Origin of the sequence: Bradyrhizobium sp. CCBAU 53421, from assembly GCF_015291625.1 — a bacterium.
Taxonomy (GTDB): Bacteria; Pseudomonadota; Alphaproteobacteria; order Rhizobiales; family Xanthobacteraceae; genus Bradyrhizobium.
Map to the genome: position 1 here is coordinate 1757332 of NZ_CP030047.1, position 224810 is coordinate 1982141.

General features: G+C 65.1%; 226 protein-coding genes, 2 tRNA genes and 2 pseudogenes (2 of these 230 only partly in view). 124 read left to right on the forward strand and 106 right to left on the reverse strand.

Annotation, left to right across the window (positions count from 1 at the left end; genetic code table 11):
• The 6 genes from XH92_RS08245 to XH92_RS08270 all read left to right on the forward strand — a co-directional run.
• Positions 1–825: the 3' portion of an IS5 family transposase gene (locus tag XH92_RS08245; RefSeq protein WP_194455643.1), read on the forward strand. 183 nt of this gene lie to the left of the window's left edge; only the last 825 of its 1008 coding nucleotides appear in the window; its start codon lies off the left edge, out of view; its stop codon occupies positions 823–825.
• 359 nt (positions 826–1184) lie between these two features.
• On the forward strand, positions 1185–2204 hold the full coding sequence (locus tag XH92_RS08250) for a GlxA family transcriptional regulator (RefSeq protein WP_194458769.1): 1020 nt from the start codon (positions 1185–1187) through the stop codon (positions 2202–2204).
• A gap of 100 nt (positions 2205–2304) precedes the next feature.
• Complete coding sequence (locus XH92_RS08255) at positions 2305–2832, forward strand: tautomerase family protein (protein ID WP_194458770.1); 528 nt, start codon at positions 2305–2307, stop codon at positions 2830–2832.
• Between the two features lie 14 nt (positions 2833–2846).
• The gene (locus tag XH92_RS08260) at positions 2847–3830 is read left to right on the forward strand and encodes a carbon-nitrogen hydrolase family protein (protein ID WP_194458771.1); all 984 of its coding nucleotides are present in this window, start codon (positions 2847–2849) and stop codon (positions 3828–3830) included.
• 357 nt (positions 3831–4187) lie between these two features.
• On the forward strand, positions 4188–5876 hold the full coding sequence (locus tag XH92_RS08265) for a VWA domain-containing protein (RefSeq protein WP_194458772.1): 1689 nt from the start codon (positions 4188–4190) through the stop codon (positions 5874–5876).
• 387 nt (positions 5877–6263) lie between these two features.
• Entirely contained in the window at positions 6264–6749 is a 486-nt protein-coding gene (locus tag XH92_RS08270) for a Crp/Fnr family transcriptional regulator (RefSeq protein ID WP_194458773.1), read from the forward strand.
• Here XH92_RS08270 and XH92_RS08275 read toward each other — a convergent pair.
• Both XH92_RS08275 and XH92_RS08280 read right to left on the reverse strand, forming a co-directional pair.
• The gene (locus XH92_RS08275; RefSeq protein ID WP_194458774.1) at positions 6688–7515 is read right to left on the reverse strand and encodes a metallophosphoesterase; all 828 of its coding nucleotides are present in this window, start codon (positions 7513–7515) and stop codon (positions 6688–6690) included. The two genes, XH92_RS08270 and XH92_RS08275, sit on opposite strands and share 62 nt — an antisense overlap.
• Before the next feature lie 407 nt (positions 7516–7922).
• Positions 7923–11972: a PAS domain-containing protein gene (locus tag XH92_RS08280; protein ID WP_194458775.1), complete on the reverse strand. Its 4050-nt coding sequence runs from the start codon at positions 11970–11972 to the stop codon at positions 7923–7925.
• Between the two features lie 357 nt (positions 11973–12329).
• On the opposite strand from XH92_RS08280, the gene XH92_RS08285 reads away from it, so the two are divergent.
• The 5 genes from XH92_RS08285 to XH92_RS08305 all read left to right on the forward strand — a co-directional run bounded on the left by XH92_RS08285 (position 12330) and on the right by XH92_RS08305 (position 14738).
• Positions 12330–12728: a phasin family protein gene (locus XH92_RS08285; protein WP_194458776.1), complete on the forward strand. Its 399-nt coding sequence runs from the start codon at positions 12330–12332 to the stop codon at positions 12726–12728.
• A gap of 254 nt (positions 12729–12982) precedes the next feature.
• Positions 12983–13420: a phasin gene (locus XH92_RS08290; protein WP_074130367.1), complete on the forward strand. Its 438-nt coding sequence runs from the start codon at positions 12983–12985 to the stop codon at positions 13418–13420.
• Between the two features lie 189 nt (positions 13421–13609).
• A tRNA-His gene (locus XH92_RS08295) sits at positions 13610–13686 on the forward strand.
• Positions 13687–13858: 172 nt separating this feature from the next.
• Complete coding sequence (locus XH92_RS08300) at positions 13859–14188, forward strand: hypothetical protein (RefSeq protein WP_246788329.1); 330 nt, start codon at positions 13859–13861, stop codon at positions 14186–14188.
• 223 nt (positions 14189–14411) lie between these two features.
• Positions 14412–14738 carry a hypothetical protein gene (locus XH92_RS08305; RefSeq protein ID WP_371817975.1) on the forward strand — a complete coding sequence of 109 codons (327 nt, stop codon included), beginning with the start codon at positions 14412–14414 and terminating at the stop codon, positions 14736–14738.
• Positions 14739–14750: 12 nt separating this feature from the next.
• Here XH92_RS08305 and XH92_RS43580 read toward each other — a convergent pair whose 3' ends face one another.
• On the reverse strand, positions 14751–14885 hold the full coding sequence (locus XH92_RS43580) for a hypothetical protein (protein WP_256437606.1): 135 nt from the start codon (positions 14883–14885) through the stop codon (positions 14751–14753).
• 34 nt (positions 14886–14919) lie between these two features.
• Here XH92_RS43580 and XH92_RS08310 point away from each other — a divergent pair, with 34 nt between their 5' ends.
• Positions 14920–15600 (forward strand): ParA family protein, encoded by a 681-nt coding sequence (locus XH92_RS08310; protein WP_021081815.1) that lies wholly within the window; start codon positions 14920–14922, stop codon positions 15598–15600.
• Positions 15601–15720: 120 nt separating this feature from the next.
• On the opposite strand, the gene XH92_RS08315 is transcribed toward XH92_RS08310, so the two are convergent.
• Positions 15721–15867 carry a hypothetical protein gene (locus XH92_RS08315; protein WP_194458778.1) on the reverse strand — a complete coding sequence of 49 codons (147 nt, stop codon included), beginning with the start codon at positions 15865–15867 and terminating at the stop codon, positions 15721–15723.
• Between the two features lie 152 nt (positions 15868–16019).
• Positions 16020–16316, reverse strand: a complete 297-nt coding sequence (locus XH92_RS08320; protein WP_194458779.1) for a DUF4282 domain-containing protein — start codon at positions 16314–16316, stop codon at positions 16020–16022.
• Between the two features lie 319 nt (positions 16317–16635).
• Here XH92_RS08320 and XH92_RS08325 point away from each other — a divergent pair, with 319 nt between their 5' ends.
• The 3 genes from XH92_RS08325 to XH92_RS08335 all read left to right on the forward strand — a co-directional run bounded on the left by XH92_RS08325 (position 16636) and on the right by XH92_RS08335 (position 17902).
• On the forward strand, positions 16636–17094 hold the full coding sequence (locus XH92_RS08325) for a MaoC family dehydratase (RefSeq protein ID WP_194458780.1): 459 nt from the start codon (positions 16636–16638) through the stop codon (positions 17092–17094).
• Between the two features lie 8 nt (positions 17095–17102).
• Positions 17103–17585 carry a MaoC family dehydratase gene (locus XH92_RS08330; RefSeq protein ID WP_194458781.1) on the forward strand — a complete coding sequence of 161 codons (483 nt, stop codon included), beginning with the start codon at positions 17103–17105 and terminating at the stop codon, positions 17583–17585.
• A gap of 173 nt (positions 17586–17758) precedes the next feature.
• Complete coding sequence (locus tag XH92_RS08335; protein WP_016841369.1) at positions 17759–17902, forward strand: hypothetical protein; 144 nt, start codon at positions 17759–17761, stop codon at positions 17900–17902.
• 106 nt (positions 17903–18008) lie between these two features.
• On the opposite strand, the gene XH92_RS08340 is transcribed toward XH92_RS08335, so the two are convergent.
• From XH92_RS08340 to XH92_RS08365, 6 genes are all read right to left on the reverse strand, one after another.
• Entirely contained in the window at positions 18009–18149 is a 141-nt protein-coding gene (locus XH92_RS08340; protein ID WP_194458782.1) for a hypothetical protein, read from the reverse strand.
• A gap of 229 nt (positions 18150–18378) precedes the next feature.
• Positions 18379–18798 carry a hypothetical protein gene (locus XH92_RS08345; RefSeq protein WP_173640868.1) on the reverse strand — a complete coding sequence of 140 codons (420 nt, stop codon included), beginning with the start codon at positions 18796–18798 and terminating at the stop codon, positions 18379–18381.
• A gap of 154 nt (positions 18799–18952) precedes the next feature.
• On the reverse strand, positions 18953–19909 hold the full coding sequence (locus tag XH92_RS08350) for a hypothetical protein (RefSeq protein ID WP_194458783.1): 957 nt from the start codon (positions 19907–19909) through the stop codon (positions 18953–18955).
• A 303-nt stretch (positions 19910–20212) separates the two neighbouring features.
• On the reverse strand, positions 20213–20647 hold the full coding sequence (locus XH92_RS08355) for a nuclear transport factor 2 family protein (RefSeq protein WP_194458784.1): 435 nt from the start codon (positions 20645–20647) through the stop codon (positions 20213–20215).
• A 303-nt stretch (positions 20648–20950) separates the two neighbouring features.
• Positions 20951–21211: a hypothetical protein gene (locus XH92_RS08360; RefSeq protein WP_194458785.1), complete on the reverse strand. Its 261-nt coding sequence runs from the start codon at positions 21209–21211 to the stop codon at positions 20951–20953.
• Between the two features lie 111 nt (positions 21212–21322).
• Positions 21323–21766 carry a nuclear transport factor 2 family protein gene (locus XH92_RS08365; protein WP_194458786.1) on the reverse strand — a complete coding sequence of 148 codons (444 nt, stop codon included), beginning with the start codon at positions 21764–21766 and terminating at the stop codon, positions 21323–21325.
• Between the two features lie 668 nt (positions 21767–22434).
• Between XH92_RS08365 and XH92_RS08370 the strand changes: the two genes are divergently transcribed.
• The 4 genes from XH92_RS08370 to XH92_RS08385 all read left to right on the forward strand — a co-directional run bounded on the left by XH92_RS08370 (position 22435) and on the right by XH92_RS08385 (position 24264).
• Positions 22435–22686, forward strand: a complete 252-nt coding sequence (locus XH92_RS08370; RefSeq protein WP_194458787.1) for a hypothetical protein — start codon at positions 22435–22437, stop codon at positions 22684–22686.
• Positions 22687–22806: 120 nt separating this feature from the next.
• A complete protein-coding gene (locus XH92_RS08375) occupies positions 22807–22998 on the forward strand; it encodes a hypothetical protein (RefSeq protein ID WP_246788331.1) in 192 nt (63 codons plus the stop codon).
• A 332-nt stretch (positions 22999–23330) separates the two neighbouring features.
• Entirely contained in the window at positions 23331–23717 is a 387-nt protein-coding gene (locus XH92_RS08380) for a hypothetical protein (protein ID WP_194458789.1), read from the forward strand.
• Between the two features lie 46 nt (positions 23718–23763).
• The gene (locus XH92_RS08385; RefSeq protein ID WP_194458790.1) at positions 23764–24264 is read left to right on the forward strand and encodes a GNAT family N-acetyltransferase; all 501 of its coding nucleotides are present in this window, start codon (positions 23764–23766) and stop codon (positions 24262–24264) included.
• Positions 24265–24344: 80 nt separating this feature from the next.
• Here the strand turns inward: XH92_RS08385 and uvrB are convergent, their stop codons facing one another.
• The 5 genes from uvrB to XH92_RS08410 all read right to left on the reverse strand — a co-directional run bounded on the left by uvrB (position 24345) and on the right by XH92_RS08410 (position 30239).
• A complete protein-coding gene (gene uvrB, locus XH92_RS08390) occupies positions 24345–27257 on the reverse strand; it encodes an excinuclease ABC subunit UvrB (RefSeq protein ID WP_194458791.1) in 2913 nt (970 codons plus the stop codon).
• A gap of 112 nt (positions 27258–27369) precedes the next feature.
• Positions 27370–27576 (reverse strand): hypothetical protein, encoded by a 207-nt coding sequence (locus XH92_RS08395; protein WP_371817976.1) that lies wholly within the window; start codon positions 27574–27576, stop codon positions 27370–27372.
• Positions 27573–27809: a hypothetical protein gene (locus XH92_RS08400; RefSeq protein WP_194458792.1), complete on the reverse strand. Its 237-nt coding sequence runs from the start codon at positions 27807–27809 to the stop codon at positions 27573–27575. The genes XH92_RS08395 and XH92_RS08400 overlap by 4 nt, the downstream gene beginning before the upstream one ends.
• 314 nt (positions 27810–28123) lie before the next feature.
• Positions 28124–29344 (reverse strand): NAD(P)-binding domain-containing protein, encoded by a 1221-nt coding sequence (locus XH92_RS08405; protein ID WP_194458793.1) that lies wholly within the window; start codon positions 29342–29344, stop codon positions 28124–28126.
• Entirely contained in the window at positions 29337–30239 is a 903-nt protein-coding gene (locus XH92_RS08410; protein WP_194458794.1) for a LysR substrate-binding domain-containing protein, read from the reverse strand. The genes XH92_RS08405 and XH92_RS08410 overlap by 8 nt, the downstream gene beginning before the upstream one ends.
• A gap of 108 nt (positions 30240–30347) precedes the next feature.
• Here XH92_RS08410 and XH92_RS08415 point away from each other — a divergent pair, with 108 nt between their 5' ends.
• On the forward strand, positions 30348–30581 hold the full coding sequence (locus XH92_RS08415) for a hypothetical protein (RefSeq protein WP_194458795.1): 234 nt from the start codon (positions 30348–30350) through the stop codon (positions 30579–30581).
• Between the two features lie 191 nt (positions 30582–30772).
• Here XH92_RS08415 and XH92_RS08420 read toward each other — a convergent pair whose 3' ends face one another.
• Both XH92_RS08420 and XH92_RS08425 read right to left on the reverse strand, forming a co-directional pair.
• Positions 30773–31396, reverse strand: coding sequence for an SCO family protein (locus tag XH92_RS08420; protein ID WP_194458796.1), 624 nt, complete (start codon positions 31394–31396; stop codon positions 30773–30775).
• Complete coding sequence (locus XH92_RS08425; RefSeq protein WP_194458797.1) at positions 31393–32508, reverse strand: MBL fold metallo-hydrolase; 1116 nt, start codon at positions 32506–32508, stop codon at positions 31393–31395. The genes XH92_RS08420 and XH92_RS08425 overlap by 4 nt, the downstream gene beginning before the upstream one ends.
• 204 nt (positions 32509–32712) lie before the next feature.
• On the opposite strand from XH92_RS08425, the gene XH92_RS08430 reads away from it, so the two are divergent.
• Positions 32713–33420 (forward strand): glutathione binding-like protein, encoded by a 708-nt coding sequence (locus XH92_RS08430; protein WP_194458798.1) that lies wholly within the window; start codon positions 32713–32715, stop codon positions 33418–33420.
• A 117-nt stretch (positions 33421–33537) separates the two neighbouring features.
• Here the strand turns inward: XH92_RS08430 and XH92_RS08435 are convergent, their stop codons facing one another.
• Positions 33538–34329, reverse strand: coding sequence for a crotonase/enoyl-CoA hydratase family protein (locus tag XH92_RS08435; RefSeq protein WP_194458799.1), 792 nt, complete (start codon positions 34327–34329; stop codon positions 33538–33540).
• An 88-nt stretch (positions 34330–34417) separates the two neighbouring features.
• On the opposite strand from XH92_RS08435, the gene XH92_RS08440 reads away from it, so the two are divergent.
• On the forward strand, positions 34418–35014 hold the full coding sequence (locus tag XH92_RS08440; RefSeq protein WP_194458800.1) for a TetR/AcrR family transcriptional regulator: 597 nt from the start codon (positions 34418–34420) through the stop codon (positions 35012–35014).
• A gap of 105 nt (positions 35015–35119) precedes the next feature.
• On the opposite strand, the gene XH92_RS08445 is transcribed toward XH92_RS08440, so the two are convergent.
• Positions 35120–35794, reverse strand: a complete 675-nt coding sequence (locus tag XH92_RS08445; RefSeq protein ID WP_194458801.1) for an HAD family phosphatase — start codon at positions 35792–35794, stop codon at positions 35120–35122.
• Between the two features lie 314 nt (positions 35795–36108).
• On the opposite strand from XH92_RS08445, the gene XH92_RS08450 reads away from it, so the two are divergent.
• The 3 genes from XH92_RS08450 (at position 36109) to XH92_RS43805 (ending at position 39335) form a co-directional block, all read left to right on the forward strand.
• The gene (locus tag XH92_RS08450) at positions 36109–37677 is read left to right on the forward strand and encodes a DUF1800 family protein (protein ID WP_194458802.1); all 1569 of its coding nucleotides are present in this window, start codon (positions 36109–36111) and stop codon (positions 37675–37677) included.
• The gene (locus XH92_RS08455) at positions 37674–38909 is read left to right on the forward strand and encodes a DUF1501 domain-containing protein (RefSeq protein WP_194458803.1); all 1236 of its coding nucleotides are present in this window, start codon (positions 37674–37676) and stop codon (positions 38907–38909) included. Before XH92_RS08450 ends, XH92_RS08455 begins: the two co-directional genes overlap by 4 nt.
• 210 nt (positions 38910–39119) lie before the next feature.
• Positions 39120–39335, forward strand: a complete 216-nt coding sequence (locus tag XH92_RS43805) for an endonuclease domain-containing protein (RefSeq protein ID WP_371817978.1) — start codon at positions 39120–39122, stop codon at positions 39333–39335.
• A 65-nt stretch (positions 39336–39400) separates the two neighbouring features.
• On the opposite strand, the gene XH92_RS08465 is transcribed toward XH92_RS43805, so the two are convergent.
• The 3 genes from XH92_RS08465 to XH92_RS08475 all read right to left on the reverse strand — a co-directional run bounded on the left by XH92_RS08465 (position 39401) and on the right by XH92_RS08475 (position 42041).
• Positions 39401–40342 carry an aldo/keto reductase gene (locus XH92_RS08465; protein WP_194458804.1) on the reverse strand — a complete coding sequence of 314 codons (942 nt, stop codon included), beginning with the start codon at positions 40340–40342 and terminating at the stop codon, positions 39401–39403.
• 276 nt (positions 40343–40618) lie between these two features.
• On the reverse strand, positions 40619–41080 hold the full coding sequence (locus tag XH92_RS08470; protein WP_194458805.1) for a GNAT family N-acetyltransferase: 462 nt from the start codon (positions 41078–41080) through the stop codon (positions 40619–40621).
• 145 nt (positions 41081–41225) lie between these two features.
• Positions 41226–42041: a PAS-domain containing protein gene (locus tag XH92_RS08475; RefSeq protein ID WP_194458806.1), complete on the reverse strand. Its 816-nt coding sequence runs from the start codon at positions 42039–42041 to the stop codon at positions 41226–41228.
• A 202-nt stretch (positions 42042–42243) separates the two neighbouring features.
• On the opposite strand from XH92_RS08475, the gene XH92_RS08480 reads away from it, so the two are divergent.
• Positions 42244–42597, forward strand: coding sequence for a DMT family protein (locus XH92_RS08480; RefSeq protein ID WP_097673131.1), 354 nt, complete (start codon positions 42244–42246; stop codon positions 42595–42597).
• Positions 42598–42607: 10 nt separating this feature from the next.
• Here the strand turns inward: XH92_RS08480 and XH92_RS08485 are convergent, their stop codons facing one another.
• The 3 genes from XH92_RS08485 to XH92_RS08495 all read right to left on the reverse strand — a co-directional run bounded on the left by XH92_RS08485 (position 42608) and on the right by XH92_RS08495 (position 43835).
• Positions 42608–42763 carry a hypothetical protein gene (locus tag XH92_RS08485; RefSeq protein WP_194458807.1) on the reverse strand — a complete coding sequence of 52 codons (156 nt, stop codon included), beginning with the start codon at positions 42761–42763 and terminating at the stop codon, positions 42608–42610.
• 62 nt (positions 42764–42825) lie between these two features.
• Positions 42826–43002 carry a hypothetical protein gene (locus XH92_RS08490; protein ID WP_172803618.1) on the reverse strand — a complete coding sequence of 59 codons (177 nt, stop codon included), beginning with the start codon at positions 43000–43002 and terminating at the stop codon, positions 42826–42828.
• A gap of 179 nt (positions 43003–43181) precedes the next feature.
• Positions 43182–43835 (reverse strand): glutathione S-transferase family protein, encoded by a 654-nt coding sequence (locus XH92_RS08495; protein WP_194461174.1) that lies wholly within the window; start codon positions 43833–43835, stop codon positions 43182–43184.
• A 645-nt stretch (positions 43836–44480) separates the two neighbouring features.
• Here XH92_RS08495 and XH92_RS08500 point away from each other — a divergent pair.
• From XH92_RS08500 to XH92_RS08510, 3 genes are all read left to right on the forward strand, one after another.
• Positions 44481–45683, forward strand: a complete 1203-nt coding sequence (locus XH92_RS08500) for a pyridoxal phosphate-dependent aminotransferase (protein ID WP_194458808.1) — start codon at positions 44481–44483, stop codon at positions 45681–45683.
• 279 nt (positions 45684–45962) lie between these two features.
• Positions 45963–46487 carry a DUF992 domain-containing protein gene (locus XH92_RS08505; RefSeq protein ID WP_194458809.1) on the forward strand — a complete coding sequence of 175 codons (525 nt, stop codon included), beginning with the start codon at positions 45963–45965 and terminating at the stop codon, positions 46485–46487.
• A gap of 310 nt (positions 46488–46797) precedes the next feature.
• Positions 46798–47229 carry a DUF992 domain-containing protein gene (locus XH92_RS08510; RefSeq protein WP_246788535.1) on the forward strand — a complete coding sequence of 144 codons (432 nt, stop codon included), beginning with the start codon at positions 46798–46800 and terminating at the stop codon, positions 47227–47229.
• Here the strand turns inward: XH92_RS08510 and XH92_RS08515 are convergent.
• Positions 47226–48158: an alpha/beta fold hydrolase gene (locus XH92_RS08515; RefSeq protein ID WP_194458811.1), complete on the reverse strand. Its 933-nt coding sequence runs from the start codon at positions 48156–48158 to the stop codon at positions 47226–47228. The genes XH92_RS08510 and XH92_RS08515 overlap by 4 nt on opposite strands.
• A 123-nt stretch (positions 48159–48281) precedes the next feature.
• On the opposite strand from XH92_RS08515, the gene XH92_RS08520 reads away from it, so the two are divergent.
• The 6 genes from XH92_RS08520 to XH92_RS08545 all read left to right on the forward strand — a co-directional run bounded on the left by XH92_RS08520 (position 48282) and on the right by XH92_RS08545 (position 54772).
• On the forward strand, positions 48282–49196 hold the full coding sequence (locus XH92_RS08520; RefSeq protein WP_194458812.1) for a LysR substrate-binding domain-containing protein: 915 nt from the start codon (positions 48282–48284) through the stop codon (positions 49194–49196).
• Between the two features lie 160 nt (positions 49197–49356).
• Positions 49357–51405, forward strand: a complete 2049-nt coding sequence (locus XH92_RS08525) for an elongation factor G (protein ID WP_194458813.1) — start codon at positions 49357–49359, stop codon at positions 51403–51405.
• Between the two features lie 161 nt (positions 51406–51566).
• Positions 51567–52208, forward strand: coding sequence for a YoaK family protein (locus XH92_RS08530; protein ID WP_194458814.1), 642 nt, complete (start codon positions 51567–51569; stop codon positions 52206–52208).
• A gap of 31 nt (positions 52209–52239) precedes the next feature.
• Positions 52240–53082 (forward strand): shikimate dehydrogenase, encoded by an 843-nt coding sequence (locus tag XH92_RS08535; RefSeq protein ID WP_194458815.1) that lies wholly within the window; start codon positions 52240–52242, stop codon positions 53080–53082.
• Positions 53083–53198: 116 nt separating this feature from the next.
• On the forward strand, positions 53199–53777 hold the full coding sequence (locus XH92_RS08540) for a hypothetical protein (protein WP_194461175.1): 579 nt from the start codon (positions 53199–53201) through the stop codon (positions 53775–53777).
• A gap of 386 nt (positions 53778–54163) precedes the next feature.
• Positions 54164–54772 carry a hypothetical protein gene (locus XH92_RS08545; protein WP_194458816.1) on the forward strand — a complete coding sequence of 203 codons (609 nt, stop codon included), beginning with the start codon at positions 54164–54166 and terminating at the stop codon, positions 54770–54772.
• A gap of 253 nt (positions 54773–55025) precedes the next feature.
• On the opposite strand, the gene XH92_RS08550 is transcribed toward XH92_RS08545, so the two are convergent.
• Positions 55026–56162, reverse strand: coding sequence for an alpha-hydroxy acid oxidase (locus tag XH92_RS08550; RefSeq protein ID WP_194458817.1), 1137 nt, complete (start codon positions 56160–56162; stop codon positions 55026–55028).
• 125 nt (positions 56163–56287) lie between these two features.
• Between XH92_RS08550 and XH92_RS08555 the strand changes: the two genes are divergently transcribed.
• The 12 genes and pseudogenes from XH92_RS08555 to XH92_RS08610 all read left to right on the forward strand — a co-directional run bounded on the left by XH92_RS08555 (position 56288) and on the right by XH92_RS08610 (position 66550).
• Complete coding sequence (locus XH92_RS08555) at positions 56288–56461, forward strand: hypothetical protein (protein WP_194458818.1); 174 nt, start codon at positions 56288–56290, stop codon at positions 56459–56461.
• Between the two features lie 217 nt (positions 56462–56678).
• Positions 56679–58025 carry a phosphoglucosamine mutase gene (glmM, locus tag XH92_RS08560; RefSeq protein ID WP_194458819.1) on the forward strand — a complete coding sequence of 449 codons (1347 nt, stop codon included), beginning with the start codon at positions 56679–56681 and terminating at the stop codon, positions 58023–58025.
• Positions 58026–58209: 184 nt separating this feature from the next.
• A pseudogene (locus XH92_RS08565) lies at positions 58210–58419 on the forward strand (MFS transporter); the annotation flags it as partial.
• Between the two features lie 300 nt (positions 58420–58719).
• Positions 58720–59571, forward strand: a complete 852-nt coding sequence (locus tag XH92_RS08570) for an outer membrane protein (RefSeq protein WP_194458820.1) — start codon at positions 58720–58722, stop codon at positions 59569–59571.
• A gap of 204 nt (positions 59572–59775) precedes the next feature.
• Complete coding sequence (locus tag XH92_RS08575) at positions 59776–60615, forward strand: outer membrane protein (protein WP_246788336.1); 840 nt, start codon at positions 59776–59778, stop codon at positions 60613–60615.
• A gap of 71 nt (positions 60616–60686) precedes the next feature.
• Entirely contained in the window at positions 60687–61277 is a 591-nt protein-coding gene (locus XH92_RS08580; protein ID WP_194458821.1) for a glutathione S-transferase family protein, read from the forward strand.
• An 18-nt stretch (positions 61278–61295) separates the two neighbouring features.
• Positions 61296–61769, forward strand: coding sequence for a GNAT family N-acetyltransferase (locus XH92_RS08585; RefSeq protein WP_194458822.1), 474 nt, complete (start codon positions 61296–61298; stop codon positions 61767–61769).
• Between the two features lie 162 nt (positions 61770–61931).
• Complete coding sequence (locus tag XH92_RS08590) at positions 61932–62144, forward strand: hypothetical protein (protein WP_194458823.1); 213 nt, start codon at positions 61932–61934, stop codon at positions 62142–62144.
• A 78-nt stretch (positions 62145–62222) separates the two neighbouring features.
• Positions 62223–63395, forward strand: a complete 1173-nt coding sequence (locus XH92_RS08595; protein ID WP_194458824.1) for a phosphoserine transaminase — start codon at positions 62223–62225, stop codon at positions 63393–63395.
• Positions 63396–63544: 149 nt separating this feature from the next.
• Positions 63545–65134: a phosphoglycerate dehydrogenase gene (gene serA / locus XH92_RS08600; protein WP_194458825.1), complete on the forward strand. Its 1590-nt coding sequence runs from the start codon at positions 63545–63547 to the stop codon at positions 65132–65134.
• A 59-nt stretch (positions 65135–65193) separates the two neighbouring features.
• Positions 65194–65385 carry a hypothetical protein gene (locus XH92_RS08605; protein ID WP_194458826.1) on the forward strand — a complete coding sequence of 64 codons (192 nt, stop codon included), beginning with the start codon at positions 65194–65196 and terminating at the stop codon, positions 65383–65385.
• A complete protein-coding gene (locus tag XH92_RS08610; protein ID WP_194458827.1) occupies positions 65378–66550 on the forward strand; it encodes an acetyl-CoA C-acyltransferase in 1173 nt (390 codons plus the stop codon). Before XH92_RS08605 ends, XH92_RS08610 begins: the two co-directional genes overlap by 8 nt.
• 72 nt (positions 66551–66622) lie before the next feature.
• On the opposite strand, the gene XH92_RS08615 is transcribed toward XH92_RS08610, so the two are convergent.
• Positions 66623–67093 (reverse strand): MarR family winged helix-turn-helix transcriptional regulator, encoded by a 471-nt coding sequence (locus XH92_RS08615; protein ID WP_246788338.1) that lies wholly within the window; start codon positions 67091–67093, stop codon positions 66623–66625.
• 71 nt (positions 67094–67164) lie between these two features.
• On the opposite strand from XH92_RS08615, the gene XH92_RS08620 reads away from it, so the two are divergent.
• Both XH92_RS08620 and XH92_RS08625 read left to right on the forward strand, forming a co-directional pair.
• Positions 67165–68592 carry an MFS transporter gene (locus XH92_RS08620; RefSeq protein ID WP_194458828.1) on the forward strand — a complete coding sequence of 476 codons (1428 nt, stop codon included), beginning with the start codon at positions 67165–67167 and terminating at the stop codon, positions 68590–68592.
• A 175-nt stretch (positions 68593–68767) separates the two neighbouring features.
• Positions 68768–70441, forward strand: a complete 1674-nt coding sequence (locus XH92_RS08625; protein ID WP_194458829.1) for a mucoidy inhibitor MuiA family protein — start codon at positions 68768–68770, stop codon at positions 70439–70441.
• A 77-nt stretch (positions 70442–70518) separates the two neighbouring features.
• Here the strand turns inward: XH92_RS08625 and XH92_RS08630 are convergent, their stop codons facing one another.
• The 6 genes from XH92_RS08630 to hemP all read right to left on the reverse strand — a co-directional run bounded on the left by XH92_RS08630 (position 70519) and on the right by hemP (position 75716).
• Positions 70519–70962 carry a hypothetical protein gene (locus tag XH92_RS08630; protein ID WP_194458830.1) on the reverse strand — a complete coding sequence of 148 codons (444 nt, stop codon included), beginning with the start codon at positions 70960–70962 and terminating at the stop codon, positions 70519–70521.
• A 230-nt stretch (positions 70963–71192) separates the two neighbouring features.
• A complete protein-coding gene (locus XH92_RS08635) occupies positions 71193–72545 on the reverse strand; it encodes an esterase-like activity of phytase family protein (protein ID WP_194458831.1) in 1353 nt (450 codons plus the stop codon).
• A 108-nt stretch (positions 72546–72653) separates the two neighbouring features.
• Positions 72654–73457: a heme ABC transporter ATP-binding protein gene (locus XH92_RS08640; RefSeq protein ID WP_194458832.1), complete on the reverse strand. Its 804-nt coding sequence runs from the start codon at positions 73455–73457 to the stop codon at positions 72654–72656.
• Positions 73454–74554, reverse strand: coding sequence for an iron ABC transporter permease (locus XH92_RS08645; protein ID WP_194458833.1), 1101 nt, complete (start codon positions 74552–74554; stop codon positions 73454–73456). The genes XH92_RS08640 and XH92_RS08645 overlap by 4 nt, the downstream gene beginning before the upstream one ends.
• The gene (locus tag XH92_RS08650) at positions 74551–75501 is read right to left on the reverse strand and encodes a hemin ABC transporter substrate-binding protein (RefSeq protein WP_194458834.1); all 951 of its coding nucleotides are present in this window, start codon (positions 75499–75501) and stop codon (positions 74551–74553) included. The genes XH92_RS08645 and XH92_RS08650 overlap by 4 nt, the downstream gene beginning before the upstream one ends.
• Positions 75502–75509: 8 nt before the next feature.
• Entirely contained in the window at positions 75510–75716 is a 207-nt protein-coding gene (hemP, locus tag XH92_RS08655; RefSeq protein WP_194458835.1) for a hemin uptake protein HemP, read from the reverse strand.
• Here hemP and XH92_RS08660 point away from each other — a divergent pair.
• From XH92_RS08660 to XH92_RS08690, 7 genes are all read left to right on the forward strand, one after another.
• Positions 75634–75855: a hypothetical protein gene (locus XH92_RS08660; RefSeq protein ID WP_194461718.1), complete on the forward strand. Its 222-nt coding sequence runs from the start codon at positions 75634–75636 to the stop codon at positions 75853–75855. The genes hemP and XH92_RS08660 overlap by 83 nt on opposite strands.
• A 112-nt stretch (positions 75856–75967) precedes the next feature.
• The gene (locus XH92_RS08665) at positions 75968–78313 is read left to right on the forward strand and encodes a TonB-dependent hemoglobin/transferrin/lactoferrin family receptor (protein WP_194458836.1); all 2346 of its coding nucleotides are present in this window, start codon (positions 75968–75970) and stop codon (positions 78311–78313) included.
• A 147-nt stretch (positions 78314–78460) separates the two neighbouring features.
• Positions 78461–78793: an antibiotic biosynthesis monooxygenase gene (locus tag XH92_RS08670; RefSeq protein WP_194458837.1), complete on the forward strand. Its 333-nt coding sequence runs from the start codon at positions 78461–78463 to the stop codon at positions 78791–78793.
• Positions 78794–78840: 47 nt separating this feature from the next.
• Positions 78841–79314 carry a heme utilization cystosolic carrier protein HutX gene (hutX, locus tag XH92_RS08675; protein ID WP_371818067.1) on the forward strand — a complete coding sequence of 158 codons (474 nt, stop codon included), beginning with the start codon at positions 78841–78843 and terminating at the stop codon, positions 79312–79314.
• A 55-nt stretch (positions 79315–79369) separates the two neighbouring features.
• The gene (exbB, locus tag XH92_RS08680; protein ID WP_371818068.1) at positions 79370–80122 is read left to right on the forward strand and encodes a tonB-system energizer ExbB; all 753 of its coding nucleotides are present in this window, start codon (positions 79370–79372) and stop codon (positions 80120–80122) included.
• A gap of 3 nt (positions 80123–80125) precedes the next feature.
• Entirely contained in the window at positions 80126–80572 is a 447-nt protein-coding gene (exbD, locus tag XH92_RS08685; RefSeq protein WP_194458839.1) for a TonB system transport protein ExbD, read from the forward strand.
• Between the two features lie 4 nt (positions 80573–80576).
• Positions 80577–81398 (forward strand): energy transducer TonB, encoded by an 822-nt coding sequence (locus XH92_RS08690; protein WP_194458840.1) that lies wholly within the window; start codon positions 80577–80579, stop codon positions 81396–81398.
• A gap of 161 nt (positions 81399–81559) precedes the next feature.
• Here the strand turns inward: XH92_RS08690 and XH92_RS08695 are convergent, their stop codons facing one another.
• From XH92_RS08695 to XH92_RS08710, 4 genes are all read right to left on the reverse strand, one after another.
• On the reverse strand, positions 81560–82402 hold the full coding sequence (locus tag XH92_RS08695; protein ID WP_371818069.1) for a carbohydrate ABC transporter permease: 843 nt from the start codon (positions 82400–82402) through the stop codon (positions 81560–81562).
• Between the two features lie 43 nt (positions 82403–82445).
• Complete coding sequence (locus XH92_RS08700; protein ID WP_194458841.1) at positions 82446–83402, reverse strand: carbohydrate ABC transporter permease; 957 nt, start codon at positions 83400–83402, stop codon at positions 82446–82448.
• Positions 83403–83533: 131 nt separating this feature from the next.
• Positions 83534–84880 (reverse strand): ABC transporter substrate-binding protein, encoded by a 1347-nt coding sequence (locus XH92_RS08705; protein ID WP_194458842.1) that lies wholly within the window; start codon positions 84878–84880, stop codon positions 83534–83536.
• 108 nt (positions 84881–84988) lie between these two features.
• The gene (locus XH92_RS08710) at positions 84989–86032 is read right to left on the reverse strand and encodes a C-terminal binding protein (protein ID WP_194458843.1); all 1044 of its coding nucleotides are present in this window, start codon (positions 86030–86032) and stop codon (positions 84989–84991) included.
• Positions 86033–86302: 270 nt separating this feature from the next.
• Here XH92_RS08710 and XH92_RS08715 point away from each other — a divergent pair, with 270 nt between their 5' ends.
• Positions 86303–87988 carry a methyl-accepting chemotaxis protein gene (locus tag XH92_RS08715; protein WP_194458844.1) on the forward strand — a complete coding sequence of 562 codons (1686 nt, stop codon included), beginning with the start codon at positions 86303–86305 and terminating at the stop codon, positions 87986–87988.
• A 368-nt stretch (positions 87989–88356) separates the two neighbouring features.
• Here XH92_RS08715 and XH92_RS08720 read toward each other — a convergent pair whose 3' ends face one another.
• Positions 88357–88740 carry a nuclear transport factor 2 family protein gene (locus XH92_RS08720; RefSeq protein ID WP_194458845.1) on the reverse strand — a complete coding sequence of 128 codons (384 nt, stop codon included), beginning with the start codon at positions 88738–88740 and terminating at the stop codon, positions 88357–88359.
• 135 nt (positions 88741–88875) lie between these two features.
• Here XH92_RS08720 and XH92_RS08725 point away from each other — a divergent pair, with 135 nt between their 5' ends.
• Positions 88876–89832, forward strand: coding sequence for a LysR family transcriptional regulator (locus tag XH92_RS08725; RefSeq protein WP_194458846.1), 957 nt, complete (start codon positions 88876–88878; stop codon positions 89830–89832).
• Positions 89833–89846: 14 nt separating this feature from the next.
• Here the strand turns inward: XH92_RS08725 and XH92_RS08730 are convergent, their stop codons facing one another.
• Positions 89847–90794, reverse strand: a complete 948-nt coding sequence (locus XH92_RS08730) for a DMT family transporter (RefSeq protein ID WP_194458847.1) — start codon at positions 90792–90794, stop codon at positions 89847–89849.
• A gap of 250 nt (positions 90795–91044) precedes the next feature.
• Entirely contained in the window at positions 91045–91890 is an 846-nt protein-coding gene (locus tag XH92_RS08735; protein ID WP_194458848.1) for a metal-dependent phosphohydrolase, read from the reverse strand.
• A 133-nt stretch (positions 91891–92023) separates the two neighbouring features.
• On the opposite strand from XH92_RS08735, the gene XH92_RS08740 reads away from it, so the two are divergent.
• Positions 92024–92425, forward strand: a complete 402-nt coding sequence (locus XH92_RS08740) for a DUF1330 domain-containing protein (protein ID WP_194458849.1) — start codon at positions 92024–92026, stop codon at positions 92423–92425.
• Positions 92426–92573: 148 nt separating this feature from the next.
• Here XH92_RS08740 and XH92_RS08745 read toward each other — a convergent pair whose 3' ends face one another.
• Positions 92574–93191, reverse strand: coding sequence for a TetR/AcrR family transcriptional regulator (locus XH92_RS08745; protein ID WP_194458850.1), 618 nt, complete (start codon positions 93189–93191; stop codon positions 92574–92576).
• A 74-nt stretch (positions 93192–93265) separates the two neighbouring features.
• On the opposite strand from XH92_RS08745, the gene XH92_RS08750 reads away from it, so the two are divergent.
• Entirely contained in the window at positions 93266–93670 is a 405-nt protein-coding gene (locus XH92_RS08750; RefSeq protein ID WP_194458851.1) for a hypothetical protein, read from the forward strand.
• 100 nt (positions 93671–93770) lie between these two features.
• On the opposite strand, the gene XH92_RS08755 is transcribed toward XH92_RS08750, so the two are convergent.
• From XH92_RS08755 to XH92_RS08775, 5 genes are all read right to left on the reverse strand, one after another.
• On the reverse strand, positions 93771–94925 hold the full coding sequence (locus XH92_RS08755) for an alpha-hydroxy acid oxidase (RefSeq protein WP_194458852.1): 1155 nt from the start codon (positions 94923–94925) through the stop codon (positions 93771–93773).
• Positions 94926–95058: 133 nt separating this feature from the next.
• Complete coding sequence (locus XH92_RS08760) at positions 95059–95868, reverse strand: MlaD family protein (RefSeq protein ID WP_194458853.1); 810 nt, start codon at positions 95866–95868, stop codon at positions 95059–95061.
• A 247-nt stretch (positions 95869–96115) separates the two neighbouring features.
• Positions 96116–97045, reverse strand: coding sequence for a DMT family transporter (locus tag XH92_RS08765; RefSeq protein ID WP_194458854.1), 930 nt, complete (start codon positions 97043–97045; stop codon positions 96116–96118).
• Positions 97046–97345: 300 nt separating this feature from the next.
• The gene (locus XH92_RS08770) at positions 97346–97729 is read right to left on the reverse strand and encodes a hypothetical protein (RefSeq protein WP_194458855.1); all 384 of its coding nucleotides are present in this window, start codon (positions 97727–97729) and stop codon (positions 97346–97348) included.
• Positions 97730–98081: 352 nt separating this feature from the next.
• Positions 98082–98855, reverse strand: coding sequence for a LuxR family transcriptional regulator (locus XH92_RS08775; protein WP_194458856.1), 774 nt, complete (start codon positions 98853–98855; stop codon positions 98082–98084).
• Between the two features lie 79 nt (positions 98856–98934).
• On the opposite strand from XH92_RS08775, the gene XH92_RS08780 reads away from it, so the two are divergent.
• The 3 genes from XH92_RS08780 to XH92_RS08790 are packed head-to-tail and all read left to right on the forward strand — an operon-like array spanning position 98935 to position 101172.
• Positions 98935–99591, forward strand: coding sequence for an acyl-homoserine-lactone synthase (locus tag XH92_RS08780; protein WP_194458857.1), 657 nt, complete (start codon positions 98935–98937; stop codon positions 99589–99591).
• The gene (locus tag XH92_RS08785; RefSeq protein ID WP_246788339.1) at positions 99551–100915 is read left to right on the forward strand and encodes a cytochrome P450; all 1365 of its coding nucleotides are present in this window, start codon (positions 99551–99553) and stop codon (positions 100913–100915) included. The genes XH92_RS08780 and XH92_RS08785 overlap by 41 nt, the downstream gene beginning before the upstream one ends.
• Before the next feature lie 38 nt (positions 100916–100953).
• Entirely contained in the window at positions 100954–101172 is a 219-nt protein-coding gene (locus tag XH92_RS08790; protein ID WP_194458858.1) for a hypothetical protein, read from the forward strand.
• A gap of 31 nt (positions 101173–101203) precedes the next feature.
• Here the strand turns inward: XH92_RS08790 and ybaK are convergent, their stop codons facing one another.
• Positions 101204–101686: a Cys-tRNA(Pro) deacylase gene (gene ybaK / locus XH92_RS08795; RefSeq protein WP_194458859.1), complete on the reverse strand. Its 483-nt coding sequence runs from the start codon at positions 101684–101686 to the stop codon at positions 101204–101206.
• Between the two features lie 349 nt (positions 101687–102035).
• Here ybaK and XH92_RS08800 point away from each other — a divergent pair, with 349 nt between their 5' ends.
• The 6 genes from XH92_RS08800 to XH92_RS08825 all read left to right on the forward strand — a co-directional run bounded on the left by XH92_RS08800 (position 102036) and on the right by XH92_RS08825 (position 108601).
• Positions 102036–103328 (forward strand): adenylosuccinate synthase, encoded by a 1293-nt coding sequence (locus tag XH92_RS08800; protein WP_194458860.1) that lies wholly within the window; start codon positions 102036–102038, stop codon positions 103326–103328.
• Positions 103329–103363: 35 nt separating this feature from the next.
• Positions 103364–104917: a hypothetical protein gene (locus XH92_RS08805; RefSeq protein WP_194458861.1), complete on the forward strand. Its 1554-nt coding sequence runs from the start codon at positions 103364–103366 to the stop codon at positions 104915–104917.
• A 194-nt stretch (positions 104918–105111) separates the two neighbouring features.
• Positions 105112–105546 carry a DUF5413 family protein gene (locus XH92_RS08810; protein WP_194458862.1) on the forward strand — a complete coding sequence of 145 codons (435 nt, stop codon included), beginning with the start codon at positions 105112–105114 and terminating at the stop codon, positions 105544–105546.
• A gap of 280 nt (positions 105547–105826) precedes the next feature.
• Positions 105827–107449 carry an inorganic phosphate transporter gene (locus tag XH92_RS08815; RefSeq protein ID WP_194458863.1) on the forward strand — a complete coding sequence of 541 codons (1623 nt, stop codon included), beginning with the start codon at positions 105827–105829 and terminating at the stop codon, positions 107447–107449.
• Positions 107450–107470: 21 nt separating this feature from the next.
• Positions 107471–107881, forward strand: a complete 411-nt coding sequence (locus tag XH92_RS08820; protein ID WP_194458864.1) for a Crp/Fnr family transcriptional regulator — start codon at positions 107471–107473, stop codon at positions 107879–107881.
• A gap of 159 nt (positions 107882–108040) precedes the next feature.
• The gene (locus XH92_RS08825; RefSeq protein ID WP_194458865.1) at positions 108041–108601 is read left to right on the forward strand and encodes a DUF4112 domain-containing protein; all 561 of its coding nucleotides are present in this window, start codon (positions 108041–108043) and stop codon (positions 108599–108601) included.
• A 123-nt stretch (positions 108602–108724) separates the two neighbouring features.
• Here XH92_RS08825 and XH92_RS08830 read toward each other — a convergent pair whose 3' ends face one another.
• From XH92_RS08830 to XH92_RS08855, 6 genes are all read right to left on the reverse strand, one after another.
• Complete coding sequence (locus XH92_RS08830) at positions 108725–109015, reverse strand: hypothetical protein (RefSeq protein ID WP_016844322.1); 291 nt, start codon at positions 109013–109015, stop codon at positions 108725–108727.
• Between the two features lie 221 nt (positions 109016–109236).
• Entirely contained in the window at positions 109237–109401 is a 165-nt protein-coding gene (locus XH92_RS08835; RefSeq protein ID WP_194458866.1) for a DUF3309 family protein, read from the reverse strand.
• Positions 109402–109538: 137 nt separating this feature from the next.
• A complete protein-coding gene (locus XH92_RS08840; protein ID WP_246788341.1) occupies positions 109539–109916 on the reverse strand; it encodes a hypothetical protein in 378 nt (125 codons plus the stop codon).
• Positions 109917–110087: 171 nt separating this feature from the next.
• On the reverse strand, positions 110088–110501 hold the full coding sequence (gene msrB / locus XH92_RS08845; protein ID WP_194458867.1) for a peptide-methionine (R)-S-oxide reductase MsrB: 414 nt from the start codon (positions 110499–110501) through the stop codon (positions 110088–110090).
• Positions 110502–110522: 21 nt separating this feature from the next.
• A complete protein-coding gene (gene msrA, locus XH92_RS08850) occupies positions 110523–111239 on the reverse strand; it encodes a peptide-methionine (S)-S-oxide reductase MsrA (RefSeq protein WP_194458868.1) in 717 nt (238 codons plus the stop codon).
• A gap of 302 nt (positions 111240–111541) precedes the next feature.
• Complete coding sequence (locus tag XH92_RS08855; RefSeq protein ID WP_194458869.1) at positions 111542–112651, reverse strand: ATP-dependent RecD-like DNA helicase; 1110 nt, start codon at positions 112649–112651, stop codon at positions 111542–111544.
• A gap of 218 nt (positions 112652–112869) precedes the next feature.
• On the opposite strand from XH92_RS08855, the gene XH92_RS08860 reads away from it, so the two are divergent.
• From XH92_RS08860 to XH92_RS08890, 7 genes are all read left to right on the forward strand, one after another.
• Positions 112870–114075, forward strand: a complete 1206-nt coding sequence (locus tag XH92_RS08860) for an LLM class flavin-dependent oxidoreductase (RefSeq protein ID WP_194458870.1) — start codon at positions 112870–112872, stop codon at positions 114073–114075.
• A gap of 215 nt (positions 114076–114290) precedes the next feature.
• Entirely contained in the window at positions 114291–115241 is a 951-nt protein-coding gene (locus tag XH92_RS08865; protein ID WP_194458871.1) for an aliphatic sulfonate ABC transporter substrate-binding protein, read from the forward strand.
• 40 nt (positions 115242–115281) lie between these two features.
• Positions 115282–116235, forward strand: a complete 954-nt coding sequence (locus tag XH92_RS08870; protein WP_194458872.1) for a sulfonate ABC transporter substrate-binding protein — start codon at positions 115282–115284, stop codon at positions 116233–116235.
• Positions 116217–117398 carry an FMNH2-dependent alkanesulfonate monooxygenase gene (gene ssuD / locus XH92_RS08875; RefSeq protein ID WP_194458873.1) on the forward strand — a complete coding sequence of 394 codons (1182 nt, stop codon included), beginning with the start codon at positions 116217–116219 and terminating at the stop codon, positions 117396–117398. The genes XH92_RS08870 and ssuD overlap by 19 nt, the downstream gene beginning before the upstream one ends.
• Complete coding sequence (locus XH92_RS08880) at positions 117395–118201, forward strand: ABC transporter permease subunit (RefSeq protein WP_194458874.1); 807 nt, start codon at positions 117395–117397, stop codon at positions 118199–118201. Before ssuD ends, XH92_RS08880 begins: the two co-directional genes overlap by 4 nt.
• Before the next feature lie 8 nt (positions 118202–118209).
• Entirely contained in the window at positions 118210–119055 is an 846-nt protein-coding gene (locus tag XH92_RS08885) for an ATP-binding cassette domain-containing protein (RefSeq protein ID WP_194461181.1), read from the forward strand.
• A 7-nt stretch (positions 119056–119062) separates the two neighbouring features.
• Entirely contained in the window at positions 119063–119653 is a 591-nt protein-coding gene (locus XH92_RS08890; RefSeq protein WP_194458875.1) for a flavin reductase family protein, read from the forward strand.
• A 26-nt stretch (positions 119654–119679) separates the two neighbouring features.
• On the opposite strand, the gene XH92_RS08895 is transcribed toward XH92_RS08890, so the two are convergent.
• Entirely contained in the window at positions 119680–120057 is a 378-nt protein-coding gene (locus tag XH92_RS08895; protein WP_194458876.1) for a hypothetical protein, read from the reverse strand.
• A gap of 271 nt (positions 120058–120328) precedes the next feature.
• Between XH92_RS08895 and XH92_RS08900 the strand changes: the two genes are divergently transcribed.
• Entirely contained in the window at positions 120329–120484 is a 156-nt protein-coding gene (locus XH92_RS08900; protein WP_172803616.1) for a hypothetical protein, read from the forward strand.
• Positions 120485–120527: 43 nt separating this feature from the next.
• Here the strand turns inward: XH92_RS08900 and XH92_RS08905 are convergent, their stop codons facing one another.
• The 6 genes from XH92_RS08905 to XH92_RS08930 form a co-directional block, all read right to left on the reverse strand.
• Positions 120528–121913: a sigma-54-dependent Fis family transcriptional regulator gene (locus tag XH92_RS08905; protein ID WP_194458877.1), complete on the reverse strand. Its 1386-nt coding sequence runs from the start codon at positions 121911–121913 to the stop codon at positions 120528–120530.
• 56 nt (positions 121914–121969) lie between these two features.
• Positions 121970–122320: a flagellar motor switch protein FliN gene (fliN, locus tag XH92_RS08910; RefSeq protein WP_050631817.1), complete on the reverse strand. Its 351-nt coding sequence runs from the start codon at positions 122318–122320 to the stop codon at positions 121970–121972.
• Between the two features lie 20 nt (positions 122321–122340).
• Positions 122341–122964 (reverse strand): FliH/SctL family protein, encoded by a 624-nt coding sequence (locus XH92_RS08915; RefSeq protein WP_194458878.1) that lies wholly within the window; start codon positions 122962–122964, stop codon positions 122341–122343.
• Positions 122964–124049: a flagellar motor switch protein FliG gene (gene fliG, locus XH92_RS08920; protein ID WP_194458879.1), complete on the reverse strand. Its 1086-nt coding sequence runs from the start codon at positions 124047–124049 to the stop codon at positions 122964–122966. Before fliG ends, XH92_RS08915 begins: the two co-directional genes overlap by 1 nt.
• Position 124050: 1 nt before the next feature.
• Positions 124051–125625: a flagellar basal-body MS-ring/collar protein FliF gene (fliF, locus tag XH92_RS08925; protein WP_371818070.1), complete on the reverse strand. Its 1575-nt coding sequence runs from the start codon at positions 125623–125625 to the stop codon at positions 124051–124053.
• A gap of 228 nt (positions 125626–125853) precedes the next feature.
• Positions 125854–126129 carry a DUF1153 domain-containing protein gene (locus tag XH92_RS08930; protein WP_002714638.1) on the reverse strand — a complete coding sequence of 92 codons (276 nt, stop codon included), beginning with the start codon at positions 126127–126129 and terminating at the stop codon, positions 125854–125856.
• A gap of 592 nt (positions 126130–126721) precedes the next feature.
• Between XH92_RS08930 and XH92_RS08935 the strand changes: the two genes are divergently transcribed.
• Entirely contained in the window at positions 126722–127501 is a 780-nt protein-coding gene (locus tag XH92_RS08935; RefSeq protein WP_194458881.1) for an alpha/beta fold hydrolase, read from the forward strand.
• Between the two features lie 196 nt (positions 127502–127697).
• Here the strand turns inward: XH92_RS08935 and XH92_RS08940 are convergent, their stop codons facing one another.
• The 3 genes from XH92_RS08940 to XH92_RS08950 all read right to left on the reverse strand — a co-directional run bounded on the left by XH92_RS08940 (position 127698) and on the right by XH92_RS08950 (position 130953).
• Positions 127698–129305 (reverse strand): hypothetical protein, encoded by a 1608-nt coding sequence (locus tag XH92_RS08940; protein ID WP_194458882.1) that lies wholly within the window; start codon positions 129303–129305, stop codon positions 127698–127700.
• Between the two features lie 126 nt (positions 129306–129431).
• Positions 129432–130682, reverse strand: a complete 1251-nt coding sequence (locus tag XH92_RS08945; RefSeq protein WP_194458883.1) for an OpgC domain-containing protein — start codon at positions 130680–130682, stop codon at positions 129432–129434.
• 91 nt (positions 130683–130773) lie between these two features.
• Entirely contained in the window at positions 130774–130953 is a 180-nt protein-coding gene (locus XH92_RS08950) for a hypothetical protein (protein ID WP_194461719.1), read from the reverse strand.
• Positions 130954–131503: 550 nt separating this feature from the next.
• Between XH92_RS08950 and XH92_RS08955 the strand changes: the two genes are divergently transcribed.
• Both XH92_RS08955 and XH92_RS08960 read left to right on the forward strand, forming a co-directional pair.
• Positions 131504–132481 (forward strand): helix-turn-helix domain-containing protein, encoded by a 978-nt coding sequence (locus XH92_RS08955; protein WP_194458884.1) that lies wholly within the window; start codon positions 131504–131506, stop codon positions 132479–132481.
• Between the two features lie 99 nt (positions 132482–132580).
• Positions 132581–132892, forward strand: coding sequence for a hypothetical protein (locus XH92_RS08960; protein ID WP_246788343.1), 312 nt, complete (start codon positions 132581–132583; stop codon positions 132890–132892).
• Positions 132893–133023: 131 nt separating this feature from the next.
• Here the strand turns inward: XH92_RS08960 and XH92_RS43585 are convergent, their stop codons facing one another.
• From XH92_RS43585 to XH92_RS08970, 3 genes are all read right to left on the reverse strand, one after another.
• A complete protein-coding gene (locus XH92_RS43585) occupies positions 133024–133149 on the reverse strand; it encodes a hypothetical protein (protein WP_256437611.1) in 126 nt (41 codons plus the stop codon).
• 489 nt (positions 133150–133638) lie between these two features.
• Complete coding sequence (locus XH92_RS08965; RefSeq protein WP_194458885.1) at positions 133639–134358, reverse strand: flagellar hook capping FlgD N-terminal domain-containing protein; 720 nt, start codon at positions 134356–134358, stop codon at positions 133639–133641.
• A 10-nt stretch (positions 134359–134368) separates the two neighbouring features.
• Positions 134369–135523, reverse strand: a complete 1155-nt coding sequence (locus tag XH92_RS08970; RefSeq protein WP_246788345.1) for a flagellar hook-length control protein FliK — start codon at positions 135521–135523, stop codon at positions 134369–134371.
• Positions 135524–135584: 61 nt separating this feature from the next.
• Here XH92_RS08970 and XH92_RS42940 point away from each other — a divergent pair, with 61 nt between their 5' ends.
• From XH92_RS42940 to XH92_RS08990, 5 genes are all read left to right on the forward strand, one after another.
• Positions 135585–135923 (forward strand): hypothetical protein, encoded by a 339-nt coding sequence (locus XH92_RS42940; protein ID WP_246788346.1) that lies wholly within the window; start codon positions 135585–135587, stop codon positions 135921–135923.
• A 400-nt stretch (positions 135924–136323) separates the two neighbouring features.
• Positions 136324–137520, forward strand: coding sequence for a tRNA 2-thiouridine(34) synthase MnmA (gene mnmA / locus XH92_RS08975; RefSeq protein ID WP_194458886.1), 1197 nt, complete (start codon positions 136324–136326; stop codon positions 137518–137520).
• 101 nt (positions 137521–137621) lie between these two features.
• Positions 137622–138260, forward strand: coding sequence for a class I SAM-dependent methyltransferase (locus XH92_RS08980; RefSeq protein WP_194458887.1), 639 nt, complete (start codon positions 137622–137624; stop codon positions 138258–138260).
• 53 nt (positions 138261–138313) lie between these two features.
• The gene (locus XH92_RS08985) at positions 138314–138679 is read left to right on the forward strand and encodes a hypothetical protein (RefSeq protein WP_194458888.1); all 366 of its coding nucleotides are present in this window, start codon (positions 138314–138316) and stop codon (positions 138677–138679) included.
• Positions 138680–138794: 115 nt separating this feature from the next.
• A tRNA-Met gene (locus tag XH92_RS08990) sits at positions 138795–138871 on the forward strand.
• Between the two features lie 73 nt (positions 138872–138944).
• On the opposite strand, the gene aspT (XH92_RS08995) is transcribed toward XH92_RS08990, so the two are convergent.
• Complete coding sequence (gene aspT / locus XH92_RS08995; protein WP_194458889.1) at positions 138945–140639, reverse strand: aspartate-alanine antiporter; 1695 nt, start codon at positions 140637–140639, stop codon at positions 138945–138947.
• 26 nt (positions 140640–140665) lie between these two features.
• Positions 140666–142357, reverse strand: a complete 1692-nt coding sequence (gene aspT / locus XH92_RS09000) for an aspartate-alanine antiporter (protein WP_194458890.1) — start codon at positions 142355–142357, stop codon at positions 140666–140668.
• A gap of 367 nt (positions 142358–142724) precedes the next feature.
• On the opposite strand from aspT (XH92_RS09000), the gene aspD reads away from it, so the two are divergent.
• From aspD to XH92_RS09015, 3 genes are all read left to right on the forward strand, one after another.
• Positions 142725–144350, forward strand: a complete 1626-nt coding sequence (gene aspD / locus XH92_RS09005; RefSeq protein WP_194458891.1) for an aspartate 4-decarboxylase — start codon at positions 142725–142727, stop codon at positions 144348–144350.
• Positions 144351–144490: 140 nt separating this feature from the next.
• On the forward strand, positions 144491–144679 hold the full coding sequence (locus tag XH92_RS09010; protein WP_194458892.1) for a hypothetical protein: 189 nt from the start codon (positions 144491–144493) through the stop codon (positions 144677–144679).
• A gap of 123 nt (positions 144680–144802) precedes the next feature.
• Positions 144803–145075 carry a hypothetical protein gene (locus XH92_RS09015; RefSeq protein ID WP_246788347.1) on the forward strand — a complete coding sequence of 91 codons (273 nt, stop codon included), beginning with the start codon at positions 144803–144805 and terminating at the stop codon, positions 145073–145075.
• A gap of 36 nt (positions 145076–145111) precedes the next feature.
• Here XH92_RS09015 and XH92_RS09020 read toward each other — a convergent pair whose 3' ends face one another.
• Entirely contained in the window at positions 145112–145495 is a 384-nt protein-coding gene (locus tag XH92_RS09020) for a hypothetical protein (RefSeq protein ID WP_194458894.1), read from the reverse strand.
• 429 nt (positions 145496–145924) lie between these two features.
• Between XH92_RS09020 and XH92_RS09025 the strand changes: the two genes are divergently transcribed.
• Both XH92_RS09025 and XH92_RS09030 read left to right on the forward strand, forming a co-directional pair.
• Entirely contained in the window at positions 145925–147004 is a 1080-nt protein-coding gene (locus XH92_RS09025; protein ID WP_194458895.1) for an AI-2E family transporter, read from the forward strand.
• Positions 147004–147441 (forward strand): potassium channel family protein, encoded by a 438-nt coding sequence (locus XH92_RS09030; RefSeq protein ID WP_194458896.1) that lies wholly within the window; start codon positions 147004–147006, stop codon positions 147439–147441. The genes XH92_RS09025 and XH92_RS09030 overlap by 1 nt, the downstream gene beginning before the upstream one ends.
• 7 nt (positions 147442–147448) lie before the next feature.
• On the opposite strand, the gene XH92_RS09035 is transcribed toward XH92_RS09030, so the two are convergent.
• The gene (locus XH92_RS09035) at positions 147449–148117 is read right to left on the reverse strand and encodes a helix-turn-helix domain-containing protein (RefSeq protein WP_194458897.1); all 669 of its coding nucleotides are present in this window, start codon (positions 148115–148117) and stop codon (positions 147449–147451) included.
• Positions 148118–148438: 321 nt separating this feature from the next.
• Between XH92_RS09035 and XH92_RS09040 the strand changes: the two genes are divergently transcribed.
• The 3 genes from XH92_RS09040 to XH92_RS09050 all read left to right on the forward strand — a co-directional run bounded on the left by XH92_RS09040 (position 148439) and on the right by XH92_RS09050 (position 151480).
• Complete coding sequence (locus XH92_RS09040) at positions 148439–150202, forward strand: ABC transporter substrate binding protein (protein ID WP_194458898.1); 1764 nt, start codon at positions 148439–148441, stop codon at positions 150200–150202.
• Positions 150203–150285: 83 nt separating this feature from the next.
• On the forward strand, positions 150286–150918 hold the full coding sequence (locus XH92_RS09045; protein ID WP_194458899.1) for a response regulator transcription factor: 633 nt from the start codon (positions 150286–150288) through the stop codon (positions 150916–150918).
• 187 nt (positions 150919–151105) lie between these two features.
• Complete coding sequence (locus XH92_RS09050) at positions 151106–151480, forward strand: response regulator (protein WP_194458900.1); 375 nt, start codon at positions 151106–151108, stop codon at positions 151478–151480.
• Positions 151481–151498: 18 nt separating this feature from the next.
• Here XH92_RS09050 and XH92_RS09055 read toward each other — a convergent pair whose 3' ends face one another.
• Entirely contained in the window at positions 151499–152077 is a 579-nt protein-coding gene (locus XH92_RS09055; protein WP_194458901.1) for an invasion associated locus B family protein, read from the reverse strand.
• 25 nt (positions 152078–152102) lie between these two features.
• Positions 152103–152990, reverse strand: coding sequence for a S9 family peptidase (locus XH92_RS09060; RefSeq protein ID WP_246788348.1), 888 nt, complete (start codon positions 152988–152990; stop codon positions 152103–152105).
• Positions 152991–153152: 162 nt separating this feature from the next.
• Here XH92_RS09060 and XH92_RS09065 point away from each other — a divergent pair, with 162 nt between their 5' ends.
• The 3 genes from XH92_RS09065 to XH92_RS09075 all read left to right on the forward strand — a co-directional run bounded on the left by XH92_RS09065 (position 153153) and on the right by XH92_RS09075 (position 158301).
• Positions 153153–154847 carry a SulP family inorganic anion transporter gene (locus XH92_RS09065; RefSeq protein WP_194458903.1) on the forward strand — a complete coding sequence of 565 codons (1695 nt, stop codon included), beginning with the start codon at positions 153153–153155 and terminating at the stop codon, positions 154845–154847.
• Between the two features lie 176 nt (positions 154848–155023).
• Positions 155024–157774, forward strand: a complete 2751-nt coding sequence (locus XH92_RS09070; protein ID WP_194458904.1) for a decarboxylase — start codon at positions 155024–155026, stop codon at positions 157772–157774.
• A 92-nt stretch (positions 157775–157866) separates the two neighbouring features.
• The gene (locus XH92_RS09075; protein ID WP_194458905.1) at positions 157867–158301 is read left to right on the forward strand and encodes a hypothetical protein; all 435 of its coding nucleotides are present in this window, start codon (positions 157867–157869) and stop codon (positions 158299–158301) included.
• Between the two features lie 39 nt (positions 158302–158340).
• Here XH92_RS09075 and ppk2 read toward each other — a convergent pair whose 3' ends face one another.
• Both ppk2 and XH92_RS09085 read right to left on the reverse strand, forming a co-directional pair.
• Positions 158341–159141 carry a polyphosphate kinase 2 gene (gene ppk2, locus XH92_RS09080; protein ID WP_194458906.1) on the reverse strand — a complete coding sequence of 267 codons (801 nt, stop codon included), beginning with the start codon at positions 159139–159141 and terminating at the stop codon, positions 158341–158343.
• 26 nt (positions 159142–159167) lie between these two features.
• A complete protein-coding gene (locus XH92_RS09085) occupies positions 159168–159620 on the reverse strand; it encodes a hypothetical protein (RefSeq protein WP_194458907.1) in 453 nt (150 codons plus the stop codon).
• A 169-nt stretch (positions 159621–159789) separates the two neighbouring features.
• Here XH92_RS09085 and XH92_RS09090 point away from each other — a divergent pair, with 169 nt between their 5' ends.
• From XH92_RS09090 to XH92_RS09125, 8 genes are all read left to right on the forward strand, one after another.
• Positions 159790–160233, forward strand: a complete 444-nt coding sequence (locus tag XH92_RS09090) for a hypothetical protein (RefSeq protein WP_246788349.1) — start codon at positions 159790–159792, stop codon at positions 160231–160233.
• Entirely contained in the window at positions 160226–161458 is a 1233-nt protein-coding gene (locus tag XH92_RS09095) for an HlyD family secretion protein (RefSeq protein WP_194458908.1), read from the forward strand. Before XH92_RS09090 ends, XH92_RS09095 begins: the two co-directional genes overlap by 8 nt.
• A gap of 22 nt (positions 161459–161480) precedes the next feature.
• A complete protein-coding gene (locus tag XH92_RS09100) occupies positions 161481–161894 on the forward strand; it encodes a hypothetical protein (RefSeq protein WP_246788350.1) in 414 nt (137 codons plus the stop codon).
• Positions 161895–161976: 82 nt separating this feature from the next.
• Positions 161977–163287: a TAXI family TRAP transporter solute-binding subunit gene (locus tag XH92_RS09105; protein WP_194458909.1), complete on the forward strand. Its 1311-nt coding sequence runs from the start codon at positions 161977–161979 to the stop codon at positions 163285–163287.
• Between the two features lie 86 nt (positions 163288–163373).
• On the forward strand, positions 163374–165059 hold the full coding sequence (locus XH92_RS09110) for a DUF3300 domain-containing protein (protein WP_194458910.1): 1686 nt from the start codon (positions 163374–163376) through the stop codon (positions 165057–165059).
• A complete protein-coding gene (locus XH92_RS09115) occupies positions 165056–165988 on the forward strand; it encodes a DUF2950 domain-containing protein (RefSeq protein WP_194458911.1) in 933 nt (310 codons plus the stop codon). Before XH92_RS09110 ends, XH92_RS09115 begins: the two co-directional genes overlap by 4 nt.
• Positions 165989–166004: 16 nt before the next feature.
• Complete coding sequence (locus tag XH92_RS09120; protein WP_246788351.1) at positions 166005–166436, forward strand: hypothetical protein; 432 nt, start codon at positions 166005–166007, stop codon at positions 166434–166436.
• A gap of 458 nt (positions 166437–166894) precedes the next feature.
• The gene (locus XH92_RS09125; RefSeq protein WP_194458912.1) at positions 166895–167077 is read left to right on the forward strand and encodes a hypothetical protein; all 183 of its coding nucleotides are present in this window, start codon (positions 166895–166897) and stop codon (positions 167075–167077) included.
• Between the two features lie 60 nt (positions 167078–167137).
• Here the strand turns inward: XH92_RS09125 and XH92_RS09130 are convergent, their stop codons facing one another.
• Together XH92_RS09130 and XH92_RS09135 are read right to left on the reverse strand one after the other, a co-directional pair.
• Positions 167138–167767: an alpha/beta hydrolase gene (locus XH92_RS09130; protein ID WP_194458913.1), complete on the reverse strand. Its 630-nt coding sequence runs from the start codon at positions 167765–167767 to the stop codon at positions 167138–167140.
• The gene (locus XH92_RS09135) at positions 167764–168702 is read right to left on the reverse strand and encodes a ring-cleaving dioxygenase (protein WP_194458914.1); all 939 of its coding nucleotides are present in this window, start codon (positions 168700–168702) and stop codon (positions 167764–167766) included. The genes XH92_RS09130 and XH92_RS09135 overlap by 4 nt, the downstream gene beginning before the upstream one ends.
• Positions 168703–168824: 122 nt before the next feature.
• Here XH92_RS09135 and XH92_RS09140 point away from each other — a divergent pair, with 122 nt between their 5' ends.
• Positions 168825–169718 carry a LysR family transcriptional regulator gene (locus XH92_RS09140; RefSeq protein WP_194458915.1) on the forward strand — a complete coding sequence of 298 codons (894 nt, stop codon included), beginning with the start codon at positions 168825–168827 and terminating at the stop codon, positions 169716–169718.
• A gap of 90 nt (positions 169719–169808) precedes the next feature.
• On the opposite strand, the gene XH92_RS09145 is transcribed toward XH92_RS09140, so the two are convergent.
• Positions 169809–172049, reverse strand: coding sequence for an NADP-dependent isocitrate dehydrogenase (locus XH92_RS09145; protein WP_194458916.1), 2241 nt, complete (start codon positions 172047–172049; stop codon positions 169809–169811).
• A 648-nt stretch (positions 172050–172697) separates the two neighbouring features.
• On the opposite strand from XH92_RS09145, the gene XH92_RS09150 reads away from it, so the two are divergent.
• The gene (locus XH92_RS09150; protein ID WP_194458917.1) at positions 172698–174437 is read left to right on the forward strand and encodes an alpha/beta hydrolase; all 1740 of its coding nucleotides are present in this window, start codon (positions 172698–172700) and stop codon (positions 174435–174437) included.
• Positions 174438–174975: 538 nt separating this feature from the next.
• Here the strand turns inward: XH92_RS09150 and XH92_RS09155 are convergent.
• The 7 genes from XH92_RS09155 to XH92_RS09185 form a co-directional block, all read right to left on the reverse strand.
• Positions 174976–175908, reverse strand: a complete 933-nt coding sequence (locus tag XH92_RS09155) for a sugar-binding protein (protein WP_194458918.1) — start codon at positions 175906–175908, stop codon at positions 174976–174978.
• A 97-nt stretch (positions 175909–176005) separates the two neighbouring features.
• Complete coding sequence (locus tag XH92_RS09160; RefSeq protein WP_194458919.1) at positions 176006–177088, reverse strand: ABC transporter permease; 1083 nt, start codon at positions 177086–177088, stop codon at positions 176006–176008.
• On the reverse strand, positions 177088–177852 hold the full coding sequence (locus XH92_RS09165; RefSeq protein WP_194458920.1) for an ATP-binding cassette domain-containing protein: 765 nt from the start codon (positions 177850–177852) through the stop codon (positions 177088–177090). The genes XH92_RS09160 and XH92_RS09165 overlap by 1 nt, the downstream gene beginning before the upstream one ends.
• Positions 177853–177892: 40 nt before the next feature.
• Entirely contained in the window at positions 177893–179242 is a 1350-nt protein-coding gene (locus XH92_RS09170; protein WP_194458921.1) for a carbohydrate porin, read from the reverse strand.
• Between the two features lie 268 nt (positions 179243–179510).
• Positions 179511–180569 (reverse strand): ABC transporter permease, encoded by a 1059-nt coding sequence (locus XH92_RS09175; RefSeq protein ID WP_194458922.1) that lies wholly within the window; start codon positions 180567–180569, stop codon positions 179511–179513.
• Positions 180566–182092 (reverse strand): sugar ABC transporter ATP-binding protein, encoded by a 1527-nt coding sequence (locus tag XH92_RS09180; protein ID WP_194458923.1) that lies wholly within the window; start codon positions 182090–182092, stop codon positions 180566–180568. The genes XH92_RS09175 and XH92_RS09180 overlap by 4 nt, the downstream gene beginning before the upstream one ends.
• Positions 182093–182156: 64 nt before the next feature.
• Positions 182157–183122: a sugar-binding protein gene (locus XH92_RS09185; protein ID WP_194458924.1), complete on the reverse strand. Its 966-nt coding sequence runs from the start codon at positions 183120–183122 to the stop codon at positions 182157–182159.
• Between the two features lie 241 nt (positions 183123–183363).
• Here XH92_RS09185 and XH92_RS09190 point away from each other — a divergent pair, with 241 nt between their 5' ends.
• From XH92_RS09190 to XH92_RS09200, 3 genes are all read left to right on the forward strand, one after another.
• The gene (locus tag XH92_RS09190) at positions 183364–184635 is read left to right on the forward strand and encodes an ROK family protein (protein ID WP_194458925.1); all 1272 of its coding nucleotides are present in this window, start codon (positions 183364–183366) and stop codon (positions 184633–184635) included.
• 79 nt (positions 184636–184714) lie between these two features.
• A complete protein-coding gene (locus XH92_RS09195) occupies positions 184715–185473 on the forward strand; it encodes an SDR family NAD(P)-dependent oxidoreductase (protein ID WP_194458926.1) in 759 nt (252 codons plus the stop codon).
• A 367-nt stretch (positions 185474–185840) separates the two neighbouring features.
• On the forward strand, positions 185841–186494 hold the full coding sequence (locus XH92_RS09200; RefSeq protein ID WP_194458927.1) for a TetR/AcrR family transcriptional regulator: 654 nt from the start codon (positions 185841–185843) through the stop codon (positions 186492–186494).
• Between the two features lie 8 nt (positions 186495–186502).
• Here the strand turns inward: XH92_RS09200 and paaZ are convergent, their stop codons facing one another.
• Together paaZ and paaG are read right to left on the reverse strand one after the other, a co-directional pair.
• Complete coding sequence (gene paaZ / locus XH92_RS09205) at positions 186503–188530, reverse strand: phenylacetic acid degradation bifunctional protein PaaZ (RefSeq protein WP_194461187.1); 2028 nt, start codon at positions 188528–188530, stop codon at positions 186503–186505.
• A 114-nt stretch (positions 188531–188644) separates the two neighbouring features.
• Entirely contained in the window at positions 188645–189436 is a 792-nt protein-coding gene (gene paaG / locus XH92_RS09210; protein ID WP_194458928.1) for a 2-(1,2-epoxy-1,2-dihydrophenyl)acetyl-CoA isomerase PaaG, read from the reverse strand.
• Positions 189437–189883: 447 nt separating this feature from the next.
• Here paaG and XH92_RS09215 point away from each other — a divergent pair, with 447 nt between their 5' ends.
• On the forward strand, positions 189884–190795 hold the full coding sequence (locus XH92_RS09215) for an AraC family transcriptional regulator (protein ID WP_194458929.1): 912 nt from the start codon (positions 189884–189886) through the stop codon (positions 190793–190795).
• Positions 190796–190831: 36 nt separating this feature from the next.
• Here the strand turns inward: XH92_RS09215 and XH92_RS09220 are convergent, their stop codons facing one another.
• A complete protein-coding gene (locus XH92_RS09220; RefSeq protein WP_194458930.1) occupies positions 190832–191134 on the reverse strand; it encodes a hypothetical protein in 303 nt (100 codons plus the stop codon).
• Between the two features lie 199 nt (positions 191135–191333).
• On the opposite strand from XH92_RS09220, the gene XH92_RS09225 reads away from it, so the two are divergent.
• From XH92_RS09225 to XH92_RS09255, 7 genes are all read left to right on the forward strand, one after another.
• Entirely contained in the window at positions 191334–192353 is a 1020-nt protein-coding gene (locus tag XH92_RS09225) for a DUF4424 domain-containing protein (RefSeq protein WP_194458931.1), read from the forward strand.
• 167 nt (positions 192354–192520) lie between these two features.
• The gene (locus tag XH92_RS09230; protein WP_194458932.1) at positions 192521–193732 is read left to right on the forward strand and encodes an acyl-CoA dehydrogenase family protein; all 1212 of its coding nucleotides are present in this window, start codon (positions 192521–192523) and stop codon (positions 193730–193732) included.
• 85 nt (positions 193733–193817) lie between these two features.
• The gene (locus XH92_RS09235) at positions 193818–194294 is read left to right on the forward strand and encodes a hypothetical protein (RefSeq protein ID WP_194458933.1); all 477 of its coding nucleotides are present in this window, start codon (positions 193818–193820) and stop codon (positions 194292–194294) included.
• Between the two features lie 235 nt (positions 194295–194529).
• Positions 194530–195651 (forward strand): branched-chain amino acid ABC transporter substrate-binding protein, encoded by a 1122-nt coding sequence (locus XH92_RS09240; RefSeq protein ID WP_194458934.1) that lies wholly within the window; start codon positions 194530–194532, stop codon positions 195649–195651.
• Between the two features lie 240 nt (positions 195652–195891).
• Positions 195892–196923, forward strand: coding sequence for a hypothetical protein (locus tag XH92_RS09245; RefSeq protein WP_194458935.1), 1032 nt, complete (start codon positions 195892–195894; stop codon positions 196921–196923).
• A 72-nt stretch (positions 196924–196995) separates the two neighbouring features.
• On the forward strand, positions 196996–197844 hold the full coding sequence (locus XH92_RS09250; RefSeq protein ID WP_194458936.1) for an alpha/beta fold hydrolase: 849 nt from the start codon (positions 196996–196998) through the stop codon (positions 197842–197844).
• Between the two features lie 56 nt (positions 197845–197900).
• Positions 197901–198740 carry a class I SAM-dependent methyltransferase gene (locus XH92_RS09255; RefSeq protein WP_194458937.1) on the forward strand — a complete coding sequence of 280 codons (840 nt, stop codon included), beginning with the start codon at positions 197901–197903 and terminating at the stop codon, positions 198738–198740.
• Positions 198741–198749: 9 nt separating this feature from the next.
• On the opposite strand, the gene XH92_RS09260 is transcribed toward XH92_RS09255, so the two are convergent.
• Positions 198750–199295 (reverse strand): TetR/AcrR family transcriptional regulator, encoded by a 546-nt coding sequence (locus tag XH92_RS09260; protein ID WP_194458938.1) that lies wholly within the window; start codon positions 199293–199295, stop codon positions 198750–198752.
• Positions 199296–199408: 113 nt separating this feature from the next.
• Between XH92_RS09260 and XH92_RS09265 the strand changes: the two genes are divergently transcribed.
• The 4 genes from XH92_RS09265 (at position 199409) to XH92_RS09280 (ending at position 204245) form a co-directional block, all read left to right on the forward strand.
• Positions 199409–199726, forward strand: coding sequence for a monooxygenase (locus tag XH92_RS09265; RefSeq protein WP_194458939.1), 318 nt, complete (start codon positions 199409–199411; stop codon positions 199724–199726).
• Between the two features lie 162 nt (positions 199727–199888).
• Positions 199889–200938 (forward strand): aldo/keto reductase, encoded by a 1050-nt coding sequence (locus tag XH92_RS09270; protein WP_194458940.1) that lies wholly within the window; start codon positions 199889–199891, stop codon positions 200936–200938.
• Positions 200935–201789 (forward strand): amidohydrolase, encoded by an 855-nt coding sequence (locus XH92_RS09275; RefSeq protein ID WP_194458941.1) that lies wholly within the window; start codon positions 200935–200937, stop codon positions 201787–201789. Before XH92_RS09270 ends, XH92_RS09275 begins: the two co-directional genes overlap by 4 nt.
• Before the next feature lie 119 nt (positions 201790–201908).
• Complete coding sequence (locus XH92_RS09280) at positions 201909–204245, forward strand: Tex family protein (RefSeq protein ID WP_194458942.1); 2337 nt, start codon at positions 201909–201911, stop codon at positions 204243–204245.
• 167 nt (positions 204246–204412) lie between these two features.
• Here the strand turns inward: XH92_RS09280 and XH92_RS09285 are convergent, their stop codons facing one another.
• Entirely contained in the window at positions 204413–205867 is a 1455-nt protein-coding gene (locus XH92_RS09285) for a catalase (protein WP_194458943.1), read from the reverse strand.
• A 435-nt stretch (positions 205868–206302) separates the two neighbouring features.
• Between XH92_RS09285 and XH92_RS09290 the strand changes: the two genes are divergently transcribed.
• The 3 genes and pseudogenes from XH92_RS09290 to XH92_RS09300 form a co-directional block, all read left to right on the forward strand.
• Complete coding sequence (locus XH92_RS09290) at positions 206303–206791, forward strand: hypothetical protein (protein ID WP_194458944.1); 489 nt, start codon at positions 206303–206305, stop codon at positions 206789–206791.
• 146 nt (positions 206792–206937) lie between these two features.
• Positions 206938–207630: a response regulator transcription factor gene (locus XH92_RS09295; RefSeq protein ID WP_021075850.1), complete on the forward strand. Its 693-nt coding sequence runs from the start codon at positions 206938–206940 to the stop codon at positions 207628–207630.
• Positions 207631–208054: 424 nt separating this feature from the next.
• Positions 208055–208990, forward strand: a pseudogene (locus tag XH92_RS09300) (sensor histidine kinase); the annotation flags it as partial.
• Between the two features lie 211 nt (positions 208991–209201).
• On the opposite strand, the gene XH92_RS09305 reads toward XH92_RS09300, so the two are convergent.
• The 15 genes in view from XH92_RS09305 to XH92_RS09375 are tightly spaced (at most 51 nt apart) and all read right to left on the reverse strand, a layout consistent with a single transcriptional unit that may run on beyond the window.
• A complete protein-coding gene (locus XH92_RS09305; RefSeq protein WP_194458946.1) occupies positions 209202–209828 on the reverse strand; it encodes an FMN-dependent NADH-azoreductase in 627 nt (208 codons plus the stop codon).
• Between the two features lie 9 nt (positions 209829–209837).
• Positions 209838–211412, reverse strand: coding sequence for an isochorismatase family protein (locus XH92_RS09310; RefSeq protein ID WP_194458947.1), 1575 nt, complete (start codon positions 211410–211412; stop codon positions 209838–209840).
• 18 nt (positions 211413–211430) lie between these two features.
• On the reverse strand, positions 211431–212279 hold the full coding sequence (locus XH92_RS09315; protein ID WP_194458948.1) for an MBL fold metallo-hydrolase: 849 nt from the start codon (positions 212277–212279) through the stop codon (positions 211431–211433).
• Between the two features lie 51 nt (positions 212280–212330).
• Positions 212331–213221, reverse strand: coding sequence for an amidohydrolase (locus XH92_RS09320; protein WP_194458949.1), 891 nt, complete (start codon positions 213219–213221; stop codon positions 212331–212333).
• A complete protein-coding gene (locus XH92_RS09325) occupies positions 213218–214336 on the reverse strand; it encodes a VWA domain-containing protein (RefSeq protein ID WP_194458950.1) in 1119 nt (372 codons plus the stop codon). The genes XH92_RS09320 and XH92_RS09325 overlap by 4 nt, the downstream gene beginning before the upstream one ends.
• Complete coding sequence (locus XH92_RS09330) at positions 214333–215214, reverse strand: MoxR family ATPase (protein ID WP_163151623.1); 882 nt, start codon at positions 215212–215214, stop codon at positions 214333–214335. The genes XH92_RS09325 and XH92_RS09330 overlap by 4 nt, the downstream gene beginning before the upstream one ends.
• 7 nt (positions 215215–215221) lie before the next feature.
• Positions 215222–216244 carry a xanthine dehydrogenase family protein molybdopterin-binding subunit gene (locus tag XH92_RS09335; RefSeq protein WP_194458951.1) on the reverse strand — a complete coding sequence of 341 codons (1023 nt, stop codon included), beginning with the start codon at positions 216242–216244 and terminating at the stop codon, positions 215222–215224.
• A 2-nt stretch (positions 216245–216246) separates the two neighbouring features.
• Positions 216247–217833 carry a xanthine dehydrogenase family protein molybdopterin-binding subunit gene (locus XH92_RS09340; RefSeq protein WP_194458952.1) on the reverse strand — a complete coding sequence of 529 codons (1587 nt, stop codon included), beginning with the start codon at positions 217831–217833 and terminating at the stop codon, positions 216247–216249.
• Between the two features lie 12 nt (positions 217834–217845).
• Positions 217846–218325: a (2Fe-2S)-binding protein gene (locus XH92_RS09345; protein ID WP_194458953.1), complete on the reverse strand. Its 480-nt coding sequence runs from the start codon at positions 218323–218325 to the stop codon at positions 217846–217848.
• Positions 218326–218328: 3 nt separating this feature from the next.
• Positions 218329–219147: a xanthine dehydrogenase family protein subunit M gene (locus XH92_RS09350; RefSeq protein WP_194458954.1), complete on the reverse strand. Its 819-nt coding sequence runs from the start codon at positions 219145–219147 to the stop codon at positions 218329–218331.
• A 15-nt stretch (positions 219148–219162) separates the two neighbouring features.
• Complete coding sequence (locus XH92_RS09355) at positions 219163–219606, reverse strand: SRPBCC family protein (RefSeq protein WP_194458955.1); 444 nt, start codon at positions 219604–219606, stop codon at positions 219163–219165.
• 3 nt (positions 219607–219609) lie between these two features.
• Positions 219610–220047: an SRPBCC family protein gene (locus tag XH92_RS09360; RefSeq protein WP_194458956.1), complete on the reverse strand. Its 438-nt coding sequence runs from the start codon at positions 220045–220047 to the stop codon at positions 219610–219612.
• Between the two features lie 9 nt (positions 220048–220056).
• Entirely contained in the window at positions 220057–222948 is a 2892-nt protein-coding gene (locus tag XH92_RS09365) for a flotillin family protein (protein ID WP_194458957.1), read from the reverse strand.
• 25 nt (positions 222949–222973) lie between these two features.
• On the reverse strand, positions 222974–223807 hold the full coding sequence (locus XH92_RS09370) for a phosphoenolpyruvate hydrolase family protein (RefSeq protein ID WP_194458958.1): 834 nt from the start codon (positions 223805–223807) through the stop codon (positions 222974–222976).
• A 3-nt stretch (positions 223808–223810) separates the two neighbouring features.
• Positions 223811–224810, reverse strand: the final stretch of a protein-coding gene (locus tag XH92_RS09375) for an ABC transporter permease (protein WP_194458959.1). It continues 1211 nt past the right edge of the window; 1000 of the gene's 2211 nt are visible here — the last part of the coding sequence; the start codon falls outside the window, past its right edge — the gene reads right to left on this strand; it ends in the stop codon at positions 223811–223813.

A 224810-nucleotide genomic window follows, 5' to 3' on the forward strand; every position in this document is an offset into this window, starting at 1 on the left:
AAGGCGCTGTTGCTGCAGCAATGGTATGGGTTGTCCGATCCGGGCCTTGAGGAGGCGCTGGTGGACCGCCTGTCGTTCCGGCGCTTCCTGGGCCTGTCGCTGAGTGAGCCGGTACCGGATCATTCCACGCTGTGGCGTTTCCGCGAACAGCTGGCCAGGAGCGGGCTGGCGGAGCGCGCTTTTGCCCTGATTACGGCGCAGATCGAGAAGTCCGGCTTCGTCTTGAAGCGCGGCACATTGATTGACGCTTCGCTGATCCGCTCGGCGGTTAATCCGCCCGAACCACCGGATCCCGATTTGCCCCCGGATGCGGACGGGCGCCCCGCCAGCAAGCTGGTCAAAAGCCCTCACGATCCTGACGCCGCCTGGACCAGGAAGGACGGCAAATATGCCTTCGGCTACAAGATGCACGTGGCGATGGACCAAGGCAGTCGCATCATCCGGCGCCTTGCCTTTACGCCAGCCAATGTCAACGACACCGTGCCCGCCGACGAGCTGATCTGCGGCGACGAGGCAACAGTCTACGCTGACAAAGCCTACGATACCATCGCGCGACGTGGGCGGCTGAAGCAGATGGATATTCGCGACGGCATTATGCGCAGACACAACCGCTGGCTTCGCTTGGGGCCTTGGGCGGTGCGTCGTAACGCGGTCATCTCGCATCGACGCGCGCCGATCGAACCGTTGTTCGCATTGCTCAAGCGCGTCTACGGCCTTGCGCGTGCCCGCTATCGGGGCCTGATACGCAATGCCGCAGCTTTCCAGCTCGCCGCGACCGCGATCAATCTCCAGCGATGGGCCAGGACGCCACCCCACATCGCCTAACCAAACGAGGCACCCAGCCATCATGGCTGGCCCGTCCAGCCGCTAACCGGCCCAAACAACAGCCGTCCGGCCCCGTCGAGCTGTTCGACTTTCGCAAAGCCCTCGCGAAAGCGGGTGATCCAGTATTCCAGAGACGTCAGTGCTTGAGCCGTGAGGCCGCGGCGTACTGGATCGCCCGGTCCATGTGCGCAATTGCGCACAGGCCGGGCGATGACAGTTGTGGTGGGGATGCAGGATCGCATTCTCGCGACATGAGTTGCCCGCCGGGGCAGTCATATGCGGCATCCGCTGCCGGGCGCTTGCCGGGCCCCACGCGCGATGGCAGGATTGCCCCATATTGCGCTAGATCGGACACGGCCATGCCACTCATCCGGATTTGGGTCTATGACGGCATCCTCGCTTCGGGCGTTGCGGGCATTGTCGACGTCTTCACCGCCGCCAATTCGGTGGCGGCGAAGCGGCCGCAGGGCCGTTACGGCAAGCCGTCGCGGCTGCGGTGGCGCGTCGAGTCACTCAGTGGCCGGCCGGTGCAGACCGTGTCCGGCCAGATCGTCGGCGTCGACGGACCGATCAGCGCGCGGTCTTCGGCGGATGCAGTGGTGGTCCCCGGACCGTTCGTCGGCGATATCGAACGCTTCTTCGCGCGGCTCGATACGGTCGAGCCGTTGCTGGCCGCGTTGCGGCGGCAACATGAGCGCGGCACCCTGCTCGCATCCTACTGCACCGGCAGCTTCATCCTCGCCGAAGCCGGCCTGCTCGACGGCCGGGTCGCGACCACCCATTGGGCGAAGGGGCGGACATTCGCGATGCGCTATCCGGCGGTGGACCTGCGCGTCGCGGAAATCCTCACCGAGCAGAACCGGATCGTCTGCTCGGGCGCGGTGACCACGTCGCTCAATCTTGCGCTGCGGCTGGTCGAAAAATTCGCAGGCGCCGACGTGGCGAACGAGACTGGCAAGCTGATGCTGATCGACGGCAATCGCGTCTCGCAGGCGTCCTATGCCAGCCGCACGCACGACACCCAGCATTCCGATGCGCTGGTGGCGCGGGCGCAGAGCCTGATGGAAAAGTCGCTTCAACGGGGCTTCAGCCTCGCCAGGCTGGCCCGCGACCTTTCGGTCAGCGAGCGCACGTTGAATCGCCGCTTCAAGCTCGCGGTCGGCGAGGCGCCGCTGCAATATCTGCAGGCGCTGCGCGTCGATGTGGCCAAGCGCCTGATCGAATCCAGGCGATTGAAGCTCGACGCGGTCAGCGCGCGGGTCGGCTACAACGATCTGTCGACGTTTCGCCGCCTGTTCAAGCGCGAGACCGGGCTGTCGCCCCGCGACTACCAGCGCCGGTTTGCCCGCGCCGCAGCGCGCTCGGCGCCAGCGAGCTGACGAGCCGTGTCCGAATTTGCCCTGAGAATGGCGATACTGCCACTGCCGGGAGGGGCGCCTCGCCGATAGACCTCGTGTTGCAACAACAGGAGGTCTCTCAATGCCGATGATCGACGTCACCATTCCCGAAGGAGCCTTGAAGCCGGAAGCGGAGGCGCGGCTGATCAAGGAGCTCGGCGATATCCTGATCGGCCACGAGGGCTTCGACCCGGCCAACGAGGTCGCGCAAAGCGTCACCGTCGTGTTCCTGCATCGGCCGGCCGCGGTCTATGTCGCGGGCGCGCCATCGCCGGCGCCGCGCTATCGCATCGTCCCGACGGTGCCCGAGGGGCAGTATACCGAAGCCTCGCGCGCGGCCTTGGTGAAGGACGTGACCGCCGCCGTGGTGCGCGCGGCCGGCGGGTCGTACGAGGACGTTGCGCCGCAGGTCTGGGTGTTTCCGACCGAGATCCCGGATGGCCAGTGGGGCAGCCGCGGTGTCATTCGTCCGCTGCCGGACATCCAGGCCTTCATCGCCGGCGAGCATGAGCGCAAGGTCGGCGAAGAGCGCCTTGCACGGCGGCGGCGCGTCAAGGCGCTCGAGCTGCTTGCAGGCGCGCTCGATGCTGCCCGCAAGGGCGTCGCGTGAAGCGGCAGCCGGCTATGACAATCGATACGCATTTCAGGCTCGCGGCGATCCAGGCCGCCGCGGTACCGTTCGATCGCGAGGCGTCGGTGGAGAAGGCCTGTCGCCTGATCCGCGAGGCCGGTGCCACGGGGGCAACGATCGCCGCGTTCGGCGAGACCTGGCTGCCGGGCTATCCGTTCTTCTGCCACGCACCGACCGGGCCGAGCACCTTTCGCGCCATGGCGGAATATCTCGACAGCGCCGTCGAGATTCCGTCGCCTGCCACCGATCGGCTCTGCGCTGCCGCAGAGGCCGCCGGGATCGATGTCGTGATCGGCGTCGCCGAACGCGATGCAGTAACGAAGGGCACGGTCTACTGCACGCTTCTGTTCATCGGCCGTGAGGGGTGGATTCTTGGCCGTCATCGCAAGCTCAAGCCAACCTTCAACGAGCGTTCGGTGTGGGCAGATGGCGACGCGGTCGGCCTGCGCGTGCATGAGCGCCCCTATGGCAGGATCAGCGGGCTCAATTGCTGGGAGCACAACACCATGTTGCCCGGCTATGCGCTGGCCGCGCAAGGAACGCAGATCCATGTCGCCGCGTGGCCGGGACGTGAGCCCGCCGTGGCGCCGCCGTCGCCCACGCCGCTGTGGCCACGGCAGCTTTTGCTGTCACGCGCGTTCGCGTCCCAGGCGGGTTGCTACGTCATCGCCGTGGGCGGCATGCGGTCGCACGAGGCGACGCCGGAGCGCTATCGCGAGCTGTCGACAATTGAGTACAGCGGTGACAGCGTGATCATCGATCCACGCGGTGAGATCATCGCAGGGCCGGCACAAGGCGAGACCATCCTGATCGCCGACGGATCGCGGGAGGTCGTTCTCGCCGCCAAGGCGCTGTGCGATATCGGCGGCCACTACTCGCGCCCGGACCTGCTGCGACTGATCGTCGACCGTGATCGGCAGGATCGGGTCATCGATTGCGGCTTCGCGGCACGCGTCATGCCGGACATGTGGGAGTAGTGCGAAGCTCAAGGGCACGGCAGCGTGCAAAGCAGCGTCATCTGTGATGACACTCACGCCGGCAGCCGCGACGCGCGCAACGCTGCAAGCAATTTATTCGCGATTGGCTTGTCGCATCAGTCCAAACGCGTGTCGCAATAGTCCAAATGTTTGGACGCAAGTGACGTCAATCAAAGGCATTTTGGCGTTTCGTCGCATGCACGCCGCACGCGTATCGCACCGGCAATCCGGCCAACAAAAAACAAAATCCGGATCGAAGGAAGGCGCGGCTGTGGCAAGGCGCGGATGATCTCACGACATCCGCGCCGTCGCAGCCGTCTTTGCCCTCCGATTGTCTCCATCATCGAGGATCGATCCGTGATTAAGGTTTTTCGCCGCTCGTTCGTTGCCGGCCTGCTGTCGCTTGGCCTGGCGTTGCTCTCACTTCATGGCGCGCAAGCGCAGGGCACCGACACCATTCTCGTGCTCGATGCGTCCGGCTCGATGTGGGGCCTGGTCGACGGACAGAGCAAGATCTCCGCTGCACGACAGGCGGTCGATGCGATCCTGTCGAAATGGAATCCCGCCGATCGTCTCGGCGTGATGGTCTATGGCCATCGCTCGAAGGGGGACTGCAAGGACATCGAGCTGATGGTGCCGGTCAGCAAGTTCGATCCGGTGCGGATCAAGGCCGCGATCGACGGCATCAATCCGAAGGGCAAGACGCCGATCTCGGATTCGCTCCGTGCTGCCGCCGAGGCGCTGCACGCGACCGAGAACAAGGCCAATGTGATCCTGGTCTCCGACGGCATCGAGACCTGCGCGCCGGATCCGTGCGCGGCCGCGGCCGAGCTGAAGAAGGCCGGCATCGGCTTCACCGCCCACGTCATCGGGCTCGACGTCGCCGATCCCGCGGCGAAGAGCCAGCTGCAATGCATCGCGCGCGCGACCGGTGGCGTCTATCTCGATGCCGGCAACGCCGCGAGCCTGACCGGCGCGTTGACCAAGGCGGTGGCGGCAACGCAGGGCACGAAGGTCGCAAGCGAGGCACCGCCGAAGCCTGTGGCCGCCGATCCCTATCTCGGCAAGAACCTTCGCGGTGTGGCGCGGCTCGCCGAAGGGCTCGATCCGATCAGCGACGAGGACGTCAACTGGGGCATCTACAAGCGCGCCGGCGACGAGAAGGGCGAGCATGTCAACACCTTCTACGGCGCGCCGTTCGCCGACAACATCGCGCCCGGCGATTACATCGTCGAAGTGAGCTACCGGCAGCTCAAGCGCGAGTTTCCGCTCAAGGTCGAGAAGGGCAAGCCCGCCATGCTCGACGTCATCCTCGATGCCGGCTACGTCACCAGCGAAGGCGCGGTTGCGGGCGGCGCCGCCAAGGTCGACGACGTGGTCTGGCAGGTCTCGGACAAGGGCGGCAGGCTGATCGCGCAGGAATACGACGCAGTGCCGCGCTTCGTGCTCGCCGCCGGCAATTACACGCTGACCCTGACCAAGGGGCAGTCGAAGACCAGCAGGCCGTTCTCGGTCGCCGCCGGCGACTCCAGCAACGTCCAGCTCACCCTCGACGTCGGCAAGCTGATCGTCACCTCCACCTATGCCGAGGGCGGCCCGAAGGTCGAGAAGGACCTCGTGGTTGCCGTGCACCAGCCTGCCAAGGCCGACGGCGACGAGGGCGAGAAGGTCGCGCAGGAATACGACGCCGAATCGAAGTTCGATCTGCCCGGCGGCAACTACGAGGTGGTGGTGACGGTCGGCGAGGCCAGGGGCACGGCGCGGGCGGAGGTGAAGTCCGGCGCGCCGACCCGGATCAACGTCAACCTCAACGCCGGCGTGGTCGGGATCAAGGCCGACGGCGCCCAGGAGATCGACATCCTGGGTGCCGAGCGCGACATCAATGACGAGCGCAAGCGCGTCTCGGTGAGCTATGAGGCAGCCACCAACGTTGCGCTCAGCGCCGGCGACTACGTCGCGGTCGCCATCTATGCCGACGGCCAGAAGGTAGAAAAGCCATTCTCGATCACCGCCGGCAAGCGCCAGACGCTGGAGATCAAGCAGTAGGGCGGCACGGACAAGCGCCGCTCGCGCGTGAGGTGAGCACACTTCTCAGGCTCCCTCCCCCCTTGCGGGGGAGGGTGGGGAGAGGGGTGAGCCCCGGGCGGGATGATTGAGAGAGCTTTGCTTTCGCAATCGCGGTCGTATCGTTCTGCAGATGGAGAGAGTTTGCCGTGCGGCTACCCCTCTCCCCAACCCTCCCCCGCAAGGGGGGAGGGAGCCCGTGCGCTGTGCGTCCCTCACACAAGCGTGGGTGAGTGGAAACTATCTCGACGCTCCACGCGCCGCTCATCCGACGCCGGCCTGCCGACAATTTGGGCACACCGCCCGGCTAATCCCGTTCACCTCGGCCGCATCTCCGCCTAGTCTGGCTGCGGACGGAGACGTAACAGCATGCGAGCGATCCTTGAGCACTGCACCGGCGGCAACAGGCGCAGCCTGCCGGCCGGCACGGAGTTCATCGCGGAGGGCGGCAAGACGGGTCATCTGTTCGTGCTGCTCGAGGGCAAGGTCGAGGTCGTGAAGGGCGACAGTCTGGTCGCCGTGATCGACGAGCCCGGTGCGGTGTTCGGCGAGATGAGTGTCCTGCTCGACAAGCCGCACAGCGCAAGGGTGCGCGCGGCGTCCGATTGCGTGCTGTACGAATTCGACGATGCGGCGTCGTTCCTGCGCCAGCAGCCGGCGGTGGCGCTGCTGATCGCGCAGCTCCTGGCGCAACGGCTGCACGTTGCCACGACCTATCTTGCCGACCTGATGCATCAATATGCCGATCACGGCACCCATCTGGCGATGGTCAGTGAGGTGCTGCAGAGCATGATCAACCTGCCGCCGATGCAGGTCGCGCCAGGCTCGGATCGGCAATCCGATCCAAGGATGTGAGCCAGTCCGGCGCCTCGCTGAGCGGCGTGGCCGGCCGGTGCAGAGGCGCGTCGAGATCGACGATCCGGGCGTCGCCGGCGGCGAGCCAGAACGCCTTCTCCTGGGTGAGATCGAGCACGATGTAGACCGGCGGCCGGCCCGGCTGCAGGCCGGTATTGAACACCCAGGTCGTCCCGATCCGGTCGAACCACGAGCCGTCCGGGATGAACGGCGATTGATGCACGTGGCCCGAGATCACCATCGCCGGATGGTGGCGCTCGATCCAGCGCAGCAGTTCGACGTCGCCGAAGAAGCGCTTGCCGCCCCAGCTGATCGGCGAATCCGCCGGCGGGGCGTGATGCACCCAGACCCAGCGGCGATGCGGGACGGCGGCGGCCTCGCGCAGCTGGTCGTCGATCCGCGCCTTGACCATCGGGCCGTCCCACCACGGGCACACCGTGAACAGTGTGTCGCCGATCGTCAGGTTGTCGCCGTCGCAGGCGACGCCGGATTCCCTGACGGCGGCGATCCATCGCGCGATCTTCTCGCCCTCCGCGTTGCGCTCGTCGAGGTCATGATTGCCCGAGCAGAAGATCACGCGCGTGAGGCCGGCGAGCCGCGCGAGGTATTTCGTGACGACGACGATCTGCGCGCGGAAATCTACCGCCGAGCCGAGGTTGAGCGCGTCGCCGGCGAAGATCACCAGATCGAACTGCGGCGCGGCCGCCAGCAGCCAGTCGAACTGCGGCAATGAATAATGCAAGTCGGCGACGACGAGACAGCGCATCTAGGGAAATCCGAATGCCCGGAAAACGGGCGGGGCCGTAAGACAATGAATTTCAAACAAGCGGAATCGCAGCAAGATTTATGCCGTGCCGCACGGGGCAAGCGCGACAGATTTTCGCAGTGCGCGGGTGTACGCGCCGCTTGAACGGCGTGAGGTGAGCACACACCTCAGGCTCCCTCTCCCCTTGCGGGAGAGGGTGGGGAGAGGGGTGGCCCCGGGAGAGATGATCGAGATGAATGTCGGTCTCACAATCCCGGCAGCGTGGGGTGGCAGATTAGGTGGAGAGAGCACGCCGTGTGGTGCCCCTCTCCCCAACCCTCCCCCGCAAGGGGGGAGGGAGCCCGGGTGCCGGTGCGTCCCTTACATCGAGCAAGCGGGGAGCAACGCGCACCTGCTTGCGCGTCCGCTCACGCCCGCGCCGCCGCGTGGGAGAACACGATCTCGATCAGGGTGCCGGTGCGGCCGCCGGTGCGGATCTGGAATTTGGCGCGGTTGGCTTCGACCAGTGCCTTGGTCAGCGACAGGCTGACGCCGCCGGAGCCGGCCTGATCGGATGGTGTCGGCGCGCGGAACGGCTCCAACGCGGCGGCGACCTCGTTGTCGTTGAGGCTCTGGCCGGTGTCGCGCACGCGCAGCATCACCTCGCCGAAATCCGACAGCGCGGTCGAGACGATCACCTGGCCGCCGGCATTGGCGAGATGGATCGAATTGCCGATCAGGTTCAGCGTGATCTGGCGCAGCGCGCGGGCGTCGGCGACGACAGGCGGCAGGGTGTGCGCGAGCGAGGTGCGGATGATGATGCGCTCGCGGTTGGCCTGCGGCTGCATCACCGCGACGCAGCTCTCCACCATCTCGTTGAGGTTCTGGCTGGTGAAGGCGAGGTCGAGCTTGCCGGTTTCGATCCGCGACAGATCGAGCAGGTCGTTGACGATGGCGATCACCCGCTCGCCGGAGGCACGGATGTCCTTCATGTATTCGACATAGCGCTCGTTGCCGAGCGCGCCGAAGCGTTCGCCGATCATCACTTCGGCAAAGCCGATGATGGCGTTGAGCGGCGTGCGCAGCTCGTGGCTGATCCGCGCCAGCATGTCGGTCTTGGCGTTCGCGGCGCGTTCGGCAAGTCGCCGCGCCTCGCGCAATTCGCCCTCGCTCTTCCTGGTCTGGGAGAGATCGCGGAACACGGCGAAGAAATTCGGGCCGTCGGCGCGGGTGCGGCCCATCGTCACCGACAGCGGGATGATGCCGCCCTGGCGGACGCGGCCGAGCGTCTCGCGGCCGTGGTCGAGCAGGCTGGCGACGCCGGCCGATTTCACGCTCGTGAGATAGTCGAAGACGCCGTGCTGGCTTTCCGGCGCGAACAGGTCGGCGAGATTATGCGTGATGAATTCGTCGCCGTCATAGCCGAACAGCGCTTCCGCACTGCGGTTGCAGGAATGGATGTTGCCTTCGGCATCGAACATGATGATGCCTTCGGCCGCGGTGTCGAGGATCGCACCTAGCTCCTCGGCGTCGGCGTGGCCGGCCTGCGGCGGCGCCAGCACCGGCTCCGCGGCAGCTACCGGCTCGGGATCGCGATCGGGATCGGAGAGCGCGGCCGCGACCGCGGCGTCCTCGTCGAGCGTGCGCGAGAAGATCAGCGCCAGCGCGGGATCGTCGTCCCAGGTGATGGTGTGCAGCCGCGCCGCCGCGGACACCGACTGCGCGCCGTCGTCCGCGTTCTGGTTGGCGGAGATCGTCACCGGCGTGCCGGTGCCTGAGGTGCTGCTCGCCTGCGAGACGCCGGGCTCGACATAGAGCGCATCGAGCCCGCCGGCGGCTTCCAGCGCGTGCAGGCTGTCATAGCCCATGCGGGCGAGGAAGGCGTGGTTGGCATAGAGCAGGCGGTCGAGCCGGTAGATCAGGATGCCGACCGGCAAGAGATCAAGCAGCGCGCGGTCGCGGCGGGACTCTCCGCGCGGTGCAGGTTCGGTCGCGGCGAGCCAGCTGGCTTTTGACGCCTCGGCCGGCGTCTCCAGTTGCGCGACCGCCTCTTGCTGCGGCGGCGTCTCCGCCTGCTGCGGCGGCTCGCTCGTGGGCGATGCTTCGGCAACCGCCTCCGTGGCGGCGCTCCCGTTCGTCGTCGCGGTGAGGCCGGCCTCGTTCTCGAGCCGCGCCGACAATTGGCGCGCGAGCTCGTTGAAGGCGTTGTTCTCGACCGGCGTCAGCGTCGGCGGCCGCGTGTCGCCGGCAAGGCGGAACGGCACCACGTTCTGCGGTGTGTCGTGACGCGCTTCCTGCGCTTCCTCGTGCGTTTCCACGGCGTGATCCGGATCGGCTTGGTGTGAAGTCTCTGCTGTTGTCGGCTCGGTCAATTCCTCTTGTGGTGCGGCGATGGCCGGATCGGGCGGCGGCTCCGCGTGCGGCGGAGAATCTTCTTGCGGCGGCGCAGCGGGCCCGGGCGGCGCAGCAGTGCGCGGCACCGGCGCGGCATCGGCCGACAGCGATTTCGGCGCGATCGCGCCGCTGAAGAACTCATAGCGGCGCAATGCGGCGAGTCGCGCAAGCCCGTCGAGGTCACGACACACACCAAAGCCGCGGTAGCCGGCGAAATTCCTGGAACGATCGAACACCGGCAGGCCGGACAATTCGACCGGCAGCCGGCCGCCGCCGTCGACCGGCCAGTGCAGCGTGATGCCGCTCCAGGTGTCGTGGCTGGCGAATGCCTTGAGCACGCGGCCCTCGGGGTCGAGGCCAAAGCTCTCGGCGATGTCGCTCCAGAGCCGGCCGAAGCCCGCCGCCGTGTGCAGGCCGATCAGGCGGGTGAATTCGTCGGAGCCGAGCGAGAAGCGCGCCTCATGGTCCATCTGCCACATGAAGCGCAGCGGATGCCGCCGCACCGGCAACGGCTCGTCGAGCCAGGATGGCGGCGGCACCGGGGCCAGCGTCGCGGGCTCCGGCTCGGCGGCAGCCGGCGCATCCGCGATCGCATAGGGCGAGGGCACGGGATCGGCCGGCGGCGCCGGTGTTTCCTGAGCCGGCGCGGGTGCGGTCTCTACGAGGGAGGGCGCAGGCTCAACTGCGGGCGCTTCGACGTGTACCTCGGGGGGCACCTCGACCAGCGCGTCCGATAGCGGCTCCTCGACCGCGGCAGTTTCGTTCGGCGTGGTGTCGAGAGGCGGTACCAGCTCTGCATGCGCCGGTTCTATCGACGTGAAAGGTGGAGCAAGGTGCGCAGGCGCTTCGACCTGCGCCTCGGGGGGCGTATCGACCAGCGCTTCCGATAGCGGCTCCTCGACGGTGGCGGTTTCGTCAGGCGTGCTGTCGAGAGGCGGTGCTGGCTCTGCATGCGCCTGTTCTGCCGATGCGAGCGGTGGAGCAGGGTGCGCGGGCGCTTCGACCTGTGCGTCGGCAGGCACTTCGATGAGCGCGTCCGATATCGGCTCCTCGATGGCGGGACTTTGGTCGGGCGCGGTGTCGAATGTCGCGGTCTCGACAGGTGCAGTCGCTGCGTGCGTCTCTTCCGGCGCGGGAGGCGGAGCAGCGTCCGCAGGCTCGGATTCAGTCACGCTCACGGTCGGCTCGATCGCGACGCGCTCCTCGAACTGCGGATCGAGCGCATCGAACAGCGTGAAGGTGGCCGGCGCTTCGCTTGTAGGCGCGGGAGCTTCTTCATGCGCTGCTGGCTGTTCGATGGCGGTCGGTGTTGGTGGTGGCTCTACGGCCGCGGCCTCTTGCGACGCGGCTGCGTGTGCCGGTGCTTGCGGTGCAGCCATCCTCGGCTGAGCCGGCTCCGGCACGATCGGCGCTGCCGGCTTGGCGGCGAGATGCGCCGCCGGCTTGATCAGCGCGATCAGCGCGCGGTCGGCGCCGCGGCCGATCCGCTGCAGCACGACGCGGCCGATCGCAACGCTCGCCGCCGCGCGCCCTTGCGCCAGCGCCTCGTCGCGCGCGGTACCGAGGCCGGCTTCGCCGAGATCGTGCAGGCCGGGCAGCGCACGCGCCGCCTCGTTGGTTGCGACCAACAGTCCGTCGCTGGTGAAGGCCGCTGCCGGACGCGGCAAGCCCTGCATCAGCCGCAGCAAGCGCTCGGCCAGCGACATGGTGCAGCCGCTGGCATTGAGCGCGGTCATCAGAATGCCGTGGCTGCCGTCGGGCAAGTCGATGCGCCTGCAGCCGCAGGTCGCGAGCATGCCGGGTGCCGCGCCAAAGCCGCGCAGCCGCTCCAGCCGCAGCGTGCCGCCTGCGTCGAGACGGTAGCCGAGCCGCGCAATCTGGCGGCGATGCGGATCGGCCGGGCCGAAGGCACGCTTCGCCAGCTCGGCGCCATTGGCGGCACCGAATACCTGCGCGCCGACCGGATTGGCCCAGAGAATCCGTGCGCCGTCGGCCGACCACAGCCATGCCGGCAGGCCGTCCGTCGCCTGGTCCGCCAGCCTGACATCGCCGAGCGCCTGGATCTGGAATTCCGCGTCACTCATCACGCAAGATTTGACCGCATGGTTTGGCTTCTTCCTTAGCTTTGCCGGGGCGAGGGCAGCCGCAGGACGACAGCCTTAACAGAAGGTTAGTATCGCAACTGGGGGGCGGCAGGTCCATGTCCGCAGCCAGCCTGTATCAGCCAAAGCCGGGATAACGTTAACTTGGCTGAACGATCCACAGCCGTTTGGCGTTGTCGGGCAGAGGCGGCTGCGACAGCATGCTGCGGAACCAGGGCGGCGCCGCGTCACACCTGCGATTGCAGTGCCGCGATATTCTGCTGTCTATTCCACCTTGTATTTTACCTTGGGCCCGCAGGGCCAACCGGCGGGCCGATCACCAAGCGAGGGAGAGCGACCATGAGCGACAACGGGCGTGACCATTTCGAGATCCCCAAGTTCGAAATCCCCAAGGACATGCGGTCGATGGCGGAAGCGAGCTTCGATCAGGCCCGCAAGGCTTTCGAGCAGTTCGTCACCAACGCGCGGGATACCGCCGGCAAGATCGAGGAGCGCAATGCCACAATGCGCGCCGGCGCGAAGGAGCTTTCCACCAAGGCGCTGTCCTACGCCGAGAAGAACGTGCAGTCGTCGCTGGACTATGCCCAATCGCTGCTCAAGGCCAAGGACCTCACCGAGGTGATGCGGCTGCACAGCGAATATGTGCAGGGCCAGATGCGCTCGCTCGCCGAGCAGGCCAGCGAAATGGGCCAGGCGGTCAGCCGTGCCGCGATGGATGCGGTCAAGCCCAAGACCTGACGTAGGTGGGGCTGGTCCCAACCCCGGTCGGGCGCGGTAATCCCATATTCCGCCACACAAAAAATGTGGCGTCGCACGCGATCTTACATTGCGTTGCACAAAATTGACATGATATGGGTGTTTATTAGGCGCGCCCGACGAAGGGCACTCCCGTGAATCAAGGCAGCGTGATCCATTTCAGCGCTCCCGGCCTGATGGGCTCCGGGACGTCCGCAATGGTCACATCTACTCACCCGTTGCGAAGGATTACACGTATGACCAACCCGTCCGATCCGTTCTCCGCCTCGATCATCCCGTTCGAAGTTCCCGAGCAGGTGCGTGCGTTCGCCGAAAAGGGCGTGCTGCAGGCCCGCGACAGCTACGCCAAGTTCAAGGACGCTGCCGAGACCCACAACTCGACCGTCGAGGCCGTGTTCACCTCGATGAACAAGGGCGCCACCGCCTATTCGGCCAAGCTGATCGAGTTCTTCAAGGCCAACACCACCTCCTCGCTCGACTTCGCGCAGGAGCTGTTCAGCGTGAAGTCGCCGACCGAAGCGGTCGAGCTGTGGACCTCGCATGCCCGCAAGCAGTTCGAGACCTACACCGCGCAGGCCAAGGAGTTGGCCGAGCTCGGCCAGAAGGTCGCCAGCGAGACCGCCGAGCCGATCAAGGCCAGCGCCTCGAAGTTCTACCAGCAGCCGGCCGCCTGATCGCAGCCCGCATGAGATAGCCGAAGGGCCCGGGCCGATGCGGTCCGGGCCTTTTTGCTGGACGGGGGCCGCGGAATGGCCCGAGATAAGAGCGGAAATCGGCGCGTTAAGCGCTTGCCAAAGACGGGCGTTGCACCTAGTTTCCGCCCGAAATCGCCGCCCCCTTCACGCGGGGCCGTGCGTCAGGATGCAGTTGTAGCTCAGTTGGTTAGAGCGCCTGTCTGTGGAACAGGAGGTCGGTGGTTCGAGCCCACCCAACTGTACCATCCACAATCTCACCCACTGCGACATCGCAAGATCGGGCCCTTGCAAACTCGTTTGCCGTCGCCTTGATCGCCGCTGGCGTGTCATCTCGCCCGCTTGCACTTCCTCGTCGCATCACCCACACTCTCCGAAACGACGCCTTAACGACGCCTAGTGACACCTTTGGGGGGACGCATGGGGACCGCCGGTTCAAGGAGCTTTTCGTTTGCGTTGATATCAGGGATCGCCTTTGCCGCGCTGCTATTGCCGGGCCGGGGTGAGGCCTACACGCCCGACCAGCAGCAGGCCTGCACGCCGGACGCATTCCGGCTTTGTGGCCCCGAGATTCCCGACGTCGATCGCATCACGGCCTGCATGATCAGGAACAAGGCGCAGCTCTCGCCGGCCTGCCGCGTGTTCTTCCGCGGAGGTCCCGAGCCGCGTGAGGCGAGCGAGCGTGTGGAGCGGCGGCCTGCCAAGCGGAAGGTCTCCAAGCCGCACAAGGCGAAGAAGTCCACGCACTGACGTCCACCCACTGATCTAGTTCCCATCGCGCGCACGCGAGAGCCGCAAGTCCGCTGCGTTGTCGTGACGCGAACCTTCGCGCGAAGACGCGCGGTGGATTGCGCGGTGGCGATTTCAAGACTGTCATGCGCGACAGACTGACGCCTTGTGACGCTGTCACGCAGCATCATCTCTGAAGCTTGTGTTGTTTGCCAAATCCGTTCCCGTTTGTGGAACGGCTGGAGTGGGACTCGTGAGTCAGTACTACAAGCAAGAGATCGATCGGCACTTCGCCTGGTTCGAAGCCAGGCTTCCGGAAAAGCCGGCGCGCTTCGTCGCGTGGCTGCGCAAGCCGTCGTCGCGCTATGTGCGAATTCCGCTCGCGATCCTCCTGATCATCGGCGGCATCTTCAGCTTCCTGCCGGTGCTCGGACTCTGGATGCTGCCGCTCGGACTCCTTTTGTTCGCGCAGGATGTTCCGTTTCTGCAGAAGCCGACGGCGCAATTGCTCGGATGGATCGAGCGCAAATGGATCGCACGCCAACGCGCCAAAACTGCCGAAAAGCGTTAGGCGTGAGTCTTATCAAACGCTTAGCGCTTCCATTTGCGGTTGCGTCATAAGTATGGTGTGACTCAAAAAGCAAACTGCACCGGTAATCTTGGCCACTTTGCGGATTGCAAGAAATTTTTTCTTTCGCGAATCAGCGTGCTGATTCATTTTCGCCTCCTGGGGTCAATCTGGAGGCCAACGTATGAACGTGATTGTTTTCGCTTCGCGTAAGGGGGGCTCGGGAAAAAGTACCCTGGCTGCTCACCTCGCCGCGCAAGTGCACAAGGCAACGAAGCCCTGTCTGCTGATCGATGCCGATCCGCAGGGCTCGCTGACGCTCTGGCACAAGCTGCGCGGCACCAACGAGCCGGCGATCAAGACGGCGGTGAACTCGGTCAGCGGGATCATTGCTCAAGCCAAGCGTGACGGCATCGAGTGGGTGTTCATCGACACGCCGCCGAATCTGTCGGCTGTGGTCGACGACTCCATCAAGAACGCCACGATGGTGATCATCCCGGCGCGGCCCGGCGTGTTCGACGTCAATGCGGTGCAGGAAACCATTCAGACCTGCCGTTCGATGCGCAAGCCCTACGCCGTCGTGATCAACGGCGCGCCCGCGCAGCGTGACGGCGCCGAAAGCCGCATCGTCGCGATCGCGCGCGAGGCGCTGGCGAAATTCCGCGCGCCGGTGTGGAGCGGCCAGATCACCAACCGCGCCGATCTTCTGATGGCGCTCGGCCAGGGTGAAGGCGCGCGCGAATATTATGCGGAAGGCCGCGCTGCCGCCGAGATCAACCGGCTGTGGGCCGCGATCGAACGCTCGATCAAGGCGATCCGTGGCACGGCGTCGGCGTCCGGCGCGATGCACAAGCAGGCGGCGTAACAACGCCGCTCTGGTTCGAACCGGAAAGAACGCGCGGCACTCGCGCGTTTTTTGTGTGCAGAAGCGACGAGGCAATCGCAGATTGCCTCGCTGACTTTGGCGATGACGCGATGGATGGCGTTACGCCACCATCAGCAGATAGAACGCGATCACCGGCACCAGGGTCAGGATCACCGACCAAATGCCGACAGCCCATAAAATATCCTCGGTCGTAAAGCCCGGCTCGGCGCCCGGCCTCACGGCAATAAAACCGTTCCTCGAATTCACGACGCCCCCGCGTTGGTCTCAAGCGCAATGCGGAGGTTGATACGCGAGCGGTTTTAAGATCCCGCTCGGGATTTCGCTGGCATTTGCGTGCGGGCGCTACTTCGGATTAACCACGGCCTGGCGGCAGGTCGCGACCGGCCGGAGGCCGAGCCTCAGTGCGTGCTTCCGTCGCGGTCGCGGATCGCGCCGAGATGCTCGTTGATCCGGAAGACGATCAGGATGAACTCGGCGGCGATGCGCGAGAACACGATGCCGACGAACACGCTGGCGATCGACGCGAGCAGCTGGATGAAGCCGACGAACGGGCTGATCGCCATCGCGGTGAGGCTCCACAGGATGCCGGAGATCCCGAACAGCACGATGACCGCGATCACCAGCCAGTAGAACGTCTTGATGATCGTGGGCGTGATGAAGCGGTCCCACTGAAACAGATCCTGGAAATCGAACATCATGGTTCTCCCGGCCAGCCGAATATGATTCGCGTCGCGTGCATCCTACTGCGTCACCCCCGGCGTGATCACTTCGTCCCGGCAGCCTGCGCAGCAGGCATCCGTCAGGACGAGGCGTTCCGCCGGGCCAACGGTTCTGGATGGCGCCAAAGCGCCGCCGTAGCCAAAGGGATCGATACCGCAGAAGCCCAAACGGTCTCGCCAAGACGAGCCCCGGACCGGGCGCCGGCAGTCCAGGGGCGAGCTATGCGAGTGGGCCGGTTGTGATTGCTGCAAATAACGGCCACAATCGGGCTTCCCTCCGGCATATCCTCATCCAATGACCACGCTGACCTTCGAAGACTTCAAGCCCGGCCGCTTCGGCACGTTCGGCCCGCGCCATGTTTCGCGCGAGGAAATCCTCGCCTTTGCCGCCGAATTCGACCCGCAGCCGATGCATCTCGACGAGGAGGCGGCGAAGAAATCCATGCTCCGCGGCCTGTCGGGCTCGGGCTGGCATCTCGGCTCGCTGATGATGCGGATGATGTTCGACGGCTTCATCGGCCGCACCGCCTCGCTGGGCGCGCCCGGGGTCAACGAGATGCGCTGGGTGGCGCCGCTGCGTCCGGGCGACGATTTGACGCTGGATGTCGATGTCGTCGAGGCACGCGTCTCGAAGAGCCGGCCCGAGACCGGCATCGTCACCTTCAAGAGCACGATCCGCAATGCGCGCGGCGAGATGCTGTGCGAGATGGAGGCTCCGATCATGATCAGCCGCCGTCACGCATTGAGCGCATAGGAGACATCATGCGCTTTTTTGAAGATATGGAAATCGGCGCCCAGCGCGCGTTCGGCGCCTTCACCTTCACCGCCGAGGACATCAAGCGCTTTGCCGCGCAGTTCGATCCGCAGCGCTTCCATCTCGACGAGGAGGAGGGCCGCAAGTCGCTGTTCGGCGGGCTCGCCGCATCGGGCTGGCATGTCGCCAGCGTCTGCATGAAGCTGCTCGTCGCCGACGGCAAGCGGCTCGCCGCGGAGGCCGCCGCGCGCGGCGAGACGGTCGCGGTCTGGGGACCCTCGCCGGGCTTCCGCGAACTGCGCTGGATCCGCCCGGTGCTGGCAGGCGACACCATCAGCTTCACCAACCAGGTCGAGACCAAGCGGACGTCCGAGAAGCGGCCGGAATGGGGCATCCTTCAAGCGCGCAATACCGGCATCAATCAGCGCAACGAGGTGGTGTTCTCGTTCCTCGCGACCGCCTTCGTGCCGCGCCGCAATCCCGGTTCCTGATGTTGCCCGCGCGCCTCTGATGTTGCACGGACGCCATGGTCGGCAGCAACTTCCGCTGCCGACGTAGTTGTGCGTTGCGTGGAACTCATTTTTTGCTAACGCATTTTGAACCTTTGTCGCTGCCTTATGGTTTGAGGGGCACGGACATCTGGGCAAGGACTACTGGGGATACCATGGCAGATCGTAGCGCGCTGAAACTCGTCGGAATCATCTTCGCGACGGTCACAGTTGTCGTGATGCTGGCGACCGGAATGGTCGTGAAGGGCTTTGCCGACGGCAATTATTCCTTCGAGACCACGGCGAGCATCGACCGCTGATCGACCGTCTGTAACCGTCGGCGCTCGAGCCAGTGCCCGGTCGCGCATTCGCGCCTTTCAATGTGACCCGTCGGCAGGCTGCGTCACACTTCTTTCAAAACCCGGTTTAGCGATTCCAGACCAGCACCATCACGACGGTCGCGGCTGCCAGGATGCCGATGAACCGGATCATGATGGTGCCGATGCCCTGTTTCGGCTGGCGCAGCGGAATCGGATCGGCGGCGTTATCCGGCCGGACGCTCTGCATGAATTCTCTCCAAATCGATGCCGGGCTAAGGCGCGGTCCGGACGCGAATTCCGGATTCGACGCGCCATCGGCATCTCAAGTTCAAACCGGCTTCTGAAAAATTGACGCCGCGGAGTCTACACCGCGCTGAATAACGAATTGTTCTGCGTTGAATCGGCCGATGCAAAACGAAACCGCCGCCCCCTGTTCGGAGGCGGCGGCCGTCAATCCTAAAAGGAGCTGATCGGGATCAGCTGTTGCGCAGGCCGTCGGCGGCGCGCTTCCACTGCGAGACGTTGTCGGCGATCATCCGCGTCGACTTCATCGCCGCCTGGCTGAGCTGGGCATAGCCGGAGATCTCGCGCTGGACGCGCTGACCCTCGGCATGCAGCAGGTCGCGCAGGCTCTCGAGCTCGCCGATCAGCTTCTCGATCTCGGCGAGCGAGGTGCCGGCGACGCGCTGGATCAGCGAGTTGACGTTGCTGACGGTGGCGTCGGTGTTGGCGTCGGTCGGCGCGGTCTCCGGGCTCGCCACCGGCCGGCGCAGATAGGCGATGTCGTTGCGCACGAAGTCGCGGATGCCGGCTTCGACTTCCGAGACCGCAGCGAGGTTGGAATCGACCTCGGAAGTCGTTTCGGCGGCTTCCTCGGTACGGTTGGTGGCGTTCATCGGCTTTCCCCTGGTTCGCAATAGCGAAGCGCGGCTTGTCCCCCGCACGACGAATTGATGAAGTTACGGACCTATCAGTGCCGCCGAATTTGACCGCATCTGGGCCAAGTTGGGGCAATGCCTGATCATTAGCGCGACAGGGCTAACAGATCGTTCACCATGAGCGCTTGTAGCCGGCGCCGATGCTCTTGTTGATCGTGCCCTGGGCGGTCTCGCCGACCGAGCCCGAGACCGTGACGCCATCGAACAGCTTCTGCTCGGCGCCGACCCGGCGTAGCCATCGGTCGTCGGAGGTCGACAGCGTCTGTCCCGCGGTTATGCTGGTGCCGGTATCGGTGACGGACAGCCGTGCTGACTGATCGGTATCGTAGCTGCGCGACGGATGGCCGTCGACACCGGGCACCGGGACCACGCCCTGCTGGATCATGTTGTAGCCGCCCTGCAGGGTCAGCGAATACTGCTCCGACAGCGGCACCGATTTGCTTAAGGAGGTGCCGACCTTGCTCTGGTCGGCGCCGGGATCGACCCGCGCCTCGACCGAGGTCTTGTCCCAGATCGAGGCCACGCCGGGCGCGGACATCGAAGCCCAAGCCGAGCCGCCGGATTGCGGCAGGCTGCCGCCATTGGCGAGCCGCTCGGACAATTGCTCCGACGTCGTCATCGTGCCTTGCTTCGCGACCGTCATGTCGGCGCCGATGCGGGTGTCGAGGAACGGCGAGACCGACTGCTTGACCGACACCGCCGACGAGCCGTTGGCGTTGTTGTTGGTCGACCAGGATGGATCGTTGCCGGCGATGCTGTGCTTGGCTGCGTTCTTGGGCGCCAGCGTGGGCAGGCTGGTGGAGTCGGTGTCGAGTTGGCTCCAGTCGAGCTTGCTCTGGTCGATGTCCTTCAGGATGTCGACGTCATTGGCGTCGGCCGCCGGTGCCGCATCGTCGGCCGCAGCCTCGGCGTCATTGGTGCGCTTTGAGGTGTCTTGCGCGGTGTCTTGCGCGGCGGGGGCGACCGGCCATGGTGAGGTCTGCGCAGTGGCCGAAAACCCTATCGCCACGCTGAAGCCGGCCGCCAGCACCGGCAGCCTTGCCCAGCCAAATCGCAATGTGGAAGTCATTCCCAGCCCGCAAATTCCAGAGCCGCATTATGCGGTTTTCGTGGTGCGAAATTGTGGCAACGCAGCGCCGCAGGCAAGTGAGAGCTGCGTGATCGCTCAAGTGATCTCGCCCAAGTGATCTCGCCCAAGTGATCGGCTAAGTGATCGTCATGTCCGGGACAAGCGCGCGCGTACGCAAGGCCCCCCGCGCGGCCGGTTCGGGGCTGGTGAAACCGGCCGCGTCCCGCCCGGAGCACCGAACACGCGAAGACGCGCTTCGCGCTCGAGCCCGGACATGACGAAGGCGTGAAATCGTTGGAGCCGTCAGACCGCGATGCGCGGCAGATGAATCGGATAGCCGACGGTCTGCTCGACCAGGTCGAAGCTGTCGACCAGTACGCGGAAGCTCGTGAGCTTGCCGGCCTTGAACTGCGCGAAATGCGCGATCCGGAGTGAGATCGGCTTGTTGGAGTCCAGTGCCGTCAGCGAGTAGCGCAGCATCGAGGCCGCGGAATCCGTGCCCAGCATGATCGACTCCCGGTCGAAGCGGTGAACCCGCAGGTTCTCGCCGATCTGCCTGATGACCTCGAGTACGGCGGCCTTGCCGCGGCGCGAGCCGAAGAAGGGAAACAGGTCGATCGGCCCGTAGATGGCCCACTCGACCTCGTCATCGAGCAGCTGCTCGATGTCTGCAAGCTGGCGTTCGTTGATCGCGCGATGCAATGCGCGCGAAAAACGCCAGAGGCTGTGCTCTGTCATTTTGGTCTCGTCCTGAAACTGGATTGTCAAAGCAAACGAATGGCAGGCGGTCAGCGTCGACGCCCTGCCAGGTTGCTGCACGTCACTATCAGCGGCTCAAATAATGCGGAATAGCCAAAACGCAAATGACTTTTTTGCAATGCACAATTGCGCCGGTTCTGACCGGAATGTGACCGCCGCCGCTGGCGCATCAGGCGGGCCAGTGAGGGGTGCACCGGCGGCAGGGTTCCCTCCCCCGCAAGGGGGAGGGAGCCTGACGAGCGCTGCTCACCTTACGTAACGAGTGACGCTCGCTTTTGCTATTCAGCGGTCGCGCTGCCGCACCGGCTGCCGCTCGATCACGATCTCGGCGTCGCGGATCGCCACCACGGCGAACAGCAGTGCCCCGCCGACGCCGCCGATCGCGGCGCCGAGCGGCATGAAGGTGAAAAACACCAGCGTTCCGCTGTCGATCCCTGAGGTTCTGGCCAGCCCGATCCAGGTGAGCCCGGCTCCGATGCCGAGCGCGGCGCCGCCAAGGGCGCCCAGTGCCAAGCCAAGCACAGCGAGCAATGCGACTTTCATGGTGATTTCAGCCCCGACCGCAACAAGCCCAGTGATAGGTCAGCGCCGGGCCTTTCAGGTTCAACGCTGGCGTTGCGAATTTGCGAGGAGGCGACGCGCCGGCACGTGCTGCTAGTCTGCCTTCTGCCCGGTCAGCGCCGCGGCGATGTCACGCTCCAGCACCTGCTGGACGAGGTCGAATGTGTCGATGATCTCGCGGATCTCGGTGATCTTGCCGTCGCGCAGGGTGTAGAACACCGCGACGTCGAACTGCACCACGCGTGCGTTGTTGCGCTTGCGGAAGAACACCCGCAGCTGGGCCGCGACCTTGTCGCCTTCGGCCACCACGGTCGGCGCCTCGTAGCGCATGTCGGAATAGCGCTCGTGGATCGTGGTCCACATCTGGCGCAGCGCGGCCTTGCCGCGGTGCTGGCCCATATGCGGGAGGATGTCGATCGGGGCGTTGGCGAGAAACGCGACGTCGTCGCTGCAACGATCGAGCGCGCCCTCGATGCCGCCGGCATAGTAGACGTCGAGGAAGTTCAAGACGCGCTGCCGGTTCAAATCCTCGCCCATGTTCGACCCCGCCGGTTCAGTCCGACGCGCCTCTGACTCGCGTTGGCTCCACATTGTGACCCGAAGCGTTGCGCGATCAAACACATGTTTTGACGCACGAGACGCCATTAGGTTCGGCAACCGGAGCGTGCATCGCGGCACAAAATGGGCGCGGGTGCGCCGGGGCGCCATTCCGACATGGCGGGGAGCTGACCTGAAATTAATGAAACCTCTCCGCGCGAGCCCGGTTGGTCCGGCATGGGCGACGCATCCGCGAGTTCCTCATGAGAAACACCATGCCGCTTGTTGTCGTCGCCCTGCAGTTTTCTCCAAATAGCCGATCAAGAGCGCGCGTCGCGCGACGGTGAGCCGGCGCTGGTGCCGGTCGATGCCTTGAGCTCCTCCGGGGCCGGCCGGCAACTTCACGCCGGCTCGCTGTCGCGGCGCATGGTATCGACTCGATCGCGACGAAGTCAGATCGAATTGATCTTGCCGCGGATTACGTGCACCTCTCCCGTTTGCGGGGGAGACCGCATCGCATCGGAAGGCGATGTGGATGAGGGCTCAATGCGGCGGCATCTGGAGCATGCTCGCGACCGGCGCGCAGCGAATCTTTTCCGCGGCGAGGCGGCGGGAACCGGCAGGGCCGCTTCGCCGTTGATGCAGCAACATTGCATTGGAGCCGCATCATGAAATCGATTCTTCTCGCGTCCGTCATTGCCATCAGTGCGATTGCCGCCACCTCGCCCGCCGACGCCAAGGGCTGCATCAAGGGTGCGGTCGTCGGCGGTGTCGCCGGTCATTATGCCGGCCATCACGGCATGCTCGGCGCGGCCGCCGGCTGCCTCTATGGCCGCCATCATGCCAAGGAGCAGACAAAGGACCAGGACCGCCAGCGCCAGCAGCACCAGGCGCAGCCTTCGCAGCAGGAGAAGTTGTAAGGCTAGATCGGTTGTGAAGTCTCATCTCCGGGAACGTGAGTCACGTTCCGGGAACGAAGTCTCGTTCCGGGAACGCCGCCCGCCGGGGCGGCGTTGTCTCCTTGCGTAACGGAGACGATGATGACGAAACCACTGAACAAGAACATCCAGCCCGTTCCCGACGATAATCAAAGCCACAAGGGCCCCGGCAGTGCCCCTGGCGTTCCCCTCGACACCACCAAGGGCCACCGCGATGACGAAAAGCACAACATCCGCGAACAGGCCGCGCACGGCAATCTGATCCAGAACACCAGCAACAAGCGGTCGGGGTAGGGCGCCCACAACTGCCAGTTCCGTCACCCCCGCGCAAAGGCTTCGCCTTTGTCGCTGGAGGTGCGAGCTCTCGCGAGCCTCGAAGGGTGCGCCGCCCCGGTCGGGCCGTTCGCCCTTCGAGACGGCCGCTGCGCGGCCTCCTCTGGGTGACGGGGCAGGAGTTGCGTTTGCGGCTCTCTCCACGTCATCGAGAGCGAAGCAATCAATTGATCGGCTACGCGGATGCCTCCATCGCGCGATCCCGTTTCCCACGTGACCTGCGTCACGCCGCAAGCGACGGTGCCCGGCTAGCGTCGCGGCATCGGATCACCCGATGAGAAGGGATCGCCGCCGTGAACGCCATCGCTGCCCCGAAATCGCCCGCGCAGAACCGGCTCGAAGGCTTTGCGCTCACCGCCGTCCTGCAGGGCCTGCCGACCTTCGCCGCCGCCGTGCTGCTGCTGAAGATGGTCGGCGCTCCGGAAATCGTCGGCGAACGCTACGGCGCCGCGATCTACGTCGTGCTCGCCTCGCTGGTCTACGCCGCGATCGCGCCGTGGCTCGCCGCCAAATTCCCGCAACGCTTCGTGCACATCCACGCGCCGATGTTCTTCGACGCGAGTCTGTCGTTCTCCGAGAAGATCGCGCAATGGCGGAGCCAGCCCGGCGTCTCGCTGCAGCTCATGACCACGATGATCATGATGTCGCTGCTGGCGGTCGCGGTGGTCAGCGCGGGGTGAGGCAGCGCCACTTGCGCGCCTAAGCCGATCGGCCTTATCTGCGGGTATGCAGATCAGGGACGAACACCCCGAGGACGCCGCCGCGATCAGCGAGATCACAGCAGCCGCATTCGCCAACGCGCCGTACAGCAGCGGTACCGAAGCCCGTATCGTGGAAGCGCTGCGCCAGGCCGGCGCGCTGACGCTCTCGCTGGTGGCGACGTCCGACGACGGAGAGATCTTTGGCCACGTCGCCTTCTCGCCGGTGCAAATCAATCATAGCAAGGGGCGCTGGTACGGTCTCGGCCCGGTCTCGGTCGCACCCGACAGGCAGCGTCAGCGCATCGGCGGTGCGCTGATTGGCGAGGGACTGATCCGGCTTGCGGCACTCGGGGCCCATGGCTGTGTCGTGCTCGGTGATCCCGCCTACTACCGTCGCTTCTGCTTCCTCGACGATCGCACGCTGACCTATGGTGGCAAGCCGAGCCCGTATTTTCAGCGGCTCGTGCTGAAGGGTGAGCCGCCGAAGGGGGATGTGAGCTTCCACCCGGCGTTTGACGTCGCGTAATGTGTGCCGGCGAGGCCATAAGGCAGATCAACCGAGCTGCTCCGCTCGATCCGCGCCGGTACCGCGGCAAGCGTCGTGGCCTACCTTTTCTTCCACCCACCGCGCTTGCCCGGCGCACCGCCGCTCGACCGCGGCGACGGCCCGAACTCCGGCCCTGATTGCCGCGAGTCGGTCGGCTGGATGATGCGGCTCGTGGTGCCGAACGGCTTTGCCGGCAGCGCGCCGCCGGGGCGGAAGGGCAGCGATTCCGGGCCGTGCATCTCGTCGAGGTCGGGCTTGTGCACCCGTGAGCCGGACTTGCCGCCGCGGCTGGCCTTCAGCGAGGTCTGAGCCGACTTGTTCTTGAGCGCGCTGACCGGAAGGTTGGCGGCGTCGCCGTACTTTCTCGTGCCGGCATAGGCGCCGGCCTGCTTCTGCACGTTGCGCTGCTTGGCGGTGGGATCGTCGACCACGGCCATCTCGGTGGCGCGCAGCCGCTTGACCTCGTCGCGCAGGCGGGCGGCTTCCTCGAAGTTCAGGTCGGCCGCAGCTTCGCGCATCCGCGTTTCGAGGTCGCTCAGCACGGCCTCGAAATTATGCCCGATCGAGATCACGTCGTCGGCCATGCCGCCGTCGCCGATCTCGACCAGGACGTGGTCGCGCTCGTAGACCGAGTTGAGGATGTCGCCGATCGACTTCTTGACGCTCTCCGGCGTGATGCCGTTGGCCTCGTTGTATTCGACCTGCTTCTCGCGGCGCCGCGTAGTCTCGGCCATCGCGCGCTCCATCGAGCCCGTCATGCTGTCGGCGTAGAGAATGACCTTGCCGTCGACATTGCGCGCGGCGCGGCCGATGGTCTGGATCAACGAGGTCTCGCTGCGCAAAAAGCCTTCCTTGTCGGCATCGAGGATCGCGACCAGCGCGCATTCGGGAATGTCGAGGCCCTCGCGCAGCAGGTTGATGCCGACCAGGGCGTCGAACGCGCCGAGGCGCAGATCGCGGATAATCTCGATACGCTCGATGGTGTCGATATCGCTGTGCATGTAGCGGACGCGGATGCCCTGCTCATGCAGATATTCGGTGAGGTCCTCCGCCATGCGCTTGGTGAGCACGGTGATCAGCGAGCGATAGCCGGCGGCCGCGGTGGCGCGGACCTCGCCGACGAGATCGTCGACCTGGGTGCGGGCAGGGCGAATGTCCACGGGAGGATCAATAAGGCCGGTCGGGCGGATCACCTGCTCGACGAACACGCCGCCGCTTTCGTTGAGCTCCCAGCCGCTCGGCGTCGCCGACACCGCGACCGTCTGCGGCCGCATCATGTCCCATTCCTCGAAGCGAAGCGGGCGGTTGTCCATGCAGGAGGGCAGGCGGAAGCCGTATTCGGCCAGGGTCGCCTTGCGGCGGAAGTCGCCGCGGAACATGGCGCCGATCTGCGGCACGGTGACGTGGCTCTCGTCGGCAAAGATCAACGCGTTGTCGGGCACGTATTCGAACAGCGTCGGCGGCGGCTCGCCGGGGCGGCGGCCGGTGAGGTAGCGCGAATAGTTCTCGATGCCGGCGCAGCTTCCGGTCGCTTCCATCATCTCGAGATCGAAGGTGGTGCGCTGCTCGAGCCGCTGCGCTTCCAGCAGCCGGCCTTGGTCGTTAAGCTGGTCGAGACGCTGCTTCAGCTCCGACTTGATCGACTTGATCGCCTGCACCAGCGTCGGGCGCGGCGTCACATAGTGCGAATTGGCGTACATCTTGATGAATTCGAGCTCGTCCTGCTTGTGGCCGGTGAGCGGATCGAACTCCTCGATGGTCTCGATGGTGTCGCCGAACAGGTTCACGCGCCAGGCGCGGTCCTCATAGTGCGCCGGGAAGATGTCAATGACGTCGCCGCGGACCCGGAAGGTGCCGCGGGTGAACTCGGCCTGGGTGCGCTTGTACTGCAGCGCGACCAGGTCGGCGATCAATTGCCGCTGGTCGATGCGCTCGCCCTTCTTCAGCGCGAAGGTCATCGCGGTGTAGGTCTCGACCGAGCCGATACCGTAGATGCAGGACACTGACGCGACGATGATGACGTCGTCGCGCTCGAGCAGCGCACGCGTCGCCGAGTGGCGCATGCGGTCGATCTGCTCGTTGATCGAGGAATCCTTCTCGATATAGGTGTCGGTGCGCGGGACGTAGGCTTCCGGCTGGTAGTAGTCGTAGTACGAGACGAAATACTCGACCGCGTTGTCGGGGAAGAAGCTCTTGAACTCGCCATAGAGCTGGGCGGCCAGCGTCTTGTTCGGCGCCAGGATCAAGGCCGGGCGCTGGGTCGCCTCGATCACCTTGGCCATGGTGTAGGTCTTGCCCGAGCCGGTGACGCCGAGCAGCACCTGGGTGCGGTCGCTGCGCCCGATGCCCTCGACCAGCTCCGCGATCGCGGTCGGCTGGTCGCCCTTCGGCTCGTAGGACGACTTGATTTCGAACCGCACGCCGCCTTCGGATTTCTCCGGGCGCGGCGGCCGGTGCGGGGTCCAGACCCGCATCGAACCGTCGTCTTTGCGGAACTCGGGGCGGCCGTCGCGGATCAGGTTCTCCAGCGCGTCGGCGGTCGCCTTGACGCCGAGCGCCTCCATCTTGCTGCGCGGCGGACGGGCCAGCGCCTCGTCATCGTCCTCGGCGGTCGGCAGGCCGAGCTGCCGCGCCAGTTCCGGATCGAGCGTCGGGATGGTGGCCGAGGTTCCGTAATTGGCCTGCGGGGCTTCCTCGAGGCCGGCAGCGTCGCGCCGGGCGACACCCTCGCTGGTCTCGCGCGTCGAGGCCCGCGCACGATGCGCGGCGGCCTCGCCGCCGGCGCGGCGATCCCACGAATTGTCCGGCGGCGGCTGCAGGCCGGTGCCCGAACCCATGCCGGCGTCTCCGCGATTGATCGCGGGATTGAGCAGCTCGGCAAGCGCCGGTCCGATCGGTTGGACCTCGGGCCGGTGTGCTTTGGATTTGGGGGTTTTGCCGGGCTTTTTCGGAGTGTTCGGTGCTTTCGCCATGGCCGGAATATGGGACGAGTCCGGCAGCGAGAAAAGGGTAATCGACGGTGGGATTTGCCCGCACGCGAGGCTGCTGACAGCAGGGTGTCAGCAGGCGGCGCGTTCCGGCGCGTCAGGCGCGCGGCAGGTCGACGATATCGAGATGGATCCCGCCGCAGCCGTCGCAGCGCATGGTCCAGTATTCGGCGGCGCGGCCAGGAATCACGCGCAACAGCGAGAGCCGGGCGGCGCATTCCGGGCAGCTGGTGCGGACCTGTGCCGGCCAGACCGGATCCGGCCCGCATTGCGGGACGAGCGCGACCACGACGTTACCGGTCACGCCGATGTTTTGGCTACCGGCATTGTCATGCCATAGCGCTGTGGGAACCGGTCGATAGTCCGCTTCGCGTCGTCGATCGCCGCATCCGGATCGGACCACGCAAAGCCGATGTCGAGCATCGGAAACGGCATGCCATCGATGACGACCGGCCTTTGATCGACCCGTTGAATCCTGGCGTGCCATTGCCCCTTCCCCACCTCAAACGACTTGATCTCAAAACCGCTGTAAATCATGGCGACCTCGGGATGCCCCTTTCTCATAGGAAGCACGGGTGCGCGGTGCCCTATGTGAACCAGATCACAAGTCGCGCGGTTTATTTCCGCGGAGCAAAGGAACCGGGAGAAAAAGTCGACTTTGCTTCGAGCAGCGAGCTCCCTTCACCTCGCCCCGCGTGCGGGGAGAGGTCGGAACGCATCGTCAGATGCGTTCCGGGTGAGGGGGATTCTCCGCGAGTCCAATTGCGACGGTTTGCGCGGAAGCAGCCCCTCACCCCAACCCTCTCCCCGTAAGAACGGGGAGAGGGAGCCGACCGCCGATGTCGTTCGACCTAGCCGCGATCCGCGATATGATCGGCGAGCATGGCGGCGTCGTCGCCGACGCCTGACAGGAACGAGGAGCTCATCTTCGACAGCCATTGCAGGCCGAGAAAATAGAGGCCTGGGACGTCGGAGACACCATGACGGTGTCGTGGTGCTCCATTGGCATCCAGCACCGGTATGTCGATCCAGTCCAGATCGAGGCCATAGCCGGTGGCCCAGATGACGCTGCTGATCCGCTCGGCGCCCAGATCGATCGTGCGCAGTGGCGCGCCGAGGGCCGGCGGATCGGGCAGGCGGATGCGCGCGGCGGGATCGTCGGGTTGATGGAGGCCGCGTGCCGCGATGAAGTCGTCGACCATCCCGAGGAAGGTCGCGTAGTAGGCGTCGCCATTGGCGATGTTGGTCACGAGATCGGGCGCGATCTCGAGCACGCCGTCGCGCGCCGCCGTCACACGGCCGAGCAGCGTCACGCCGTCGGCGGCGAAGCGGCGGAAATCGATGGTGTGGCCGCCATGGGCGCCCGAGATCACCGGCAGCAGGCGCGACGGGCCGCGCTGCTCGACCGGCGTCTGGTCGATGCCCATCTCGGCCAGCCACCAGAACAGGTCGCAGCCGCGATAGCGGCGCGGCAGGCGGTTGTGCCTCCCGACCGAGAGGAAGACCTTGCGGCCGGCGCGCATCACCTCCTCGGTGATCTGCGCGCCCGAGGCGCCGGCGCCGATCACCAGCACCGCGCCGTCGGGTAATTGCGCCGGATTGCTGTAGCCGCTGGCATGGACCTGAAACAGGCCGGGATGATCGCCCAGCACGTCGGGCCGCAGCGGCCGCTGATAGGGGCCGGTCGCGATGACGACATTGCGGGCCGCGATGCTGCCGCCGGCGATTTCGGCGAGGAAGCCGCCGGCGTCGCGATGCAGCTTGGTCACCTCGACGCCGCAACGGATCGGCGGCGCGACGAAGGCGGCGTAGGCCTCGATGAAGGCGATGATAGCGGCGGTGTCCGAGAAGCCGTCGGGATCGCGGTGCGGAAACGCAAACTCCGGCAGCCGCACCGACCAGTTCGGAAACTGGAACATCAATCCGTCCCAGCGTTCGCTGCGCCAGCGCTCGGCGATCCGCCGCCGCTCCAGCACCAGATGGGCGACGCCGCGTTGCTTCAGCCGGTGGCTCATGGTGAGCCCGGCCTGGCCACCGCCGATCACCAGCGTGTCGATCGTCTCCTCACGCATTGCGCGCTCCCTTGCGGCGCGCTGCGGGTTCCGCGGCGGCCCGAATGATCCAGCGCCGGAACGCGGCGAAATCACGCTGCTCGGCGTGGAAGCCGCGATAGAGGAGATACCAGCGCATGCCCTTCGGCACGCTGAGCGCAAACGGCGCCACCAGCCGGCCGGCGGCGAGATCGTCATCGATATAGGGCCGGATCCCCATCGCGATCCCGAGCCCGTCGCTGGCGGCCTGCAGTGCCTGGCCGTAGAACTGGAATTCCGGCCCGCGCGCGGTCAGCCGCGGCACGCCCGCAGCCTTCAGCCAGGACGGCCAGTCGTCGGGCGAATGCGCGACGCGGATCAGGCTCGGTCCCTTGAGGTCGGCGGGGCGCTTCAGGGTGTTGGCGAGCCGCGCCGTGCACACCGGCATCAGGTCGGCGGCGAACAGCGGCTCGGCGACGAGGCCCGGCCACTCGCCGTCGCCGAGCTGGATGCCGCAGCTCCAGTCGTCGGCGAACGGCACCGCCATGCCGCCGGTCGTGATCCGCACCTCGATGTCGGGCTCCGCTTTGCGGAACTCGGCGAGGTGCGGGATCATCCATTTCATCGCGAAAGTCGGCCCGACGCCGACGGTCAGCACGCGCGCGCTCGCGGACGCCGTGACCTGCGCGGTGAGGCTCGCCAGCGCATCGAAGATCGGCGTCAGCCCGCCTTGGTAGGCGCGGCCGGCCGGCGTGGTGACGAGGCGGTTCGCCTTGCGCTCGAACAGCGCGACGCCGAGCCGGTCTTCCAGGAGATGCACCATCCGGCTGATCGCGGCGGCCGAGACGTTGAGCTCGCCGCCTGCCGCCGCAAAGCTGCCGGTCCGCGCCGCGGCCTCGAATGCCTTGATGCCGTTGAGAAAGAGCAGCCGCCGCATGAACCCTCAGGAAAACTGATGCAAGGGCAAGATAACTCAGTTTGCGGGAGGAGGCCAAGGCGCGCAGAAATACCGGAGTTCATCCCTGCTGACCCCGGCGAGGAGCAAATGACTGAGATCACGGACGCCCTGGTGCTCGATCTCGTGGAATGGGTGGCGCGCGAGCCGCGGCCCTATGCCGAGGTGCTCGAGGTCTGGCGCACCTCATGCCCGCGGCTGACGATCTGGGAAGACGCCGTCGACCGCGGCTATGTCGCGCGCCGTCCCTCGGTCGAGGGCATGCGGGTGATGGTGACGGAAAGCGGCGAGACATTCTTGCGCGCGCATGGGCGGATGCATTGAGGGCGCATCCGCGAACTCACTTCACCTCTCCCCATCGGGGAGAGGTCGGCGCGAAGCGCCGGGTGAGGGGGCTCACGTCCCACGAGAGACCGTAACCCCTCACCCGGATCGCATCTAACGATGCGATCCGACCTCTCCCACAAGGGGAGAGGTGAACCGATCGCGTGGCCGGAATTTGCCAACCTCTAACGTCACTGTGCGAGCCGCGGCTTGATGATCTCGACCATGCGGTCGGCCGAGGTGCCGGGCGGGAAGAAGCCGAGATAATTGCCGTCGCGGTCCATCAGATAGATGTAGGCAGTGTGGTCGACGGTGTAGTCGCCGTCCTTGAGCGGCACCCGCGCATAGTAAACCTTGTAGGCATCGGCGACCTTGCGGATCGCATCACCGCTGCCGGTCAGCCCGATCAACCGCGGATGGAACAGCGGCACGTACTCCGCAAGATGCGCCGCGGTGTCGCGTTCGGGATCGAGCGTGATGAAGATCGGCTGCACCTGATCGCCGTCAGGGCCGAGCTTGTCGAGCACGAGCGCCATCGCCTGCAGATCGGTCGGGCAGACGTCGGGGCAATAGGTGAAGCCGAAATAGACCAGCATCAGCCTGCCGCGAAACTCGCTATCGCTGCGCGCATGGCCGGCCTGATCTGTCAGCGCGAACGGGCCGCCGACCGGCTCCCTGTTCCACATCAGGATGTCCATGATCTCGGCGGCCGAGCGCGCCGATTGCTGCCGCGCATCGCCGGCCAGTGCTGGCGCCAGCGTCAGCCACAGGCCGGCGCCGGCGCTTGCTAATCCGCGCAGGATCGGCGCGATCATATGCCGAAGGAGAGGCGGCTGCCGGTGGTCGTGACCAGCACCTTGTCGCCCATCTGCGCGGTCGCTTCCTGCACGAAGTTGAGCCCGGAGCAATGCATCGGGACCACCACGTCGGGGTCGAGCTTCTTGATCTCGGCGACCACCTCGGTGAGGTAGTCCTTCGGCGCCGGTCCGAGATGGAAGCCGCCGACGATCGCGTGCAGCTTCTGGATGCCCGAGACCTCCTGCGCCTGCTTCACCGAATTGACGATGCCGACATGGCCGCAGGACGAGATCACGACCAGGCCGAAATCCTTCACGTTGAAGCAGGTGGCGTGCTCGTGGATGTGCTCGTCGGGCACGACCTTGCCCTCCATCTCGGCCGGCAGGTAGTGGCTGGCGTTGCAGCCGAGCCCGTCCTTGATGCCGAACTCGACCCAGGTCTGTGGCAGCACGCGCTCGATGCTGCGGCGGGTGATCTTGCCGGTGGTGAAGGCGTGGCCGGCGATCACGGTCGGGGTTTCGCATAGCACCGTAGTGACGCGCTGCGCGGCGAGCTGGCGGCGATCCAGCGTGCCGAAATCGGTGAACTGGCCCTTGGTCGGCGTCGCGTTGACGCGGTGGCAGAAATTGTCCTCGCCGCCGGCATAGAGTTTTACGTCGGCCGGGAGCTTGTCGCGGAATTTGTCGAGGAAGCCGTTGAGGCCGCCGAAATGATCGTAGTGCCCGTGGCTGACGATCAGCGCGTCGAGCTTGGACGGGTCGACGCCGACCAACTCCATGTTGTTGAGCAGCACCTCGGGCGTGTAGCCGTAGTCGAGCATGAGCGTGCGCTGCGCGCCCTTGGCCTCCGATTCCAGCCACAACGATAGCCCCCATTCATTGTGCAGCGACTTGCGGAAGTCGGCGCCGCGTGCCGCCGGCGCGATCGAGACGCCGTGCGCCTGCTTCGGCCGCAGGAACAGGTCGAAGCTGGAATCGACCAGCACGCGGATCGACAGCTTGTCGACGGTCGGCACCTCGATCGGTGCCGCGCTCGCGATCTCGACGCAGGAGAATGCGCCCGCGGCAGCGGCGCCGGCGATCGCCGCGGAACCCTTCAGAAAGTCGCGCCGTGCCAGATCCTTGATCATCGCAATCTCCCTTCGCAAAATATCGTCATGAAAACAAAATCAAGCTGTTCGGATAGCTTAGGCCCGATCGCGCATCCGCTCAATTGATTGATCACAATTGCGCGCGGATGGCAGCTCGCACCATTGACTCGGCATCCGGATTATTCAAATTCATGCAAACGCATCTTTCGTCGCATGACATCTCCCGACAACAGGATCACGCCCATGATCGACCTCCATTATTGGTCCACGCCGAATGGCCACAAGATCACGATGTTCCTTGAAGAGACCGGCCTGGAGTACAAGATTTTCCCGGTGAACATCGGCAAGGGCGATCAGTTCAAGCCGGACTTCCTGCAGGTCGCGCCGAACAACCGCATTCCGGCGATCGTCGATCACGCGCCGAAGGGCGGCGGCAAGCCGTTACAGCTGTTCGAGTCCGGCGCGATCCTGCTCTATCTCGCCGAGAAGACCGGAAAGTTCCTGCCCCAGGACCTCTACGGCCGCTATGACGCGATCCAATGGACGTTCTGGCAGATGGGCGGGCTCGGGCCGATGGCCGGGCAGAACCATCACTTCCGCAACTACGCGGTCGAGAAGCTGCCTTACGCGATCGATCGCTATGTCAACGAGACCAACCGGCTCTACGGCGTGCTCAACAAGCGGCTCGCCGACCGCGAATTCGTCGCCGGCGATTATTCGATCGCCGACATGGCGAGCTATCCCTGGGTCGTGCCCTACAAGAACCAGGGCCAGGAGATCGACGACTTCCCGCATCTGAAGCGCTGGCTGGAGACGATCGGCAAGCGCCCGGCGACCGAGCGCGCCTACGCCAAGGCGAAGGAGGTCAACCCGAATTTCGGCCAGCCCGCGATCCGCACCGAGGAGGAGCGCAAGCTGCTATTCGGGCAGACCGCTGCGGTGGTGCGGTAGGGCGCAAGGAGTCTATCCTCTGTCATGGCCGGGCTTGGCCCGGCCATCCACGTCTTTGGCACGGAAAGTCGTGGATGCCCGGGTCAAGCCCGGGCATGACGAGTTGATGGAGCCAGCTCAAGCCCCGACATACTTCGCCGGCCGCCGCTCCTTCCACGCGGCGAGCCCCTCGGCGAGGTCGCGGCTCGGCACCAGCGCGGCGAACTGCTCGCTCTCGACCAGCAGGCCTTCAGCAATCGGCATGTTGAGGCCGCGCGTTACCGCGGTGATGGTGCCGGCGACGGCACCGGGCGAATGCCTGGTGATGCGGCGGGCGAGCTCGCGTGCGGCGGTCAGCAATTGATCGTGCGGCACGATCTGGTTGATCAGCCCGATCTCGCGCGCGTGCTCGGGCGGGAACGGATCGCCTGCGAGCAGCAGTTCCAGCCCACGCTTGCGTCCGGCCAGCCGCGGCAGCCGCTGCGTGCCGCCAAAGGTCGGGGGCATGCCGAGCTTGATCTCGGGTTTTGCAAACAGCGCGCGGTCGCTGGCGATGGCGAGATGGACGGCTTCCGTGATCTCGCAGCCGCCGCCGAAGGCGAGCCCATTGACCGCGGCGATGACAGGCCTCTTGAATGCCTCGAGCCGCGCGGTCATGGCTTGTCCCCGGCGGACGAAGTCGCGGACCGCGACGGCGGCGCCCTGTTTGACGCTGTCCGAGAATTCCTTGATGTCAGCGCCCGCCGAGAAGGCGCGCTCGCCGGCGCCGGTCAGGATCACGGCGCGCACGCCGGCGTCACCCTCGATGCGATCGAGCGCCGCCATCAGCTGATCGATCAGCGCGTAGCTCAGCGCATTGAGCTGCGCGGGGCGGTTGAGGGTGATCAGGGCGATCCCGTCGTCGATGGCGAGCAGGATGGGGTCGGGCATGGCGCAGTCTCCGGCATTGGTGTTCGTGGGCCGAACTTAAGGGCTCCCGGAATTTGTGTATATTCACTGGTTAGTATACATACGGCGGATGCCGAGACCCTCCGAACCCACCCGCGAGCGCATCATCCAGGCGGCGAATTCGCTGTTCTACAGTGAAGGCATCCGCCGCGTCAGCGTCGACGAGGTCGCCGCCAAGGCCGGCCTCACCAAGCGCACGCTGTATTATCACTTCAAGAGCAAGGACGATCTCGTCGCCGCCTATCTCGCCGCGCGCGACCAGCCCAATCTCGCGCTGTTCCGGACATGGTTCGCCGAGGCCGAGGGCGGCCTGCCGATGAAGGTCGAGGCGATCTTCAGGAATCTCGCGCGCTCGGCGCGGCATCCGAAATGGAAGGGCTGCGGCTTCCTGCGCACCTCCGCCGAGCTCGCCAACATGCCCGGTCATCCCGCGATCCGGATCGGCGCCGCGCACAAGAAGAAGTTCGAGGACTGGCTGCGCGCGACGTTCGCGGAGCAGGGCATCGCCGATCCGCTGAAACTCGCGCGGCAGATCCTGTTGCTGTTGGATGGATCATTCGCCGTCGTGCTGCTGCATCGCGACGCCAGCTACATGGAAACGGCGGGCGAGGCGGCGCGCACGCTGATCGAGACGGCGATGACAGGACAGCGCGGCAAGCGGAGCTGAGGCGGCGGAACGCTCTTGACGTCATTGCGAGGAGCGAAGCGACGAAGCAATCCATGCCTCCACTTGTGGCGACGTGGATTGCTTCGCTGACGCTCGCAATGACGGTTAAAGCGCGCCGCGCTCCTGCAGCAGCGCCAGCACCGCGTTGAGATCCGGCAGCACGGCCGCGCATTTCGCGCGCGTCGCCTCGGTCGGCGGCGCCATGTCGGGCACCATCAGTGTGATGGCGCCGGCGGCATGCGCGGCGGCGACGCCGTGGTTGGAGTCTTCCACGGCGATGCAGGACACCGGCCTGACGTCGAGCCGCGCGGCGGCCTTCAGATAGAGCTCCGGGTCCGGCTTGCCGTGGGTCACGTCGTCGAGCGTCAGCAGCGTGTCGAAGCGGTCGCGGATTCCGGCGAGCGTGAGATGGCGCTCGGCCGTGCGGCGGGATGACGAGGTCACGATCGCGGTCCGGCACTCGGCGGCGGCGAGGCCGTCGAGCAGCGCGAGCGTGCCGGGCTTGAGCGGCAGGCCGGCATCAAACATGCGGTCACGGGTCACGATGAACGTTTGATTGACCTCGTCGAGCGGAAACGCCGCGCCGTAATGATCGCGCAACATCGCCTCGCAGACCGGGCCGGGAAGGCCGACCATGGAATGGCACAGTGCGACGGCGCCGTCGGTGTAGCCGCATGCATTCAGCGCCGCGACCAGGCTATCGAAATAGACTTTCTCGGTGTCGAGCAGTGTGCCGTCCATGTCGAGCAGGACGGCGTCGACGGTCCAGGGCGCGTTCACTTGGCGCTCACCGCGGCTTGCTGTTCCGCCAGCTTCCGCAGGCATGCGGGGCACAGGCAGTCGCCGCCGTCGGCCGGCATCGGCAGGCGGAAGCTCTCGTCGGAACACCAGCACGATCCCGCGGGCGAGCAGGAGAATTCGCTGCCGCATGCCGTGCAGGCCAGCCGGCGCGGAGAAGTTGGTTCGGAACGATCGGTTGACGAGAGGTCCATTCTAACCGCGATTTAATGCGCGAATTAATCTCGGGTTCATCCCGGGCCGCGCTATGATGCCGGCAACTGATATAGCCGGGATCGGCCGTTAAGGGAATTCTGATGGCCCGTGATTCGCAAGCCGCGCTGATTGCCCTCAACCGGTTTGGATTTGGCGCCCGCGGCGGGGCGGCGGGCGACTTCATCAACGCGGCCTCCGATCCGCGCGGTTTCGTGTTGGCGGAGCTCGTGCGTCCGAACGGCGCGCTGCTCGAAGTGCCGGGCCTGCTTTCGACGCCGGAGCTCGGCAAGCAGGTGTTCGACTATCAGGCCGAGATCAAGCAGGCGCGCGACGCCGCGAAGGCCGCGCAGCAAGGCGCGAGCGAGACGCCGCCGCAATCGCCGGACGCAAAGCCGCAGCCACGGCGCAATCTGTCGCTGTCGACTGCCGCCAAGGAGATCGCCGGAAAGGATCCCGCGATGCAGCCGCAGGCCGCCGATGGCGCCAATGCGGCGATGGCACCGTCCGCGACGATGCAACAAACGGCTGCTCCGCCCAAACCGCCGGCGCAACCGCTCAACATCATCCAGAAGACGTTCCGCGCCGAGGCACTGGCGCGGCTGCAGCGCGGCGTGGTCGCCGATTGCGGTTTCGTCGAGCGACTCGTGGTGTTCTGGTCCAACCACTTCTGCATCTCCGCCAACAAGGGCGCGCTGGCGCGGATGTGGGCCGGCTCGTTCGAGCGCGAGGCGATCCGCCCGCACGTGCTCGGCCGCTTTGGCGATATGTTGAAGGCCGTCGAGCAGCATCCGGCGATGCTGTTCTTCCTCGACAACCAGCAATCGCTTGGCCCGGAGTCACGCGCCGGCATCAACCGCAACCGCGGCCTCAACGAGAACCTCGCGCGCGAGATCATGGAGCTGCATACGCTCGGCGTCGGCGGCGGCTACACCCAGGACGACGTGACGTCGCTGGCGCGAATCATCACCGGCTGGACCTTTGCCGGGCGCAAGGGTCAGTTAGGTGTGCCCGGCAGCTTCGTGTTCAACGCCAATGCGCATCAGCCCGGACCGCAGCAGGTGCTGGGCAAGAGCTATGCGCAGCCCGGTCTCGCGCAGGGCGAGGCGGTGCTGTCAGACATCGCGCGGCATCCCTCGACCGCGAAATTCATCGCGACCAAGTTCGCCCGCCATTTCGTTGCCGACGATCCGCCACCGGCATTGGTGGCGAAGCTGCAGGACACTTTCACCAAAACGGACGGCGATCTGAGGGCGCTGGCCACCGCGCTGGTTCAGTCGAACGAGGCGTGGCAGGCTCCGCTGACGAAGATGCGTTCGCCCTACGAGTTCCTGCTCGCTTCCGGCCGGCTGCTGGCGCGCAATCCCGAAGATCCGGGCCGCTATCTCAACGGCCTCAATTTGCTTGGCCAGCCGCTGTGGTCGCCGGCCGGGCCGAACGGCTTTCCGGATACGAGCGCGGCGTGGGCGGCACCCGAAGGCATCAAGCTCCGGCTCGACATCTCGGCGCAGCTCGCCTCGCAGCTCGCCGACAAGTTCGACCCGCGCGACCTGCTCGAGCTGGTTGCCGCCGATGCCGCCTCGCCGGAGACGCGGCGCACAATCGAGCGTGCGGAATCGCGGCAGCAGGCGCTGGCGCTGCTGTTGATGTCGCCGGAATTCCAGAGGAGATGACGATGGAGTGCTCCGAGAGCTTGATATTGCAGGCGACGTCGCGGCGCGCGCTGCTGCTCGGCGGCGCCTCGTTTGCCGCCTGGGCCTATTTGCCGAAATTCGCGCGCGCGGCCGATGGCCGCGATCCGCGCTTCGTCACCATCATCCTGCGTGGCGCGCTCGATGGCCTCGCCACCGTGGCGCCGATTGGCGACCCCGATTATGCGGGCCTGCACGGTACGATCGCGCTGAAGGCCGATGGGCCAAACGCGGCGGTGATGCTGGATCCGTTCTTCGGCCTGCATCCGGCGATGCCGGAATTCGCGCGGATGTACCGCGCCAAGCAGGCCGCGGTGGTTCATGCGGTCGCGACCTCCTACCGCGATCGCTCGCATTTCGATGGCCAGGACGTGCTGGAGAGCGGCTTCCCCGGTCCCGGCCGCGTGCAATCCGGCTGGCTCAACCGCGCGCTCGAAGCCTTGCCGAAGGGCGAGCGGGTGACGAGCGCGCTCGCGGTCGGCCCGACCACGCCGCTGGTGCTGCGCGGCGCTGCGCCGACCGTGGGCTGGGCGCCGACCGCGCTGCCGCAGGCCGCCGACGACACCGCGATGCGGTTGCTCGATCTCTACCAGCATCGCGATCCCACGCTGGCAAGCGCGCTGACGCAAGGTTTGCAGCTCGAGAAGCAGGCGCAGGGCGATGAGATGAAGCCGAAGCCCGGCGGTGGTGGTGGCGGTGTAGCGGCGATGCGGCTGGTGGCGCGCGGCGCTGCCAAATTGATGGCGGCGGATGACGGGCCGCGGATCGGCGCGCTGGCCTTCGATGGCTGGGATACCCACGCCAACGAAGGCGGCCCGGTCGGCCGGCTCGCGCAGCTGCTCGGCGGGCTCGACGGCGCGCTGGCGGAATTCCAGAGCGCCTTAGGTGCGCGCTGGCACGACACCGTGATCGTGGTCGCCACCGAGTTCGGCCGCACTGCGCGCATCAACGGCACCGAGGGCACCGACCACGGCACCGGCACCATCGCGCTGCTCGCCGGCGGTGCGGTCAATGGCGGCCGCATGATCACCGACTGGCCGGGCCTCAAGCCCGCCAATCTCTACCAGGCCCGCGACCTCGCCCCGACCACCGATTTGCGCGCCGTGATCAAGGGCGTGCTGCACGACCAGTTCGGCCTCGGCGAGCGCGTGCTTGCCGATGCCGTGTTCCCGGACAGCGGCCCGGTGAAGCCGATGAAGGGGCTGGTGGCTTGACTTCCTCAACCTCTCCCCGCTCTTTTGCGGGGCGAGGTCGGAAGCAACGCGTCGCGTTGCTTCCGGGTGAGGGGCAGGGCAATGCGTGGCCGCAAGGAAGCGCCTATCCGACTCGCGAGGCGACTGCGCACCGATCAAACGGACGCGGAGACTGCGCTTTGAAATCGCGTCCGCAACCGTCAGATCGACGGCCACAAGTTCGCGCGCCAAGTGCCGATTGGAAGCTACATCTGCGACTTCGTCTGCCGCGAGAGACGGCTCGTGATCGAAGTGGATGGCGGTCAGCACGCGGACTCAGCCGCATACGCAGTCCGGGACCGGTACCTGGCCGGGGAAGGGTATCGCGTGCTTCGATTCTGGAATAACGATGTGCTCGGCAATATCGAGGGCGTGTTGATTGCAATTCAGGCTGAGTTGCGCGGATAGAGCCCCTCACCCCAACCCTCTCCCCGTGAAGAACGGGGAGAGGGAGCTGAGAGAGCACCGCTCGTTCAGCCCTTCGTAATCCCGTCGATCTCCGCCATCTCCTCAGCACTCAGCTTCCAGCTGATCGCCTTTACGTTCTGCTCGATCTGCTCGGGCCGCGTCGCGCCGGCGATGACGCTGGCGACTTGCGGGCGGGCGGCGAGCCAGGAGAAGGCGAGCTCGAGCATGGTGTGGCCGCGCTGCTGCGCGAAGGCCTGCAGCTTCTCGACGACGTCCTCGTTGCGCGGCGTGACGTAGCGATCCTTCAAGGCCGGCGCCTTGGCGAAGCGGGTGTCGGCGGGCGCAGCGGTGCCGCGCTGGTACTTGCCGGTCAGAAGACCGCTGGCGAGCGGGAAGAACGGCAAGAGGCCGAGATTGTATTGCTGCGCCGCCGGCAAAAGGTCCTTCTCGATGCCGCGCACCACGAGGCTGTATTCGTCCTGGCACGACACGAAGCGGTTCACGTTCAGCTCGCGCGCGACGTATTCCGCCTCCGCGATCCGCCATGCCGGGAAGTTGGAGTTGCCGATGTAGCGCACCTTGCCCTGGCGCACGAGATCGTCGAGCGCGCGCAGCGTCTCGTCGATCGGCGTCAGCGGATCGTAGTCGTGCTGCTGGTAGAGATCGATGTAGTCGGTCTTCAGGCGGGTGAGGCTCGCTTCGACCGCGGACATAATGTAGCGCCGCGAGGCGCCCTGTTTGGTGCCGTCGGTCGCCATCGGCTTGGAGAACTTGGTGGCGAGCACGATGTCCTTGCGGCGATCGCCCAGCACGGTGCCGAGCACGGTCTCCGAGCCACCCATGCCCGCATAGATGTCGGCGGTGTCGAACAGCGTGATGCCGAGATCGATCGCCTTGTGGATCACCTTGCGCGAGGTCTCCAGGTCGGTGCGCTGGCCGAAATTGTTGCAGCCGATGCCGACCGCCGACACGCGCAGGCCGGAGCCGCCGAGATTACGAATTTCCATGAGACGATCCTGTGGGATAGGCGAGGGATGCCGTGCATTGTGACAATCGCGCCGAGGGGCGGCAAGGTGCCGCCCTACCGCCGGTCAGCATGGCACCTATCACGCACCGCAATGTCACAAAAAAAGCGGTCCCGGTCAGACGCGGCGACTGACGGGGACCGCTCGGGGCGAAGATCTGAGACGGGGGGCCTGATCTTACGCGAGCGGAAGCCTAGCCGGGGTTTGTAACGCGCCGGTGACATCTCCGCGCCATCCACAGGCCGCCCGCAGGCGCGCTCAGAGAATCTTGCGATAGATCACGAAGCCTGGTTTGTCCGCGACCTTGTCATAAAGCTGCATCGCGGTGTGGTTGGTCTCATGCGTCTGCCAGTAGACGCGCGGCGATCCGACGAGCTTCGCCTGCGCGTAGACGCCGTTGATCAAGGCGCGGCCGACGCCCTTGCCGCGCGCGGCTTCGCTGGTGAACAGATCCTGCAAATAGCAGGTTGGGGCAATCGCCGTGGTCGAGCGGTGAAACAGATAGTGCGTCAGCCCGAGCAGCGTGCCGCCGGCATCGGCGACCAGCGCATGCACCGGCTCGTAGGCGTCGAAGAAGCGCTGCCAGGTCATCGCGGTGATCTCGGGTGCGAGCGCGGTCGGTCCGGACCGTTCATAGAAGGCGTTGTAGCCGTCCCACAGCGGAAGCCATTGGGCGTAGTCGTCGCGCGTGATGAAGCGGATGGTGACGTCGTCGGACATGAATGATCCCGCGTTGCACGATGCGCACGCATCGCTTGCCACGTTGTAGAGCATGATCCGGAAAAGTGCGAAGCGGTTTTCCGAAAAGATCATGCTCAAACAGCTATCGCGGCCGTACGGGATCAATTGTGGATGAACTCGCGCCTCACTCGGCGGCGCGCATCAGCCGCGCCAGATGGCGCTCGCGCCCGGCGCGCTGTGCCCGATATTCGTCGGCCTTCGCCGGATCGTCGGTGTGCCGCACGAGGTCGGTCACCGGCGTATAGCTCAGCATGCGGCCGCCGTCGGGCAGCGCCGTGCAGCTGAAGCGCAGCACCTGGCCGTCGGCGAGATTGAGGTTGATCGGCGTGGAATCGCCGGATCGCATCATCGCGATGCGTTCGGCGATGAACGCGCTCAGCTCCTCTTCCGGCAATTCGTAGGCCCCGGTGTCGCGGCCGTGATACATCAGCGCGACGAACGGCGGCTTGCTGTCGGCCTGTGCGTCTGACAGCGCGAAATATTCGCGGAAGGCGCGGTTGATGAATTCGGCCCGGGTGTCGGCATCGAGCAGCACGATGCCGATATCGACCTGGTCGAGCGCGGCGGCGAGCCGCTCCGAGGTGGCGTGATGCTGCTGGTCCGCGGCAAAGGCGTCGATCCATTTCTGCCGCAGCATTCCGGTGATCAGGGCGGTGCCGGCCGCAGTCGCGGCCAGCATCAGCATCCGCGCGACGTCGGCGGTGCCGTAACCGGGCAGCGCGCGATGGTCGAGGAAGAACAGCGCCGAGGCGACCACCGCGATCGCGGCCGAGATCAGCCCGGAGGTGATGCCGCTGATCGAGCTGGCGAGCGCCACGATGCAGACGAACAGCGGCGCGGGATTGGGAACGGGGACAACGAGGCGATCGATCAGGAAGGCGGCGAGCGCCGTGATCGCCGTCAGGACCGGACCTGAAATTGCACGCCAATCGAACCGCATGCGCGTTCTCGCTATCTGTCGAACGAACGATAAAGCGGTAGTTTGACGACAGAGCCGCAACGGCGCCGGGATTTCCGGCCCGACCGTTAAGCGCGCCTTGCGCAGGCCGAACCAGCTTTCGCTGCTTTCAAATCAAATGGTATGCATGGACCCGGTTCCGGGCCTGCGGGTTACCGCGGGCCGTGCTTGCAAGAGGATATCGATGCCCGCCATTTCGCCTTCGCTGCTGCCCATCCTGATGCTGTTCGCCTCGAACGTCTTCATGACCTTCGCCTGGTACGGCCATCTCAAGTTCAAGGACCATTCGCTCCCCATCGTCATCATGGTGAGCTGGGGTATCGCCTTCTTCGAATATTGGCTGGCGGTGCCGGCCAATCGCTGGGGCAGCGAGGTCTACAGCGCGGCGCAGCTCAAGACCATGCAGGAGGTGATCACGCTGGTCGTGTTCGCCGGCTTCTCGGTGTTGTACCTGAAGGAGCCGCTGGGCTGGAATCACGCGCTCGGATTTGCCTTCATCGCCGCCGGCGCGTTCTTCATCTTCCACAAATGGAGCTAGCCGAAACGCTTTAGCGCTGCGGCGCCTGCTTGGCGGCAGGCGTCGTGACGTGCGCCGGGTGCGCGCGGTCCTCGCCCTGCGTGCCGGTCACGATCAGGAGCGACGCCGCCAGCAGGATCGCCGCCGACAGCGTCACGGTCACAAGTCCCACGGGGGTCTTCATCATGTCGCGCCGCTGTCTCTCCCGCGCCTTGCCGCGGATTAAGGTGCCAAAACCAATTTGCCGGATTACGCCGGGATCGATGTCGCCATGCTGATGTTGCTCGACAGCACCGTCACGGCGACGACCAGGCACAGCGTCAGGGCGCCAAGCGCGAGCGACGCGGCGATCGCGTTCGTCAGGCGGGATGATGCCACTGGGGCAGGGCGGCCATGGAAGCCTGCCGTGCCGGACCACCGTGTCATGGTGTAAATCCCTCAGGCCGCGAGCGAATCACTCGCGACATCCGCGCGAATCTGCCCAGCGTCACCGGCAACATTGCGGCGGCGACGTCCTCCGAAAACGGCGAAAATACGGCGGAGGCCTCGGTTTTGCCCGCTATTTGGGCAGTTTCCGCGCTATTCCCGGAATTCAGGCCCCGGTTTCAGAGGCCGGCGACTAGGCGGGTCTCGGGCTCGGACTCGGACCCCGGCCGCCAATCCATCGAGACGAATCCGGGGGTCTGCTCGACCCGTTTCAGCCAGGCGCGGATCGACGGGAAGGTCGCGAGGTCGAAGTCGCAGCGGTCGGCGACGTGGGTGTAGCCGTAGAGCGCGATGTCGGCGACCGTGAACTGCTCGGCGGCGAAATAGGCGTGGCCCTTGAGGTGATTTTCCATGACCTGCAGCGCCGCATAGCCGCGCTCCATCCAGTCCTCCAGCGCGTGGGTCTGCAGGTCGCGCCCACCCTTGACCAGCGACAGCCAGAAATAGGCGGCGCCGATATTCGGCTCCAGCGCGTGCTGTTCGAAGAACATCCACTGCAGCGCCTCGGCGCGCTCGATCCGCGACTCCGGCGCCAGCGGCGTGCCGATCGCGACGTACCAGAGGATGGCATTGGACTCGGCGAGATAGCGGCCGTCGGCGACCTCGAGCAGCGGCACCTGGCCGCTCGGATTTTTGGCGAGGAAGTCCGGGGTGCGACTTTCGCCGTGCAGGATGTCGATCTCGATCGCCTGGTACGGCGTGTTCAGCACCGCAAGCGCCAGCCGGACCTTGTAGCTGTTGCCAGAGCGCTGCATCGAATAGAGCTTGTACATTGCGTCGGGGTTCACTCGGTGCGTCAGGTTCAATCTGGTCTGAGACGGTACGCTTCAAAATTGCGCGGCCTGTCACACCGCAACGCGGTTAAACAATGATGCCGACGGGGGTGCGTCGCAAGCCCTGGAGTGTGGAAAAAGTCGAAACGTCTACCGCACTGCACGCGTGCAGAACGATTCCATCAACACGGCAGAACAACTCGGATCACGGCTGCGCGACGCTGTGCACGGTGCCGGTCGATGCCATCGATGCCGGGGTCGATACCTTGGCCGACGTGCCGCAATCCACAAACGTTAACGCGCCATCCCGATCGCAAGATTGTCGTCGGTGGCCGCACAGGCCGCCTGGCTTCGGCACCATCGGCCGTGCGCCGCGCGGCAATTGTCCTCGGAGCAATCCGCGCTGGCGCCCGCGGCCGGAAGCCTTGCCGGCAAGGCTGGAGCGGCCGTCAGTGGGCTTGCCGGATATGAGTCATTTGAGGCTGGAACTTGCGGAAAATTGCGCGTGTCGCGCATCACGCGCGAAAGTTTTCGTGCTTGACCGCCAAGCTTCTTGCGATGCAGCGGCGACAGGCCTAGGGTGCCGCGATCCCATTCAAATCAAGTCGTGGCCCAACGGCTCACGACGTTTGCCAGGAGATGATAATGGCCTTCCTGTCCGCTGCGCTCGACCGTGTGAAGCCGTCCGCGACGATCGCGGTCACGGACAAAGCACGCGCGCTGAAAGCCGCGGGCCGCAACGTCATCGGCCTCGGCGCCGGCGAGCCTGACTTCGATACGCCCGCCAACATCAAGCTGGCTGCGATCCACGCGATCGAGGCCGGCAAGACCAAGTACACCGATGTCGGCGGCATTCCGGAGCTCAAGGAAGCCATCATCAACAAGTTCTCGCGCGAGAACGGCCTGACCTACAAGCCGAACCAGGTCATCGTCGGCACCGGCGGCAAGCAGGTGCTCTACAACGCGCTGATGGCCACCATCAATCCGGGCGACGAGGTGATCATCCCGGCGCCGTACTGGGTCAGCTATCCCGAGATGGTTGCGCTCGCCGGCGGCGAGTCGGTGCCGGTGGTTTGCCCGGCCTCGACCGGCTTCAAGCTGCGCCCGGAAGATCTCGAGAAGGCGATCACGCCGAAGACCAAATGGGTGATCCTGTGCTCGCCATCGAACCCGACCGGCTCGGCCTATACCCGGAGCGAGCTCAAGGCGATCACCGACGTGCTGGTCAGGCATCCGCATGTCTGGGTGATGACCGACGACATGTACGAGCACCTCGTCTATGACGACTTCGTCTTCACCACCGCGGCGCAGGTCGAGCCGAGCCTGTACGATCGCACGCTGACCGTGAACGGCGTATCGAAGGCCTACTGCATGACCGGCTGGCGCATCGGCTATGCCGGCGGCCCGGCGCAGCTGATCAAGGCGATGGCGACGATCCAGTCGCAGTCGACCTCGAACCCGTCGTCGATCGCGCAGTGGGCGTCGGTCGAGGCGCTCAACGGTCCGCAGGACTTCATCGCCGCGAACAACAAGGTGTTCAAGGAGCGCCGCGACCTCGTGGTGTCGATGCTCAACCAGGCCAGCGGCATCGAGTGCCCGCGGCCGGAAGGCGCATTCTACGTCTATCCGTCCTGTGCCGGCACGATCGGCAAGACCGCGCCGTCGGGCAAGGTGATCGACAACGACGAGGCGTTCGTCACCGAGCTGCTCGAGAGCGAAGGCGTCGCGGTCGTGCAGGGATCGGCGTTCGGCTTGGGACCGGCGTTCCGCATCTCCTACGCCACCAAGACCTCGGATCTCGAGGATGCCTGCAAGCGCATCCAGCGCTTCTGCGGTAATCTGCGATAGTCGATTCCGAACCTGTAAACCAAGAAGCGCTCCCGCACTTCGTGCGGGAGCGCTTCTGTTTGTGTTTGCGTACTCGTCTATTGGTGTGCGTGGATCGCGCGCCGGTAAAATCGCAGAGTCAAATCACATCGCGCTCATCTCACGCGCGTGTGTACGAACATCGATGCCACACGCTGGAAGTTTTTACGGCCTCTTTGCGAACTGCCTTGTTTTGGACACGACCCTTGCTTTCTGTCCGCCGCACAAATTCCAGTGCAGTTCACCTTGCGGAGACAGATAATGCGACTTTCGACTCTCACTCTGGCAGCGCTTGCGTTGCTGGCGCCGTTCGCCACCGCCAACGCGCAGCAGCCTCAGGTTCAGGCTGGGGTCCTGCAATGCCAGGGCGGCGAGAACGTCGGCTTCGTCGTCGGCTCTGTTGCCCGCCTCGAGTGCGTGTTCCAGAGCGGCGGCCGCCGTCCCGAGCCTTACGTTGCGACCGTGAAGCGGATCGGCGTCGACCTCGGCGTCACCGCGACCACCCAGCTCGCCTGGGCCGTGAGCGCGCCGACCACGCAGCTTCCCCGCGGTGCGCTTGCCGGCAGCTACGGCGGCGTCGGCGTCAACGCCTCGGTCGGACTCGGCGCCGGCGGTAACTTCCTGTTCGGCGGCCCGAACAACGCCTACGCGCTGCAGCCGATCAGCGTGCAGGGCCAGACCGGCCTCAACGTTGCGGCCGGCATCGCCGGGATCGATCTCGAGCCGGTCCGCGCCGTTGGTCCGCGCCGTCATCATCGCCACCACCGTCATCACCATCACCACTAAGCTGGTCGGTGTTCGATCAAAGAGGCCCGCGAAAGCGGGCCTCTTTTTTTGTCTGTCGTTTGCCGTTCGTTGCTCGAGCAGGTCGGCAGGCCCGGAGGAACATAGCAGCGCCGCAACATCTCCCAACAATCGGTGGCCGGGCACCGCAAATTCTGGCTGATCATTCGGTGTTATGGCTTAGGATGCGAACGGCGCCGCAGACACGGCGCCGTTCTGTTCTGTGCTCGCGTCAATGCCTCTCAGCCGGAGACTCCCCGCCATGCGTCGCTTCACTCTCCTCGCCGTTGCCGCCATCGCCACACTGAGCGCCATGGTTGGCGCCAACGCCCAACAGCCGAGCCAGCGCGTTCAGGTTGGCGTCCTGGAGTGCCGCGGTGGCGCGAGTGTCGGCTTCATCGTCGGCTCGGTGACCCATCTTGGTTGCGTGCTGCGCGCCAACGGCCTGCCCGAGGATCGCTACATCGCGACCATCCAGAAGGTCGGCATCGATCTCGGCATCACCCAGGAATCGGCTTTGGCCTGGGGCGTCTATGCTCCTGTGGAGCGGCTCGGGCCCGGCGCGTTGTCCGGCAATTACGCCGGTGCGCAGGGCAGCGCGACGCTCGGCGTCGGCGTCGGCGGCAACGTGCTGGTCGGCGGCTCCGACAACACGATCGCCCTGCAGCCGCTCAGCGTGCAGGGCCAGGTCGGCGTCAACATCGCCGCCGGCCTCGAAAGCCTGGAGCTGCGTCCGGGGCGCTAATTTTCGCGCGCACCGTTCTGCAATCTGCCGAAGAAGCCGCGCGCTTCTTCGGCAACGATCTCCGGCGCCTCGGCGTGAACGTAATGCCCGGTGTCGACGAACCTGATCGAAGGTTCGCTCCAGTAGTCCCCCAGCCTGTCCGACCATTCCGGCGCGATCAGCGGATCACGGCGGCCCCAGAGAAAGCGCGAGGGCACGTTGATGCGCGGCTGCGCCGGCAATCTGCCTTCCAGCCAGAGCCGGCGGGCTGGCGCGGACGACAGATACCAGTCGAAGCCACCCTGGATGTTGCCCGGCTTCATGAAGTTATCGACATAGGCTTCGAGCAGGTCATCGAACACGGCGGGATCGTCGCCCGACCAGTGGTGGAGGAAATGCCGGAAGTAGAGCCGGCATGACTCGCGCGAGCTCCCGACTAATTCTGCGGCCCACGGCAGCTGCTGGAAGTATTGATACCAGACCTCGATCAGGTGACCCGGCTCGCCGTAGCGCTGGCCGAGCCCCGGATAGGGCGTGCAGAGATAAAGCGTCCCTCGCAGCCGCTGCGGTTGACGATGCGACATCGCCTGCATGACATAGGCGCCGAGATCGCCGCCGATCACGCCGAAGCTGATATGACCGAGCGCATCCATGACCGCGAACATATCCAGCGCGTGACGATCCGCGGTGGCGGTGGCGTCAGGTCCGGAAGCGGGTTTGCCGGTGTCGCCGCAGCCGCGCAGGTCCGGCGCGATCAATTCAAAACTGTCGCCGAGCTGCAGCATCAGCGGGCGCCACACCAGCCAGAACTCCGGCCAGCCGTGGAGCAGCAGCAGCGGCGGGCCCTTGCCGAAGCGTGCGACGTTGACGGACAGGCCGCCGATCTCGATCTTCAGTTGCGTGATGCCGGCCGCGGCTGCGTCCGCGAAGGCTTTGTCCAGTGCCGTCATGGCGACCCCCTGTGGTTTGCCGCAGGCTGTCGGTGTTCGCGCGTCCGGTCCAATACTCGTTCGATACGCTAGCAGAGCTATTGCATATGCTGCCGTCGCCGCCCGCCGTGCTATATCGCCGGCATGGAATTGCGACACCTCAGATATTTCGTGGCGCTCGGCGAGGAATTGAATTTCACCCGCGCGGCCGAGCGGCTGCATATCGCGCAGCCGCCGCTGAGCCAGCAGATCCGTCAGCTCGAGGACGAGCTCGGCGTGACGCTGTTGCAGCGGAATAGCCGTCCTGTTCGGCTGACCGAGGCCGGCGAGCTGTTCCTCGCGCGTGCACGCGCGCTGCTCGCAGGTTTCGAGAGTGCGGTTGCCGACACGCGGCGCGTCGGCCGCGGCCAGGCCGGCAGGCTCGCGATCGGATTCGTCGGCTCCGCGATGTTTACCGGCCTGCCCGAAATCATCGGCGCCTATCGCGACGCCTGTCCCGATGTCGAGCTCGTGCTCGACGAGATGCTGGCGGCGGAGATTGCCGAGGCGTTGCGGCGTCGCCGGATCGATGTCGGCTTCGCACGCCCGGCACTGCTCGCCGAAGCAGGGCTTGCCCAGCGCCTGATCCTCGATGAGCCCTATGTCGCGGCGCTGCCGCGCGCGCATCCGCTCGCGGCGCGCGGCGACATTGCGCTCGCCGAATTGTCCGACGATGCCTTCGTGCTCTATCCGGCGCAACCGGAGCCTTCGGTCACCGGCCTGATCGTCGCCGCCTGCCAGGCCGCCGGCTTCACGCCGCGGCTCGCGCAGGAAGTTCTGCATCTGCAAACCGCGATCGGCCTGATCGCCGCCGGCGTCGGTGTGTCGCTCGTTCCGGAGGCTGCGGCGCGCGCGCAGACTGGTCGCGGTGTGGCCTACGTTCGGCTTGCCGCGCCGGCGGTGACAGCGCCGCTCACGATTGCCTGGCGCGACGAAGATGTTTCACCCACCGTGCAGCGCCTGCTCGATCTTGCGACACGCTGGCGCGAGATTGCCTCGGGACCTGCGCCAAGGAACTGACGCGGCGGACGCAATCGTTCGGACGATGGCTCGGGAATTGCAAACTTCCGCGACGCCGCACCGCAGCGACGTTTTCCCGCTTGCCAAATGTCAAACGCAGGCAGAGCATGAACGGTCGCCGACCCAATCATGGGCCGAGCTCCAACACGAGGAGGCGGCAATGGGACAAGACGTCAGAAGTCCCCGAGGTCCACGGTGCATCGCATTGGTGGGCCCTTTCCAAAGCGGTAAAACCACACTTCTGGAAGCGATCCTGGCGCGCACAGGCGCCATCAAGACAGCCGGCAGCGTCGATGCCGGAACCTCCGTCGGCGATGCCAGCCCCGAGGCACGTCAACACAAGATGGGCGTAGGCCTGACCGCCGCCGCCACCACCTTTATGGGGGACAGCTACACCTTTATCGATTGCCCCGGCTCGATCGAGTTCGCGCACGACATGCGTGCCGCGTTGCCGGCGATCGATGCCGCGGTCGTGGTCTGCGAGGCTGACGAGAAGAAGCTGCCGCAGCTGCAGATCATCCTGCGCGAGCTCGAGGAGCTCGGGATTCCCCGTTTCCTGTTCCTGAACAAGATCGACCGCGCCAACAAGCGTGTCCGCGAGACGCTTGCGACGCTGCAGCCCGCGTCGCGCGTGCCGCTGGTGCTGCGCCAGATCCCGATCTGGAATGGCGATCTGATCGAAGGCTTCGTCGATCTCGCGCTGGAGCGCGCCTTCGTCTATCGCGAGCACAAGCCGTCGGAGGTGATGGCGCTGGAAGGCGGCAATCTCGACCGCGAGAAGGAAGCGCGCTTCTCGATGCTGGAGAAGCTCGCCGATCATGACGATGCGCTGATGGAGCAATTGCTGGAGGATATCCAGCCGCCGCGCGATGCGGTGTTCGACGATCTCGCGCGCGAGTTGCGCGAAGGGTTGATCTGTCCGGTGCTGCTCGGTGCGGCGAGCCGCGAGAACGGCGTGCTTCGCCTGATGAAGGCGCTGCGCCACGAGGCACCCGGCGTTGCCGACACCGCCAAGCGGCTCGGCATCAAGGACCAGAAGGATGCGCTGGGCTATGTGTTCAAGACCGTGCATCTGCAGCATGGCGGCAAGCTGTCGATGGCGCGCGTGCTCGCGGGCCGGCTTGACGACGGCGCGACGCTGCAATCCTCCAGCGGTGAGACCGGGCGCGTCTCCGGTATCCTCGCCGTCTCGGGCGCGCATGACAGCAAGCGGCCGTCGGCCGAGGCCGGCGACACGGTTGCACTCGGCAAGTTAGATGCGATCAAGACCGGTGATACGGTCTCGAGCGGCAAGACCGCCCCCGCCTCGCTGGCCAAGGTCGAGCCTGCCGCGGCGGTGCTGTCGATCTCGATCGCCGCGACCGACCGTAAGGACGACGTCAAGCTCGGCCAGGCGCTGCTGCGGCTGAACGAGGAGGATCCGTCGCTGACCATGATCCAGAACCCGCGCACCCACGACACCGTACTGTGGGGGCAGGGCGAGATGCATCTGCGTGTCGCGCAGGAGCGGCTGAAGGACCGCTACGGCGTCAACGTCAAATCGCATCCGCCGGCGATCGGCTACCAGGAGACCATCCGCAAGGCCATTACCCAGCGTGGTCGGCACAAGAAGCAGTCCGGCGGCCACGGCCAGTTCGGCGATGTCGTGCTCGACATCAAGCCAAAGCCGCGCGGAAGCGGCTTCGAATTCCACGAGAAGGTGGTCGGCGGTGCGGTGCCGCGCAACTATATCGGTGCGGTAGAGGAGGGCGTCGTCGACGCGCTGGCGCGTGGCCCGCTCGGCTTCCCGGTGATCGACGTCGACGTCACGCTGACCGACGGCTCCTATCACAGCGTCGATTCCTCCGATCTGGCGTTCCGCACCGCGGCGCGGATCGGCGTCAGCGAGGGACTGCCGCAGTGCCAGCCGGTGCTGCTGGAGCCGATCCACATGGTCGAGATCGTCTGCCCGACCGACGCGACCGCCAAGATCAACGCGATCCTGTCGGCGCGGCGCGGCCAGATCCTTGGCTTCGACACCCGCGAGGGCTGGAGCGGCTGGGACTGCGTCCGCGCCACGATGCCGGAATCCGAGATCGGCGACCTCATCGTCGAGCTGCGCTCCGCCACCGCCGGCGCCGGCAGCTTCACCCGCCAGTTCGACCGCATGGCCGAAGTGACGGGCCGCGCCGCCGACCAGATCATCGCCGCGCATCGCGACGCGGCGTGAACAACTCACCGTCATTCCGGAGCGCTCGCGTGAGCGAGCGAATCCGGAATCTCGAGATACCGGGTTCGATGCTGCGCATCGCCCCGGAATGACGGGGGAGATCGTTGGCAGCGCGTCCGCAGCCAGCTAGCTTGCGTCCCTGATGGGGGCGCAAGGACAGCATGCTTGAATCTCGCCGCAACCTGGCGCTGGCCTGCGCGCTCAGCGCGCTGGCCGGCTATGTCGACGGCATCGGTTACCTGCATCTCGGCGGGCTGTTCGTGTCTTTCATGAGCGGCAACTCGACACGGCTCGGCGTGACCTTGGCCGAGGGCCACTGGCAGCATGCGCTGGAAGCGCTGGTGCTGATCGTGCTGTTCGTCGCGGGTGCCGCGGCCGGCAGCCTGGTCGTGCTCAGCCGCATCGCGCATCGCCAGCCCCTGATCCTGCTCGCCGAGGCGCTGCTGCTCGCGGCGGCGGCCGTGGCCTATGCCTACGGCCTGCCCAACGCCGCGGTCACCGCCATCGTGCTGGCGATGGGGCTCGAGAACGCCGTGTTCCAGCTCGAAGGCGGGGCCGGGCTCGGCCTCACCTATGTCACGGGGGCGCTGATCAAGGCCGGTCAGTTGATCGCCGCCGCGCTGACCGGCGGCGCGCCCTGGGCCTGGCTGCCGAACGTCCTGCTGTGGGCGGCGCTGGTCGCGGGCGCGCTCGCCGGCGCATCGGCTTACCGCTGGATCAACCTCGCCGCGATCTGGTTTGCCGCAGGCACCGCGTTCACCCTCAGCGCGCTGGTTGCCGCAACCGCGAAGCGGACGGATTGACAGCGCCGCTGCCTTGGCCGATGTCACGGCCATGACATCTCAAGGCAAAACCCGCGCCGCGTGCCTGATCGGCTGGCCGGCGGCGCATTCCCGCTCGCCGCTGATCCATCATTACTGGCTGCGTACGCTCGGTATCGAGGGCGGGTACGTGATCGAGGCGGTGCCGCCGGAGGATTTCAAGGATTTCCTGTTCCGCCTGTCGCTGCGCGGCTTCGTCGGCGCCAACGTCACCCTTCCGCACAAGCAGCGCGCACTGGCGCTGTCGGCCCCTGACGCGCGCGCCCGCGCCGTCGGTGCCGCCAACACGCTGTGGTTCGCCGATGGCGAGCTACGCTCGACCAATACGGATGTCGAAGGCTTCATCAACAATCTCGATGCTTGCGCGCCCGGCTGGGACAAGACGGAAGACGCGCTGGTGCTCGGCGCCGGCGGCGCGGCGCGCGCGGTGGTGTTCGGCCTGATCGAGCGCGGCATCGCGCGCGTCCATCTGGTCAACCGCACCATCGATCGTGCCCGCGCGCTCAAGGAGCAATTCGGTCCGCGTGTTCAGCCCGCGACGTGGGACGCGGTCGGTGAGCTGCTGCCGCGCGCAGGCCTGCTCGTGAACACGACGTCGCTCGGCATGCATGGCCAGCCGGCGCTGGAGATCGATGTCGGGTTGTTGCCGCAGAACGCGGTTGTTTCCGATATTGTCTATGTGCCGCTGGTGACGCCGTTGCTTGCGGCGGCGCAGGCGCGGGGGCTGAAGACCGCCGACGGGCTCGGCATGCTGCTGCACCAGGCAGTGCGCGGTTTCGAGCTGTGGTTCGGCCAGCGCCCGCAGGTCACGGCCGAATTGCGGGCACTTGTCGAAGCCGATCTCACAAAGACTTGAGGCGTGGAATAGCGTCTCCGGAACGGTGTCTCGTGTTAGTCCCCCCGCGTTCCCTCCCGGAGATCAGAATGCCAGCCAGCCGTTTCCCTCTCGTTCGTCCGTTCATCGGGCTCGCGATGGTGACGGCGTCCACGCTTTACGCGCTTGCCCAGCAGCCGCCGACGCCGACACGGGTGCGTGGAACCGTTGAGAGCGTCGATGGCGATACACTGGCGGTGAAGTCGCGCGGTGGCGAAGACGTCAAGCTGCATATGGCAGGCAATATGGTGGTGCTCGGCCTGACCAAGATCGCGCTGTCCGACATCAAGGTCGGTTCCTTCATCGGCACGACCACGGTGCCCGGCCCCGACGGCGTGCCGAAGGCGGTCGAGGTGCATGTGTTCCCGGAAAACATGCGCGGCACCGGCGAAGGCTCGCGGCCGTATGATCTCAAGCCGAACAGCAGCATGACCAACGCCACGGTCGCGCAATCGGTCGTCAGCAATGACGGCCATACCTTGCAGGTCAAGTACAAGGATGGCGAGAAGACGGTGCTGGTCTCACCCGACACGCCGGTCGTGACCTATGTTCCCGGCGACAAGGCTGACCTGAAGGCCGGCGCCAAGGTGATCGCCTTCATGAAGAAGCTGCCCGACGGCTCTTTTGAAACCGACCGTGTCAGCGTCGGCCGCGACGGCCTGACCCCGCCGATGTGACCTCAAGAACCCTCTCCCACGCAACCGGGGTTTACCCCGGTTGCGCATCATGAGCTGCGCAAGTCGGGCAAGCCCGACTTGCGTGTGGGAGAGGGTCGCTTCGCGCAGCGAAGCGGGGTGAGGGGTTGCCTCCGCGGATAGAGACCCCTCATCCGTCGCGGACTTCGTCCGCGCCACCTTCTCCCACAAGGGGAGAAGGGAAGGGAGAGCGCACAGGGCTACGGCAACTGCGCAACATCACCTGTCCGTTATCACCGTAACGGCCCCCTCATCCGGTGCGTAGTTGTCGATCGGGTCACCTCTCCCGCCAAGGGGAGGTGGCCGCACGGAATACCTTCAACTTCCCGGTGTTCCCTGATTTGCCAGCCCAACCCATGAGGGACACCATGCCGAAAACGACGCTGTTCGCCGCATTGCTTCTCGTTGCCTTCACCTCGGCCGCATCCGCGCAGCAGCCGCCGACGGTGCGCATCCGCGGCACCATCGAGGCCGTCGACGGCGCGATGCTGTCGATCAAGTCGCGCGACGGCGACGATATGAAGGTGCGCACCACCGACAACGTCGCGGTGTTCGGCGTTGCCAAGACCGATCTGTCGGAGATCAAGTCCGGTTCCTATATCGGCGTCACCGCGATGCCCGAGCCGGATGGAACGCAGAAGGCGATCGCGGTGCACATCTTCCCGGAAAACCAGCGCGGCGCCGCCGAAGGCTTCCGTCCCTGGGACCTGCGCGCCAACTCGACCATGACCAACGCCACCGTCGCCGAGACGGTGAAGGGCACCGACGGCCAGAACATCACGGTGAAATACAAGGATGGTGAGAAGAAGGTGGTGGTGCCGCCGGGAACCCCGGTCGTCACCTTCGTCTCCGGCGACAAGTCGGAGCTGAAGCCGGGCGCCAAGATCATCATCTTCGGCGCGGTGAAAAAGGACGACGGCACGCTGGAAGCCAACCGCGTCAATGTCGGCCGCGACGGCATCGCGCCGCCGATGTGACGTCTTGCACTTACCCTCTCCCCTTGTGGGAGAGGGTCGCTTCGCGCAGCGAAGCGAGGTGAGGGGTCTCTCTCCGCGGAGAGAACCCCTCATCCGGCGCGGATTGCATCCGCGCCACCTTCTCCCACAAGGGGAGAAGGGAAGTAAGTGCGTAGCCCGGATGGAGCGCAGCGCAATCCGGGGCAAGTCCGTCCGCGGAGAACGTCTCCCGGATTTCGCTTCGCTTCATCCGGGCTACAACAGTGGCTGTGCCCTAAACCGCCAGCACCTTGTCGTCGATCTCGGCGATGGTGTTGACGCCGCACAGCCCCATCGTGGTGGTGAGCTCCTTGCCGAGGATATCGAGTGCCTTGGCGACGCCCTCCTGGCCGCCGGCGCCGAGGCCGTAGGCATAGGCGCGGCCGATCATGCAGGACTTCGCGCCGAGCGCCAGCGCGCGCATGATGTCCATGCCGGTGCGGATGCCGCCGTCGAACATGATCTCGAGCTGCGAGCCGACCGCGTCGGCGATCTCGGGCAGCACCTCGATCGAGGACGGTGCGCCGTCGAGCTGGCGGCCGCCGTGGTTGGAGACCACGATCGCCTGCGCGCCGGTCTTGGCGGCGAGCTCGGCGTCCTCGACGTCGAGAATTCCTTTCAGGATCAGCTTGCCCGGCCAGATGCTGCGGATCCAGTCGATGTCCTTCCAGTTCAGCGTGGTGTCGAACTGCGACGCGGTCCATTCCGACAGCTTGACGATGTCGTCCATGCCTTTGACGTGGCCGGCGATGTTGCCGAAGGTGCGGCGCTTGCCTTGCAGCACGCCCGAGACCCAGGCCGGCTTGGTTGCGAAGTCGATCAGCTTCGACAGCGACCATTCCGGCGGCACCGTCATGCCGTTCTTGATGTCCTGGTGACGCTGGCCGATCACCTGCAGGTCGACGGTCAACACCAGTGCCGAGCATTTTGCCGCGATCGCGCGCTCGATCAGCGACTTGATGAAGCCGCGGTCCTTCATGACGTAGAGCTGGAACCAGAACGGCTTGTCGACGGCGGCCGCGATGTCCTCGATCGAGCAGATCGACATCGTGCTCTGGGTGAACGGGATGCCGGCCGCTTGCGCGGCGCGGCAGGCGTGGATCTCGCCGTCGCCATGCTGCATGCCGAGCAGGCCGACCGGCGCCAGGATCAGCGGCATCGCCGCGGGCTCGCCGAGGATCGTGGTCGCAAGGGTACGCTTGGACACATCGACCAGGATGCGCTGGCGGAACTTGATCTGCTGCAGGTCCTCCGTGTTGGCGCGCAGCGTGTCCTCGGTGTAGGAGCCGCGGTCCGCATAATCGAAAAACGCCTTCGGCACGCGGCGCTTGTGCAGCTGGCGCAGATCTTCGATGCAGGTAATGTGCTTCATGGACGTTCCCGGCCCTTCTTCTTGGTCGCAAGTTCGATGGAGCGCGCGTCTTGCGGCTGTTCGGTCTTGGCGTCATCTAGCATGGTTGGAGGGCCTACCAAATTGAAGACGGATGGGAGAGCACGATGACGCAATCAGGCTCGAAACCGAAAGCAGACGAGAGCGCCGAGAAGCGCCGCCTCGACGAGGCCCTGGAAGAGGGTCTGGAGGAGACGTTTCCCGGTTCCGACCCCGTCAATGTCACCCAGCCGGCCCCCTCAAAGGGCGACCAGCACGTCAAGCGAGGCGGCAAAGGATAGCGGACGGCATTCGGTCCCCTGGGTTGCCGAAGAGCCAATAATGTTATATCTTTCAGTGCTTTAAGATCGAAGCGCGGGGTTTTGCCGCGGTAATGATTCATCATATTTTTTGAAGTCATTTTAGCGCCTGGCAGTCTATAAGGCCGATGCACGCTACACTGGTAGGCGTTCAGGACTCTCTCGCCGGGTGGTTCGAGAGGTCCATCTTGGGGGTACTATGAGCCGCAAATATTTCGGGACCGATGGAATTCGGGGCCGCGCCAATGGGCTGATTACGCCGGAGCTCGCGCTCAAGGTGGGGCAGGCCGCGGGATTGGTGTTTCAGCGTGGCGATCATCGCCATCGCGTCGTGATCGGCAAGGACACGCGGCTGTCCGGCTACATGATCGAATACGCCATGGTCGCAGGCTTCACCTCGGTCGGCATGGACGTGCTGCTGGTCGGCCCGATGCCGACGCCGGCGATCGCGATGCTGACCAAGTCGATGCGCGCCGATCTCGGCGTCATGATCTCGGCGTCGCACAATCTTTTCGAAGACAACGGCATCAAGCTGTTCGGCCCGCAGGGCTTCAAGCTGTCCGACGACGTCGAGAAGCAGATCGAGCAGCTGCTCGACGAATCGCTCGACCGCCGCCTCGCGCAGAGCGCGAGCCTCGGCCGGGCCCGCCGCATCGACGGCGTCCATGACCGTTACATCGAATTCGCCAAGCGCACCCTGCCGCGCGATCTCTCGCTCGACGGCCTGCGCGTCGTGGTCGATTGCGCCAACGGCGCCGCCTACAAGGTGGTGCCGGAAGCGCTGTGGGAACTCGGCGCCGACGTGGTGCCGATCGGGGTCGAACCCGACGGCTTCAACATCAACAAGGAATGCGGCTCGACCTCACCGGAAGCGCTGTCGCGCAAGGTGCGCGAGATGCGCGCGGACATCGGCATCGCGCTCGATGGCGATGCCGATCGCGTCATCCTGGTCGACGAGCGCGGCCACATCGTCGACGGCGACCAGCTGCTCGCGGTGATCGCACAGAGCTGGAAGGAAGAGGGGCGCCTCGCCAAGCCCGGCATCGTCACGACCGTGATGTCCAATCTCGGGCTGGAGCGTTTCCTGCAGGGCCTCGGGCTTTCGATGGTGCGCACGCCGGTCGGCGACCGCTACGTGCTCGAGCAGATGCTGAGCGGCGGCTACAATCTCGGCGGCGAGCCGTCCGGCCACATCATCATGTCGGACTATTCGACCACCGGCGACGGCTTCGTCGCGGCGTTGCAGGTGCTGGCCGTGGTGCAGAAGCTGCGCCGCCCGGTGTCGGAGATCTGCCGGCGTTTTGAACCATTGCCGCAAATCCTGAAGAACGTGCGCTATCGCAGCGGCAAGCCGCTCGACGACGCCGAGGTCAAGTCCGCGATCACCGATGGTGAGAACCGCCTCAACGGCCATGGCCGCCTGTTGATCCGTCCCTCCGGTACCGAGCCGGTGATCCGCGTCATGGGCGAGGGCGACGATCGCATCCTGGTGGAAGAGGTCGTCGACAACATCGTCAGCGCACTCGGCCACGCCGCGGCGGCGTAGGGGCTGCTCTTTCACAGAACGAGCTTGACCGGATCCGTCATCCTGAGGAGCGCGCTCTCGCGCGCGTCTCGAAGGATGCACGGCCCGGCTGGTGGCCGATTCATCCTTCGAGACGCGGCCAATAGGCCGCTCCTCAGGATGACGGCGAGGAAGTTGGTTGTCGGTGAGAACCACACAGCGCATCGCGATCATCGTGTTCGCGCAGGAATTGATGCCGCATCGCTTCGGCATGATCTCCGGCGTGTTCTTCGGCATCGGCGGACTCGGCGCAACGGTGCTCGGCAAGCTCGCGGACCACACCTCGATCGCCTTCGTCTATCAGCTGTGCGCATTCCTGCCGGCAATCGGCCTGCTCGCGGTGTTCCTGCCTAAGATGCAGAAGGCCGTTCGCTGAACGTCCGCGGCGAGGGCGCCGCCCCGCATTAAGCATTCGCTAACGCTTAGCGCCAGCGTGCGCCGCAAACCGCGCGCTTGCGTCAACGCTTCATTAGCACCTGCGGCGAGATCGCCATTTTTCGCCGCCGCATGCGCGCATTTATGGACTCATAAGCAACAGCCACAGAAATAGGTCAGAGAAAATCAACCTTAAAAATTAGGGTTAAGTGCCGCTTAAACATTTGCTGGCATCGTCCGCCCGTGAGTTTCAGACGTGGGGCTTTCGTGTCGCCTCACTTGGCCCAAAAGGACGAAGCCAATGCGTAGCGTAACGACCCTGATTGCCGCAGGCGCGGCATCCCTGCTGTCCTCGGTGGCGTTCGCTGCCGACATGCCCATCATGCCGCCGCCCCCGATGGCGTATGCGCCTCCGCCCGTCCAGGACTTCGGTGGCTGGTATCTGCGGGGCGACATCGGCATGACCAACACGCAAGCCAAGCTGCACGCCGCCGCTTACGACACGCTGCCGGCCGGCACCGCGTTCAGCCAGTTCGGCACCGGCTTCGACAGCGGCATGCTGTTCGGCGTCGGCGTCGGCTATCAGTTCAACAGCTGGTTCCGCGCCGACATCACCGGTGAGTATCGCTCCAAGGTGAGCTTCAACGGCACCGACTTCTTCACGTTCCCCGGGCCGAGTTCGCTGGGTGACACCTACCACGGCGGCGTCCAGAGCTGGGTCGCCCTCGCGAATATCTACGCCGATCTCGGCACCTGGGGTTGCTTGACCCCGTTCATCGGTGCCGGTGTCGGCGCCGCGGTGATCAAGACCTCGGCCTTCTCCGACGTCACCACGTTCCCGAGCGGGTCCGGCCTGACCAGCTCCTTCATCGCCGACGGTGCGACCAAAACCAACTTCGCCTGGGCGCTGCATGCCGGTGTCGCCTACAAGGTCACCAACAACTTCACGGTTGAACTGGCCTATCGTTACCTCGACATGGGCACCGCCGCCCACGGCCAGGGCCACTTCTTCGACGGCACGCCGGCCGGTCCCTCGACCTTCCAGTTCCGCGACATGACCTCGCAGGACGTGAAGCTCGGCGTACGCTTCGCTCTGCCTTGCTGCGACGTGCTGCCCCCGCCGCCGCCGCCCCCGCTGATCCGCAAGGGCTAACAAGGGTTAATTTCGCCCCTTCACGGTTAACGATCGCAACGGCGCGGGATCATCCCGCGCCGTTTTGCTTTGCCGCGTCGTGCCGTGCGCACTTCTGCAACTTGAGTGGTCGAAAGCGACCGGCGACAACGATTGGTTAAGGTTAACAGGCGATGATCAACGCGCATTCGGTGAGTGGGATGGAGCGTTGCAATGCGTAGGTTCTTGCTGGCGGCGATGATGTTCGGGGCGGTGACCGGCGCGCAGGCGGCCGACATGCCGGATTTCCTTCGCGGCAGTCTTCCCGCTTCCAGTGCACCGACCAGGAACTGGGACGGCTGGTATGCCGGCGGTCAGGTCGGCCAAACATGGATCAACACCGACTTCGGCGGCAGCGTTGCCTCGCTGACCAATTCCATCTTCCGCAACACCACGCTGCAGGCGCCGGCGTCGCAATTCAATCTGCTGGGCCGGGTCAATGCGCAGAGCTCGGGTTTCGGAGCGTTTGTCGGGCGCAACTATCAATTCGACGACGTCGTAGTGGGTGTCGAAGCAAACTATACCTATTGGTCTGGCCTTACGACGACGACCTCCGGAAGTCTGGGTCCCATTCAAGTCGCTCAGCCGACCTTGGTCCTGCCGGCCGGCGCCACTGCCGCCGACGGCGTGACCTTGAATGGAAGCGCGTCGCTGAAGCTGAAGGACGAGATGACATTCCGCGGCCGCGCGGGTTGGGCAACCGGTGACTTCCTGCCCTACATCTTCGGCGGCCTTGCGGTCGGCCGGATGGATGTTTCGCGCACAGTCACAAGCTCCGTGAACAGAACGATCAACTTTGCCGACGGAAGTTCGACCACATTTGCACTGCCGCAGTTTGCCCAAACCGCGACGGATGCGAAAACGGACGCCTACGTTGCCGGCTGGACCGCTGGTCTCGGCCTGGAATACATGTTGTGGAACTGTGTTTTCGTGCGCGGCGAGTGGGAATACGTCAAGTTCAGCCCGGTCAAGAACACGGCGGTCACGCAGAACAGCGTTCGTGCTGCCATCGGCTACAAGTTCTGACGCGCGCCACCTCGCTTGACACCGCAATCTGCGGCTGATCCGATGTTGCTCCGCAAGCGGAGCAGCCTCGCATGAAAATCCACGGCGACGCCAATTCAGGCAATTGCCTGAAGGTGAAATGGGTGTGCGACAAGTTGGCGCTGCCGTACACATGGGTCGAGATCGACACCATGAAGGGCGGCAGCCGGACCGCGGAATTCCTCAAGCTGAATGGTTGGGGCCAGGTGCCGACGGTCGAGCTGGATGACGGCCGCACGCTCGCGCAATCCAACGCCATCATCCGCTACCTCGCGCGCGGCAGCGATCTGATCCCCGGCGATCCCTATCGCGCGGCGCAGATGGATGCCTGGATGTTCTGGGAGCAGAACAGCCATGAACCCTATGTCGCCGTCTGCCGCTTCCAGACCGTGTATCTCGGCAAGGCGGTGTCGGAGATCGATCCGAATCTCATCAAGCGCGGCTACGTGGCGCTCGATCATCTGGAGCGGCTTCTTGCCGGCACAAAATTCCTGGTCGGCGATGCGTTCTCGCTGGCCGACGTCTCGCTGCTTGCCTATACGCGCGTCGCTGAGGATGGCGGCCTCGCGCTCGCGCGCTATCCCGTGATCCGCCGCTGGATCGCCGATGCCGAGCACGTGCTCGGCCTGCCGCCGGTGCGCTGACTTCTGGTGAACATCGATATGACTGAAGCCTCGTCGATCACGATCCGCCGCGCCCGCCGCGAGGATGTCGCCGCCATCGTCGGCATGCTGGCGGATGATCCGCTCGGCAGTGCGCGCGAGCGGATCGAGGACCCGCTGCCGCAAACCTATTACGACGCCTTCGCGCGGGTCGAGCGGGATCCGAACCTGCAGCTCGTCGTCGCGGTCGACGGGGAGGGCGCCGTCGTCGGCTGTCTGCAGCTTGCGGTTCTGCCGGGGATCAGCTCGCAGGGCTCTTCGCGCGGCCTGCTCGAGGACGTCCGCGTCGCAAAGCACTGCCGCAGCCGCGGCATCGGCGAGCAGCTCGTGCAATGGGCGGTCGCGGAGGCGAGCGCGCAAGGCTGCATGCTCGTCGAGCTCTTGACGCACCACACGCGCGTCGATGCGCAGCGCTTCTATGAACAACGGCTCGGATTCACGCGCAGCCATGTCGGCATGACGCTGCGCTTTTGAGCTGTGCGAGTTGTGCCGCACACATGGCAATGCCTGCGGTAGCCGCTGCTGCGCGATCCGGTTAACAGCCAATAAACTAAGCCGGTCTCCGTGAATTTACGGGTCGGAACGAGTCCGGTATGTCGGGCGTCTCCCACGGGGCGGCGGCGACTGGGGATTTGGATGTCGGATTATTCGATCGTGCGGGTCGGCAACGAGTACATCGTGCAGGCCGGCGATAAGAGCATTTTGAAAATATCGAGCCGGCGCAAGGCAGTTAAGATCATGGCTCTCGCGGCAGATTTGCTCGACCAGGAGACGATGCAGCAGGTCGAGGACGCCCCATCAATCAGCCGTGATCTCCCGATTGTTCCGGAAAAGTCGGAACTTCCTTGACGTTTGGGGGCCCTTCCACTATCTCCGACCGCGGGAAACCTCTCCCCACCGAGAGGCAGCTATCTGGAAGGGTAGATTATGACTGCAGCGAAGCCCGCTTCGCGGCCCAATGTGCCGCATTTCTCCTCCGGCCCCTGCGCCAAGCGCCCCGGCTGGAATCCCAACAATCTCAAGGACGCCGCCCTCGGCCGCTCGCACCGTGCGAAGGTCGGCAAGGCCAAGCTCAAGCTCGCGATCGAACTGACGCGCGAAGTGCTTGAGGTGCCGGCCGACTACAAGATCGGCATCGTGCCGGCGTCGGACACCGGCGCGGTCGAGATGGCGCTGTGGTCGCTGCTCGGTGCGCGGCCCGTCACCACGCTCGCCTGGGAATCCTTCGGCGAGGGCTGGGTCAGCGACATCGTCAAGGAATTGAAGCTGAAGGACGTCACCAAGCTCAACGCGGCTTACGGTGAAATCCCCGATCTCGCCAAGGTCGATCCGAAGTCGGATATCGTCTTCACCTGGAACGGCACCACGTCAGGTGTGCGCGTGCCGAACGCCGACTGGATCAGCGCAACCCGTGAAGGCCTCACGATTTGCGATGCGACCTCGGCCGCCTTCGCGCAGCCGCTCGATTTCGCCAAGCTCGACGTCGTCACCTTCTCCTGGCAGAAGGCGCTCGGCGGCGAGGCGGCGCACGGCATGCTGATCCTCAGCCCACGTGCAGTGGAGCGGCTCGAGACCTACAAGCCGGCCTGGCCGCTGCCGAAGATCTTCCGCCTCACCAAGGGCGGCAAGCTCAACCAGGGCATCTTCGAAGGCGAGACCATCAACACGCCGTCGATGCTCTGCGTCGAGGACTATCTCGACGCGCTGAACTGGGCGAAGTCGATCGGCGGCCTCAAGGCGCTGATCGCGCGCGCCGACGCCAACACGAAGGCGCTCGCCGACTGGAAGGCGCGGACGCCCTGGATCGACTTCCTGGCCAAGGATCCCGCGATCCGCTCCAACACCTCGGTGTGCCTGAAGTTCACCGATCCCGCGATCACCTCGCTTCCATCAGATGCCCAGGCCGACTTCTGCAAGAAGCTGGTCGCGCTGGTGGAGAAGGAGAACGCCGGCTTCGACTTCGCGTATTACCGCGATGCGCCGGCGGGACTGCGGATCTGGTGCGGCGCCACCGTTGAGGCAAAGGACGTCGAACTGCTGACGCAGTGGATCGACTGGGCTTTTGCGGAGACCAAGGCCGCGCTGCCGAAGGCGGCATAAGCAAGTCATCGATCTTGTCATGGCCGGGCTAAAGCGCGAAGCGCGTCTTCGTTAGATAACCCGGCCATCCATCGTGCAAAGTGGCCGCGCATGCTTCGCGCCCGCGGCTGTCGTGTATTCAAACGCATCGTTAGCAACGGATCATTCCGATGACAAAACCCAAGGTTCTGATTTCCGACGCGCTGTCTCCCGCCGCCGTGCAGATCTTCAAGGATCGCGGCGTCGAGGTCGACTTCCAGCCCAACCTCGGCAAGGACAAGGACAAGCTGGCCGAGATCATCGGCAACTATGATGGTCTTGCGATCCGCTCGGCCACCAAGGCGACCGCCAAGATCATCGAGAAGGCGACGAAGCTGAAGGTGATCGGCCGCGCCGGCATCGGCGTCGACAATGTCGAGATTCCGGCCGCGACCGCCAAGGGCATCATCGTGATGAACACGCCGTTCGGCAATTCGATCACGACCGCCGAGCACGCCATCACTTTGATGCTGGCGCTGGCGCGCGAGATCCCGCAGGCCGACGCCTCGACCCAGGCCGGCAAGTGGGAGAAGAACCGCTTCATGGGCGTCGAGATCACCGCCAAGACGCTCGGGGTGATCGGCTGCGGCAATATCGGCTCGATCGTCGCCGACCGCGCCCTCGGCCTGCGCATGAAGGTGATCGCGTTCGATCCGTTCCTGTCGCCGGAGCGCGCCAAGGACATCGGCGTCGAGAAGGTCGAGCTCGACGATCTGCTCAAGCGCGCCGACTTCATTACGCTGCACACGCCGCTGACCGAGAAGACCCGCAACGTCATCGACGCGGCCGCGATCGCCAAGATGAAGAAGGGCGTGCGCATCATCAACTGCGCCCGCGGCGGCCTGGTCGACGAGCAGGCGCTGGTCGATGCGCTCAATTCCAAGCATGTCGCCGGTGCCGCCTTCGACGTGTTCGTCGAGGAGCCGGCGACCTCGAACGTGCTGTTCGGTCATCCCAACGTGATCTGCACCCCGCATCTCGGCGCCTCCACCACCGAGGCGCAGGAGAACGTCGCGCTGCAGGTTGCCGAGCAGATGTCGGACTATCTGCTGTCGGGCGCGATCTCCAACGCGGTCAACTTCCCCTCGATCACCGCGGAAGAGGCGCCGAAGCTGAAGCCGTTCATCGAGCTCGCCGAGAAGCTCGGCTCGTTCGCCGGCCAGCTCACCGAGAGCGGCATCCTCAAGACCACGATCACCTATGAGGGCCACGTCGCCGAGATGAAGATCAAGGCGATCACCTCGGCGGTGCTGTCCGGCCTGCTGCGGCCGATGCTGGGCGAGGTCAACGTGGTCTCGGCGCCTGTTGTCGCCAAGGAGCGCGGCATGGTGGTGGATGAGGTCGTCCGCGCAGCGCAGAGCGACTATGAAAGCCTGATCACGGTCACCGTCACCACCGAGCGTCAGGAGCGTTCGGTGTCCGGCACCGTCTATGCCGACGGCAAGCCGCGCCTCGTCGACATCAAGGGCATCCGCGTCGACGCCGAGTTCGGCAAGTCGATGATCTACGTCACCAATGAGGACAAGCCGGGCTTCATCGGCGCGTTCGCGAGCCTCTTGGGTGATGCGAAAATCAATATCGCGACCTTCCATCTCGGCCGCGTCAAGCAGGGCGGCGACGCCATTGCGCTGGTCGAGGTGGACGGCGCGGTGCCGGCGGAGCTGCTCGCCAAGGTGCAATCGCTGCCGCAGGTGAAGCAGGCCAAGGCGCTGACTTTCTGAGAAGGCGCTGACGTTTTAAACGCTGTTTGAGCGGCTCTCGTGTCCGGGACGTGCCGGGCATGACGAGGGAAGATACCGTTCAAGCACATCCAAATTCCGATCTGCGGAACATGACGCCGTCTCCGGCCCGGGAGGCGGCATTTGCCGTTCCGGGACGTCTGGTATTCCTGTTGCAGCGCCCAAAATTTGTGTACGAAGGCGTCAAGACGCGCCACTATCCGGCGATCTCAGAGGGAGAAAACAATGCGTGAAGCCGTAATCGTTTCCTACGCGCGCACCGGCCTGGCGAAGTCCGGCCGTGGCGGATTCAACATCACCCCGCCGATGTCGCTGGCCGGGCATGCCATCAAGCACGCGGTCGAGCGCGCCGGCGTCGACAAGGACTATGTCGAGGATTGCTATCTCGGCAATTGCGCGCATGGCGCGCCGAACATCGGCCGCCAGGCGGCGCTGCTCGCCGGCCTGCCGAAGACGACCGCGGGCGTCTCGGTCAACCGCTTCTGCTCGTCGGGCCTGCAGACCATCGCGATGGCCGCCAACTCGATCCGTTCCGACGGCTCCGATTGCATCGTCGCCGGCGGCGTCGAAAGCATCTCGATTCCCGGCGGCGGCTCGCCGAAGGAATCGATCGATCCGGACCTGCTCAAGACCGCGCCCGACATCTTCATGGCGATGATCGACACCGCCGACATCGTCGCTGAGCGCTACAAGGTCAGCCGTGAATACCAGGACGAGTATTCGCTGGAGTCGCAGCGCCGCATGGCGGCGGCGCAGCAGGCCAACAAGTTCAAGGACGAAATCGTCCCGATGAAGACCAAGATGAAGGTGGTCGACAAGGCGACCAAGGCCGAGTCGATCGTCGACTACGTCGTCGATCGCGACGAGTGCAACCGCCCCGAGACTACGCTGGAAGGCCTTGCAAAGCTCGAACCGGTGAAGGGCCCGGGCAAGTTCGTCACCGCCGGCAATGCCAGCCAGCTGTCCGACGGCGCCGCCGCAGTGGTGCTGATGGAAGCCAAGGATGCCGAGAAGCGCGGCCTCAACCCGCTCGGCCGCTTCGTCGCCTGGGCCTCGGCCGGCTGCGAGCCCGACGAGATGGGCATCGGTCCGGTGTTCGCCGTGCCGAAGCTGCTGAAGCGCCACGGCCTGAAGATCGATGACATCGATCTCTGGGAGCTCAACGAGGCCTTCGCCAGCCAGTGCCTCTATTCGCGCGACCAGCTCGGCATCGATCCCGAGAAGTACAACGTCAACGGCGGCTCGATCGCGATCGGCCATCCGTTCGGCATGACCGGCGCCCGGCTCACCGGCCACCTGCTGCAGGAGGGCCGTCGCCGCAAAGCCAAGTGGGGCGTCGTGACCATGTGCATCGGCGGTGGTCAGGGCGGCGCAGGCCTGTTCGAGATCTACAGCTAAGCGCGATCGATCCTGATCGTGTCAGAACGAGCGGCCCGGCGGCAACGCCGGGCCGCTTTTTATTGAAGCCAGTTATGACGCCGGCAAATCCGCCGCGCGTTCGCCGAACTCGAGTGCGGCGATCAGTTCGAGCGTCTGCCTGAGATCGGCCGCCTGTTTCGCGCCGAAGGCGCTCTCGAAACGCTCCTGCGCCTCACGCCAGGAAGCCTGCGACTCGTCAAGTCGGGCTTCGCCGCGTTTGGTCAGCCGCACCAGGCGGCTGCGGCGATCATTCTTGTCGACGCTGATGGTCAAAAGACCGTCGCGCGCCAGCGGCTTGAGGTTGTGGTTGAGCGCCGTGCGGTCGAGCACCAGGGCTGCGGCCAGTTCGCCCATCGTCGGCGCGCCCGACCGTCTGATGTAGACCAGAATGGCGCGCTGCGTGCCGCGCAGCCCGGATGTCGCAAGCACCTGATCGTAGAGCTGCGACACGCGCCGCGTCGCCTTACGCAACGCCGTGAGATTGCACCGGCTGGGTTCCGTTTTCGCCATCGCTGCCTCCAAACTGGGCTTGACAGTTACATGCATATGCACCTAATGGCAATAGATGCATATGCACGTATTTGGAGGATGTGATGTCGGAGATCGAGGCGGAGACGATCGGGCTGGCGATCGGAACTGACGCGCGGCCGCGATCCCGCGTCGCAACCCCGCGCCAGGTGCTCGCGATCGTATCGGTGGGCATCTGCCTCGCAAATCTCGACCTGTTCATCGTCAATGTCGGGTTGCCGAACATCGCGCAGGAATTCCGCGGCGCCTCGCTGGAGGATCTGTCCTGGATCCTCAATGGCTATGCGATCGTGTATGCTGCGTTGCTGGTGTTTTTCGGCCGGTTGGCGGAGCGCCACAGTCGCAATCTGAGCTTCCTGCTCGGCGTCGCGCTGTTCACGGCCGCATCGGCGGCCTGCGCGCTTGCGCCCAACGTCGAAGTGCTGGTCGCCGCCCGCATCGCGCAGGCCGCCGGCGCGGCATTGATGACCCCGACCTCGATCGGCCTGCTGCTGGCGTCGTTTCCACCCGACCAGCGCGCCGGGGCGGTGCGGACCTGGACGGCGATCGGCGGCCTTGCCGCTGCGCTCGGGCCGCTGGCGGGCGGCGTGCTCGTCACCTTCGACTGGCGCTGGATCTTCATCGTCAATGTCCCGATCGGTGTGGTCGCGCTCATCGTCGGCTGGCTGAAATTGCCGGAAGTGCCCGGCCACGATGTGCCGCGTCCGAGTTCATGGGCGGCGCTGCTGGTCACCTGCGGCATCGGCGCGCTGACCCTTGCGATCGTGAAGGCCAATGACTGGGGCTGGAGTTCGCGCGGCACCGTGCTTGGCTTTGCCATCGCGGCCGTCGCGCTCGCGGCCTTTGCGTGGCACTGCCTCAAGTCGAAGAACCCCTTCGTCGATCCGGCCCTGTTCAAGGTGCGGCCGTTCACCGGGGCGACGTTTGTCATGGCGCCATACTCGGCGGCCTTCGGCGCGATGCTGTTGTCGGTGGCGTTGTGGGAGCAAACCGTGTGGGGCTGGTCGGCGCTGAAGGCTGGCCTTGCGATCGCGCCGGGGCCGCTGCTTGTCCCGTTCACCTCGTTGTTGTTTGCCCGCCGCCTGATCGCCCGATTTGGCGCCGCGGCCGTCGTATCCGCCGGGATCGCAGCGTTCGCGGGCGGCCTTGCGATCTGGGCGACGTTGCTTGGAGGCGACCCCGACATGCCTGCCTTTGTGGTCGGCATGATGCTCACCGGTATCGGCGTCGGGCTGACCTTTCCGACCCTGATGGGCGTCGGCGCGGGCGCGCTGCCGCCATCGTCGTTCGCCACCGGCTCCGGCGTCATCAACATGATCCGGCAGGCTGCGCTCGCGATCGGCGTCGCGATCTTTGTCGCGATCCTGGCAACGCCGGTCTCGATGACCGAGCGGATCGCGGCGTTTCATCGCGGCTGGTGGATCATGATCGCGATCACCATTGCCGGCTTCGTGCCGAATTACCTGTTCATCCGGCGCAAGGCGGATCGCTAGACCCGAAAGACGCGGCTGCGCCACATGGCGGCCGCCAGCGCGCCATCGTCGCGCCGCACCGAAACCTCAATCGAACCAGTCGCTTCCTCGCTGCGTCTCACCACGAGAAACGGCCCGCCCTTGAGCCGGGCGTGCCGTCGGTCTCGCGCGATGCGATGTTTCCCGGAGGGATGTGATGCGAATGATTGCGAATTGTCTCGTGACCACCAGCCTGGTGCTGGCGGGTGCGCTGGTTTCCGGGCCGCTGCATGCGGCCGATCTCGACGCGGCGTCGCAGGTCGACGCCGTCACCGTCTATCCCGATGGCGCGAGCGTCACCCGCGTCATCACGCTGGACCTGCCCGCCGGTGACAACACGCTGGTCGCGAAGGATTTCCCGATGGGCCTCGATCCGTCCTCGCTGCGGGTCGAAGGCGAGGGAGCCGGCAGGCTGACGATCGGGGCCATCGACGCGCGGCCGCCGCGCCCGGTGCAGCCGGCGAACCTGCCCGAGATCGACAAGCGGATCGAGGCGCTGCGGGATCAGCGCGAGGATCTGCAGGGCATCATCACCTCGGCCGAGGCGCGGCGCAAATTCGCCGAACACTTCGCCGAGGCATCGCCGGTCGGAATCGGCGAGAAGGGCGAGGCGCGTCCGGTCAGCGAGTGGCGCGCCGCGTTCTCGGCGGTCGGGGACGAAGTCGCGACCGCCGACACCGCGATCCGCGACGCCGCGCGCAAGCAGCGCGACATCGACCGCGAGATCGCACGTCTCGAGGCCGATCGCGCCGCCAAGCCGCCGAGCAAGCTCGAGGTGCGGATCGAGCTTGCCTCCGCCGCCGCGACCCGCGCGACATTGCGGGTGACCTACGCGGTGCGCAACGCGCGCTGGATGCCGATCTACGACGCCCGTCTCGACACCGGCGCCAAGGACCGCAAGCCGGCGATCGAGCTGGTGCGCCGCGCCGAGATCACCCAGTCGACCGGCGAAGACTGGTCGAACGTCGCGCTCGCCGTCTCCACCGTGCGCGTCGCCCGCGGCGGCAACGCGCCCGATCTCAATTCGCTGATCGTGCATTATCCGCTGCCGCCGCAGCCGAAGTCGGCAGGTCTGATGTCCGACAGCGCGCGGGTGCGGTCTGCGCTCGCGCCGGCGCCCGCTCAGGAGGCAGTCCAGCAGTTCCGCTTTGGTGCGGGGCGCACCGACGAACTGGAAGCCGCGCCCGAGGTGAGCGCCTTCCAGGCAACTTTCAAGATTCCGGGCCGCGTCAGCGTCTCCGCCAATGAAGGTGCCAAGAGCCTGCGCATCTCGACGGCGACCATCGCCCCTGATCTGGCCATCCGCGCCGTCCCGGTGATCGATCCGACCGCATTCCTGGAGGCGAGCTTCGTGCAGGCCGACGATGCGCCGTTGCTGCCGGGGCAGGTCTCGATCTATCGCGACGGCATCTTTGTCGGCCGCAGCCGGATGGCCACCGCCGCCAAGGACGAGACCGTGCGGCTCGGCTTCGGCGCCGACGACAAGGTCAAGATCGAGCGCACGGTGGTGAAGCGCAATGAAGGCTCGGCCGGCCTGATCGTGACGACGTCGAAGACCGACGAGCGCGCGTTCAAGACCACGGTGCGCAACGGCCACGACTTCCCGATCAAGGTCGCGATCCAGGATCAGCTCCCGGTCAGCGAGAACGACGAAATCGTGGTCGAGATGCTGCCATCCTCGACGCCGGCGACCACCACCAATCTGCGCGACAAGCGCGGGGTGCTGGAATGGGCGTTCGAGGCCAAGGCCGGCGAAGTCCGTGACGTCAATTTCGCCTGGCGGATGCGCTGGCCCAAGGACAAGGGCGTCGTGATGGTGCCGGCGGGCTGACCTGCATCAGGTGCACGACGCGTCGTTCGCGAAAATGTCGGACGAAGAAAGAGTGACGCCTCGCGGGGGGACGCCGGCTAGAAGCCCGCGTCCTCCTCCAGCCATTGCTGATTGTCCCAGCGCGCACGACGGCCGAGCACATACTCGCGCGCGTCGTCCATGAAGTGCACCTTGCTGGCGAGTGCTCCGATGAAAGCGGTGAGCGCCGCTATCCAGGGCCACAGATGCATCAGCAACGAGGCAGGTATCTGATTGGCGAATCCCGCCTGCAGCGCGGCCGTGACCAGATAAGCCAGCACGCCCCACGCAGCGGCCAGGATCGTCGCCACGATCTGATAGCTGTTTTGGTGAAATCTCACCAACCGTCGCATCAGGGCGATGTAGGCGAAGTAGACGATCACGCCGAGAAGTAGGGCGACCAGTCCGGGCGGGAGCCCCCAGCTCTGGTCCCAGCTCAGATACGCAATAAAGCCCGCGGCGATCAACGCCTCGACATAGGTCAGGCTGGATTTGTCCTGCATGATTTGCCCCAAAGCGATTCAAGTACCGGCCGAGGCTATCATCATGGAGCGCTTTGGTAGAGAGGCAATTGCAAGACAACCTTGCTTCCACAAATTCAGTGTCATGCCCCGCCTTGAGCGGGGCATCCAGTACGCCGCGGCTTATCGGTTGAACTCGAACACCTCTGGAATACTGGGTCGCCCGGTCTAGCCGGGCGACGACACTGTTGCATGTGGCGCGAGCAACCGCTTCACTTGGCCTTCAGGAAGTCGCCGACTTCGAGCAGCATGAACTCGTCGTCATCGGCCTTGTTCGGGTCGCGGCTCGAGGAGAACGGCAGATTGTTGTCGTTGCCGACGATGATGTGGGTCTCGTCGACGCGGTCGACGTTCTCGATGGTGAAGAACGGGAAGGTGTAGACGCCCTCGTTCAGCGGCTTGCGGGCCTTCTTGTTCGGATCGCGGATCTTCAAGAGGTCGATATAGGCGATCTTGCGTACCGGTTTGCCGACATTGGCATCGGACAGCTCGATCTTGTAGACGCGCTTGAACTTGGCGAGGTCCGGGAAGCAGTGCTCGCCGCGCTGGCCCTGCGGACAGGCCTTGTCGGCGGTGCCTTCGCCATTGTCGCGCTCGATCACCAGGCCCTGGGCCGGATCGATCATGTTGAAGTCGCCGATCGCATTGCCGTTCTGCTCGAACACATATTGCCAATAGCGTCCGGTGAACTTCTCGGCCGCGACGTCGAATTCCAGGATGCGCGAGGCTTCCTTGCCGTCGACCTTCTCCCAATCCTTCTTGTCGGCATCCCACAGCGGCCCTTCGAGCAGGCCGTAGAGAAACTTGCCGTCCTTGGAGGAGGCAAAGCCCTCATAACCCTTGGAGCGGCGCAGATTGACGTTGGTGTAGGAAGCGCCGGGTGCGCCGGGCGACTGCACGGCCCAGTGATCCGGCGAGCGCACCGGCTTGCCGTCGGCGACCGTCTCGAACACGGCGAGGATCTTGCCGGTCTTGTCGGCCTTGAGGATGTAGGGCCCGAACTCGTCGCCGATCCAGAATGTGTCGTTGATGATCTGGAAGCCCTCGGTGTCGAAGTCCGCGCCGGTCAAATAGCGCTTGGCGGTGTCCTCATGCACGATGCGGAACGGCACCTTCTTGTCGGGGTCGTGCAGGAACACGGTCTCCTGGCGCTCGATCTTGCCGTTCGCCCAGTCCATCTTGTAGCGGTTCAGATACAGCATCGAGTCCGCCGAGTTGTAGCGCGAACCCATGCCGTTGTCGGTGATCACCCAGAACGAGCCGTCCGGCATCGCCTTGATGCCGGAATGGCCCTGCAGCGGCTGGCCCTTGAACGGCAGCGACACGCCGGTCGGCCGCTCGTAGGACTTGCCCATCACGGTGCCGATGGCGTCGACGCGCTTGCCGGTGGTGTACTTGCCCGAGGTTTTCAGATCGTTCGGGGCGTCGGCGGGAGCGTCGATGAAGCTCTCCGCCGGCATCACGGCGTGTCCTGCCAGGGTCGCCGGGAATTCGCCCTCGCTCTGCGCCAACGCCGATGTGGCGAGCAGGATCGAGGCGACGGAACAGAGCAATGACAGGCGCATGGTTGATCTCCCAAAGGACAAACGATGCGGTGTTCTCCGAGCCGCCTGTTACAGCCGGCTGACAGTTTTGTGAATCGATGTTGTTGCGGCGGGATAAGTCTTGCGGCGTTACGTCGCCTTGCCCGCCGGCCGCATCGTTTGCGGCAGCAGGAAGGGCACGCCACCGCCGGTGTAGTCGATCGTGGCATCGATCTCGAAGATCCTGCGAAGCGTGTCGGCCTGCATCGCGGCGGCGCGGTCGCCGTCGACGGCAAGGCGGCCGCGATGCAGCAGCAGGATGCGGTCGGCGAACCGCATCGCGAGGTTGAGGTCGTGCAGGATCGCGATCACGGCGGTGCCGCGCGCGGCGCGCCGCCGGGCGGTCTCGACCAGGTCGATCTGATGCCGCAGATCGAGGCTCGAGGTCGGCTCGTCCAGCAGCAGGAGCCCCGGCCCATGCAATGCCTCGCCGCAGGCGAGCTGCACCAGCACGCGGGCGAAATGCGCGCGCTGCTGCTCGCCGCCGGACAGCGTCGGCAATTGCCTGAGACGGAAATGCGAAAGCCCGACTTCGTCGAGGGCCGCCGCGACCAGCGCACGCGTCACCGCGCGCGGGCTTTCGCCGGCGCCCATGCTGACGATTTCCTCGACGGTGAAGGGGAAAGTGACGTTGACGTGCTGCGACAGCATCGCACGGTGCTGCGCCAGCTCGCGCGGAGCGAAGGCGTTGAGGTCGCGCTGCCTGAGCCGGATCGTGCCGCGCGACGGACGGAGATCGCCCGACAGCATCCGCAATAGCGTCGATTTGCCGGCGCCGTTCGGACCCACGATCGCGATCATCTCGCCGGCGCCGATCTGAAGCGAGACCGCATCGACCAGATTGGTGCCACCGACCGTCATCGTCACCGACTGCGCCTCCAGCAGCGCGGTCATAGCGAGACCAGCCCCCGTTGACGCAGCAGCATGGCCAGGAAGAACGGCGCGCCGATCGCGGCGGTCAGGATGCCGATCGGCATTTCCGCCGGCGTCACGATGGTGCGCGCCACCGTATCGGCCCCGACGAGCAGGATCGCGCCGAGCAAGGCGGACGCCGGCAGCAGCAGCCGATGCCCGGGTCCGATCGCCAGCCGCAGCAGGTGCGGCACCACGATGCCGACGAAACCGACCACACCGCAGACCGAGACCGCGACCCCGGTCATCGCCGACACCAGCACGATCGATATCCGCTTCAGCCGCTCGACATCGACGCCGCTGTGGAACGCCTCGGCCTCTCCGAGCACCAGCACGTCGAGCCCGCGCGCGATCCAGAGGCAGGTGATCAGCGCCGCGGCCAGCACCGGCGCCAGCGCCGTGAGCTTGGTCCAGGTCGCGCCGCTCAGCGAACCCAGCATCCAGAACGTGATGTCGCGCAGCTGGCGGTCGTCGGCGACAAAGACCAAAAGGCCGATGCCGGCGTTGGCGATCGCGGCAATCGCGAGCCCGGCCAGCAGGAAGATCGCAATCGAGGTGCGGCCACCGCGGCTGGCAATGGCGTAGAGCACGATCGTGGTGATCAGCGAGCCGGCAAAGGCCGCGATCGGCAGCAATTGATGTTGCAGGAAGCGCAGGTTCTCGCCGAGCCGGCTGTCGGTGAACACGATCGCCGCTGCTGCGGCAAACGCGCCGCCGGAGGAGACGCCGACCAGCGCGGGGTCGGCGAGAGGGTTGCGGAACAGGCCCTGCATGATCGCACCGGAGACGGCGAGCAGAGCGCCGACCATGGCGGCCGCCGCGATCCGGGGGATGCGGATCGACCACACCACGAGCTGGTCGCGCGCGAGCAGCGGGCTCGCTGTGCTGTCGGCCCATAGCCCTAGCGCGGCGGGCAGCCGTGCCAATGGAATGCCGGCCGCGCCAACTGTCAGGGCGACCAGTGCAGTTCCAGTGAGTGCAGCAAGCAGGCAGAGCAGGGTCAGTGTCGCTGCCGGCCGCAGCGACATGCCGGCGCGCCGTTGTTTCGCACGCGCGGGGCGATCGGCCAGCACGCTCATTGCCGGCAATTCGCGGTCAGTGCTGCCGGCTTGAAGTTCTCGGCTTCCGGCGCCAGCGCCGGATAGAGCTTGACCGAGAGGTCGCGTGCTGCGGCCGCAGTGCGCGGCCCGAAGCCGAGCAGATAGAGCCCCTCCATCGAGATGAAGGCCTTGTTGGCCGCGACCGGCGTTAGCGCGAAGGCGGGATGCGCAAACACCGCATCCGACGTCAGCGAGTCCTTGCCACGATCGATCGACAGCACGATGTCCGGCTTCGCGGCTACGATCGCCTCGTCGTTGACCGGCTTGTAGCCGTCGTAACCGTCGATCGCGTTGACGCCGCCGGCGAGCTGGATGATCTCGTCCGCGGCGGTCTTATGGCCCGCGGCCAGCGCCCGGCCATTCAAGAGCGACATCACGAACATCACGCGCACCGGTTTCGTCACTTTGGCGCGCACCGCGCGTAATTGTGCGAGATCGCTTTCGACCGCGGTGGTGAGGCAGGCGGCGCGCGGGTCGGCGCCCATGGCGTGGCCCACCAGCCTGATCTTCTCGACCAGCCCGGCCTCCGAGAACGTCTCCGGCACCAGCACCAGCGGCACCTTGGCGGCCTCCAGCACATCGATGGTCTCCTTCGGCCCGGAGCCCTGCACCGCAAGCACCAGCGACGGATGCAGGCCGAGCACGCCCTCCGGCGACAGCTGGCGCATATAGCCGACGTCGGGTTTCTCGCGCAGCGCCGCCGGCGGGTAGAGGCTGGTCGCATCGACGCCGGCGATGCGGTCCTCGAAGCCGAGCGCATAGAGGATCTCGGTGATCGCGCCGCCGATCGAGACGATCCGCGAGGGATCGTCGATCACGACGTCGCGGTCGCGCGCGTCGTGCACGGTAATGCCCTCGGCGGCCGCTGCGCCGATCGGCAGCAGACAGGAGAGCGCGAGCAGGGTGAGCGTGCGACAAATTGTCATCGGGGCCGTCACTTGGTCAGGATCAGCTTGTTCTGCGAGGTCAGCCGCAACCGGTAACGCTCTTCCCCATGCACGATGATGATCTCGCGCTCGGCCGCGAACAGCTCGCGGCTGTCGAGGCGATTCCCGTGCATGACGAGCGTTTTGGCTGCGTCTGACGCCGATGCGGCGTGGTTTCCCGCCGCGCCGATATTGTCTCCGGAAGTTGCCGACATGCTCGTGGTGCTGCGCCTTCGCAATCTTCAAATGATGCCTGCTTGTATAAGCGGGCGATGGCGCATTCCAACGGCTGCACTTTACAATCGATGTAAACAGCGCCGCCGCATTCTTGACCGTTTTGTTGCCGGCTCGTAACCAATCATCACACGATGCAAGTGTGTGGCTTGCCTCGCAACGTAGCCAGCAAGCCGCTCGGTGGAGCGCACGCCAGCCAAACCAGAGAAGCGATGATTGGGCTGGGGCTAGAATGGCTGACGGGGCTAGGGTTTCGCGCGCCTTGATTTTGGGCGCGTCGGTGTTTTCATTTTCGGCAGCGCTGCCGGCAAGCGGTTTGGCGCAAACCGCCGATACGTCGGCTGCGCGTCCCGCGACCGAGCGGCCGAAGCAGGCCAAGCGCAAGCCGAAGCCTGTCGCGGAAGAGCAGGCGGCGCAGCCTGTGATGAACGCGCGCGCGCAGATCGGCGCGGTGCCGGTGCAATCGCTCGACACCATCACGGCGGTCGCATCCAAGACCGAAGAGCGCGCGATCGACGCGCTGGCGCCGGTCAGCTCCGTCACACTGGAGAAGATCCAGGGCCTGCAGCCGAACCGGGTGTCGGACATCTTCTATAACGTGCCCGGCGTCTCGTTCCAGGAACGCGGCGACGATCCGGCGACCGTGATCAACATCCGCGGTCTGCAGGATTTCGGCCGCGTCGCGGTCGTGGTCGATGGCGCGCGGCAGAACTATCAGCGCACCGGCCACAACGCCAACGGCTCATTCTTCCTCGATCCCGAACTGATCGGCGGCGTCGACGTGGTGCGCGGCCCGACCGCGAACATCTATGGCTCCGGCGCGATCGGCGGCGTGGTCTCGTTCCGCACCAAGGATATTGACGATGTGGTGCGCCCCGGCGAGCGCTGGGGCGTCGACATGTCCGGTTCCTATGGCAGCAACAAGGACCGCGGCATGGGTTCGGTGTTCGGTGGCGTGCGCGCCGATCCGAATGTCGATGTGTTCGGCGGCGCCGTCTACCGCACCCAGAGCAACTACAAGGACGGGGCGGGCACCGAGATCGGCAACACCGGCAACGATATCGCGGCCGGCCTGATGAAGGTGACGATCCGCCCGGCCGAAGGCCACGAGTTCAAGATCGGCGGTGTCTTTCAGGATTACCAGTACAATATCGGCCAGCAGAACCGCGGCCCGACCACGACGGCGGCGCCGCTGGCGGCGATCGCGGGCTCCTCGGTCTACGCTTCCGACGCCAGGAACTACACGGGTACGCTGAGCTGGCGATATTCCAAGCCCGACGACATGCTGTTCGACTGGGACATTTCGGTCTACGGCAATCGCACCGACAACGACCAGGTCAAGACCTACAACAACCGCATCACGTCCGGCGGCGGCGTCTGCACCCTCGCCAATCCCGGCAACAACATCTCAGGCTGCGTCGGCGACAAGCGCGGCTATTCGCTCGACACCGTCGGCGTCGACGTCAACAACACCTCGCGCTTCAATTTCGGTGACTGGCGCAACGCCGTGACCTACGGCTTCGACGCCTTCCGCGACGATGTCGAGACCTTCGACTCGCGCGGCAACTCCAACATCACGACGCCGGGCGGCCAGCGCACGGTGTCCGGCGGCTTCGTGCAGTTGAAGCAGAACTATTCGAGCTGGCTCGAGCTCGTCAGCGCCGTTCGCTACGACCGTTACGAGCTCAACTCGGTCAACACCACGACCAGCGGCGACCGGCTGTCGCCGAAGATCACGCTCGGCGTCACGCCGGTGACGGGCTTCACGCCCTATGTCAGCTATGCCGAGGGCTATCGCGCGCCGTCGATCACCGAGACGCTGATCGCGGGCGGCCACGCCACCGGCGGCGGGCCGGCGCTGTTCAACTGCCCCGACGGTACCAGCGGCCTGTTCTGCTTCCTGCCCAACGCGGCGCTGCGGCCCGAGGTCGGCAAGAACAAGGAAGCCGGCATCAATCTGAAATATGACGGCATCTTCACCGCGAGCGACTCGTTCCGCGGCAAGATCAACGTGTTCCACAACGACGTCGACGGCTATATCGACCTTGTCGCGTCGGCGCCGACCACGACGCCGTTCGGACGCTTCAGCCAGTTCTATCAGTACCAGAACATCGCCCACGCCCGCATCGAGGGTTTCGAGCTCGAGACGATGTATGATGCGGGCGACTGGTTCGTGGGCGTCGCCGGCCACCTGATGCGCGGCCGGAACACCGCGACCAATGTCGGGCTCGCCACCATCACGCCGCGCAAGGTGACGACGACCGGCGGCGTCCGCCTGCTCGACCGTTCGCTGATCATTGCCGCACAATGGTCCTCGTTCGGTGCCAACAACGATCTGCCGGCGGGCTATCTGCCCTCGACCGGCTACGAGCTGGTCAATCTTTACCTGACCTGGAACGCCACCAAGGACATCACCTTCACGGCGTCGGTCGACAATCTCTTGAACCAGTACTACCGGCCCTATGCGATCCCGGGCTCCTCGACCGACGGCACGACGCAGAACGACGTGCTGTTCTCGAGCCCCGGGCCGGGCACCGTTTACAAGGCCGGGCTGAAAATTCACCTAGGTGGAGCGTAACGCGACGAGCCGATCATTCCATCCAGGTTGCTCCGGCCGCGCTGGTGCCCCCAGCGCGGCTTTGGCGCATTCATGATATCAACGAGATCAACCGGCAGGATCCAGGCATCGTCCAGGGCATCCGTCGTCAAACAGGAGAAGGCTTTCATGTTCATCGCAATGAACCGGTTCCAGGTGATCAAGGGCAAGGAGCAGGCGTTCGAGACGGTCTGGAAGACCCGCGAATCCTATCTCGGCGATCTGCCCGGCTTCATCGAGTTTCATCTCGTGAAGGGCCCCGAGGCCGAGGACCACACGCTCTATGCAACCCACACCGTGTGGGCCAGCAAGGCGGCGTTCGAGGACTGGACCAAATCCGAGGCGTTCCGCCGCGCCCATTCCCGCGCCGGCAACGAGACCGGCGGTAGCCTCTATCTCGGCCATCCCAAGTTCGAAGGCTTTGAGGTGCTGATCACCGAGCGCGCCAAGAGCCCGGCGTGACGGAGACGGCCGTGCAGAACGCGGAGCTTGCCGGATTGAAGGCCTACATGGCCGACAATCCCGGCGCTGTGATCGAGGACGTCGCGCGCGAGCGCAAGGTGACGCCGCGCGCGGTGCTCGAGGCGCTGCCCGCGAGCATGGTGCGGATCGGCGCCGGCGAATTCGCCGCCGCGATGCAGGACATCGCGGAATGGGGCGAGGTGACGCTGATCGTGCACACTGACGACGCGATCTTCGAGTTCACCGGCGCCATACCGAAAGGCGAGGTCGGCCGCGGCTATTTCAACCTGATGCAGCCGAAGGGCCTGCACGGCCACCTCAGGCATGAGCGCTGCGCGGCGGTCGCCTTCGTCGAGCGGCCCTTCATGGGCAAGGTGTCGGCCTTCATCGCCTTCATCAATCTCGACGGTGGCATCATGTTCAAGGTGTTCGTCGGCCGCGACGAGACGCGCGCGCTGCGCGGCGATCAGCTGACGCGCTTCCACGCGCTGGCGGACCGTATCGCACCGAAAGCGGGCTGAGTACGAAAGACGGGAGGCGACCATGTCGCAGCGCAGGCTTGGGCGACGCATCGCGATGTTCGCGGGCGCCATGTTCGCAATGCCGCCGGGCGCGGGCCTCGCCGCAGCCGACGCCGCGCTGCTGCCGCGTAATCTCTCGCCCTGGGGCATGTTCGAGAGCGCCGATATCGTCGTGAAGGCTGTCATGATCGGCCTCGCCTTCGCCTCGCTCGTCACCTGGACGGTCTGGCTCGCCAAGACCATCGAGATCCGCCGCAAGACGAGGCTTGCGCGGCACCGCATCGGACTGCTGGAACGCGACACGCAGCTTGCCGAAGTCGAGCAGGCGAGCCGCGACGGCGGCGATGCGGTGGCGCAGATCGTGCAGTCGGCGTCGCGCGAGGCCGCGCTCTCCGGCGGCATGTTCGACGACGGCTTCAAGGAGCGCATCGCGCTGCGGCTGGAGCGGCTCGAGGCGGCGATGTCGCGACAGATCGCGCGCGGCACCGGCGTGCTCGCGACGATCGGCGCCACCGCGCCGTTCGTCGGCCTGTTCGGCACGGTGTGGGGCATCATGAATGCCTTCATCGGCATCTCCGAAGCCCACACCACCAATCTCGCCGTGGTCGCGCCGGGCATTGCAGAGGCGCTGCTCGCAACCGCGCTCGGCCTCGTCGCCGCAATTCCGGCGGTCGTGATCTACAATCACCTGACCCGCTCGATTGCGGCCTACCGCGCGCTGCTCGGCGACGCCTCCGTCATGGTGATGCTGCTGGTGAGCCGCGAGGGCGATCGCAGCCTGTTCCGGCTGGCGCGCGCCGCGGAGTAGGGGATGGGCGCAAGGCTTGGCTCTGGCGGCGCATTCGGTGGCCGGCGTCGCGGCGACGACGACCTGGCCGAGGCGCATGAGATCAACGTCACGCCGTTCATCGACGTGATGCTGGTGCTGCTGATCATCTTCATGGTGGCGGCGCCGCTCGCGACCGTCGACCTCGGCGTCGATCTGCCGGCCTCGACCGCCGAGCCGCAGCCGCGGCCGGACAAGCCGGTGTTCGTCACGGTGAAGCCCGACCTCTCGGTCGCGGTCGGCGAGGATGTGATCGCGCGCGAGGCGCTGACCGCGACACTCGACGGCGCCACGCAGGGCAAGAAGGACGAGCGCATCTTCCTGCGCGCCGACAAGGCCGTCAGCTATGGCGATCTGATGGAGGTGATGAACCTGCTGCGCAATGCCGGCTATCTCAAGATCGCGCTGGTCGGGCTCGACGGGCGAAGCTAGTTCCATGAATGCGTATGCGCTTCATGATGCGGGCGACGATATCCGGCTGCGGCGCTGGAGCCTGTCGGCGGCCACGATCCTGGCGGCGCATGCGGCGCTGATTGCGCTTGGTATGATATGGGTCTCGGCACCGCCGCCGGGTGTCGCGGTGCCGGCCGTGCTGGTGGACCTGACGCCGATCACCTCGGCGCCGACGATTTCGGAGACCGAGCTGCCGCCGGGCCCGGCGATGCAGGAGGCCGACGCCTCGCCGCCGGAGCCTGCCGCCGCGCAGGTTGTGCAGCAGGAGATCGCGCCGACGCCGCTGCAGGAGAAGCCGGAGGTCGCCGCGCCGCCGGAGCAGAAGCAGCAGCTTGCGCCGCCGAAGCCCGAGTCCACGAACGTCGTTCCTGAGCGGAAGCCCGAGCCGATCAAGCCGAAAGTGGTTCGCCGGGAGGCAAAGAAGCCGTCCGAAGCGACGCCGGCACCGCGCACCAGCGCGCCGAGCCGCGCCGAACGTCAGGCGCCCGCGGCATCCGCGATCAGCTCGGGCGCCGCGGCGTCGGCGATCGCAGCCTACAATGCACGCGTCCGCGCGCATCTCCTGCGCTTCCATTCCTATCCGGCCGGCGGCAACGGCCAGCGCGGCGTGGTCCGCCTTGCGTTTACACTCGGTCGCGGCGGGCAGGTGCTGTCGAGCCATCTCGGCGGCTCCTCCGGCAACCCGACCTTCGACGCGCGGGCACTGGCGATGGTGCGCCAGGCCCAGCCGTTTCCGGCGTTTCCGCCCGAGGTCACGCAGGGCTCGATGGGCTTCAGCGTGCCCGTCGCGTTCGTGCCAAGATGATGCGAGAGAGGCCGCACACCCTTTTCCCGTCATCCTGAGGAGCGCGCAGCGCGTCTCGAAGGATGCACGGCCCGGCTGGTGGCCGTCGATCCTTCGAGGCTCGCTCCGCTCGCACCTCAGGATGACGGGGATGGAGCGAGCTAGCCTCTATCCAAGCCCAGCTACTCCTTCACCGCCCCTGTCAGCGACGACACGTAGTAGTCGACGAACAGCGAATAGAACAGCGCGACCGGCAGCGAGCCGAGCAGCGAGCCTGCCATCAACGCGCCCCATTGGTAGACGTCGCCGGTGACGAGTTCGGTCAGGATCGCGACCGGCACCGTCTTGTTGGCGCCGCTCTGGATGAAGGCGAGCGCGTAGATGAACTCGTTCCACGATAGCGTGAAGGAGAAGATGCCGGCCGAGATCAGGCCGGGCACCGCGAGCGGCAGCGTGATCCGCCACAGGATCTGCAGCCGCGTCGCGCCGTCGACCAGCGCGCATTCCTCGAGCTCATAGGGGATCGACTTGAAATAGCCGATCAGAAGCCAGGTGCAGAACGGTACCAGGAAGGTCGGATAGACCAGGATCAGCGCCAAGGGTGAATCGAACAGGCCGAACTGCACGATCACGGTGGCGAGCGGAATGAACAGGATCGACGGCGGCACCAGATAGGCGAGGTAGATGCCGAGCCCGACATAGGGGCTGCCGCGGAATCGCAGCCGCTCGATCGCGTAGGCGGCGAGCGTCGAGGCGAACAGCGACAGGAAGGTCGAGCCGATCGCGACCAGCATCGTGGTCTTCAGCCAGCGCGGATACGAGGTGTCGAACAACAGATGCTTGACATGCGCGAGCGTCGGCGAGGTGATCCAGAACGGATTGTGCTCCTTGTAGTTCAAGAGCTCCGCGTTCGGTTTGAACGAGGTGATCGCCATCCAGTAGAACGGGAACAGCAGGATCAGGATGAAGCAGGCGAGCGGCAGATAGATCATCACCACGCGCCGGGCGCGGGAATCCCACGCCATCGTGTCGGGCGTGGCGCTGGCGACGTTGGATTGGGCTGCAACGTCAGTCATTGGCTTCTCCCTGCTGCCATTTGCGGCGGGCGAGGCCGAAGTAGCTGAACAGCGTCGCGAACACGAGGAACGGGATCATCGAGACCGCGATCGCCGCGCCCTCGCCGAGCTCGCCGCCGGCGATGCCGCGCTGAAACGCCAAGGTCGCGAGCAGATGGGTCGAGTTGACCGGGCCGCCGCGGGTGATGGCGTAGACGAGCTGGAAGTCGGTGAAGGTGAAGATGATCGAGAACGTCATCACGATCGCCAGGATCGGCATCATCATCGGGAAGGTGATGTAGCGGAAGCGCTGCCAGGAGGTGGCACCGTCGAGCATCGCCGCCTCGTAGAGCGAGGGCGAGATGGTCTGCAGCCCGGCCAGCAGCGAGATCGCGACGAACGGAATGCCGCGCCAGATATTGGCCGCGATCAGCGAGAACCGCGCCGGCCACGGCGAGCCGAGGAAGTCGACATTGCTGTCGCGGACGTGCAGTACGTCGACCAGGAGATAGGAGATGATCGAGAACTGCGGATCGTAGATCCACCAGAACGCCAGCGCTGACAGCACCGTCGGCACGATCCACGGCAGCAGCACGATGGCGCGGATCAGGCTCTTGAACGGGAAATGGTTGTTGAGCAAGAGCGCCAGCCAGAAGCCGAGCGCGAACTTTCCGAAGGTCGCGACCGCGGTGTAGAAGATCGAGTAGAACACCGCGTTCCACCACAGCGGATCCTTGAGCAGGTACCGGAAGTTCTCAAGCCCGATATAGATGCCGCGCTGGCCGATCGTGGTGTCGGTGAAAGCGAGCCAGATGCCGAGGCCGAGCGGATAGGTGAGGAACACCAGCAGCAGGCCGATCGCGGGTGCAAGGCACATCACGATCAGGAACGGCTTGTAGTCGAACAGGCGTGCGAGCCAGTTCGGCTGGCGCAGCGCTTGTCCCCGTGAAGGTAGTGTCGTTACAGACATTGAATGCTCGTCCGCTGCCGTCATTGCGAGGAGCGAAGCGACGAAGCAATCCATTCCCCTCGTGGTGCTATGGATTGCTTCGCTTCGCTCGCAATGACGGTTGGCCCAGATCTACGGTTCAGGAACTGCCGTTATCGACCCTGCCGCCGGAAGTACCGCTTGGCGCGCTGCTCGGCTTCCGCGGCGGCGGCCTCAGGCGTTGCCGCATCGGTCGCGACGGAGGCGCACATCTGCACCAGCACATAGTCGGCGTTGACGGCGCCGGTCGCGGTCGAGATCGGCCCCTTGTAGCCGTTGTAATAGGGGCTCTTCATCGTGTCCTTGAAGATCGCGACCTTGGGATCGCCAGACCACACCGCAGCGTCCGCGTAGGCCGCGAGCGGCTGCGACCAGTAGCCGGAGTTGGCGTTGAGCCACGGCTCGTACTGCTCCTTCTCCAGCATGAATTGCAGGAACGCCTTCGCCGCATTGGGATACGGACTGTGCTTGAACGCCATCGCATTCAGCGTCAGGCCCGACATCGGCGAGGTCGATGCCAGTCCCTTGGGCAGGAACTGATGCTCGGTGTCGTCGGCGACCGCCTTGGTGGCGGGATCGTTCTTCAGCGAGAAGTACAGCGAGACGCCGTTGGCGGTCAGGCCGATTTCCTGCGACGAGTAGGCGCGGTTGTTGGAGACGTCGTTCCAGGACGGCGTGCCGGCGATGAAGGTCGGATAGAGCTCCTTCAGATATTTCAGCGCCGCGATCGTCTCCTTGCTGTTGATGATGATGTTGCCTTCCTCGTCGAGCAGCGCGGCGTTGTGCGACCACAACAGCCAGTTGGCGAAGCCGTTGCCGTCGCCGACCGCGTTGCCGAGCGCGAAGCCCGCCGGCTTGCCGGCCGCCTTCAATTTCTTGCAGAGCTCGAGGATGCCGGCGTGGTCTTCCGGCACCTTGTCGAAGCCGGCCGCATTGACCAGCGACTTGCGATAGACCAGCGGGCCGCCCGAGGCGCCGAACGGCAGGCCGACCCAGCTCTTCGACTTCGAGCGCATGCCGTAGCGTTTCGCGAGCGTGAGCCAGCCGCCGTAGCGCTTGTCGAGATAGTCGGCGACGTCGGTCAGCTCGATCAGCTTGTCGATATAGATGTGCGGCGCGTCGCCGAAGCCGATGATGATGTCGGGGCCGGCGCCGGAGTTCGAGGTCACCGCGGTCTGCTGATTGATGTCCTCCCAGCCGACGAAGTCGACCTTGACCTCGACGCCGGTCTTGTCGGTGAAGCGCTTGGCATTGGCGCGGAACACGTCTTCGTCGGCCTGGACGAAGCGCACCGGCCGCAACATGCGCAAGCTCGCGCCCTTCTCGATCGGCAGCGAGGGCGCCGCCACGTCGGCAGCCTTCACTTTCGACGCCTCTTGCGCCGATGCGCCGGTGACTGCCAGTGCCGCCGCGGATGCCCCCAGCGCCAGCGCGTCGCGACGCGTGATCTCGTACTTCATGTCGTTCGCACTCCCGTTCTTATTGTTTCGTTGTTGTTGTTCCTTCCCGGCGTTGGCCGCCGGTGAAGGGTCTCGTGGTCTCGGCGCACGAAAAAGCGCATTCCCGCCTCAGCTGTTCGGACCGCGATCCATGCTGACGGGCTGCCAGCGGCGCAGCGCGGTGTCTTGCAGCACGGACGGGTTGACGCAGCTTACCGGCCACATGCCTTGCAGCACTAGTGACAATTCGTAGCCCACCCGGCGCTTGCGCGCCTCGTCAAAACGTGCCGATGCCGAGGCGACATGAGCGGTCAAGGTAACATTGTCCATCCCGAGCATCGGGTTGTTGTGCGAGGGCGGCTCCTTTTCCAGCACGTCGAGCGCGGCGTGGGCGATCCAGCCCTCCTGCAGCGCCTTGATCAGCGATTCCTCGTCGACGGTGGCGCCGCGGCCGGTGTTGATGAAGATGGCCGATTTTTTCATCTGACGAAAATGCTTCTCGGTCAGCATGTGGTGCACTTCGGGCCGCGCCGGGGCGTGCATCGAGACGAAATCCGACTGCGACAGCACCTCCGACAAGGTCGACGGGATCACGCCGTGGTCGTACATCAGCGTTTCCTGGATGAAGGGATCGTAGGCCATCATCCTGAGGCCGAACGGCGCGGCGCGCTTGGCCACCGCGCGGGCGACGCGACCGAACGAGATGAAGCCGAGCGTCTGGCCCATCAGCCGCGGAATCTTGAGGAGCGCCGGGCGGCCCTCGGCCCAGCGGCCTGAGCGCACCATCTTGTCCTGCTCGATCAGGCGGCGGAAGCCTGCGAGCAGCAGCATCATGGCGTGGTCGGCAACCTCCTCGATGAAGGTGTCGGGGATGTTGGTGACCGGGATGCCGCGGGCGGTCGCGGCCTTGACGTCGACCGAGTCGACGCCGACGCTGCCGAGCGTGATCACCTTGCAGTTCTCCAGCGCGTCGATCACCGCCTTGGTGATCGGCATGCCCTTGGCGTAGATCGCGTCCGCGGTGCGCGCCGCGGCGATGAATTCGGCCTCGTTGGCCGGCGCCTCGACGATCTCCGCGCCGATCGGATCGAGCGCCTCGCGCTCATAATCGTAGCCGCCGCCGGCGACCGTGAAGCTCGCGCCCTTTGGCGTCACCACCCTGAATTTCGACATTGTCTGCTCCCGATGTGAGGTCTTCTGTTCTTGCTTCTTGCTGGTTTGCTTCTTGATGTTCTTGATTCTCGGAGCGCGGCCCGGATCGCCGCATTTCCTACTTCTACGCGAGCGGCACTGTTCTCTCCACAATTGCCGGTTGGTCCGCGGCCCGATTCTCCGGGCTTCTACGGGGAACCACCGTAACCATCAGGTAAAGGGTCTCACATTACGGTGAGCGGAATCAATCCGCCAATCGCGTCGCGTTCCCCGCCTCTTCTGGAGATCCCCGTGAAGCTGTCAAATCTGAAGATCACCCCCAAGCTCGGCATTCTGGTGGGGGTGACCCTCCTTGGTCTGTGCACGGCCGGCATCCTCGCCGGTCAGCTGATGCAGCGTGAGATGACAAATGCTCGCATCGACCAGGCCAAGGCCATGGTCGAGATGGCGAAGAACATGGCAGCGAGCCTGAAGAAGGATGTCGACGCCGGAAAGATGACCAAGGAAGCGGCGCTGGCCGAGTTGGGCAAGCGCGGCAACGCGATGACCTACGATAATGGCTCGGGCTATCTGTTCGGCACGGACTACAACGGCATCACGGTGCTGGCACCCGATCCGAAGCAGGTCGGCACCAACCGCATGGACGTCGTGACCAACGGCCGCAAACTCTCTCAGGAGCTGATGGACGGCGTGAAGGCCAAGGGCGACATTCTGCTGTTCTATGAATACGTGAAGCCTGGTCAGGAGACGCCGATCCGAAAGCTTGGTTACGCCGTCGCGGTGCCTGGCTTCGACATGTATCTCGGCACCGGCGCCTATCTCGACGATATCGACGCCAAGATGCGTCCCATTGCCTGGTTGCTCGGGCTCGCGATCCTCGGCATCGGCGTCATCTCGAGTTCGGTCGCCTGGCTGATCGGGCGCAGCATTTCGCGGCCGCTGAACCTGCTCGGTGCCCGCATGCGCGACATCGCGGACGGCAAGCTCGACGGCGACATTCCCGGCGTCGGCCGCGGCGATGAGGTCGGCGGCATGGCGGCAACCGTCCAGGTCTTCAAGGACAATGCGATCCGTATCCGCGGCCTCGAGCAGGCCGAGGCCGAGACGCAGGCACGCGCCACCGCGGAGCGGCGGAGCGCGATGCAGAACATTGCCAGCGATTTCGAGCGCAGCGTGAACGGCATCGTCCGTACGGTGGCCTCAGCCGCCGCCGGCATGCAGACCACGGCGCAGTCGATGACCGCAACCGCGAGCGATGCCAGCGCGCGGGCCGCGACCGTCGGTGCCGCCTCCGACTCTGCTTCCAACAATGTCGGCACCGTCGCCGCGGCGGCCGAGGAGCTTTCCAGCTCGGTCGCGGAAATCTCCCGCCAGGTGGCGCGCTCCAGCGAGGTCGCAAGCCAGGCGGTGGCCGATGCCGAGCGTACCAATGCCACCGTGCAGGCGCTCTCCACCGGCGCCGAGAAGATCGGCGAGGTGGTCAAGCTGATCCACTCGATCGCCGCACAGACCAACCTGCTCGCGCTCAATGCCACCATCGAGGCGGCGCGCGCCGGCGAATCCGGCCGCGGCTTCGCGGTGGTCGCGTCCGAAGTGAAGGCGCTGGCCAACCAGACCGCGAAGGCGACCGAGGAGATCTCGGCGCAGGTCGCCGCGATGCAGGCTTCCACCGGCGAGGCGGTGACCTCGATCGGCGGCATCACCGCGACCATCGCGCAGATGAGCGAGATCACGGCCTCGATCTCGACCGCGATCGACCAGCAGGGCGATGCGACGCGGGAGATCGCGCGCAACATTCAGCAGGTCGCGGCCGGCTCGAGCGAGATCTCCGCCCATATCGGCGGCGTCACGTCAGCGGCCGCCGCCACCGGCACCGCGGCCGGCGACGTGCTGTCGAATGCACGCGAGCTCGACACCCAATCGGGCATGCTGCGCAACGCGGTCGACGAGTTCCTGCAGAAGGTCCGCGCGGCGTAACGGATTGCGTAGGGTGAGTCAGCCGAAGGCGTAACCCCACCCTGCGATTCTCTCATCCGTCATCCTGAGGAGCGCGCATTGCGCGCGTCTCGAAGGATGCACGGCCCCGCCGGTGGCCGTCGATCCTTCGAGACGCCGCTACGCGGCTCCTCAGGATGACGGAGTTGGCAGATTTGTCGTTTCGCTACTCGCAGTGACGAAGGGCGGCGCCTACTGCTACTCCCGGGCCGCCGCAGGGGCGCGCTACCAAAATATCGAAAACAACCCCATGCACAGTAGCCGGTGGCCGCCGGCGTGCGACCAGCCAGCTTGACACGTCGGGCAACTCAGTGTCATATTTCTAATATTCCGAAAATTGGCCGCGGGTGTTACGATCCGGCCGGGTAGACCTGCGCGACGTGAAACGCCTTGGTGGTGACGAGCCACCTGCCGTCGATCCGGTGAAACACGAGATGGTCGATGAAGCCGGTCTGGCCGGCCCTGACGCGCACCTTGGCGATGGCGAGATCGGACGCGGTCTGCTCGATGCTGATGATCGCCTCCTCGCGCGGCGACTTCATCGACGCCGGCGAGGGACGGCTGCGGATGAAGTCGCGGAATTCCGCGGCCGACCGCACCGTGTGCCTGCCGTCCCGGATGCCGTGCACGATGCAGGCATCGGCGAACACGTCGTGGAACCGGCTATCGTCGACGTCGTACATCAGGTTGAAATATCCATCGATCGCGGATGCGATGGCCTGAATGTCGCTCATTGCAGGATCTCCGTAGTGGATGATTTGGTGGTGGCCGCACCGGATCGAGCCGGTGATCTGCCCCGACAGTGGCCGATATGGTGGCGGAGTGCTACGACTGGGCGGTCATCTCTTGGATGACTGAGAGGCATCGGCATGGACGAAGTTGACGGTCGGTTGGTTGGTGGCCTCGTGGTCCTCGCGGCGCTGGCGGATGCGCGCGGTTTTGGCCGGGCCGCCGAACGGCTCGGCATGACGCAATCCGGGGTCAGCAAGGCGATCGCCAAGCTCGAGGCGCGCCTCGATGCCAGGCTTGTCCACCGTACCAGCCGCGCCGTCGAGCTCACCGAGGAAGGGCGCGCACTTTACGAGCGGGTTGCCGGGCATCTGGCCGGGATCGGCGAGGCGGCGGCGGAAACCTCGAAGTCGCGCGATGCGGTTCGTGGCAGGCTACGGGTCAATGTCGACCCGCTGTTCTCCCGCATGGTGCTGGCGCCGAAGCTGAGCGAATTCCTGCTGCAGAATCCGGGCATGGAGCTGCGTATCGAGACCCGCGACCGGATCGCGGATCTGGTCAGCGACGGGTTTGATCTGGCGGTGCGTTTCGGCGAGCCGGTACCGTCGGCGCTGATTGCGCGGCGCGTCCTCGATGCGCGCGTGCTCACCGTGGCCTCGCCGATTTATCTCGAACGACACGGCCGGCCGCTTGATCCGCGGGAGCTTGCGAGCCGCGACCATCAATGTATCCAGGCCATCGACGCGGCGACGGGGCGTCCCTTCGATTGGGAGTTTTGGCGCGGCGGCGAGGTGGTGCCGGTCGTGGTCAACGGCCGGCTGACCGTGTCCGATTCAGGAACCAAGCTCGGCGCTTGCCTGGCCGGCTTCGGCATCGCGCAGGTGATCGATATCGGCATCGACGATCACCTGAGGAGCGGCGCGCTGGTCGAGCTGTTTCCGGATTGGCCGGACGAGCGCTTTCCGCTCTACGTCTATTACGCCTCGCGTAACCACGTGCCGGCCAAGGTGCGGCGGTTCATCGACTTCATCACGGACACGCTGGCGGCAAGGCCACATTCGCCGCGCAAAGCCGCCGGCTTGCGCAAGGCGAGCTAGCCATATCCCCGGCGTCAGCTCGCGGGTTTTGCCGATCCCTGCCGCGAGGCGATGATGACGCCGGCAAGCACCAGCGCGTAGCCGATCAGATGGAACGGCGCCAGCGTCTCGCCGAGCAGCAGGATCGCCATTGCCGAGCCGAACACCGGCACCAGATGGAAGAACGGCGCCGCGCGGTTCGGGCCGATCAATGCGACGCCGCGGTTGAAGAACAGATAGGCGAGCGTGGACGGGAAGATCAGCGTGTAGCCCAGCGTGGCAAAGGTCAGAAGGTCGAGCTTCAGCGTCACGCCGTTCAGGAATTCCCAGACTGCCACCGGCAGCAGCATCAGCGCACCACAGCAGGTGGTGAACGAGATCAGCGAGAGCTGATGGATCTTCGGCCGCCGCGGGATCAGCGCCGAATACAGCCCGAACGACACCAGCGAGGCGCCGAACATGATGTCACCGCGGTTGAAGCGGATGCTGGCAAGTGCCGAGAAGTCGCCGCGCAGGATGATGGTCAGCACGCCCGCCAGCGAGATCGCGATGCCGGCAAGCTGCGCCGGCGTCAGCCGCACGCCGAACAGGATCAGCGACCACAGCGCCACGAACAGCGGACCGGCCGACTGGATCAAGAGCGCGTTGAGCGCCTCGGTATATTGCATCGCCCAGTAGGAGATCGCATTGTTGAACGCGAAGCCGACCGCAGACAACAGCAGCATCAGCGGCAGCGCTTTGCGCAGCTTCGGCCAGTCCTCCTTCAGATGCGGCCAGGCGAACGGCAACAGGATCAGGAACACGCCGAACCAGCGGATCGTGGTCAACGTGACCGGCGGCACATGGCTGCCGACATGCCGCGCCAGCACGATATTGGCGGCCCAGAACAGCGACGTCAGGCTGAGCAGCAGATAAGGCTGGTTGTTGAGCCAGTGCAGCGGGGAGCGGCGCGGGGTTGTGGCAGGTGTGGGCAAGGCGGTCATTATCTGGTGGATGTTGTGCCCGAATCCGCCGCCGCCACAAGACGAAAGAGCGGATTGGAGCCATGCGCACCGTGTCATCACCGCAGGACACGACGTCGAATGCAGAATTATCCCCGTCATCCTGAGGAGCGCGAAGCGCGTCTCGAAGGATGCACGGCCCGGCTGGTGGCCGTCGACCCTTCGAGACGGCCGCGGTGCGGCCTCCTCAGGGTGACGGTGATAGTTCGTGTGCGTGGCCTGCGCGATCCGCCTATTTCTGCGGGCCCGACAGCGAGATGTCGCGCTCGGCGCGAAACACGTTGCTGTAGAGGTTGGCGATCCACTGTCGTCCGGTGGAGGTGATGTTGAGGTGACGGATCGCCTTCTGCACGTGTGGTGCGACGCTGTCCCAGTAGAAGCGCGGATAGAGGTCGACGAGATCGGCCGGCGAATCGTAGCCGAGCTGGCGGTTCAGTCCGGCCTCCTCGAATTCGAGGTACAGCGCGTTGGCCTTGCGGATGTAATGGGGATCGCCGAGCTGGCCGATCAGGTCGGCGGCCCGCAGCAGGATGGCCTCCTCGCCGAACTCCTCATCGCCATCAGGCGCGCTCTGCGGAAAGCGTGTGCCCTCGATGGCGCGCGCGATGCGCTCCTTGTCGAGGAGGGCGACGCCCTTGAGCCGCTCCATCACGAAGATCTTGGAGCGGTCGACGTGATAGGACATCAGCCCGGCATCCGACGAGCCGCGCGGCAGGATCACCTTGCGGCCATCGGCGGCGACCAGATAGCCGTTCTCGTCGTCGGCATCGAACAACCCGCGCACGTAGCCGATGTCGTGGGTGAGGCAGGCGACGATGACATGCGCATAATCCTCGGCGCTCATGTGCGAGTGCAGCGCGCGGCCGCGCAGGATGGCGTGGCCGGCCAGGGTCACCAGCATGGTGTGCTCGACATTGTGGTAGAGCGCGTCGCTGTTGCCGATGCATTCGATGGCGATCCGCGCGATCGAGGGCACCATCTCCACGAGCTGGGTCTGCGAAGAGCCGAAGCGGCGCTGCATGTATTCGCCGAGGAATTTGCCGAGCGCGTCGGCCGCAAGTTCGGGAAGGGTCATCACGGCATTGACCTCCGAGATCGAGTAGCGAGCTTACGGCCTGCCAGCATTTCAGGGTAGTCCCGCGATGTGACATAATCGTTGCGGCCGGGCCGACCCGGCCCGGACGGATGCGATCTTGGACGGGAGCTGATGGATGGGTGTCGATCTCTTGAACGTCAAAGGCCTGAGCGAGCTGGATCAAGCGGCTCCGGTCGTGATGCTCAACCTGATGCGGTTTCGCCCGCGGTCGCTCGACGGCGACGGCTCGGGCTGGGATGCCTATCTACGCTACAGCGCGCTCACCGTCCCGATGATCAAGGCGCGCGGCGGCACGCTGCTGTGGACCGGCAGCGCCGAGACGGTCGCGCTGGGCGAGCCGGCCGGCCAGCGCTGGGATTATCTTGCGCTGGTCTATTACCCGAGCGTCGCTGCTTTCCTCGACATGATGACCTCGGCCGACTACGAGACCCGCTGCGACCCGCACCGCCGCAATGGCTGCGAGGAGCACGTCATCATCGCGACGCGCGAGGCCTACAGCAAGTTCAAGGTCGGGTGAGGTGGTTGAGAGCGCGACTTCGCCGTCGGGCCTATCACCGTCACCCTGAGGAGCGCGAAGCGCGTCTCGATGGGTCGACGGCCCGACTGGGGCCGATTCATCCTTCGAGGCTCGCCCAGCGGCGCAATTGCGCCGCAAGGCTCGCACCTCAGGATGACGGGTCTGACAGATTAGAAAGCGCCGCGTGGCAGGCCGTCTGCACCACGCGGCAGACCTCATCCCGCGACCGCCCTGCGCTCAGCGAGGCGAAGGTCGGATAGCTCGTCAGCGCGAAGATCAGGTCGACCGCGTCCTTGCGGGCCTGCGGCGACGCGCCCCTGCCGGCGATGCGGTCGATCAATGAGGTGACGCCGCGGCGGCGGCGCTCGTTGCGCTCGTGCACGGCTTCGGCGAATTCGGGATCGGTCGCCATCGCGTCGTGCAGGCGTCCGACCGCGGAATCCCGGCTCCAGAATCCGCAGAAGATCTCGACCATGCGGTCGAGCGCGGCGCGCGGATCGGCCATCGCCATGGCATCGGCGAGCTGATGCAGCCCGCCGTGGCGTGCGATCTCGTCGAACACGGCTTCGAGCAGTCCGCGCCGCGAGCCGAACTGGTTGTAGACGGTCAGCCGGGTCACGCCGGCGGCCTTCGCCACCGTATCCAGCGAGAAGCGCGCAATGCTCTCGCCCTCGCGCAGCGTGCGCGAGGCGGCCTCGATCACGCGCTCGCGGGTCTCGGCGGCGGCGGCGCTGCGCGCCGGGCTCACATAACTGCGCGGCGGCATCGGTTTGCCTTGCTTTCGTCGGATTGACTATACATTATGTATATCTAATTTCCAATGCCGTTTGGAGCAACGTCATGCAGACCGTCCTCATCATAGCCTTGTCCCTTCACGCCTTGTCATCGGTGTTTTGGGCCGGCTCCAGCTTCACGTTGGCGCGCACCGGCGGCCTTGGCGGCGAAAAGCTGCTGTTTCCGCAGATCGGCGCGGCGACGGTTGCGATCGTGACCGGCGCCACGCTGTGGCGCCTCGTCCATGAGGGGTCGTTTGCGCTGTCGGAGCGGATTTTGGCCGGCGGCGCGATCGCCGCACTTGCCGCGATTGCCGTGCAGATCATCGTCGGCGGCGGCGCCGTCAGGCAGTTGCGCAATGGTGCGGCCGATCCGTCAGCCGCGCGTTCGCGGCTCGCGGTCGCCCAGCGCATCGCCGCCGGGCTGCTCGCGATCACGGCGCTCTGCATGGGCGCCGCGCGCTATGCGTGAGCCTAGAGCCCCGTGCCGATGGAATCGGAACGGGGCTCTAGACTCTTGTTGTGACGCGTTTTCTTAACGCGAACCGGCATCCACTTCGCTCGAAAACGCTTCAGAACTTCCGAACCAGGTCCGGCGTGATCTCTTTCAGGCTGCGGATGCCGAGCAGCGCGAGGTCGCGGTCGATCTCGGCGTGCAGCAGCGAGATCGCACGCGCGACGCCGGCTTCGCCAGCGACCACGGCGGCATAGAGGAACGGACGGCCGATCCAGACGAAGTCGGCACCGAGCCCCAGCGCCTTGATCACGTCGGTGCCGCGGCGGACGCCGCCGTCCATCATCACCGTCATGCTGCCCTTCTGCGCCGCGATCTCCGGCAGCGTGCGCAGGGCGGAGACCGTGTAGTCGAGCTGGCGCCCGCCATGGTTGGAGACCATCACGCCGTCGCAGCCGTGCTCGCGCGCCAGCCGCGCATCCTCCGGCGAGATCAGCCCCTTGACCACGAGCTTGCCGCGCCAGCGCTTGCGGATCAGCTCGACGTGCTTCCAGGCCAGCTGGTCGCGGCTGCCGATGTTGCGCATCAGATTTTTGGACAGCACCGGCGGGCCCTGCTTGGCGTCCATGTTCTCGAAATGCGGCATGCCGTGGTTGAACACGGTGCGTAGCCACGTGTTCAGCAGCCAGTCCGGATGGGTGATGGTGTCCCAGAACACGCGCGGCGTGATCTCGAGCGGCACCTGGAAGCCGTTGCGGATGTTGTTCTCGCGGTTGGGCGGCACCGGCACGTCGGCGGTGACGACGAAGGTGTCGTAGCCGGCTGCCGCGACGCGATCGACCAGCGGCTCGATGCGCTCGGGGAGCCCGGCGAGATAGGCCTGGTACCAGGCCTGCTGATTGGCGGCGCGAACGTCCTCAAGGGTGATCAGCGAGGAGGCCGAGAGGATCATCGGGACATTGGCCGCGGCCGCGGCGCGCGCCAGCACGATGTCGCCGCGATAGGCGCACAGCGCGGACGAGCCCATCGGCGGAATCCCGAACGGCGAGGCATAGGTCTTGCCGAACAGCGTCGTGGTCTGGTCGCGGCCGGAGACGTCCTTCAGCACCCGCGGCACGAAGCCGTACTCGTCGAACGCCCGGCGATTGTCTGACCGTGCCGCGTCGGTCTCGGCACCGCCGGAGATGTAGCCGTAGAGGAATTTCGGCAGCCGCCGCCGCGCCTGCGGTTCGAAATCGTCGAGCGTGAGATAGCGCCGCAGACGGCGGGGCACGGCGCTCGCCGCGCGGTTGACGGTTGCGGGAGGCGGGGAGAGGGCTGCGGTCCGGTCGTGCACGTTGGGCGTTTCCGTTGTTCTTGGTTGTTGTTCTTGGTTCTTGTTCTTAGGTCTTGGCTGGAACGCGAGGCTAGCGCCTGGCGGCGGGCTGGACAAATTTCTCGTTGAACTTGTTGACGGACTGGCTGACGTCGCTGAGCGTCTTGCGGGTCTCGGCGATCATGGCGCCGGACTTCTTGTCGAAGCTCTCGATCAGCTCGCGCAGCGAGATCACGGTCGGCAGCAACTCGCCGCCATATTTGTCGCTACCGAAGCTCTTCAGGAACTTGTCGGCCGAGGTCAGCTTGGCGTCGACAGTGCTGATGCCGTCGTCGGCGGCGTCGATGAAGCCGGCGATCAGCTCGCCATTGCCCGACAGCGAGTTGGTGAAGTTCTCGAGCCCGAGCAGCGAGTCCTTGATGTCGGCCTCGTTCTCGGTGATGACGCGGTCGACATTGCGCAGCGCGACGCGCAGCTTCTCCTGGATGCCCATCGTGCCTTCGGCGTCGGCGGTCAGCTCGGGAATGCCGTCGGCGCCGAGCGGCGGCGGAGGGGCTTCGTCGGTGCCGCCGGTGAAGGAGATCGAGGCGATCCCGGTGAGGCCCTGGAATTCGAGGCCGGCCTGGGTGTCCTTCCTGATCGGGGCGTTGCCCTCGATCCGCGTCATCGCCACCACGCGGTGACGGTCGAGCCGGATCGAGACCACCTCGCCGATCCGCACGCCGGCGAAGTTGACGCTGGCGCCGCGGCGCAGGCCCGACGCCGAGCCCTCGAACACGACGCGGAACGGCACCATCCGCTTGATGCCGGCATAGCGCTGATAGCCCAGCCAGCCGCCGAGCGAGCCGGCGATCAGGGCCAGCGTCAGGGTGCCGATCACGAGATTGCTGGCGCGCGCCATGCGTTTGGGACCTGTCCGCGAAATAGACCTCAAGAGATAGCGGATTTGCCGCCGATAGTCACCGCACCCGTCCCTGCCTCTCCCCGCGTGCGGGGAGAGGCCGGAACGCATGTAGCGCAGCGGAATGCGTTCCGGGTGAGGGGGAGTCTCCGCGAATTCATCTCGCTCCGTCTTTGCGAAGCGAGCCCCTCACCCTGACCCTCTCCCCGTAAGAACGGGGAGAGGGAAGGAGGTGCTCTTCCGACAGTCACGCCGCCGACTGCCGCCGCGATGCCGCGAACACGCCGGCCAGCACCAGCGCGAAGCCGATGAAATGGAAGGCCTGCGGATGCTCGCCGATGAACACGATCGACATGATGGTGCCGAACACCGGAACCATGTGGAAGAACGGCGCGGCGCGGTTGGCGCCGATCAGCTGCACCCCGCGGTTGAAGCACAGATAGGCCACCGTCGAGGGAAATACCGCGACATAGAACAGCGACAGCAGATTGCCGGTCGTGAGCTGCATCACCGGACGCGTGCCGAGTTCCCGGATCAGGAACGGGACCAGGAACAGCGCGCCGCAGCCGAAGGTGAAGGCCGCGACCGACAGCCCATGGATTTTGGGCCGCTTCAGGGTCAGCACCGAGTACAGCGCGAAGATCACCAGCGCGGCGATGAAGATCAGGTCGCCCTTGTTGAACTCGATCTTGGACAGCGTCGTGAGATCGCCGTGCAGCAGGATCACCAGCACGCCGGCGAGCGACAGCAAGACGCCGCAGAGCTGCGCCAGCGTCAGCCGAGCGCCGAGCAGGATCAGCGACCACAGCGCGACCATCAGCGGCACGGAGGATTGCAGTAGCAGCGTGTTGAGCGCCTGGGTGTGCTCGAGCGCCCAGTATTGCAGCGTGTTGAAGGCGCTGATGCCGGTCATCGACAGCAGCATCATGATGCCGAGATTCTTGCGGATCGCGGGCCAGTCGCTGGCGAGGTGCTTCCAGGCAAACGGCAGGATGATCAGGAACGCCACGAACCAGCGCAGGAACGACAGCGTCACCGGCGGGATATGGCCGGCCGCGAGCCGGCCGACGATCGCATTGCCGGCCCAGCACATCGCGGTGATGCAAAGCAGCAGATATGGCTGATTGGCGATCCAGGAGCCGGACGCCGGCGTTGTGGTGGAATCGGTGGCTGACATTCAAAAAGGCCCGGGTTCGCGACGCCGTGGCCCGCTCGCCCGGCCGCCGCCGGGCCGGTAGGGTCGACCCGGCGCCCCGTCACAGACACGGTTTCCGCTACTCCATCAATGGGGATAGACGCATCGCGACCATGCGCGCAGGGCCCTTACGGGGAGGCGCGATGGCGTTTTGCCGGACGTCCGCCACAAGCCTCTAGAGCATGATGAGATCAGGTTGAATAGAAGCGGCGTCGGAGGCTCACCTCTCCCCACTGGGGAGAGGTGAACCGACCCCGAGGCCAAACCCAACTTCATCTCGCTCTAGCCGGTCTCTGGCGGCTTGGTCTGGCGCCTGACGATCTGCTCGGCGAGCTCGATCAGGATCCGCTTGGTGTCGGGGTCCTGCACGTCGCGGAACACCCGCAGCATGCGCAGCTCGAGCAGCGACTGCAGCGATTCCGCCGCCTGGCCGCCTTGTGCCTGCGCGGCGGCGGGCCGGCGATTGAGGATGTCGGCGGTGATCCCGAGCATCTCCGCGACGGTCGCAAGGCGCCCGGTATCGACTTTCACCGTGCCGTCCACGCCGGCCTTTTGCAGGGAGGCCCCCGCGCACAGGATCTCGGCGAGGTCTGCCTGCGACAGCCCGATTTCGCGCCAGCGCGCCTGCACCAGTTGATCGATCTGGTCGTCCTGCGATGTGCTCATGTTGCGCCTGGGCGATCTCCAGCTACGTCCGTCGACGGCATGTCCGTGACGATGATTGGTAGCAAATGGAACTGTGGTTCGTCGTGACGGGACTTCTACGGATCACCCGGACCGACAATCGGTCCAGCCGCACCTGGCGGCCTACAGGATGATCCGGACTTTCACGGCAGCCGGGCGGGCACTGCAATAAGTACCCATGGTCCGAGATTCCGTCATCCAGCCCGGCCTTATTATCAAGATCGCACGCGGTGATCTTTGTATCAAATGCAACCCTGATGTGTGATCTCACCGCAGTTCGCGGCGCTGCCGCCTGAGCGAGGTCAACGCGCGAGCGACGGCCGCGCGGCGCCGCTCACAAGTCGATGATCCCGAGCGCGATGCTCTTCGCCACCCCGTGCGTCTTGTTGGAGGCCTCGAGCTTGCGCAGCGCCTGCTTGATGAAGCCTTCCACCGTCTCCGGCGAGATGCCGAGGATCTGCGCGGTGTCGGCCACGGTCTTGCCGCGTGCCGCCCAGGCGATCACTTCCTTCTCCCGCGCGGTGAGCTTGATGGTTTCGGCGGCGTCGGCGGGCTTGAGGATGGTCGGCGCGTTGCGCTGGTCGCGGTTGACGATATCCATCGCCCGCTGCACCCAGTAGATCATCAACAGATGCAGTTCATGGCGATGGCAGATGAACAGCTTGTCGAAATCGCGCGGTTCATCCTCCCAGAAGAACACCGTCGAACTGGAGTGCACGGCGCCGAGCCGGTCGCGATAGTGGAACGGCACCACGAAGCCGTCCTTGAATCCGAACTCCCGGGCGGCGTCCATCGTCTTGACCTCGGGCGCCCGCTTGTGTCCGCTTCGCTCCGGCAGCTTCAGGCTGCTCCAGCTGAATGGCGTGTTGGTGCGTCGCGACCGCGCCAGCGCCGGATCGGCATGGACGAACTCGTTCTGCACATAGGCCCGCTTCCAGGCGTCGGGATAGGTGCCGACATGGTAGGGCAGATCGAGGTCGGGCCGGCCGGCATCGACAAAGGCGAAGCCCGAGAAGCCATAGTCCTGGACAATACGGTGCAATGACGAGCTGAGCTCGTCGATGGTATCCGACGCCTCGATGGTCGAAATCGCGTCTACCAGGCCCATTGACTAAAACCCCCGGTTTCCGGGGGTACCACAGTTAACCCCTTTCGTTCCAGATGTTCCGCATTTGGAGGAAAGGATAATGCTGCATTCATTGGACGGATATCATGCACTCATCACCCGCGAAGAGCTTGATCCGGCGCATGTCGGGGCGATCTTGCGCTTGCGCAAGCGCCTGTTCGTCGACCATTGCGGCTGGCTTCTGAGCACGACCGGCGACGTCGAACGCGATCAGTTCGACTGCTGGTACACCGAGCACTGCCTGTTGTTCTCAGGCGTCGAGCTGGTCGGCGGCTTCCGCGCGATCCGCACCGATTATCCCTATCTGACCCGGTCGGTGTTCCCGCAGCTTGCCGTGCGCCGCTTTCCGAGCAGAAGCGACGCCTGGGAGATCAGCCGCTTCGGCGTGCTGCCTGGTGGCGCGAGGTCGCAGGCTGCACGCGTCAACTACGCGCTGATGTTTCGCTTCGCCGAGTTGCGCGGGGCGACGGCGCTCGTCGCGCTCGCCGACCTGTCCTACGAGCGCTTCCTCACCCGCATGGACATCCGCACCCGCCGCTACGGCCCGCCGCAGGTGATCGGCAGTGATCGCCTGGGCCGCCCGCTGACGGCACTCGCCGGAGAAATCCCGCTTGGTCTTTCCGACAATCCCGGCCTGACCAAATTCCTCGACCTTGGACGGCAATTGGAGATTCACGATGCTTCACATGTTCTCGGACGTTCGAGCATTCCAGCGTGATCCGCTGCGTCTGCTGCTGACCCGCGGCAAGGAGGCCGAGCTCGGGCTCGTCCCGCTGCGGCTTGGACCCGCACCCGTCTTTCTGGTGAACGATCCCGATCTGCTGCGCCCGATCCTCAAGGCGCCGGAGACCGACATCGGAAAGGGCAAGCTGATCAAGAAGCTGATGCCGGTGCTCGGCCGCAGCTCGCTGATGCTGAGCGGCGAGGAGCACAAGCGGCGCCGTGCGGTGCTTCAGAAGCACATGGCCAAGGGCAGCGTGGAGAAATTCCTGCCGCATATGTGCGCCGAGATCCGCGCGGTCGGCGCCAGCCTGGCGCGGCTCGGATCGTTCGATCCGCACCATGTCACGGCGATGCTGGCGTTGCGGACCATCTGCGTCGCGATCTTCGGGTCGCAGGTGATGTCGTCCGGCGACGAGGAAGCGCTGGTTCAGGCCGTCGGCGTGATCGAGGATGATCTCGCCGAGGAGATGTTCCGCGCGTTGCCGTTCGGCCCGGTGGCTTGGTACCGGCGCCGGCAGAACCGGGTCTGCGCCAAGCTGGCGATGTCGACGGTGGTGCAGCGCCTGCGCCGCAAGGCGGGCTCGAGCAGCGCGCTGCGCGATCTCGAGGCGCTCGGCCTCAGCGATCGCGATCTCGAGGACGAGATCCTGACGCTGCTGCTCGCCGGCCATCACACCACGGGTTCGACGGCGGCGTGGATGTTCTACCAGATGGCCGCCGATCCCGCGCTGATGGACGACATTGCCGACGAGGCGGCGGAGTGCCTCGGCGACGACGGCGAGTTGCGGCTCGACGCGGTGAAGCGCGCCAATCTGAGCGCGACGTTCGTCAAGGAGGTCTGCCGGCTCTATCCCAGCGCCTGGTGGTTCTCGCGCGAGGTGATGCAGCCGGTGACGATCGGCGGGCGCGAACTCAAGGTCGGCACCTCGCTGCTGATCTGTCCCTGGCAGTTGCAGCGCGATCCCAGGCATTTCCCGGATCCGGACCGCTTCCTGATGACGCGGCGCTACAACACCGATGCCTACATCCCGTTCGGCGCCGGCCCGCGCGCCTGCGCCGGGATGGGGGTTGCGATGCTCGAATTGCAATTGCTCGCGCTCGAGATCGCCGCGGCCTATCGCTTCACCGCCGTCAGCCCGAATCCGGCGCCGTGGCCGAAAGCCTCGGTGACGCTGATTCCGCCGCCGATGACGATCGATATCGAAGTCCGCGAGATGCCATCGCGCATCCTGCATCTCGGCGAGGATGCCGAGCGGCTGCCATACATTCCATCCGCCAGCGCGGCGTCCATCAGCACACTACAATCGGTATCCCAATGACAACACACATCACGACGGCCGGCATCGGGCAGAGGGCCATGGATCAAGTGCAAGTGCGCAGTTTGCGCGACGTCATCGCGGTGCTGATCGAGCAGCGCAGCATCGTGACGGCTTCCGGCGCGACCTTCGCCGCACATCTGCTCGATCTTGCGATCATGCAGCTCAGGCTCAACGTCAACGATATTTCGGCGGAGGAATTGACCGGCCTGTCCGACTACGTTGGCGCGGAGTTTGGCCGGGACAAGCCCTCGCATTGAGCGCACAGAGCGTTTTCGAGCGAAGTGGGTTCTAATCCTGAGTCGCCACCAGCGCCTTCATCGTGGCGCCGGCGGCGAGCGCGGCGTCGTTCGGATCGATCTCGATCTGCAGGCCGCGCTGGCCGCCATTGACGAACACGGTGACATGGGTGAGCGCGGTCTCGTCGATCGCGGTCGGCACCTTCTTTTTCTGGCCGAACGGGCTGATGCCGCCGACATGGTAGCCGGTCAGCCGCTCGGCATCGGCCGGGCGCATCATCCTGGCCGACTTGCCGCCGAGGGCTGCGGCAAGCTTCTTCATGCTGACCTCGCAGTCGGACGGCACCACGGCGCAGACCGGCTTGCCGTCGACCTCCGCCATCAGCGTCTTCAGCATGCGGTTCGGATCGACGCCGAGCGCCTCCGCCGCCTGCAGCCCGATGCTCTCGGCGCTGGAATCGTAGACATAGGTGTGGAGCCTGAAGGCAATGCCGAGCTTGCGCAGCGCCATCGTTGCTTGTGTCGAATTGGGCATGGTCCGGGCCGGTTGATACGGCCGAATGATCGCCGCAATGGGCCCGCCGATCAATCGGACGTAGGGTCAGCCCGAGGCGGCGCCAACATTAAATTCTCGCCAGTCCGGCGCGGCCGGGCGCGACATGGAATTTTTGGGGGATATCAAAGGGTTGTCGCTCATCTAAAAGGCGTAAACGACCCCGTTCTTGCTTGCGCAGCCGACCCGCTTCCGTTATCCGGTAGGCGCCTTGCGTGTGCGCGGCCGGGCGCCGCGATTTGGGCTGGGCATATCATGCATGGTCGCTGTGGGCGGACGCGTTTTCGCCGCGATCGTGGTCTCTGAAACACCTGAAGGGAACATCTTCGCAATGGCCAATGTTGTCGTCGTCGGCGCCCAATGGGGTGACGAGGGGAAGGGCAAGATCGTCGACTGGCTGTCGGAACAGGCCGACATCGTCGTGCGCTTCCAGGGCGGCCACAATGCCGGCCATACGCTCGTGATCAATGGCGAGACCTACAAGCTGGCGCTGCTGCCCTCCGGCGTGCTGCGCCCGAACAAGCTCGCGGTGATCGGCAATGGCGTGGTGTTCGATCCGCAGGCCTTCCTCGACGAGGTCGCCAAGCTGAAGGGCCAGGGCGTTGCCGTCGGACCGGACAATCTGCGGATCGCCGAGAACGTCACGCTGATCCTGCCGCTGCATCGCGAGCTCGACGCCCTGCGCGAATCCTCCAACGCCATCACCTCGATCGGAACCACCCGGCGCGGCATCGGCCCGGCCTATGAGGACAAGGTCGGTCGCCGGGCGATCCGCCTGATGGATCTCGCCGATCTCGATACTCTGCCGCACAAGATCGAACGCCTGCTGGCGCACCACAATGCGCTGCGCCGCGGCCTCAACCTCGCGGAGATCGACGGCAAGGGCATCCTGACCGAGCTCTCGGCGCTGGCGCCGAAGCTTTTGCCGTATGCCGAGACGGTGTGGCGGCTGCTCGACCTCAAGCGCCGCGAGGGCAAACGCATCCTGTTCGAGGGCGCGCAGGGCGCGCTGCTCGACGTCGATCACGGCACCTACCCCTATGTGACGTCGTCCAACACGGTGGCGGCGCAGGCCGCGACCGGCACCGGCCTCGGGCCGGGTGCGGTCGGCTATGTGCTCGGCATCTGCAAGGCCTACACCACCCGGGTCGGCCAGGGACCGTTCCCGACCGAGCTGAACGACGAGATCGGCGAGGAAATCGGCCGCCGCGGCAAGGAATTCGGCGTCAACACCGGGCGCAAGCGCCGGGTCGGCTGGTTCGACGCGATGCTGGTGCGACAGACTGTCCGCACCTGCGGAATTGCCGGGCTGGCGCTGACCAAGCTCGATATTCTCGACGGGTTCGACAGCATCAAGGTCTGCATCGGCTACAAGCTCGACGGCAAGGAAATCGATCATCTGCCGGCGGGCGAGGGCGCGCAGGCCCGCATCGAGCCGATCTATGAGGTCATCGAGGGCTGGAAGCAGCCGACCGCCAATGCGCGGTCCTGGGCGGACCTGCCGGCTCAGGCCATCAAGTATGTCCGCCGGGTCGAGGAACTGGTGGGGTGCCCGGTCACCCTGCTTTCCACCAGTCCGGAACGTGAAGATACTATTCTGGTACAGAATCCGTTCGAGGCTTAACGGGATATTACCTATATCCCACCAATTGTGTGGAAATGGCTGACTACTACCCGCTGATCGCCCGTGCCATCGCCGGACTGGACCCCAACGCTCCCGGCGAAGCCCGCCGCGCGCTCTACGCGCGGGCGCGGACGGCGTTGATCCAGCAACTTCGCGGCGTGCAGCCGCCGCTCTCGGAGTCCGAGATCACCCGCGAGCGGCTGTCGCTGGAAGAGGCGGTCCGCAAGGTCGAGTCCGAGGCCGCGCAGCGCGCCCGCGAGGCCTCGCGTCCTGGCGGCGGGGCCCGCGGCAGCGACCCGCTGCGCCGTGCCAATCCGCGGCCGCCCGAGCCGAATTCCGCCGACACTGCCGCGCGCCCGCGGCCGCCCGCCGAGCAGCGCCCGCCGCGCAATTTGCGTCCCGACGCGCCGCCGCCGGCCCCACCGCGGCCGCAGAACCCGCCGGTCCCAGCCGGCTCCGATACCCAGCCGCCGCAGACCCGGCCGGCGCCGCCGCGCCGCGGTCCCGAAGGCGCGCAGCCGCCGGTGCCGCCGGCGGCCCCGGGCGTGCGCGGCTTCCGCGACATCACTGCCGATGCCGACGATCTCGGCCGTGCCGCGGCGCAGGCCAGCCGCAACGCGCGCAAGACCTACGCCAACGTGCCGTCGCCCTCGCCGGAATTCGACCGGCTCGAGCCGAGCCTGGAAAACCGCGGCGGCGATCCCGAGACGCCCTATTCCTACGAAGAGTCGATCGAGGAAGCGGAACGCTACACCCCGCAGCCGCCCCAGGCGCCGCCGCCACGCTCGCGAGTCGGCAATGGCGAGCGTGAGCCGAAGCGGCCGCGCGTCGGTTCGATGTTCCCGTTCAAGACCGCGATCGCGATCGGCATCCTGCTGATCCTGGTCGGCACCGGCTTTCTGTTCCACCAGCAGGCCGCCACCCTTGTCAGCAGCCTGTTCAAACCCTCCGCCCCGGTCGAAGCGCCGAAGGATGCCGCGGCGACGCCGTCGAGCAAGAAGATCACCGACCGTGTCGGCCAGCCGTCGTCGGGCGAGCCGGTCGCTCCGGTGGCGCAGCGCGTGGTGCTCTATGACGAGGACCCGTCGGATCCGAAGGGCAAGCAATATGTCGGCTCGGTAGTCTGGCGCACCGAGCAGGTCAAGGGATCGGGCAACCAGAAGCCCGACATCGCGGTGCGCGCCGACATCGACATCCCCGATCGCAAGTTCAAGATGACGATGTCGTTCCGCCGCAACACCGATTCATCGCTGCCGGCGAGCCATACCGCGGAATTGACCTTCATCCTACCGCAGGACTTCGCCAATGGCGGCGTCGGCAACGTGCCGGGCATCCTGATGAAGTCCAACGAGCAGGCGCGCGGCACGCCGCTGGCCGGGCTCGCGGTCAAGGTCACCGACGGCTTCTTCCTGGTCGGCCTCTCCAACGTCGACGCCGACCGCTCGCGCAATCTGCAGCTCCTCAAGGAGCGCTCCTGGTTCGACGTGCCGTTGGTCTACACCAACCAGCGCCGCGCCATCATCGCGATCGAAAAGGGCGCCCCCGGCGAGCGGGCCTTCAACGACGCCTTCGCGGCGTGGGGTGAGTAACAGGCTCGGCGCTCACTTCGGTGCTCACGATCTCATCGCCCGGCTGAGTCCGGCCGATTCCGTATCGCAGCGAAGTTCGGCTGTTGCAGCGCATCGACGCGATGATCCCGGAACAGTGCCGGGCTCTTTCGATTTTCCCCTAGAACAGCCGCGTGACTGCGTTACACTCGCCTGACGCTGGGCAGGGGCACGCCATGAAACGCTATCTGATCTTCGCAGCCGTCGGGCCGTTCATCGGCGGCTTCCTGCTGCTGCTCATGACCACCTATCAGTCCGGCTACTGGACCGAGACCAATGGCGGCGAAGTGGCGAAGCTGCTCGTCGTGTTCGTGAAGTCGCTGCAATACAATTATCTGTTCGGCATCGTGCCGTCGCTGATGTTCGGCGCGATCGACGACATTCTGATGCATATGCGGCGGGTCACGCCGACGGTGCGGATGCTGATCGTCGGCGCCGTGGCGTTCGTCGGCGCGGCGCTGACCTACGCCTCGCACGGCTCCGAAAGCGGCCCGGTGCAGTTCATCCTCTACGGGCTGGTCGGCTTCATCCCGGGCGTGATCACGTCCTGGCTGGCGCATCGATATGCCGAGGAGTTGCACGCGCCGGCGCAGCATGCATCCCAGCATTAGGGCGTGCAGCGCCTCCTTTGTAAAAACAGAAATTTTCGGCTTTGACGTGATTGGCAGTTTTTCACCGGTCGACGCGGTAATGCATCGTGGCCGGAGGAGGCCCTGCCTTACGCACGGCGAGCATCGGGTCGCGCTATTATCGTAGTCTTGTCAATGCACTAGGAGCGGGTCGCAGGTCGGCCGCATCGCGTTTCATGGAACTGTCACATGCGCGTCATGTAAACGTAGTCCCAATGTCACATGGCCGCTTTTGTCCTCCCGCGGCCGTGAGGGCGATCATATGAGCGATGTAGCGTTACCTGGTTCGATCGAGCCCGCGCGGCGCCGCGGCCCCGATCTCGAGAAGGGCTTTCATCCTCTCACCGGCATCATCTATCTCGGCGTGATCGGCGCGGCGCTGCTGTTCGTGGCTTACAGCATCTATGCGGATGTCGGTGCGACGGGGGCCGGGAAGACCTCTTATGCGGCGTTCCTGCTGCTGTTCGTCGCGCTGTTGATCTCGCTCGGCTTCGAATTCGTTAACGGCTTTCACGACACGGCGAACGCCGTCGCCACCGTGATCTACACGCGCTCGATGCCGGCTCGCATCGCCGTGGTCTGGTCGGGCCTGTTCAACCTGATCGGCGTGCTGCTCTCCAGCGGCGCGGTTGCCTTCGGCATCGTCTCCCTGTTGCCGGTCGAACTGATCCTTCAGGTCGGCAGCAGCGCCGGCTTCGCCATGGTGTTTGCGCTGCTGATCGCCGCCATCATCTGGAACGTCGGCACCTGGTATTTTGGATTGCCCGCCTCGAGCTCGCACACCCTGATCGGATCGATCATGGGCGTTGGTATCGCGAATGCCCTGATGCACGGACGGGAGGGGACCTCCGGCGTGGACTGGTCGCAGGCCGTCAACACCGGCAAGGCGTTGCTGCTGTCGCCGCTGTTCGGATTTGCGCTCGCCGCCATCCTGCTCTTCGGGCTGAAGACCGCGCTGCTGCGCGCAACACCGGCGCTGTTCGGCGAGCCGAAAGGCGATCAGCCGCCGCCATGGTGGATCCGCGGCATCCTGATCCTGACCTGCACCCTGGTCAGCTTCTTTCACGGATCGAACGACGGTCAGAAGGGTATGGGTCTCATCATGCTCATCTTGATCGGCGTGGTCCCGACCGCCTACGCCCTCAACCGCGCGATGCCTGCGAGTCAGATCGAGGCATTCACCGCGAACTCGGCTGCGGCGAGCAAGGTCATCGAGGATAAGGGAGCCGACCGCAAGGTGGCGGGCAATCCGCGTCCGGCGGTGACGAACTACATCAGTCTTCGCCAACTCGGCGACGATACCTATCCGTCACTCGCCGTCCTCGTCGGCGAAATCCGCGACCAGGTCGTGCAGTACGGTTCGCTGGCGAAATTCCCCGCCGAGACCGTCGGCAACACGCGCAACGACATGTACCTGGTGTCGGAGGCACTCCGCTTGCTGATGAAGAGCAGCGACAACGGGCTGAACGATGCGGACGTTGCGACGCTCAATCGCTACAAGGGCTCGCTGGATGCCGCGACCAAATTCATTCCGTCCTGGGTGAAGATTGCGGTCGCCATCGCGCTCGGCCTCGGCACGATGGTTGGCTGGAAGCGGATCGTCGTGACGGTGGGTGAGAAGATCGGCAAGACCCATCTCACCTATGCGCAGGGTGCCTGCGCCGAGATCACGGCGGCGGCGACCATCGCCGCGGCTGATGGCTACGGCTTGCCGGTGTCGACGACGCATGTGCTGTCGTCCGGCATCGCAGGCACCATGACCGCCAACGGGTCCGGCCTGCAATGGTCGACAATCCGCAACATCGCGATGGCCTGGGTTCTGACCCTGCCGATGGCGATGCTGATCTCGGGCGTTCTCTACTTCGTTTTCGCGCATTTGTTTTAGCCGGAGCAGCAAGACACCAGGATGCATCGGATCTGCATCCGGGTTCGGGGAAAGGAATTTCGAGTGGCAGATGCAAGCTTCAGCCTTCTGACGGGCAACGATATCGAAACGCGCCTGGTGCGGGCCGGCGGCGTTATCTTTCGCGAGGGTGAACAGGCCAACGAGCTGTTCGTGATCAAGAGCGGCTTCGTGCGCATTCAGGTCGGCAACAAGACCATGGCGGACCTGCCGGCGGACACGATCTTTGGCGAGATGGCTTTGATCGACAACGAGCCGAGGAGCGCGACCGCGACGGCGCTCACGGATGTCGAGCTCGTCCCGGTCTCGGAAAAGCAGTTTCTCTTCCTCGTCAGCCAGACGCCGCATTTTGCCCTGAAGGTGATGAGGACGCTGGCCCAGCGGCTCAGAACCATGAACAAGGGCGTGTATTAAGCGAGACGAGGATCGAGTCTTGCGCCATCGATTTCAATCGCCGCCGCTGTGGCTTGACGCCGCCGGCGGCGCACGGCAGGTGATGCGGCTTGAACGGCCATGAAGGTGACACAGTGGTAATGTGACGCAACTTGAACCACCTGCCCGCGTTACCATGTGATGGCCATGCCCGAGGACGACATCTTCACCCCCCACGCCACGCGATCGCGGCCGCCCTTCGGCGGGGCGCAGGCGCGCGGCAAGGTCATCGATCAGGACGGGCGCGAGCTCGGCGATGGCCCGCTGCATCCGCAGTTCCAAGGTTTTCAGGGAGCCTTTCAGGACGGCTTCCGCTTCGACTTCCGCAACTCCACCGCCAACCCGTTCGGCAATCTGACGCGCGAGGAGCGGCTGCAGCGGCTGGAGATGATCGCAAAGCTGCTGGACGTTGCCTTCGTCGTGCCGGGCACCAATGTCCGCTACGGCATCGACGGGCTGGTCGGCCTGATCCCGGTGGTCGGCGATCTCATCACCACGGCGATCTCGCTGTGGCTGGTGCGCGAGGCCCGCTTGTTGGGCGCGCCGTGGCACATCACGGCGCGGATGCTCGCCAATGTCGCGGTCGACGGCGTGGTCGGCATGGTGCCGGTGGCGGGCGATGCCTTCGACGTCATGTTCCGGGCCAACATCCGCAATGTGCGGATGCTGCGGCGCTGGCTCGACAAGCAGCCGAGACTTTAGGGCGAATAATCCGGAAAAGTGTGCTGCGGTTTTCCGATCAGATTATTCGCCAGAAAGACTCGTCCAAAACAAAAGCCCCCGGATCGGTCCGAGGGCTTTTCGTTGAGTGAGGAGCAGGAAAGCTTATGCGGCGTCGGCGTCGGTCTGGCTGGCGGCGGGGCGCGGACGGCGCGGCAGCGGGAACGCCTCGCTCTCATAGAGCGAGCGGATGCCGTTCTGGTCGAACCGGGCTTCCTCGACCTGCAGATAGGCGCCGTTCAGCGAATCCGCCGGCAGCTGCTCCATCGCGAACTGCACGGCCTCGGCAGCAGTGCCGAAACGGCGGTAGGCGAAGCCCGCCCGCTTCTTCTTGCGGATCGCGGCAGGAAACAGTTCGGCAGACGTATTGTAGTTGAACGGACGCAGGGGACGCATGGTCGACGACCTCTTGTGTTCTTGTCAGTTGGCGTGGCGCAAGGGATTTGGGGGACGGCGGCCTGTACTTGGCGGCGCCGTACATGTCATTTCGATCCCTAATATAGGCCTCTTTGACAAAAATGCGACCCCAGAAGCGGCCCCGGCAGAGCACATGCTGAATCCGCGCATGGCACCGCGTCCGGTCAAATAAGTCCATTTATTTCAATGGCTTACGACTCTCAAATCTTGTCAAGCAAGGCCAGGATCGCGACCACGATCAAAATCACCCCGAAAAGGCCCATTCCGGAGTGGCCGAGACCATAGCCATAGCCGCGGATCCGGCCGCTATAGCCGCCCAGCAGGACGATCAGCAAGACGATGATGAGGATCAGTCCAAGCGACATGACGCCCTCCTCAGAACAGGCGGCAGCCGCGCGGCGAGACGCCTACGGCCCCGCAGTTCCGGATCAAAGCACATTCCGGGGCGCGAGTCGTTAAGGCGCTCTGCCAATCACGAGGATGTTGTTGGCCGCTCCGGCGGCTATTTCTTGCCTTCGTCGATCGGCAGCACCTTCAGCGGGGTCGGATAGGGCTCGACCCGCAGCGAGTCGCTGGCGATCAGGCCGATCTTGTGCAGCGGCGCCTGTTCGAGATCGCCGGAAGCGGATTTGTGCACCGCGTACTGCCAGACGCTCATCGAGCCCTTGGCGACCAGCATCTTGGCGATGCCGCCGGCATTCTGGCCATCGATCTCAGCGAGATCGGCATCCGTCATGCCGATGACGATTTCGTCCTTGGCGGTGATGACCTTGAACAGAGAGATCTTGTCGGCGGCGAACGCAGGCCCGCTGACCGCGCCTGCCATGATGGCGCCGGCAAGACCGAGACCGAATAAAAGCTTTCCAGAAATCGGTGACATCAAAATTTCCTTGTGTTGAGGCGCGCGGAAGGACGGCCGCGCCAAAACAAAACCCCGCGCGACCGGTTCTTGGTCGCACGGGGCGGATCAAACGTTCGACGGGAAATCGGGATATTTGCCGGACCCGCCATCGTCAGCACAGGCGGCAAGCCCGCGCGTGACGCATTGCCGCTACTTCTTCTCGTTCAGCTTCAGCGCCGCCGAGTTGATGCAGTAGCGCAGGCCGGTCGGGCCGGGGCCGTCGTTGAAGACATGGCCGAGATGGCCGTCGCATTTCGAGCACAGCACCTCGGTGCGAATCATGCCGTGGCTCATGTCGCGCTCCTCGTCGACATGGCTCTCGGCCGCGGGCTTGGAGAAGCTCGGCCAGCCGCAGCCGGAATCGAACTTCTGGTCGGACTCGAACAGCGTCTGGCCGCAGCCGGCGCAGACATAGGTGCCCTTGCGGGGATCATGCTCGTATTCGCCGGTGAAGGGGCGTTCGGTGGCCTTCTCGCGCAGCACGGCGTACTGCATCGGCGTCAATTCCTTGCGCCACTCGGCCTCGCTCTTGCGGACCTTGCCGTCGGTTTTGGTATCGGACATTCAACCTCCTTTGCGAGATGCTCAGTTGGTGACCTTGGTGCTGCTCACCAGCGTCGGCTTCTCGATGTAGTTCTCCGCGAAGATCTTCTTCAGGTTCTCGACCTTCGGGATGTCGTTATACGCAATATAGGGTTGGTTCGGGTGCAGCGTCAGATAGTCCTGGTGGTAGCCCTCCGCCGGATAGAACGCCTCCAGCGCGCCGACCTTGGTGACGATCGGCTTCTTGTACACCTTGGCCGCGTTGAGCTGGGCGATATAGGCATCCGCCACCTTCTTCTGCTCGTCGCTGGTGGTGAAGATCGCCGAGCGATATTGCGTGCCGGAGTCCGGGCCCTGGCGGTTCAGCTGGGTCGGGTCGTGCACGACCGAGAAGAAGATCTGCAGGATCTTGCCGTAGGAGATCTTCTGCGGGTCGTACTTGATCTCGACCGACTCGGCATGGCCGGTGCTGCCGGTCGAGACCTTCTCGTAGTCGGCATTCGCCTTGCTGCCGCCGGAGTAGCCGGACACCGCGCTGACGATGCCGGCGGTGTGCTGGAACACGCCCTGCACACCCCAGAAGCAGCCGCCGGCGAGCACCGCGGTTTTGATGCCGGTTTCCGGCGCGCTCGCGGCCGGCGCCGGGATGATCACGGCGTCCTCGGCGGCAAGCGAGGGCGCAACGGCAAAAGCTGTGACGGCCAGCGCGCCGATCGCGGCGGCGCAAAGCGAGAGGCGGCTGAGGGAGCTTTTGGGCATGGGTTCCTCGTGGGATCGCAAGTGGGGGCCAGTCTAGAGCGGGAGCCGGCATTAGGAAATCGGGCCGGGCTGCTCCGACGCTTCAAAATACGGGCGAGGGGGCGTTTTGTTACGGCGCCGGCCACACGGTTTCGTGAGGGAAATGCCGGTCATTCAAGGGGGTAGGCATCCGTCATCCTGAGGAGCCGCGGAGCGGCGTCTCGAAGGATGCACGGCCCGGCTGGTGGCCGATTCATCCTTCGAGGCTCGCTTCGCTCGCACCTCAGGATGACGGGTCTGTGGAAGTGCGGCCTGCGGGACTTTCACACCACGATGCTGAGCCGCTTCGCCGCCCGCGTGATGCCCGTGTACAGCCACCTCGCGCGCGAGTCCTGGAACGCAAAGCTCTCGTCGAACAGCACGACGTCGTCCCACTGCGAGCCCTGCGACTTGTGCACGGTCAGCACGTAGCCGTAGTCGAACTCGTCATAGGGCTTGCGCTGCTCCCACGGCACGCCCTCGACGCCACCGTCGAAGCATTCGCCGCGCACCGAGACCTTGGTGACCTTGTAGCCGAAATCCTCGTCGGGCATCACGCGCATGGTGATGATCTTGGATTTCGACTGCGCGCGCGCCTTGACCCGCCACAGCCCGCCGTTGAACAGGCCCTTCTTGCGGTTGTTGCGCAGGCAGACCAGCTTGTCGCCGGCGACCGGCAGCGGATCCTCGATGTTCAGCCGCTGCCGCACCCGCATGTTGTAGGCGCGGCGGGTGTTGTTGCGGCCGACCAGCACCTGGTCGGCGCTCATCACGCGATCCGGATCGAGCTCCTTGCGCGAGACCACCTCGCTCTCGCCATGGCGGCCGATCTCGAGCTCGCGGCCCTCGCGGATATCCATCGACATCCGCACGATCGGATCGTCCTGCGCCTGGCGGTGCACCTCGGTCAGCATCGCGTCCGGCTCGGCGTCGGTGAAGAAGCCGCCGCCCTGGATCGGCGGCAATTGCGCGGGATCGCCGAGCACCAACAGCGGGCAGTCGAACGACATCAAATCGCGGCCGAGCTCGGCGTCGACCATCGAGCATTCGTCGATCACGATCAGCTTCGCCTTTGACGCCGGCGCGTCGTCCCAGAGTTCGAAGCTCGGCTGCTCGACGCCGGACTCGCGGGCGCGGTAGATCAGCGAATGGATCGTGGAGGCGCTGTCGCAACCCTTGTTGCGCATCACGAGCGCTGCCTTGCCGGTGAAGGCCGCGAACTTCACCTCGCCGTCGACGCCCTCGGCGATGTGGCGGGCGAGCGTGGTCTTGCCGGTTCCGGCATAGCCGAACAGGCGGAACACCGGCGGCGTGCCGCCCTGGCCGGGCTTGGCTTTGAGCCAGTCGGCAACGGCTTTCAGCGCGGAATCCTGATGCGGCGTAAAGGTGGTCATGAGCTTTCGGAGGGGTGAGCGCGCGATCAATAACGCCGCGACTCAGACCATGACAAGCTAACCATTCGTGCGTTCCAATCAAGCGTGCTTCCGCTGCGCGGAATAGGGGTTTCGCCCCCGAGGCTAGACTTGGTCCGGGCCGCCACTAGACTGCCTGAAAACAACAAGCGGTCGGGACCACAACAAGTGGCCAAGGACCCGACCTTGGGAGTGACGCCATGAAATTCGGCATTTTCTATGAGCTGCAACTGCCGCGCCCCTGGAACGACGGCGACGAGCTCCGCCTCTACCAGAACGCGCTGACGCAATTGGAGACCGCTGACCGGCTCAACTACGATTACGCCTGGGTCGTCGAGCATCATTTCCTCGAGGAATATTCGCACTCGCCGGCGCCGGAATCCTTCCTCGCCGCTGCGAGCCAGCGGACCAAGAACATCCGGCTCGGCCACGGCATCTTCCAGCTCACTACCAATCATCCCGCGCGCGTCGCCGAGCGGGTCGCGGTGCTCGATCTGCTCAGTAACGGCCGCTGCGAGTTCGGCATGGGCGAAAGCGCCTCGATCACCGAGCTGACGCCGTTCGGCCGCGACATGGAGACCAAGCGCGAGGTGTTCGAGGAGGCGGTCCAAGCGATCTTCCCGATGTTCACCAAGGTCGGCACCGAGCATCACGGCAAGTATTTCGATATCCCGCTGCGCAATGTCGTGCCGAAGCCGGTGCAGAAGCCGCATCCGCCGCTCTGGATGGCGTGCTCGCAGTTGCCGACGATCGAACGCGCCGGGCAGAACGGCTTTGGCGCGCTCGGCTTCCAGTTCGTCAGCGCCGAGGCGGCGCATGCCTGGGTGCACGCCTATTACAACGCGATCACCAAGCGGCTGAAGAAGCTCGCCGACTACGAGATCAATCCCAACATGGCGCTGGTCTCGTTCTTCATGTGCGCCGAGACGGATGAAGAGGCGCGCCGGCGCGCCGACGGCGCGACCTTCTTCCAATTCGCGCTGCGTTATTACGGCCAGGCGCAGAACCGGCAGCGCCCGGCACCCGGCACCGTCAATATGTGGGACGAGTACAACAAGTGGAAGCGCGAGAATCCGGAGGCGCAGGAGGCTGCGCTGCGCGGCGGCCTGATCGGCTCACCTGAAACATTGCGCAAGAAGCTGCGGCGCTTCCGCGCCTCGCATATCGATCAGGTGATCCTGCTCAACCAGGCCGGCAAGAACACGCATGAGCATATCTGCGAGTCGCTCGAATTGTTCGGGAAAGAGGTGATGCCGGAGTTCCAGCACGATCCCGAGCACGATGCCTGGAAGAAGGGCGTGCTCGACGGCTCGATCCAGCTCGAGGAGATCGACACCCAGGCATTCTCGGATCGCTATGGTAAACTCGCGGTCAATGTCGGCCCGAAGACCGCAGCCGCGGGCTGATCGATTCCTGCGCAGCGACCTCGCGATCGCGTGAAGAAAATAATTCGCTACGCGCGACCTGCGCCTTGAACGAAACGGCACGCGCGATGCCTGCACCGAAGTGCAGGCATCGCTATTTTTGTGCGGTGCTCGACAGCTTCATTCGCGCGCCCCATCATCCTGACAATTCATGATCGCGCGTTGAGACACGCGCTTGATCGTCAGGAGTTTTTGGAATGAAGCGTCGTGAGTTCCTCCAGCTGTCGCTCGCTACAGCCGCCTCCGTTGCGCTGTCACGGAATGCGCAGGCGCAAGCGGACGCGAAGGAAATTCGTATCGGCTACCAGAAGAACGGCGTGCTCGTCATCACGCGCCAGCGCGAAGCCTTGGAAAATCATTTCAAGCCGCAGGGCATCAGCGTGAAATGGGTCGAGTTCTCTTCGGGTCCGCCGATGATGGAGGCGATGAATGTCGGCAGCGTCGATTACGGCGCGGTCGGCGATTCCCCGCCGATCTTCGCGCAGGCCGCGGGCGCGGCCATTGTGTACGCCGCGGCTCAGCCCATCATGAACGGCTCGGGCATCCTGGTGCCGCAGAATTCGGCAATCAAGGACATCGCCGAGCTCAAGGGCAAGCGCGTCGGGTTCACCAAGGGATCCAGCGCGCATAACGTCGTGATCCAGACGCTGGAGAAGGCCGGGCTCACTTACGACGACATCACGCCGGTCTACCTGACGCCACCGGACGCCGGCCCCGCTTTTGCCAATGGCGGCATCGATGCCTGGGCGATCTGGGATCCGTACTTTGCAATCGGCGAGACCAGGCAGAACGGCCGCATTCTGGTCAACAGCCGCGACGTCACCAAGACCAACGCGTTCTACATCGCCAACCGCGACTTCGCGCGGAATCGCGGTGCGATCCTGCAGCAGATCGTCGATGTCACGGCATCGACGGCGAAATGGGCAGAGGCGCATCCCGATGACGTCGCGAAATCGCTGGCCGCGGTCACCGGCGTGCCGCTGGATATCCAGACCATCGCGGCAAAGCGCGCCGGCTTCTCGGTCGGCCCCGTGACCGACGACATCATCGCGACCCAGCAGGGCGTCGCCGATCGCTTCTTCAAGCTTGGCCTGATTCCGAAACAGATCGCGATCCGCGACATCGTCTGGCGCAACCCCCAGACCTGATCGGCGTGCGTTTGGTCATTTCAATGCAGAGGAATTTCCCATGACGCGTTTGTTCCGGCGCTGGGTCGCCCGCGCGGTGCTGTCGGTCAGCATCGTCGCCGCCACAGTCGGCGCCTCTTACGGCCAGGAGAAGGTCGTCCGCATCGGCTATCAGAAATACGGCAAGCTGGTGCTGCTGAAGAGCAAGGGCTCGCTCGAGGAGAAGCTGAAGTCGGCCGGCTATAAGGTGGCGTGGACCGAGTTTCCGTCCGGGCCGCCGCTGCTCGAAGCGCTCAATGTCGGCGCGATCGATTTCGGCAACACCGGCGAGGCGCCGCCGATCTTCGCGCAGGCTGCCGGAGCGCCGATCCAGTACGTTGCCTACGAGCCGCCGGCGCCGAAGGGCGAGGCGATCCTGGTGCCGAAGGACAGCCCGATCAAGTCGGTCACTGACCTCAGAGGCAAGAAGATCGCGCTGAACAAGGGCTCCAACGTCCACTACCTCCTGGTGAAGGCGTTGGAGAAAGCCGGCGTCAAATATTCCGAGATCGAGCCGGTGTTCCTGGCGCCGGCCGACGCGCGTGCGGTGTTCGAGCGCGGTGCGGTCGATGCCTGGGTGATCTGGGATCCGTTCCAGGCCGCAGCCGAAGCTGCGACCGGCGCCCGCACCGTTGTCGACGGCACCGGCGTCGTCGCCAACTATCAGTTCTACTTCGCCTCGAGGAAGTTTCTGCAGGCCGATGCGAAGATCGTCGAGCTCGTGCTGGCGCAACTGGGCGAGGTCGATGACTGGGCCAAGGGCGATATCCACGCCGTCGCCGAGCAGCTGGCGCCGAGCATCGGCCTGTCGGTGCCGGTGGTCGAGGTCGCGTTGAAGCGGCAGGCCTACGGCATCAAGCCGGTCACCGACAGCGTGATCGCGGATCAACAACAGGTCGCCGACGCGTTCTTTGCGCTCGGCCTGATCCCCAAACAAATCAAGATTTCCGACGTCGCATGGAGGCCGGGCACGTGAGCACCCCAACCAACGCCAACATCCTCTGGTTCCTGCCGACCCACGGCGACAGCCGTTATCTCGGCACGTCGATCGGCGGCCGCGAGGTAAACTTCAACTATCTGCGCCAGATCGCGCAGGCCGCCGATCAGCTCGGCTATTACGGCGTGCTGCTGCCGACCGGGCGTAGCTGCGAGGACTCCTGGGTGGTGGCGTCAGCCGTCGCGCCTTGGACCGAGCGCCTGCGCTATCTCGTGGCGGTCCGGCCCGGCCTGCAGTCGCCGAGCGTCGCCGCCCGCATGACAGCGACTTTGGACCGGCTGTCGAACGGCCGTCTGCTGATCAACGTCGTCACCGGCGGCGATCCGATCGAGAACAAGGGCGACGGCATCTTCCTCGATCACGACGAGCGCTACGCGGTGACGCGCGAGTTCCTCAACGTCTACAGCGACCTCTTGGCCGGCAAGACGGTCAATGTCGAAGGCAAGCACATCCGGATCGAGGACGGCCGCCTGCTGTTCAATCCGGTGCAGTCGCCGCGGCCGCCGCTCTATTTCGGCGGCTCGTCGGACGCCGGCATCGACGTCGCGGTCGACACCGTCGACAAATACCTGACCTGGGGCGAGCCGCCGGCGCAGGTCGCCGAGAAGATCGCCAAGGTGAAAGCCGTTGCGGCGCAGCGCGGCCGCAAGCTCTCGTTCGGCATCCGCCTGCACGTGATCGTGCGCGAGACCAATGCGGAGGCTTGGAAGGCCGCCGACGAATTGATCCAGTACGTCACCGACGACACCATTGCCACCGCCCAGAAGATCTTCTCCCGGATGGATTCGGTCGGCCAGCAGCGTATGGCGCAGCTGCATGGCGGACGGCGCGACAAGCTCGAGATCAGCCCGAACCTCTGGGCCGGCGTTGGCCTCGTGCGCGGCGGCGCCGGCACTGCGCTGGTCGGCGATCCCGAGACCGTCGCCGCCCGGATCAAGGAGTACCAGGACGTCGGCGTCGATACCTTCATCATGTCGGGCTATCCGCACCTCGAGGAAGCCTATCGCTTCGCCGAGCTGGTGTTCCCGCTGCTTTCGCTCGAACACGGCAACAACGTGACGCCGATCCGGGTCAACACCGGGCCGTTCGGCGAGACCATCGGCAACGAATTCCGTCCGCAGAAGCAGGCATCGCAATCATGAGTCTCATTGACAGTCTTCCGGGCGTCGGCGCGCCCAAGCTACCGAAGGTCGACGGCCTGATCCCCTGGATCGTGCCGCTCGCGATCGTGCTGGTCTGGCAGCTCGCCTGCGTCACCGGTTTCGTGCCCTCGCGGGTGTTGCCCGCGCCGACCGACGTCGCGCTCGCCGGCTGGAAGCTGCTGCTCTCGGGCGAACTGGTTCGCAACATCTGGGTCAGCTTCTGGCGCGCCTCGATCGGCTTTGTGATCGGCGGCGGCATCGGCTTTGCCTTCGGCCTTGCCAACGGGCTGTCGCAGCTGTCGGCGAAGCTGACCGACACCACGCTGCAGATGGTGCGCAACATCCCGCATCTGGCGCTGATCCCACTCGTCATCCTGTGGTTCGGCATCGACGAGTCGGCGAAGCTCTTTCTCGTGGCGCTCGGCGTGTTCTTCCCGATCTATCTCAACACGCTGCATGGCATCCGCACCGTCGATCCGCAGCTGATCGAGATGGGCCGCATCTACGGAATGACCGATGGCGAGCTGTTCCGCCGGGTGATCTTCCCGGGCGCGCTGCCCTCGATCTTCGTCGGACTGCGCTTTGCGCTCGGCATCATGTGGCTGACCCTGATCGTCGCCGAGACCATCGCGGCCTCGTCGGGCCTCGGCTACATGGCGATGCAGGCGCGCGAGTTCATGCTGATCGACGTCGTCGTGCTCTCGATCCTGATCTACGCCCTGCTCGGCAAGCTAGCCGACAGCGCCTCGCGGGCGCTGGAGCGGCTGACCCTGTCGTGGCACCCCGCCTTCCAGAAGAAGTGAGAATGAGAATGCAAGAAGCGCTTCGTTTCCAGTCTGTCGATGCCGAGCCGGTCGACCGTGCCGACATCGTCGCGAAGCCGCGGCATTTGCGGCGCGTCGCGGAAGGGCCGGCCCGCGGTCTGTCGCTGACCATCCGCGGCCTGCGCAAGGCGTTCGGCGACAATGAGGTGCTGCGCGGCATCGACCTGCACATCCCCGCCGGCCAGTTCGTCGCGATCGTCGGCCGCAGCGGCTGCGGTAAGAGCACGCTGCTGCGCCTGATCGCCGGCCTCGACGCGCCGACGGCGGGCAGCATCGCCTTCGGTGAGGAACCCCGGGCGCAGGACGTCCGCGTCATGTTCCAGGAGCCGCGCCTGCTGCCCTGGGCGCGGGTGCTGTCCAATGTCGAGGTCGGGCTGGGACGCGAGCGCGCGTCGGCGGATGCGCAGGCGCGCGCCGAGCGGGCGCTGGTCGAGGTCGGCCTCGGCGACAAGCGCCGAGAGTGGCCCTCGGTGCTGTCAGGTGGCCAGAAGCAGCGCGTGGCGCTGGCGCGGGCGCTGGTCAGCCAGCCGCGCGTGCTGGCGTTCGACGAGCCGCTCGGCGCGCTCGATGCGCTGACCCGCATTTCGATGCAGCAATTGCTGGAGCGCGTCTGGCGCGACCAGGGCTTTACCGCGATCCTGGTGACGCACGATGTTGCCGAGGCGGTCGCGCTCGCCGACCGCGTGCTGGTCATCGAGGACGGCCGGATCGCCGAGGATGTCACGATCGACCTGCCACGGCCGCGCCGACGCGGCTCGGCCGAGCTCGCCGCGCTGGAGGGCGAGATCCTGAAGCACCTGCTCGAGGGCAGCGAAGACACATCCGATCTGTGAGGTCGCTATGAATTCCGTCGTCCGCAATGTTTCGATCGAGCCCGCGGTAGCGGCCGATGAATTCCGTGGCGCGATGCGCCATCTCACCGGCGGCGTCAGCGTCATCACCGCCGGCCGCGGCAAGGAGATCTCGGGAATGACGGTGACGTCGGTGTCGTCGCTGTCGGTCGAGCCGCCGTCACTGATCGTCAGCATCAACCGCGCTGCCTCCTCGTGGCCGCTGATCGCGCGCCACGGCGTGTTCGGCGTCAACATCCTGACCGCGGATCAGCTCGACATCGCCGAGCGCTTTACCGGCAAGGGCGGCCTGAAGGGGGCAGAGCGCTTCACCGGGGCCGAATGGACGACGCGGGCCTCGGGCGTGCCGCTATTGGTCGGAGCGCTGGCGGCGATCGACTGCGAGGTCGAGGAGGTCATCGAGCGCCATTCGCACGCGATCGTCATCGGTCGCGTGCTCGACGTGATCGCATCGGAACGCACCGCCGCGCTGGCGTATTGGCACGGCGAATATGTCGCGATCGACCGTAACGAAGACGCCGCGCGGCTGGCCGAGGTCAGCCTGCCGTCACGTCACGTCCACGCCCGGAGCGCGCGCTAGCGCGCTCTGCTGGGCCGGATCGGCCGTCAGATGACTGCGCTCAGCGACGCCGGGCTGTCGATGATCACAGTGCTGCCGCGGACGCCACCCCATACGGCCTGGATGGTCTGAGCCGCATTGTCCAGCGGAATGCCGACGACGAGCGTGGTCGGGATACGGCCAAAGCTCGACGGGGTCTCGTTATAGGTGAAGCTCGCGACGACAGGCGAGACCTTGCCATTGATGGTGACGCCGAACATGCCGCCCGGAATATCGGTGCCGGTGGCGTAGGGATTCGGAACGTTGAGCGTAATGATCGCGGTGGTGCCGACGCCCTCCGGGATCGTCAGGCTGAGGCCTTGTATCGGGGTGAAAGTGCCGGAGTTGGTGGACAGGGTGCCGGCGGTCTGCGCGTAAAGGGCCATATCACTCTCCAGTTGTCGAAATATAAAAGCGCAATAGGAGATTGAATAAGGCAACTGGCCGCAAGATTCAAGCGATCAGCGGCGAAGCCGGCCGGCGCGGCATGTTGGCCGTGGCGCTTGCGCGGCAAGCACACTAAAGCGCGATGAGATTGGGTCGAATCGGCATCGCGCTTTAGCTCCTTGTTTGAGCATGATCTTGTCGGAAAGCCGCTTCACACTTTTCCGGATCATGCTCTAAAAGCCGCAGATGTATTGGAGACGTGACGGTTTGATGAAGCGCGTGGGAACCTGGCTGTTCTACCTCGTCGGCGCAATCGCCGTCGCTTATCTTGCGCTCTATGCCTATGTGACGTTCACCGGCCGCGACATCACGCCGGGCGATCCGATCCGGATCTTCCGCAAGCCCGACGCGCCCAACTATTCGTGAGGCCGGGCAAGCGGCGGAGCCTTCTCCGCCGCTTTTCTTTTTCTCAGCCGGCGCTCGCCATGCGCTGATAATCCGGCGCGCCGTTGCCGGCCGGGGTGATCGGGATGCCGCCGTCGGCATATTCGTTCAGCTTGTTGCGCAGCGTGCGGATCGAGATGCCGAGGATGTTGGCGGCATGGGTGCGGTTGCCGAGGCAATGCTTCAGCGTTTCCAGGATCAAATCGCGTTCGACGTCGGCGACGGTGCGGCCGACCAGCGCGCGGGTGACCTGCTCGGCGGCCAGCGTGGCGTGCGCGACCGCGGGTACGGTCTTGGCAAGGTCGAGACGGTCGCCATCCGGGGTCAGGATCGCGTCGGCACCGATCTCGTCGCCCTGCGCCATCAGGACCGAGCGATGGATGGTGTTCTCGAGCTCGCGGACGTTGCCCTGCCAGCGGTTGGCGGTCAGGACACGGCGAGCCTCGGTCGAGATCGGGCGGACCGGAAGGCCGTTGGCCTCGGCGTATTTCTTGGCGAAATGCTGCGCCAATTCGAGGATGTCGGCCGGACGATCGCGCAGCGGCGGGATCTTCAGGTTGACGACGTTGAGGCGGAACAGCAGGTCCTCGCGGAAAGTGCCTTCGCGCACCGCCTCCGACAGGTTGCGGTTCGAGGTCGCGATGATCCGGATGTCCACCGGGACCGGCTTGGTGCCGCCGACGCGGTCGATCACGCGCTCCTGGATCGCGCGCAATAGTTTCGATTGGAGACGGACATCCATCTCGGAGATTTCGTCGAGCAGCAGCGTGCCGCCGGTCGCTTCCTCGAACTTGCCGATGCGGCGCGCCACCGCGCCGGTGAAGGCGCCCTTCTCATGGCCGAACAGCTCGGATTCCAACAGGTGCTCCGGGATCGCCGCGCAGTTGATCGAGATGAACGGCCGCTTGGCGCGGGCCGAACGGGAATGGACATAGCGCGCCAGCACTTCCTTGCCGGTGCCGGACTCGCCGGTGATCATCACGGAGGCGTCGGAGCCCGCGATCTGCTGCGCGAGCTTGATCACCCGACCCATCGCCTCGTCGCGCCAGATCAGGTCGCGGGCATCGTTGGCGACCGCGGCCAGCACCGCTGCGATCAGCTCGGGGTCAGGCGGCAGCGGGATGTATTCCTTGGCGCCGGCATGGATCGCGGCGACGGCGGCGCGGGCATCGTTGGAGATGCCGCAGGCGACGATCGGGACGTGGATGTGCTCGGCCTCGAGCCGCATCACGAGGTCGCGGATGTCGAGGCCGACATCGACCAGCAGGAGGTCGGCGCCCTTGCCGCCGCGCAGCACGTTCATCGCCTGCTCGGCGGCCTCGGCGTGGGTCACCGAGGCGCCGTTGTCCATCGCGATCTTGGTCGCGGTCGTGAGCTGGCCCTTCAGGGTGCCAACGATGAGAAGCCGCATGATGATCTCCTGTTCGTCTGGTCGCGCAGGTTCCGCGCGCTACCGCCTGAGTTCGTTTAAGAGCGTTCTGCCTTGATGATTTCGGTCATGGTCACGCCGAGCTTGTCTTCCACCAGCACCACTTCGCCACGCGCCACCAGGCGGTTGTTGACGTAGATGTCGATCGCCTCGCCAACGCGGCGGTCGAGTTCGAGCACGGTGCCCGGTCCGAGCTTCAGGAGGTCGCCGACGTCCATCTTGGAGCGGCCGAGCACGGCAGAGACCTGCACCGGCACGTCGAACACGGCCTCGAGATCGGCCGCGATCCGCGCGGCATTTTCGTCCTCGTTGTAGCCGATGTCGTCGATCCCGGGCGCGTCGGCGGCGTTGAGATCGGGAAGCGGGACTTGGGTGTCGGTGTCGCTCATGGTTCAGCCCTCAATCGCCTTCAGCCTGCCTCGCCGCGGGACGCCAGATAGCGCCCGACGAGTTCGTTGATCTTGCCTTCGATCGCGGCGCGCTCCAGCACCACGCCGCCGTCGGCCCATTCGATCCGGCAGTCGCCGGTCGCAATCGTGGGCTCTGCCAGGATCACCAGCCGGCCCTGGAAGCCGGAATGCGCCGCCATCTGCTCGATATTGTGATGCGCCGCCTCGTACAGCGCGTCATTGATGCGGACCACGAGATGCGGGGTTGCCACCAGATGCGAAAAGCAGTCGGAGACCAGCGCGGTGATCTCGCCGAGCGGCTCGCGCGCGATCAGTTCGGCGCAGAGCTTGCGGGCGACCGCGACCGCGACATCGACGGCCTCGGTCTCCATCCGCGTCTCGATGCCGGCGAAGCGCGCGGCGATGCCCTTGATCGCGGCGCCGATCTCTTCCAGCGCCTGCGCCGCGCGGCGGTCGCTCTCGACCTTGGCCTCGCGCAGCGCGGCCTCGTAGCCGGCGCGATAGGCCCGAGCCTCGGCGTCGGCGACCTTCTGGGCGACCTCGGCCGGCGTCGGCGCGCGCTCGCGCGAACGGTCCGGCGCCGAGAAGTCGGTGTCGAACAGGAATTTTGCTGGGGCGGCCATCAGTACACCAGCTCGTCGTCGGCGCGGTTCTTGGTCAGGGTGATCTCGCCGCGCGCGGCGAGATCCTTGGCGAGGTTGACCAGCAGCGCCTGGGCCTCGTCGACGTCGCGCAGCCGCACCGGGCCCATCGCGGCCATGTCGTCCATCAGCATCTTGCCGGCGCGGGAAGACATGTTGCCGAGGAAGAAGCTGCGCACCTCCTCGTTGGCGCTCTTCAGCGCGACGCCCAGCTTGTCCTTGTCGATGTTGCGCATCAGCGTTTGGGCCGAGGCGGAATCGAGCTTGATCAGATCGTCGAAGGTGAACATCAGCGCCTTGATACGCTCGGCAGATTCGCGGTTCTCTTCTTCCAGCGAGGTGATGAAGCGGGTCTCGGTCTGGCGGTCGAAATTGTTGAAGATCTCGGCCATCACCTCATGGGCGTCGCGGCGGCGGGTCTGCGACAGGTTCGACATGAACTCGGTGCGAAGCGTCTGCTCGACGCGCTCGATCACTTCCTTCTGCACCGCCTCCATCCGCAGCATGCGGCCGACCACGTCGAGCGCGATGTCCTCGGGCAGGATCGCGAGCACGCGCGCGGCGTGCTCCGGCTTCAGTTTCGACAGCACCACGGCGATGGTCTGCGGGTATTCGTTCTTGAGGTAGTTGGCGAGCACCTCTTCCTGCACGTTGGAGAGCTTCTCCCACATGTTGCGGCCGGCGGGGCCGCGGATCTCGTCCATGATGCCGGTGACGCGCTCGGCCGGCAAATATTGCTGCAGCAGCCGTTCGGTGGCGTCGAAATTGCCCATCAGCGCGCCGGAGGCCGACATCCGCGACACGAATTCCAGCATCAGGTCCTCGACCACGTCGGCCTCGACGGTGCCGAGCGTCGACATGTGGACCGACAGCTCGCGGACCTCCTCGTCGTCGAGCATCGACCAGATCTTGCCGCCATACTGCTCGCCGAGCGCGAGCATCAGGATCGCGGCGCGCTTGGGGCCGGGCAGTGGCTTGCCCTTGGGCCGGGCGCCTTGCCGGGTCGCCAGCGTCGAGAGGACGGTGGCGATGTCGTTGGCGTTGGTGGTCTGGGGTACGGCGGCCATGTCAGTTCTCTACCGGCTCGCTCAGCCATTGACGGACGATGGAGACGGTCTCGTTCGGATTGCGCTCGGCGAGTTCGCCGACCCGGTGCACGGCCTGGGCGTGGACCTGGCCCTGGATCTGGGCGACGTCGATCAGTTGCGCCGCGCCGCTGCCGCTCGGGATCAGCGCCTGGCCGGTTGCTCCGGCGCTCTCGGCATGGGCTTCGGCCAGCGCGGGCACGCCGGCGCCGGCCAGCGACGGAATGACGTCGGCCGCCACGATGCGCTTGACCAGCGGACGGACCACCATGAACAGCACGACGAGGCCGAGCATCATCATGACGCCGAGCTCGATGACGTACATCACGTCGTCCTTGGTGAATTGCAGCATGCCGAGCAGGCCGGTCGGCTCCGCGATCGGCTGCGCGGCGGGCGGCTCGGCGAAGCGCAGGTTGACGACCTCGACCTGGTCGCCGCGCTTCTGGTCGAAGCCGATCGCGGAACGGACCAGAGCGGCGATGCGGTCGAGCTGCTCCTTGCTGCGGTCCTGGTAGACCATCTCGCCTTTTTCATTCTTGGAGTAGGCGCCGTCGACCAGCACCGCGACCGAGATGCGGTTGACGCGCCCGGCCTCGGTCACCTCGGTCTTGGTGGTGCGGGAAATCTCGTAATTGTTGGTTTCCTCGCTCTTCTTGCTCTGGTCGCGGGCGCGGACGGCGTTGTCCTGGTTCTGGTTGCCCGGCAGCTCGTTGTTGACGGTGACCTGGCCGGAGTTGTCGGCAGTGGCGCTACTTTCCTCGCGGGTCTGGGTCGAGCGCAGCACCCTTCCTTCGGGGTCGAACTTGTCCGAGGTCTGGGTGATCTTGTTGTAGTCGAAGTCGGCGGAGAGCTGGACGCGGGCCCGCCCGGCGCCGACCACCGAGGAGACGATGTCCTCGACCTGCTTGCGCATCCGCTTCTCGAAGGCGGCGCGGCGCTCGTCGCCGACCGCGGCATCGGCATCGGACTGGGCGCCGTCGGCGAGCAGCTGGCCGGCCTCGTCGACGATCGAGACCCGCTGCGGCTTCAGCCCGTTGACGGCGGAGGCGACGACGTGGCGGATCGCCTTGATCTGCTGCGGCTCCAGCGCGCCGCGCACCCTGAGCACGATCGAGGCCGACGGTTCCGGCGTCTCGCGCGAGAACAGCGGCTTTTCCGGCAGCACGAGGTGGACGCGCGCGGCCTGGACGCGGTCGATGGCGCGGATGGTGCGGGCGAGCTCGCCCTCCAGCGCGCGCAGATGATTGATGTTCTGGACGAAGCTCGTGGTGCCGAGCGCGTCCGACTTGTCGAAGATCTCGTAGCCGACGCCGCCGCCCTTGGGCATGCCGCCCTCGGCGAGCTTCATCCGCAGCCGCGTCACCTTGTCCTTCGGCACCATGATCGCGGCGCCGTCATTGCGCAGCTCGAACGGGATCGCCTGGCGTTCCAGCTCCTTGATAATGGCCGAGGAATCCTCGGTCGACAGGTCGGTGAAGAGGGTGGTCATCTGTGGCGTGGTGACGCGCATGATGACGAACGCGAAGAAGCCGATCAGGGCCGCGGTGACCGCAACCATGGCCGCGAGGCGGGCCGCACCTAGACCTCTGAAGAAAGCAACCAGACTTTGCACCAACGGCCCCCAGGGATTCGGCCCAAGCGGGTCCGACTGGGCAAATATTGCCTAGGGTATGGTTTCCATATGGTTAACGAAGGTTAAGAACCGCGGCAAAAACGCGGACATGAAAAAAACCGGCTTCGCAAAGCGAGGCCGGTTTTCGTCAAATGCCACAGGATCGGCGCGGACTTACTGCCGATATTGCTGAATGCGGGTGGTGCGCAGCCCGGCCAGACCATGCTGGTCGATCGAGAACTGCCAGGAAAGGAACTCGTCGACGGTCAACGTGTAGCGGCTGCAGGCCTCCTCGAGGGAGAGCAGGCCGCCGCGGACCGCAGCGACAACTTCGGCCTTGCGGCGGATGACCCACCGTTTGGTACCGGGGGCCGGCAAATCCGCAATCGTTAACGGGCTGCCGTCAGGCCCGATGACGTATTTCACCCTCGGGCGATGGGGTTCTGTCATGGCGTACTCACAAACTCTCAACCACTGAACTCGCGAGTGGTAACCTACGCCCACCGGTTTAAAATTTGCCTAAGCCCAAGGCTTCAATACGATTCTCGTTGGACGGGCCGGGAACAGGGGGCTGGATTGGGTGCCGGATGCCCTGCGCGATCTGCTTTCGTCAGGCTGCTGAGCAAGCGGCACCCCTCTCCCTAACCCTCCCCCGCATCCGCCTTCGCCTAAAGGCTTCGGCGGACAAGAGGGGGGAGGGAACCCTCCCACCTATCCGTCCCTCACATTCTTTACGTCCAATTCCCGCGCAATGAGTCCATGCAAGGTGAGGTGAGCACGCTAGTCAGGCTCCCTCCCCCCTTGTGGGGGAGGGTGGGGCGAGGGGTAAGCCCCGGGCGAGATGATCGATCGGAGCCTCGCTCGCGCAATCACGGCTGCGCGCCACGTAACGTGAACGATCGTCGAGCATCCCACTCGTTCAACTATCCTTGATCGGCTCAGCCTCACCGCGCGTAACCACGCGCCGTTACCTGCGTAGGAGAGATTGTCCGCTCACTGAGTGTGGGCGCGCTTCTCCCATCACTCCATCCGAGCCCTTGCCATGATGATGAACAGACGCACTTTCTCGACCGCCTTGCTTGCCGGCGCGGCAGCTTCGCTGGTGTCCTCGCGCGGCGGCGCCGCAGCCCCGCCGCCGGTGCGGGCGCGCAACGTCGTGCTGGTGCATGGCCTGTTCGCCGACGGCTCGTGCTGGTCCGAGGTCATTCCGCGCCTGCAGGCCGCGGGGCTCAATGTGACGTCGGTGCAAAATCCGCTGACCACGCTGCCGGAAGCGGTCGCCTCGGCGCAGCGTGTGCTCGATCGCCAGGATGGTCCGACGGTCCTGGTCGGCCATTCCTTCTCCGGCATGATCGTCACCGAGGCCGGCGTGCATCCGAATGTTTCGGCGCTGGTCTATGTCGCCGCGCGCGCGCCCGATGCGGACGAGGACTACACCGCGCTGGCCAAAACCTATCCGACGCCGCCTGCGAGCGCCGGCATCGTGTTCGACGGTGACGAGGGCCGGCTGAGCGAAGCCGCGTTCCTGCGCGACTTCGCCGGCGACATCCCGGAAGCGAAGGCAAAGGTGCTCTATGCCGTGCAGCAACCGTTCCACAAGCAATTGCTGGCAGGCAAGACCAGCCACGCGGCCTGGCGCAGCAAGCCGAGCTACTACGCGGTCTCGACCGAGGACCGCACCATCAATCCGGATCTCGAGCGCTTCATGGCCAAACGGATGGGCGCCACCACGATCGAGGTGAAGGCCAGTCATCTCGCGCTGATCTCGCAGCCCGAGCCGATCGCGCGGCTGATCCTCGCCGCCGCGGGCCGCTCGGAGTGATTGTCGGCGGGAAGCGCTAAGGCCGCGGGCTTGCTTCTTCGCCTCGCCCCGCGTGCGGGGAGAGGCCGGAATGCATCGTAGATGCATTCCGGGTGAGGGGGAGCCTCCGCAGGCTCAGCTATCACCGTATTCGCGGAGATGGCCCCTCACCCCAACCCTCTCCCCGTAAGAACGGGGAGAGGGAGTACAGCGTCGCCTACAGAATATGCGCGCCGTGGCCGTTGAGAATGCCGTGATCGCCAGTGAGCGGGATCAGGTCATGCGCAACGGCATCGACGTCGACCGGCGCGCTCGCCGTATTGCCTGAGGCAATATTGCCGGACAGCGCATGGCTGAGGTTGGGGCCGCCGAGCAGATTGCCCACCAGCCCATCCGTCCCGGTGCCACCGAGCGAGGCAATGCTGAGCGGGCTGCTGCCAGTCAGCGCGCCGAGATCGAGCAGATGCGGCCCGCTCGCACCGACATCGACGGCGTTGACCTCGACGGTGTGATGATCGCCCGAGGTCGGCGCGGCGAGGATGTCGATCACTTGTCCGTTCGGCTGGTCCGGACCAACGTCGAGCGTGACGAGATGCCCGCTGTTCGGGTTGCCGAGGCTGCCGACGATGCCGCCCAGCAGGCCGCCGTCGCCGGCATTGTTCCCGCCATTCACGGTCGCGAGCGGCAAGCTCTGCAGGTCGTGGCCGAGACTCTGGATCAGGTTGTCGACCGGATTGGTCGCGTCGTCCTTGCCATTGACCACACCGGTCAACAGATCGGACGGCACGGCATCTACCGCATGCACGGTATCGGTGAGATCGGCGCCGAGATGCGTCACGACGTCGGGGGTGTGACCGGCCAGAACCTCGCTCGGCGTATTGAGCAGATCGGTCAGCAGGTTCGAGTGCCCGTCGGCAGCGGGCGTGGCGCCGAGCTGTCCAAGTCCGGCGGTGCCGGCGAGGTTGGTGACGGCGTGAACCGCGTTGTCCAGCCCGGCCTCGTGTCCGATCGTGGTCAGAAGACCGCTGGTGTCGGATGCGGCGGCGTTGACCGCGTTCAGCACCGGTTGCAGCAGCCCGTCCTGGCCGGCCAGCGCCAGGCCGCTGTTCTGGCCGAGGCCGGCCGGCACGGCGCCGGTCGCATTCACCGCGTCGGTGAGATCGGTGCCGAGATTGGTCAAGGCGTCGGCGGCGTGGCCTGCCAGGACTTCACCGGGCGTGTTGAGCAGGTCGGTCAGGAGATTGGAGTGCCCGTCGGCGGCAGGCGCGGCGCCAAGCTGCCCGAGCCCGACTGTGCCGGCGAGGCCGGTGACGTCGTGGACCGTGCTGGCCAGTCCGGCCTGCTGCCCGATCGAGGTGAGAGGACCGCCCGCGTTGGACGCGGCGGCATTGATCGGGTTCAGCACGGGCTGCAGCAGCCCGTCCTGTCCGGCGAGCACCAGGCCGTTCTCGAGGCCGGGCAATCCGCCGCTTCCGGAGCCGCTTCCGGAGCCGCCGCCTGACGATGTGCCGCCGCCTGACGTGCCGCCACCCGACGAGCCGTCGCCGCTTCCCGACCCACCACCGCCCGACGTGCCGCCGGCAGAGCTACCAGCGCCCGATGCACCGGAGCCGTTGCCTGAGCTGCCGGAGCCGCTACTCGACGCGCCGGAACCCGATGACCCCGTCATGCCGCCCGATGCGGAGCCGCCTCCACCATCCGCGCCGCCACCGCTCGCCGATTGTCCTGATGATCCGGAGCCGCTTGATCCGGACGAATTGTCTCCGGAGGCGCCGCCCTGTCCCATGGCCAAATACTGATCAGCATACGCATTCGGGTCGCTCATGTGGTTTGTCTCCGTGTTGCGTCTAACCGGAGCAAAAACCGACGCTTGAACGGAATGGTTGCGCCGCGAATGCACGCGTGCCGGAACGTGGCAAACAGCCGATGTCCGGCACGATTCAAATTTTCATCAAGGGCGATATGTCGATGGAGTGATGGCGGCGCGCAGCTGCGGATCGAGAACGCCGCTACGCGCGCGATCCACAGCCTTGGGATCTGCAACGGCGGCGGAAATGTCCCGATCGACTGTGCCCGCCGCGGGCTTGCGCTTGGCACTGAGCGCATTGAGAAGCGCCGCAGCGGCAATCATCATCAAGACGCCACCGAGACTGAGCGCGATCTGCATCGAAGCCCGGTTCGAGATGTCGAGTAGATCGAGCTGGCTAACCAGCGCCAGCAGAACGCCGAGGCAATAGATCGGCAGCGAATTCTCGCCACACCATCGTGCGCCGCGCAGGATCGGCATCGACAGCCCTCGCCAGCCCGCGGGAACGAGCCACGACGTCACGATCGCCAGCGCCAGGAAATGCAGTAGCCGCAACGGGCTCAGATTCGATTTGTCCAACGGAAACAGCAGATCCGTCACGGCCTGCGGCATCGCCTTGATGTTCTGGCCGAGAGCAAGGACGAGGCTCATTGCCAGAACGAGAGCGGAAAGGATCAGCGCGGGGCGCGACGTCATCCATTCGCGGATTGTCTTCCCCTCGATGACGTACCATGCGCCGAGCACGACCAGGAGCTGCCATGCCAGCGGATTGAAGAACCAGAACCCGTCGGGCCAGGCAGCAACGTGCCAGCCGAACACGTGCACCAGCGCATAAAGCAGCAGCGAAAAGCCGAGCGTCACGTTCGGTGCGCGCAGCAGCAGCCACAACAATGGTGCGAACAACACATGACAGATCACGAACACCGGCAAGACGTCGGTATTGACGGGGCGGAATTGCAGGATCGCGGCGTGCGCAAGCGTCGCGCCCGGACGCTCGAACAGAACCCTTGTATTGCTGTCGTCGGCAAGATCGCCGCCCGCGACATAGACGAGGACGGCGCAAGCGAGCGTGAGCAGGAGGAACGCGGCATAGATGTCCCATCCCCGCCGCAGCGAACGGCCGATCATGCCGCTCCAGCCGTCACGTTGACGGGCTCTGCCGTAGGCCAGCGCGCAGGTCACGCCCGAGATGAACATGAATATCTCGGCGGCGTCGCAGAAGCCGTAGTTGCGCAGCGTCAGCCAGCTTCCGACGTTATTCGGAACGTGGTCGAGAAAGATCCACCATAACGCGATCCCGCGACAGACGTCGATGCGCAGGTCGCGACCCGTCGATCTGAATTCCGGCGGAGTTTCGCCGATCAATCGCTTCGAGCTGTGGGTTCGATCATGCATCTGTCGATCTGTCTGGCATGCGCGCGGCCACGCTGCGAGCGGGCGCATGCCGGACCAGCCTCCGGCCAAGCCATTGGATTGGACGCCTCAGCTACCCGAGGGTTGGCGGCGCCTTCGCCGGCCAGCCGCAATCACGGGGCCCGGAAGGATCGCTGTCTTCCGGCGGCGTCTGCAAGACTTCGCCGACGAGCGGTATCAAAAGCTGCTTTCGCATTTCGGCGAGGCGGGCACGACAGTACTCGTGATAAAGCATGTCGAATATGGTGGACATGATCGAACGCCTTCTTGATCACTGAGGTTAACTTCCCACGTGACAGATTTCGACCATTTCAACCGGCGGCCAAAGGCCAATGGTGCCGCAGGCATTTTATGTCCGACAAATTCTGCCTGGCGATTTGGCCAAAGCAGCGAAATAAAATCGGTATCAGCAATCTTTCAAAAATGACCTGCCCGCGGCTCCGTAAACCGGATCAATTGCGAACAGGGGCATCGACTGCTCTACGCTTGCGGGTCGCCAGGGATGTCCAGTGAATCCGATGGCGGCAATTACAGATAGAGCCTTCACGACCGTCTCCTCCTAAGGGAGAAAATAAGGGCCGCGACTTTCACGATCAGTATATACCTAATATTCTGACCGATACGTGAACCAGTTCACATCAGCATCGATCGCAGGCAGATCAGACTAGCAGATCAGTAGTGTGGGTTCTTGGACTTGCGCGCACGGATCGAGAGAACGCCGGTGCGTGAATTGCAAAATGCAGACATGAAAATGGTGTGCCGCAGCATTTCATCCTGATGTTCTGTGAAGGCTGGAGGTCCCCATGGCTACGGACGCAGCCGATTTTGCATCATATCGATTTTCGACACGCGACGTTCCGGAGCGTATTCGTATCCCTCTCTGGCGCGAGCACTTTGGGCGATGCATCGTGCATGCCGATATCGAGCCGCTGTCGAACATTCCAATCCAGGCCGATGCGTCCCTGCAGGCGATCCAGGGTTTGCGCATGCTCGCGCTGAAGGGCACGTCGATGCGCTTTGAGCGTTCGCGAGCGAACCTCGCCGACGGCGATGATTCCGTCGGCGTCATCTTCTGCGCTCCCGGCAGAAGCCAGCTGTCGCAGCGCGGCCGGGACGTCGAGCTTGGCGCGGGCGATGCGATTGCGATTCTGCATTCGGAGCCCGCGAGCGTCACCTATGTCGATGGATTGCAAATCGGTCTGGCGGTGCCGCGCGCGGAGCTCGAGCGGCGCGTAACGAATGTCGAAAGCCTCGCCATGCGGCCGATTGGGCAACGCAAGGAAGCGTTCCGGCTATTCGCGGCGTATCTGAAGTCGGTCCTCAAGGCGAGAGCGCTGACCGCCCCGAAACTTCGTCACACGGTCGTAACCCACATCCACGATCTCGTCGCGCTCGCGATCGACGAATGCCCTGCCTTGGGCGAGAGCATCGCGAGCGCCGTCGTGGCCGCGCGGCACAATGCGGCCCTCGACTACATCACCGTACATTTCCAGGAACCTGGGCTCAGCGTTCAAACGGTCGCGCGTTGCCAGGGCATCTCGCCTCGCTATCTCCAGCGCCTGATGGCGTCATCGGGCACGTCGTTCACCGAGCGGCTGAATGAGTTGCGTCTGCAGCGCGCGCTCGAATTGCTGACCGGGTCTCGCGCCGGCCGTCAGCGGATTTCCGATATCGCGCTGGAAGTCGGCTTCTCGGATGTTTCGCATTTCAATCGCCTGTTCCGAATTCGCTTCGGCGATTCTCCGCGCGGCGTTCGGCTCGCCCGAAAGGGCTCTCATTGAGATCCATCGCGGCTGCATTGGTTGTAAATCTGAGTGACGTATCTCACGGCGCGTATGTACGTCACGCATCATTGTCGGGGCGTCGCATCGGAGCGACGAATGGAAACGAAGGACCCCGACATCATGGCCAACATCGACCACAAGCAAGGCACCTACACGATTGCCGCCAATGCGACCCAACAGTTCACGTTCTGGTGGGGCAAGGATTCGAAAGCGCCGAACGAGTTTTTCGACGTGTCGATCGCGCCGCATTTCGAGAAGAGCCCGACCTCGATGGAGCCCCTGCACGAAACCGACCGGGCCGTGTTGTGGGATCACCGCGGCGGGGTCGGCGTCGTGCTGATCCTGACCTTGCAGAACAGCAACAGTTTCCCGGTGACATTCGAGGCCAATCACGTCCGTATCTATTGATGCGGCGCGCGCATGGAGCGGGCCGCGCCGGTTGCGCGGCCGGCGAAGGCCAGACTGTCAGCCATGACTGACGTTCGGGGGCGAGAGCGCGGCGAGAGAGCCTTGCCTTGTTGGCCCCTGCGGGGGCGTTCTTACTCGCCGGCTGCCGGCGGCAGCCGTTCCCGGAGCGCTGCGATCTCGAGCATGACGGTGATGGCGATGGTCCTGAGCCGCGCATTCTCGGTCATTGTCTCGGCGAGCTGCGGGTGGGGGGCCATGGCCCGCCGTGGAGTGGCCTGGGCGCGTTCTGGCGGTGTCGGGCGTGTCGGGGTCACTGGCTAGCTCTTGCCGGCGGTCAAAGCGCGCAGCCTGGGCAGCTGCGAAGTTCAGGGCGGAATCGGCGTTCAAGTGCGGAACACGAGGATAACGTCCGCTTGCTTACAGGAAGCTGACGTGTTGCAATTTATTGCCGATTGATTTCCGTCGATGTCGTGCGCCGGCCCCATGGGGGCGATCGGTACCCGGCTTTCCCTGCGCCCCTTTGCGAGAGGAGAGGGCGGAACGGAGCGCAAGGCTCGGACAGGCCATGTCGCGAGGAATGCGGTGTGTGAATCACAGGCAGCGCACCACATTCAGTGTCGTCCCTGCTTTCGTGTTTGATCCCTGCTGATTGTCGGGCGATGCCGGGACGACAGGTCCCTTCCACTACTCGAGCCGCGGAGTATGGGTCCCTGCTTTCGAGGGACGACGGGTGTCTATACGGCGCCTTAGCTACCGCTCGTCGCGCCGCGCACCACGCGCTTGATCTTGTCGGTGGTGTAGGTCTGGCCGCCGATCGAGAGCAGCGGCGGCGAGGCGGTCAGGTCGACGGAGTCGACGACGCCCTGCACTTCCGTGGAGATCGCCAGGGGATTGCCCTTGGAATCCTTGCCGGTGGCGGTCAGCGTGTAGGTGCCGGCCGGCCATTGCGTGCCGTCATTGCCCTTGCCGTCCCAGACGAAGCTGGCGTTGCCCTGCTTCAGGTTGAAATTGCCGGAATAGGCGGTCTGGCCGGTCGCGCTCGTGATCGTGATGGTGGCGCTGGTGGCTTGCGGGGACACCAGATTCCAGGTCGCGGATTTGTCGAACTGCGTCTTGCTGCCGTCGACGGCCACGGTGTTGCCGACATAGACCAGCGCTTGGGTCGACTGCGCGCTCTTCTCGATCGCGATCAGCTGCTTCAGCTGATCGTTGGATTTCAGCTGCTGCTCGACGCCGGCGAACTGCACCAGCTGCTGGGTGAACTGGTTGGTGTCGAGCGGATCGAGCGGATTCTGGTTCTGCAACTGCGTGGTCAGCAGCGTCAGGAAGGTCTGGAAGTTGTCGGCGATGCCCTGCGACGAGGTCGTCAGGCCGCTGCCGTTGGTGCTGTTGCTTCCGGTACTCGTTCCGTTGCTGGTGCCCGGTGCCGAGACGACGGGCGTCGGCATGGTTGCATCGACTGCCATGGTGAACTCCTTACACTCTGATATCGACGCCGCCGAGGGCGCCGGTTGCGCGGCCGTAGGAGCGGCCTGCCACTGCGGCGGAAGCGCTGTCTTCCTCGGCGACGATCAAACGGTGGGCGTTCGGATTGGACTGGCCGTTGTTGTTCTGGCCCGACTGCGACTGATCGCGCAGGCTGAACTGCAATCCGCCATTACCGGTCGACAGGCCGGCATTGTCGAGCGCGCGTTGCAGCTGGTTGGCGTCCTGGCGCAGCATTGACAGCGTTTCCGGGCGTTCGACGGTGAGATGCGAGGTCACCTGGCCGTTGCGATCGACATCGATGCGGACATCGATGCGGCCGAGCTCGGCGGGGTCCAGCCGGATCTCGAAGCGGCTCTTGCCGCTCTTGGCGGAGGCGGCGATCTGCATCGCAAGCCCGCTGAGCGGCACGGCGGCGCCTTGCGCGGCGTTGGTCACGGTCAATTGCGCGGTCGCGGCCGGCGTCGCCTGGCCGGTCGGCAGTTGCGCCTGGAGCGCATTCGCAGCCTGCGCGCTGGGATCGGGCGTCGCGAGCTGGGTCTGTGCCGCCGCCTGGCCGCCCACCGTCGGCGCGGCGTTGCCGTCGCTCTTGGTGTCGGACTTGATGGCATCGGCTGCGCCGTCCGCCGTGGCCTTCGCCTTGCCGGCAACAGCGGCCGACTGCGCGACTGCAGGAACGACGTTGTTCGGAGCAGCCTGCGCGGTGTTGTTGCTGCCCTGGGCCCCGCCGTCCTGATCGGCAGGCGCCGTCGCAGCGGCGTCCTTGGCGGCGACCTGTGCCTTGGCTTGCGGCGTCGTCTTGGTGGCAGGCGTTCCGGCGGCGACGGTGGCGGCGAGTGTCGCATCGCCGGTCGCGGTCGCGGCGCCCGGAACTGTCGTCGCATCGGCGCTGGTGACGGCTTGCGCCTCGGTCTTGACGCCGGCCGCCTTGGCCACCTTGTCGGCATTCGCCGTCGCGGTCGCTGCGGTAGCGGTGTCGCCGCCAACAGGCGCACCGGTGCCGGCAGCGGCACCCGTGCCGGCGATGGCGGAGCTTGCCGCAATGGCCGCAGCCGCAATCGCCAGCGGAGCTGTGGGCTGGTCGGACGGCGCGGTGGTTGTCGCGGTCGGAGCGGTCGCCGGTGCAGCGGCCGCGGCCGCGATCACGGCATTGACCGTCGCGGCACCGGATGGGTCCGGCTGCGGAGCTGCTTGCGTCGAGTCCGTCTTGTCGCTGGTGGATTGCGCGTCCGTGCTCGACTTCGAGTCGTCCGATTTCGATTTCGACTTGGTCTTGGGCGGCGCGTCGCTGTCGCTGTCGACCTTGTTGTCATCGCGCGAGCTGGCGGCATCTCGCGGCGTCCGGTCGGGGGCCGTGCTGTTATCGCGGGAGCGTGCATCGGTCGTCGAGGCCGAATCGTCGGACCGGCGCGCGGGCGCCGGTTGGGAATCGTACCTGGTGTTGTCGCTCGTGGACGAAGTGTTGCTATCGACCAGCGCGGCAAAGCCGTCGTTCCCGGCCTGCGAGGCAGGATCGGGCCGCGCCGACCGCTGCGTCGCGCCCTGAAAAGACCGGCTTGCCAATGCTTCCGACGTGACGCTGACCACTGCCAACCCTCGCAAATGAGACTTCCGGCGTTTTGTCAGCAAGGAGCGGGCCAACCATCGCCCGCAAAAAATTATGAGTTATTCCAATCGGTTAAGGTTCATCATCGCGGGCTGGAACCGGTTCCCGGCAGGCCCGGTTTTTGCCCGGCGGCAAGATTTGCCGTCCGCGCACGGCAAGGCTCGGATTCCGCCGGATTGCCTCGCCGGAATACGGCCTATATTAAAGGTGGCCTCCGACGCGTCCCGAACCGACCGAACCGGCCCTGCACGCGTTCTAAGGCTCTCTGGACAAAGGCTTTTTCCAATTTCGTCGCGGAGCGCATAAGCTCGCCGCGACAGTGACCAATGACCGCTTAGAGATGCTCAACAGTCTGGATCTTGAAGGCCGCCCTGAAGACACGCGGATCGTCGTTGCCATGTCCGGCGGCGTCGACTCGTCGGTGACGGCTGCGCTGTTGAAGTCGCAGGGTTACGACGTGGTCGGGATCACGCTGCAGCTCTACGATCATGGCGCGGCTACCCATCGCAAGGGCGCTTGCTGCGCTGGTCGCGACATCCACGATGCGCGCAATGTCGCGGAGCGGATCGGCATCCCGCATTACGTGCTCGACTACGAAAGCCGCTTCAAGCAATCCGTGATCGACAATTTCGCCGACAGCTACGCGCTCGGCGAGACGCCGGTGCCGTGCATCGAATGCAACCGTTCGGTCAAGTTCCGCGATCTGCTCGCAACCGCCCGCGAGCTCGGCGCCCAGGCACTCGCCACCGGACATTATGTCGCCTCGCGCCGGCTTGCCGACGGATCTCGCTCGCTTGTCTGCGCGGCGGATGCCGATCGCGACCAGAGCTATTTCCTGTTCGCGACCACGCGCGAGCAGCTCGACTTCCTGCGCTTCCCGCTCGGCGACATGACCAAGCCGCAGACCCGCGAGCTGGCGCGTCGCTTCGATCTCGAGGTCGCCGACAAGCAGGACAGCCAGGACATCTGCTTCGTGCCGACCGGCCGCTACACCGACATCATCGGACGGCTGAAGCCGAATGCGATTGCGCCGGGCGACATCGTCGATCTCGCCGGCAACGTCATCGGCCAGCACCAGGGCATCGTTCACTTCACCGTCGGCCAGCGCAAAGGCCTCGGCATCGCCTCCGGCCACCCACTCTATGTGGTGAAGCTCGATGCGGCGACCCGCCGGGTCGTGGTCGGGCCGCGCGAGGCGCTGCGGATGGACCGCATCGCACTGCGCGACGTCAACTGGATCGGCGATGGCGCGCTGGATCGCGCGATCGGCGACGGTATCGAGATCTATGTCCGCGTGCGTTCGACGCGTGCGCCGCAGCCGGCATGGTTGCGCGCCACTGACGCCGGCTATGAGGTCGAGCTCGTCGCCGGCGAGGAGGGCGTCTCGCCCGGCCAGGCCTGCGTGTTCTACGACGCGCCCTCCGGGCAGGCGCGTGTGCTCGGCGGCGGCTTCATCAGGAGTGCGAGCGCGAGCCGCGCGGCGCGGGCCGCGACACAGGATACGCTGGCGTCGCTCGCGGAAGCGGTTCGCGGATAGCGCATGATCCGGAAAAGTGGGAAGCGGTTTTCCGTCGCGACAAACGCGGAACGCGTTTGCGCGCAGATCATGCGCAAACGAAGGTAACTCGGGGCAGGGGAATGGCTGGGGATATCGACCGCGAAGGGGTCGAAAAGGCGTATGGCCGCTGGGCACCGATCTACGACCTGGTGTTCGGCAAGGTATTCGATCAGGGCCGTCAGTCGACGATCGCGGAAGCCGACCGGATCGGCGGCCGCGTGCTCGATGTCGGCGTCGGCACCGGGCTGTCGCTGTCGGAATACAAGCGCACCACAAAACTGTGCGGCGTCGATATTTCCGAGCCGATGCTGCGGCGGGCGCTGAAGCGCGTGCGTGCGCTGGGCCTCGGCAATGTCGAGACGCTGGCGGTGATGGACGCCAAGAACCTCGCATTTCCGGATGCGTTCTTCGACGCGGTGGTCGCGCAATATGTCATCACCGCCGTACCCGATCCCGAGGCGACGCTCGACGATTTCATTCGCGTGCTGAAGCCGGGCGGCGAGTTGATCCTGGTCAATCACATCGGCGCCGAGGGCGGCCCGCGCCGCATCTTCGAGCTCGCCTTCGCGCCGCTGGCGCGGCGGCTCGGCTGGCGTCCGGAATTTCCGTGGGAGCGGCTGACCAATTGGGCGGCGAAGCATGGCGGCGTCAGCCTTGCGGAACGCCGCCCGATGCCGCCGATGGGGCATTTCTCGCTGATCCGCTTCCGCAAAACGTGAGGCTGCGGCGATTTTGCGAAGGAACATCGGCGCGCCGTCACGGTTTTCTCGTCATGAGGATCAATCGAACGCTCGCTTTGTCCTGTGCCCTGATGCTGGCGCCTGTTGTTGCCGTGGCGCAGGCGCCGCCGACACCGGCCACGCCGCCGGCACAGACCGCGCCGCCGGCGCCGCAGCGCGCCGCCGCGAATTGCGCGCCGCAGCAGCCTTCGCACCCGGGTGTTGCGGCGCCGGAGGGAACCACGACCGGGCAGGGCAGCCAGCCGCTGGGCGACAAGCTCGCCAAATCCGATGGCGTGCTGTGTCCGCCGGCCGGGGTCGACCCCGAAATGCGTGCGCCGACCCCGCAAGGCGGCAACACGCCGGTGATTCCGCCGCCCGGCAGCCCCGGCGGCGACCCCTCGATCAGGCCGAAATAGCCCCTGTCTGCAATAAGTTGCTGCCCCGTCCGGCTTTGCTTGACAGGCGCGCATGCCGCTCTTTATATGCCGCGCGTTCGCAAGGTGCGGCTCATGCCGCCGATCGCGAGCCCATGGCGGGGTAGCTCAGCTGGTTAGAGCACGGGAATCATAATCCTGGGGTCGGGGGTTCGAGTCCCTCCCCCGCTACCAATTCTGCGATTTTCTACGCCAAACCACGATTTCGTACGCGCTGTCGGTGCCGGTCGACTACTTGCGCGTTGTCTCATCCAGCGACAACCACCACCATGACCGATCCCCAGGTCGTCAGCAGGATGTTGGAGATCGGATAGGCGGGCGTATAGCCGAGCACGACCACGGAGCTGCCCGAGCGCTCCTGGATGGCGGCCATCGCGGCCGTGACCGTCTGCGCCCCGGTCAGTGCGCCGAGCAGGAGGATGGGGTTCATGCGCAGCACGAAATGGCCGAAGCAGAAGCCGACGATCTGCGGCAACAGGGTTACGACCATGCCGCCCAGAAGCAGGCCGACGCCCGACTCACGTATGGCGGAGAGGAAGATCGGCCCGGCATGAATCCCGGTCAGGCCGACGAAGGCAGCCAGTCCGAGCGACGTCATCAGGCTGATGGCGCCGTCGGGGATCCGGCCGAAATACGGCAGGCGGGTGCGGAGATAGCCGACTAGAAGTCCGGCGAGCAGCGTGCCGACGCTGGTGCTCAGCGAGATGGTGATTCCGCTAACCGTAAAGCTCACGAGAACGCCAACGAGGCCGCCGAAGAAGATTGCGAGTCCGAGCACCACGAAATCGATCGTGGTGCTCGGCGCAACGATGACGCCGATGCTCTTGGCCGCATTCTGCACCACAGTCTCCGGACCAACGATGCGAAGCAGATCGCCGCGCTGCAGGTCTGTGCCGGCAGCGATCGGAAGCGCTTCACCGCCCCGGCTCACCGAGCGCAGATATAGGCCGCGCGTCCAGTCCTGTTCCAACGCCTGCTGGAGATTGCTGCCTGCGAGCTTGGCGTTGATCAGGAATACGTCTGCCGAGATCAGCGGGATATCGAGGAGCTCCCGGTCCTCCACCTCCTCCCCGCGCGGTCCGATCAGTTCGACGATGATCTGGCGCGGCGCCGACAGCGCGATCACGTCGCCTGCCGCGAGCACCGTTCCAGGCTCCGCCTCGAGGACGCGCCCGCCGCGACGGATACGGTGGATGAATACACGTTGCCCGGGCACGCGAGCTTCGGCGGCGGCAACTGTCAGTCCGACGATCGCAGCGTGAGCATCCAGCCGGTAGGCGCGCAGTTCGAACTTGCGCCAGGCCGACGCCAGGCCGGGCTTGGCGCGCGTGATGCCCAAGGCCTGTTCCAGCTTGAGCGCTTCCGTCTTCAGATCGATTTTCAGCAGCGCCGGAACGACGATCGTGCAGAACGTGATCACGCCGGCATAGCCGAAGATATAGCAGACCGCATCCGCCACCGCGATGTGCGAGACAAACAACGCGCGCTGTGCCTCGGATACTGGCAGGGAATTGACCGCGTCGGTCGCAGTACCCATTGCAGCGCTCTGGCTGAGCGCGCCCGACAGGAGGCCGGCCGCAAAGCCGGGGTCGAGCCGCAGTACGCGTGCCACGACGATCGCTGCCGCAAGGCCAGTGAGGCTCACGACAACGGCCATCAGCATCGGCTTCAGCCCGTCGCGCTTCATCGCGAGCACGAATTGCGGACCGACCGAATAGCCGACCCCGAACAGGAACAGCAGGAACAGGAACGATTTGGTCATGCCGGAGACCGGCACATGCGCGAAATCGCCGACCGCGAGGCCAGCGAACAGCGCGCCCGTCACCGGGCCAAGGCTGAAAGCGCCGATCCTGAAGCTCCCGATCCAGTAGCCCGCGGCGATCACCAGGAACAGCGCGAGCTCCGGATAACGAACGAGAAATTGCGCCAGCCAGCTCAACATCGTCTCAACACGGTCCCACGCCGCGGCTATGTCATCATCATCACCAGCACCATGCCCCAGATCGTCAGCAGCGTGTTTCCGACCGCGTAGGTGACGGTGTAGCCAAGACCGGGGATCTGGCTCTTCGCGCGGTCGTTGATCATGCCCAGCGAAGCGGTCGTGGTGCGCGCGCCGGAGCAGCATCCGAGGAGGATCGCGTCGTGGAAGCGGAACAGGTATTTGCCGACGAACATCGCCAGGATCAGCGGCACCGTGGTCACGACGACGCCCCAGAGGAACAGGCTGAAGCCGAGCTTTTGCAGGCCGGCGACAAATCCCGGACCCGAGGAGATGCCGACCACGGCAATGAAGACGTTCAGGCCGACCGAGTTCATGAACCACACGGTGGGCGAGGGGATGCGGCCGAAGGTCGGGTGCACGGACCGGAGCCAGCCGAAGAACAGACCGGAGATCAGTGCGCCGCCGGAGGTGGAGAGGGTAAGCGGCACGCTTCCGATCTTGTAGACGAAGGCGCCGACCAGGGCGCCGATCGCAATGGCCGCCCCGATGAAGGCGACGTCGGCAACGTCGGTTGCGCGATCCGGCCGGCCCAGCATCTTTGTGGTGGCAGCGACATCGGGAGTGCGGCCGACCAAAGTGAGGATGTCGCCCCGGTTGATCTTTGTGTTCGGCAGGATCGGTATCTCGGTCGCGATCGCGCCCCGAACGATCCTGCGCAGAAATACGCCGCGCGCGCCCGGTTCTTTCGCCAGTTGCTCCAGCGTCTTGCCATCGACGTCCTTGCTGGTCACGTAGACATCGACGCCCTCGATCGGCACCGCGAGCAGCTCACGATCGTCGACTTCCTCGGCCTGCTCGCCGATCAGCTGCACCAGCACGTCGCGGCGGCCGGCGACGGCGACGACATCGCCGGCATGAATCACGGTGTCGGAGGTGGCTTCCACGATCTTCCCGTCCTGCCGAAGCCGAAGGACGAAGATGCGATGATCGGGGATCAGCGCTTCTGCCTGCTCGACGGTCTTGCCGACGACAGGCCCGCGCTCACGAACGCGGTAGGCGCGCAGATCGAACTGGTGCCAGGCCGTTCCCGGGCCGCCCAGCTCCTTTTTGCCGCCATGCTCCTCCTCGTATTTCTTGCATGCGGCCTCGAGATCGATGCCGAGCAGCGCAGGCCCGAGCAGTGCCAGCACGATCGCCGACCCGACCGTGCCGAAGATATAGGTCACGGCATAGGCAACCGGCATGGCATCGAGCAGCTTCTTGGCTTCGTCCGCGGGCAGACCAAGGCGATTGATGGCGTCGGTTGCAAGCCCCATCGAGGCGGAGATCGTCTGTGAGCCGGCATAGAGGCCGACCGCCGATCCGACGTCGTAGCCGGCGATCTTCGCGCCGAAATACGCCGAGAGCAGACAGAAGACACACACCACGGCGGCGAAGATGGCCTGCGGAATACCGTCCTGCGCGATACCGCGCACGAACTGCGGCCCGACGCCATAACCGATCGCGAACAGGAACATCAGGAAGAAGAACGGCTTCAGCGGACCTGAAATGGTGATGCCGATCTGGCCGATGATGACCGCGGCGACCAGCGTCGCGGTGACTGCGCCAAGGCCGAGGCCCTTGTAGGTGAAGGAACCGAAATAGTAGCCCAGCGCCAAGGAGAGGAAGATCGCGATCTCGGGATAGGTGCGGAGCGTCTGGAAGAACCAATCGATCATGATGTCACCCGTTCATGCTGTCCCGGGGGCTTCGGCATGCGCCCGCATCGATCTCGCGCAGGCGGCCGAAAAAGGGCGAGCAACTGTATCGATCGACATCAGATGGTGGCTGGCAGGAAGGATGTTGATCTATGTCAACCGCAGCCGCGAAGGCCTCGCGATTTCATCGTCTTGGCGACGCCACGCGTTAGCTTCATACGATTGCATGGTGACGCGACCATCCGCCGCTGCGACGGCGTCGCCGGCGCGAGACCGTTGACATAGATCAAGGCTCGTCACCGGCCGGCCGTCATGCTGAGCGCGATTGCGCAGGCGAGAAGCCTGTCCGCCTCCATTCCAACACCTTGGATCATCCCGGGAGTGTCAAATGGCCGATCTGCTGACCTTAAAGAAATTTGAGGCGTTGAGCCCCTTCGAGATCAAGGACGAGCTGATCAACCTAGCGAAGAGCAATTCGAAGCGCAGTCAGATGCCCTTCCTGAACGCCGGGCGGGGCAACCCCAACTGGGTGGCCACGACGCCGCGTGAAGGCTTCTTCCTGCTGGGCCAATTCGCCATCACCGAGAGCAAACGGGTGATGGAGCATCCGGCCGGCATCGGGGGCATGCCTCAGGCAAAGGGTATTGCCGGACGGTTCGAGGCCTGGCTCGCACAGCACAAGGATATGCCGGGCGCGAGCTTCCTGACCGAGATGCTGCCCTTTGCGGTGAAGAAATTCGGTTTCGATCCCGACGCCTTCGTCCACGAGCTCGTCGATTCCATCATCGGCGACAATTACCCGGTGCCGGACCGCATGCTGGTGCATAACGAAAAGATCGTGCATGAATATCTGATGTGGGCGGTTTGCGGCGAGCCTCGGCCGGCCGGAAAATTCGACATCTATGCGGTCGAGGGCGGCACGGCGGCGATGTGCTACCTCTTCAAGTCGCTGAAGGCCAATCGGCTGCTGGTGCCCGGTGATACGATTGCGCTGGCGACGCCGATCTTCACGCCCTACATCGAGATGACGCACCTGGAAGACTACGACCTGAAGGTCGTTCAGATCAGGGCTCCGCAGGAGAACAAATTCCAGTTCACCGACGAGGAAATCAAGAAGCTGGAGGATCCGAAGGTCAAGGCCTTCTTCGTCGTCAATCCGTCCAACCCTCCGGGAATGGCGTTGAGCAAGGAGACGATCGCCAAGTTGGCCAATCTGGTCAAAACCAAGCGCCCTGACCTGATGCTCCTCACCGACGACGTCTACGGCACTTTCGTGCACGACTTCCGCTCGTTGCTCGGCGAGTTGCCGCACAACACCATCGGCGTCTACTCCTATTCGAAGTATTTCGGCTGCACGGGATGGCGGCTCGGGGCCATTGCCATCCACGAAGACAACATCTTCGACAAGATGATCGCGAAGCTCCCGGACGAAGCGGTGAAGGCGCTCGACAAGCGTTACGGGCCGCTCACGCTCGAACCGCGCAAGCTCAAGCTGATCGATCGCATCGTCGCCGACAGCCGCGACGTGGCGCTCAACCACACCGCGGGATTGTCGTTGCCGCAGCAGGTGATGATGAGCCTGTTCTCGCTCGCGGAGATGATGGACGTGAAGAAGGCCTATCAGGCCGCCTGCATGGAAATCGTCAACAAGCGCCTGTGGTCGATGCTCGACGGCCTCGGGCTTGCCGACAAGCTGATCCCTAATCCGAACTACGACGCCTACTATGCCCTGATCGATTTCGAGTTCTGGGCCCGCAAGAACATCGGCGACGATGCCGTCGAGCACCTGAAGAAGAATGTCCATCCGCTGGACCTCGCGTTCAGGTTGGCCGAAGCCCACGGGATCGTGCTGTTGAATGGCGGCGGTTTCGACGCGCCCGAATGGTCGCTTCGCGTATCGCTCGCGAACCTGCCTGACGATGTCTATGACGACATCGGGCGTGGCGTTCGGACGATCGCCAGAGGCTATCGCGACGCCTACGAAGCAGCGACCGGGAAGGGCGCGAGGCGCTGACCACGCACAATCAAGCCGTTTCGGGTGTGTCGCGCCGTCGGCCGGCTGCTATACCCCGATTGGGTGAGCCAGGTTGTCGCAAGTGATTTCGATTAGGTGGCACAAGCTGCACTGGCCACCCCTCTTCACCGTGATCTACCATGACGATCATGGCGAACGGCCGCGACACATTTAGTCGAATCGTGCGCGCAAGCCCGTCGGCTCGCGCTCGCGGCTGGTTGAACCATTGGCTTGAGGTCATCGACGGCGATTTTGCGTTCAAGGTGCTGGTCATGGCAGGCGGGGTGCTGTCGACCGCGGCGTTCGCCTTTGGATTGCTATCGCTCTGAGCGAACCTTGCGTGCGCGCGCGCCCTTGGCGATATGAGCACCATTTCAGCACGGCGCGGATACGCCCGGCGGTGATGGATGCACTTCAGGCTGACTGCAAATTCGATCGGACGTCGAGACGTTATGGCGGCAAGGTTCGGTATTGCGGCCTGCGCCACGATCTTTCTGTTCTGCTGCGCACAGCAGGCGGTTGCACTGCCGCTGACGCCTTTCCGTTATGAGGCCCAGGCTCAGCGTCATTGTCCCGGCGATAGCGTTGTCTGGCTCGATTTCCGCCGCGGACGCTATTATCTCAAGGGGCAGAGCCGCTACGCCAGGGGCTTCGATGGCGGTTTCGTGTGCAGGAATGAAGCCCGCGAAAGCGGCTACCGGCGATCGCTGCTCGGTCTCCGGTGACGTCATCGGAGGCCCGCCCGGCGCTTGACTGCCGGCCTACCATCCGTAGTAGCGCGGTCGCGCGTAATAGGCCGGCGCGCAGCCATAGCTGCCGCCTGGCGAGCAATAGTCGCCACCGTATCCGTAACCATATCCGCCGCCGTAATAGGGATATCCGCTGTAGGCCGAACTCGCGACGGCTCCGCCGACGATCGCGCCGGCGGCGGCGCCCCATCCGCGATAACCCCATCCACGATAACCCCAGCCGCCATAGCCTCCTCTCCAACCGCGATAGCCCCAGCCACCGCCCCATCCGCCCCAACGGACCTGAACGGCGCTGTTGTCGACCGCGCCTTTCATGGCAGCGACGTTGGTCGGCAGCGGAGCCGCGCGGCTCGCGCTGACGCCGATCGTGCTCGCAAGCAGAACGAAGGCCAGCAAGGCTTTGGTTTCGTCATGACGTCCTCCAGGCGCGGGTGACACGGGCCATAAATGATCGAGCGGCAGCCAAGTCGAGACCGGCTTCCAGTTCACGCTCAATCGAGCCTGTCAGCCGCCACCGACCGAAGCTTGATTTGAATCAAACTGGCCACGGATGCTTCTTGGCGGCGCAGACGATCGACCCTGCACCTTGGGACAATTGCCGCGGACGGCAGTCCGACGCCTAATGCGACCGCGATCATGTCTCGTGATCCCGGCCGTGATCGCATCTCGACCAAGCTGCGGCGGCCCCGATTCCTACCCCCGAACCGGGGCCGTTTCCCCTCCAAGAAACCGGACGCGCGACGCTTGATCTGGATCAAGCCTCATGTGGAGAGGCGATGACACTGCTTCCCGTGTGCCTGCTGACGCTCAATCGAAAGCACGCTCTTGAGAACCCTTCGCCAGCTCGTGGCCGGAGACGAATTCATCCAGCTGGCAATTCGCCTCGGATTGCTGGCGCTGCTGATCTACTGGTCGTTCGTCCTGGTCCGCCCGTTCGTGCCGATCCTGGCCTGGAGCGTGGTGCTCGCGGTCGCGCTCTATCCGGTCTTCAATTGGCTCACAGGGGCGCTCGGTGGCCGCGCGGGCCTTGCGGCTCTCGTTCTGACCCTGGTTACACTAGGTGTCGTCATCGGGCCGGCGGCCTGGCTCGGCATCGGGGCGGTGGAGGGCGTGAGGGAGCTCGCCGGACAACTCAGCGCCGGTAATGTTCTCGTGCCGTCGCCGTGGCCGGAGGTCAAGGCCTGGCCGCTGATCGGCGGTCCGCTGTACGACTTTTGGGATAGGGCGTCGACCAATCTGCGCGCGGTGCTGCGCGAGGTCGTGCCGCATCTGAAGCCGCTCGCAGGGCTGTTGTTTGCGTTCGCAAGCAATGCGGGCGTCGGGATGCTTAAGTTTCTGCTGGCGGTCGCCCTCGCGGGGTTTCTGTTTCCCCACGGCCGGCAGCTTGCTGCCGCATGCCGGAGCTTCCTGTCCCGCGTCGTGCCGGAGCAGAGCGAGCACTTCCTCGACCTTGCGGGCGCGACCATCCGGGCGGTCTCCCAGGGCGTTATCGGCGTCGCCGTCCTGCAATCATTGCTGGCCGGGGTCGGCTTCAAGCTGGCGGGGATACCGAACGCCGGGTTGCTGGCATTTGTCGTGATGCTGCTCGCGATCGTGCAGATCGGGGCGGCGATCGTGCTGCTTCCCGTCATCATCTGGCTCTGGTCGGCCAAGGACTTCACGACGGCGCTTGCTTTCACGTTGTTCTTCCTGGTCGTCGGCGTCCTCGACAATGTGCTCAAGCCGCTGGTCATGGGGCGTGGCCTGACCACGCCGGCGCTCGTCATATTCGTCGGCGTGATCGGCGGGACGCTTGCCCACGGCATCGTGGGCCTGTTCATCGGGCCGATCATTCTCGCAGTCGCCTGGGAGCTGGTCACGGCTTGGATCCGGGACGACCGTGCCCGGCTTGCAGGACAACAGTGATGCTATTTCAGCTCATCGTGGGATCGGCGGTCAGTGCGATCAACATCGTGATTCATTCGTTGTTCACCGTCGGGGTGATCGGATTGCTGCGGAACGTCACCCTGAGCGCCACCGGCCGGTTCGGGCTGCAGCTCAGCGGCGTGATGGTGGCGGCGGCGCTGATCCTGATGGTGGCGCACACATTGGAGATCGTGGTGTGGTCGCTGGCCTATCTGGCGGCTGGCGCAGCACCCGCCGGCAGCGATCTGCTCTATTTCGCCTTTGTGAACTACACGACGCTCGGTTACGGCGACGTCGTTCCGGTCAAGGAGTGGCGGCTGATCGGACCGATGGCGGCCATGAACGGCATTCTGATGTTCGGCTGGTCGACTGCGGTCCTGTTCGAGGTGCTGCAGAAGACCATCGAGCGCCAGGGCGGGCTCGCGAAATCCCCCTAAGTCGCGCTCAATTGTCGAGTTGGGCCAGCTTGCCGCGGTCGACCAGCATGATTTCGCGCTGGTTCGAGCCGAGGAAGTCGAGGGCTCCGTAGGCGTGCAACTTGGACAGCGCGCGCGATACGGTCTCGAGGGTCAAGCCGAGATAGTCGGCTATGTCACGCCGGCACATCGGCAGGGCGACGACGCCTACTCCCGTCAGCCGGCGATCCATTTCGAGCAGGAATGCGGCGACCCGCTCCAGCGCGGTCTTGCGGCCGAGCAGCAGCATATGGTCCTCGGCGTGCTGCAGGTTGCTGGTGGTCATGACCAGCAGGTTGCGAGCCAGCGCGGAATCGGAATGGGCGCCCCGTTCGAGGCTCATCCGCTTGATCAGGCGCACATTGGTGTCGACCACAGCTTCGGCGGTAAAGCGATGGAATTCGGAGTTCTCAAGGCCGAAAATGTCTCCGACAAGATGAAAGGCGCCAATCTGGCGCCGTCCGTCGGAGAGGAGCTTGTAGCTGCGGACCGCGCCGGAAATGACCTGGTAAACGTACTCCGCGGGCTCCTTCTCGCCGTAGATCTCGGCGCCCTTTCGGTAGTGGAATTCGCTGGTGATGAAGTTGGCGTGCTGGGCAGTCAGCCCGCCGAGGATGCCCGGTCCATTGACCGGTCTGACGTTGACGTGAGCAAACATGGACCAACTCACTCCGTACTTGCGGCGTCCCCGCGGTTCGACATGCTTGTCCGCGCAAATGACTACGACAAGGCTCGATCGGTCTCTATTGGTCCTGAGGTCATTGTCCTAAAGGACAGGGTGGCGCGAATGCGGCGATTTGTTTGTAATTTGGTGCGGACGTGTTGGATGAAATTTCAATTCTCTCGGCGATAACGGGGTGCTAGATTTCGAACCCGCTGATCTCCGGCTCCGAGCGCTATGGGCAAGGCAATTCGGTTCTCAGGACTGATCATCCTTCTGGGTATCTTGCTCTCTCCCGCTGGTCTCTGGGCGCAAGAGATGCGCCCGCATTCCATGCTGGTGCTGGACCAGTCCGATCGGCGCGGCCCCTTCTACTATCAGGTGTTCATTGGACTGAGGGATGCCGTGAGCGCACACGGTCACGCTCCGACGACCATCTACACCGAAAGCCTCGATCTCAATCGCTTCGGTGGCGAGGCCTATCAGGAGGATTTCCGGAGATTTCTCGAGGAGAAATATCGCGATCGGCCGATCGGCGTCGTCGTTGCCGTTGGTGCGGCGGCGCTCGAGCTTGCGCTCCGCTGGCGCCCGCAGCTTTGGCCCGACACGCCGATCGTCTTCGCACTGGTCGAGGAGGCCGATTTCAAGCGAATGCGACCGCCTCCCTATGTCACCGGCGGCATCCTCAGCCTGAAATTCAAGGATGCCGTATCGGCTGCCCGCGCGGTCGTGCCAAACCTCAAGACCGTCGTGCTGGTTGGCGCGGATTGGGAACGGCAGGTTCTGTTTCGCAATTGGAAAGACCAGGTTGCGGCCGGCATCCCGGGCCTCGAGATCGTCGAGATTATCGGACGTCCGATGCCTGACGTCATCGACAAGGTCGCCGCACTCCCCGACCACAGCGCGATCATCTACACCGGCCTCTATAGCGACGGCAAAGGCAACTACTATCCGCCCTCGGATGCCCTCGCATTCGTCGCGGCGAAAGCACATCGTCCGATCGTGGTCGCGGCGGAAACATTCCTCGAGCCGGGCGGCATCGGTGGATTCGTCATCGTCCCGTCCTTGATCGGAGCCGACGCGGCTCAAAGGGCGCTGCGAATCCTGGATGGCGATGCGCCAGAGAGCCTGCCGCCGTCGATCGTCGATGCTGCGAAGCCGATCTTCAATTGGCGGCAGATGCGGCGCTGGAACGTGAGCGAAGCCAGGCTGCCGCAAGGCAGCGAAATTCGCTTCCGTGAACCGAGTTTTTTTGAAAGGTATCGCTGGCGGGCGATTGCGCTCGGCGCTGCGCTGCTGGTCCAGACGTTGCTGATTGGGTTCCTGCTGCACGAGCGGCAGATGCGGCGGAAGGCCGAGGTCGAATCCCGCAATCAGCTGTCGCAGCTTGCCCACATCAATCGGCAGGCGACCGCCGGAGAGCTGTCGTCCTCGATCGCCCATGAGCTCAACCAGCCGCTGGGCTCGATCCTGACCAATGCGGAAACGGCGGAGCTGATCCTTGGTTCGCCGACGCCCGACCTTCAGGAGGTGCGCGAAATCATCTCCGACATCAAGCGCGACGACCTGCGCGCAAGCGAGGTGATCCGCCGGATGCGCAGTCTGCTGAAGCGTGCGCCATTTGAGAAGAAGGAGATCGATCTCAATCAGACCATGCGGGAGGCGTTCGATTTCCTCAAGCTGCAGGCCTCGACGCGCAACGTCGCGATCTACCTGCAGACGTCGCCGCAGACCCTGCGGGTGAAAGGTGATCCGGTCCAGCTGCAGCAGGTCATTCTCAACCTCGTGGTCAATAGCATGGATGCGATGGCCAAGATGCCCTATGGACGCACCATCATCGGTCGTACCGACGTCAACGGGGCGGCGTCGGCCGTGATTTCAATCTCCGATTCAGGGCCGGGAATTCCCCAGGACAGGCTGAACGAGATTTTCGATCCGTTCTTCACCACCAAGGAGCAGGGCATGGGCATCGGCCTGTCCATCGCGCGGACCATCGTTCTGGCGCACAGCGGTCAGATCTGGGCCGAGAACCAGTCCGGCGGCGGAGCGGTTTTTCACCTTTCGTTGCCGCTGGCGGCGTAGCTCGTTTGGGCTCTTACTTTGGCGGGAGGCAGTGCTAATCTAGCCAACGCTGTATTTACGTCGGTCGCATAGGAGGGTGGGTAATGCACGCTTACGTGCATATTGTCGACGACGACGACTCGTTCCGTACAGCACTCGAGCGCAGGCTCAAGCTCGCCGGCTACCGTGTTGCGACATATGCATCGGCCCGGCAACTGCTCGATCGATTGCCGAGCGATGAGGACGCCGGCTGCATCCTGCTGGACGTGCGCATTCCCGGAATGAGCGGTCCGGAGTTGCAGATCCGCCTCAACGAGCTGGAGTCGACGCTTCCGATCGTCTTCCTCACCGGACACGCCGACACAGCGACGACCGTGCAGGCGATCAAGGCCGGAGCCGAGGATTTCCTCACCAAGCCGATCGCATCGGAGCAGCTGATCGATGCGATCAATCGCGCCGTTGCGCGGCACGAGCTGGTTCGTAGCCAGCGAACCAGGCTCGACTCGCTTCGCGCGTTGCTGGCGAGGTTGACCCCGCGCGAGCGGCAGGTGTTCGATCTGATCGTACGCGGCCGGATCAACAAGCAGATCGCCTATGAGCTCGGCACCACGGAACGCACGATCAAGGCGCATCGTCACCAGGTCATGGAGAAGATGCAGGTGCAGTCGCTTGCCGAGCTGGTCTCGATCGCCGAGCGTCTCGGCGCGCGCGAGCTTGATGGCGAAGTCAAGGGCTGAGCCGCCCGGGCCACTGGAGCCGTCCATGTCCCATGGTACAATATGAAAGCTCTGTGACGGCGCGTATCTCCGGTATTGGCCGCGACCATGTCGCGTGCCGGTGAGACTGCCGTGCATTCTCGTCCAAGGCGGACGTTGCGCAGCAAGTCGAAGGTCTGGTTCAGCGATAACGTAGAGGCTTCAGGATTTGCCTACCGCGAAACTCGTCTTCGTCGTGGATGACAATCCCTCCATGCTCCGTGGCATCGGACGGCTGCTGCGGGAGTATGGATTTGCATCCAGATTGTTCGAGACCGGAAGTGCCTTGCTCGGGTATGGCAGCTTCGAGAGCGCGCTGTGCATCATCCTGGATATCAATCTCAGCGACGGTTCCGGGATTGAACTGCGTCATCGCCTGACGGATCAGGGCGTCGATGTGCCCGTCATCTACATTACCGGCAATGACAACCCGGCTACCCGCATGGCGGCGATGGCATCGGGATGCGCGGCCTATCTGACCAAACCATTCACGGCAAAATCCCTGATGCAGCCGATCGAACAATTGTTGGCCGGCGTGATTTAGCCCGGCTGCGGGTTCCAATCATTCGTCAATGGCTTGATCGAGCGTCAGCGCGGGCGCTCCCTTGCGTACGGTCGCAAAGCGGTTGAGCGGCACCGATGTCGTCACCGTCAGAATACTGGTGTCGACGGCATCGATCGAGAGCGACTTTCCGCTGTCCATCTCCTCGATCAGCTTGGGTTCGGCAACATCGGCTGCAATGCACATATTGGTTACGCACCAGGTATAGGGCAGGCGATGAACTTCCATCTGGTCGACCGACAGCTTGACCCCGGCCTGCAGGTACATCCCGACCGGCAGGAAGAGCTGCAGGCGAGCGGTCCCGTCCTCGCGCTCGACCAGATCGATGCGAACGGCGGTCTGGCCGGTCGCGAAGGTGCCGGTGATCGACGTTCGGCATAATGTCTTGGCGCCGGCGGCGTTGAAGCAGAGCTTGCGCCACTCGCCAAATTTGACGTCGCGCGCTGTACGCGCTCCCCGCGGCGTCACCTCGCCGCCGTCCTTGACCGCGGCCGGTGGCGCGGGCGCCTGCTGACCGTGCGCGGCACCAAAGCTCGCCGCCAACAGCGCCAACGTCGCCAAAGCACCATATCGGATCATGGATGCTCTCCCGTGGGCTTGGCCCCTAGCGAACCTTGTCCAGAAATCGTTCGACCAACGGCGACCAGATGGGAATGGAATCCGGAGAACCGATCAGGAAATGCCCCTCGTCACCGAACGGCGGCAACAGGTGATACTCGGCCCGGCCGCCGGCGCTCATGAATGTCTCATACATTCGCTTCGACAGCGCCGGCCCGAAAAACGTGTCGTTCTCGATGTAGAGCCACAGCATGGGCACCCGCGAGGTACGGCCGAAGAAGCCGGTCGCTTCGACCAGTCTGTCGGGATTGCAATTGTTGTTGGGCTTGCCGTCGACCCGACCGCCGCGGCCGGCCGCGAAGGTGATGATGGCCTTGACCTGCGGCGGGTTGAGGCTCGACAGCGCGATCGCCGCCCAGCCGCCGGCCGACTGTCCGACGACGATGACGCCGTCCGGCAGAGTGCGCTTTTCCGCGGCCATGTAGTCGATGATCCAGAGATCGACCTGCGCGACGGCGAGGCCCGGATCGAGGAAATTCGGATTGGTGCATTTCCCGACCTTGGAGAAGAACGGCCCATAAAGACCGCGCTCGGGAATATCGATGGCCGCAGCGCCATAGCCGGTGCCGACCGGCGCCACCACCAGATAGCCGCGCCGCGCAAACCACATTGCTGCGTCGCGAAATTCGACCAGCGGGAAGAAGCTGCGATCCCTGGCGTTCAGCGACACGCCGTGATTCATGATGACCAGCGGGAAGGGGCCATCGCCCACAGGGCGGACCAGGTAGGCGAACATCGGTAGCGGGAGCGGCAACGCCCAGATCTCTTCCTGGATGCGCTGCGATGCGCCTTTGTCTTCGGTGCGTGCTGGAGCGGTCAGGCCAAGCACCAAAAGGGCGGCGGTTGCGAGGATCCGTAAGCGGTGCTGACGCATGCCATGCGCTCCAGCGGTCATCTGGCAAATGTGCAGGTCACGACAATCGAGCTGAGCTCGATGAGAAGCACATCGCCGGCAACGAGGCTTGATCTGAGTCAACGAGCATCGGCCTCTCTGGCGCGACCACGTGCGACCATTGCGGCTTCGCAGGGCGGCTCGATGTCGATCCAGGAGGAGACGAGTTGGATGCGCCGGTTTCCGCCGGCGAGCTGGCTCGCCGGCTATCGCGCATCCTGGCTTGGGGCGGATGCAATCGCCGGCGTCACGCTGGCGGCCTATGCGATCCCGGTGTCGCTGGCTTATGCGGGGCTCGCCGGCCTGCCGCCGCAGATCGGCGTCTATGGCTACCTGCTTGGCGGCGTGGGCTACGCCCTGCTGGGCTCCTCCCGGCAACTCGCGGTCGGGCCGACCTCGGCGATCTCGCTGATGATCGCCGGCGCTGTCGGCGTATTGGCCGGCGGCGATGCCACGCGTTACGGGCAGATCGTCAGCGTTGTTGCCTTCAGCGTCGCGCTGCTCTGCCTGATCGCCTGGCTGTTCAAGCTCAGCCTGCTGGTGCGCTTGATCAGCGATAGCATCCTGGTGGGCTTCAAGGCCGGGGCAGGGCTCACCATCATCATGAGCCAGCTGCCGAGCTTGTTCGGTGTCGCAGGCGGCGGCCACAATTTCTTCGATCGCGCGATCAAGATCGCCGGCCAGCTCGGCGATACCAGGCCGCTGGTGCTCGGCATCGGTGTAGCTGCGACCGTGCTGCTCCTGCTCGGTGAGCGCAGGCTGCCCGGCAAGCCCATTGGGCTCGCGGTGGTCGCGCTGTCGATCCTGACTGTCTCCGTGCTTGGACTTGCAGAAATGGGATTGCCGGTGACCGGCAAGATCCCGACCGGGTTGCCGGCGCTCGCGCTGCCGACGTTCGGCCTGCTCGAATTCGACGATCTCTTTCCGATTGCCGCCGGATGCCTCGTGCTGGCCTACGTGGAAGGCGTATCCGCCGCGCGAAGCTTTGCGGCAAAGCACGGCTATGCACTGGATGTCCGGCAGGAGTTTCTCGGGCTCGGCGCGGCCAATCTCGCGGCGGCCCTTGGGCATGGTTACCCCGTTGCGGGCGGCCTGTCGCAGTCGGCCGTCAATGACGCCGCCGGCGCGCGGACGCCGCTGGCGCTCGTGTTCTGCTCGGTGACCCTCGCACTCTGCCTGCTGTTTTTCACCGGTCTTCTGACCAATCTGCCGAAGACCGTGCTTGCCGCGATCGTCTTTTCGGCGGTCTACAAACTGGTCGATATTCCGGCGCTCGCCAGAATGTGGCGGATCAGCAGGATCGATTTCTATGCCGCGGTGATCGCGCTGGTGTCCGTGCTGTTCCTCGGGATCCTGCAGGGCGTGCTGCTGGCCGCCGTCGCCTCGATCTTCCTGCTGCTGTTGCGCGCCTCGCAGCCGAATATCGCTTTCCTTGGCCGTCTTCCTGGTAGCGGCCGCTACTCCGACCGGGCACGACATGCCGACGTGGAGCCTTTGAGCGGGATCATCGCGTTCCGCCCGGAAACCTCTCTACTTTATGTCAATGCCGAGACGATCTTCGAAACGGTGCTGGCCACGCTTCGGGCTTCTCCCGACGTCAAGCTGGTGGCCTGTGACCTGTCGGCCTCGCCATTCATCGACCTCGCGGGGTCGCGGATGCTGCACGACCTTCACCAGGAGCTCGCCTCGCGCGGAATCACGTTCTGCATCGTCGGCGCGCACGCGCAGTTGCGGGATCTGCTTCAGGCGGACGGTCTTGCCGACAAGACCGATAGCGGAGACTGGATGCGCACGCTCGACAGCGTGTTGGACAACAGGAAGTCGCCGGCAAACACCTAGCGTGCGCAGCCATGCGGACCGCTCTCGACAGTGCAGCCCTGTTGCATCGCAAGGCAGGGTGCTCACTCTGCAGCTACGAGACTTGTCTCACCCGGCGGCGGCTTGACTTGGATCAAACCGGACGGTGGGCACCGTCCTACGATCGGAAGAACCAGCGCCAAAATCGGGAGATATCGATGGCCAACGACGCGAAGCCGGCACAGCAGCGCATCGACCAGTTCTTCTCCGGACCCGGCGGGCGCGCCGACAATTGGCGCGATCTGGTCGAGGCAGCAAAACTGTGGAGCGGTGGCGGCGACCGTGCGCCGTATGACGCGGCGCTGTCGGCGCTGGCGGTCACCGAGGAGTTTCACGGCTATCCGGGCCTGCGTTTGATGACAGCGCTGAAGGAAGCGGCGGCGGCGGGCGACGCCGCGGCCTCGCACATGCTTGCGGCGCGGATCGCGCAGGCACTTCAGACGAAATCCTTCCGTCAGGATGCCGGTGACTGGAGCACGCAGGATGACGGCAATGGCGACGTTCCCGATTTGCTCCCGCCAACGCTCGGACATTCGGCCGCGCGGCGCCCCTATTTCGAGACCCTGATCGTGACCGGAGTGCCGGCCAGCAACTGGCCGGGGCTCCTGGCGGAATGGCGCAGGCTGCGGCGTCCGGTCGACGCCTTCATCTACGAGCCCGTGGTAGTGGGCAGTCTCGAGGACGCCTTCTGCGCGGCAATGCTGAATCCCAACATCGCGGCGGTGGTGATCAATGAGGGCTTTGCGCTGCGTTCGCGTCATGATGCGCCGGTGCTGCGATCCATGATGACCGCGATGGGGCTCAGCCACGAGTCCGACGCGTCTGCGTTGGGCCTGGCTCACATCCTGAAACGGGTTCGTCCGGAGCTCGACATCTACCTGATGTCGAACCGCGACGTGGAAGCTATCGCCGGCAATCCCGAGGCCGATGTGGTGCGGCGGGTGTTCTACTCGGTCGAAGATATCCTCGAATTGCACCTTTCAATTCTGGAAGGCGTGCAGGATCGCTTCGATACGCCGTTTTTCGACAATCTGAAGAAATACGCGCAGCGGCCAATCGGGACCTTCCATGCGCTGCCGATCGCGCGGGGCAAGTCGGTGTTCAAGTCCGACTGGATCCGCGACATGGGCGAGTTCTACGGGCTGAACCTGTTCCTTGCCGAGAGCAGCGCCACCACCGGCGGTCTCGACAGCATGCTGGAGCCGACCGGCAACATCAAGAAGGCGCAGGAGAAGGCCGCGCGCGCGCTCGGCGCCGATCGCGTCTTCTTTGTCACCAACGGCACCTCGACGTCGAACAAGATGGCGGTGCAGGCGCTGCTCGGTCCCGGCGACATCGCGATCGTCGACCGCAACTGCCACAAGTCGCACCACTACGGCATGGTGCTGGCGGGTGCGCAGCCGCTCTACGTCGAGGCATTTCCGATGACCGAATACTCGATGTACGGCGCGGTGCCGCTGAAGACGATCAAGCAGGCGCTTCTGAACGCGAAGGCCGACGGCCGGCTCGAGCGGGTCAAGATGATCGACCTGACCAATTGCACCTTCGACGGTCACATCTACAACACACGGCGCGTGATGGAGGAATGCCTCGCGATCAAGCCCGACCTGATCTTCCTCTGGGACGAGGCCTGGTTCGGCTTTGCGCGGTTCTCGCCGTTCCTGAGGCGGCGGACCGCGATGGGCGCGGCGAACGAGATCGAAGCCTGGATGCGCGATCCGAAGTCCGTTACGGCCTATGAGAAGCAACAGGCCGAGCTCGGCAAGAACCCCTCGGATGAAGCTCTGCTCAAGACCAGGCTGATTCCCGATCCGCGCCAGATCCGGCTGCGCGTCTACCAGACCAACTCGACGCACAAGTCGATGTCGGCGATCCGGCAGGGCTCGATGCTGGCCGTCAAGGACATCGAGTTCCACACCGTCGAGGCGCAGTTCAAGGAAGCCGTGTTCACGCACGCATCGACCAGTCCGAACCAGCAGCTGATCGCAAGCCTCGACGTCTCGCGCCGGCAGATGGAGCTCGAGGGCTACGGCCTGGTGGCCAACGCCATGGAGATCGCGTTTGCGATCCGCAATGCGGTCAACACCAATCCGCTGATTTCGCGGTATTTCCACGTTCTGGGTGCGGATGCGATGGTGCCGAAGCAATATCGCCAGAGCGGGTTCACCGACTATCTCGCTGATGGCACCAACTGGGCGAGCGCGCTGAAGAGCCTGAACGACGACGAGTTCTGCCTCGACCCGACCCGCATGACGCTGGTCTGCGGCACGGCCGGGTACGACGGAACGCAATTCAAGGGTCTGCTCGCCAGCCGTTACAACATCCAGGTCAACAAGACCTCGCGCAACTCGGTGCTGATCCAGTCCAACATCAACAACACCCGGAGCGACGTCGCGCATCTGGTCCGGGTGCTGGCCGAAATCTCCGGCGAAATCGATCGCGGCCTGGCCAAGCGCGGAGCGAACGCCAGGGTCGATTTCGACACGCGGGTCAACAGCCTGATGAAGGACGTGCCCGACCTGCCGAACTTCTCGCATTTCCACGACGCCTATCGCGGCGATGCCGGCACCAAGACGAACGAGGGCGACATCCGCGGCGGATTCTACTCAGCCTATGATGCGGCGGGATGCCAATACATTCGCCTGAACGATCCCGAGATCGACCGGCGCCTGAAGAATGGGCCCGATCTCGTCTCCGCCAACTTCGTGATCCCCTATCCGCCGGGCTTCCCGATCATGGTCCCCGGCCAGGTCATCACGCAGGAGACCATCGATTTCATGCGCAAGCTCGATGTGAAGGAAATCCATGGCTACGACGCGGCCGAAGGTCTGAAGCTCGTGACCACCGAGGCGCTGGCGAGGATGGGCAAGCCGCGGGCGGCCGCGCCGAAGCTGAAGGCTGCATCATAAGGGGTAAGAGATCCCGCAAGGCGCCTTCGCATTCTCGCGGCGATGACCCTTGCGCAACAGGTCGTAACGCAACCGGTTCCTGGAGGGACATTATGAGGAAAGTAGGTTTGATCGGAGCTCTTGCTGCACTGGTGATGGGATTGGCCGGCTTCAGCACACCGTCGCTGGCTGAAACCGGCTCGGTCGCCGTCATCTTCACCAAGGGTGGCTTCATCGTTGGTGTCGGAGGCGGCGAGGGCGTATTGACCCTGCGCGGCAAGCACTATCCGTTCACGGTGTCGGGCATGAGCGTCGGCTTCACGATCGGCGCCTCGACCACCAAGCTGGTCGGTCGCGCCATCAACCTCAGGGGACCCGCCTCGATCGAAGGCTCCTACAGCGCCGCAGGCGCCGGCGGGGCGATCGCCGCGGGCGCCGGCGGCGTCCAACTGCAGAATGCCAATGGTGTGATCCTGCAGCTCAGCGGCCCGAAGGTCGGTGCCGAGGTCTCGGCCGCCGTGGGCGGCGTTTCCATCCGCTTGAAATAGGTCGATGGACCCAGGCCGCGCCCTGCGCGGCCTGGCCTTTCAATAGCGCTCCTCGACGAACTTCATCCCGCGCAGACCGGCCTGATCGTTGTAGCGACCCTTGTTGGAGCGTGAGGGCAGCTTGACCTTGTCGCGCTTGACCCGTCCGTGCGGAATTGTCTTCAGCAGGAACGAGATGCAGTTCAGCCGCGCCCGCCGCTTGTCGTCGGAGCGGATCACGTTCCATGGCGCGTGCTTCGAGCTCGTCGCCTTGAACATCAGGTCGCGCGCGCGGGAATAGTCGTACCAGCGGCGGTAGGACTCCGTGTCCATCGGACTCAGCTTCCACTGCCGCAGCGGATCGTCGATCCTTGCCCTGAAGCGCCGTTCCTGCTCGTCCATCCCGACCTCGAGCCACAGCTTGATCAGGATGATGCCGCCCTCGATGATATACTGCTCCATCTGCGGGCAGAGCGAGAGGAACCGCTTGTGCTCCGCCGGCGTGCAGAACCCCATCACATATTCCACGCCCGCGCGATTGTACCAGCTGCGATCGAAGATCACGATTTCGCCGGCCGCCGGAAACTGCTGCATGTAGCGTTGAATGAAGAGCTGGGACTTCTCGCGATCGGATGGTGCCGGCAACGCAACCACGCGAAACACGCGCGGGCTCACCTTCTCGGTCAAGGCCTTGATCGTCCCGCCCTTGCCGGCCGCATCGCGCCCCTCGAACAGGATGATGACCCTGAGATTGTTCGCCTTCACCCATTCCTGCAGATGGCAGAGCTGGACCTGCAGCTTGTGCAGCTCTTCCTCATACTGCTTGCGCTTCATCTTCTCTGCGGACTTGTCTTTCGCCATGGATACTTGTCCATCGTTCGAGCCATTCACCCCCAGGCAATGACGATGCCGATATCGCCGGGCACGCCGCCAGGATAATCAACGACCTGGTAACGGATGCGGTAGCCGCGCGGTTGCAGGTAGTCCGCCCAGAGCTGGTATATTTCCTTTGGTATACCCGTCAGCGTTTTTTCCCAGCCGGCTTCCATCTGATTGATGGCCCGTCCCTTGTCGGAGCACAGCGTGTTGGGAAAGCGGTAGACCTGCACTTCGGTCAAGCCGTTGCGCACCGCGCGCTGAATCACCGTCGATGCCAGCTTGACCTTCTCGTCCTCGCTGAGCCCGGAGGGCTTGCTCAGCCGCTCGATCAAGGCTTGCTTCTCGGCTTCGATCGCGGCGGCGCGCTTGGCATGCTCCTCGGCCTTTTCCGCCTCCTTGAGCGCCGCCTGCTTCTGGATCTCGTGCGCATTCGGGATCAGGTCATCGATCTTGTCGCGCATGGCTGGGGACTCCTAAGCCCGATCTTCCACCGTGCCTCCGAACGGTAGGGTCGAGCCGATCGGCTTCCTTGATCCAGATCAAGCAAGCGCGGTAGGATGGTCAGCAGTGTCGATCAAGATTTGCTTGCGGTTATATTGCAACCGGGAGACTTAGCTTGGGAGACGTGGCTTGAACGAACAAATGCATCCGGCAGCCCCCCATCACCTGCCGTTTTTCATTCCCGGCGCCGACGGGTCGGACACCCTGATGGTGGTGATGGGCATCTTCCTCGTCGCTACCGTCCTGTGGGTCGGCACGCTCTACTGGAAACTGCACAGCCTGCCGGAGCGCATGGCGCACAAGAGCCAGAAGCTTCAGTTTGAATTCGTCGCCGTCCTCGGCCTGATATCGCTTTTCACCCACATGCATATCTTCTGGATCGCCGGCCTGCTGCTGGCACTCATCGATCTGCCGGATTTCGGCACGCCGATACGCAGCATTGCCGGCTCCGTCGAGCGCATCGCTGATGCCACGCCGGGCGCGCCCGCTGCCGAGCCGGAAGCCGAAGCCGCATCTGGCGCCAGTCCCGACGCGCGGACGCCCGCGAAGCAGGAGGTGCACGACCATGCTTGAGCTGATGATCTGCTCGCTGGTGACGATCCTGCCGGATTACCTCTACCGCCGCTATCGGCAAGGCAAGCGGTTCGGCAAGGAGATCACGTTCTTCTCTGTCTGGTACGAACTGAGATGGGGGATCACCGGCTGCCTGATGCTCACGATCTCGCTGATCACGATGATCTTCTACTTCCATCCCGCGACAACCTCGGCGGCGATCTACTTCAGGACCGTGCCGATCCTGCCCGAAGGTTCCGGCCGCGTCGTCGAGGTCAATGTCGATTTCACCGCGCCGGTGAAGAAAGGCGACGTCCTGTTCCGGCTCGATAGTTCGAAGCAAGAGGCTGCGCTCGAGACCGCCAGGCGAAAGGTCGCCGAGGTGGACGCGTCGCTGATCTCGGCGCAGGCCGATGTCGTCAAGGCGGACGCGCAGATCGGGGAGGCGAAAGCAGCCTTGCAGCAGGCCAAGGACGAGCTTGAAGTGAAGAGCGAATTGCAGCGTCGCAATCCGGGCATCGTGCCGCAACGCGACATCGAAAAGCTGCAGGTGCTGGTTGACCAGCGGCAATCCGGCGTCGACGCGGCCAATGCCGTCAAGGAATCGGCGACGCTACGCGTCTCCACGCTTTTGCCGGCCGAGAAGGCGAGCGCCGAGGCCGCGCGCGCGCAGGCGCAAGTGGATCTCGACAAGACGTTCGTCCGTGCCGGCGTCGACGGCCGTGTCGAGCAATTCGCGGTTCGCCCCGGGGACCTCGTGGCCCAGATCATGCGGCCGGCCGGAATCATGATACCGGACGAAGCGGGCCGCAACAGGTTGCAGGCGGGATTCGGGCAGATCGAGGCCCAGGTGATGAAGCCCGGCATGGTCGCGGAAGCCGCGTGCATGTCGAAACCCTGGGTGATCATTCCTCTGGTTGTCACCAGCGTGCAGGATTTCATCGCCGCCGGCCAGTTTCGGGCCAGCGAGCTGTTGATCGATCCGCAGAGCCTGCAAAAGCCGGGTTCGATTCTTGTGTTCCTCGAGCCGCTCTACAAGGGCGGCCTTGACGGCGTGACACCGGGCAGCAGTTGCATCGTCAATGCCTACACCAGCAATCATGACGAGATCTCCGATCCGAAAACCGGCGCGTTGAAAGGCTTTGCCCTGCACGCCGTCGACGCGACCGCACTGGTTCATGCCTTGCTGCTGCGGATCCAGGCTCTGCTGCTGCCGATCCAGACGCTGGTGTTCAGCGGTCACTGAAGGCGCAACAGGGAGGCAGCATATGAAACCAGACCGCAAGCTTCGCGCGATCATGATGGCGGGCACGATCGTCGCATTGCCGGATTGCGCGTGCGCCTTCGACCTGACCGGCGCCTGGGCCACGAGCGTCGAGCAGTGCCGAAAAGTGTTCGCCCACAAGGGCAGGGCGAACCAGCTGACCTTCACGAATTTCTCGGGCGTCTATGGCGGTGGATTCATCGCCGAGCCCGATCGCCTCCGGGGCAAGTTCGAGAACTGCAAGATCAAATCGCGCAAGGATGACGGCCAGAACATCAACATCATCGTCGGTTGCGCGTCGGGAATCATGGTATCCAATGTGCAGTTCTTCCTTAAGGCGGTCGACGACGATACCATTACGCGCCAGTTCCCGGGCATCGAGGGGATGGAGGTCAACTATCATCGTTGCAGGATCTAGAGGCGTCCGTTGCCCGCGCTGGACCAGCGCCGTCACACCGTTGTCGGCTGACCCCGGATAGCGCGCCGTGGATCCGAGCAGCTTGCCGAGGTCATTTCGCATCGCCCTGGTGGTGGGAATTGCTCTTCTCGCAGCAGGCGCCGGCTTGCTCGCCTATCGCTGGTATGAGCGGCCGACGACCTTGACGATCGCGGTTGGCTCGCTGGATGGCGAGGCCGGCAGGCTGGTCTCGGCGATCGCCGGAAAGCTCGCCCAGTCGAAAGCGCCGGTCCGGCTCAGCCTGATCCAGACCCCCGGACCGCTCGAGTCCGCCAACGCCTTCGCATCGGGAAAGGTCGACCTCGCGGTCGTACGCGGCGATGTCGGCGATCTCTCACAGGCCCAGGCCGTCATCGTGTTGGCGCACGCCACCGTGCTGATGGTCGCGCCGCCCGGAGCTGCGATATCCGATCTGGCGGAGCTGAAGCGCGCTACCATCGGCGTGATCGGCGCCGATGCCAATCAGAAGCTGATCAAGGTGCTGACCGACGAGTACGACCTGGCGCGGGCGGGCGTGACGTTCAAGCCGCTTGCGCCCGCGGACGCGCGCCGGGCGCTCGACACGAAGGAAGTCCGCGCGATCCTGCTCGTGATGCCCCTGACCGAGAAATATCTTGCACTGCTGCGCAATGTCTTCCCGCACACCGCGCGAGCCGGTCCGGTGATGATCGCCATCGAATCCGCCGGCGCGATCGCGGAGAAGGAGCGCGCCTATGAGAGCTTCGATGTGCCGAAGGGGACCTTGCGCGGCTCGCCGCCGATTCCTTCCGACGACCTGACGACGCTGCAGACGTCGTTCTACCTGGTGGCGCAGAAGAAGCTCGGGAATGACCTGATCGGCGACCTGACGCAGTCGATCATGAGCGCGCGGCGAGACCTGCTTGCCGAGCTGCCGGGGCTTTCCCAGATCGCCACGCCCGACACCGATGCGAGCGCCTACCTGCCGGTGCATCCCGGGGCGGCGGCGGTCTATGAGGGGACGCGGGAGAGCTTTCTCGACCAGTGGGGCAATGCGATCTTCCTGGCGCCGATGATCGCGGGCGGGCTGGCGTCGGTGCTTGCGGCGGCGTGGAAATTACTCCGGCCGGTCGAGGCACCGAGCCGCCGGGAGGCGCTCGATACGCTCTATGCGCTGGGGCCTCGAATCCGGGCGGCCGAACGCGTCTCGGAGCTGGAAGAGATCGAGCGCGAAATCGACCAGGTGCTGCGGACGCAGCGCAGCCAGCCGGCCGCGGACGACAGGAGCGAGCGTGCCGTCACGGCCGTGAACGTTGCGGCGCACCGGCTCGAAAATCTGATCCACGACCGCCGCGCCCACCTTGCGTCGCAGCCGCAGGACGAGGTCGGAAGCTGAGCGGACAATCGCTTTCCTTGATCTCGATCAAAGGGGGGACGTCGCCGTGGCCGATGCTGTCGCCCATCGTGTCGATGGAGGTGGCCATGTTCCGTTGGGGCAAGACCCTGCTTGCGGTTGCGCTGGTGTCGGTGACATCAGTTGCGGCATTCGCGCAAACCGCCGACAAGCCGCCGGTCCAAGCCAGCCAGCCGGCCGCGCCAGCAGGGCAGCCGGCCGATCAGTTGCTGAAGCCTGAGCAGCTGGAAGCCCTGGTGGCGCCGATCGCGCTCTATCCGGACTCGCTGCTCGCCAATGTGCTTGCGGCTTCAACCTATCCGCTGGAGGTCGTGCAGGCCGATCGCTGGCTGAAGGAGCGCAAGAGCCTGAAGGGCGACGCGCTGAAGGCCGAGGTCGACAAGCAGGCCTGGGATGACAGCGTGAAGGCGCTCGCCAGCACCGCCGATGTGCTCGCGATGATGAGCGACAAGATCGATTGGACGAAGAATCTGGGCGATGCCGTGCTGGCCCAACAGGCCGACGTGATGGATGCGATCCAGCGGCTGCGCAGCAAGGCGCAGGCAAACAACAAGCTGGTGACGACCAAGCAGCAGAAGGTCAGCGTCCAGACCCAGGAGAACAAGCAGGTCATCGTCATCGAGCAGACCGATCCGAACACGGTCTACGTCCCCTATTACGATCCCGCCACGGTCTACGGTACCTGGCCCTATGCTGCATACCCGCCGTATTATTTCGGCTACCCGTCCTATATCGGCGCCGGTGTGGTCGCGGCAGGCCTTGCCTTCGGCGCCGGATGGGCGATCGGACGCTGGGGCAATTATTGGGGCGGCGGCTGCAACTGGGGCAATCGCAACGTCTATGTGAATCATTTCAACAGAACCAACAATATTGCGAATGGCTGGCAGCACAATCCGGCGCATCGCCAGGGCGTTCGCTACAACAACAGCAACGTCCAGCAGCGCTTCGGCGGCAACAGCAATCGGGCCGGCGTCAGCGATCGGATGAACTATCGCGGCCGCGACGGTCAGCAGGTTCTCAATCCGGGCGGCGATCGCGCGGGTGCGGGCGATAGGGCTGGAGACCGGGCAGGAGACCGCGGCGGCGATCGCGCCGGAGACCGTGCGGGTGATCGCGCTGGAGATCGTGGAGGTGACCGCGCCAGAGGTGGCGACCGTGCCGGCGCGAGCGATCGTGCCAAAGGTGGCGACCGCGCCGGTGCCGGCAACAAGGCCAAGGGCGGCGGTGATCGCGCGAAGGCCGCCAACCGCGGCAACGCCGGGAACCGCGCAGCGGCGGCGAATCGCGGCGGCGCCATGAACGTGTCGTCCGGACGGGCAGCTGCGGCGGCATCGGCGCGCGGGCGATCAAGCATGGCCAGCATGCCGCGCGGCGGCGGCGCGAGCTTCGCAGGCCGTGGAGGCGGTGGCTTCGCCGGCGGCGGAGGTGGCGGCTTTCGGGGTGGTGGTGGCGGTGGCGGATTCCGCGGCGGCGGCGGACGGCGTTCCGACATCGCGCTCAAGCACGATATCGAGCTGCTTGGGTATCTCGCCAACGGCCTCGGCTATTACCGCTTCAGCTATCTCGGCAGCGGCAAAGCCTATGTCGGGGTGATGGCGCAGGAGGTCGAGCGTGTCATGCCGGCGGCGGTGACACGCGGCGCGGACGGCTATCTCAGGGTCTATTACGACAAGCTCGGGCTCAAATTCCGCAGCTATCACGACTGGCTTGCCACTGGAGCAAAGATTCCATCCCCGTCGGAGGCTTCACGATGACAGGCACTTCGTACTTGCGATTGGATCGCCTGGCCTTGATCGGCATCACGGCGGCGGCAGCATTCGCCTTGCTGCTTTCTCCGGTTCGCGCCCAGCAGGGCTTCCCCAATCCGGAAGATGCGGCGTCGGCGCTGGCAGCCGCCGTCAAAACCGGTACGAGCCGGGCCATGCTGAAGGTGCTGGGCCGCGATGCTGCCGACATCATCGAGTCCGGCGACGATGTCGCCGACGCCAATGCGCGAGAGCGCTTCCTGTCGGCCTACGACGCCCGGCATTCGATCCAGGCCGACGGCAACAAGAATGCCACCCTGATCCTGGGGCCGGACGATTTCCCGTTCCCAATTCCCCTCGTCAACAACTCCGACGGCTGGAGTTTCGACGCGGCCGCGGGACGTCGCGAAATCCTCTATCGCAGGATCGGCCGCAACGAGCTTGCTGCGATCCAGACCTCTCTCGCCTATGTCGACGCGCAGAACGAATATGCCGAGAAGGATCGCGGCGAGGGGGTGGGCACCTATGCCCAGCGCATCGTCAGCAGGCCGGGCAAGACCGACGGATTGTTCTGGCGCGACGACAAGGACCCGAGCCCGCTCGGTGAACTGGCGGCCCAGGCCGCGGCGGAAGGCTACAAGGTCGGCGAGCAGGCCGAGCCCTATCACGGATACTACTATCGCATCCTGAAGGCGCAGGGCTCCGACGCCCCGGGCGGCGCGCTCAACTATGTCGTGAAGGGCAAGATGATCGGGGGATTTGCACTGGTCGCCTGGCCTGCCGAGTACGGCAATTCCGGCGTCATGACCTTTCTGGTCAACCACGCAGGCACCGTCTATCAGAAGGATCTCGGTCCACGCACTGATTTCCTCGCCAAGCGTATGATTGTTTTCGATCCGGATCACACCTGGAAGAAAGTGGACCCAACAAATCCCTGAGCGAAGAGGGGCTGCAATGATGCGAGGCATCCGTCCCGTCATACTGGCGCTTGTCGCGATGGTTCTGCTGGTCGCGCCGTGCTTCGCGCAGGCCACCGGACACGTCCAGGTCAAGTTCGTGAAAGCGGCGCTCGTCGTGGGGGGCGGTGGCGGAAGCGGTACGCTGGTCTACCGCGGGCGGCATTATCGGTTCATCGTGTCCGGCTTCAGCCTCGGCGTGAGCGCGGGGGCGTCAGTGACCTGGCTGGAAGGCACAGCCACAGGCATCAGAGAGGTCAACGATTTCGCCGGCAGCTATACGCTGGTCGGGGGAGGCGGCGCATGGGCCGCCGGCGTAGGCGGCGTGAGTATGCGAAATGAACACGGTGTTCTGCTCACGCTCAAAGGGCCGAAAGCCGGGCTGGAATTTGCCGCAAATCTGGGCGGGCTAACCGTTTCGCTGCGGTGAACTCGAGGTCGGATCGGCGCCGCGACCAAGAGCACTGGCGAGCATCTCAGGCTGCTAGGAGTCGGACGCAGAATTCCGGACGATCTCTATTTCGTCTTCTCCGGTGTCCGCATCGAGGACCTGTAGCGGGGTGGATGGCGAGCAGTACTGGCCATGCCTGGGCGATCACCTGAAATGGCAGCTCGAGATGGTTGCATCAGGGATCGAATCTGCTGGGAGGCGAGCAATCGCGCAAGGACGGCGGACTTCGACGAGCTAGCGGGAGACCACCTCACGAATTAGGCTGCTCTTCGGAAGGAAAACAGCGCTTCCGAAATAGTGGGTGTCGCGATGTAGCGCTCCCCCGCTACCAAGGCTGACCCACTTTTGTAGTGGGCCTGCGGAAGGACCTTCCAGCCCACCAGTGCGGCGAGCTTTCACCTCACCTCAACCTCAAAGCATGCGGTGCGCGTCGTTTCTTGCAGGTGGCCAACTGGCCCCTTTCCGTCTTCAGCGCACGCTTGCTCCTCGACGGCAACAAGCTCCTCGAGCTCTTCAATGGCGGGCGCATTCACGACAGCATCATGCACCGGCTGGAAGGAGAGCTCGATCAGGAGGAGTTGTTCGCCGCGCGCGTGGTCGAGGTGATGGCAGGCGGCTGACGGGCATGTCCAACGAGATGGAGCCGAACTGTCGTAATGACAGTCCGGCTCCTGATCAGGCTAGGCAACCTGGGTTTCGACGTTGGCGATCCAGTCGCGGGCCAGATTGACGTCCGCCTGCGACAGCTGGTGACCGGACGGCAAGGTCCTGAGCGTCACCTTGGCTCCTGCGTCCGCGAGCATGGCCGATAGTCTCGCCGCATTGCCGGGCGGAACGATCGGGTCCGACTGCCCCGAGAGGATGAGCACCGGCTTGCCGTCGAGCCTTGCCTTGGGCGGATCCGACAGCGGCACCATGGCGCGAAGCAGCACCGCGCCGGCGAGCACCTCCGGCTTCATCAGCAGCAGCGCGGCGGCGATGTTCGCGCCGTTGGAAAATCCTACCGCGACCGGCGCCGCGATGCCGTGGCGTCGCCGCGCGTCCTCGACGAATGCGCCAAGCTCGAGTGCGCGCTTGCGTACGTCCTGCTCGTCGAACACGCCCTCCGCCAGGCGTCGGAAGAAACGCGGCATGCCGTGTTCAAGGACGCGGCCGCGCGGCGAGAGCAGGGCGGAGCCAGGCGATATCATGGCTCCGAACTGCAGCAGGTCGTTCTCGTCGCCGCCGGTGCCGTGCAACAGCAGCAGCGGAGGCGCGTCAGCCCTGCTGGCTTTCTCAAAGCGATAGGCGAAGGAGGGGGTGTCCGTCACGACACGGCTCCTTCCAGCTTCGGCAAGACACCCTCGATCTCCTTGCGATGCGACTCGAGGAAGCCCGGCAGCTTCAGTGCGCGTCCCAGCGTCTCCACCGGCTCGTCGACGGCAAAGCCCGGGATATCCGTTGCGATCTCGAACAGCACGCCACCCGGCTCGCGGAAGTAGATCGAGCGGAAGTAGTTGCGATCCTTCTGTTCGGTCGGGTGCAATCCGTGATTCTCGACGAGCTTCTGCGCCATCTTGCCCTGCTCGGCATCGTCGGCCGCGCGGAATGCGATGTGATGCACCGAACCGCCGCCCTGGTGGCCGCGCAGGAATCCCTTCGCCTCATAGATGTCGACGACGCTGCCGTTGACGTCACCGGCCGCCTTGTAGCGGATCACGGAGCCCTCTCGGGCCGTCTCCTTGAAGCCGAACACGTCGGTCAGGACCGCCGCGGTCTTGGCGGCATTGTCGAGCAGCAGCGTCACGCCGTGAAAGCCGCGGATTGCGTGCTCGACCGGAACGTCGCCGTTGCTCCAGGCCGGCTCGTCTTCGGCGCCGGGCACACCGACGAGCGCGAGCGCCATGCCGTCGGGATCCGTGAACGGCAGGACAGATTCTCCGAACCGCTTTTCCAGCGCTTCGTAGTGGATGCCCTTTTCGAGGAAGCGCTGCGTCCAGTAGCCCAACGAGCGCTGCGGCACGCGGAACGCGGTCTGGTGGGTCTCGCCAACGCCCCGTCGCCCGGGAGGAACGCCCTGCCAGGGAAAGAAGGTCAGGATCGTGCCGGGCCGGCCGGTCTCGTCGCCGTAATAGAAATGATAGGTGGCGGGATCGTCGAAATTGACCGTCCGCTTGACGAACCGCAGGCCGAGATCCCGCGTGTAAAAGCCGAAATTCCTGATGGGGTCGCCGGCGATGGCGGTGACGTGATGAAGTCCTGACATGTCTTCCTCCAGATCGAGTGAGCAACTTCGTTTCGCAATACATATCGGACGGCTTCATTCTGAGGACAATTCGTGCTTTTATGGCGTATATGTCTACGATTTGGCGACAATCGAGGGGGTAGATGGACAAGCTGGCGAGCCTCAGAGCCTTCGTAAAGGTCGTCGAAAGCGGCAGCTTCGCCGAGGCCGGCCGCCAGATGCGGCTCTCGCGGTCGGCGATCAGCAAATATGTCGGAGATCTCGAGGAGAGCCTCGGGGTGCAATTGCTGAACCGCACCACCCGGCACGCGAGCCCGACCGAAAACGGCCAGATGTATTTCGAGCGTGCGGTCGTCATCCTCTCGGACGTCGACGCCGCGGACCAGGCGGTCACCCAGCTGCAATCGGCGCCGCGCGGCCTGTTACGCGTCAATGCGCCGATGTCGTTCGGCACGATGCGCCTCGGGCCGGCGCTCGCCGATTTCATGACGAAGTATCCCGACCTTCAGCTGCAACTCGTGTTGAGTGACGATCTCCTTGACCCTGTTCAGGACGGCTTCGACGTCACGCTGCGGATCGCCGAACTGGAATCCTCGAGCCTGATCGCGCGCAAGATCGTTCCGGTCCCGCGGCTGGTCTGCGCATCGCCCGACTATCTGAGACGTCATGGCACGCCACTCCATCCGCAGGACCTGCGCGACCACGTCTCGCTGACCTACGGCTTCCTGCTGACGGGCAATCAATGGAAGCTGACGGGCAGCGACGGCGTCCACTGGATCCAGCCGGCGTGGTCGCTGTGCGTCAACAACGCGGAGGTGCTGCGCGACGTGGCGGTCAGGGGCAAGGGCGTCGCGCTGATACCGGAGTTCATCGCGGCGGAGGCGCTGAAGGACGGCCGTCTGCAGGCTATCCTTGCGAACTATTCGGCGCCGCCGCTGACGCTTTACGCGGTGTATCCGCCGACCCGACATCTCGCCGTCAAGGTTCGCCTGTTCATCGATTTCCTCGTCGATCGGTTCGGGCCGGGCGCCGGCTGAGCGCATCAATCGCGATGCGCGTTTCGCACCTTTGTCTGCCCCGGAGACACAGTCGATCGAAGTTTCCGATGTGAACCAGGCTTCGGGCCTCTACGAGCGTCCCATCTGGGCCAGCGCCGCATTGAGCGTCGGGCTCGGGCGCATCACGGTTTCGCATCTGTGCGAGTCAGGCAGGTAGTAGCCACCGATATCGGCGGGCTTGCCTTGCACGGCGGCGAGTTCGGCAACGATCTTGTCTTCATTGCGGGTCAACAACTCGGCCAGCGGTTTGAATTTCGCCTGCAATGTGGGGTCCTCGGTTTGCGCGGCGAGTTCCTGTGCCCAATACATTGCGAGGTAGAATTGGCTCCCACGGTTGTCCAGTTCGCCGGTACGCGGCGAGGGCGACTTCCGGTTGTCCAGCAGCCTTCCCGTGGCGGCGTCCAGGGTTTTGGCCAGCAGCTTGGCTTTTTGGTCGCCCGTCTTCAGGCCGAGGTCTTCCAGTGATACTGCCAAGGCCAGGAACTCGCCGAGCGAGTCCCAGCGCAGGTGGTTTTCTTCCACCAGCTGCTGCACGTGTTTGGGCGCCGAGCCGCCGGCGCCGGTCTCGTACATGCCGCCGCCTGCCATCAGCGGCACGATCGACAGCATCTTGGCCGAGGTGCCGAGCTCCATGATCGGAAACAGGTCGGTCAGATAATCGCGTAGAATGTTGCCGGTGGCGCTGATCGTGTCCTGACCCCGGATCACGCGTTCCAGCGTGTAGCGCATGGCCCGCACCTGGCTCATGATCTGGATATCCAGGCCGGTGGTGTCGTGCTCGTGCAGGTACATTTTGACCTTGGTGATGAGCTGCGCCTCATGGGGGCGGTACGGGTCCAGCCAGAACAGGACCGGCATGCCGGAATGCCGGGCGCGATTGACGGCCAGCTTGACCCAGTCGCGGATGGCGGCGTCCTTCACCTGGCACATGCGCCAGATGTCGCCTTGCTCCACGTTCTGGCTCAAGAGCACCTCGCCGGTGGCGAGGTCTGTGATGTTGGCGATGCCGTCCTCAGGGATTTCAAAGGTCTTGTCGTGCGAGCCGTATTCCTCGGCCTGTTGCGCCATCAGTCCTACGTTGGGCACGGTGCCCATGGTCCTGGGGTCGAACGCGCCGTGCCACTTACAGAAATTGATGATCTCCTGATAGATGCGCGCGAAGGTGCTTTCGGGCATCACGGCCTTGACATCCTTCAGGCGCCCGTCGGCGCCCCACATCTTGCCTCCGTTCCGGATCATCGCAGGCATCGACGCGTCGACGATGATGTCGTTGGGCGAATGAAAGTTGGTAATGCCCTTGGCCGAGTCGACCATCGCCAGTTCGGGCCGGTGCTCGTGGCAGGCATGCAGGTCGCGCTTGATCTCATCCTGCTTGCTCTGGGGCAGGCTGCCGATCTTGTTGTACAGGTCGACCATGCCATTGTTGACGTTCACGCCAAGTTCCTCGAACAATTGGCCGTGCTTGGCAAAAGCGTCGCGATAGAAGATCTTCACGCAGTGGCCGAACACGATGGGGTGCGAGACCTTCATCATGGTGGCTTTCACGTGCAGTGAGAACATCACGCCCGTCTTGTACGCGTCCTCGATCTGCTGCTCGTAGAACTCCAGGAGCGCTTTCTTGCTCATGAACATCGAGTCGATGACCTCGCGGTCCTGAAGCGACACCTTGGGCTTGAGCACGATGGTTCTGCCGCTCTTGGTGATCAGCTCCATCTTGACGTCACGCGGCTTATCCAGCGTCATGGACTTCTCGCCATGATAGAAGTCGCCGTGATGCATATGCGAGACGTGCGAGCGCGAGGCCTGGCTCCATTCGCCCATGCTGTGCGGATTCTTGCGCGCGTAGTTCTTCACGGCGAGCGGAGCGCGGCGATCGGAGTTGCCTTCGCGCAATACCGGATTCACGGCACTCCCGGTGCATTTGGCATAGCGCGCCCGGATCGCCTTCTCCTCGTCGGACTTTGGGCTCTCGGGATAGTCGGGAATCTTGTAGCCCTTGTCCTGCAACTCCTTGATCGCGGCCATCAGCTGCGCCACCGAGGCGCTGATGTTGGGCAACTTGATGATGTTGGTGCCCGGCAGCAGCGTCAGCCGGCCCAGTTCGGCCAGGTTGTCGGGTAAACGCTGCTCTTCGGTCAGGAATTCCGGGAATTCACCAAGGATTCGGCTCGCCACCGAGATGTCGCTGGTGACGACGTTGATGCCGACGGGGGCCGTGAACGCACGCACGATAGGCAAGAACGCTGCGGTCGCCAACGCCGGGGCTTCGTCGGTCAGCGTGTAGATGATGGTGGGAGATGCCGTACTCATGCATTCGCTTCCTTGGCGGGGGCAACATCGATGCCGATGCATCCACCGGCGTTGTTCGCCGTGAAGATGAACGAGCCCCGGGCGAGGTGCAAGAGGAAGCATGCCGTCGCGCCGGGCAGGAGCCCTGCACGACAACGGGACCCGGGTCAGCCGACGGATATTGAACGATTTGTACGGATCGTCGACGAGGCGAAATAAGCAGCTCACTCGCCGCTTCGCGCTCCTCCGGCAAGCGGGTTATCGATCACGCGAACCCGCCCAGGACCCGGCGACCCGATAGACACGCTGCGCGCGAAGCAACCGGGCGCGAACCGTCGCCCGCGCCGCAAGGCCTGACCATATTTGGCTGATGCACCGTCGCAAGGTTCGAAACGACAGCGTTCAGGTTAATTTTGGACATTGAAGAACGATCGAGGATGTCGATGCGCGCGGACCATCCGAGCCCGCGCGAAGCAGGACGATACGTACACCGCGGGCTTGCGCGGCGAAACCAACGGCACGCGTCGGCGCATAGCCTTCGCCTGTTGCGGTGCAATACCAGTGAACGGGACGGCGCGACCAAGGTCGGCGACGATTTATGTTGTCGGCCGTGCAGCTCTGGACAAACAATACAACCTGGCTGCCAAGCGACTGCGGAGGAGGCAACACATGAACAGCTTCACATCGTCGGGGAATCCATCCGAATATCTTGAGCGCCTGATGCAGGTCGGTCAGCAGTCGATGAAGCAGTTCGACGAAGCTCTAGCGACGACGATGGGCGTACGCGGGAAGGGTGCGGCGCCGGCAGGGCAGACGTTCTCGCCGTTCGCGTTTGCCCTGGACATGCAGCGCGAGTACCTGACGCAGATCTGGCGATTCTGGAATGCCACGGCGATCAGGACATTCACCCTCGGGACCAAGTCCGAGATCCAGCCGGCGCGCGGCGACAAGCGCTTCAAGGACGAGGCGTGGCAGGAAACGCCGTACTATGATCTCCTCAAGCAATCCTACTTGCTGGCGGCCAGACAGATGCACGAGCTCGTCGAGGGCGCCCAGGTCGACAACAAGACGAAGCTGCAGCTGCGCTTCTACGCCCGGCAGTTCGTCGATGCGATGAGCCCGTCAAACTTTCCGGCGACCAATCCCGAAGTGATTCGAACCGCCATCGAGACGCGCTCGGCCAGCCTTGCAAGCGGGATGGCCAATCTTATCGACGACATGAGGAAGGGGCGGATTACGCGCGTCGATGAATCCGCGTTTGAAGTCGGCGGCAATCTCGCAGTCACGCCCGGTTCGGTCGTCTTCGAGAATGAATTGATACAGCTCATCCAATATACGCCGCAGACTGTCGAGGTCGAGCGAACGCCATTGCTGATCGTGCCGCCTTGCATCAACAAGTACTATCTTCTCGATCTCGGCAAGGGCAATTCGTTCGTCGAATACGCCGTTGCGCAGGGCCACCAGGTCTTCCTGATCTCCTGGCGCAGCGCGGTTCCTGAAACGGGCCGTCTCACATGGGACGACTATCTGGAGAAAGGCCCCTTGCAGGCGATCGATGTGGTGCGCGACATCGCCAAGGTGGAGCAAGTCCATGCGCTCGGTTTCTGCGTCGGCGGCACGATCATGAGCTGCGCCGCGGGGGTGCTGGCGGCGCGTGGCGAGAACAAGCTGACGAGCCTCACGCTGCTGACGACGATGCTCGACTTCGCCGATACCGGCGATATCGGGCTGCTGATCGACGAAGGCTCGGTCGCGCTGCGCGAGGCGACCATCGGCCGGGGCGGCATCCTGCCCGGCAAGGAGCTCGCGTTCACCTTCGGAACGTTGCGCGCCAACGACCTGATATGGCGTTACGTCGTGGACAGTTACATGAAGGGGGCACCGCCTGACGTATTCGACCTGCTGTACTGGGATTCGGACAGCGTCAGCCTGCCAGGCCCGATGTATTGTTGGTACGCGCGCAACACGTACCTCGAAAACAAGATCAGGGAGCCGGGCAAGACCACGCAGTGTGGACTGCCGATCGACCTGTCGCGCGTCGAGATCCCGCTCTACGTGCTCGCCTCGCGCGAGGACCATATCGTGCCTTGGCAGAGCGCTTTCCGTTCGAAGGATCTGATAGGTACGCAACCCCGCTTTGTGCTCGCCGCGAGCGGCCACGTCGCCGGCGTGATCAATCCGCCCGCCCGCAACAAGCGCAGCCACTGGCTGAACGACGATCTCAATTGCGAAGCCAAGGACTGGCTCGGCCGCGCCGAGGAAAGGCCCGGAAGCTGGTGGCCCGATTGGGATGCATGGATGAAGCGGCATTCGAGTGGAACGGCTCCGGCCCCAACGCACGCTGGCAACGAGAGCCACGGGGTCATCGAGCCGGCGCCTGGCAGGTACGTCAAGCTGAAATCGAACTGACGACGCCGTGCTCCGTCGCGATGCGGCGCGCGCCCAGACGGTCGGCGTGCTCCTCACCGCGTTTCCTGGACGGCTCCCACGAGGTGGGCTCGACCATGCTGCGGCGGATCGTTGCGCGGATTAAATCGCGCCGCTTGCGGTAAATAGATACGGTTGCGGCGGCCCGCCTGCTACTTTGCATGGGGTTGTTTTCGATATTTTACGGGGAGCCGCGGCGACCCGACCCGACGCGACGGCGTTGCCTCGGGACGTTGCGGCTGCATGGCGGTGCCGGCGCCGCTTCAACGATCTTCCGGCCAATCGAGCGCCCTCAGCCGAGATATCTCAGGCCGGCCGCCGCCAGCGGTTCGCGCATCTTGTCCATGTCCAGTCCGGGCATTCCGTTCGCGAATAGTGGGTCTCGCAATGTAGCGGACCCCACCATCCTGAGAAGGGGGTTCTGGACTACGGCACCCTCTCGCGGCCGAGGGCGCCGCTTTTCTGTGCCAAGCACCATTTTCCACGAGTGCGTGACGTCGCCTGCGGGCTGCCCACGCTCTTATTTCAACATCGCCGCAACGTTGCCCTTGGTCACGACGTCGAGGCCGGTGTGGATGATCTGCGGCACCTTCTGACCCTTCTTGATGGCAAGCAGCGTATCCATGGCCTTCTCGCCCATCTCGAACGGACGCTGGCCGATCAGCGCATTGGCATAACCCTCGTTGAGAAGCTCGAGCTGCATCCTGAGGGTGTCGGCGACGACGAGCGTGAACTTGCCGGCGTCAATGTCCTTCTTGCTCTTGCTGGCGAACGCCTTGAAGCCTTCCGGCGCGAACATCGGCCAGCCGCCGACCGGGATGATCGCGGCAAGGTCGGGCGTTGCCGTGCGCAGATCGGTCATCTGCTGAACGCCCAGCGCCGGGTCGTCGTTGCAGAACGTCGGCGATCCCCCGACTTCGGTCCATTTCGAGCCCTTGAGCGCTTCGCGGACGCCATCGACGCGTTCGGCCAGGTTCTCCGCTCCCGGGCCGCCGGAGATCATCGCGTATTTGCCGCCGTCGGGCCGGAGCTTCAGCAATTGCTTGCCGAGCGCTACGCCGAACTCCTTGTTGTCGGTGCCGATATAGGCGATGCGCTTCGAGGCAGGGGCGTCGGAGTCGAACGTGATGACGGTAATGCCGGCCGCGGTCGCCGCCTCGATCGACTTGGTCATTGCGGCAACGTCGGCGACCGAGATGGCAAGACCGTCCACCTTCTGGGTGATGAAATCCTGGATGATCTGCGCCTGCGTCGCCGGCTCGTGCTCGACGGGACCTTTGTAGATGCACTCGATGTTGCCGAGCTCCTTGGCGCGCTTCTGGCAGCCGTCACGCGCGAAGTCGAAGAACGGATTGTTCATCGCCTTGGGCACGATCACGAATTTATAGCTCTGGGCAAAGCCGGGCGTCGCCATCATGGCGAGGACCGCGGCGGCAAAAAGTGTCTTCCTCATTGCTTCCCTCCACATTGTTCTTGTGCCCATCCCTTGAGATCGGCGGCTCCGGAGGCGGACAGGCGGACATTCGCGGTCCTCCAGAAACGAACTCTCTTCAGGCCATGCGCGCGCGGAGACGATCGACCAGCACCGCTGCGATGATGATCACGCCCACCAAGGTCTGCTGCCAATAGGAGTTGACCTGCGCGAGCACGAGGCCGTTGCGGATCACCTCGAGCAGCACGCAGCCGACGATGGCTCCGAGCGGGCCGCCGGCGCCGCCGGCGAGATTGGCGCCCCCGATGACGGCGGCCGCAATGACGTTCAGCTCGTAGGACGTCGCCATGTTTGCCGGGGCCGATCCCAGCCAGCCGCAGATGATGATGCCTTGCAGACCAGCCGCGAGCGCGCAGATCACGTAGATCTCGATCTTCACCCGCACGACCGGAATGCCGGTCAGCGCAGCCGCCTTCTCATTGCCGCCGACGGCAAAGACGTGGCGGCCGAAACTGGTGTGGTGCAGCACGACTGCCATCGCCACCGCAAGTACGACGAGGTAGATGAACGGCGCCGGCATGCCGAACACGACGCCCGAGGTCAGCGTGTAGAAGTAACTGGCTTCGGGGCCGCTCGGAAAGCTGCCGCGGCCGTTGGAGACGACATAGCCGAGGCCGCGCACGATCGAGAGCATGCCAAGCGTGGTGACGAAGGGTGACAGCCCGAGCACCGCGATGCAGAAGCCATTGACGAGGCCGACGATCAGCGCGACGCCGAGCCCTGCCAGGACCGAGACCAGCAGGATCAATCCGGGCAGATTGGCGATCACGGTCTTGCCGTCGTCACCTAGATGCACGAACCAGTCCGCGCCCGGCATGCCCGGTGTCGAGATCTGCGTCATGACCATCGAGGTGATCATCGCGGAAAAGCACATCACCGAGCCGACCGACAGATCGATGCCGCCCGTGATGATGACGAAGGTCACGCCGAGCGTGGCGATGGCGATGAAGGAAAAGTTCTTCGCCACATTCTGTATGTTGCCCTGGGTGAGGAAATAAGGGCTGGCGAAGTTCATCACCACGAACAGCGCGACCAGCGCGAGCAGGACATAGCCGGTCTGCGAGGCGAACAGGCCGCTCTGCCACCATCTGGCCTTGCCGACATTGCTGAAGGTGATGGGAGATTCCAGGGGCGTGGCCATCACGCAGCCTCCTTCGCTCCCGTGATGAGGGAGGTGACTTCCTCGGGGCTGGTGTCGCCGATCGCCTTGTCGGCGCGCTTCTCGCCACGGCGCATGACGACGACGCGGTCGCAGACCGCGAACACGTCGGGCATGCGGTGCGAGATCAGCATCACCGCGACGCCTTGTTCCTTGAGGCGATGGATCAGGCCAAGGACCTGCTCGACCTGCCGGACCGAGATCGCGGCCGTCGGCTCGTCCATCATGACGAGCTTGGCATTGGAGAGCCGCGTCCGCGCGATCGCGACCGCCTGACGCTGGCCGCCCGACATCTGCCTGACGAGATCGTGCGGTCGGGTCTCCGAACGCAACTCGCCGAACAGCTCCAGCGCGCGGGCTGCCATCGCCTTGTGGTCGAGCAACGCGAACGGACCAAGCTTGCGCGTGAGCTCACGGCCGAGGAACACATTGGCCGCTGCCGTGAGATTGTCGGCGAGCGCGAGGTCCTGGTAGACCACCTCGATCCCGATCGCGCGGGCGTCGATCGGACGGGCGAAGTGAACCACCTTGCCGTCGAAGCGGATCTCGCCGTGACTTGGCGGGAAGTTGCCGGCGATGATCTTGACGAGCGTCGACTTGCCGGCGCCGTTGTCTCCCATCAGGCCGACCACCTCGCCGGGAGAAACGCGCAGGTCGACGCCATGTAACGCGCGAATGGCGCCGAAGTCCTTGCCGATGCCCTTCAACTCCAGGACCGCCAGCCCGGCGTCGTGAGGGGTTACCATGACTGGCCTCGCTCCGGCATGCTGGCAAACCCCCGCCGACTCAGAAGTGCACCAGCGTGCGCAGACCAAGGACCCAGGCATTCTCGGTCTTGATGCCGGCGGCGTTGTAGCCGCGCCCGCCGGGATTGATCACGTACTGGGCGTCGAACTTCAGGTTCATCCAGCCGGTCGCCTGCCACCCGTACCAGGCTTCGATCGGAACTTCGTTGCCGCCTGCATTCAGGGTGAGAGCCGCCGAATTCACGTGGGTCGTGCCCACCGCGAAACCGACTTCGTCTTCCGGGCGCCAGGAGAATGTTCCGGTGTGCCTGAAGCCAAGCGCGACCTGGTAGTCCTGATACGCCGTCCGGTGATCGGCGACGGTCGTGTTGAGGAACATGTACCAGCCCTGTGCCTTTGCACCCTCAACGGTCAGCCGCTGCAGGATCGATTCATAGACGCCATAACGGCCGCGTTGATCGCCCAGATTCTGGTCCGAGACGCCGCCGATGCCGGGGGCGATCGCGATGATGCCGGGGAGGCCGCCGTCGATCGTCGATGCGCTGTCATACCAGCCGCCGAACCGCCAGGTCCCATTCAACGGACCGCTCGGTGCCCAGACCACCTCGACCGGCACCAGCACGCCGGAGGCCCGGCTCGAGCCGGGGACGCCTGGCAGGAAGTAGGTCGCAGAGTCCGACGTCGTCAGATAGTTCGGATTGGCGTCGTAGACGCCGACCGAAAGCTGCCATTCCTTGGCGAAGTTGTAGTGTGCGACGCCGGCCCATTGGCTCACCGGCCAGTTGTAGATGTAGCCACCCTGGATGTTGCCCGGCTGGCCGCCGCAGAACGTCAGGTTGATGAATTCGCACAGGCCGAAGAAGAAGTCGGAGCCGACCGGAAGGCGGCCGCCTTTCAGTTCAAGGCGGTCATCGAACAGCTTCTGCGAGTAGTAGAGTTCGGTCAGGCGAAGAATGCTGCCGCGGCCGAAGACTTCGTTGGTCAGTTGCAAGGCCGGAATGCCTGCCTCGTCATTCAGGTTGCGGCCGAAGCGGTCGACCAGCGTGAGGCCGACCGTGCCGCCCTGGATGCCGGCAAGCTTTGCCATGTCGAACTTGGCCTGGAAGAACAACTGTCCGGCCTGGGTTGCGGTGTTCCTGTTGCCGCCCGACAGATTGCCGACGGCTTCGTCGCCCAGCGTCAGGGCCAGCGAGATGCCCCGCTCCTTCAGCTGTGTCCTGCCGAGATCACCGAACAGATACGGTCTGGTCCAGAAATCATCGGTCTCCATGTAAGGCACCGGCGGAGCCTTGGTCAGGAGGTCGGCCGCATGCGCGCCGCCGTTGAACAGAGATAACAAAGCGATCCCCACGCCGCATGCCCGCGCGGTGCTTACCGACCAAAGTGACATTTTCTGCACTCCCAGCGTCCCCGGCTTTGTCCCATTTTCCGTCACGTTCCCGCCCAAAGCCCTTCAGCCTGGAACGCGCCCCGTCAGTCAGCGATCCGTCAACTTGAGATAGAAACTGCGCGCACAGCAAAGCGCTTCAAGGCGGTGGTGAGGCCTGCGTGCTGCCGCGAGCGCCGTATGCATCGTCAGTCTCCGCATCGAACTCCCCCTTGTTCCTCTACCTAAGTCGCCGCGGCCATATTCCCGATCGCGGTTCTTCCTTGTCGAGTCATGCCTGATCGCCCGCACTCGTCGGCAATGCCGTTGCGCTGCGCGGAGATGCGTTTTGCAGAATTGTGTTTTCCTTTTTCGGTGCCGTGCGCGCGAGGCCGGCCAGCGCCGCCTTGCGCCGCCGCCGGGCCTGCAACTGCTGATCCGCCAGCACGCCGATCAGAATCACGGTTCCCATCACTGCGAAGTTCAGCGAGTTCGGAATGCCGAGGATGTTGACGAGGTTCTGCAGCACTTGCAGCAGCGCGGTGCCCAGCACGATGCCGAGGATCGAGCCTTCGCCGCCGCGCAGGCTGCAGCCGCCGAGCACGGCCGCCGCGATCGCATAGAGTTCGTAGAAGTTGCCGAACGAGCTCGGCGAGACCGAGTTGGTATAGAACACGAACAAGACGGTCGAAACGCCGGCGAGGCCGCCGCTGATGACATAGGCGGTCGCGATCACGAGGTTCGTCCTGATGCCGGAAAAGCGCGCCGCTTCCTCGTTCTTGCCCACGGCATAAAGCCAGCGCCCGTAGACCGAACGGTGCAGCAGCACGCCGAGGATCACCGCAAGGATGATCAGGAAGATGAAGGTGTTCGGAATGCCCGCGACATTGCCGGAGGCGATGTTGCTCAGGGTGCTGGCCTCGTCGCCATAGCCGAAGCCGCGCGTCGAATCGCTGGTGTAGTAGCGCGCGGCGCCGCGATAGATCAGCAGCCCGCACAGCGTCACGATGAAGGGTTGCATCTTCAGCCGGGTGATCAGGAAACCCTGGATGCCGCCCAGCGCAAGCCCGCCCATCAGGACCAGCAACAGCGCGAACGGCCAGGGCACCTGATACGTCGTCAGCAGGTCGATGAAGACGACGCCAAGCAGCGCGAACATCGAGCCGAGCGAGAGATCGATGCCTCCGGTGATGATGACCAATCCTTCGCCGAGCGCGAACACACCGAACAGGCCGATCAGATTGGCCATGTTCAGCAGGTTCACGAACGACAGGAAGGCCGGATTGATCGCGCCGGTGATGGCGGAGATCACCGCCAGCAGCAAGAACAGGCCGAGTTCCTTCTTCATCATGGCGCAGCGGTCTCCAGGTTTTCGAGCGCCTGGCCGACCGCCAGCCTCAACACGTTGTATTCGCTGAACTGGTCGCGCTCGAGCACGCCGCTGACGCTGCCTTCATGCATCACAGCGACGCGGTCGGAGACGCCGATGACCTCTTCCATGTCGGACGAGATCATCACGATCGCGACACCCTGGTCGGCGAGGTTGCGCATCAGGGCGTAGATCTCGCTCTTGGCGCCGACATCGATGCCGCGGGTCGGCTCGTCGAAGAACATCACGCGCGGCTGCATCGAGAGCCACTTGCCCAGCACCACCTTCTGCTGGTTGCCGCCGGACAGCGTCACCGCTTCGATGTCGATGCTCGGCGCCTTGATCGACAGGCGCCTCGCTTGCTCATTTGCGATCTTGCGCTCGGACGTGCCGTTGACGAGCCACATCCGCGCATGATCCAGCAGGCTCGCGAGGGTCACGTTCTCCCGGATCGGCAGCTCCAGCACCAGCCCGGATTTCTTGCGGTCCTCAGGCACCAGATAGATCCCTTGCCTGATCGCATCGCGCGGCGAGGCGACACCGACCGATGCATTGTCGATCCTGATCTCGCCACCCAGCAGCGGGTCGATGCCGAACACCGCGCGGGCAAGCGAGGTGCGGCCGGCGCCGACGAGGCCGGCGAGGCCGAGGATCTCGCCGCGCCGCACGGAAAGGTCGATCTGCCGGTCGGGAAAGGCCGTCGTCACGACGCCGGCGATGTCGCAGCCGCCCGGCTGCGGCGCGTGCGCCGGCGGCGTGTACAGCGCCTTGAGGTCGCGGCCGATCATCAACCGGATCATGGCGGCATGGCTCAGCTCGTCGCGTGCCAGCTCGCCCACGGTGCGCCCGTCGCGCAACACCACGACACGATCGGCGCAGCTCATGATCTCGCCGAGCCGATGGGAGATGTAGATCACCGAGATGCCGTGAGCCTTGAGGTCGGCGATCACCTCGAGCAGCCGTTCGGTTTCCGAAATGGTCAGGCTGGAGGTCGGCTCGTCCATGATGATGACGCGGGCATCGATCGAGAGCGCCTTGGCGATCTCCACCATCTGGCGCTCCGCGATCGACAGATTGTCGACCAGCGTGCTCGGCGTGAAATCGGCGCCCAGCCGCTCCAGCAGCGGCGTGACGCGGGCGCGCATCTCCGCATTGTCGACCAGCTTCAGCGGGCCGCCGGCGAGCTTCTCGCGCCCGATGAAGACATTGGCCGCGACGTCGAGATTCTCGAACAGGTTCAATTCCTGGTGCACGAAGGCGATGCCGGCGAGGGTCGCCTCGTTCACCGTCATCCTTGCGTGGTCGTTGCCGCCGATGCGGATCACGCCCGCGCTCGGTGCAATCACGCCGGCCAGCACGCGCATCAGCGTCGACTTGCCGGCGCCGTTCTCGCCGATCAGGCCCAGCACCTCGCCGCGGAAGACGCGCAAATTGACGTCGTCGAGCGCCCTGACGCCGGGATAGGTCTTGCTGATTCCGCTGAGTTCGAGCAGCGTCTCCGCCATTCGGCATGTCCTCCCGCACCCCGCCCGGCGGCCTGTGGCGGCCGGGCGGTGAAGCCGATCGAAGTTACTTCTTCAGCAGTTCCTTCAATTGCCCGGCGAACTCCGCGACGTTGGTCTTGCTGATCACCTTGGTCGGCACGATCAGCTTGCTGTCCTTCGGAATCCAGGACTTGTCGCCGTTCAGCGTCTTGATGATGTTGGTGGCGGAGAGATAGCCGAACTCGTAGGGCTGCTGCACGACGGTGGATTCGATCGTGCCGTCGGAAATGCCCCGCAGCGTTCGCTGGTCCTCGTCGAAACCGACGATCTTCACCTTGCCGGCCTTGCCCGCGGCCTTCACCGCATCATAGATCAGCGGAGTCTCGTAGCTCCACAGGCCGGAGAGCAGCGCGATATCGGGATATTTGACGAGCACGTTCTCCATGTTCGCCTTGGCCTTGGCAAAGTCCACCTGGTCGGTGAACACGTCGACCAGCTCGACCTTGGTGCCGGCGATCGATTCCTTGATGCCCTGGACGCGCTCGCGGGCGTTGTCGGCGTCCATCGTGCCGACGAACAGCGCGATCTTGCCGCCGTTCGGCAGCGCCTTCTTGATCTCCTCGCCGGCCTGTCGCCCGGCCGCGACGTTGTCGGTGCCGATATAGGCGAGGCGGTTGCTCTGCGGCGCGTCGCTGTCGGTGGTGATCAGCACGGTCTTGGCCGCGACCTTGTTGAGTTCTTCGGTGGCGTGCGGCGCATCGTCGACCGAGATCGAGATGCCGGCGACGCCGCGTACCAGGAGGTCGTCCAGCTCGCGCCGCTGGCCAGCCGCGGTGCCTTCGTTGGTGACGATCAGCTCGATATTGTATTCCGGGTGCTCTTTCTGCGCCTTCTCCAGCCCGCGGCCGGCGATGGTCCAGAAGTCGGCTGCGACGTTGGTCACCAGCGCGATGGTCTTTTTTTGCTGTGCCTGTGCTATCCCCGTTGTCATCGCGAGCGCGGCCGCGCCCGCCAACAGCGGCACGATCAATCTTTTCATTGAGTCATTCATATGCACCTCCCTGTCGACAGCCCCGGTGAGGGGATTTCACGTCCGGCGCTTTTCACGCCTTATTTTATTCACGTAACTAATAAATTAGCGCGACAGAATGTCCAGTCAAGGATGTTCGAGTTTGTGTATTCAAGCAAAAATAGTGGGAAGGTGATGTATTTCGGCCGCTATCGACGCTTTTTGGCCAACGTCCGAGGCTCATCCGTTGAATAATTTTATCAAGCGAATTAAAAAAGCCGACATGAATGAGCAGTCCGAACCGCTGAGACGTGCTTCCAGTCTGGCCCGCGGATCGAACCGCGGCCGTCTCGTCGAGGTCTTGCGGCGTCAGGGACCATTGCCGCGCGTCGAGCTCGCCCGCAGCACCGGGCTGAGCTTTCCGGCCATTTCGGCCATCACGTCGAAGCTCATGGCGGAGGACCTGCTCTGCGAAGCCGTGACCGATGTGGCGGCGTCGTGGCCGGACGATACCGACGACGAGGATGCGGACGGGCTGAACGGCCGCCGCCGCGGCCGGCCGGCGGTCTTGCTGACCCTGAACCCCGAGTTCGGCCGCGTCATCGCCGTCTCGCTCCGCATGAACCTGGTCGAGACATTGCTCGCCGATTACAGCGGCGCTGCCCTGGCGCAATCGCGACTCGAACTCACGACGCGCGGGCTCGATGCAGGCGCGTTGTGCGATCTCGTGACTGCGCAGATCGAGGCCATGCTCGATGAGACCGCAACGCCGCGGGACCGGCTGCTCGGAATCGGGATTGCGCTGCAGGGCATCGTCGATGCCGACACCGGCCGGCATCTGTGGAGCCCGGCGCTGTCGATCACCGACGTCGATCTGGCGACACCGATCCGTGAGGCGTTCGGCGTCGACGTCGTGATGGCGAACGACGCGGTTGCGGTGGCGCTGGCCCTTGTCGCGGCCGAGCCGGCGCTGGCGCAGGGCCTCACGGCCACGCTCATGGTCGGTCACGGTATCGGCATGGGCATCGTTGTCGACGGCGAAGCGCGCTGGGGTGCCGGCGCCGGCAGCGAGATCGGCCATGTCAAGCTGACGCCGAACGGTCCGCAGTGCCGCTGCGGTCAGCGCGGCTGCATCGAAGCGCATCTCGCCGACTATGCACTCTATCGCGACGCCCGCACCTTTCTCGACCTGCCGCCGGCGGTGTCGCAGCAACCGTCCGAGGCGCAGATGGCACTGTTGCGCGCGCGGGCACGCGCCGGCGATCCCCGTCTCGAGCAGCTATTCCGCCAGGCCGGCCACGCGCTTGCCGAGGCGGTCGCCACGACGATATCGGTGCTGCGCCCGCATCATGTGATCCTCGCTGGTCCCGGCCTGCAGGCGTTCGACATGATGCGCAGTGCCTATGAGGAGCGGCTCGAGCAGGCGGTGCTGCCGTGGCTGCTCAAGTCCACCGCGATCCACGTGCGTCCAAGCGAGTCGGCGACGATCGTCGACGGCATGGTGCGGCGGACGCTGCGGGTCGTGGACCGAAACCACATGGAGACGACCGAGTGAATCTCGGGAGCCGTGGCTCTTGCCTTGAGCCGCGGCAACGCAACCGACGCGCTTCAGGCGCCAAAGCGAGAGAATGCCAATGCAGGGTGCCATTTATCCAAGCCTCAAGGACCGGACCGTGCTGGTCACCGGTGGCGGTTCCGGCATCGGCGAGGCCATCGTCCGCCAGTTCATCAGCCAGGGCGCGCGGGTCGGTTTCATCGATATCGATGTGACGTCCTCGGAGCAGCTGCTGTCCGATCTGGGAGCACATGCCCGCGTGCACTTCGAACATGCCGATCTGCGCGACATCGCCGCGCTGCGACGCGCGGTTGCCGGCATCCGCGAGGCGCTCGGACCGATCACCATCCTGGTCAACAATGCGGCGCGCGACGACCGCCACGCGATCGAGGACGTCACACCGGAATTCTGGGACGAGCGGATCGCCGTCAATCTGAAGCATCAGTTTTTCAGCGCCCAGGCGGTCACACCCGACATGAAGCAGGCAGGGGGCGGTGCGATCGTCAACATCGGCTCGGTGAGCTGGGTGATCGGCCAGGGCAACATGCCCTGCTACACCACGGCCAAATCAGCGGTTCAGGGCCTCACCCGCGCGCTGGCCCGCGATCTCGGGCCGTACAATGTGCGGGTCAACTCGATCCTGCCCGGATGGATCATGACCCAGCGGCAGCAGGATCTCTGGCTGACGCCCGAAGGCGTGGCCGAGCTGATGCAGCGTCAATGCCTCAAGCGCAAGCTCGTGCCTGACGACATCGCCCGCGTCGTTCTCTTTTTCGCCGCCGATGACAGCGGCGCCTGCACCAACCAGAGCCACATCGTCGACGGCGGCTGGGTCTAGCGATCGCAGCGCTCCGCGCTCGTCGATCAGTCCGCGGCTGAGGCGGTCAACGCGTCACGAAGCGCCTGGACGCGCTTGTTGAGCGAGACAAGTTCGTCGACCGTCAGGCCGATGCCGTTCTGACGTGCGTGTCGCGCTCCTTGTGGAGATGGCAGGGCGGTCCGCGGCGGCTCGCCATCTCGTCGGCAACGTGCCGCCATGTTCCCGCGAGCCTGGTTTGCAAGGAGCGGATTGCAACGCCCCCACCTATTCCGTATACGTCGTAGAATTGTCCGACCGGATGGTCAATGAATCGCCGCGCCGGACGTGGCTTTAGGCCGGTGGTCGAGGCGAGCGCCGAATAGCCGGCAGGTGGAACGGACAGGATATGGCCCGATCGCGCGCCAAGGACTATGACGACAAGCGCCTCTCGATGCTGCATCGCTCGGCCGAGCTGTTTGCCGCCTCGGGCTATGTCGGCACGTCGATGAACACGATCGCCGATGCGTGCGGCGTCTCGAAGGCGCTGCTCTATCACTATTATCCCGACAAGGAGGCGATCCTCTTCGATATCCTGTCGTCGCATCTCGAAGAGCTGGTGACGGCGGTACGCAGGGCGAGCGCGCAGGCCGGCGATCCGGTTGAGCGCTTCAGGACGATCGTTGCCACCTTGCTCGAGCTCTACCGGCATGCCGACGCCGAGCATCAGGTCCAGATTGCGAGCCTCAAGCTGCTGCCGAAGGACAAGCAGCAGCCGCTGCTGGCGAGCGAGCGGACGCTGGTCGGGATCATGTCGGATGCGCTCGCCGCGGCGGTGCCGACGGCGAAGCAGAAGCGGATTCTCAAGCCGCTGACGATGAGCGTCTTCGGCATGCTGAACTGGCACTATATGTGGTTTCGCGAGGGCGGGCCGATGACCCGCGCCGAATACGCCGACTTCGTCACGCAACTGGTGTTGGCCGGCGCGGAAGAGGCTGCCGCCACCCGGCCGCGCAGCAAGGCAAAGCCCGCCGGCCGGAGCCGGCAGGCCGAGTTGCTCTGAAGCGGCCGTTACGCCCGCATCGCGTTCATCGTCAGCAGTTCGTAGGTCGCCGCGGTCTCGCCGGTCCCGGTCGTGATCTCGACGTCCCAGCGCACCTCGCCATACTGCTTGTTGCGCGGCGTCTTCTCCTTCGCGGTCAGCCGCACCTGGATCTGTTCGCCCGGCTGGACCGGCTTCACGAAGTGCAGCGAGTCGAGGCCGTAATTCGCCAGAACCGGTCCGTAGTCGGGATCGACGAACAGGCCGGCCGCGAACGACAGCAGCAGATAGCCATGCGCGACGCGGCCCGGGAAGAACGGATGTCCCTTGGTCGCTTCCTCGTCCATGTGGGCATAGAAGGTGTCGCCGGTGAAATGCGCGAAGTGCTCGATGTCGTCGAGCGTGATCTGCCGCGCCTTCGAGACCAGCGTACGGCCGATCTCGAGATCGTCGTAGTGGTAGCGGAACGGGTGCAGGTCGCCTTCGAGCATCGGGCTGCCCTTGAACCAGCGGCCGGTGACGCCGCTCAGCATGCGAGCGGAGCCCTGCAACGCGGTGCGTTGCATGTAGTGCTGGAGGCTGCGGACGCCGCCCAGTTCCTCGCCGCCGCCGGCACGGCCCGGGCCGCCGTGAACCATCTGCGGCATCGGCGAACCGTGTCCGGTGTGCTCGGTCGCGCAGTCGCGGTCGATGATCGCGACACGGCCGTGAAAACTGCCGATGCCGAACGCAAGCTCGGTCGCGGCCGGGACGTCGTGGGTGTAGACCGATGCGACCAGGCTGCCGCCGCCGCGATTGGTCAGCGCGATGGCCTGGTCCAGATCGTCATAGCCCATCACGGTGCTGACAGGCCCGAACGCCTCGATCTCGTGCACCGCGGTTGCGGCGAGCGGCATCGCGCAATGCAGCAGCAGCGGCGGAACGAACGCGCCGCGCTTCGCGTCGGCGTCGATGAGCGGGAAATTGTCGGGATCGCCGGCCACCAGTTCGGCCTCGGTGCGAAGCTTCGCGACGTGGGCAAGCACATCGCTGCGCTGGGCGAGGCCGACCAGCGGGCCCATCCTGACTTTCTCGTTCTCTGGATTGCCGATCGTGACCTTGGCGAGACGCTCGCGCAGCGCCGTGACGACGGCGCCGATCTGCGCCGACGGCGCCAGCGCGCGGCGGATCGCGGTGCATTTCTGCCCGGCCTTGACCGTCATCTCCTTCGCGACTTCCTTGATGAAGAGGTCGAACTCCGGGGTTCCCGGTACGGCGTCCGGAGCCAGGATCGCGGCGTTGAGCGAATCCCGCTCGGCGATGAACCTGACGGCTTCGCGTGCAATGACCGGATGCTGTTGCAGTTTCTGTGAGGTGTCGGCCGAGCCCGTGAACGACACCACGTCCTGGCAGGTGAGATGGTCGAACAGATTGCCGGTCGATCCGAGGATGAATTGCAGGGCGCCTTCGGGCAGCACGCCGGATTCGGTGATCATCCGCACCAGCTCATAGGCGACATAGGAGGTGACGGTTGCGGGCTTGGTGACGACGGGAACGCCGGCGAGCAGCGCGGGCGCCAGCTTCTCCAGCATGCCCCAGCACGGGAAGTTGAACGCGTTGATGTGCACGGCAACGCCATGCAGCGGGGTGACGATGTGCTGACCGGCGAATGCGCCAGTCTTGGAGAGCCCCTCGACGTTGCCGTCGAGCAGGAATTTGGTGTTCGGAAGCTCGCGGCGTCCCTTGCTGGCATAGACGAACAAAGTGCCGATGCCGCCATCGACGTCGATCACGGCGTCGGCGCGGGTTGCGCCCGCATGGAGCGACAGCTTGTAAAGCCGGTCCTTGTGCTGGCTCAGATAGTCGGCCAGCGCCTTCAGCAAGCCGGCGCGCTGGTGGAACGACAGCTTGCGGAGATTCTTTCCGCCGACCGCGCGGCCATAGGCGAGGATCTCGCGCATGTCGAGATCGCTCCTGGTCGCGAGCGCCACCACATCGCCGGTGACCGCGCTGCGAATCTCGGTGGCCGGTTCGCCCGCACCGGACCATTTTCCGCGAACGAAGCTGTCGAGCTTCATGACCTTGTCCGCCGCCTGCGCGTCGCTTGATTGAGGCTGTGTCATCGAAGTTGAACCCTCTGACTTGTGATCAATGATGCGTCTCGCCTTGCCGGCGGAACGTTCAATCTGCGGTTAGACCCGCCCGGTGAACCGCGGCGCGCGCTTTTCAAGAAAGGCGCTGACGCCTTCGGCATAGTCCGCCGACCGGCCGGCGCGTCCCTGCAGATCGCGCTCGAGCGTGAGCTGCGCGTCGAGCGTGTTGGTCTCGGACGCATCGAGTGCCTGCTTGATCAACGCAAGGCCATCGGTCGGCTGCGTCGCGAGCGAGGCGGCGAGAGCATGGGCCTCGGGCATCAGCTCCGCATCCTCGACCACCTTCCAGACCATGCCCCACGTCTCCGCCCGCTCCGCGGAGACCGGTTCGGCCAGCATGGCCAGGGCGCGGGCCCGCGCCGGGCCGACGAGCCGCGGCAGGAACCAGGTGCCGCCGGAATCCGGAACGAGGCCGAGCTTCGCGAAGGCCTGAATGAACTTGGCCGATCGTGCGGCGATCACGATATCGCAGGCGAGCGCCACGTTCGCGCCGGCGCCGGCGGCCACCCCGTTGACGGCGCACACGACCGGCATCGGAATGCTGCGCAGCTTGCGCACCAGCGGGTTGTAGTATTTTTCGATCGGCACCGAGAGATCAGGCGTCTCGCCCGGCGTGAACACGCCGTCGGAGAGATCCTGCCCGGCGCAGAACCCGCGTCCCGCTCCGGTCAGGATCAGCGCGCGGCAGGACTTGTCCTGCTCGGCCGCGAGCAGCGCGGCCATCAATGCTTTGTGCAGATCGGCGCTGAATGAATTCAGGCGGTCGGGTCTGTTGAGCGTCAGGACGCGATATCCGGCGCGGATATCGGTCAACACCAGATCGCTGACCATGATTACCTCCCGTTGCGGCTTCTGATGACCGTGGTCGCGTGACCTGCGTCTGCATTACTATTGACCGTCCGGTCAGTCAATTATAATTATCCCACGCGCCAACGCCGACATTGTCTTGGGCTTATCGAACGCGACCGAATTTATTCCAGCCGATTGCGCGAACGACGTCGGATCAGTTTCGGCGGCTGCGCCGGATCTGCGTATTTGCGATGCTTATGCGCGACGCGGGATGCTTGACAGTTGTCAGATCGAAGCATCGGTGGAACCGGCGAAAGGTTCACGCTTAAAGCACCGCTGCATGGCCCCCATGCTGCGGTATGCGCCGCCACAAATCAGCCGTATATCAGCCGCGACCTCCGCCGCCATGAGGGCGAGCCTATGACAATGCAGTCGGGCGATATCACAGGGTTTCGATTTTCGACCGCGCTACTCGGCGAGCGAGATCGCTTGCCGATCTTTCGCGAGCAGATCGGGCGGATGATCGTCAAGCTCGATCCGGAGCCGCTCGACGACGGCGTGTTTCATGCCGAAGCGAATGTCCGCGAATTGTCCGGGCTCGGCATCGGATCCTGGGCGTGCAGCAATCTCAGGATCGCAAGGCCGCGCGAACTGCTCGACGGCACCGACGATTTGGTGCTGACGATCATCACGAGCGGCAACACCCGCGCCTCGCAGCGCGGCCGCGATATCGAGCTCGGCCCGGGCCAGGCCGTGCTGCAGTCGAGCGCAGAAGCGGGCAACATGGTGGTGCCGGTGTCGCCGAGCCGCTTCGTTGGTCTCCGCCTGCCGCGCAAGGCGCTCGCATCGCTGGTCAACGATCCCGAAGACATGCTGATCAGCCCCTTGCCGGCGAACACGGAGGCGATGCGCCTCTTGGCGCTTTACATCAGGGAGCTCGACGACAGCTACCAGCTTTCGACTCCCGAGCTGCGTAGCGCCGTCGTCAAGCATCTGATCGATCTCGGCGCGCTGATCATCGGCGCCAACCGGGATGCGGCGGCTGCCGCGGAAGACGGCGGACTGGCGGCTGCCCGGCTCGCCGCGGTCAAGGCCGACATCAGCGACAATCTGAGCTATGGCGACCTCACGCTGCCCGCGGTGGCTGCCCGGCTGAAGCTCACGCCGCGCCATATCCAGAGGCTGTTCGAGAGCGTCGGTTCGACATTCTCGGAATTCGTGCTCGGCCAGCGCCTGGCGCGCGCGCATCATCTGCTGACCGATCCGCGCCACAGCCGCAGCACCATCGGCACGATCGCGTTCGAGGTCGGGTTCGGCGATCTGTCCTACTTCAACCGCACCTTCCGCCGGCAATACGGCATGACACCATCAGATATTCGCGCGGTGCCGCGGCGCTCCTAACCGCGCGTCCGAACTCCTCTGCGCGTCCGACGCTGCTTACGGCTCTCCGCAATCCGGCACCCGGCGAATCTGTTCGATCAACCGCTGGTGACGCTCTGCGGACAGCGCCCGCTCATTCGCGCACATCAGCATGGCGACGCATGCCGCCTGCGGCGCCGAAGGCCAGGCGATGGTGCCGTCGATCGCGCCATCGCATTTGAGGTAGGCGTTCTTCGCATCCCAACGGATCGCGCTTTCGGGTGCTGGTGTCGCGGCCGCCGCGATCACCGCCATTGCAACGAGCGCTGCGGATCGGAACGTCCAACGAAATTGTTCGAGAAGGCGCTTGTCAATCTTCATGGCGATCGGAAGTCGTGCTAGGCAGCCGATCATTAGGGGCGCATCGGTGCGCTCGCAAGCCTGTCGTCCGGCATGACGTGTGATGTCGACGAGAAAAGATCGCGGCCGCCGCGAACCTGTTGGATGTTGGGCGCACTCATTCAGGGATGCGACTAACTGCCGCGAGTTTCCTCCCCCAATCCCAATCAAGAGAGAAGGAATGACCATGCCTCCGATAGCCAAAGGGGCTTTTCTGGTCCTGCTTGCCGGGCTGCTGCCCTGGTGCGCGCGGGCGAATGACACGTCCGCTGCGCTGGAAACGGGAGGACTTCGCTTCAAGCAGGACCCCGATATCGTGATGCGCGCCGAGGATCTGTTCATCTCCGAGAAGCAGATCCGGATCGTCTACCGGTTCTTCAACACCTCGGCCGCCGACAAGACGATCATGATCGCGTTCCCGATGCCGGACATCGTCGGCAAGGAGGCGGACGAGAACATCGGACTTCCGACCGACGATCCCGAGAACATCTTTGACTTCCACGTCACCGTCGACGGCAGGGCGGCCGCGCCGCATCTCGAGCAGACGGCACTCGCGAACGACGTGGACCAGACGGCACTGCTGCGGAAGCTCAAAATTCCGCTGATGCCGATCAGGGGGCCAGCGGGCGAGCTGCTCGACAAGGTGCCGAAATCGAACTGGCCGGAGCTCGTCAAGCTCGGCGTCGGCGCCATCGAGACCTACGGGTCGGGTGGCCCGATGCAGGATCACCTGGTGCCGATCTGGACGTTGCGCTCGGCCTATACCTGGACGCAGACCTTCCCGGCGGGCCGGGAGATCACCTTCGAGCAGACCTATCGTCCGAGCGTCGGCGGCTCCGTGCAGACGATCATCGGCGCCGACAATTGGCGCAGCAATCCGGAAGCGCGGGAGCTTCTCGCGTCATATTGCATCGACGACGACCTGATCCGCACCATCGAGCGGGCGCGTGCGACGAGGCACGCTCCCTATCCGCCGTTCAGTGAACGGTCGATTGCCTATGTGCTCTCGACCGGCGCCAACTGGGCGGCGCCGATCGGCGACTTTCACCTCACCGTCGACAAGGGCGAGCCCAATAATTTCGTCAGCTTCTGCGCCGAAGGCGTCAAGAAGACCGGACCGACCCGCTTCGAGGTCCGGCACACGAACTTCAGGCCGTCGCGAGATCTGAAGATTGTCATCTTTGTTCCGAACCCGAATTAGCACGGACAGGAAGAACGCAATCATTGCGAACATTGTTGCGTGATGTCGCATTCGTCCATCTCCCTGTCGCATCCGTCCGAGCCTGGCCTCACCGGGGCGCCTAAAAGGCGGCCCCCGTGATCGCCCTGCACTGGCGATCCACCGATAGCGATGTAGCGAGGCCACCAATGACAGACACCACCTCGTCGTTCGTCGATGCCGCCGCGGCGCTCGCGCCGCGGGTTCAAGCATCAGTGCAGGAGAGCGAGCGGTCACGGCGGCTGCCCGTCGCGCTGATAGACGCCATGGCGCAGGCCGGGCTGTTCCGGCTCTGGATTCCGCGCGCCATCGGCGGCGAGGAGGCTGACCCGATGACTCTCGTTCGGGTGGTCGAGGAGATCTCGCGCGCCGACGGTGCCGCCGGCTGGTGCATGGCGATCGGCGGCGCCTATGGTGTGTTCGGCGGCTATCTTGGGAACGACGCCGCGCGCGACATCTACGGCAGCGATCCGCTGGTTCGGATTGCGGGAGCCTTGCGGCCGTTCGGCACCGCGAGGATCGTCGATGGCGGCTATCGCGTCACAGGCCGCTGGCCGCTCGGCAGCGGCTGCCAGCACTCCGGTTGGATGATCGGCAATTGCCGGATCTTCGACGGCGATCAACCGCGCCTTCGGCCCGACGGCACCCCGGTGATGCGCTTCATGCTGTTTCCGACCGCGCAGTGCGAAATTCTCGACACCTGGCACAGTATCGGGCTGCGCGGCACCGGCAGCCATGATTATGCGATCGCGGATGCTTTCGTGCCCTCCGCGAAGTCGCTGTCGTTCCGCGAACCGCCGGTGGAGCCGGGGGCGCTCTATGCGTTTCCGACCATCGCGCTGTTTGGGGTGGCGCTCGCGGCCGTGCCGCTCGGCATCGCCCGCCACGCGATCGACATTCTGGTCGAGCTTGTCGGACGAAAGATCGCGACGCGCTCGCGCAAGCTGCTCCGTGAGGATACGCTGGTCCAGGCTGATCTCGGACGCGCCGAGGCCTTGCTGGGCTCGGGGCGGGCTTTCCTCTACGGCACGCTGGAAGAGGCGTGGCAGGCGGTCAGCGCCGGCAAGGCACTCAGCGTTGCCGAGCGCGCCAGGCTGTGGCTGGCATCGACACATGCGGCGAACACGGCCAAGCAGGCAACCGAGCTGATGTTCGATGCCGGCGGCTCTTCCTCGGTGGACGTGAGCTGCGGGCTCGAACGCTGCGTGCGTGACGTCCATGCTGCCGTCCAGCACCTCACGCTGGCACCGGCCAACTATCAGATGGCTGGTGAGGCGTATCTCGGCGGAGACATGCGCTCGTCGCCCTTGCTGGTCTCGGATGATCGCGACGATGCACGCTCGCTATCTCCCGTTCAGTGAATGGTCGATCGCTTATGTGCTCTCGACCGGGCGCCGGCGCGCTGCAACGATAATGAACATATCCAGGATGGTCGCGAAAAGGGCCATGCGCCTGCTTCTCTGTGTCGGCGCGTTGACCGGCGGGGTATCGGCGCAGTCGACCGATCCGCATCATCCGACGGTGCTCGGCGCCGGCGTCAATCGGGCCAACATCACCAATGATGTCCGTGGCCACTACTACGCCTTCATGGCCGGCCCGGGCCATGTCGACGTCGAGCTCGCCTTCAAGGAGATGGGCGTGTTCGGCCGTCCGCTGCCGCAGCATCTCAACTTCGACTTCTGGAATGCGGACGGCGTTCGGCTGTCCCACATCGAGGTCCTGTCCCAAGGCAACGTCGTCCGCCGGCATACCGATGCCGATTTGCCGGCTCGGCAAAGAATCAATCTGGCGGTCTCGACGCAATGGGGCGCGATCAAGGTCGGCGGTTACTACGAGGTCGAGCTGAAAGGTGCTGTGGAAGCGGCGGCACCGGTCGGAGCCGACGTCAAGCCGGCAGGGTCCGGGCCGCTGGTGCGGCCGTGATCGGACAAGCCATCACTTATGTGCAGACGCGCACACAGGACGATTCCAGATGCCAATGCACGGCAACGTGTTTCACATTGTTGCCCGATGTCGCATATGTCCAATCCCCCGTCGCCCCAGTCCGAGCCGGCCGGCTGCCGCGCGCATACAAGGCAGCCCCCGGTGATCGTCGCATCCGGCGATATGAGTCGGTTGTGATGCATTGAGGCGACTTGAGACCATCGAGGAGAATGTGATGAAGTTTGCACTTCGAAGATACTTTCTTGCGCTTGGCACGAGCCTGGCACTGTCCAGCGCGGCCATGGCCCAGGATATCAGTGTTGCTGTGGTTGGGCCGATGACCGGCTCGGAGGCGAGCTTCGGCCAGCAGTTCAAGAACGGTGCCGATCTCGCGATTGCCGACATCAATGCGGCGGGCGGCGTGCTCGGCAAGAAGCTGAAGTTGGAAGTCGGCGACGACGCCTGCGATCCGAAACAGGCGGTGTCGGTTGCCGAGAAGATGGCAGGCGCGAGGATTCCGTTCGTGGTCGGGCACTTCTGCTCCTCGACCTCGATCCCCGCCTCGGACGCCTATGCCGAGGGCAATGTGCTGCAGATCACGCCGGGCTCGACCAACCCGCTCTTCACCGAGCGCGGATTGTGGAACACGTTCCGCGTCTGCGGCCGGGATGACCAGCAGGGCATGGTCGCGGCGGCCTATATCATCAAGAACTACAAGACCAAGAACGTCGCGATCATCCACGACAAGACGACCTACGGCAAAGGCCTTGCCGACGAGACCAAGAACGCCATCAACGCGGCGGGCGTGAAGGAAAAGCTCTATGAGGCCTACACCAAGGGCGACAAGGACTTTGCCGCGCTGGTGTCCCGTTTCAAGAAGGAATCGATCGATTTCGTCTATGTCGGTGGCTACTACGCCGAGGCGGCTTTGATCCTGCGCCAGATGCGCGAGCAGGGCGTCAATGCCGTGCTGATGGGCGGCGACGCCCTGGTCGACAAGCAATTCGCCGCGATCGCCGGTCCGCTAGCCGAGGGCTCGCTGTTCACCTTCTCGCCCGATCCGCGCAAGAAGGTGACCGCGACCGCGACCTTGAAGAAATTCAAGGACAAGGGCATCGATCCGGACGGCTACACGCTCTACAGCTATGCCGCGTTCCAGATCTGGAGCCAGGCCGTCGCCCGCGCCCAGACCACGGACGCCAAAAAGATCGCAGCGACCATCAAGAGTGGGCACTGGGACACCGTGCTCGGCAACATCAGCTACACGCCGAAAGGTGACATCACCTTGATCGACTACGTCGTGTACCGCCGCGACAAGGACGGCAACTACGCCGAGCTGCCGGCCGCCGGTCAGTGATCGCTGGCCGCGACATCGGCGCTCCTCCCTGATCGATGTCGCGGCTGTGCCGGGTCACAGCGCCAACGGACCAACCCTCTGCCAGCCCCGGAGGTGTTGGCGCTGTGACGCCTGCTCCGCGACCGAGAAGGGCAGGTTGCCGCGTGAGTCACAGTGTCGAGCTGATCCCGCAACAACGATTCCCAAAACGATCCCATTGAATCAAATTTCGATCGATCACGGCAACTCGAGAGGCAACACGTGTCTGACATCAGCCTGAGCAATGGCGGCGGCCGCGGCGGCTCAGCCGATTGGCACGCCGCGGGACAATCCCAGGGAGTGTCCCACTCCTATCCGTTGCTGGTTCGCGATCATGGTCTGGCGACGGCGCTGAAGCTGTTGGTCGAGACCTTGCCCTACGCGCTGGCGCGCTGGGGCGTGCTGCTGGCCTTTGCCGCAGCGTGCGCCATTTGGGCCGTGGTCGCAGTCGGCGGCGCAGTGTGGCTCGGCACACATGTCGTCAGCGTGTTCGGCTATTGCTGGCTGCTTGGCATCCTGCTGCTCGGCGGATGGATCTGGGGCGCCATCCTGCGCTACACGCTGCATCTGATCGCCTGCGGTCATGTCGCCGTGCTGACCGAGTTGATCACGCGCGGCAGCATCGGCAACGGCACCGAGGGGCAGTTCGCCTACGGCCGCAGGATCGTGATGGACCGGTTCGGCGAGGTCGCGGTGCTGTTCGGACTTGGCGCGCTGATCCGCGCCGTGCTGCGCGCGTTTCACAATGCGCTCGATACGCTCGGCGAATGGCTGCACGCGCCCGGCATGAAGGCGATCGTCGGTCTGCTCAACACCATCCTGTCGGCCGCGACGCGCTATCTGGACAAGGTGGTGCTGTCCTACGACCTGGCGCGCGGCGGCGACGATCCGAGGCGCAACATCCAGGACGGGCTGGTGTATTACTGCCAGAACGCCAAGCCGATCCTGGCGACGTCGGTCTGGATGGTCATCGTCGAGCGCATCTTGAGCATCCTGCTTTGCCTGCTGCTGCTGGTTCCCGCCGGCGTGGTGACGGTCTGGTTGCCGGAGGCTGTCAGGGAGTATGGCGCCGTGGTCACTGTCTTCATCGCGGCCCTGCTGGCGGTGACGGTGCGCGCGGCATTCATCCAGCCGCTGTTTCTGATCTGCATGATGATCCGCTTTCACGCGCTGATCGAGAATCAGCCGATCAACTCGACCTGGGTCGGTTATCTCGACGGCCTCACAGACAAGTTCCGGCAGATCGGACGCTGAGATCGGCAGATGACAGGCATGCATTGGGCCTTCGGTACCTGGTGCTGATCGCATTCGTAATGGAGATGTTAAGTGACCGATCTAACGCTCGACAATAATGGCGTCAGGCTTGCTGCATCCGTTGACGGCCCGGCGGACGGCGAACCGATCCTGTTTCTGCACGGCCTGTCGCTGAGCCGGGACACCTGGCAGGAAATCGGCGGCCGGCTGAGGGATCGATATCGGGTCTGGACTTTGGATTTCCGGGGACACGGGCACTCGGACCGGGCCCCGCGCTACGCGCTCGCCGACTATGTTTCGGACGCGGAGACGGTGCTGGCTGCAATCGGGCGTCCGGCGGTGATCGTCGGGCATTCGCTCGGCGGCTGCGTCGCCGGAGTGCTGGCGCAGCGCGGTGATGCCAGTGTGCGCGCCGCCTTCCTCGAGGATCCGCCTTGGTATCTTGGGCAGCCGGGCGAGTGGGAGAAATCGGCATTCCCAAAGCTGTTTTCGATCGCCAGCGCACGTCAGGCTGCGTGGCAGCAGGCGCGCGCGCCACTCGGCACCTACCTTGCATTCGTTGCGGACTCTCCGACGCCCATGGGTGGAATCGGCCGCGATCATTTCGGCTCCCGTCATCTGTTGAGCCATGCGTCTGCGCTCCAGCGGCAGGACGGCCGCTGCTGGGCGGACGGAAACGTTGCGACCTCGGTTCTTGCGGCGATTCCGACCGAGCGGGAATTCCTCTGTCCTGTCGGGATTATCCAGGCCGATCCCGGATGTGGGGCGGCCTTGCTGGAGGGCCACGAAGCGCGCTTCGCGCAGGCCAATCCGCGCGCCGACATCGTTCGCTATGAGGGCTGCGGCCATTCACCTCACCGCTCCATCGCGTTCGAGCAGCGCTTCGTGGCGGATCTGCAAGCCTTCTTGTCGCGCGTGTAGCCGGAGTGAGCACGCGCGCGGCCGCCTCCATTCGTCAACCAAAGACGGGTAGATCCATGCAAGAGACGTCCGGCTACGATCCGAATTATGTGATGGGGCGTTCGACCGCGGAGACCGACCGGCTCAAGCGCCAGTCGCAGCTCTACGACGCCTCCACCTGGCAGCTCCTGAAGGAGGCCGGGCTCTCGCCGGGCATGAAGGTGCTCGACATCGGAAGCGGCGCCGGCAACGTGTCCTTCATAGCCGCGGGCCTGGTCGGCGAAAGCGGGGCGGTCGTCGGGGTCGACAGCAATCCCGCCATCGTCGAAGAAGCCGCGGCCACCGCGCGTTCGCTCGGGCTGGGCCAGGTTTCGTTCCGTGTCGGCGATATCAGCACGATCGAGCTGGAGCGGGATTTCGATGCGGTCGTCGGCCGGCTCGTGCTGATCTATGTGAAGGATCCTGCGGCGCTGATCAGGCATTTGCTCGGGCATATCAAGCCCGATGGCATCGTGGCGTTCCAGGATCTCGACTGGGGCGAGGGGCCGATCGCCAATCCGCCGTCGCCCCTGCTGTCGCGGGCGTGGGGCACTGTCAAGGAGATGTTCAGACGGGCAGGCCTGAACAACCGCATGGGATTGTCGTTGCACGGCGCCTTCGTGGCGGCCGGGCTTCCCGCGCCGCGCATGAGCCTGTTTGCGCCGGCCGGAGGCGGGGCTGATTTCGACGGTTACGACTACATGGCGAGCGGCCTGCGCAGCAATCTGCCGCATATCGTCAAGCTAGGCGTCGCCACCGAGGCGGATCTGGCGCTGGATAGTTTTGCCGAGCGATTGCGTGCTGAAGTGGTTGCGGCGAACGGTGTGTTCGCGTTGCCGACCTTTGTCGGAGCCTGGTCGCGCAGGCAGCCGGGCTGAACCGCGACCTCAGGCATTGCCGATGACCGCATCGATGAACGTTGCGGCCAATTCCCTCAACTGCTTGCGGCTGTATCCGGCGCGCTCCATTACGGCCAGCCCACGTGTGTACGTCACGATGACGCGCGCCAGCCGGTTCGCATCGGCCGCGCTGCGCTTGCCCGGCGTCCGGCCGATGGCCTTGCCGATCAGGTGCTCGAGCCGCGTGAGTACATCCTGCACCCGTTGACGCACATCCGTGCTTGAGATGGCCGCGTCGAGTGCGGTGCGCGTGGTCAGGCAGCCGCGCGGCGGCGAGCCGTCAGTCATGTTGACGATGATCATGTCGAAGAAGTGTTTGAGCCCCGCCGCAGTGTCGCCCTGGGACAGCGCGTTGCCGGCCGCCTCCAGGAATTGCCCGGCATATCGATCGAAGGCGCGCAGGAAGATCGCTTCCTTGTCGCCATAGGCGTTGTAGAGGCTGCCGCGCTGCACGCGGGTCGCCTCCGCGAGGTCCAGCATGGTCGCGTCGTGCAGGCCCTTGCGCCAGAACACGTCGAGCGCGGTCGCGATCACCTCGTCCTCGTCAAACTGCCGCATGCCTACCATTCGGTCCGCTCCGTCAAACCATCCTTGACAGTGTCGTCAAGATTGACAATGATGTCAAGAATGATGCCAAGGAGGTCCAGATGATTACCGCCGTCACGACGTTCAGATTGCCGAAGCCGGTCACGCGCGAGGAAGCGCGCAGCATCTTCCTGAGCACCGCACCGATCTATCGCGACGTGCCGGGACTGTTTCGCAAGACCTATGTGCTGTCCGAGGACGGCATGGCGGCCGGCGGTATCTACTTCTGGAACTCGAGGGGGGAGGCGGAAGCGCTGTACACCGATGCGTGGCGCGCCCGCGCCCGCGAGAAATACGGCGCCGATCCGACGATCACTTATTTCGAGAGCCCGGTGGTGGTCGACAATATCGCCGCGGAGATCAGCTCCGACGACGAATAGGGCGTCGTCACATCAGATTCATGATGAGATTCATGATGACCCGGAACTTTCGACCGTTGCTCTGACGCGCATGGTCTGCATGTTGGGCGCATCCGCTTGTGCTCGGTGTGCCCGCAAGGCTACTCTCCCTGCAAGAAAGAAAACTGCAAGGGAGCCGTCACGGTGAACCGATCCCCATCCTCGCACCCGGCGCCTGCGTCGGCCCTAGCACGCCGCAGGCTCGGCCGTACCGGGCTCGATGTCTCCATTCTCGGCTTCGGCACCGCGCCGCTCGGCGATCTCTTCGCGCGGCTCGACGACGCCACGGCGATCGCAGCGGCGGAAAGGGCGTTTGCGCTTGGCGTGAACCTGCTGGATTCCTCGCCGCTCTATGGGCATGGCCTCGCCGAGCATCGCTGCGGCACCGCGCTGCGTCGCGTCGCGCGCGACGAGATCGTCGTCTGCACCAAGGTCGGACGCTGGATGGACCCGTTCCATGGCCGCGGCGACGGCTCGAACTTTGTCGGCGGCCAGCCGCATCGCGCGGTGGTCGATTATTCCTATGACGGCACCATGCGCTCGGTCGAGCAGTCGCTGCTGCGGCTCGGCACCGATCGTATCGACCTGCTGTTGATCCACGATGTCGACGTCTGGACCCACGGTGCCGATGCGATCGAAGCCAGGTTCCGCGAGGCGATGGAGGGCGCCTATGTCGCGCTCGACAAATTGCGCGCCGAGGGCGTGGTCAAGGGTATCGGGATCGGCGTCAACGAGGCCGAAATGTGCGTGCGCTTCGCCAAGGCCGGAACGTTCGACACCATGCTGCTCGCCGGCCGCTATTCGCTGCTGGAGCAGCCGGCGCTCGCCGAATTCCTGCCGCTCGCAGAGAAGCAGCGCATCGGCGTGATGCTCGGCGGCGTGTTCAACTCCGGCATCCTGGCGACCGGCGCGGTGGCCGGCGCCAAGTACAATTACAAGGACGCGCCGCCCGACGTGATGCAGAAGGTGGCGGCGATCGAGCGCGTCTGCCGCGCCCATGGCGTGGCGCTGCCGACCGCCGCGCTGCATTTCGCGCTGGGCCATCCGGCGGTCGCGAGCGTCGTGCTCGGCGCGCAGACGCCACAGGAGGTCGAGCGCAACGCCGCAGCATTGTCGTCGGCCGTCCCCGCCGCGCTGTGGCGCGATCTGAAAGCCAAGGGGCTGCTCGACCAGCACGCGCCGGTGCCGGCATGATGCGGATCGATGCCCATCACCATGTCTGGACCTTGGCGCGTGCCGATTACGGTTGGCTTACGCCGGAGCGCGGACCGATCTATCGCGACTTCGGCCTGACCGATCTCGCGCCGCATCTCGCCGCCGCCGCCATCGAAGGCACTATCCTGGTGCAGGCCGCGCCGACCGAGGCGGAGACGGCGTTCATGCTCGACGTCGCCAAAGGCGCGGAGCTGGTGCGCGGCGTGGTCGGTTGGATCGACTTCGATGCTGACGACGCCGCGACGCGGGTCGACGCGGTCGCCGACCGCGAGCTGCTGGTCGGTCTGCGGCCGATGGTGCAGGACATCGCCGACGATGACTGGCTGCTGCGGCCGGAACTGGCCGCGCCGCTCGAGGCCATGGCGCAGTACGGCCTCGTGTTCGATGCGCTGGTATTGCCGCGCCATTTGCCACGGTTCGTCCAGGTGGTCGATCGCCATCCGGACCTGCAATTCGTGCTCGACCATTTCGGCAAGCCGCAGCTCGCCACCGGCGACATCGCGGCCTGGAAGGATGACATCGCGAGTCTGGCCGCGCGCTCCAACGTCGTCTGCAAGCTGTCGGGCCTTGCGACGGAGGCAGCGCCGAACTGGCAGGTCGCCGATCTGCGCGAGGCGGTGGATCATGCGCTGGCATGTTTCGGCCCGCAGCGGATGCTGTGGGGCAGCGACTGGCCGGTCGTCAATCTCGCCGGCGGCTATGCGCACTGGTTCGCGGCGGCGGAGACCTTGCTGGCTGATTTGTCAAGTGACGAGCGGAGCGCAATTTTCGGCGGCAATGCGGCGCGCATCTATTTGTCAAGCCGCGGGCGGCCCGCATCCAGGAAATAGCGCGCGCAAGACGCCAAATTTGATCCACAGCGCGCCTTGATGAATCATTCCGGGATGGTCCATAAGCGGCGTCCGCGCCATCGGTGATTTGGCGGCGTAACGGGGTGAGAGAGACAGGCGTGGCAAAGATTCATCATCAGATTGCGCAGGAGCTTGGGGTCCGCGATGAGCAGGTCGAGGCGGCGGTGACGCTGCTCGACGGCGGCGCCACGGTGCCGTTCATTGCGCGATACCGCAAGGAGCTCACCGGCGCGCTCGATGACGCGCAGCTGCGCACGCTGGAAGAGCGGTTGACATATTTGCGCGAGCTCGAGGAGCGCCGCACCGCGGTGCTCAATTCGATCCGCGAGCAGGGCAAGCTCGATGCCGCGCTCGAAGCCCAGATCATGGCCGCCGACAGCAAGGGCCGTCTGGAAGACATTTATCTGCCGTACAAGCCGAAGCGCCGCACCAAGGCCGAGATCGCCAAGGAGGCCGGGCTCGAGCCGCTCGCCGATCTCCTGTTGACGCAGCCGCAGAACGATCCGAACGAGGCCGCGGCCTCCTTCGTCAATGCCGAGAAGCAGGTCGCCGACGTCGCCGCGGCGCTGGACGGGGCGCGCGCCATCCTGGTCGAGCGCTTCGCCGAGGATGCTGACCTGATCGGTGCGCTGCGCGAGGAGATGTGGTCGAACGGCATCATGGCTTCGACCGTCCGCACCGGCAAGAAGACCGACGGCGAGAAGTTCAAAGACTATTTCGATTTTTCCGAGCCGCTGCCGAAGCTGCCGTCGCACCGCATCCTGGCGCTGTTCCGGGGCGAGAAGGAGGAGGTCCTCGACCTCGCGATCAAGCCGGAAGCGCAGGAGCCTGTGGTCGGCGTGCCCAGCCTCTACGAGCTCAGGATCATGAACCGCTTTGCGATCTCGAGCCAGGGCCGCAAGGGCGACAAGTGGCTGACGGAGACGGTGCGCTGGGCCTGGCGCACCAAGATCCAGATCCATCTCAACATCGATTTGCGGATGCGGCTGTGGACCGCGGCGGAGACCGAGGCGGTGCGCGTGTTCGCCTCGAACCTGCGCGACCTGCTGCTGGCGGCGCCGGCCGGCCCGCGCGCGACCATGGGGCTCGATCCCGGCTATCGCACCGGCGTCAAGGTCGCGGTGATCGATGCCACCGGCAAGGTGGTGGCGCATACGGCAATCTTTCCGCACGAGCCGCAGCGGCGCTGGGACGAGGCGCTGGCCATTCTCGGCAAGCTCGCGATCGAGCATGGCGTCGAGCTGATCGCGATCGGCAACGGCACCGCCTCGCGCGAGACCGACAAGCTCGCCACCGAGCTCGTGAAGCGGCTGCCCGAGCGCAAGATGACCAAGATCGTGGTCTCCGAGGCCGGCGCGTCGGTCTACTCGGCCTCCGCCTTCGCGTCGAGCGAATTGCCCGACCTCGACGTCACCATTCGCGGCGCGGTCTCGATCGCGCGGCGCCTGCAGGATCCGCTGGCGGAGCTCGTCAAGATAGAACCGAAGGCGATCGGCGTCGGCCAGTACCAGCACGATCTCGGCGAGGCCAAGCTGGCGCGCTCGCTCGATGCCGTGGTGGAAGACTGCGTGAACGCGGTCGGCGTCGATGCCAACACCGCCTCGGTGCCGCTGCTTTCGCGGGTGTCGGGCATCGGCGCGGGGCTGGCGCAGAGCATCGTGCAGCATCGCGACGCCAACGGCCCGTTCAAGTCGCGCAAGGCGCTCAAGGAAGTGCCGCGGCTCGGACCGAAGGCGTTCGAGCAATGCGCCGGCTTCCTGCGCATCAGCAATGGCGAGGACCCGCTCGATTCATCCGGCGTGCATCCGGAAGCCTATCCGGTGGTGCGCCGCATCCTCGAGGCGACCAAGAGCGACATCAAGGCGCTGATCGGCAACGCCGACGTGGTGCGCGGGCTGAAGCCGCAATCCTTCGTCGACGACACGTTCGGTCTGCCGACCGTCACCGACATTCTGCGCGAGCTGGAAAAGCCCGGCCGCGACCCGCGGCCGGCGTTCAAGGCGGCGGTATTCAAGGACGGCGTCGAGGAGGTCAAGGACCTCAAGCAGGGCATGATCCTCGAAGGCACCGTGACCAACGTCGCCGCCTTCGGCGCCTTCGTCGATATCGGCGTGCACCAGGATGGCCTGGTGCACATCTCGGCGATGTCGCGGAATTTCATCAAGGACCCGCGCGAGGTGGTGAAGCCGGGCGACATCGTCAAGGTCAAGGTGCTGGATGTCGAGGTCGCACGCAAGCGCATCGCGCTGACCTTGCGGCTCGATGACGAGGTCGGGCCGAAGAAGGACAATGCGGGACCGTCTCGCGATTTCTCGCGCGGCTCGGCCAAGATGACGTCGTCGGCACCGCGGCGTCCGCAGGAGCAAGCCGGCGGCGCGCTCGCCGACGCGCTGCGCCGCGCCGCCGAGAAGAGCGGGCGCGGCAAGCCGACCTGAGTCCGCTGTGCAGGCGCAATCCCCGTCATGCTGAGGAGGCCGCGGAGCGGCCGTCTCGAAGCACGACGGCCCCACTGTGCCCGCGCATCCTTCGAGACGCGCTGCGCGCTCCTCAGGATGACGGAGCGAAAGCGGTATTTGATTCGTCCCGGCTTGCGCTAAAGCTTTCAAGCCGCAAACCTCGCCAGCGCCTCCGCGACGCCCTTGCCGTAGGCCGGATCGGCCTTGCTGCAATTCGCAACATGCCGTTCCTGGATGTGCTTCGACGCCTGGCCGAGCTGACGGGCGGTGTTGTCGAACAGCGCCTGCTTTTGCGCGGCATTCATCTTGCGGAACAGATCGCCCGGCTGCTGCCAGTGATCGTCATCGACGCGATGATCCCAATGCGCGGCCGCGCCCGAAATTTCGAGCGGCGGCTCGTTCAGCTGCGGCTGGTCGGTCCACTCGCCATGGCTGTTCGGCCAGTAGGTCAGCGTCGCGCCCAGATTGCCGTCGGTGCGCATCGCGCCGTCGCGATGATAGCTGTGGAACGGACATTTCGGCGCGTTGACCGGGATCTGGTGGTGGTTGACGCCGAGCCGGTAGCGCTGCGCGTCGCCGTACGAGAACAGGCGGGCCTGCAGCATCTTGTCCGGCGAATAGCCGATGCCGGGCACGACATTCGCCGGCGCGAACGCCGCCTGCTCGACCTCGGCGAAGAAGTTCTCCGGATTGCCGTTGAGCTCGAAATACCCGACCTCGATCAAGGGATAATCCGCCTTCGGCCACACCTTGGTCAGGTCGAACGGATTGAACGGGAAGGCCTTGGCCTGCGCGTCCGTCATCACCTGAATAAACAGCGTCCAACGCGGGAAATCGCCGCGCTCGATGCTGTTGAACAGATCGCGCTGGTGGCTTTCGCGGTCCTCGCCGACCAGTGCCTCGGCCTCCGCATCGGTCAGATTCTCGACGCCCTGCTGGGTGCGGAAGTGGAATTTCACCCAGACGCGCTCATTGTTCGCGTTGATCATGCTGTAGGTGTGGCTGCCGAAGCCATGCTGATGACGGAAACTCTTCGGAATGCCGCGCTCGCTCATCACGATGGTGACCTGGTGCAGCGCTTCCGGCAGCAGCGTCCAGAAGTCCCAGTTCATGTCGGGATCGCGCACACCCGTGCGCGGATGCCGCTTGATCGCGTGATTGAGGTCGATGAAGCGCAGGGGGTCGCGGAAGAAGAACACCGGCGTGTTGTTGCCGACCACGTCCCAATTGCCTTCATCGGTGTAGAATTTCAGCGCAAAGCCGCGGATGTCGCGCTCGGCGTCCGCCGCGCCGCGCTCGCCGGCGACTGTCGAAAACCGCGCGAACATCGGCGTCTGCTTGCCGATCGCCGAGAAGATGCTGGCCTTGGTGTAACGCGTGATGTCGTGGGTGACGGTGAAGGTGCCGTGGGCGCCGGCGCCCTTGGCGTGCATCCGCCGCTCCGGGATCACTTCGCGGTGAAAGTGCGCGAGCTTCTCGATCAGCCAGATGTCCTGCAGCAGCGCCGGTCCACGCGGTCCCGCGGTCATGATGTTCACGTTATCGGCAACGGGGGCGCCGGAGGCGTGGGTCAGGAACGGGCGTTTGGTCTCACTGCTCATCGAAAGCTCCTTGCTCGAAGTCAGCACTCGTCGTCGTGCCGGCGTCCAGGGAAACCGGGTGAAAGACGATTGCATCGCGGATGGGTTGCGGCCGGCGCGACGGGGAGACCCGGTGATCGACAAATTGTGAACCGGATCTGCGATCCCGCCGCGACGACATCGCTTCTTGGATGAGTGCAGGATTAAGAAATCCGGCAGATCGATTCAACGCGCGCTACCCGCTGATTCCAGCCAAATGTCCGTCGATCTCGGCCAGCGCCGTCAGGGCGCGCGATCCAGCCTTTGCAGCGCGTGCCGGTGTGTTCGCCAACCCTAAATCCGGTGTCAGAATCTGGCGCATTTGTCAGTTGAAGTCGGCCGCCTGCTTGCGTCTTCTGGTCATCCTCTGCATGCGGCGACACGAGGTTCGCCGCGGTCCCAATCAGGGAGGATTTCATGAAGAACAGGCTTGTCACGTGTCTCACGGCAGCGACGCTCGCGGTCAGCGTTGCGCTTGCACCCGCTGCCCTCGCCAGAGGCGGCGGCGGTGGTGGTGGCGGACATGGCGGCGGTGGCTTCGGTGGCGGCCATGGCGGTGGCTTTGCTGGTGCCATGGGCGGCGGTATGCATGGCGGCGGCTTCGGCGGCATGCATGGAGGCGGAATGGCGTTCGCCGCGATGGGCGGCGGCGGGCATTTTGCCGGTGGGCATTTTGGCGGCGCGCGCTTCGCAGGTGCACCGGCATTTGGCCCGCGGTTTGCCGGCGCCGGATTCCACGGCTCGCGCTTCTTCCATCATGGCGGCTTCTTCCACCACCACCGCTTCCATCGCTTCGCCTTCTTCGGCGGTCCCTACGTCTATGCCGATTACTACAACGGCTGCTACCGCAGGGTATGGACGTCGTACGGGCTGCAATGGGTCAATGTGTGCGGGGACTATTGGTGATCACCCAACCAACCGCACCGTTGTCGCGGTCGTCGCCAGGCGTTCCATCCAGCCCCGGAATGGGATAGTCTGGCGGCGACCGTTGCGGGGCGCTCGGAGAGCTTGAGAACTCGGTGAGTTCAAGACAGCTCGGAGAGTTCAAGAAGATGACCGGAGCTCACCGCCGCATTCTTGTCGTCGAGGACGATCCGGAGACCGCGGGTCAGCTCGTCGAGGAGCTCACCACCAGCGGCTATGACGTGGATCTGGCTGCGAACGGCCGCGAGGCGCTGAGCCAGGGGGCGGCACGCGATTATGCCGTGATCACTATCGATCGCATGCTGCCCGACATCGACGGCATCACGGTGATGCGCCAGATGCGCGACGACGGCATCGCGGTGCCGTTCCTGATCATCAGCGCGCTCGGCGAGGTCGACGATCGCGTGCGCGGCTTGCGCGCCGGCGGCGACGACTATCTGGTCAAGCCGTTCTCGTTTGTCGAGCTGCTGGCGCGGCTGGAGGCGCTTGGCCGCCGCAGCGAGACCGTTGCCAAGGAGACCATCTTGCGGGTCGGCGATCTCGCGGTCGACCTGATCGCGCGGACGGCCAGCCGCCGCGGCCGCAAGATTCCGCTGCTGCCGAAGGAATTCCAGCTGCTCGAATATCTCGCGCGCAACGAAGGCCGCGTGGTGTCGCGCGCCATGCTGTTGCAGCACGTGTGGGATCTGCACTTCGATCCCTCGACCAACATCATCGACGTCTATGTCGGCCGGGTGCGCCGCAAGGTCGACGACCAGCAAGCCTATCCGCTGATCCACACGATCCGCGGCATCGGGTACTGCCTCCGTGCTCCTGGCTAAGACCCTGAAGTCGTCGACGTTCCGCCTGGCGTTGATCGCCATCGGTATGTTCGGCCTCATCGTGTCTGTGATCTTCGCCTATGTCTACTGGTCGACGCTGTCCTATGTACGCGACAGGTCCGACCGCGCCATCATGACCGAGCAGGCGAGCCTCGACGACGCCTATGCGCGATCCGGCCGCGATGGCCTGACCGCGTTGATCGCGCAACGCATCGCGAACAAGGGTCTTGCCGATCAGGTTTATCTGCTGGTCGGGCCCGGCTCCGCGGTGCTGGCGGGAAATCTCAAGCAATGGCCGGCAGACGCCGTTGGAGATGGATGGACGGAATTCCGGACCCCGCTGCCGCAGCTCGCGTCGGGAACCGCACTGGTGCGCGCCGTGACGAAAACCTTGCCAGGCGGTGATCGGCTGCTGGTCGGCCGCGACATCAGCGATCTCGACGGCTTCATGGCGCAGATCAGGGCTGCGGGTATCGCGGTCGTCGTGCTGATCATTGGGCTTGCGGCCGCCGCCAGCATCGGGGTCACAAGGCGAACCGTGGGCCGGATCGAGTCGATCAACGCGACCAGTCGCGCGATCATGCTCTCTGGCCTCGACCAGCGCATCCCGCTCCATGGCAGTCATGACGAATGGGATCGCGTTGCCGAGAATCTCAATCTGATGCTGGATCGCATCCAGACCCTGATGGGCGACGTCAAGCAAGTCAGCGAGAATATCGCCCACGACCTGCGCACGCCGTTGACCCGGATGCGCGGCCGGCTCGAGAAGGCCTATCACGCCCCGCGCAACGGCGAGGGCGATGCGGCGCTGATCGGCGACACCATTGCCGATCTCGACGCGGTGCTCGGCATGTTCGCATCGATCACGCGGATTTCCGAGATCGAGACTCGGGCCCGCAAGGGCGCGTTCCGCACCGTCAACCTGGTCGAGATCGCGGGCGAGGTGGTCGAGCTCTACGATGCCGCCGCCGAAGAGGTCACCACCCATCTCGACCTTGCCGGCGATCCGGCGGTGCTGGTCACCGGCGATCGCGACCTTTTGTTCGACGCCATCGCCAATCTCGTCGACAACGCCATCAAGCATGGCCGTCCAGGCGGACGGGTGACTGTGACCTGCGAAAATGACGAGGGCGGGCCGGTGATTTCGGTCGCTGATAACGGTCCCGGCATTCCCGCCGAGCAGCATGACCGCGTCTTCAAGCGGTTCTACCGGCTCGAGCAGAGCCGCTACACGCCGGGCAACGGCCTCGGCCTCAGCCTGGTCGCCGCGGTCGCGAGCCTGCACGGCGCAAAGATCGAATTGCGCGATAACGCTCCGGGTTTGTTGTGCAGGCTCGTGTTCCCGCCGACGGAAACGTAGGGAGTGTCAGCGCTGTCGCGAGAATGCGGATGTATGTCCGCCTTCCGTGCAACAAAATTGGTGTCGTCCCGGGCAAGCGAAGCGCGGCCCGGGACCCATAACCACCAATGCGAATTGTTCTGCTGAACTGGGGCTACAGCTCGCTTCAACAACACGGCCCTGTGGTTATGGGTCCCTGCTTTCGCAGGGACGACGGTGTGGTGAGAGCAGCTCAAAACCGCCCCGCCATCTCCGCGAGCCGGCGGTGCGCGGCTTCGCGGGCCGCGCGGATCGGCTCCGCAGGCCCGGTGGTCGGGCCGATCGGCGCGAAGCGGACGTCACTGATGCCGATGAAGCGCAGCGCCTCGCGCAGATAGGGCGTCGCCATATCGATGCGGCCGCGGTTCATGCCGGTGACGAAGTCGCTGCCGCTGGCGATGATCGCGACTGTCGGGCGGTCCTTGAGCAGCGGCAGATAGCCCAGCGCCGGATCGAAGCGGAAGGTCAGCCCGGGCTGGATGATGACGTCGAGCCACTGCTTGAGCTTGTAGGGAATGGAAAAATTCCACATCGGGGTCGAGATCAGCACGCGGTCGGCCAGCGACAGCCGCAGCGCCAGGCGCTCGGCGACGGCAAAGGCGTCTTGCTGCGAATTGGTGAAAGCCTTGCCGCCGATCCGGGCGTATTTCGCCTCGAGCAGATAGCCCTCGAACTCCGGCAACGGCTCGCGCCAGAGGTTCATCGCGTCGATCTCCCAGTCCGGCCGCACCTCGCGGAAGCGATCGAGAAAGACGCGCGCGCCGGCCGCCGATGTCGAATCGGCGCGGGGAGAGCAGCTAAGATGGAGCAGCTTCGGCACCGCGCCTCCTCAGCCCAGCGCCTTGATGACAGTGTCGGCGTTGGTCACGACGGAGACGTTCTGGAGTGCGAAGTTGATCGCGGCGTTGTGCCAATCGGCATTCATGGTCGAGCAGCAATCCTCCGGCACGATCATGAAGTAGCCCTTGTCGGCACCGGTGCGGGCAGTGTGCTCGACCGACATGTTGGTCCAGGCCCCGGTGTTGATGATCATGTCGCGGCCGGTTGCTTTCAGGATGGTTTCGAGCCGCGTACCTTCCCAGGCGCTCATCCGCATCTTCTCGACCACGAAGTCGCCCGGACGCGGCTCGAGCCCGGAGACCGGCGCCGCCCCCCAGCTGCCGCGCACCATCGCCTTGCTGTCGACCAACCCCTCGAACAGCGGTGCATTCAGTGTCACGCCGGGCGCGCCCGGCTCGACCACGAACCAGACATGGATGATGGCGACGCCGCGCGCCCGCGCGGCCTCGGCGACGCGGCGGACATTCTCGACGACATGCTGCTGGCGGGCATGCGCGGGCGCGCCGGACTCGGCGAACGCGCCGCCGTCCATGATGACGTCGTTCTGCATGTCCTGGATGATCATCGCGCAACGCTGCGGATCGATCCGCATCTCGCCGGCAGCGAGATTGGGTGCGGGCGCGGAGGTCGGTGCGGCGGCGGCGCCGCCGCGCTTGCCGCTCATATAGGGTTCATGGCGCGGCCCGACCTTCGTCGGGATCGCGTAGACCGAATGGGTCGCGGCAAGGTAAAGCGTGCGGAAGTCGGCGCCGCCCCAGGCGAGGTTGGCGACGAGCTCGGGCAGGCGGACCTTGCCGAGCAGATTGCCGTCGGGCGAATAGACCCAGACGCCGCCGGGCGCGGTGACCCAGACATTGCCGCGCTGGTCGCACTTCATGCCGTCGGGGACGCCGGGCTCGAGCTCGGAGCGGATGCCGCTTGCGAACACGCGCGGATTGCCGAGCGTGCCGTCGGCGCCGACATCGAAGGCACGGATCAGCGCCTGCACGGTGTCGTTGACATAGAGGATGCGCTCGTCGGGCGAGAAACACAGCCCGTTCGGTTGCTCGAACAAATAGCGGTCGACCAGCAACTTCGGTCCGCCGCCGCCGGGCGACACCCGGTAGACGCCCTGGAAGCCGAGCTGGCGTGGCCGCTCGACACCATAGACCGGCATACGGCCGTACCAGGGATCGGAGAAATAGATCGCGCCGCTCGAATGAACGCAGACGTCGTTCGGGCTGTTGAGCTCCTGGTTCTCGTAATGCGACGCCAGCACCTCGCGCCGCCCGTCGGGTCGCTCACGGATCAGCGAGGACGTCGCGTGCTCGCAGACGATCAAATTGAGGTCGGCGTCATAGGTCATGCCGTTGCACTTGTTCGACGGGCGCTTGACCTCGACCACGCCGCGCCGTGCATCCCAGCGCCGGCGCACGTCGCCCGGCATGTCGGAGAACAGCAGGAAGTGATCGACCGGATGCCAGATCGGTCCTTCCGTGAAGTCGAAGCCGGTACCGACCTGGCCGACCGGCGCGTAGGGGTCGATCAGGTCCTCGAACTCGCCGCGCAGCGTGACATGCGTCATCGCATCAAGCCTCCGCATCTACGCCGGGAACCAGTTGCGCTGTGGCAGGCTCTGCACGATCGGGCCCGGCACCTGGTCGTGCAGCCGCCCGACCACCACGCCGCCCTCGATCTTCGCGGGACGATCATGCACCGGCAGCAGATAACGCGAATTGTTCAGGAGCTTCTTGATCGAGGCCTTCTCGGCGCGCTTGCTGGTGCCGTGGTTGCCCGTGGTGCGCGGCTCGGCGTCGTGGATTTCGTTAAAGGGATTCACGATCTGGTCGTTGAAATCATAGATCACGTCGCCGCAGATCGTGGCGATGCCGTCGGCGGTGTGGACGTGAATGTTCATCGAGCCCTCGGTATGGGCGTTGGCGGCATCGCAATAGACGCCCGGCATCAACTCGACCGGGCCGGTAATCTCGAGGTCGAGGAGGCGCAGCGCGCTCTTGGTGTGCAGGCGGTCGATCAGGTGCTTGATGTCGGGTGCGGGATATTGCGGATGCATCAGGCCGGAGACGGAGTATTCCAGCTCCTTGCGGTTCAGCACAACGGTCGTGTTCATCGGGAACAGGTCGTCCTTGCCGGCATGGTCGATGTGCAGATGGGTGTGGCAAACGAAGCGGACGTCGCCCATCCGCACGCCGTGGCGGGCCAGCTGGTTCTCGATCATGTTCTCGTGGTACTGGAGGCCGCGCATGCCGAGCGTCTCCATGATCTGGTTGGATCGGTAGCCGGTATCGACCAGCACGGGGTAGGGGCCGCCGAGGATCAGGAAGCCGAGCGTCAGCACGCGGCGGGTGCGGCCGCAATTGTGCCCGAGGACGAGGAAACTCGATTCCAGCTCGATATCGCCATAGTCCAGGATCTTGATCTCCAACGGCATTGCTCTCCCTCCCAATTCCTGTTCGTATCGTGTTCTGTGTCCGCAACGCGCCTAGGGCCCCAGCCGATAGACCCGCGCCGCCGTGGTGCTGAAGATCGCCTCGCGCTGCTCGCGGCTGAGCCGTTCGGCTGCCGCCTTGAAGGCGTCGACGAGATCGCGGTAGCTGGTCCACAGCTTCTCGATCGGAAAGTTCGAGCCGAACAGGCAGCGCTCCGCGCCGAAGATCGCGACGGTGTCGATTACGACGCCGGCGATATGCGCGGCATCGTTGCGATGGATGAAGGTGCCGAGCCCCGATAGCTTGGACACCACGTTCGGGCATTGCGCGAGCCGCGCCATGCCGGCGCGCCAGGCGGCGCGGCCTTGCGGCGACAGATCCTCCAGCATGCCGGCATGCTGGAGGATGAAGGTCACGCCGGGGCAGGACTCCGCAAGACCGGCGGCGTCGGTCATCTGCGGCGCAAACACCTGCAGGTCGAAACTCCAGCCATAGTCGACGAGGTGGCCGACATTGCGCCGGATCACGGGATCGGTGCAGAGATCGGGCCGGGCCGCGAAGCGGTAGAGCGGGTTGTCGTGCCAGTGCAGCTGCATGCGCACGCCACGCACCAGCGGGTAGTGCTTTAATCGGTCGAGCTGCGGCCGGACGTCGTCGGCGGAAAAATCGGCATAGGCGACGAGGGCGTGCGGCCAGCCGTGCGCGTCGGCGGTCTGCTGCACCCAGGCGGCCTCATCCTCGAACTGGCCGTTCGGCCAGTTGGTCTGGACATAGACTGATCGGGTGACGCCCGTGCCCTTGAGGTCGTCGAGATACTCCTCGATCGGATAGTCGCGCCGGATCGGCTCATAGGGGCCGAAGATGCGCGGCTGCATCGGGCCGGACAGCCAGGCGAGATCGGCCTGACGCCAGATGTGATGATGTCCGTCGACGATACCAGTCACGCAGCTCTCCTTGTCGCAAGCGACAGCAGATGCGCGACCACTGCCGCGCTCGATCCGCCGTCCACGAGATCATCGACGAAGCGCTGGATCGCGATCAGCGCCTCGGTTTGCGGCTTGAAGCCGGGCGCGGTCGCGAGCGGTGTCAGCCAGCTCACCCGCCAGGCCCGCCGCGACAGTTTTGCGACCGCATCGCGCAGCGCGGCCGGATCGCCGCGCTCCAGACCATCCGAGACGATCACGACGGCGGCGCCGCGGGCATATCCGCCGAACCGCGGTACCGCGAGGAAGGCCTGCAGCGCGTCGCCGATGCGGGTGCCGCCGTCCCAGTCGCTGACCAGGAAGGATGCCGCACTCAGCGCCTGCTCGCGGCGCTTCAGCCGCAGCGCCGGGGTGACGCGGGTAAGCCTCGTGCCGAAGGTGAAGACCTCGACATTGCCGGCCGCCTGCACCAGCGCATGCGCCAGCCGCATATTCTCCTCGGTGCGCGCCTTCATCGAGCCGGAGACGTCGATCAGGAGCAGCATCTTGCGCGGCCGCTGGCGGCGGCGCATCCGGCCGAGCCGCAGCACCTCGCCGTCATTGCGCACGCTGTCACGCAAAGTGCGGCGGAGGTCGGCGAATGGACCAGAGCGCGCACGGCGTCGCCGGTGGCCACGCCGCCGCGGCAATCGCCGTGCCGCCTCACGCGACAATTGGCGCAGCGGATCGCTGGTCGGGACTTGCGCAAAGCGGCGCTCGACCAGCGCCTCGGCGCGCGCCGCCGCGAGACCGGATTCGTTGGCCTCGTCGGCGAGCGGCGGCTCGTCCTCGCCGCGGCCTTCCTCCTGCAGCCGAACGGTCTCCTCGTCCTCGCCCTCAGCCTGTTCGATCGCCTCGGCGCCGCGGAAGTGGATGTCGAACAGCCGGTCATATGTCGCGCGGCGCTCCGGCGGCGGCGCCAATGTCGCGAGACCGGCCTGGCGGATGTGCTCAAGGCTGCGTGGCCCGAGCAGCTCGATCGCGGCGAGGAAGCTCGTCGTCTGCTCCGGCGCGACCGAGAAGCCGTTGGCGCGCAACAGCGCGACAAAGGTGACGAAGATCCGCGCGGCGCGCGGCAGCTTGAGATCGTCGCTCACGCGGCAGCCTCCGCGATGATCGCGTCGAGCCGCGGCGAGATGAAATGCAGGTCCTCCTCGTCCTTCAGCGCGACGCCGATCGAGCGCTTGAACGCGTCCGGCCAGCGCGCGCCGCCCTTGTTGAGCAGGGTCGCGGCCTCGGCCCAGTCGACCGCCTCGGCAATGCCCGGTGCCTTGCTCAGGGGCTCGCGGCGCAGCCGGCCGACGGCGGCGACGACGGCACGGGCAGTCGCTTCGGCGACGCTGGACGCGCGCATCATCACGATCCGCGCCTCGCGCTCGGCGTTCGGATAATCGATCCAGTGATAGACGCAGCGCCGTCGCAACGCCTCGTGCAGGTCGCGCGTCCGGTTCGAGGTCAGCACCACGACGGGATGCTCGGCGGCGCGGATGGTGCCGCGCTCGGGGATCGAGATCTGGAAGTCGGAGAGGAATTCGAGCAGGAACGCCTCGAACTCCTGGTCGGCGCGGTCGATTTCGTCGATCAGCAGCACCGTCGCGTCCGGCGCGCGCAACGCGGCGAGCATCGGGCGCTCGATCAGGAACGACTCGCCGTAGATGTCGATGCTCTCTTCGCCGGCCTGCCGGATCGCGAGCATCTGGCGCGGATAATTCCACTCGTAGAGCGCGGCGGCGGCGTCGATGCCCTCATAGCATTGCAGCCGGATCAGCTTGCGGCCGAGCACCGCGGCGATCGCTTTCGCAGCCTCGGTCTTGCCGACACCCGGCGCGCCCTCGAGCAGCAGCGGCTTGCCGAGCGCGAGCGAGAGATAGGAGGCGGTCGCGATGCCGTCGTCGGCAAGGTAATAGGCCGCACGCAGTGCCTTCTCCAGCGCCTCGGGGCTGTCGATGCCGACGATGTTGCTGCGGACCGGCATGCCGACCTCAGCGCCGCGGTTGCGGCCGTGCGCCGCCCTGCGCCTTGATCGCGCGCAGCACCTTCTCCGGCGTGATCGGCAAATCGTCGATCCGTACCCCGACCGCATTGAAGATCGCGTTCGCAACGGCAGGCAGCACCGGATTGGCGCACATCTCGCCTGGCCCCTTGGCGCCGAACGGGCCATCGGGTGCGGGGCGTTCCAGCACCGCGATGTCGTGCGGGCAGATATCGCCCGGTCCCGGCATCAGATACTCGACGAAATCGCGCGGGCCATGCACCGGCACCGGATAATACGGCTCCGGCGTCTCATAGAGCGCGTGGCTGACGCCCATCCAGGCGCCGCCGACCAGCTGCTGCTCGACCAGCCGCGGATTGAGCGCGCGGCCGAGTTCATAGGCGGAGTCCATCCTGACCATGTCGACCTCGCCGGTCTCGTCGTCGACCTCGACCTCGGCGACCAGGCAGGCATGCGCATAACATGTCGCCGGCGACATCTCGCCGGTCTCAGGGTCGACGTCGGACAGCGGCACCAGGAAGATGCCACGTCCGGAGATCGTCTTGCCCTGCTTGAACTGCGCCGCGATCGCGACGTCCTTGGTCGAGATCGAGCGGTGCGGCGCGCCCTTGACGTGGATGTTGCCGCGGCCGTCGGTCTCGAGATCAGCGGCGTTCGCCTCGAGCTCCTCGGCCGCCGCCTCCATCATCACGCCGCGGGCTTCCCGCGCCGCGGCCATCACCGCGTTGCCGACCCGATGCGTGCCGCGCGAGGCGAACGAGCCCATGCAATGCGGGCCGGTGTCGGAATCGGCGGTATCGACATAGACGTCGTCGACCGGCACGCCGAGCGTCTCGGCGCAGATCTGCCGGGTCACCGACTTCATGCCCTGGCCGAGATCGATCGAGGACAGTGCCACGGTGAACTTGCCGCTGGGGTTGGAATGCACCAGCGCCTGGCTCGGGTCGCCGCCGAGATTCATGCCGATGGGATAATTGACCGACGCGATGCCGCGTCCGCGATGCCTTGTCATGGTCAGCGCCTCCTGGTGCCGAAGACGGAAGAGAAGCGGGTGGCGCCGTGCGACGGCGCGCTCGGTCGCGGCGGCGAGGGCGGCGCCGCTGGCGGAGGTGGTGGTGGCGGCTCGCGGCTCGCCGCCGGCGCGCGGTCATATGTCGTGCGCTGCTGGGATGGTACAGCGGGCGGCGCATGCGTCTCGCGCGGCGTCAGTGTCACCGCGGCACGGATGCCGCCGCCATCCTTGCGTGACGACATCTGCTTGAACTCCTCGCGGAGCGGCCATTTGGCCTTCTCCGCGGCGACCTGCACGCATTCGATCAGCGCCGTGTTCTTGGCCTCCCGGCGGTGCGCCTTCATGTCGCCGTCGCGATACGCATTGAGGATGCGGAACTCCATCGGGTCCATGCCGACGAGATGGGCGAGCTTGTCCATCTGGCATTCGATCGCGAAGTCCATCGCCGTGACCCCGAAGCCACGCATCGCGGTGGCGGGCGTCCGGTTGGTGAAGACGCAGTAGACGTCGCCATGAACGTTGGGGATCGTGTAGGGGCCGGGCAGATGCGCGGCGCATTTTACCGCGGCATAGCTCGACAGCCGCGTATAGGCGCCGCTGTCGAAATAGGCGCGGACCTTGCGGGCGACCACGCGGCCGTCGCGCATCACGCCGTCCTTGATGTAGATGCGCTCGGCGCCGCGCGGCGGGCCGTATTGCATCTCCTCCTCGCGCCCGAACACGTAGCGCACCGGGCGTCCGGTTAGCATCGCGCCGAGAATGCAGAGCGGCTCGGTCAGCGTATCGACCTTGCCGCCGAACCCGCCGCCGACGGTGCCGCCGATGAAATGGAACGTGTTGGAGGGCACGTCGAGGATTTTTGCGCAGGTGTCGACCGAGAAGAACAGCGCCTGTGTCGAGGTATAGACGATGTAGCGGCCGTTGGTGTCGGGCGCTGCGATCGAGCCGTTGGTCTCGGTCGGGGCGTGCTCGATCGGCGACATCTGGTAGCGCTGTTCCAGCACATGGTCGGCCGTGGCGAGCGCGCGATCGGCATCGCCGAAGCGCAGCTGCTGGCGATCATAGGTCTCGTGATAGGTGAAGGTGTTCTTGGGGTAGACCTCGTTGACGACGGGCGCGCCGGGCTTCAGCGCTTCCTCGACGTCGAATACCGCCGGCAACGGCTCATAGTCGATCTTGACCTTGGCAATCGCCTCAAACGCCTCGCGCGGGCTGTCGGCGACGATCGCGACGATCGGTTCGCCCTTGTAGCGCACCTTGTCGACCGCCAGCGACGGTTCGTCGTCCTTGCCGAAATTGATCAGGCTGAGCAGCGTGTTCAAATTGCGCGGCACGTCGGAGGCGCGGATCACGCGCCGCACCCCCTGCGAGCGCTCGGCCTCCGAGGTATCGATGCGCCGCAGCCGCGCATGGGAATGGGCGCTGCGGACCACCTTCAGATGCAGCATGCCCTGCAGCTTGTGGTCGTCGAAATAGGGCGACGTGCCGGTGACATGGCCGAGCATGTCCTGGCGCTGCGTGCCCTTGCCGATTTCCTTCAAGTTGTCGTCGCGTTCGTCGGCGAAGAGGTCCTTGCGCAATTCCAGCATGGCACTGTTCCCTTACGCGCGCGCCCGGCCGCCGGATGCGGCAGCCAGCACGGCGTTGATGATCGGCTCATAGCCGGTGCAGCGGCAGATGTTGCCGGAGATTGCCTCGACGATTTCGGCGCGGCTCGGCTGCGGATTGCGGTCGAGCAGCGCCTTCGCGGCCATCAGCATGCCCGGCGTGCAATAGCCGCACTGCGCGGCGAAATTGTCGGCGAAGGCGCGCTGCAGCGGGTGCAGGTTGGGACCGTCCTTGATGCCGTCGAGCGTCTCGACCGAACGGCCGACGACCGTCTCGGCCAGCGTCAGGCAGGAGAGGTGCAGCTCGCCGTCGATCAGCACGCTGCAGGTGCCGCAGCCGCCCTGACCGCAGCCGAATTTCGGCGTCATGTCGCCGATCAGCTCACGCAGCGCGACCAGCAGATTGGTGCCGCCGTCGACGAAGATCGCGACGTCGCGGCCGTTGTGTCGGAATTGCAGAGGGGTCTTGGCCATGGTCTATTCCTGACCGGACAACAGGCGCTTGAGATGGACGCCGACAATCTCGCGGCGATACCAAGCGCTGGCGAGCGCATTGTCGCCGGGCGAGGTTCCTTCGACGGCCGCGGCCGCGGCCGCGCTGATCGCGGAGGCATCGAGCGCGCGGCCTTCCAACGCGCGCTCGGCGGCGCGGGCGCGGATCGGCGTCGGCGCCATCGAGCCGAGCGCGACGCGGGCGCCGACGATGCGGCTGCCGTTGACCGGAAGATGCGCCGCGAGCGTGATCACCGCCCCGCCCTTGGGCTTGATCCGGGCGATCTTGCGGTATCGGAAGGCGTCCGCGCTGGCGGGCTTGGCGAAGGAGATCGCCAGCACCAGCGTGCCGGCCTGCCGGTCGCGCGATTGCAGGAACTCATCGATCGGAATGTCGCGGCCGCCGAGGCCGCCCTGCACCGAGACGACGGCTTCGAGCGCAAGCATAGCGACCGCGAAATCGCCATAAGGCACGGGCGCGAACAGATTGCCGCCGACCGTGCCCATGTTGCGCACCGCGGGTCCGCCGATCGAGCGGGCCGGGGCATGCAGGAAGCCGAGGTCGCGTTCGGCCAGGATGCGCGCGAAGGTGACGCCGGCGCCGAGCGTGATCCGCGCGCCGGACGCGTCGATCCTTGTCATCGCCTGGTCGCTGGCGCGCACCACGGTCGAGATCGAGATGTCGCCCTCGTTCAGCGCCCGCATCACCAGCGTGCCGCCGCCGAGATAGCGGGCGCTGCGATCCGACGACAGCGCCGCCGCGGCGTCGTGGGTGCTGGTGAAGGTCTTCACCGTGACTGGCATGTTGTCCTACTCCGCTTACGCGGCCTCCTTCAGATGCCGGCGGATGGCGTCGAAGCCGGCCTGGTAGATGTCTTCCGAAACCATCTGCGTGATGCGGTCCCTGTCCTCGGTCCGGGTCGTGAAGCGCGATTCCCAGTGCCAGAAGGTGCGGTCGCCGTCGGTGACCGGCAGCAGGCGGACATGCGCCACGTAGTTGAACATCGGGATCGGCGTATCGAGCAGGCAGTAGCTGAACGACTGTTCGAGATCGGATAGCGCCAGCAATTGCTCGCGCAGCTCGGCGCCGTCCTTCAGCTTGAAGCGCCTGACGCAGCCGATCTTGTCGGACGGCTGCGCCCGCTCGATGCCGCTGGTCGCGACCGCCGGGTGCCAGCGGTCATGGCCGTTGAAATCGCGCAGCACGGCCCACACCGCATCGGTCGGTGCATCCAGGATCGTGCTCTTGACGATATGCGGCACGGTCTATCCTCCGAACGCCCGCTTCAGCGCGTCGAATCCACCCTGGAACACACCGCCGCCGATATTGTTGACCAGTTCCGTCTCACGCTCCGGCGCGCAGTCGAACTCGGCCGTCCACTCCATAAAGGTCTGGTCGCCGTCGGTGACCGGCGTCAGCCGCAGGGTCGCGACATAGTTCTCGACCCCCATCGGCGATTCCAGAATCGAGTAGGTGCAGAACATGTCGTAGTCGGACAGCCCGAGCAGCTTCTCGCGGATCCGATCGCCGTTGCGCAGCCGGAAATCCCTGACGCAGCCGATCTTGTCGGAGGGCTCGCCGCCCTCGATCCGACTCTCCGCGATCGCGGGATGCCAGTTCGGCAGCCCGTTGAAATCGCGGACGCGGGCCCAGACCCGGTCATTGCGGGCGTTGACGACAGTGGAGACGTAAACCCGTGCCATGTTGCGAGCTCAGTCCTTCTTGCGCGGCGTGCGTTCGGGGCGCGGCTCGCCGCCGCCCTCGGGCGCTGCCGGTTTGGCGTCACCGCCGCTCTTCCGTGCGGAATCCTTGATGCCCTGCATGTCGCGGGCCTCGCGGATCAGGCCGGGCATTTTGGCGAGGCTGCCGCCCTCGACGCCGATGTCCGACAGGATTGAGTCGATCAGCGGCGCCTGCACGCGGTAGCGCAGCGCCGAATCGATCACTTCGTCGGTGGCGCTGCGGCCGTTGCCGCCGCCATGGCCGTTGCCGTTGAGGCCGTCGACCTGGAGGATGCGGATGCCCTCGATCTTCTCCATCGGCTTGACACTCTCGCGCACGATGCCCTCGATCCGGTCGAGCAGCTTGCGGCGGAACAGCGAATAGCGCGCCTGGTCGGTCAGCACGTTCTCGGCCTCGTTGAGCAGGCGTTGGGCCTCGGCCTCGACCGCGGCACGGACGCGTTCCGCTTCCGCGGCGATCCTGGTTTCCTCGGCCTGCTTCTCGGCGAGTAGCACCTCGACGGTCTTGCGCCGCTTTGCGATCTCGCTTTCACGCGCGGTGACGACGCGCTCGGCGGCTTCGGTCGCGCGGATCCGGGCGTCCTCGGCCGCGGCGCGTGCAGCGGATTCTTCCAGCGATTTCTGATGCAGCGCGATGGCTTTCTCCATCAGCGCGGTCTCGACGTCCTTCTCGCGGTTAACCTCGAGCTTGCGCAACTCACGCTCGCGGCCGATGCGGGCCTCATCGAGGCCACGGTCGGAGGCAATCCGGGCGCGCTCGACCTCCTCGCGGGCGACGATCTCCGCCTCCTGCAGCGACTGGTTGCGGGCGACCTCGAGCTGTTCGATCGCACGGCGCCGCTCGATCCGCGCGGCTTCCAGCGCCTGTTCGCGCGAGACGTCGGTGGTGTCGACCTCCTTGCGCGCCACGATCTCGGCCTGCTTCACCTGCCGGTCGGCATCGATCCGCTCCGAGCGCTTGGCGGCGAGCGCGATCACGCGCTCCTCGTCGGCGAGCTCGATCGCCCGCTTCTGGTCGATGTTGAGCACTTCGCGGGTCCTGGAGGAAGCGATGCGCTCGCTTTCCAGCGCCAGCTCGACATCGATCCGCTGCCGCTCGATGGCGTCGCGGCGCTTCAGCTCGGCGGCCTCGATGGCCTCGGTGCGCGCGATCTCGAGCCCGCGGGTCTCGCGCTCGGCGCGGATGCGCTGCGCCGCGACCGATTTCTCCTGCGAGATCCGTGCCGCCTCGATCGCTTCGCGCGAGGCGATGTCGGCTTCCTCGATCGCACGGGTGCGTGCGATCTCGAGCGAGCGGACATGTTCCTCCTGCGCGATCCGCGACGCCTCGGTGGCGTCGCGGGCGGTGATCCCGGCGATTTCGATCGCCTGGTTGCGCTCGATCTCGAGCTTGCGTGTGGTGTGATCGGCAGCGATGCGTTCGGCGGCCAGCGTCTTCTCTCTGATGATCCGGGCGGCCTCGACCGTCTTCTGGGCCTCGATCTCGGCTTCCTGGATGATGCGGACCTGCTGGATCTCCAGTGCGCGGGTGCGCTCGTCGGAGGAGATGCGCTCGACATTGACAGTCATGGTCTGGGCAATGCGCGCCTTCTCGGTGGCCTCGCGGGCCGCGATCTCGGCTTCCTCGACCGCGCGGGTGCGCTCGATCTCGCGGCGGCGGGTCTCTTCCTCATTGGCGATGCGGGCGTCGGTGACGACGCGGTCCTGCTGGATGCGGGCCTTCTCGATCGCCTCGCGGGCTGCGATCTCGGCCTCCTCGACGGTGCGCATCCGCTCGATCTCGCGCTGGCGCACCTCACGCTCCGAAGCGATACGCGTGGTGTCGACCGAGCGCTGGTTGGCGATCCTGGCCTTCTCGATCTCCTCGCGCGCCAGCAGTTCCCGCTCTTCGACCGCGCGGGTACGTTCGATCTCCCGATGCCGCGTCTCGCGCTCGGAGGCAATCCGGGCTTCGGTGATCGCCTGCTCATTAGCGATGCGGGCCTTTTCGATGGCTTCGCGCGCGGTGATCTGGGCCTGCTCGGCCTCGGTCTCGCGCAAAGCGCGCTCGCGGGCGACTTCGGTGCGCTGCAGGGCGCGGCGCATCTCGATATCGCGTTCCTGCTCGAGGCGCGCGGTCTCGCTCTCGCGCTCGATCTCCAGCGCCTGCCGCTCTGCTTCGAGATTGCGGGAGCGGATCTTGATCATCGAGTCCTGCTCGATGTCGTTGCGCAGCTTGCGCTTGGCCTCGATGTCTTCCATCAGGCGGGTCAGGCCTTCGGCGTCGAAGCGGTTCGAGGGATTGAAGTATTCGAGGTCGGTCTGGTCGAGATCGGTGATCGCGACCGATTCGAGCTCGAGGCCGTTCTGCGCGAGCGCCTCGGCGGCATTGGCCTTGACGCGCGCGACATAATCGCCGCGCTGCTCATGCATCTGCTCCATCGTCATCTCCGAGGCGACCGAGCGGATCGCGGAGATGAACTTGCCGGACAGCAGGGTATGCAGCTGCTCCGACTCCATGGTGCGGCGGCCGAGCGTGGCCGCAGCGATCGAGACCGCCTCGCGGGTCGGCTGGACCCGGACGTAGAAATCGGCCTCGATGTCGACGCGCATGCGGTCGCGGGTGATCACGGCGTCTTGCCGGGAGCGAACGATCCCCATCGGCAGCACGTTCATGTTCACAGGCGTGTAGTCGTGGATGAACGGAAGCACGAAGGCGCCGCCGTTGATCACCACCCGTTCGCCGAGAAAGCCGGTGCGGACGAAGGAGACTTCCTTCGACGAGCGGTGATACAGCCAGTTCACGACGTAGACGATGATGACGATCGCGACGATTGCGACGATGAGCCAGAGGATCAATTCACCGACCAGCATCCCCGACATCTCTTCCTCCCTTGGTCACGGCGCGTTAGCGCGCGCCGATCGCCTTGAACTTGCGAACCTGATCCGTCAGTGCCCGCTCGACCGGCAGACGCTCCATCGAGGAAGCGCCGTAGAAGCCGTGGCAGTTGCGGGTCTGCTTCATGATGAAATCGGCATCTTCGGGGTCCGCGATCGGACCGCCATGCGCGAGCACGATGATGTTCGAATTGACGCTGAGCGCGGCCTCGGCCCAGGCCTCGATCCGGGCAGGGCAGTCGGCAAGCTTTGGCGCAGTCTGCGCGCCGATGGTGCCGCCCGTGGTCAGCCCCATATGGCAGACGATGATATCGGCGCCCGCGATCGCCATCGCGGTCGCCTCCTGCTCGCTGAACACATAGGGCGTGGTCAGCATGTTCTTGTCATGGGCCTTCGCGATCATGTCGATCTCGAGCGCGTAGGACATCCCGGTCTCTTCGAGATTGGCGCGGAAGGTGCCGTCGATCAGGCCGACGGTCGGGAAGTTCTGCACGCCGGCAAAGCCGAGCGCTTTCAACTGGTCGAGGAACACGTCCATGTCGCGGAACGGATCGGTGCCGTTGACGCCGGCGAGCACCGGCGTCTTGGCTACGACCGGCAGCACTTCGCCGGCCATCTCGACGACGATCGCATTGGCGTCGCCATAGGGCATCAGTCCGGCGAGCGAGCCGCGGCCGGCCATGCGGTAGCGGCCGGAATTGTAGATCACGATCAGGTCGACGCCGCCGGCCTCCTCGCATTTCGCCGACAGCCCGGTGCCGGCGCCGCCGCCGACGATCGGCTCGCCGCGTGCGATCATGGCGTGAAACTTCTTCAAGAGCGCCGCGCGTTCAAACCTGGGCATGGGTCACCTCGCCACTCTCCGCCGGCCACCGGCGCGTCCGAGCAATGGACGGAACGCGCTGACGATGGCGGCGGTGAACTCGGAATCGTTGATGTTGCGCTTGATGCGGATGATCTGCCGGTTGCCGGTCTGGCGCACGGTTTGCTCCAGTGCACGGAACAGCGCCGCGTCGGCATCGGGGTCCCAGAATGGCTGGCCGGGCGCATCGAGTGCGGAGACGCCGCCCTCGGCGAGGAAGAAACGCACCGGCCCATCCATCTGGTTGAGGCGCTCGCCGATCCAGCGGCCGATGCGCTCGTTCTCTTCCGGCGTGGTCCGCATCAGGGTGACCTGCGGATTGTGGACGTGGAATTTGCGTTGGCGGTAGCGTTCCGGAATCGTGTCGGGAGCGCCAAAGTTCACCATGTCCAGCGCGCCGACTGAGCCGACATAGGGCACGCGGCTGCGGATAACGGCGCCGAAGCGGTCATCGGTCGCCGGGAACACGCCGCCCATCAGGAGATCACAGACTTCAGTGGTGGTGAGGTCGATGATGCCGGCGAGCTGCCCGGACTCGACCAGCTTCTCCATCGAGCGGCCGCCGACGCCGGTGGCGTGGAACACGAGGCACTCGAAATCCTCGCGAAGGTCGGCCGCGATCTTCTGCACGGCCGGCGTGGTGACGCCGAACATGGTGATGCCGATGGCCGGAAGATGCGCGCCCGTATCGCGCGGCCTGTCGGTCTGTTCCGCGAGCCGCGCCTTGACCATGCCGACCAACGCATGCGCGCCGTTGCCGAGCACGGTGCGCGAGATCGAGTTGAGGCCCTGCACGTCGGTGACCGAATACATCATGGTGATGTCAGCCGGACCGACATAGGGCCCGACGTCGCCGGACGCGACCGAGGAGATGATCAGCTTGGGCACGCCGACCGGGAGCGCCCGCATGCCGGGCGCGACCAGCGATGCGCCGCCCGAACCGCCCGCGGAGATGATGCCGGCGACGTTACCCTGGCGGCGCAGC

Coding starts and splice junctions, on each gene's coding strand:
- XH92_RS08250 (WP_194458769.1), top strand. CDS start 1,185: ATGCCACTCATCCGGATTTGGGTCTATGACGGCATCCTCGCTTCGGGC.
- XH92_RS08255 (WP_194458770.1), top strand. CDS start 2,305: ATGCCGATGATCGACGTCACCATTCCCGAAGGAGCCTTGAAGCCGGAA.
- XH92_RS08260 (WP_194458771.1), top strand. CDS start 2,847: ATGACAATCGATACGCATTTCAGGCTCGCGGCGATCCAGGCCGCCGCG.
- XH92_RS08270 (WP_194458773.1), top strand. CDS start 6,264: ATGCGAGCGATCCTTGAGCACTGCACCGGCGGCAACAGGCGCAGCCTG.
- XH92_RS08275 (WP_194458774.1), bottom strand. CDS start 7,515: ATGCGCTGTCTCGTCGTCGCCGACTTGCATTATTCATTGCCGCAGTTC.
- XH92_RS08280 (WP_194458775.1), bottom strand. CDS start 11,972: ATGAGTGACGCGGAATTCCAGATCCAGGCGCTCGGCGATGTCAGGCTG.
- XH92_RS08285 (WP_194458776.1), top strand. CDS start 12,330: ATGAGCGACAACGGGCGTGACCATTTCGAGATCCCCAAGTTCGAAATC.
- XH92_RS08290 (WP_074130367.1), top strand. CDS start 12,983: ATGACCAACCCGTCCGATCCGTTCTCCGCCTCGATCATCCCGTTCGAA.
- XH92_RS08300 (WP_246788329.1), top strand. CDS start 13,859: ATGGGGACCGCCGGTTCAAGGAGCTTTTCGTTTGCGTTGATATCAGGG.
- XH92_RS43580 (WP_256437606.1), bottom strand. CDS start 14,885: ATGAATCAGCACGCTGATTCGCGAAAGAAAAAATTTCTTGCAATCCGC.
- XH92_RS08310 (WP_021081815.1), top strand. CDS start 14,920: ATGAACGTGATTGTTTTCGCTTCGCGTAAGGGGGGCTCGGGAAAAAGT.
- XH92_RS08320 (WP_194458779.1), bottom strand. CDS start 16,316: ATGTTCGATTTCCAGGATCTGTTTCAGTGGGACCGCTTCATCACGCCC.
- XH92_RS08325 (WP_194458780.1), top strand. CDS start 16,636: ATGACCACGCTGACCTTCGAAGACTTCAAGCCCGGCCGCTTCGGCACG.
- XH92_RS08330 (WP_194458781.1), top strand. CDS start 17,103: ATGCGCTTTTTTGAAGATATGGAAATCGGCGCCCAGCGCGCGTTCGGC.
- XH92_RS08335 (WP_016841369.1), top strand. CDS start 17,759: ATGGCAGATCGTAGCGCGCTGAAACTCGTCGGAATCATCTTCGCGACG.
- XH92_RS08340 (WP_194458782.1), bottom strand. CDS start 18,149: ATGCAGAGCGTCCGGCCGGATAACGCCGCCGATCCGATTCCGCTGCGC.
- XH92_RS08345 (WP_173640868.1), bottom strand. CDS start 18,798: ATGAACGCCACCAACCGTACCGAGGAAGCCGCCGAAACGACTTCCGAG.
- XH92_RS08350 (WP_194458783.1), bottom strand. CDS start 19,909: ATGACTTCCACATTGCGATTTGGCTGGGCAAGGCTGCCGGTGCTGGCG.
- XH92_RS08355 (WP_194458784.1), bottom strand. CDS start 20,647: ATGACAGAGCACAGCCTCTGGCGTTTTTCGCGCGCATTGCATCGCGCG.
- XH92_RS08360 (WP_194458785.1), bottom strand. CDS start 21,211: ATGAAAGTCGCATTGCTCGCTGTGCTTGGCTTGGCACTGGGCGCCCTT.
- XH92_RS08365 (WP_194458786.1), bottom strand. CDS start 21,766: ATGGGCGAGGATTTGAACCGGCAGCGCGTCTTGAACTTCCTCGACGTC.
- XH92_RS08370 (WP_194458787.1), top strand. CDS start 22,435: ATGAAATCGATTCTTCTCGCGTCCGTCATTGCCATCAGTGCGATTGCC.
- XH92_RS08375 (WP_246788331.1), top strand. CDS start 22,807: ATGACGAAACCACTGAACAAGAACATCCAGCCCGTTCCCGACGATAAT.
- XH92_RS08385 (WP_194458790.1), top strand. CDS start 23,764: ATGCAGATCAGGGACGAACACCCCGAGGACGCCGCCGCGATCAGCGAG.
- uvrB (WP_194458791.1), bottom strand. CDS start 27,257: ATGGCGAAAGCACCGAACACTCCGAAAAAGCCCGGCAAAACCCCCAAA.
- XH92_RS08400 (WP_194458792.1), bottom strand. CDS start 27,809: ATGATTTACAGCGGTTTTGAGATCAAGTCGTTTGAGGTGGGGAAGGGG.
- XH92_RS08405 (WP_194458793.1), bottom strand. CDS start 29,344: ATGCGTGAGGAGACGATCGACACGCTGGTGATCGGCGGTGGCCAGGCC.
- XH92_RS08410 (WP_194458794.1), bottom strand. CDS start 30,239: ATGCGGCGGCTGCTCTTTCTCAACGGCATCAAGGCATTCGAGGCCGCG.
- XH92_RS08415 (WP_194458795.1), top strand. CDS start 30,348: ATGACTGAGATCACGGACGCCCTGGTGCTCGATCTCGTGGAATGGGTG.
- XH92_RS08420 (WP_194458796.1), bottom strand. CDS start 31,396: ATGATCGCGCCGATCCTGCGCGGATTAGCAAGCGCCGGCGCCGGCCTG.
- XH92_RS08425 (WP_194458797.1), bottom strand. CDS start 32,508: ATGATCAAGGATCTGGCACGGCGCGACTTTCTGAAGGGTTCCGCGGCG.
- XH92_RS08430 (WP_194458798.1), top strand. CDS start 32,713: ATGATCGACCTCCATTATTGGTCCACGCCGAATGGCCACAAGATCACG.
- XH92_RS08435 (WP_194458799.1), bottom strand. CDS start 34,329: ATGCCCGACCCCATCCTGCTCGCCATCGACGACGGGATCGCCCTGATC.
- XH92_RS08440 (WP_194458800.1), top strand. CDS start 34,418: ATGCCGAGACCCTCCGAACCCACCCGCGAGCGCATCATCCAGGCGGCG.
- XH92_RS08450 (WP_194458802.1), top strand. CDS start 36,109: ATGGCCCGTGATTCGCAAGCCGCGCTGATTGCCCTCAACCGGTTTGGA.
- XH92_RS08455 (WP_194458803.1), top strand. CDS start 37,674: ATGACGATGGAGTGCTCCGAGAGCTTGATATTGCAGGCGACGTCGCGG.
- XH92_RS08465 (WP_194458804.1), bottom strand. CDS start 40,342: ATGGAAATTCGTAATCTCGGCGGCTCCGGCCTGCGCGTGTCGGCGGTC.
- XH92_RS08470 (WP_194458805.1), bottom strand. CDS start 41,080: ATGTCCGACGACGTCACCATCCGCTTCATCACGCGCGACGACTACGCC.
- XH92_RS08475 (WP_194458806.1), bottom strand. CDS start 42,041: ATGCGGTTCGATTGGCGTGCAATTTCAGGTCCGGTCCTGACGGCGATC.
- XH92_RS08480 (WP_097673131.1), top strand. CDS start 42,244: ATGCCCGCCATTTCGCCTTCGCTGCTGCCCATCCTGATGCTGTTCGCC.
- XH92_RS08485 (WP_194458807.1), bottom strand. CDS start 42,763: ATGATGAAGACCCCCGTGGGACTTGTGACCGTGACGCTGTCGGCGGCG.
- XH92_RS08490 (WP_172803618.1), bottom strand. CDS start 43,002: ATGACACGGTGGTCCGGCACGGCAGGCTTCCATGGCCGCCCTGCCCCA.
- XH92_RS08495 (WP_194461174.1), bottom strand. CDS start 43,835: ATGTACAAGCTCTATTCGATGCAGCGCTCTGGCAACAGCTACAAGGTC.
- XH92_RS08500 (WP_194458808.1), top strand. CDS start 44,481: ATGGCCTTCCTGTCCGCTGCGCTCGACCGTGTGAAGCCGTCCGCGACG.
- XH92_RS08505 (WP_194458809.1), top strand. CDS start 45,963: ATGCGACTTTCGACTCTCACTCTGGCAGCGCTTGCGTTGCTGGCGCCG.
- XH92_RS08510 (WP_246788535.1), top strand. CDS start 46,798: ATGGTTGGCGCCAACGCCCAACAGCCGAGCCAGCGCGTTCAGGTTGGC.
- XH92_RS08515 (WP_194458811.1), bottom strand. CDS start 48,158: ATGACGGCACTGGACAAAGCCTTCGCGGACGCAGCCGCGGCCGGCATC.
- XH92_RS08520 (WP_194458812.1), top strand. CDS start 48,282: ATGGAATTGCGACACCTCAGATATTTCGTGGCGCTCGGCGAGGAATTG.
- XH92_RS08525 (WP_194458813.1), top strand. CDS start 49,357: ATGGGACAAGACGTCAGAAGTCCCCGAGGTCCACGGTGCATCGCATTG.
- XH92_RS08530 (WP_194458814.1), top strand. CDS start 51,567: ATGCTTGAATCTCGCCGCAACCTGGCGCTGGCCTGCGCGCTCAGCGCG.
- XH92_RS08535 (WP_194458815.1), top strand. CDS start 52,240: ATGACATCTCAAGGCAAAACCCGCGCCGCGTGCCTGATCGGCTGGCCG.
- XH92_RS08540 (WP_194461175.1), top strand. CDS start 53,199: ATGGTGACGGCGTCCACGCTTTACGCGCTTGCCCAGCAGCCGCCGACG.
- XH92_RS08545 (WP_194458816.1), top strand. CDS start 54,164: ATGCCGAAAACGACGCTGTTCGCCGCATTGCTTCTCGTTGCCTTCACC.
- XH92_RS08550 (WP_194458817.1), bottom strand. CDS start 56,162: ATGAAGCACATTACCTGCATCGAAGATCTGCGCCAGCTGCACAAGCGC.
- XH92_RS08555 (WP_194458818.1), top strand. CDS start 56,288: ATGACGCAATCAGGCTCGAAACCGAAAGCAGACGAGAGCGCCGAGAAG.
- glmM (WP_194458819.1), top strand. CDS start 56,679: ATGAGCCGCAAATATTTCGGGACCGATGGAATTCGGGGCCGCGCCAAT.
- XH92_RS08570 (WP_194458820.1), top strand. CDS start 58,720: ATGCGTAGCGTAACGACCCTGATTGCCGCAGGCGCGGCATCCCTGCTG.
- XH92_RS08580 (WP_194458821.1), top strand. CDS start 60,687: ATGAAAATCCACGGCGACGCCAATTCAGGCAATTGCCTGAAGGTGAAA.
- XH92_RS08585 (WP_194458822.1), top strand. CDS start 61,296: ATGACTGAAGCCTCGTCGATCACGATCCGCCGCGCCCGCCGCGAGGAT.
- XH92_RS08590 (WP_194458823.1), top strand. CDS start 61,932: ATGTCGGATTATTCGATCGTGCGGGTCGGCAACGAGTACATCGTGCAG.
- XH92_RS08595 (WP_194458824.1), top strand. CDS start 62,223: ATGACTGCAGCGAAGCCCGCTTCGCGGCCCAATGTGCCGCATTTCTCC.
- serA (WP_194458825.1), top strand. CDS start 63,545: ATGACAAAACCCAAGGTTCTGATTTCCGACGCGCTGTCTCCCGCCGCC.
- XH92_RS08605 (WP_194458826.1), top strand. CDS start 65,194: ATGACGAGGGAAGATACCGTTCAAGCACATCCAAATTCCGATCTGCGG.
- XH92_RS08610 (WP_194458827.1), top strand. CDS start 65,378: ATGCGTGAAGCCGTAATCGTTTCCTACGCGCGCACCGGCCTGGCGAAG.
- XH92_RS08620 (WP_194458828.1), top strand. CDS start 67,165: ATGTCGGAGATCGAGGCGGAGACGATCGGGCTGGCGATCGGAACTGAC.
- XH92_RS08625 (WP_194458829.1), top strand. CDS start 68,768: ATGCGAATGATTGCGAATTGTCTCGTGACCACCAGCCTGGTGCTGGCG.
- XH92_RS08630 (WP_194458830.1), bottom strand. CDS start 70,962: ATGCAGGACAAATCCAGCCTGACCTATGTCGAGGCGTTGATCGCCGCG.
- XH92_RS08635 (WP_194458831.1), bottom strand. CDS start 72,545: ATGCGCCTGTCATTGCTCTGTTCCGTCGCCTCGATCCTGCTCGCCACA.
- XH92_RS08640 (WP_194458832.1), bottom strand. CDS start 73,457: ATGACCGCGCTGCTGGAGGCGCAGTCGGTGACGATGACGGTCGGTGGC.
- XH92_RS08645 (WP_194458833.1), bottom strand. CDS start 74,554: ATGAGCGTGCTGGCCGATCGCCCCGCGCGTGCGAAACAACGGCGCGCC.
- XH92_RS08650 (WP_194458834.1), bottom strand. CDS start 75,501: ATGACAATTTGTCGCACGCTCACCCTGCTCGCGCTCTCCTGTCTGCTG.
- XH92_RS08660 (WP_194461718.1), top strand. CDS start 75,634: ATGACGAGCGTTTTGGCTGCGTCTGACGCCGATGCGGCGTGGTTTCCC.
- hemP (WP_194458835.1), bottom strand. CDS start 75,716: ATGTCGGCAACTTCCGGAGACAATATCGGCGCGGCGGGAAACCACGCC.
- XH92_RS08665 (WP_194458836.1), top strand. CDS start 75,968: ATGGCTGACGGGGCTAGGGTTTCGCGCGCCTTGATTTTGGGCGCGTCG.
- XH92_RS08670 (WP_194458837.1), top strand. CDS start 78,461: ATGTTCATCGCAATGAACCGGTTCCAGGTGATCAAGGGCAAGGAGCAG.
- hutX (WP_371818067.1), top strand. CDS start 78,841: ATGGCCGACAATCCCGGCGCTGTGATCGAGGACGTCGCGCGCGAGCGC.
- exbB (WP_371818068.1), top strand. CDS start 79,370: ATGTTCGCGGGCGCCATGTTCGCAATGCCGCCGGGCGCGGGCCTCGCC.
- exbD (WP_194458839.1), top strand. CDS start 80,126: ATGGGCGCAAGGCTTGGCTCTGGCGGCGCATTCGGTGGCCGGCGTCGC.
- XH92_RS08690 (WP_194458840.1), top strand. CDS start 80,577: ATGAATGCGTATGCGCTTCATGATGCGGGCGACGATATCCGGCTGCGG.
- XH92_RS08695 (WP_371818069.1), bottom strand. CDS start 82,402: ATGGCGTGGGATTCCCGCGCCCGGCGCGTGGTGATGATCTATCTGCCG.
- XH92_RS08700 (WP_194458841.1), bottom strand. CDS start 83,402: ATGTCTGTAACGACACTACCTTCACGGGGACAAGCGCTGCGCCAGCCG.
- XH92_RS08705 (WP_194458842.1), bottom strand. CDS start 84,880: ATGAAGTACGAGATCACGCGTCGCGACGCGCTGGCGCTGGGGGCATCC.
- XH92_RS08710 (WP_194458843.1), bottom strand. CDS start 86,032: ATGTCGAAATTCAGGGTGGTGACGCCAAAGGGCGCGAGCTTCACGGTC.
- XH92_RS08720 (WP_194458845.1), bottom strand. CDS start 88,740: ATGAGCGACATTCAGGCCATCGCATCCGCGATCGATGGATATTTCAAC.
- XH92_RS08725 (WP_194458846.1), top strand. CDS start 88,876: ATGGACGAAGTTGACGGTCGGTTGGTTGGTGGCCTCGTGGTCCTCGCG.
- XH92_RS08730 (WP_194458847.1), bottom strand. CDS start 90,794: ATGACCGCCTTGCCCACACCTGCCACAACCCCGCGCCGCTCCCCGCTG.
- XH92_RS08740 (WP_194458849.1), top strand. CDS start 92,024: ATGGGTGTCGATCTCTTGAACGTCAAAGGCCTGAGCGAGCTGGATCAA.
- XH92_RS08745 (WP_194458850.1), bottom strand. CDS start 93,191: ATGCCGCCGCGCAGTTATGTGAGCCCGGCGCGCAGCGCCGCCGCCGCC.
- XH92_RS08750 (WP_194458851.1), top strand. CDS start 93,266: ATGCAGACCGTCCTCATCATAGCCTTGTCCCTTCACGCCTTGTCATCG.
- XH92_RS08760 (WP_194458853.1), bottom strand. CDS start 95,868: ATGGCGCGCGCCAGCAATCTCGTGATCGGCACCCTGACGCTGGCCCTG.
- XH92_RS08765 (WP_194458854.1), bottom strand. CDS start 97,045: ATGTCAGCCACCGATTCCACCACAACGCCGGCGTCCGGCTCCTGGATC.
- XH92_RS08770 (WP_194458855.1), bottom strand. CDS start 97,729: ATGAGCACATCGCAGGACGACCAGATCGATCAACTGGTGCAGGCGCGC.
- XH92_RS08775 (WP_194458856.1), bottom strand. CDS start 98,855: ATGGGCCTGGTAGACGCGATTTCGACCATCGAGGCGTCGGATACCATC.
- XH92_RS08780 (WP_194458857.1), top strand. CDS start 98,935: ATGCTGCATTCATTGGACGGATATCATGCACTCATCACCCGCGAAGAG.
- XH92_RS08785 (WP_246788339.1), top strand. CDS start 99,551: ATGCTTCACATGTTCTCGGACGTTCGAGCATTCCAGCGTGATCCGCTG.
- XH92_RS08790 (WP_194458858.1), top strand. CDS start 100,954: ATGGATCAAGTGCAAGTGCGCAGTTTGCGCGACGTCATCGCGGTGCTG.
- ybaK (WP_194458859.1), bottom strand. CDS start 101,686: ATGCCCAATTCGACACAAGCAACGATGGCGCTGCGCAAGCTCGGCATT.
- XH92_RS08800 (WP_194458860.1), top strand. CDS start 102,036: ATGGCCAATGTTGTCGTCGTCGGCGCCCAATGGGGTGACGAGGGGAAG.
- XH92_RS08805 (WP_194458861.1), top strand. CDS start 103,364: ATGGCTGACTACTACCCGCTGATCGCCCGTGCCATCGCCGGACTGGAC.
- XH92_RS08810 (WP_194458862.1), top strand. CDS start 105,112: ATGAAACGCTATCTGATCTTCGCAGCCGTCGGGCCGTTCATCGGCGGC.
- XH92_RS08815 (WP_194458863.1), top strand. CDS start 105,827: ATGAGCGATGTAGCGTTACCTGGTTCGATCGAGCCCGCGCGGCGCCGC.
- XH92_RS08820 (WP_194458864.1), top strand. CDS start 107,471: ATGCATCGGATCTGCATCCGGGTTCGGGGAAAGGAATTTCGAGTGGCA.
- XH92_RS08825 (WP_194458865.1), top strand. CDS start 108,041: ATGGCCATGCCCGAGGACGACATCTTCACCCCCCACGCCACGCGATCG.
- XH92_RS08830 (WP_016844322.1), bottom strand. CDS start 109,015: ATGCGTCCCCTGCGTCCGTTCAACTACAATACGTCTGCCGAACTGTTT.
- XH92_RS08835 (WP_194458866.1), bottom strand. CDS start 109,401: ATGTCGCTTGGACTGATCCTCATCATCGTCTTGCTGATCGTCCTGCTG.
- XH92_RS08840 (WP_246788341.1), bottom strand. CDS start 109,916: ATGTCACCGATTTCTGGAAAGCTTTTATTCGGTCTCGGTCTTGCCGGC.
- msrB (WP_194458867.1), bottom strand. CDS start 110,501: ATGTCCGATACCAAAACCGACGGCAAGGTCCGCAAGAGCGAGGCCGAG.
- msrA (WP_194458868.1), bottom strand. CDS start 111,239: ATGCCCAAAAGCTCCCTCAGCCGCCTCTCGCTTTGCGCCGCCGCGATC.
- XH92_RS08855 (WP_194458869.1), bottom strand. CDS start 112,651: ATGACCACCTTTACGCCGCATCAGGATTCCGCGCTGAAAGCCGTTGCC.
- XH92_RS08860 (WP_194458870.1), top strand. CDS start 112,870: ATGAAATTCGGCATTTTCTATGAGCTGCAACTGCCGCGCCCCTGGAAC.
- XH92_RS08865 (WP_194458871.1), top strand. CDS start 114,291: ATGAAGCGTCGTGAGTTCCTCCAGCTGTCGCTCGCTACAGCCGCCTCC.
- XH92_RS08870 (WP_194458872.1), top strand. CDS start 115,282: ATGACGCGTTTGTTCCGGCGCTGGGTCGCCCGCGCGGTGCTGTCGGTC.
- ssuD (WP_194458873.1), top strand. CDS start 116,217: ATGGAGGCCGGGCACGTGAGCACCCCAACCAACGCCAACATCCTCTGG.
- XH92_RS08880 (WP_194458874.1), top strand. CDS start 117,395: ATGAGTCTCATTGACAGTCTTCCGGGCGTCGGCGCGCCCAAGCTACCG.
- XH92_RS08885 (WP_194461181.1), top strand. CDS start 118,210: ATGCAAGAAGCGCTTCGTTTCCAGTCTGTCGATGCCGAGCCGGTCGAC.
- XH92_RS08890 (WP_194458875.1), top strand. CDS start 119,063: ATGAATTCCGTCGTCCGCAATGTTTCGATCGAGCCCGCGGTAGCGGCC.
- XH92_RS08895 (WP_194458876.1), bottom strand. CDS start 120,057: ATGGCCCTTTACGCGCAGACCGCCGGCACCCTGTCCACCAACTCCGGC.
- XH92_RS08900 (WP_172803616.1), top strand. CDS start 120,329: ATGAAGCGCGTGGGAACCTGGCTGTTCTACCTCGTCGGCGCAATCGCC.
- XH92_RS08905 (WP_194458877.1), bottom strand. CDS start 121,913: ATGCGGCTTCTCATCGTTGGCACCCTGAAGGGCCAGCTCACGACCGCG.
- fliN (WP_050631817.1), bottom strand. CDS start 122,320: ATGAGCGACACCGACACCCAAGTCCCGCTTCCCGATCTCAACGCCGCC.
- XH92_RS08915 (WP_194458878.1), bottom strand. CDS start 122,964: ATGGCCGCCCCAGCAAAATTCCTGTTCGACACCGACTTCTCGGCGCCG.
- fliG (WP_194458879.1), bottom strand. CDS start 124,049: ATGGCCGCCGTACCCCAGACCACCAACGCCAACGACATCGCCACCGTC.
- fliF (WP_371818070.1), bottom strand. CDS start 125,625: ATGGTTGCGGTCACCGCGGCCCTGATCGGCTTCTTCGCGTTCGTCATC.
- XH92_RS08930 (WP_002714638.1), bottom strand. CDS start 126,129: ATGACAGAACCCCATCGCCCGAGGGTGAAATACGTCATCGGGCCTGAC.
- XH92_RS08935 (WP_194458881.1), top strand. CDS start 126,722: ATGATGATGAACAGACGCACTTTCTCGACCGCCTTGCTTGCCGGCGCG.
- XH92_RS08940 (WP_194458882.1), bottom strand. CDS start 129,305: ATGAGCGACCCGAATGCGTATGCTGATCAGTATTTGGCCATGGGACAG.
- XH92_RS08945 (WP_194458883.1), bottom strand. CDS start 130,682: ATGCATGATCGAACCCACAGCTCGAAGCGATTGATCGGCGAAACTCCG.
- XH92_RS08950 (WP_194461719.1), bottom strand. CDS start 130,953: ATGTCCACCATATTCGACATGCTTTATCACGAGTACTGTCGTGCCCGC.
- XH92_RS08955 (WP_194458884.1), top strand. CDS start 131,504: ATGGCTACGGACGCAGCCGATTTTGCATCATATCGATTTTCGACACGC.
- XH92_RS08960 (WP_246788343.1), top strand. CDS start 132,581: ATGGAAACGAAGGACCCCGACATCATGGCCAACATCGACCACAAGCAA.
- XH92_RS43585 (WP_256437611.1), bottom strand. CDS start 133,149: ATGGCCCCCCACCCGCAGCTCGCCGAGACAATGACCGAGAATGCGCGG.
- XH92_RS08965 (WP_194458885.1), bottom strand. CDS start 134,358: ATGGCAGTCGATGCAACCATGCCGACGCCCGTCGTCTCGGCACCGGGC.
- mnmA (WP_194458886.1), top strand. CDS start 136,324: ATGCTCAACAGTCTGGATCTTGAAGGCCGCCCTGAAGACACGCGGATC.
- XH92_RS08980 (WP_194458887.1), top strand. CDS start 137,622: ATGGCTGGGGATATCGACCGCGAAGGGGTCGAAAAGGCGTATGGCCGC.
- XH92_RS08985 (WP_194458888.1), top strand. CDS start 138,314: ATGAGGATCAATCGAACGCTCGCTTTGTCCTGTGCCCTGATGCTGGCG.
- aspT (WP_194458889.1), bottom strand. CDS start 140,639: ATGTTGAGCTGGCTGGCGCAATTTCTCGTTCGTTATCCGGAGCTCGCG.
- aspT (WP_194458890.1), bottom strand. CDS start 142,357: ATGATCGATTGGTTCTTCCAGACGCTCCGCACCTATCCCGAGATCGCG.
- aspD (WP_194458891.1), top strand. CDS start 142,725: ATGGCCGATCTGCTGACCTTAAAGAAATTTGAGGCGTTGAGCCCCTTC.
- XH92_RS09010 (WP_194458892.1), top strand. CDS start 144,491: ATGACGATCATGGCGAACGGCCGCGACACATTTAGTCGAATCGTGCGC.
- XH92_RS09015 (WP_246788347.1), top strand. CDS start 144,803: ATGGCGGCAAGGTTCGGTATTGCGGCCTGCGCCACGATCTTTCTGTTC.
- XH92_RS09030 (WP_194458896.1), top strand. CDS start 147,004: ATGCTATTTCAGCTCATCGTGGGATCGGCGGTCAGTGCGATCAACATC.
- XH92_RS09035 (WP_194458897.1), bottom strand. CDS start 148,117: ATGTTTGCTCACGTCAACGTCAGACCGGTCAATGGACCGGGCATCCTC.
- XH92_RS09040 (WP_194458898.1), top strand. CDS start 148,439: ATGCGCCCGCATTCCATGCTGGTGCTGGACCAGTCCGATCGGCGCGGC.
- XH92_RS09045 (WP_194458899.1), top strand. CDS start 150,286: ATGCACGCTTACGTGCATATTGTCGACGACGACGACTCGTTCCGTACA.
- XH92_RS09055 (WP_194458901.1), bottom strand. CDS start 152,077: ATGATCCGATATGGTGCTTTGGCGACGTTGGCGCTGTTGGCGGCGAGC.
- XH92_RS09060 (WP_246788348.1), bottom strand. CDS start 152,990: ATGCGTCAGCACCGCTTACGGATCCTCGCAACCGCCGCCCTTTTGGTG.
- XH92_RS09065 (WP_194458903.1), top strand. CDS start 153,153: ATGTCGATCCAGGAGGAGACGAGTTGGATGCGCCGGTTTCCGCCGGCG.
- XH92_RS09070 (WP_194458904.1), top strand. CDS start 155,024: ATGGCCAACGACGCGAAGCCGGCACAGCAGCGCATCGACCAGTTCTTC.
- XH92_RS09075 (WP_194458905.1), top strand. CDS start 157,867: ATGAGGAAAGTAGGTTTGATCGGAGCTCTTGCTGCACTGGTGATGGGA.
- ppk2 (WP_194458906.1), bottom strand. CDS start 159,141: ATGGCGAAAGACAAGTCCGCAGAGAAGATGAAGCGCAAGCAGTATGAG.
- XH92_RS09085 (WP_194458907.1), bottom strand. CDS start 159,620: ATGCGCGACAAGATCGATGACCTGATCCCGAATGCGCACGAGATCCAG.
- XH92_RS09095 (WP_194458908.1), top strand. CDS start 160,226: ATGCTTGAGCTGATGATCTGCTCGCTGGTGACGATCCTGCCGGATTAC.
- XH92_RS09100 (WP_246788350.1), top strand. CDS start 161,481: ATGAAACCAGACCGCAAGCTTCGCGCGATCATGATGGCGGGCACGATC.
- XH92_RS09110 (WP_194458910.1), top strand. CDS start 163,374: ATGTTCCGTTGGGGCAAGACCCTGCTTGCGGTTGCGCTGGTGTCGGTG.
- XH92_RS09115 (WP_194458911.1), top strand. CDS start 165,056: ATGACAGGCACTTCGTACTTGCGATTGGATCGCCTGGCCTTGATCGGC.
- XH92_RS09120 (WP_246788351.1), top strand. CDS start 166,005: ATGATGCGAGGCATCCGTCCCGTCATACTGGCGCTTGTCGCGATGGTT.
- XH92_RS09135 (WP_194458914.1), bottom strand. CDS start 168,702: ATGTCAGGACTTCATCACGTCACCGCCATCGCCGGCGACCCCATCAGG.
- XH92_RS09140 (WP_194458915.1), top strand. CDS start 168,825: ATGGACAAGCTGGCGAGCCTCAGAGCCTTCGTAAAGGTCGTCGAAAGC.
- XH92_RS09145 (WP_194458916.1), bottom strand. CDS start 172,049: ATGAGTACGGCATCTCCCACCATCATCTACACGCTGACCGACGAAGCC.
- XH92_RS09150 (WP_194458917.1), top strand. CDS start 172,698: ATGAACAGCTTCACATCGTCGGGGAATCCATCCGAATATCTTGAGCGC.
- XH92_RS09155 (WP_194458918.1), bottom strand. CDS start 175,908: ATGAGGAAGACACTTTTTGCCGCCGCGGTCCTCGCCATGATGGCGACG.
- XH92_RS09160 (WP_194458919.1), bottom strand. CDS start 177,088: ATGGCCACGCCCCTGGAATCTCCCATCACCTTCAGCAATGTCGGCAAG.
- XH92_RS09165 (WP_194458920.1), bottom strand. CDS start 177,852: ATGGTAACCCCTCACGACGCCGGGCTGGCGGTCCTGGAGTTGAAGGGC.
- XH92_RS09170 (WP_194458921.1), bottom strand. CDS start 179,242: ATGTCACTTTGGTCGGTAAGCACCGCGCGGGCATGCGGCGTGGGGATC.
- XH92_RS09175 (WP_194458922.1), bottom strand. CDS start 180,569: ATGATGAAGAAGGAACTCGGCCTGTTCTTGCTGCTGGCGGTGATCTCC.
- XH92_RS09180 (WP_194458923.1), bottom strand. CDS start 182,092: ATGGCGGAGACGCTGCTCGAACTCAGCGGAATCAGCAAGACCTATCCC.
- XH92_RS09185 (WP_194458924.1), bottom strand. CDS start 183,122: ATGAATGACTCAATGAAAAGATTGATCGTGCCGCTGTTGGCGGGCGCG.
- XH92_RS09190 (WP_194458925.1), top strand. CDS start 183,364: ATGAATGAGCAGTCCGAACCGCTGAGACGTGCTTCCAGTCTGGCCCGC.
- XH92_RS09195 (WP_194458926.1), top strand. CDS start 184,715: ATGCAGGGTGCCATTTATCCAAGCCTCAAGGACCGGACCGTGCTGGTC.
- XH92_RS09200 (WP_194458927.1), top strand. CDS start 185,841: ATGGCCCGATCGCGCGCCAAGGACTATGACGACAAGCGCCTCTCGATG.
- paaZ (WP_194461187.1), bottom strand. CDS start 188,530: ATGAAGCTCGACAGCTTCGTTCGCGGAAAATGGTCCGGTGCGGGCGAA.
- paaG (WP_194458928.1), bottom strand. CDS start 189,436: ATGGTCAGCGATCTGGTGTTGACCGATATCCGCGCCGGATATCGCGTC.
- XH92_RS09220 (WP_194458930.1), bottom strand. CDS start 191,134: ATGAAGATTGACAAGCGCCTTCTCGAACAATTTCGTTGGACGTTCCGA.
- XH92_RS09225 (WP_194458931.1), top strand. CDS start 191,334: ATGACCATGCCTCCGATAGCCAAAGGGGCTTTTCTGGTCCTGCTTGCC.
- XH92_RS09230 (WP_194458932.1), top strand. CDS start 192,521: ATGACAGACACCACCTCGTCGTTCGTCGATGCCGCCGCGGCGCTCGCG.
- XH92_RS09235 (WP_194458933.1), top strand. CDS start 193,818: ATGCGCCTGCTTCTCTGTGTCGGCGCGTTGACCGGCGGGGTATCGGCG.
- XH92_RS09240 (WP_194458934.1), top strand. CDS start 194,530: ATGAAGTTTGCACTTCGAAGATACTTTCTTGCGCTTGGCACGAGCCTG.
- XH92_RS09255 (WP_194458937.1), top strand. CDS start 197,901: ATGCAAGAGACGTCCGGCTACGATCCGAATTATGTGATGGGGCGTTCG.
- XH92_RS09265 (WP_194458939.1), top strand. CDS start 199,409: ATGATTACCGCCGTCACGACGTTCAGATTGCCGAAGCCGGTCACGCGC.
- XH92_RS09275 (WP_194458941.1), top strand. CDS start 200,935: ATGATGCGGATCGATGCCCATCACCATGTCTGGACCTTGGCGCGTGCC.
- XH92_RS09285 (WP_194458943.1), bottom strand. CDS start 205,867: ATGAGCAGTGAGACCAAACGCCCGTTCCTGACCCACGCCTCCGGCGCC.
- XH92_RS09290 (WP_194458944.1), top strand. CDS start 206,303: ATGAAGAACAGGCTTGTCACGTGTCTCACGGCAGCGACGCTCGCGGTC.
- XH92_RS09295 (WP_021075850.1), top strand. CDS start 206,938: ATGACCGGAGCTCACCGCCGCATTCTTGTCGTCGAGGACGATCCGGAG.
- XH92_RS09310 (WP_194458947.1), bottom strand. CDS start 211,412: ATGACGCATGTCACGCTGCGCGGCGAGTTCGAGGACCTGATCGACCCC.
- XH92_RS09315 (WP_194458948.1), bottom strand. CDS start 212,279: ATGCCGTTGGAGATCAAGATCCTGGACTATGGCGATATCGAGCTGGAA.
- XH92_RS09330 (WP_163151623.1), bottom strand. CDS start 215,214: ATGCCGGTCCGCAGCAACATCGTCGGCATCGACAGCCCCGAGGCGCTG.
- XH92_RS09335 (WP_194458951.1), bottom strand. CDS start 216,244: ATGACAAGGCATCGCGGACGCGGCATCGCGTCGGTCAATTATCCCATC.
- XH92_RS09340 (WP_194458952.1), bottom strand. CDS start 217,833: ATGCTGGAATTGCGCAAGGACCTCTTCGCCGACGAACGCGACGACAAC.
- XH92_RS09345 (WP_194458953.1), bottom strand. CDS start 218,325: ATGGCCAAGACCCCTCTGCAATTCCGACACAACGGCCGCGACGTCGCG.
- XH92_RS09350 (WP_194458954.1), bottom strand. CDS start 219,147: ATGCCAGTCACGGTGAAGACCTTCACCAGCACCCACGACGCCGCGGCG.
- XH92_RS09360 (WP_194458956.1), bottom strand. CDS start 220,047: ATGGCACGGGTTTACGTCTCCACTGTCGTCAACGCCCGCAATGACCGG.
- XH92_RS09365 (WP_194458957.1), bottom strand. CDS start 222,948: ATGTCGGGGATGCTGGTCGGTGAATTGATCCTCTGGCTCATCGTCGCA.
- XH92_RS09370 (WP_194458958.1), bottom strand. CDS start 223,807: ATGCCCAGGTTTGAACGCGCGGCGCTCTTGAAGAAGTTTCACGCCATG.